222 protein-coding genes and 2 tRNA genes (1 of these 224 cut by a window edge) are annotated in these 224017 nt (G+C 68.7%); 105 read left to right on the plus strand and 119 right to left on the minus strand.

Annotated elements, in window-relative coordinates; all coding sequences use genetic code 11:
• The 6 genes from MKK50_RS09015 to frr form a co-directional block, all read right to left on the minus strand.
• Positions 1-755, minus strand: a 755-nt coding sequence (locus MKK50_RS09015; RefSeq protein WP_499021783.1) for a POTRA domain-containing protein, incomplete at its 3' end; no start/stop codon positions are given.
• A 360-nt stretch (positions 756-1115) separates the two neighbouring features.
• Positions 1116-2276 (minus strand): RIP metalloprotease RseP, encoded by a 1161-nt coding sequence (rseP, locus tag MKK50_RS09020; RefSeq protein WP_253372889.1) that lies wholly within the window; start codon positions 2274-2276, stop codon positions 1116-1118.
• A gap of 216 nt (positions 2277-2492) precedes the next feature.
• Positions 2493-3671 carry a 1-deoxy-D-xylulose-5-phosphate reductoisomerase gene (gene dxr / locus MKK50_RS09025; protein ID WP_499021784.1) on the minus strand — a complete coding sequence of 393 codons (1179 nt, stop codon included), beginning with the start codon at positions 3669-3671 and terminating at the stop codon, positions 2493-2495.
• Positions 3672-3685: 14 nt separating this feature from the next.
• Entirely contained in the window at positions 3686-4546 is an 861-nt protein-coding gene (locus MKK50_RS09030) for a phosphatidate cytidylyltransferase (RefSeq protein ID WP_499021786.1), read from the minus strand.
• Positions 4546-5325, minus strand: a complete 780-nt coding sequence (locus tag MKK50_RS09035; protein ID WP_499021788.1) for an isoprenyl transferase — start codon at positions 5323-5325, stop codon at positions 4546-4548. Before MKK50_RS09035 ends, MKK50_RS09030 begins: the two co-directional genes overlap by 1 nt.
• Positions 5326-5395: 70 nt before the next feature.
• Positions 5396-5959: a ribosome recycling factor gene (gene frr / locus MKK50_RS09040; RefSeq protein WP_253372881.1), complete on the minus strand. Its 564-nt coding sequence runs from the start codon at positions 5957-5959 to the stop codon at positions 5396-5398.
• A gap of 342 nt (positions 5960-6301) precedes the next feature.
• Here frr and MKK50_RS09045 point away from each other — a divergent pair, with 342 nt between their 5' ends.
• A complete protein-coding gene (locus MKK50_RS09045) occupies positions 6302-7441 on the plus strand; it encodes an HPP family protein (RefSeq protein ID WP_499021790.1) in 1140 nt (379 codons plus the stop codon).
• Between the two features lie 325 nt (positions 7442-7766).
• Here MKK50_RS09045 and MKK50_RS09050 read toward each other — a convergent pair whose 3' ends face one another.
• Positions 7767-9029, minus strand: a complete 1263-nt coding sequence (locus MKK50_RS09050; RefSeq protein WP_499021791.1) for an FAD-dependent monooxygenase — start codon at positions 9027-9029, stop codon at positions 7767-7769.
• A gap of 245 nt (positions 9030-9274) precedes the next feature.
• Here MKK50_RS09050 and MKK50_RS09055 point away from each other — a divergent pair, with 245 nt between their 5' ends.
• The 7 genes from MKK50_RS09055 (at position 9275) to MKK50_RS09085 (ending at position 21564) form a co-directional block, all read left to right on the plus strand.
• The gene (locus MKK50_RS09055) at positions 9275-10153 is read left to right on the plus strand and encodes an acyl-CoA thioesterase (protein ID WP_253372877.1); all 879 of its coding nucleotides are present in this window, start codon (positions 9275-9277) and stop codon (positions 10151-10153) included.
• Positions 10154-10415: 262 nt separating this feature from the next.
• The gene (locus tag MKK50_RS09060; protein ID WP_253372876.1) at positions 10416-10754 is read left to right on the plus strand and encodes a P-II family nitrogen regulator; all 339 of its coding nucleotides are present in this window, start codon (positions 10416-10418) and stop codon (positions 10752-10754) included.
• Positions 10755-10886: 132 nt separating this feature from the next.
• The gene (locus MKK50_RS09065; RefSeq protein ID WP_253372875.1) at positions 10887-12383 is read left to right on the plus strand and encodes an ammonium transporter; all 1497 of its coding nucleotides are present in this window, start codon (positions 10887-10889) and stop codon (positions 12381-12383) included.
• A 343-nt stretch (positions 12384-12726) separates the two neighbouring features.
• Complete coding sequence (locus MKK50_RS09070) at positions 12727-13989, plus strand: outer membrane beta-barrel protein (RefSeq protein WP_253372874.1); 1263 nt, start codon at positions 12727-12729, stop codon at positions 13987-13989.
• A gap of 304 nt (positions 13990-14293) precedes the next feature.
• Positions 14294-16909: a DNA translocase FtsK gene (locus MKK50_RS09075; protein WP_499021793.1), complete on the plus strand. Its 2616-nt coding sequence runs from the start codon at positions 14294-14296 to the stop codon at positions 16907-16909.
• A gap of 148 nt (positions 16910-17057) precedes the next feature.
• Positions 17058-19217 carry a TonB-dependent receptor gene (locus MKK50_RS09080; protein ID WP_499021795.1) on the plus strand — a complete coding sequence of 720 codons (2160 nt, stop codon included), beginning with the start codon at positions 17058-17060 and terminating at the stop codon, positions 19215-19217.
• A gap of 379 nt (positions 19218-19596) precedes the next feature.
• The gene (locus MKK50_RS09085; RefSeq protein ID WP_499021796.1) at positions 19597-21564 is read left to right on the plus strand and encodes a PAS domain-containing HWE histidine kinase family protein; all 1968 of its coding nucleotides are present in this window, start codon (positions 19597-19599) and stop codon (positions 21562-21564) included.
• Positions 21565-21676: 112 nt separating this feature from the next.
• On the opposite strand, the gene MKK50_RS09090 is transcribed toward MKK50_RS09085, so the two are convergent.
• The 4 genes from MKK50_RS09090 to MKK50_RS09105 all read right to left on the minus strand — a co-directional run bounded on the left by MKK50_RS09090 (position 21677) and on the right by MKK50_RS09105 (position 26257).
• On the minus strand, positions 21677-21979 hold the full coding sequence (locus tag MKK50_RS09090) for a hypothetical protein (RefSeq protein ID WP_499021798.1): 303 nt from the start codon (positions 21977-21979) through the stop codon (positions 21677-21679).
• A 17-nt stretch (positions 21980-21996) separates the two neighbouring features.
• Positions 21997-24315 (minus strand): FdhF/YdeP family oxidoreductase, encoded by a 2319-nt coding sequence (locus MKK50_RS09095; protein ID WP_499021799.1) that lies wholly within the window; start codon positions 24313-24315, stop codon positions 21997-21999.
• 518 nt (positions 24316-24833) lie between these two features.
• Entirely contained in the window at positions 24834-25910 is a 1077-nt protein-coding gene (locus MKK50_RS09100) for a quinone-dependent dihydroorotate dehydrogenase (protein ID WP_499021800.1), read from the minus strand.
• Entirely contained in the window at positions 25907-26257 is a 351-nt protein-coding gene (locus MKK50_RS09105) for a DUF952 domain-containing protein (RefSeq protein ID WP_499021801.1), read from the minus strand. Before MKK50_RS09105 ends, MKK50_RS09100 begins: the two co-directional genes overlap by 4 nt.
• A 213-nt stretch (positions 26258-26470) precedes the next feature.
• Between MKK50_RS09105 and MKK50_RS09110 the strand changes: the two genes are divergently transcribed.
• A complete protein-coding gene (locus MKK50_RS09110; protein WP_253372864.1) occupies positions 26471-27103 on the plus strand; it encodes a S24 family peptidase in 633 nt (210 codons plus the stop codon).
• A gap of 57 nt (positions 27104-27160) precedes the next feature.
• Here MKK50_RS09110 and MKK50_RS09115 read toward each other — a convergent pair whose 3' ends face one another.
• From MKK50_RS09115 to MKK50_RS09150, 8 genes are all read right to left on the minus strand, one after another.
• Positions 27161-27490 carry a DUF6949 family protein gene (locus MKK50_RS09115; RefSeq protein ID WP_012253606.1) on the minus strand — a complete coding sequence of 110 codons (330 nt, stop codon included), beginning with the start codon at positions 27488-27490 and terminating at the stop codon, positions 27161-27163.
• A gap of 277 nt (positions 27491-27767) precedes the next feature.
• Positions 27768-27983, minus strand: coding sequence for a DUF3126 family protein (locus tag MKK50_RS09120; RefSeq protein ID WP_056198925.1), 216 nt, complete (start codon positions 27981-27983; stop codon positions 27768-27770).
• Positions 27984-28118: 135 nt separating this feature from the next.
• On the minus strand, positions 28119-28979 hold the full coding sequence (cysE, locus tag MKK50_RS09125) for a serine O-acetyltransferase (protein ID WP_499021804.1): 861 nt from the start codon (positions 28977-28979) through the stop codon (positions 28119-28121).
• A gap of 281 nt (positions 28980-29260) precedes the next feature.
• Positions 29261-30160, minus strand: a complete 900-nt coding sequence (locus MKK50_RS09130) for a helix-turn-helix transcriptional regulator (RefSeq protein WP_253372860.1) — start codon at positions 30158-30160, stop codon at positions 29261-29263.
• A 625-nt stretch (positions 30161-30785) separates the two neighbouring features.
• Positions 30786-33059, minus strand: coding sequence for a sensor histidine kinase (locus tag MKK50_RS09135; protein ID WP_499021805.1), 2274 nt, complete (start codon positions 33057-33059; stop codon positions 30786-30788).
• Between the two features lie 121 nt (positions 33060-33180).
• A complete protein-coding gene (locus MKK50_RS09140; RefSeq protein ID WP_499021807.1) occupies positions 33181-33384 on the minus strand; it encodes a hypothetical protein in 204 nt (67 codons plus the stop codon).
• 11 nt (positions 33385-33395) lie between these two features.
• Positions 33396-33695, minus strand: a complete 300-nt coding sequence (locus MKK50_RS09145; protein WP_499021809.1) for a hypothetical protein — start codon at positions 33693-33695, stop codon at positions 33396-33398.
• Positions 33696-33852: 157 nt separating this feature from the next.
• On the minus strand, positions 33853-34587 hold the full coding sequence (locus tag MKK50_RS09150; protein WP_499021811.1) for a response regulator: 735 nt from the start codon (positions 34585-34587) through the stop codon (positions 33853-33855).
• A gap of 424 nt (positions 34588-35011) precedes the next feature.
• Between MKK50_RS09150 and MKK50_RS09155 the strand changes: the two genes are divergently transcribed.
• The gene (locus MKK50_RS09155) at positions 35012-36802 is read left to right on the plus strand and encodes an ATP-binding response regulator (protein WP_499021812.1); all 1791 of its coding nucleotides are present in this window, start codon (positions 35012-35014) and stop codon (positions 36800-36802) included.
• 192 nt (positions 36803-36994) lie between these two features.
• Here the strand turns inward: MKK50_RS09155 and MKK50_RS09160 are convergent, their stop codons facing one another.
• Positions 36995-37912 (minus strand): alpha/beta fold hydrolase, encoded by a 918-nt coding sequence (locus MKK50_RS09160; RefSeq protein WP_499021814.1) that lies wholly within the window; start codon positions 37910-37912, stop codon positions 36995-36997.
• 99 nt (positions 37913-38011) lie between these two features.
• Here MKK50_RS09160 and MKK50_RS09165 point away from each other — a divergent pair, with 99 nt between their 5' ends.
• Positions 38012-38935 carry a LysR family transcriptional regulator gene (locus tag MKK50_RS09165; RefSeq protein ID WP_499021816.1) on the plus strand — a complete coding sequence of 308 codons (924 nt, stop codon included), beginning with the start codon at positions 38012-38014 and terminating at the stop codon, positions 38933-38935.
• A gap of 176 nt (positions 38936-39111) precedes the next feature.
• Here MKK50_RS09165 and MKK50_RS09170 read toward each other — a convergent pair whose 3' ends face one another.
• The 6 genes from MKK50_RS09170 to MKK50_RS09195 all read right to left on the minus strand — a co-directional run bounded on the left by MKK50_RS09170 (position 39112) and on the right by MKK50_RS09195 (position 45665).
• Positions 39112-40119: a CobW family GTP-binding protein gene (locus MKK50_RS09170; RefSeq protein WP_499021817.1), complete on the minus strand. Its 1008-nt coding sequence runs from the start codon at positions 40117-40119 to the stop codon at positions 39112-39114.
• Positions 40116-40442, minus strand: coding sequence for a hypothetical protein (locus tag MKK50_RS09175; RefSeq protein WP_499021819.1), 327 nt, complete (start codon positions 40440-40442; stop codon positions 40116-40118). The genes MKK50_RS09170 and MKK50_RS09175 overlap by 4 nt, the downstream gene beginning before the upstream one ends.
• 20 nt (positions 40443-40462) lie before the next feature.
• Positions 40463-41344 carry a polysaccharide deacetylase family protein gene (locus MKK50_RS09180; RefSeq protein ID WP_499021820.1) on the minus strand — a complete coding sequence of 294 codons (882 nt, stop codon included), beginning with the start codon at positions 41342-41344 and terminating at the stop codon, positions 40463-40465.
• An 82-nt stretch (positions 41345-41426) separates the two neighbouring features.
• Positions 41427-42158, minus strand: coding sequence for a Crp/Fnr family transcriptional regulator (locus MKK50_RS09185; RefSeq protein ID WP_253372840.1), 732 nt, complete (start codon positions 42156-42158; stop codon positions 41427-41429).
• 71 nt (positions 42159-42229) lie between these two features.
• On the minus strand, positions 42230-43426 hold the full coding sequence (locus MKK50_RS09190) for a PepSY-associated TM helix domain-containing protein (protein WP_499021821.1): 1197 nt from the start codon (positions 43424-43426) through the stop codon (positions 42230-42232).
• 55 nt (positions 43427-43481) lie between these two features.
• On the minus strand, positions 43482-45665 hold the full coding sequence (locus MKK50_RS09195) for a TonB-dependent siderophore receptor (protein WP_499021823.1): 2184 nt from the start codon (positions 45663-45665) through the stop codon (positions 43482-43484).
• A 344-nt stretch (positions 45666-46009) separates the two neighbouring features.
• On the opposite strand from MKK50_RS09195, the gene MKK50_RS09200 reads away from it, so the two are divergent.
• The 3 genes from MKK50_RS09200 to MKK50_RS09210 all read left to right on the plus strand — a co-directional run bounded on the left by MKK50_RS09200 (position 46010) and on the right by MKK50_RS09210 (position 48022).
• The gene (locus MKK50_RS09200; RefSeq protein WP_499021824.1) at positions 46010-46522 is read left to right on the plus strand and encodes a hypothetical protein; all 513 of its coding nucleotides are present in this window, start codon (positions 46010-46012) and stop codon (positions 46520-46522) included.
• A 149-nt stretch (positions 46523-46671) separates the two neighbouring features.
• Positions 46672-47277, plus strand: coding sequence for a sulfite oxidase-like oxidoreductase (locus MKK50_RS09205; RefSeq protein WP_499021826.1), 606 nt, complete (start codon positions 46672-46674; stop codon positions 47275-47277).
• 13 nt (positions 47278-47290) lie between these two features.
• On the plus strand, positions 47291-48022 hold the full coding sequence (locus tag MKK50_RS09210) for a ferredoxin reductase (protein WP_253372829.1): 732 nt from the start codon (positions 47291-47293) through the stop codon (positions 48020-48022).
• A gap of 174 nt (positions 48023-48196) precedes the next feature.
• Here MKK50_RS09210 and MKK50_RS09215 read toward each other — a convergent pair whose 3' ends face one another.
• Both MKK50_RS09215 and MKK50_RS09220 read right to left on the minus strand, forming a co-directional pair.
• A complete protein-coding gene (locus tag MKK50_RS09215; protein ID WP_253372826.1) occupies positions 48197-48574 on the minus strand; it encodes a TIGR02300 family protein in 378 nt (125 codons plus the stop codon).
• A 180-nt stretch (positions 48575-48754) separates the two neighbouring features.
• Positions 48755-49021, minus strand: a complete 267-nt coding sequence (locus MKK50_RS09220; protein ID WP_499022090.1) for a hypothetical protein — start codon at positions 49019-49021, stop codon at positions 48755-48757.
• 381 nt (positions 49022-49402) lie between these two features.
• On the opposite strand from MKK50_RS09220, the gene aroA reads away from it, so the two are divergent.
• Together aroA and cmk are read left to right on the plus strand one after the other, a co-directional pair.
• Positions 49403-50764 (plus strand): 3-phosphoshikimate 1-carboxyvinyltransferase, encoded by a 1362-nt coding sequence (gene aroA / locus MKK50_RS09225; RefSeq protein ID WP_499021827.1) that lies wholly within the window; start codon positions 49403-49405, stop codon positions 50762-50764.
• Positions 50761-51429, plus strand: a complete 669-nt coding sequence (gene cmk / locus MKK50_RS09230) for a (d)CMP kinase (RefSeq protein ID WP_499021828.1) — start codon at positions 50761-50763, stop codon at positions 51427-51429. Before aroA ends, cmk begins: the two co-directional genes overlap by 4 nt.
• Positions 51430-51458: 29 nt before the next feature.
• On the opposite strand, the gene MKK50_RS09235 is transcribed toward cmk, so the two are convergent.
• Positions 51459-51794 (minus strand): ACR/YggU family protein, encoded by a 336-nt coding sequence (locus MKK50_RS09235; RefSeq protein WP_499021830.1) that lies wholly within the window; start codon positions 51792-51794, stop codon positions 51459-51461.
• A 470-nt stretch (positions 51795-52264) separates the two neighbouring features.
• Here MKK50_RS09235 and MKK50_RS09240 point away from each other — a divergent pair.
• Both MKK50_RS09240 and MKK50_RS09245 read left to right on the plus strand, forming a co-directional pair.
• A tRNA-Thr gene (locus MKK50_RS09240) sits at positions 52265-52340 on the plus strand.
• A gap of 252 nt (positions 52341-52592) precedes the next feature.
• A complete protein-coding gene (locus tag MKK50_RS09245; protein ID WP_499021831.1) occupies positions 52593-53894 on the plus strand; it encodes an alpha/beta hydrolase in 1302 nt (433 codons plus the stop codon).
• Positions 53895-54013: 119 nt separating this feature from the next.
• On the opposite strand, the gene MKK50_RS09250 is transcribed toward MKK50_RS09245, so the two are convergent.
• Positions 54014-54790: a creatininase family protein gene (locus MKK50_RS09250; RefSeq protein WP_499021833.1), complete on the minus strand. Its 777-nt coding sequence runs from the start codon at positions 54788-54790 to the stop codon at positions 54014-54016.
• A 148-nt stretch (positions 54791-54938) separates the two neighbouring features.
• Between MKK50_RS09250 and MKK50_RS09255 the strand changes: the two genes are divergently transcribed.
• On the plus strand, positions 54939-55880 hold the full coding sequence (locus MKK50_RS09255) for a diguanylate cyclase domain-containing protein (protein ID WP_499021835.1): 942 nt from the start codon (positions 54939-54941) through the stop codon (positions 55878-55880).
• Here MKK50_RS09255 and MKK50_RS09260 read toward each other — a convergent pair.
• Positions 55864-56280: a CsbD family protein gene (locus tag MKK50_RS09260; RefSeq protein WP_253372813.1), complete on the minus strand. Its 417-nt coding sequence runs from the start codon at positions 56278-56280 to the stop codon at positions 55864-55866. The genes MKK50_RS09255 and MKK50_RS09260 overlap by 17 nt on opposite strands.
• A 133-nt stretch (positions 56281-56413) precedes the next feature.
• Positions 56414-56617, minus strand: a complete 204-nt coding sequence (locus MKK50_RS09265; RefSeq protein ID WP_253372811.1) for a CsbD family protein — start codon at positions 56615-56617, stop codon at positions 56414-56416.
• A 304-nt stretch (positions 56618-56921) separates the two neighbouring features.
• Here MKK50_RS09265 and oxlT point away from each other — a divergent pair, with 304 nt between their 5' ends.
• From oxlT to MKK50_RS09285, 4 genes are all read left to right on the plus strand, one after another.
• The gene (oxlT, locus tag MKK50_RS09270; protein ID WP_253372810.1) at positions 56922-58232 is read left to right on the plus strand and encodes an oxalate/formate MFS antiporter; all 1311 of its coding nucleotides are present in this window, start codon (positions 56922-56924) and stop codon (positions 58230-58232) included.
• Between the two features lie 11 nt (positions 58233-58243).
• Positions 58244-59008, plus strand: a complete 765-nt coding sequence (locus tag MKK50_RS09275; RefSeq protein WP_499021836.1) for a fumarylacetoacetate hydrolase family protein — start codon at positions 58244-58246, stop codon at positions 59006-59008.
• A 104-nt stretch (positions 59009-59112) separates the two neighbouring features.
• Positions 59113-60120 carry a 2-dehydropantoate 2-reductase gene (locus tag MKK50_RS09280; protein ID WP_253372806.1) on the plus strand — a complete coding sequence of 336 codons (1008 nt, stop codon included), beginning with the start codon at positions 59113-59115 and terminating at the stop codon, positions 60118-60120.
• A gap of 2 nt (positions 60121-60122) precedes the next feature.
• Positions 60123-61703, plus strand: coding sequence for an acyl--CoA ligase (locus tag MKK50_RS09285; protein ID WP_253374082.1), 1581 nt, complete (start codon positions 60123-60125; stop codon positions 61701-61703).
• A gap of 127 nt (positions 61704-61830) precedes the next feature.
• Here the strand turns inward: MKK50_RS09285 and MKK50_RS09290 are convergent, their stop codons facing one another.
• The 4 genes from MKK50_RS09290 to MKK50_RS09305 all read right to left on the minus strand — a co-directional run bounded on the left by MKK50_RS09290 (position 61831) and on the right by MKK50_RS09305 (position 64287).
• Complete coding sequence (locus MKK50_RS09290; protein ID WP_003600059.1) at positions 61831-62112, minus strand: hypothetical protein; 282 nt, start codon at positions 62110-62112, stop codon at positions 61831-61833.
• The gene (locus MKK50_RS09295; protein WP_499021838.1) at positions 62113-62340 is read right to left on the minus strand and encodes a hypothetical protein; all 228 of its coding nucleotides are present in this window, start codon (positions 62338-62340) and stop codon (positions 62113-62115) included.
• Between the two features lie 142 nt (positions 62341-62482).
• Positions 62483-62848, minus strand: coding sequence for a hypothetical protein (locus tag MKK50_RS09300; protein ID WP_499021840.1), 366 nt, complete (start codon positions 62846-62848; stop codon positions 62483-62485).
• A 242-nt stretch (positions 62849-63090) separates the two neighbouring features.
• A complete protein-coding gene (locus MKK50_RS09305) occupies positions 63091-64287 on the minus strand; it encodes an MFS transporter (protein ID WP_499021842.1) in 1197 nt (398 codons plus the stop codon).
• A 134-nt stretch (positions 64288-64421) separates the two neighbouring features.
• Here MKK50_RS09305 and MKK50_RS09310 point away from each other — a divergent pair, with 134 nt between their 5' ends.
• The gene (locus MKK50_RS09310; protein ID WP_499021843.1) at positions 64422-65324 is read left to right on the plus strand and encodes a LysR substrate-binding domain-containing protein; all 903 of its coding nucleotides are present in this window, start codon (positions 64422-64424) and stop codon (positions 65322-65324) included.
• Here MKK50_RS09310 and MKK50_RS09315 read toward each other — a convergent pair.
• On the minus strand, positions 65308-65697 hold the full coding sequence (locus tag MKK50_RS09315; protein ID WP_499021844.1) for a tautomerase family protein: 390 nt from the start codon (positions 65695-65697) through the stop codon (positions 65308-65310). The two genes, MKK50_RS09310 and MKK50_RS09315, sit on opposite strands and share 17 nt — an antisense overlap.
• Before the next feature lie 258 nt (positions 65698-65955).
• Here MKK50_RS09315 and MKK50_RS09320 point away from each other — a divergent pair, with 258 nt between their 5' ends.
• Positions 65956-66846 carry an HpcH/HpaI aldolase/citrate lyase family protein gene (locus MKK50_RS09320; protein ID WP_499021845.1) on the plus strand — a complete coding sequence of 297 codons (891 nt, stop codon included), beginning with the start codon at positions 65956-65958 and terminating at the stop codon, positions 66844-66846.
• 68 nt (positions 66847-66914) lie between these two features.
• Here MKK50_RS09320 and MKK50_RS09325 read toward each other — a convergent pair whose 3' ends face one another.
• Positions 66915-67295, minus strand: coding sequence for a hypothetical protein (locus MKK50_RS09325; RefSeq protein WP_253372794.1), 381 nt, complete (start codon positions 67293-67295; stop codon positions 66915-66917).
• Positions 67296-67520: 225 nt separating this feature from the next.
• On the minus strand, positions 67521-68195 hold the full coding sequence (locus MKK50_RS09330) for an HAD family hydrolase (protein ID WP_499021847.1): 675 nt from the start codon (positions 68193-68195) through the stop codon (positions 67521-67523).
• Positions 68196-68324: 129 nt separating this feature from the next.
• On the opposite strand from MKK50_RS09330, the gene MKK50_RS09335 reads away from it, so the two are divergent.
• Together MKK50_RS09335 and MKK50_RS09340 are read left to right on the plus strand one after the other, a co-directional pair.
• Positions 68325-69737 (plus strand): Wadjet anti-phage system protein JetA family protein, encoded by a 1413-nt coding sequence (locus tag MKK50_RS09335; RefSeq protein WP_499021848.1) that lies wholly within the window; start codon positions 68325-68327, stop codon positions 69735-69737.
• A gap of 13 nt (positions 69738-69750) precedes the next feature.
• Positions 69751-70386 (plus strand): DUF4194 domain-containing protein, encoded by a 636-nt coding sequence (locus MKK50_RS09340; RefSeq protein ID WP_499021850.1) that lies wholly within the window; start codon positions 69751-69753, stop codon positions 70384-70386.
• Here MKK50_RS09340 and MKK50_RS09345 read toward each other — a convergent pair.
• Positions 70341-71303: a LysR family transcriptional regulator gene (locus MKK50_RS09345; RefSeq protein ID WP_499021851.1), complete on the minus strand. Its 963-nt coding sequence runs from the start codon at positions 71301-71303 to the stop codon at positions 70341-70343. The genes MKK50_RS09340 and MKK50_RS09345 overlap by 46 nt on opposite strands.
• Before the next feature lie 135 nt (positions 71304-71438).
• Between MKK50_RS09345 and MKK50_RS09350 the strand changes: the two genes are divergently transcribed.
• Together MKK50_RS09350 and MKK50_RS09355 are read left to right on the plus strand one after the other, a co-directional pair.
• A complete protein-coding gene (locus MKK50_RS09350; RefSeq protein WP_499021852.1) occupies positions 71439-72368 on the plus strand; it encodes a ring-cleaving dioxygenase in 930 nt (309 codons plus the stop codon).
• Between the two features lie 76 nt (positions 72369-72444).
• Positions 72445-73074 carry an alpha/beta hydrolase gene (locus MKK50_RS09355; protein WP_499021854.1) on the plus strand — a complete coding sequence of 210 codons (630 nt, stop codon included), beginning with the start codon at positions 72445-72447 and terminating at the stop codon, positions 73072-73074.
• Between the two features lie 63 nt (positions 73075-73137).
• On the opposite strand, the gene MKK50_RS09360 is transcribed toward MKK50_RS09355, so the two are convergent.
• Complete coding sequence (locus MKK50_RS09360; protein WP_499021856.1) at positions 73138-74103, minus strand: bifunctional helix-turn-helix transcriptional regulator/GNAT family N-acetyltransferase; 966 nt, start codon at positions 74101-74103, stop codon at positions 73138-73140.
• 367 nt (positions 74104-74470) lie between these two features.
• On the opposite strand from MKK50_RS09360, the gene MKK50_RS09365 reads away from it, so the two are divergent.
• The 18 genes from MKK50_RS09365 to MKK50_RS09450 all read left to right on the plus strand — a co-directional run bounded on the left by MKK50_RS09365 (position 74471) and on the right by MKK50_RS09450 (position 90833).
• Positions 74471-74698 carry a hypothetical protein gene (locus MKK50_RS09365; protein WP_499021858.1) on the plus strand — a complete coding sequence of 76 codons (228 nt, stop codon included), beginning with the start codon at positions 74471-74473 and terminating at the stop codon, positions 74696-74698.
• Positions 74699-75246: 548 nt separating this feature from the next.
• The gene (locus tag MKK50_RS09370) at positions 75247-78714 is read left to right on the plus strand and encodes an SbcC/MukB-like Walker B domain-containing protein (RefSeq protein ID WP_499021860.1); all 3468 of its coding nucleotides are present in this window, start codon (positions 75247-75249) and stop codon (positions 78712-78714) included.
• 388 nt (positions 78715-79102) lie between these two features.
• Positions 79103-79474: a 30S ribosomal protein S12 gene (gene rpsL, locus MKK50_RS09375; protein ID WP_004447775.1), complete on the plus strand. Its 372-nt coding sequence runs from the start codon at positions 79103-79105 to the stop codon at positions 79472-79474.
• A 106-nt stretch (positions 79475-79580) separates the two neighbouring features.
• Positions 79581-80051, plus strand: coding sequence for a 30S ribosomal protein S7 (gene rpsG / locus MKK50_RS09380; protein WP_004447768.1), 471 nt, complete (start codon positions 79581-79583; stop codon positions 80049-80051).
• Positions 80052-80125: 74 nt separating this feature from the next.
• Positions 80126-82201 carry an elongation factor G gene (gene fusA / locus MKK50_RS09385; RefSeq protein ID WP_253372773.1) on the plus strand — a complete coding sequence of 692 codons (2076 nt, stop codon included), beginning with the start codon at positions 80126-80128 and terminating at the stop codon, positions 82199-82201.
• A gap of 53 nt (positions 82202-82254) precedes the next feature.
• The gene (gene tuf / locus MKK50_RS09390; RefSeq protein ID WP_012253644.1) at positions 82255-83445 is read left to right on the plus strand and encodes an elongation factor Tu; all 1191 of its coding nucleotides are present in this window, start codon (positions 82255-82257) and stop codon (positions 83443-83445) included.
• Between the two features lie 79 nt (positions 83446-83524).
• Positions 83525-83833: a 30S ribosomal protein S10 gene (gene rpsJ / locus MKK50_RS09395; RefSeq protein WP_003597088.1), complete on the plus strand. Its 309-nt coding sequence runs from the start codon at positions 83525-83527 to the stop codon at positions 83831-83833.
• A 50-nt stretch (positions 83834-83883) separates the two neighbouring features.
• Positions 83884-84624: a 50S ribosomal protein L3 gene (gene rplC, locus MKK50_RS09400; protein WP_003597090.1), complete on the plus strand. Its 741-nt coding sequence runs from the start codon at positions 83884-83886 to the stop codon at positions 84622-84624.
• Positions 84624-85244, plus strand: coding sequence for a 50S ribosomal protein L4 (rplD, locus tag MKK50_RS09405; RefSeq protein WP_253372769.1), 621 nt, complete (start codon positions 84624-84626; stop codon positions 85242-85244). The genes rplC and rplD overlap by 1 nt, the downstream gene beginning before the upstream one ends.
• A complete protein-coding gene (locus tag MKK50_RS09410) occupies positions 85241-85537 on the plus strand; it encodes a 50S ribosomal protein L23 (RefSeq protein ID WP_003597094.1) in 297 nt (98 codons plus the stop codon). The genes rplD and MKK50_RS09410 overlap by 4 nt, the downstream gene beginning before the upstream one ends.
• A gap of 25 nt (positions 85538-85562) precedes the next feature.
• Positions 85563-86399, plus strand: a complete 837-nt coding sequence (gene rplB, locus MKK50_RS09415; RefSeq protein ID WP_012253645.1) for a 50S ribosomal protein L2 — start codon at positions 85563-85565, stop codon at positions 86397-86399.
• Positions 86400-86404: 5 nt separating this feature from the next.
• Positions 86405-86683 (plus strand): 30S ribosomal protein S19, encoded by a 279-nt coding sequence (gene rpsS / locus MKK50_RS09420; RefSeq protein WP_003597098.1) that lies wholly within the window; start codon positions 86405-86407, stop codon positions 86681-86683.
• A gap of 1 nt (position 86684) precedes the next feature.
• On the plus strand, positions 86685-87068 hold the full coding sequence (gene rplV / locus MKK50_RS09425; RefSeq protein ID WP_003597100.1) for a 50S ribosomal protein L22: 384 nt from the start codon (positions 86685-86687) through the stop codon (positions 87066-87068).
• An 11-nt stretch (positions 87069-87079) separates the two neighbouring features.
• Complete coding sequence (gene rpsC, locus MKK50_RS09430) at positions 87080-87826, plus strand: 30S ribosomal protein S3 (protein WP_003597102.1); 747 nt, start codon at positions 87080-87082, stop codon at positions 87824-87826.
• Positions 87827-87859: 33 nt separating this feature from the next.
• On the plus strand, positions 87860-88273 hold the full coding sequence (rplP, locus tag MKK50_RS09435; RefSeq protein ID WP_003597105.1) for a 50S ribosomal protein L16: 414 nt from the start codon (positions 87860-87862) through the stop codon (positions 88271-88273).
• A gap of 12 nt (positions 88274-88285) precedes the next feature.
• Positions 88286-88501: a 50S ribosomal protein L29 gene (gene rpmC / locus MKK50_RS09440; protein WP_003597107.1), complete on the plus strand. Its 216-nt coding sequence runs from the start codon at positions 88286-88288 to the stop codon at positions 88499-88501.
• Positions 88502-88512: 11 nt separating this feature from the next.
• Positions 88513-88779: a 30S ribosomal protein S17 gene (gene rpsQ / locus MKK50_RS09445; RefSeq protein WP_003597108.1), complete on the plus strand. Its 267-nt coding sequence runs from the start codon at positions 88513-88515 to the stop codon at positions 88777-88779.
• 662 nt (positions 88780-89441) lie between these two features.
• Positions 89442-90833 (plus strand): AAA family ATPase, encoded by a 1392-nt coding sequence (locus MKK50_RS09450; RefSeq protein WP_499021862.1) that lies wholly within the window; start codon positions 89442-89444, stop codon positions 90831-90833.
• Positions 90834-91052: 219 nt separating this feature from the next.
• On the opposite strand, the gene MKK50_RS09455 is transcribed toward MKK50_RS09450, so the two are convergent.
• The 21 genes from MKK50_RS09455 to MKK50_RS09555 all read right to left on the minus strand — a co-directional run bounded on the left by MKK50_RS09455 (position 91053) and on the right by MKK50_RS09555 (position 104408).
• The gene (locus tag MKK50_RS09455; protein WP_253372765.1) at positions 91053-91511 is read right to left on the minus strand and encodes an NUDIX hydrolase; all 459 of its coding nucleotides are present in this window, start codon (positions 91509-91511) and stop codon (positions 91053-91055) included.
• Positions 91512-91757: 246 nt separating this feature from the next.
• The gene (locus MKK50_RS09460) at positions 91758-92222 is read right to left on the minus strand and encodes a MarR family winged helix-turn-helix transcriptional regulator (protein WP_499021863.1); all 465 of its coding nucleotides are present in this window, start codon (positions 92220-92222) and stop codon (positions 91758-91760) included.
• 286 nt (positions 92223-92508) lie between these two features.
• Entirely contained in the window at positions 92509-92925 is a 417-nt protein-coding gene (gene rplQ, locus MKK50_RS09465; protein ID WP_147018254.1) for a 50S ribosomal protein L17, read from the minus strand.
• 199 nt (positions 92926-93124) lie between these two features.
• Positions 93125-94144, minus strand: a complete 1020-nt coding sequence (locus tag MKK50_RS09470; protein WP_003597114.1) for a DNA-directed RNA polymerase subunit alpha — start codon at positions 94142-94144, stop codon at positions 93125-93127.
• A gap of 98 nt (positions 94145-94242) precedes the next feature.
• Entirely contained in the window at positions 94243-95124 is an 882-nt protein-coding gene (locus MKK50_RS09475; protein WP_499021864.1) for an MBL fold metallo-hydrolase, read from the minus strand.
• A gap of 37 nt (positions 95125-95161) precedes the next feature.
• Positions 95162-95551 (minus strand): 30S ribosomal protein S11, encoded by a 390-nt coding sequence (gene rpsK / locus MKK50_RS09480; RefSeq protein ID WP_003597118.1) that lies wholly within the window; start codon positions 95549-95551, stop codon positions 95162-95164.
• A gap of 170 nt (positions 95552-95721) precedes the next feature.
• Positions 95722-96090: a 30S ribosomal protein S13 gene (gene rpsM / locus MKK50_RS09485; protein WP_003597120.1), complete on the minus strand. Its 369-nt coding sequence runs from the start codon at positions 96088-96090 to the stop codon at positions 95722-95724.
• Between the two features lie 303 nt (positions 96091-96393).
• On the minus strand, positions 96394-96996 hold the full coding sequence (locus MKK50_RS09490; RefSeq protein WP_499021866.1) for an adenylate kinase: 603 nt from the start codon (positions 96994-96996) through the stop codon (positions 96394-96396).
• 155 nt (positions 96997-97151) lie between these two features.
• Positions 97152-98495, minus strand: coding sequence for a preprotein translocase subunit SecY (gene secY, locus MKK50_RS09495; RefSeq protein ID WP_056198873.1), 1344 nt, complete (start codon positions 98493-98495; stop codon positions 97152-97154).
• A gap of 114 nt (positions 98496-98609) precedes the next feature.
• Positions 98610-99119, minus strand: a complete 510-nt coding sequence (gene rplO / locus MKK50_RS09500) for a 50S ribosomal protein L15 (protein WP_253372757.1) — start codon at positions 99117-99119, stop codon at positions 98610-98612.
• A 13-nt stretch (positions 99120-99132) separates the two neighbouring features.
• Positions 99133-99327, minus strand: a complete 195-nt coding sequence (gene rpmD / locus MKK50_RS09505) for a 50S ribosomal protein L30 (protein ID WP_012253651.1) — start codon at positions 99325-99327, stop codon at positions 99133-99135.
• 11 nt (positions 99328-99338) lie between these two features.
• On the minus strand, positions 99339-99917 hold the full coding sequence (gene rpsE, locus MKK50_RS09510) for a 30S ribosomal protein S5 (protein ID WP_012253652.1): 579 nt from the start codon (positions 99915-99917) through the stop codon (positions 99339-99341).
• Between the two features lie 90 nt (positions 99918-100007).
• Entirely contained in the window at positions 100008-100370 is a 363-nt protein-coding gene (rplR, locus tag MKK50_RS09515; RefSeq protein WP_253372755.1) for a 50S ribosomal protein L18, read from the minus strand.
• Positions 100371-100381: 11 nt separating this feature from the next.
• Positions 100382-100915: a 50S ribosomal protein L6 gene (gene rplF, locus MKK50_RS09520; RefSeq protein ID WP_253372753.1), complete on the minus strand. Its 534-nt coding sequence runs from the start codon at positions 100913-100915 to the stop codon at positions 100382-100384.
• 16 nt (positions 100916-100931) lie between these two features.
• The gene (gene rpsH / locus MKK50_RS09525) at positions 100932-101327 is read right to left on the minus strand and encodes a 30S ribosomal protein S8 (protein WP_003597138.1); all 396 of its coding nucleotides are present in this window, start codon (positions 101325-101327) and stop codon (positions 100932-100934) included.
• Positions 101328-101339: 12 nt separating this feature from the next.
• Positions 101340-101645, minus strand: coding sequence for a 30S ribosomal protein S14 (gene rpsN, locus MKK50_RS09530; protein ID WP_003597141.1), 306 nt, complete (start codon positions 101643-101645; stop codon positions 101340-101342).
• 42 nt (positions 101646-101687) lie between these two features.
• The gene (gene rplE / locus MKK50_RS09535) at positions 101688-102254 is read right to left on the minus strand and encodes a 50S ribosomal protein L5 (protein WP_003597142.1); all 567 of its coding nucleotides are present in this window, start codon (positions 102252-102254) and stop codon (positions 101688-101690) included.
• On the minus strand, positions 102247-102561 hold the full coding sequence (gene rplX / locus MKK50_RS09540) for a 50S ribosomal protein L24 (protein WP_253372751.1): 315 nt from the start codon (positions 102559-102561) through the stop codon (positions 102247-102249). The genes rplE and rplX overlap by 8 nt, the downstream gene beginning before the upstream one ends.
• Positions 102561-102929 carry a 50S ribosomal protein L14 gene (gene rplN, locus MKK50_RS09545; RefSeq protein ID WP_012253654.1) on the minus strand — a complete coding sequence of 123 codons (369 nt, stop codon included), beginning with the start codon at positions 102927-102929 and terminating at the stop codon, positions 102561-102563. The genes rplX and rplN overlap by 1 nt, the downstream gene beginning before the upstream one ends.
• A gap of 353 nt (positions 102930-103282) precedes the next feature.
• Positions 103283-103564 carry a hypothetical protein gene (locus tag MKK50_RS09550; protein ID WP_499021870.1) on the minus strand — a complete coding sequence of 94 codons (282 nt, stop codon included), beginning with the start codon at positions 103562-103564 and terminating at the stop codon, positions 103283-103285.
• Between the two features lie 304 nt (positions 103565-103868).
• Entirely contained in the window at positions 103869-104408 is a 540-nt protein-coding gene (locus MKK50_RS09555; RefSeq protein ID WP_499021872.1) for a thermonuclease family protein, read from the minus strand.
• Between the two features lie 648 nt (positions 104409-105056).
• Here MKK50_RS09555 and MKK50_RS09560 point away from each other — a divergent pair.
• The 3 genes from MKK50_RS09560 (at position 105057) to MKK50_RS09570 (ending at position 107938) form a co-directional block, all read left to right on the plus strand.
• Positions 105057-105434: a hypothetical protein gene (locus MKK50_RS09560; RefSeq protein ID WP_499021873.1), complete on the plus strand. Its 378-nt coding sequence runs from the start codon at positions 105057-105059 to the stop codon at positions 105432-105434.
• A gap of 95 nt (positions 105435-105529) precedes the next feature.
• Positions 105530-106777 carry a GGDEF domain-containing protein gene (locus MKK50_RS09565; RefSeq protein ID WP_499021874.1) on the plus strand — a complete coding sequence of 416 codons (1248 nt, stop codon included), beginning with the start codon at positions 105530-105532 and terminating at the stop codon, positions 106775-106777.
• 90 nt (positions 106778-106867) lie between these two features.
• Entirely contained in the window at positions 106868-107938 is a 1071-nt protein-coding gene (locus MKK50_RS09570) for a phosphatase PAP2 family protein (RefSeq protein ID WP_499021875.1), read from the plus strand.
• Positions 107939-108000: 62 nt separating this feature from the next.
• On the opposite strand, the gene MKK50_RS09575 is transcribed toward MKK50_RS09570, so the two are convergent.
• From MKK50_RS09575 to MKK50_RS09585, 3 genes are all read right to left on the minus strand, one after another.
• Positions 108001-108441, minus strand: coding sequence for a hypothetical protein (locus MKK50_RS09575; protein ID WP_499021876.1), 441 nt, complete (start codon positions 108439-108441; stop codon positions 108001-108003).
• Between the two features lie 364 nt (positions 108442-108805).
• On the minus strand, positions 108806-108934 hold the full coding sequence (locus MKK50_RS09580; protein WP_301288606.1) for a hypothetical protein: 129 nt from the start codon (positions 108932-108934) through the stop codon (positions 108806-108808).
• 47 nt (positions 108935-108981) lie between these two features.
• Positions 108982-109230, minus strand: a complete 249-nt coding sequence (locus MKK50_RS09585) for a hypothetical protein (protein ID WP_253372737.1) — start codon at positions 109228-109230, stop codon at positions 108982-108984.
• Between the two features lie 331 nt (positions 109231-109561).
• Between MKK50_RS09585 and MKK50_RS09590 the strand changes: the two genes are divergently transcribed.
• From MKK50_RS09590 to MKK50_RS09600, 3 genes are all read left to right on the plus strand, one after another.
• A complete protein-coding gene (locus MKK50_RS09590; RefSeq protein ID WP_499021879.1) occupies positions 109562-109795 on the plus strand; it encodes a hypothetical protein in 234 nt (77 codons plus the stop codon).
• Positions 109796-109994: 199 nt separating this feature from the next.
• Entirely contained in the window at positions 109995-110507 is a 513-nt protein-coding gene (locus tag MKK50_RS09595) for a DUF3060 domain-containing protein (protein ID WP_499021880.1), read from the plus strand.
• A gap of 126 nt (positions 110508-110633) precedes the next feature.
• The gene (locus MKK50_RS09600; protein ID WP_253372732.1) at positions 110634-110903 is read left to right on the plus strand and encodes a hypothetical protein; all 270 of its coding nucleotides are present in this window, start codon (positions 110634-110636) and stop codon (positions 110901-110903) included.
• A 116-nt stretch (positions 110904-111019) separates the two neighbouring features.
• On the opposite strand, the gene MKK50_RS09605 is transcribed toward MKK50_RS09600, so the two are convergent.
• The 3 genes from MKK50_RS09605 to MKK50_RS09615 all read right to left on the minus strand — a co-directional run bounded on the left by MKK50_RS09605 (position 111020) and on the right by MKK50_RS09615 (position 112611).
• Positions 111020-111106 (minus strand) — tRNA-Leu (locus tag MKK50_RS09605).
• Between the two features lie 34 nt (positions 111107-111140).
• Entirely contained in the window at positions 111141-112328 is a 1188-nt protein-coding gene (locus MKK50_RS09610; protein ID WP_499021882.1) for an FAD-dependent oxidoreductase, read from the minus strand.
• Positions 112329-112344: 16 nt separating this feature from the next.
• Positions 112345-112611 carry a zinc-finger domain-containing protein gene (locus tag MKK50_RS09615; RefSeq protein WP_253372728.1) on the minus strand — a complete coding sequence of 89 codons (267 nt, stop codon included), beginning with the start codon at positions 112609-112611 and terminating at the stop codon, positions 112345-112347.
• Between the two features lie 133 nt (positions 112612-112744).
• Between MKK50_RS09615 and MKK50_RS09620 the strand changes: the two genes are divergently transcribed.
• The 8 genes from MKK50_RS09620 (at position 112745) to MKK50_RS09655 (ending at position 121853) form a co-directional block, all read left to right on the plus strand.
• Positions 112745-113212 (plus strand): GNAT family N-acetyltransferase, encoded by a 468-nt coding sequence (locus MKK50_RS09620; RefSeq protein ID WP_499021884.1) that lies wholly within the window; start codon positions 112745-112747, stop codon positions 113210-113212.
• 178 nt (positions 113213-113390) lie between these two features.
• Positions 113391-114245, plus strand: coding sequence for a type I methionyl aminopeptidase (gene map, locus MKK50_RS09625; protein ID WP_499021885.1), 855 nt, complete (start codon positions 113391-113393; stop codon positions 114243-114245).
• A gap of 14 nt (positions 114246-114259) precedes the next feature.
• Positions 114260-115006, plus strand: coding sequence for a RadC family protein (gene radC, locus MKK50_RS09630; protein ID WP_499021886.1), 747 nt, complete (start codon positions 114260-114262; stop codon positions 115004-115006).
• A 283-nt stretch (positions 115007-115289) separates the two neighbouring features.
• Complete coding sequence (locus MKK50_RS09635) at positions 115290-116729, plus strand: circularly permuted type 2 ATP-grasp protein (protein ID WP_499021888.1); 1440 nt, start codon at positions 115290-115292, stop codon at positions 116727-116729.
• 107 nt (positions 116730-116836) lie between these two features.
• Positions 116837-117781, plus strand: coding sequence for an alpha-E domain-containing protein (locus MKK50_RS09640; protein ID WP_253372718.1), 945 nt, complete (start codon positions 116837-116839; stop codon positions 117779-117781).
• A 635-nt stretch (positions 117782-118416) separates the two neighbouring features.
• Positions 118417-119892, plus strand: coding sequence for an MFS transporter (locus tag MKK50_RS09645; protein WP_499021890.1), 1476 nt, complete (start codon positions 118417-118419; stop codon positions 119890-119892).
• A gap of 211 nt (positions 119893-120103) precedes the next feature.
• A complete protein-coding gene (locus MKK50_RS09650) occupies positions 120104-120982 on the plus strand; it encodes a transglutaminase family protein (protein WP_253372714.1) in 879 nt (292 codons plus the stop codon).
• A gap of 124 nt (positions 120983-121106) precedes the next feature.
• Complete coding sequence (locus MKK50_RS09655; RefSeq protein ID WP_253374081.1) at positions 121107-121853, plus strand: proteasome-type protease; 747 nt, start codon at positions 121107-121109, stop codon at positions 121851-121853.
• Positions 121854-121955: 102 nt separating this feature from the next.
• Here the strand turns inward: MKK50_RS09655 and MKK50_RS09660 are convergent, their stop codons facing one another.
• Complete coding sequence (locus MKK50_RS09660; protein ID WP_499021891.1) at positions 121956-122666, minus strand: NAD-dependent deacylase; 711 nt, start codon at positions 122664-122666, stop codon at positions 121956-121958.
• 8 nt (positions 122667-122674) lie between these two features.
• Entirely contained in the window at positions 122675-123991 is a 1317-nt protein-coding gene (locus MKK50_RS09665) for a hemolysin family protein (protein ID WP_253374080.1), read from the minus strand.
• A gap of 375 nt (positions 123992-124366) precedes the next feature.
• Here MKK50_RS09665 and MKK50_RS09670 point away from each other — a divergent pair, with 375 nt between their 5' ends.
• The gene (locus MKK50_RS09670) at positions 124367-127435 is read left to right on the plus strand and encodes a glycosyltransferase (protein WP_499021893.1); all 3069 of its coding nucleotides are present in this window, start codon (positions 124367-124369) and stop codon (positions 127433-127435) included.
• A 91-nt stretch (positions 127436-127526) separates the two neighbouring features.
• Positions 127527-127757, plus strand: a complete 231-nt coding sequence (locus MKK50_RS09675) for a hypothetical protein (protein WP_253372708.1) — start codon at positions 127527-127529, stop codon at positions 127755-127757.
• 122 nt (positions 127758-127879) lie between these two features.
• On the opposite strand, the gene MKK50_RS09680 is transcribed toward MKK50_RS09675, so the two are convergent.
• The 5 genes from MKK50_RS09680 to MKK50_RS09700 form a co-directional block, all read right to left on the minus strand.
• Positions 127880-128131 (minus strand): hypothetical protein, encoded by a 252-nt coding sequence (locus MKK50_RS09680; protein ID WP_253372706.1) that lies wholly within the window; start codon positions 128129-128131, stop codon positions 127880-127882.
• Between the two features lie 255 nt (positions 128132-128386).
• The gene (locus MKK50_RS09685) at positions 128387-129853 is read right to left on the minus strand and encodes a DegQ family serine endoprotease (protein ID WP_499021895.1); all 1467 of its coding nucleotides are present in this window, start codon (positions 129851-129853) and stop codon (positions 128387-128389) included.
• A 314-nt stretch (positions 129854-130167) separates the two neighbouring features.
• Positions 130168-130956 (minus strand): phasin family protein, encoded by a 789-nt coding sequence (locus MKK50_RS09690; RefSeq protein WP_499021897.1) that lies wholly within the window; start codon positions 130954-130956, stop codon positions 130168-130170.
• A gap of 164 nt (positions 130957-131120) precedes the next feature.
• The gene (locus tag MKK50_RS09695) at positions 131121-131477 is read right to left on the minus strand and encodes a phasin (RefSeq protein WP_253372700.1); all 357 of its coding nucleotides are present in this window, start codon (positions 131475-131477) and stop codon (positions 131121-131123) included.
• 229 nt (positions 131478-131706) lie between these two features.
• The gene (locus MKK50_RS09700; RefSeq protein ID WP_499021899.1) at positions 131707-133011 is read right to left on the minus strand and encodes a glycosyltransferase family 4 protein; all 1305 of its coding nucleotides are present in this window, start codon (positions 133009-133011) and stop codon (positions 131707-131709) included.
• A gap of 229 nt (positions 133012-133240) precedes the next feature.
• Between MKK50_RS09700 and MKK50_RS09705 the strand changes: the two genes are divergently transcribed.
• Complete coding sequence (locus tag MKK50_RS09705) at positions 133241-134515, plus strand: glycosyltransferase family 4 protein (RefSeq protein WP_499021901.1); 1275 nt, start codon at positions 133241-133243, stop codon at positions 134513-134515.
• Positions 134516-134611: 96 nt separating this feature from the next.
• Complete coding sequence (locus MKK50_RS09710; protein WP_253372694.1) at positions 134612-134788, plus strand: hypothetical protein; 177 nt, start codon at positions 134612-134614, stop codon at positions 134786-134788.
• A 34-nt stretch (positions 134789-134822) separates the two neighbouring features.
• Here the strand turns inward: MKK50_RS09710 and MKK50_RS09715 are convergent, their stop codons facing one another.
• From MKK50_RS09715 to MKK50_RS09725, 3 genes are all read right to left on the minus strand, one after another.
• Positions 134823-137156 carry a putative bifunctional diguanylate cyclase/phosphodiesterase gene (locus MKK50_RS09715; RefSeq protein ID WP_499021903.1) on the minus strand — a complete coding sequence of 778 codons (2334 nt, stop codon included), beginning with the start codon at positions 137154-137156 and terminating at the stop codon, positions 134823-134825.
• Between the two features lie 224 nt (positions 137157-137380).
• Positions 137381-139069, minus strand: coding sequence for an acyl-CoA dehydrogenase family protein (locus tag MKK50_RS09720; protein ID WP_499021904.1), 1689 nt, complete (start codon positions 139067-139069; stop codon positions 137381-137383).
• Positions 139070-139243: 174 nt separating this feature from the next.
• Positions 139244-140134 carry a DMT family transporter gene (locus MKK50_RS09725; protein ID WP_499021906.1) on the minus strand — a complete coding sequence of 297 codons (891 nt, stop codon included), beginning with the start codon at positions 140132-140134 and terminating at the stop codon, positions 139244-139246.
• 117 nt (positions 140135-140251) lie between these two features.
• Between MKK50_RS09725 and MKK50_RS09730 the strand changes: the two genes are divergently transcribed.
• Complete coding sequence (locus MKK50_RS09730) at positions 140252-141199, plus strand: YihY/virulence factor BrkB family protein (RefSeq protein WP_253372685.1); 948 nt, start codon at positions 140252-140254, stop codon at positions 141197-141199.
• Here the strand turns inward: MKK50_RS09730 and MKK50_RS09735 are convergent.
• The 4 genes from MKK50_RS09735 to MKK50_RS09750 form a co-directional block, all read right to left on the minus strand.
• On the minus strand, positions 141111-142151 hold the full coding sequence (locus MKK50_RS09735; protein WP_499021907.1) for an alginate O-acetyltransferase AlgX-related protein: 1041 nt from the start codon (positions 142149-142151) through the stop codon (positions 141111-141113). The genes MKK50_RS09730 and MKK50_RS09735 overlap by 89 nt on opposite strands.
• Before the next feature lie 81 nt (positions 142152-142232).
• Positions 142233-143639, minus strand: coding sequence for a sulfate adenylyltransferase subunit CysN (gene cysN, locus MKK50_RS09740; protein ID WP_253372682.1), 1407 nt, complete (start codon positions 143637-143639; stop codon positions 142233-142235).
• Positions 143639-144568: a sulfate adenylyltransferase subunit CysD gene (gene cysD, locus MKK50_RS09745; protein WP_253372680.1), complete on the minus strand. Its 930-nt coding sequence runs from the start codon at positions 144566-144568 to the stop codon at positions 143639-143641. The genes cysN and cysD overlap by 1 nt, the downstream gene beginning before the upstream one ends.
• Positions 144568-145377, minus strand: a complete 810-nt coding sequence (locus MKK50_RS09750) for a phosphoadenylyl-sulfate reductase (protein WP_499021909.1) — start codon at positions 145375-145377, stop codon at positions 144568-144570. The genes cysD and MKK50_RS09750 overlap by 1 nt, the downstream gene beginning before the upstream one ends.
• A 264-nt stretch (positions 145378-145641) precedes the next feature.
• On the opposite strand from MKK50_RS09750, the gene MKK50_RS09755 reads away from it, so the two are divergent.
• From MKK50_RS09755 to MKK50_RS09765, 3 genes are all read left to right on the plus strand, one after another.
• Positions 145642-146145, plus strand: a complete 504-nt coding sequence (locus tag MKK50_RS09755; protein WP_003603570.1) for an Lrp/AsnC family transcriptional regulator — start codon at positions 145642-145644, stop codon at positions 146143-146145.
• Positions 146146-146257: 112 nt separating this feature from the next.
• Positions 146258-148033: a diflavin oxidoreductase gene (locus MKK50_RS09760; protein ID WP_499021910.1), complete on the plus strand. Its 1776-nt coding sequence runs from the start codon at positions 146258-146260 to the stop codon at positions 148031-148033.
• Between the two features lie 210 nt (positions 148034-148243).
• Positions 148244-150082, plus strand: coding sequence for an NADPH-dependent assimilatory sulfite reductase hemoprotein subunit (locus MKK50_RS09765; protein WP_499022091.1), 1839 nt, complete (start codon positions 148244-148246; stop codon positions 150080-150082).
• 123 nt (positions 150083-150205) lie between these two features.
• On the opposite strand, the gene MKK50_RS09770 is transcribed toward MKK50_RS09765, so the two are convergent.
• The 6 genes from MKK50_RS09770 to curA all read right to left on the minus strand — a co-directional run bounded on the left by MKK50_RS09770 (position 150206) and on the right by curA (position 156954).
• Entirely contained in the window at positions 150206-152386 is a 2181-nt protein-coding gene (locus MKK50_RS09770; RefSeq protein WP_499021911.1) for a TonB-dependent siderophore receptor, read from the minus strand.
• A gap of 310 nt (positions 152387-152696) precedes the next feature.
• Complete coding sequence (gene panC, locus MKK50_RS09775) at positions 152697-153551, minus strand: pantoate--beta-alanine ligase (RefSeq protein WP_499021912.1); 855 nt, start codon at positions 153549-153551, stop codon at positions 152697-152699.
• 75 nt (positions 153552-153626) lie between these two features.
• Positions 153627-154010, minus strand: coding sequence for a hypothetical protein (locus tag MKK50_RS09780; RefSeq protein ID WP_499021914.1), 384 nt, complete (start codon positions 154008-154010; stop codon positions 153627-153629).
• A gap of 73 nt (positions 154011-154083) precedes the next feature.
• Positions 154084-154689, minus strand: a complete 606-nt coding sequence (locus MKK50_RS09785; protein WP_253372670.1) for a helix-turn-helix domain-containing protein — start codon at positions 154687-154689, stop codon at positions 154084-154086.
• A 478-nt stretch (positions 154690-155167) separates the two neighbouring features.
• Entirely contained in the window at positions 155168-155731 is a 564-nt protein-coding gene (gene ssb, locus MKK50_RS09790) for a single-stranded DNA-binding protein (protein ID WP_499021916.1), read from the minus strand.
• Between the two features lie 206 nt (positions 155732-155937).
• Positions 155938-156954, minus strand: a complete 1017-nt coding sequence (gene curA / locus MKK50_RS09795) for an NADPH-dependent curcumin/dihydrocurcumin reductase (RefSeq protein WP_499021917.1) — start codon at positions 156952-156954, stop codon at positions 155938-155940.
• A 108-nt stretch (positions 156955-157062) separates the two neighbouring features.
• Here curA and MKK50_RS09800 point away from each other — a divergent pair, with 108 nt between their 5' ends.
• Entirely contained in the window at positions 157063-157470 is a 408-nt protein-coding gene (locus MKK50_RS09800) for a DUF4174 domain-containing protein (RefSeq protein ID WP_499021918.1), read from the plus strand.
• A gap of 52 nt (positions 157471-157522) precedes the next feature.
• Here MKK50_RS09800 and MKK50_RS09805 read toward each other — a convergent pair whose 3' ends face one another.
• On the minus strand, positions 157523-158065 hold the full coding sequence (locus tag MKK50_RS09805) for a hypothetical protein (RefSeq protein ID WP_253372662.1): 543 nt from the start codon (positions 158063-158065) through the stop codon (positions 157523-157525).
• Positions 158066-158292: 227 nt separating this feature from the next.
• Between MKK50_RS09805 and MKK50_RS09810 the strand changes: the two genes are divergently transcribed.
• The gene (locus tag MKK50_RS09810; protein WP_499022093.1) at positions 158293-159063 is read left to right on the plus strand and encodes a phosphodiester glycosidase family protein; all 771 of its coding nucleotides are present in this window, start codon (positions 158293-158295) and stop codon (positions 159061-159063) included.
• Positions 159064-159243: 180 nt separating this feature from the next.
• Here MKK50_RS09810 and MKK50_RS09815 read toward each other — a convergent pair whose 3' ends face one another.
• Complete coding sequence (locus MKK50_RS09815) at positions 159244-160362, minus strand: NADH:flavin oxidoreductase/NADH oxidase (protein WP_499021920.1); 1119 nt, start codon at positions 160360-160362, stop codon at positions 159244-159246.
• 169 nt (positions 160363-160531) lie between these two features.
• On the opposite strand from MKK50_RS09815, the gene MKK50_RS09820 reads away from it, so the two are divergent.
• The 5 genes from MKK50_RS09820 to MKK50_RS09840 all read left to right on the plus strand — a co-directional run bounded on the left by MKK50_RS09820 (position 160532) and on the right by MKK50_RS09840 (position 164277).
• On the plus strand, positions 160532-161521 hold the full coding sequence (locus MKK50_RS09820; protein ID WP_499021921.1) for a glutathione S-transferase family protein: 990 nt from the start codon (positions 160532-160534) through the stop codon (positions 161519-161521).
• Positions 161522-161593: 72 nt separating this feature from the next.
• Entirely contained in the window at positions 161594-162118 is a 525-nt protein-coding gene (locus MKK50_RS09825; protein WP_499021923.1) for a hypothetical protein, read from the plus strand.
• A 233-nt stretch (positions 162119-162351) separates the two neighbouring features.
• Entirely contained in the window at positions 162352-163260 is a 909-nt protein-coding gene (locus MKK50_RS09830) for a tetratricopeptide repeat protein (RefSeq protein ID WP_499021925.1), read from the plus strand.
• A gap of 85 nt (positions 163261-163345) precedes the next feature.
• Positions 163346-164014 carry an LON peptidase substrate-binding domain-containing protein gene (locus MKK50_RS09835; protein ID WP_253372652.1) on the plus strand — a complete coding sequence of 223 codons (669 nt, stop codon included), beginning with the start codon at positions 163346-163348 and terminating at the stop codon, positions 164012-164014.
• Positions 164015-164070: 56 nt separating this feature from the next.
• Positions 164071-164277: a Trm112 family protein gene (locus MKK50_RS09840; RefSeq protein WP_253372650.1), complete on the plus strand. Its 207-nt coding sequence runs from the start codon at positions 164071-164073 to the stop codon at positions 164275-164277.
• Positions 164278-164375: 98 nt separating this feature from the next.
• Here MKK50_RS09840 and MKK50_RS09845 read toward each other — a convergent pair whose 3' ends face one another.
• The 6 genes from MKK50_RS09845 to MKK50_RS09870 form a co-directional block, all read right to left on the minus strand.
• Positions 164376-165338: a Tim44 domain-containing protein gene (locus tag MKK50_RS09845; protein WP_499021926.1), complete on the minus strand. Its 963-nt coding sequence runs from the start codon at positions 165336-165338 to the stop codon at positions 164376-164378.
• Between the two features lie 201 nt (positions 165339-165539).
• The gene (locus tag MKK50_RS09850; RefSeq protein WP_499021928.1) at positions 165540-166655 is read right to left on the minus strand and encodes an ATP-binding protein; all 1116 of its coding nucleotides are present in this window, start codon (positions 166653-166655) and stop codon (positions 165540-165542) included.
• 127 nt (positions 166656-166782) lie between these two features.
• Positions 166783-167487: a transglutaminase-like cysteine peptidase gene (locus MKK50_RS09855; protein WP_499021930.1), complete on the minus strand. Its 705-nt coding sequence runs from the start codon at positions 167485-167487 to the stop codon at positions 166783-166785.
• Positions 167488-167693: 206 nt separating this feature from the next.
• Positions 167694-168353 (minus strand): transglutaminase-like cysteine peptidase, encoded by a 660-nt coding sequence (locus tag MKK50_RS09860; RefSeq protein WP_499021931.1) that lies wholly within the window; start codon positions 168351-168353, stop codon positions 167694-167696.
• Positions 168354-168834: 481 nt separating this feature from the next.
• Positions 168835-169458 carry a PilZ domain-containing protein gene (locus MKK50_RS09865; RefSeq protein WP_253372641.1) on the minus strand — a complete coding sequence of 208 codons (624 nt, stop codon included), beginning with the start codon at positions 169456-169458 and terminating at the stop codon, positions 168835-168837.
• Positions 169459-169642: 184 nt separating this feature from the next.
• Positions 169643-170263 (minus strand): PAS domain-containing protein, encoded by a 621-nt coding sequence (locus MKK50_RS09870; protein ID WP_499021932.1) that lies wholly within the window; start codon positions 170261-170263, stop codon positions 169643-169645.
• A 241-nt stretch (positions 170264-170504) separates the two neighbouring features.
• On the opposite strand from MKK50_RS09870, the gene MKK50_RS09875 reads away from it, so the two are divergent.
• From MKK50_RS09875 to MKK50_RS09885, 3 genes are all read left to right on the plus strand, one after another.
• Positions 170505-171329, plus strand: a complete 825-nt coding sequence (locus MKK50_RS09875; RefSeq protein WP_499021933.1) for a rhomboid family intramembrane serine protease — start codon at positions 170505-170507, stop codon at positions 171327-171329.
• Positions 171330-171570: 241 nt separating this feature from the next.
• Positions 171571-172458, plus strand: coding sequence for a transporter (locus MKK50_RS09880; protein ID WP_253372634.1), 888 nt, complete (start codon positions 171571-171573; stop codon positions 172456-172458).
• A 330-nt stretch (positions 172459-172788) separates the two neighbouring features.
• Positions 172789-173220 carry a CBS domain-containing protein gene (locus MKK50_RS09885; protein WP_253372632.1) on the plus strand — a complete coding sequence of 144 codons (432 nt, stop codon included), beginning with the start codon at positions 172789-172791 and terminating at the stop codon, positions 173218-173220.
• Positions 173221-173260: 40 nt separating this feature from the next.
• Here the strand turns inward: MKK50_RS09885 and MKK50_RS09890 are convergent, their stop codons facing one another.
• Genes MKK50_RS09890 through folE form a run of 3 tightly spaced genes read right to left on the minus strand, consistent with a single transcriptional unit; the run spans position 173261 to position 175504 of the window.
• A complete protein-coding gene (locus MKK50_RS09890) occupies positions 173261-174316 on the minus strand; it encodes a patatin-like phospholipase family protein (protein ID WP_499021936.1) in 1056 nt (351 codons plus the stop codon).
• A complete protein-coding gene (gene hisI / locus MKK50_RS09895; protein ID WP_499021937.1) occupies positions 174313-174735 on the minus strand; it encodes a phosphoribosyl-AMP cyclohydrolase in 423 nt (140 codons plus the stop codon). Before hisI ends, MKK50_RS09890 begins: the two co-directional genes overlap by 4 nt.
• Positions 174736-174754: 19 nt before the next feature.
• Entirely contained in the window at positions 174755-175504 is a 750-nt protein-coding gene (gene folE, locus MKK50_RS09900) for a GTP cyclohydrolase I FolE (protein ID WP_499022094.1), read from the minus strand.
• Positions 175505-175787: 283 nt separating this feature from the next.
• On the opposite strand from folE, the gene MKK50_RS09905 reads away from it, so the two are divergent.
• The gene (locus MKK50_RS09905; protein ID WP_253372625.1) at positions 175788-176249 is read left to right on the plus strand and encodes an iron-sulfur cluster assembly scaffold protein; all 462 of its coding nucleotides are present in this window, start codon (positions 175788-175790) and stop codon (positions 176247-176249) included.
• Complete coding sequence (yidD, locus tag MKK50_RS09910; protein WP_499021939.1) at positions 176246-176566, plus strand: membrane protein insertion efficiency factor YidD; 321 nt, start codon at positions 176246-176248, stop codon at positions 176564-176566. The genes MKK50_RS09905 and yidD overlap by 4 nt, the downstream gene beginning before the upstream one ends.
• A gap of 148 nt (positions 176567-176714) precedes the next feature.
• Here the strand turns inward: yidD and MKK50_RS09915 are convergent, their stop codons facing one another.
• From MKK50_RS09915 to MKK50_RS09925, 3 genes are all read right to left on the minus strand, one after another.
• Positions 176715-177482 (minus strand): Bax inhibitor-1/YccA family protein, encoded by a 768-nt coding sequence (locus tag MKK50_RS09915; RefSeq protein ID WP_253372621.1) that lies wholly within the window; start codon positions 177480-177482, stop codon positions 176715-176717.
• Between the two features lie 217 nt (positions 177483-177699).
• Positions 177700-180282 carry an ABC transporter permease gene (locus tag MKK50_RS09920; RefSeq protein WP_499021941.1) on the minus strand — a complete coding sequence of 861 codons (2583 nt, stop codon included), beginning with the start codon at positions 180280-180282 and terminating at the stop codon, positions 177700-177702.
• A 111-nt stretch (positions 180283-180393) separates the two neighbouring features.
• The gene (locus MKK50_RS09925) at positions 180394-180612 is read right to left on the minus strand and encodes an ATP-binding protein (protein WP_499021943.1); all 219 of its coding nucleotides are present in this window, start codon (positions 180610-180612) and stop codon (positions 180394-180396) included.
• Between the two features lie 265 nt (positions 180613-180877).
• Between MKK50_RS09925 and MKK50_RS09930 the strand changes: the two genes are divergently transcribed.
• The 7 genes from MKK50_RS09930 (at position 180878) to MKK50_RS09960 (ending at position 186650) form a co-directional block, all read left to right on the plus strand.
• Positions 180878-181627, plus strand: coding sequence for a pyridoxine 5'-phosphate synthase (locus MKK50_RS09930; protein WP_499021945.1), 750 nt, complete (start codon positions 180878-180880; stop codon positions 181625-181627).
• Positions 181624-182034: a holo-ACP synthase gene (acpS, locus tag MKK50_RS09935; protein WP_253372613.1), complete on the plus strand. Its 411-nt coding sequence runs from the start codon at positions 181624-181626 to the stop codon at positions 182032-182034. The genes MKK50_RS09930 and acpS overlap by 4 nt, the downstream gene beginning before the upstream one ends.
• A 130-nt stretch (positions 182035-182164) precedes the next feature.
• Positions 182165-182971: a signal peptidase I gene (lepB, locus tag MKK50_RS09940; protein ID WP_253372611.1), complete on the plus strand. Its 807-nt coding sequence runs from the start codon at positions 182165-182167 to the stop codon at positions 182969-182971.
• A gap of 60 nt (positions 182972-183031) precedes the next feature.
• A complete protein-coding gene (gene rnc, locus MKK50_RS09945) occupies positions 183032-183802 on the plus strand; it encodes a ribonuclease III (RefSeq protein WP_499021947.1) in 771 nt (256 codons plus the stop codon).
• Between the two features lie 20 nt (positions 183803-183822).
• On the plus strand, positions 183823-184803 hold the full coding sequence (gene era, locus MKK50_RS09950) for a GTPase Era (RefSeq protein WP_499021948.1): 981 nt from the start codon (positions 183823-183825) through the stop codon (positions 184801-184803).
• 195 nt (positions 184804-184998) lie between these two features.
• A complete protein-coding gene (locus tag MKK50_RS09955) occupies positions 184999-185925 on the plus strand; it encodes a class I SAM-dependent methyltransferase (protein ID WP_499021949.1) in 927 nt (308 codons plus the stop codon).
• Positions 185922-186650, plus strand: a complete 729-nt coding sequence (locus MKK50_RS09960) for a pseudouridine synthase (RefSeq protein ID WP_253372605.1) — start codon at positions 185922-185924, stop codon at positions 186648-186650. The genes MKK50_RS09955 and MKK50_RS09960 overlap by 4 nt, the downstream gene beginning before the upstream one ends.
• A 4-nt stretch (positions 186651-186654) precedes the next feature.
• Here MKK50_RS09960 and MKK50_RS09965 read toward each other — a convergent pair whose 3' ends face one another.
• Entirely contained in the window at positions 186655-187278 is a 624-nt protein-coding gene (locus MKK50_RS09965) for a Pr6Pr family membrane protein (RefSeq protein ID WP_499021950.1), read from the minus strand.
• Positions 187279-187385: 107 nt separating this feature from the next.
• Between MKK50_RS09965 and MKK50_RS09970 the strand changes: the two genes are divergently transcribed.
• Both MKK50_RS09970 and MKK50_RS09975 read left to right on the plus strand, forming a co-directional pair.
• On the plus strand, positions 187386-188177 hold the full coding sequence (locus MKK50_RS09970; protein ID WP_499021952.1) for a hypothetical protein: 792 nt from the start codon (positions 187386-187388) through the stop codon (positions 188175-188177).
• A 206-nt stretch (positions 188178-188383) separates the two neighbouring features.
• Positions 188384-188692, plus strand: a complete 309-nt coding sequence (locus tag MKK50_RS09975; RefSeq protein WP_499021953.1) for a hypothetical protein — start codon at positions 188384-188386, stop codon at positions 188690-188692.
• Between the two features lie 7 nt (positions 188693-188699).
• Here MKK50_RS09975 and MKK50_RS09980 read toward each other — a convergent pair whose 3' ends face one another.
• The 8 genes from MKK50_RS09980 to rlmH all read right to left on the minus strand — a co-directional run bounded on the left by MKK50_RS09980 (position 188700) and on the right by rlmH (position 198759).
• The gene (locus MKK50_RS09980) at positions 188700-190628 is read right to left on the minus strand and encodes a potassium transporter Kup (RefSeq protein WP_499021954.1); all 1929 of its coding nucleotides are present in this window, start codon (positions 190626-190628) and stop codon (positions 188700-188702) included.
• Between the two features lie 96 nt (positions 190629-190724).
• Positions 190725-191381 carry a DUF2939 domain-containing protein gene (locus MKK50_RS09985; protein WP_499021955.1) on the minus strand — a complete coding sequence of 219 codons (657 nt, stop codon included), beginning with the start codon at positions 191379-191381 and terminating at the stop codon, positions 190725-190727.
• A 27-nt stretch (positions 191382-191408) separates the two neighbouring features.
• A complete protein-coding gene (locus MKK50_RS09990; protein WP_499021956.1) occupies positions 191409-191996 on the minus strand; it encodes an RNA pyrophosphohydrolase in 588 nt (195 codons plus the stop codon).
• Positions 191997-192140: 144 nt separating this feature from the next.
• Positions 192141-193829: a methyl-accepting chemotaxis protein gene (locus MKK50_RS09995; protein WP_499021957.1), complete on the minus strand. Its 1689-nt coding sequence runs from the start codon at positions 193827-193829 to the stop codon at positions 192141-192143.
• 365 nt (positions 193830-194194) lie between these two features.
• Entirely contained in the window at positions 194195-195403 is a 1209-nt protein-coding gene (locus tag MKK50_RS10000) for a divergent polysaccharide deacetylase family protein (RefSeq protein WP_499021958.1), read from the minus strand.
• A gap of 151 nt (positions 195404-195554) precedes the next feature.
• Entirely contained in the window at positions 195555-196877 is a 1323-nt protein-coding gene (locus MKK50_RS10005; protein ID WP_499021959.1) for a S41 family peptidase, read from the minus strand.
• Positions 196877-198265, minus strand: a complete 1389-nt coding sequence (locus tag MKK50_RS10010; RefSeq protein WP_499021961.1) for a murein hydrolase activator EnvC family protein — start codon at positions 198263-198265, stop codon at positions 196877-196879. The genes MKK50_RS10005 and MKK50_RS10010 overlap by 1 nt, the downstream gene beginning before the upstream one ends.
• Positions 198262-198759, minus strand: a complete 498-nt coding sequence (rlmH, locus tag MKK50_RS10015) for a 23S rRNA (pseudouridine(1915)-N(3))-methyltransferase RlmH (protein WP_253372585.1) — start codon at positions 198757-198759, stop codon at positions 198262-198264. Before rlmH ends, MKK50_RS10010 begins: the two co-directional genes overlap by 4 nt.
• Positions 198760-198997: 238 nt before the next feature.
• Here rlmH and MKK50_RS10020 point away from each other — a divergent pair, with 238 nt between their 5' ends.
• Together MKK50_RS10020 and MKK50_RS10025 are read left to right on the plus strand one after the other, a co-directional pair.
• Positions 198998-200308, plus strand: a complete 1311-nt coding sequence (locus tag MKK50_RS10020) for an MFS transporter (RefSeq protein ID WP_499021963.1) — start codon at positions 198998-199000, stop codon at positions 200306-200308.
• 281 nt (positions 200309-200589) lie between these two features.
• The gene (locus MKK50_RS10025) at positions 200590-202539 is read left to right on the plus strand and encodes a putative bifunctional diguanylate cyclase/phosphodiesterase (protein ID WP_499021965.1); all 1950 of its coding nucleotides are present in this window, start codon (positions 200590-200592) and stop codon (positions 202537-202539) included.
• A 48-nt stretch (positions 202540-202587) separates the two neighbouring features.
• Here MKK50_RS10025 and MKK50_RS10030 read toward each other — a convergent pair whose 3' ends face one another.
• Positions 202588-203214, minus strand: coding sequence for a 2-hydroxychromene-2-carboxylate isomerase (locus MKK50_RS10030; RefSeq protein ID WP_253372579.1), 627 nt, complete (start codon positions 203212-203214; stop codon positions 202588-202590).
• Positions 203215-203388: 174 nt separating this feature from the next.
• On the opposite strand from MKK50_RS10030, the gene MKK50_RS10035 reads away from it, so the two are divergent.
• The gene (locus tag MKK50_RS10035) at positions 203389-204630 is read left to right on the plus strand and encodes an argininosuccinate synthase (RefSeq protein ID WP_499021967.1); all 1242 of its coding nucleotides are present in this window, start codon (positions 203389-203391) and stop codon (positions 204628-204630) included.
• A 10-nt stretch (positions 204631-204640) separates the two neighbouring features.
• On the opposite strand, the gene MKK50_RS10040 is transcribed toward MKK50_RS10035, so the two are convergent.
• From MKK50_RS10040 to gph, 3 genes are all read right to left on the minus strand, one after another.
• Entirely contained in the window at positions 204641-205636 is a 996-nt protein-coding gene (locus MKK50_RS10040) for a DUF4424 family protein (protein WP_499021969.1), read from the minus strand.
• A 78-nt stretch (positions 205637-205714) separates the two neighbouring features.
• Positions 205715-206380 carry a hypothetical protein gene (locus MKK50_RS10045; RefSeq protein WP_499021970.1) on the minus strand — a complete coding sequence of 222 codons (666 nt, stop codon included), beginning with the start codon at positions 206378-206380 and terminating at the stop codon, positions 205715-205717.
• Positions 206381-206480: 100 nt separating this feature from the next.
• Positions 206481-207182, minus strand: coding sequence for a phosphoglycolate phosphatase (gene gph, locus MKK50_RS10050; protein ID WP_499021972.1), 702 nt, complete (start codon positions 207180-207182; stop codon positions 206481-206483).
• Between the two features lie 184 nt (positions 207183-207366).
• On the opposite strand from gph, the gene MKK50_RS10055 reads away from it, so the two are divergent.
• The 5 genes from MKK50_RS10055 to gorA all read left to right on the plus strand — a co-directional run bounded on the left by MKK50_RS10055 (position 207367) and on the right by gorA (position 212058).
• On the plus strand, positions 207367-207876 hold the full coding sequence (locus MKK50_RS10055) for a hypothetical protein (protein WP_499021973.1): 510 nt from the start codon (positions 207367-207369) through the stop codon (positions 207874-207876).
• 168 nt (positions 207877-208044) lie between these two features.
• Entirely contained in the window at positions 208045-208755 is a 711-nt protein-coding gene (gene rpiA, locus MKK50_RS10060) for a ribose-5-phosphate isomerase RpiA (RefSeq protein WP_499021975.1), read from the plus strand.
• Positions 208756-208796: 41 nt separating this feature from the next.
• Positions 208797-209393: a DUF2059 domain-containing protein gene (locus tag MKK50_RS10065; protein WP_499021977.1), complete on the plus strand. Its 597-nt coding sequence runs from the start codon at positions 208797-208799 to the stop codon at positions 209391-209393.
• A gap of 68 nt (positions 209394-209461) precedes the next feature.
• Positions 209462-210631, plus strand: a complete 1170-nt coding sequence (locus MKK50_RS10070) for an O-antigen ligase family protein (protein WP_499022096.1) — start codon at positions 209462-209464, stop codon at positions 210629-210631.
• 26 nt (positions 210632-210657) lie between these two features.
• Complete coding sequence (gene gorA, locus MKK50_RS10075) at positions 210658-212058, plus strand: glutathione-disulfide reductase (RefSeq protein ID WP_499022098.1); 1401 nt, start codon at positions 210658-210660, stop codon at positions 212056-212058.
• 53 nt (positions 212059-212111) lie between these two features.
• On the opposite strand, the gene MKK50_RS10080 is transcribed toward gorA, so the two are convergent.
• On the minus strand, positions 212112-213521 hold the full coding sequence (locus tag MKK50_RS10080) for a TAXI family TRAP transporter solute-binding subunit (RefSeq protein WP_499021978.1): 1410 nt from the start codon (positions 213519-213521) through the stop codon (positions 212112-212114).
• Positions 213522-213616: 95 nt separating this feature from the next.
• Between MKK50_RS10080 and MKK50_RS10085 the strand changes: the two genes are divergently transcribed.
• The 4 genes from MKK50_RS10085 (at position 213617) to MKK50_RS10100 (ending at position 217524) form a co-directional block, all read left to right on the plus strand.
• On the plus strand, positions 213617-214228 hold the full coding sequence (locus MKK50_RS10085) for a RecX family transcriptional regulator (RefSeq protein WP_499021979.1): 612 nt from the start codon (positions 213617-213619) through the stop codon (positions 214226-214228).
• An 86-nt stretch (positions 214229-214314) separates the two neighbouring features.
• Positions 214315-214746: an OsmC family protein gene (locus MKK50_RS10090; protein ID WP_499021980.1), complete on the plus strand. Its 432-nt coding sequence runs from the start codon at positions 214315-214317 to the stop codon at positions 214744-214746.
• A gap of 112 nt (positions 214747-214858) precedes the next feature.
• On the plus strand, positions 214859-216070 hold the full coding sequence (locus MKK50_RS10095; protein ID WP_499021982.1) for a putative DNA modification/repair radical SAM protein: 1212 nt from the start codon (positions 214859-214861) through the stop codon (positions 216068-216070).
• On the plus strand, positions 216070-217524 hold the full coding sequence (locus tag MKK50_RS10100) for a UdgX family uracil-DNA binding protein (RefSeq protein ID WP_499021985.1): 1455 nt from the start codon (positions 216070-216072) through the stop codon (positions 217522-217524). The genes MKK50_RS10095 and MKK50_RS10100 overlap by 1 nt, the downstream gene beginning before the upstream one ends.
• Positions 217525-217809: 285 nt before the next feature.
• Here the strand turns inward: MKK50_RS10100 and MKK50_RS10105 are convergent, their stop codons facing one another.
• Both MKK50_RS10105 and MKK50_RS10110 read right to left on the minus strand, forming a co-directional pair.
• Positions 217810-219447 carry a DUF2336 domain-containing protein gene (locus MKK50_RS10105; protein ID WP_499021987.1) on the minus strand — a complete coding sequence of 546 codons (1638 nt, stop codon included), beginning with the start codon at positions 219445-219447 and terminating at the stop codon, positions 217810-217812.
• A complete protein-coding gene (locus MKK50_RS10110) occupies positions 219444-220550 on the minus strand; it encodes a transglycosylase SLT domain-containing protein (protein WP_499021989.1) in 1107 nt (368 codons plus the stop codon). Before MKK50_RS10110 ends, MKK50_RS10105 begins: the two co-directional genes overlap by 4 nt.
• A gap of 177 nt (positions 220551-220727) precedes the next feature.
• On the opposite strand from MKK50_RS10110, the gene MKK50_RS10115 reads away from it, so the two are divergent.
• From MKK50_RS10115 to MKK50_RS10125, 3 genes are all read left to right on the plus strand, one after another.
• On the plus strand, positions 220728-221390 hold the full coding sequence (locus MKK50_RS10115; protein WP_499021991.1) for an aldolase: 663 nt from the start codon (positions 220728-220730) through the stop codon (positions 221388-221390).
• A gap of 38 nt (positions 221391-221428) precedes the next feature.
• Complete coding sequence (locus MKK50_RS10120) at positions 221429-222016, plus strand: glutathione S-transferase family protein (RefSeq protein WP_499021993.1); 588 nt, start codon at positions 221429-221431, stop codon at positions 222014-222016.
• 162 nt (positions 222017-222178) lie between these two features.
• Positions 222179-223171: a catalase family peroxidase gene (locus MKK50_RS10125; protein WP_499021995.1), complete on the plus strand. Its 993-nt coding sequence runs from the start codon at positions 222179-222181 to the stop codon at positions 223169-223171.
• A 452-nt stretch (positions 223172-223623) separates the two neighbouring features.
• Here the strand turns inward: MKK50_RS10125 and MKK50_RS10130 are convergent, their stop codons facing one another.
• Positions 223624-224017, minus strand: partial view of a flavin reductase family protein gene (locus tag MKK50_RS10130; RefSeq protein ID WP_253372548.1) — the 3' portion only. Its footprint extends 212 nt past the window's final position; 394 of the gene's 606 nt are visible here — the last part of the coding sequence; the start codon falls outside the window, past its right edge; it ends in the stop codon at positions 223624-223626.

A 224017-nucleotide genomic window follows, 5' to 3' on the forward strand; every position in this document is an offset into this window, starting at 1 on the left:
CCGGTCTCGACGTAGCGGGCGTCGGCGTTGACGACGCGGAAGTCGGCGTAGCCGTTCTTGAGGTAGTACCGGCGAACGATGTCGAGGTCGGCGGAGATGCGGTCGGGATCGTAGACGTCGGAGGTCTTGATGAACGAGAGAAAGTTCATCTCGGACGAAGACATCAGCCCCTTGAGGGTCTTTTCCGAGTAGGCGCTGTTGCCAATGAAGTGGATCTCGCGGATGCCGGTCTTGTCGCCCTCGTCGATGGCGAAGACGACGTCGGAGCGTCCGCTGGGCAGGTCGACGAGGCGGTAGCTGACCTTGGCGGTGCCGCGGCCCGAACGCTTGTAGACGTCGCGGATGCGCTCGACGTCGGCAGCGATCACCGCCGGGCTCAGGGCGCCGCGGTCCTTGGTCTCGACGACGCTCTCGAGCGTCGCCTTCTCGACCTTCTTGTTGCCCTCGAAGAAGACACGGCCGACGACGCTGTTCTCACGCACGCGCACCACGGTGGTGCCGCCGCGTCCGGAGACCTGCACGTCGGAGAAAAGGCCGGTGGCGAGCAGGTTGCGCCGCGCCTCCTCGGGAGACCCGGTGGCGGTGCCGGTGACGTAGGAGCGAATCGTGTCGGAATCGACCCGGCGGTTGCCTTCGACGACGACCTGCTGCGCCTGCGCGGCCGCGCCGCCGAGGATCACGGTGGCGGCGGTGGCGACCAGAACGATGGCACGCTCCGCCGACTTTCGCCGGCGCTTTCCCGTCATCGACATCATGTAATCGCCCGTCTCTTTTTGTCTCAGCACGGGTTCGCACCCGCAGGCAGCCGCCCTTAAGGCTCACCGCCCTCTGGTCCCGGCCACGCTTGTATCGGGATTCCCCCACGAAGCAAACGCGGCGGCCGTCCGACATACCGGGATTTTGAGGGGTCGTGGCCTTCGCGCCACTTAACGACGAAGCACCTTTTCACGGGATCTCAGATTAGCGTGAATAGGGCGTAAATATGATCGAGAACACAACTTTCCGGTTCGCGTTCTGATCGCAGTAAGGCGGCGTTCACCGCAAAAGCGAACGGCCCGGCGGGGCTCGCTGGGCCGTCGATACAGGGCGGAGAGGGGGCAGGGAAGGGGCGTCGATCAGGTGCCGCGCTGGCTCAGCGAGGCGCCGAGATTGAGGATGTCGTTCCAGGCGGCGAACAGCATCAGCATCAGCACGAAGGCCAGCCCGATGCGGAATCCGATCTCCTGCGCCCGCTCGCTCAGGGGGCGGCCGCGCACCGCCTCGAAGGCGTAGAACATCAGGTGCCCCCCATCGAGGAGCGGAATCGGGAACAGGTTGAGCAGCCCGATCGAGACCGACAGGAGCGCGACCAGACCGATCAGCCCGCCGACGCCGCCGACGCGCGCCACCTCGCCCGAGACGCGGGCAATGCCGATCGGGCCGGAGAGCTGGTCGGCGGATTCGCGGCCGGTGACGAGCTTGCCGATGTAGTCGAAGGTGCGCTCCACCACGAAGGCGGTCTCGTGCACGCCGAGCTTCAGGGATTCGAGCGGGCCGTAATGCACGAGCTTGGCCGCGCCGGCGTTGGGCCCGTTGATGCCGAGCCGGCCGAAGCGGTGGCGGCCGAAGGGCGTGCGCTCCTCGATCATGTCCGGCACGGCGGTCAGGGTCTGAACCTGGCCGGAGCGGTCCACGGTCACCGCCAGCGAGGAGCCGGCGGCGGCCGAGACGACGCGCTGCATGTCGTTGAAGGTGTTGACCGTCTGGCCGTCGATGGTGCGGATCACGTCGCCGGGCTGGAAGCCAGCACGCGCGGCGGCGCTGTTCGGCTGCACCGCCTCGACGCGGGCCGGCGTCTCGTAGCGCCCGCCGACATAGATCGCGCCCGCGAAGACGGCGATGGCCAGGATGAAGTTGGCGATGGGGCCGGCGGCGACGATGGCCGCGCGCTTAGCCACGGGCTGGGTCGGGAAGCTCACCGCCCGCTCGTGCGGGCTCATGCGGGCGACCGCCTCAGGGTCGGGCACGCTGGCGCCGTTGGCGTCGCCGACGAACTTCACGTAGCCGCCAAGCGGGATCGCCGAGAGCTTCCAGCGGGTGCCACGCCGATCGTTGAAGCCGATGATCTCCGGGCCGAAGCCGATGGAGAAGGCGGTGACGCCGACGCCGCACCAGCGCCCGACCAGGAAATGGCCCATTTCGTGCACGAAAACGACGATCGTCAGCACGATCAGGAACGGGATCACCGCGCCGAAGAAGCCGGCGGCGTTGCCGCCCATGCCGCTCAAGAATTCCATGGCCGTTATCCTTCAGGCCGCGACCCACGTATGGGATCCGTGCGCGTCATGCGCGAGTCCCAGTCTCAACCGTCCGCCCTGACAGGGCGAGCCCATGGCCGGCAAGTCGCGGATCGTCGCACGCCTCACGTTCGAGCGCGAGATCTAATCGCGCGCGCAACCCCTGGGGCCTCGCTCTCCATCCCCGACAACACTTCGTAAAGGTTAATTTCCGCCTCAGCCCGCAGCCCGGGCGGCGGGCACCGTCTCCAGGCTCCAGGCGCGCACCCGCGCGTCGATGGCCAGCGCCTCCTCCACGTCCTCCGGCGCCCGGCGGAACTCGGCGGCGAAGTGCTCGACTGCCCGCTCCACCAGTTCGGCGATGCCGTAGAACGGGATGGCCCCGCGGATGAAGGCGGCGACCGCGATCTCGTTGGCGGCGTTCATCACGGTGGGGGCCGCGCCGCCCTCGGCGAGCGCCGCGCGGGCGACGCGCAGGCAGGGGAAGCGCGCCTCGTCGGCCGGCTCGAAGGTGAGGCTGCCGGTGACGGCGAGATCGAGCGGACGGCCGCGGGCGATCTCCAGGCGGTCGCCGAGGCCGAGGCAGTGGGCGATCGGCACGCGCATGTCGGGCATGGCCAGCCCCGCCGTCACCGCCCCGTCGCGCCACGCGATCAGGCCGTGCACGATCGATTGCGGGTGGACGATCACGTCGAGCCGTTCGGCCTCGATGGCGAAGAGGTGGTGGGCCTCGATCAGCTCCAGCCCCTTGTTCATCAGGGAGGCGGAATCGATGTTGATCTTCATGCCCATCGACCAGGTCGGGTGGGCGGCGGCCTCGGCCGGGGTCGCGGCGGCGATGCGCTCGCGGGTCCAGGTGCGGAACGGGCCGCCCGAGGCGGTCAGCGTCATCCGGGCGATGTCGGACACGCGGCCGTCGCCCAGTGCCTGGGCCAGCGCGTTGTGCTCGGAATCCACCGGCAGGATGCGGGCGCCGTAGCGGCTCGCGTCGCGCATGAAGGCATCACCCGCGCAGACGAGGCTCTCCTTGTTGGCAAGCGCGATGGTGCGCCCGAGCCGGAGCGCGGCGTGGGTCGGCTTCAGGCCCGCCGCGCCGCTCACCGCCGCGACGACGATGTCGGCCTCGCGGGCGACCGCCTCCAGCACCGCATTCTCGCCGGCCCCGTTCGGGATGCCGGAGCCCGCGAGCGCCTCGGCCAAAGCCGGGCCGGCGCTCTCGTCGGCGAGTGCCGCGAAATCCGGCCGCATCTCCAGGGCGAGCTTGGCCAGCGACGCGGCATCCTTGCCGCCGACGAGGGCGCCGACGCGGAAGCGGCCCGCATGCTGGGACAGGAGGTCCGTGGTCGAGCGGCCGATCGAGCCGGTGGCGCCGAGGACGGTGACGGTGAGGCTCACGGGATCAGTTCCGTTCAGGCAGTCAGGAGCCGCAGGGCGGCAAGGCACAGGCCGGCGAGCCCGGCCACGGCGAAGAAGCCGTCGAGCCGGTCCATGACGCCGCCATGGCCGGGGATCGAGCGGCCGGAATCCTTGACGCCGTAGCGCCGCTTGAGGGCGGACTCAACGAGATCGCCTCCCTGCGACAGGATCGAGGCGAGGCCGCTCAGCGCTGCGACCAGGGAGAGCGAGACGGCAGGCAGCGCGTCCCAGCCCTGGCTGCGGGCGATGAGCACGGTGAGCGTTCCGCCGACGATTCCCGCGGCGAGGCCGCCGAGCGCGCCGGACCATGTCTTCTTCGGGCTCACCCGCGGCATCAGCTTCGGCCCGCCGATGAGGCGGCCGGTGAAGTAGGCGACGCTGTCGGTGGACCAGACCACCGCGAACATCCAGGCCGGACCGACGATGCCGATCGCGGGGTCGATCCGCAGCAACATCGGCACCAGGGCGACCACCGCACCGCCGAGCAGGCCCCAGATCGGCTTGCGCCGGCCCGGGCCGTGCCCGAGGGCGAAGAGACCGAGGCTGCCGGCGACCAGGAGGAGAGCGGGAACCCAGACAGGCGCGCCGAGCAGCACCGTGACGAGCACGGCAAACAGCGTCGCCCCGGTCACCCCAAGCAGCGGCAGCAACGGCTCGGAGCGCGTCATGGCGAGCCATTCGGCGGCGCCGACGACACCCGCGATCAGCCAGACGCCGGCAAAGGCCCAGCCGCCGACGAGGAGCGTGCCGAGCACGACTGCGCCGAGCACCAGCGCCGAGGCGACGCGCAGGCCGAATTCACGGTTGGCGAAGGGCGCGCGCCGGGCCGGGGAAACCGCTTCGTCGCCCGCCATCAGCCGGCTCCGGCGCTGAGGCCGCCGAAGCGGCGGTCGCGGCGGTGGTACTCGCTGACGGCGGCGAGGAACGCGGTGTGGTCGAAATCCGGCCAGAAGCCCGGCTCGATCACGTACTCGGCATAGGCCGTCTGCCATGTCAGAAAGTTCGAGAGGCGCTGCTCGCCCGAGGTGCGGATCACGAGGTCCGGGTCGGGAATGCCGGCGGTGTCGAGCGCCTCGGTGATGGTCGGCAGCTCGATCGCGTTGGGCTGCAGCCGGCCCTCGGCGACGGCCGCCGCGATGCGCCGTACGGCGCGCAGGATTTCCTGACGCCCGCCGTAATTGAAGGCGACGACCAGGGTCAGGCCGGTATTGGCGCAGGTGCGCGCCTCTGCTTCGTCGAGCAGGCTCTTGATGTCCGCCGAGAGGTCGGCACGGTCGCCGATGATCCGGATGCGGACGTTGTTGGCGTGCAGGTCGGCGAGATCACCGCGGACGAACAGCTTGAGCAGGCCCATCAGCTCGGAAATCTCCGAGGGCGGGCGGCGCCAATTCTCGGAGGAGAAGCTGTAGATCGTGAGATAGTCGATGCCGAGGGTGATCGCGGAGCGCACCGTTCGGCGGACCGCCTCGACGCCGCGGCGATGACCTTCGAAGCGGGGCAGCCCTCGGCTCGCCGCCCAGCGGCCGTTGCCGTCCATGATGATGGCGACGTGGCGTGGCGCCGGCTGTCCCGCGCTTCCGGGGGCGGCTCCGGCCGCCTCCCCGATCTGCCGCGCGCCTTCCGAGCGAACCAACGCAGCCTCCCCCTCTCGCCGCCGCGGTTCGGCGCGGCCCCACCCGTCTTCGTTCAATGCAGGCCGGGTGTCAGACCTGCATGATTTCCTTTTCCTTGCTCGCCAGCACGCCGTCGATCTCGTTGATCGCGTCGTCGGTGGCCTTCTGCACCTCGGTGGCCTGACGCTTCTCGTCGTCCTCGCTGATGGCGCCGTCCTTCTCCAGCTTCTTGAGGATGTCGAGCCCGTCGCGGCGGACGTGGCGCACGGCGACGCGGGCCTCCTCCGTGTACTTGTGGGCGACCTTGACCATTTCCTTGCGGCGCTGCTCGTTCATCTCGGGGATGCGCAGGCGGATGGTCTGGCCTTCCGTCATCGGGTTGAGGCCGAGATCGGATTCGCGGATCGCCTTCTCGACGTTGGTGACCATCGAGCGGTCCCAGACCGAGATCGAGAGAAGCCGCGGCTCCGGCACGCTGACAGTCGCGACCTGGGCCATCGGCATCGAAGAGCCGTAGGCCTCGACCTGGATCGGATCGAGCAGGCTCGGTGTCGCGCGGCCCGTGCGCAGCGATCCCAGATCCTTGCTCAGAGAACTGACGGCACCCTGCATGCGGCGCTTGATGTCGCCCAGGTCGAATTCCGGTGTAGCCATAGGTTCAAAGTCCCGATGCGTTCGGGTGGCAGATCGGCGCGCGGACGCGCCCGGCGCGCGGTGCCGCTACATGAACGAAAAATTGGGTGGCCGCAAATGCGGTTGAGAGCCCGTGTTGGCTTCAGGCGCTGCGGCCGTGGGACGGCGGCGCTGTATCCTTAGCGGTGCAAGGCCGGCCCGGCATGCCTTGCCGAAGGGCAGCATGCCTATGCATGTTGCAATTCCGGCGATGATCCATCAGCTTGTATGTGGTATGCCAGTGCGTGGGGAGGGTCGGTGGGGAATCTGCCCGGAGAGTTCGCGTTCACTGGCATCGATTGAGAGACTGAGGAACGCGCGAGGATGCCCAACCCCCGTGGCCCGGATCAACGCGCCGCACGATCGCACGGAGTCCGCTTGTTCAGGCCGATCCTGGCCGGGGCGACCCTGCGTGAGCGTCTGATCGCGTGCCTGGGTGCTCTTGCGGGCATCACGCTCACCGGCCTCGTTTGCGGCTGGTTCTTCGGAGAAGGCCCCCACATCCCGCTGATCGTCGCGCCGATGGGGGCGTCGGCGGTGCTGATCTTCGCCGTGCCCGCCAGTCCGCTCGCCCAGCCCTGGTCGGTCATTGGTGGCAACACCATTTCCGCCTTCATGGGTGTGCTCGCCGCGTACCTCATCCCGGATCCCGTCATTGCGATCGGCGTCGGCGTCTCCCTTGCGATCGCGGCGATGTCGCTGACCCGGTGTCTTCACCCGCCCGGCGGGGCCGCCGCCTTGACCGCGCTCATTGGCGGCCCGGCGGTCACGTCGGCGGGCTTCCTGTTCCCGCTTTTCCCGGTCGGGCTGAACTCGGTCATTCTGGTTGCGCTCGGCATCGGCTTTCACAAGCTGTCGCGCCGCAACTACCCGCACGTTGCGGTCGCCCCGCCGGTGAACACGCATGGGACGGGGGATTTGCCGGCCCCGCTCCGGGTCGGCTTCCGGCCTGAAGACGTCGATGCGGCCCTGGTCGCTCTGGACGAGACGCTGGACATCGACCGCGCCGATCTCGACCGCCTGCTCCGGCAGGTCGAACGCCATGCGCTCGTGCGCGCACGGGGGGATCTCACCTGCGGCGAGGTGATGTCACGCGACGTCGTCACCATCGGGCTCGATGGCAGCGCCGAGCGGGCACGTGAGCTTCTGATCGCCCACAACATCAGGACGCTTCCCGTCATCGACGGGGCAGGCCGGCTCGCCGGCACGATCGGCCTGCGCGAGCTGACGCTGCACGGCGAGGTGGGACTGGCGCAGGTGATGTCCGAGGCCAGAACCGCCGGGCCGGACGACCCGGTGATCGCGTTGGTGAGCGACCTGACGGACGGTCACGCCCACGCGGTCGTCGTTACCGCCGAAGACCGGCGCGTGCTGGGGATCATCACCCAGACCGATCTGCTTGCGACCCTGACGCGCCTGCTCTCCGCCAAGGCGTTCGCGCTGCCCGATCCGGTTTCGCCGTAGGCGGCGGACGCGGCCCGAGGCCACGCCTTTATCGAGCCGTCGAAACACGCGAGCCCGCGACCGCTCGGCCGCCGGAGCGTCGTCGTCGGACGCGCCCCGCCGAAGGTTGGCCCGGTTGTTGCCAGACCTCATCCTGCCCTGGCGCCGCCACGTCCGCAGGATTGAGCCGATGCAAGACGGTCCGCTTCTTCACATGCTGTACGCTGCCTTGATGGCCTCAAGCATGATGCTGACGTGGCAATTCTCCCGCCTGCGTAAGCCGTGACCGGCAAGGGGCCGCCCGCGCGCCGGGGCGAGCCGTTCGGTCGAGATCCTTAAGAGCGCCTCATAGGGCTTCACCCCGCAACAGGCGCGGGGTCCCGCTTCGCCCCGCCGATGCCTGGCCGATGAAGAAGCGCTTCAGGCCCGGCATCCGATCGACGAGGCCGAGGCCGAAGTCGCGGGTGAGCCGCAGCGCCATGCTGTCGTTCGAGAACAAGCGGTTGAGCCCGTCGGTCGCCGCCGCCATCGCTACGGAATCGAAGCGGCGCGCCTGCTCGTAATCGCGCAAAACCGCATCCGCGCCGGGATCGAGCCCGAGCCGCAGGGCGCCGGTCACCGCCTCGGCCAGGGCCGCCGCCCCGGCGAGGCCGAGATTGAGCCCCTGGCCCGCCAGCGGATGGATGACGTGGGCGGCGTCCCCCAGCAGCGCGAGGCGGGGCGCCCTAAAGCTGCGCGCGAGGCCGAGATGCAGTGGATGCGCGCTCGGGCCCTGCTCCAGGGCGATGGTGCCGAGTTCGGCCCCGAACCGGCGCTCGATCTCGGCCAGCGTCTCGGCGGCATCCCCGCCGAGCAGGGCCGGCACGTCGGCGCTGCGCTCGGTCCAAACGATGGAGGAGCGGTGGCCGAGCGCGCCGCCCGCCTTCAGCGGCAGGATCGCGAAGGGGCCGCTCGGCAGGAAATGCTCGAAGGCGCGGCCCTCATGGTCGCGGGCATGCTGAATCGTCGCGACGATACCCGATTGCGGGTAGGACCAGCCGACCCAGCCGATGCCGGCGGCCTCGCGCAGCGCCGAGCGCGACCCGTCGGCGGCGACCACGAGTGCGACCTCCTCGACGCTGCCATCGCTCAGAGTCACCCGGGTCGCCCGCGGACCCGGAACAGCGGCGGCGACGCCCAGGGCGACGAGGCGGACGCCCGTTTCCCGCGCGGCGTCGAGCAGAACGGCGACCATCGGCTCGGCCTCGACCATGTGGGCGAAGGGTTCGCCCGCGTCGCGCGCCTCCGTCCCGTCGCCGAAGGTGAGGAAGACCGGCCGCACCGGATCGCCGACCCGGCTGTCGCTGATGACCAGCCCCCGCATCGGCTCCGCCGCCGGTTCGATCCGCGCCCAGAGCCCGAGCTGCTCGAACATCCGCCGCGGCCCCGCCGCGACGGCATAGGCACGCCCGCGATGGCGCGCGGCGCCGGCCTCCAAGCCGGGATCGCACACGGCCACGTCGAGCGCCGGCCCGTGCGCCCGCTTCAGGGCGACTGCCAGGACGAGGCTGGCGATGCCCGCTCCGGCGACGAGCAGGCGGCGTCCGGTGCGGCGATCCGTGGTGCTCATCGGCGTTCCTCTTCCTCCGGTCCGGGGCCGGCGTCGCGTCTGATCCTTCCGTTCCATAGCCTGCCCGCATCCCGCACGCATCACGGGAGGGCCAACGGGACGCGGGCCTCCCCTCTGACACCTCCGGGCTCCGGTATCGCCGGGACCGGCACGTCGGGAATGGCATCGCCGGGACAAGCCGCTATGTGCGTCGGGCGTGCCCCGAACCGGGGGGATGCCGTCGTCGCAGAGCCGCAGAAGTCCTCATGTCCGATACCCTCAGGCCGGATCCCGTCGATACGCTCCTCGCGATTCTCGACCTGGAACGCCTCGAAACCGATCTGTTCCGCGGCACCAGCCCGCGCATCGGCTGGCCGCGGGTGTTCGGGGGGCAGGTCGTGGCGCAGGCGCTCGTCGCGGCCTCCCGCACGGTTGAGGCCTCACGCCCGCCGCACTCCCTGCACGCCTACTTCCTCCTCGGCGGCGATCCGGCGGTGCCGATCGTCTACGAGGTCGAGCGCATCCGCGACGGCGGCAGCTTCACCACGCGCCGGGTCAAGGCGATCCAGAAGGGGCGGGCGATCTTCGCCATGTCGGTCTCGTTCCACGTCACGGAGCCCGGCGTCGATCACGCCGCCGGTCGTCCCGACGTGCCGGGACCGGGCGACCTCGCGGATGCGCGAGCCCTCGTGCGGGATGGTGCCAGCATCGTGCCCGAGCCTATGCTGGCCTACTTCACGCAAGCCTGGCCGATCGAGCTGCGGCCGGTCGAGGCCGAGCGCTATCGCGACCGCACCCCGCGGCCCGCGCGCTACCATGTCTGGATGCGCGCGACGAAGCCTCTGCCGGACGATTGCGCGGTGCACCGGGCGGTGCTGGCCTATGCCTCGGACATGACGCTGCTCGATTCCACGCTGATCCCCCATGGCCGCACGGTGTTCGACCCCGACATCCAGTCGGCGAGCCTCGACCACGCCCTGTGGTTCCACCGCCCGTTCCGGGCCGATTCCTGGCTGCTCTATTCGCAGGAGAGCCCGAGCGCCTCGGGCGCTCTGGGCTTTGCCCGCGGCACGTTCCACGACGAGGAAGGGCGGCTCGTCGCCTCCGTTGCACAGGAAGGGCTGATCCGTCCCCGGCGCGCCTGAAACAGACCGGTTCGCGCGCATTCTGCCGTGCGAAGAAACGATATGCCTATTTAAAGTGCAGTTTTTGCAGGATCGCTGCGCGAAGGGGCGCCAAAGGTCGCTTACGATCTGAGCAGCAAGGCGAAAGCGGAAATGGTTCCGCTTGGCACGGTCCTTGAATGAGGGCGCCCGGCTGCGGGGTCATTCCGATCCCCGCGGAACCGCCGAGTCTCGGCCCGTGCGCGGCCGGCGGTGAGACGACAGGACAAAGGGGGCGCCGCCCATGAAAATCGTGATGGCGATCATCAAGCCGTTCAAGTTGGAGGAGGTCCGCGACGCTCTGACCGGCATAGGCGTGCACGGTCTGACCGTGACCGAGGTCAAGGGCTACGGCCGGCAGAAGGGCCACACCGAGATCTATCGCGGAGCCGAGTATGCCGTGAGCTTCCTGCCCAAGCTCAAGATCGAGGTTGCGGTCTCGGCCGACCTCGTGACGAGCGTGATCGACGCGATCGCGGGCGCTGCCCGCACCGGACAGATCGGCGACGGCAAGATCTTCGTGATGCCGCTGGAAAAGGCGGTTCGCATCCGGACCGGCGAGACCGACGCGGACGCGCTCTGACACCCTGTCCCGCATCGCAATCCTCTTCGATGCCCTGACAGCACTTCACCCGTTCCGGCGGAACGCGCCCGGCCGCGCCGCCCACCCCTTCTCCTCAACGCTCGACGCACTGCGATCAGGAGCTTCCTGTCCATGAAACTTCGTAACCTTCTCGCGCTCGGACTGGGAGGAGCCGCCCTCGGCCTCCTCTTCGTCGAGCCGTCGCTCGCGCAGGCGCCGACGGTCGAGCCCGCCGTCACTGCGGCCGCACCGGTGCCCAACAAGGGCGACACGGCGTGGATGCTGCTCTCGGCGATCCTCGTTCTGCTGATGACCGTGCCCGGCCTCGCCCTGTTCTACGGCGGCCTCGTGCGCACCAAGAACATGCTCTCGGTGCTGACCCAAGTCTTCGCGATCGCCTCGATCGTCTGCCTGCTGTGGGTGACCTACGGCTACAGCCTCGCCTTCACCAATGGCGGCGGCCTCAACGACTTCGTCGGCGGGTTCTCCAAGGCCTTCCTCAAGGGCGTCGACGCCAACTCGGTGGCGGCAACCTTCTCCAATGGCGTCGTGATCCCCGAATACGTCTACATCTGCTTCCAGATGACGTTCGCGATGATCACCCCCGGCCTCATCGTCGGCGCCTTCGCCGAGCGGATGAAGTTCTCGGCGCTGGTCGTGTTCACGATCCTCTGGGTCACGCTGATCTACTTCCCGATGGCCCACATGGTCTGGTACTGGGGCGGCCCGGACGTCTTCGCCGATGCGGCCCGCAAGCTCGCCGCCGCTGGTGGCGAGGCCAACGCTGCGGCCAAGGCCGAGTACGACGCGGTGCTGGGTGATGCCGGCATGCTCTTCAAGTGGGGCGCCCTCGACTTCGCCGGCGGCACCGTCGTGCACATCAACGCAGGCATCGCCGGCCTCGTCGGCTGCCTGATGCTTGGCAAGCGCATCGGCTACGGCCGTGACCTGCTGGCTCCGCACTCGCTGACCATGACCACGATCGGCGCCTCGCTGCTCTGGGTCGGCTGGTTCGGCTTCAACGCCGGTTCGAACCTCGAAGCCAACGGCGCCGCGGGTCTGGCGATGATCAACACCTTCGTCGCCACCGCTGCGGCCGCCGTCTCCTGGCTGTTCGTGGAATGGGCCGCCAAGGGTAAGCCGTCGCTCCTCGGCATGCTCTCGGGCGCCATTGCTGGCCTCGTCGCCGTCACGCCGGCCGCGGGCTTTGCCGGTCCGATGGGCTCGATCGTTCTGGGTCTCGCCGCAGGCGCAGTCTGCTTCGTGATGTGCTCCACCGTGAAGAACGCGCTGGGCTACGACGACTCCCTCGACGTGTTCGGCGTGCACTGCGTCGGCGGCATCCTCGGTGCCATCGCCACGGGTATCCTGGTCTCGCCCGATCTCGGCGGCGCCGGCATCCCCGACTACACCACCAAGCCCGGTGAGCTGACCGTCGGCGCCTATGACATGGTCGCCCAGGTCATCATCCAGGCGAAGGCGGTGGGCTTCACCATCCTGTGGTCGGGCATCGGCTCGGCGATCCTCTACAAGCTCGTCGATCTGACGATCGGCCTGCGCGTGACGCAGGAAGAAGAGCGCGAGGGGCTCGACATCGCCGACCACGGCGAGCGCGCCTACAACTACTGAGTGAGAGCCTGCCGTCTCGGCAGGCACCCTGAACCAGGGCCTCGGCGCGATGCGCCGGGGCCTTTTTCATGCGCAGCGCCGTCGATGCCGAGCCGTCTTCCGCTGTGATCGCTCTCGGCCGCGACGACCGGATTGGTCAATGAAACGTAAAGATCGCGTCCGACTCCGTGGCGATTGTGCAGTTTAAGGCGCCTTTAAATATGTTGCTTTCTGGCAACATCTTCCGCGCGTAGGTTGATCTCGGCCAAAATTGACTAAAAAATGGGCACTTGCGCAAAACTTCATTTTGCGGCGCGGCGGCGAGTTCGGCACCTTGGCCGTATCGAATGTGGGGCTGACCGCAATGACAATCAAAACAAAGCTTCTGGCCGCGAGCGCGGTGCTTTCCACCCTGAGCATCAACGCGCTCCCAGTTCTCGCCGCAGACATGCCTGCTGCCGCGTCGGCGCCCGTCATCGTCGAGGAGCATTGTAAGGCTGCGATCTCCACCCCGACCTTCGGCGGTCTCATCAAGGCCAACCCGAACCCGGCCTGCTTCGTCACGGGACTGGGCGACATCTATGTCGGCGGTGCGGTCACGGGCTTCGCCTATACCCAGACCAACGCCTTCGGCATCCTCTCCCCCAGCGCCGAGCAGGATCGCTTCGGCCGCGTCGATTTCTCGAACCTCCAGGGCTGGATCCAGAAGGCCGACGGCCCGCTGCAGTTCTATGTCCATGCCGGCCTGTACTCGATCCCGGCGCTCGGCCTGCCGCTCTACTCCGCGTTCGAGCAGACCGAATCGCTGTTCGGCCCGATCCCGGTGGCCTTCGGCAAGTGGCAGATCAACGACGAGTGGTCGATCCAGGCCGGCCGGATGTTCACCAACATCGGCTCCGAGCTGCTGTTCTCCTACCAGAACCTGAACATCTCCCGCGGCCTGCTGTTCAACCAGGAGAACTTCATCAACCACGGCGTTCAGGTGAACTACGCCAGCGGCCCGTTCGCGGCCGCGCTCGCGGTGACCGACGGCTTCTACTCGGGTGAGCTGAACTGGGTGACGGGCTTCGCCACCTACAAGCTCAACGACTCGAACACGATCGGCATCAACGGCGGCACGCATTTCAGCGACTTCGACGCCTCGACCCGCAGCCCGCGCTTCCAGTTCGCGACGATCAACTCGCTGCAGAACAGCAGCATCATCAGCGTGAACTACACCTACGCCAACGGGCCGTGGATCATCTCGCCGTACTTCCAGTACACCAACGTCGCGCGCAAGGAGGGGTACTTCTCCCCGATCGAGGGCGCCGAGACCTGGGGCGGCACGCTGCTGGCCGGCTACACCTTCACCGACAACTTCGCGCTCGCCGGCCGTCTCGAGTACATCGAGCAGTCGGGCACGCGGGGCGTGGTCACCGGCCGCGGCGGCACCAGCGTCCTCTACGGTCCGGGCAGCTCGGCCTTCTCGTTCACGATCACCCCGACCTTCACCTGGGACCGCTACTTCCTCCGCGGCGAGTTCGCGACCGTCCAGGCCTACGACGTGACCCCCGGCTTCGGCTTCGGCCGCGACGGCACCAAGCGGTCGCAGGAGCGCTACCTCATGGAGACCGGCTTCACCTTCTGATACGGTTTCCGCTTGATCCAAGCGGGGACCGGATCAGCCAGCCCGCGCGGCACTTGAGCGAAGCCCAAATCCGCCATCCCGAAGGGATGAACCGGATTTGGTATGAGAACCGGGCCGGTTCGCCGGCGGGAAACAGCCTCGCTTTGGAAGCCTCGGAGGAATCCGGGGCTTCCTGCATTTCAAGGCGCCACCCCGGTCCGGGCCTCGGCCGCCGACGGCCCACCGCTTTGCGGCGCAGACTTAGCCCCCCGTTAACCGCCCCGCATTAGCCTTACCGGATCGTTGACACCGGACCGGTCTGCGCATGCGTTCCCTTCGCCGTTCCGCGTCGCCCTACGACACCTTCGTCGACAGCCTGCGGCCGTTCCTGGCCAAGCGGCTGACGGAGTGCGGCGGCCTGATTCTCTTCACCGGCGCGGTCGCGTTGACCGTCGCCCTGGCGACGTGGTCGATCAATGACCCGAGCCTCAACCACGCCACCGACCAGCGGGCACACAACGTGCTCGGCCGTCCCGGTGCCGTCGTGGCCGACCTTGCCATGCAGCTTCTCGGGCTCGGCTCGATCGCGCTCGCACTGCCTCCCGCCCTGTGGGGCGTGCGGTTGATGCGCGAACGCGACCTGCCGCATGGCGGCTTGCGCATCGTTCTGTGGTTCGTCGGGGTGCTCTGCGCGAGTGCGGTCGCGAGCGCCCTGCCGCCGACGGATCGCTGGCCCTTGCCCACCGGCATGGGCGGCGTCGCGGGCGACGCGCTGCTGGCCGGCACGCGGATGCTGGTGGGGCCGCTGGCGCACTTCGCCGGCTTCCTGTTCGCGGCCTGCGCCATCCTCAGCCTCACCGCCGCGTGCCGCGTGACCAAGCCGGACTTCGAGGAGGACGAGGAGGTGCCCTACGGTGCATCGCGCCCGGCGCCCCGTTCCGGCCGGGCCTCGGCCCACGAGGAGCGCCACGACGCCGACGAGCCGAGCCTCGGCATCCTGTCGCTGGGCGCGCTCGCGCAAGCCGTCATGCGGGGCCGCGCCTCACTGCGCACCCGGCTCGAATCCTGGCAGGCCCCGCCCGACGAGGACGAGGGGCTCGCTTATGCCGGCGCCTCGCCCGCGCTGGCGGCGCGCCGCGCCTTCGCCGACCCGGAGGAGGCCCCCTGGGCGCCGCAGGCCCGCGAGCGTTCCGACGTCTCGGGCCGCCGCGAGCCGCAATTCGAACCGGAAGAGGACGATTCGGACGAAGCGCCCACCCGTGCCGCCGCGCAGCGCCCCGCGCCGATCGGCACCGGGGCGGATATGGCCGCCGACGAGCCGCCCACCCGCGTTGCGCGCCCGCTGCCGCAGGCCCCGGCGGCGCGTCCGCGCCCGGCCGAGCCCCGCCCGGAAGCCGGCGAGTACCGGCCGCCCGCCCTGGAGCTTCTCGCCCGTCCCCGCGAGGCGGCGCCCGGCTCCGAGGTTTCGGCGGAGGCGTTGGAGCAGAACGCCACCATGCTGGAGGCGACGCTGCAGGACTTCGGCGTGCGCGGCGACATTCTCGCCGTGCGCCCCGGCCCCGTCGTCACCCTCTACGAACTGGAGCCGGCGCCCGGCACCAAGTCGAGCCGCGTCATCGCGCTCGCCGACGACATCGCCCGCTCGATGTCGGCCGCATCCGCCCGCGTCGCCGTCGTCCCCGGCCGCAACGCCATCGGCATCGAACTGCCTAACGCCAAGCGCGAGACGGTGTTCTTGCGCGAACTTCTCGCCTCCGAGGATTTCGTCGAGACCAAACAGAAGCTGGCCCTGTGCCTGGGCAAGAACATCGGCGGCGAGCCGATCATCGCCGACCTCGCCCGGATGCCCCACCTGCTGGTGGCCGGCACCACGGGCTCGGGCAAGTCGGTGGCCATCAACACCATGATCCTGAGCTTACTCTACCGGCTGAAGCCGGAGGAGTGTCGCCTCATCATGGTCGATCCCAAGATGCTGGAACTGTCGGTCTATGACGGCATCCCGCACCTGCTCTCCCCCGTCGTCACCGATCCGAAGAAGGCGGTCATCGCCCTCAAATGGGCCGTGCGCGAGATGGAGGAGCGCTACAAGAAGATGTCGAAGGTCGGTGTGCGCAACATCGACGGCTTCAACGCGCGCCTCGAAGAGGCCCGCGCCCGCGGCGAGACCCTGACCCGTACCGTGCAGACCGGCTTCGACCGTTCCACCGGCGAGGCGGTCTACGAGGATGAGGTCATGGACCTCAACCCGCTGCCCTACATCGTGATCGTGGTCGACGAGATGGCCGACCTGATGATGGTGGCGGGCAAGGACATCGAGGGCGCGATCCAGCGGCTGGCGCAGATGGCGCGCGCGGCCGGCATCCACCTGATCATGGCGACGCAGCGCCCCTCGGTCGATGTCATCACCGGCACGATCAAGGCGAACTTCCCGACCCGGATCTCCTTCCAGGTGACTAGCAAGATCGACAGCCGCACGATCCTGGGCGAGATGGGCGCGGAGCAATTGCTGGGCCAGGGCGACATGCTGTTCATGGCCGGCGGCGGGCGCACGACCCGCGTGCACGGGCCGTTCTGCTCGGACTCGGAAGTCGAGACCGTGGTCGCCCACCTCAAGCGCCAGGGCCGTCCCTCCTACCTCGAGGCTGTCACCGCCGACGAGGGCGAGATCCCGGCCGGGGGCGCCGCGTCCGAGGACGGCCCCGTCTTCGATGCCGGCCAGTTCGGCGGCGGCGGGGAGGGCGGTGACCTCTACGAGCAGGCGGTGGCCGTGGTGCTGCGGGATAAGAAGGCCTCCACCTCCTACATCCAGCGCCGTCTCCAGATCGGCTACAACCGCGCCGCCTCGCTGATGGAGCGGATGGAGACCGAAGGCCTCGTCGGACCGGCCAACCACGCCGGAAAACGCGAGATTCTCGTCGAGCCCGAACCGCAGGCCTACTGACCCACCCACCGCTCGCATCGATCGATCTTGCAGCGCGTCGCCCTCGAACGAGGGCGACGCGCTTTCGCGTTTCAGGGCCTTCCTTCGGGCTCGACAACGGCTACGCTCGGATTTATAGCATCAGCTATAATTACGAGGCTGAAGTTTTATGTCGAGAAAGCGCTATGTAGCGGGTTCCTGGGTCGGCCCTTTCGCCGGGATCGGCATTGCCAGCCTCGTCGTGTCGCCGCTTCACGCGGAAGAAGTCTCCCTCGACGAGATCAGCGTCGTCTCGGACAAGCCGGCTCGGAAAGCGGGTCCGGATGGGGCTGGATCGGAGCCGAAGCTCGCCGACCCGGTCGGCGTCCTGCCGGTGGTGACCGACCGGTTCTCGACGGTCACCGTCGTCTCGGGGGCCGAACTTGCCCGCTCGCAGCCGACCTCACTGGGTGAGGCCCTGTTCGACAAGCCGGGCCTGTCCGCGACCAGCTTCGCGCCGGGCTCGGCCTCGCGGCCGATCATCCGCGGCCTCGACAATCACCGTGTCCGCATCCTCGAGAACGGCACCGGCGTGCAGGACATGTCCGATCTCGGCGAGGACCACGCCGTCCCGATCAACCCGCTGATCAACGACCGGATCGAGGTCATCCGAGGGCCCGCGGGGCTCCGCTACGGCTCGCAGGCGGTCGGGGGGGTGGTCTCGGTCGAGAACAACCGCATCCCGACGAGCATTCCAGCCGGCGGCGTCGCGGGACGGGTGACCACCGGCTACTCGGCCGTCGACAACGGCCGCAACGCCGCCGCCACGGTCGATGCCGGCAGCGGCAACGTCGCCGTCCATGCCGATGCCTTCCGGAGCGTGGCGGACGACTACAACACGCCGCTCGGCATCCAGCGCAATTCCTTCAACGAATCGCAGGGCGGAGCCTTCGGCACCTCCTACCTGTTCGATCGCGGCTTCGTCGGATTGTCCTTCAGCCACTTCGATTCCGTCTACGGCATCCCCGGCCTCAGCTCCGCCGCGCAGCGCACCCGCCTCGATCCGGTGCAGGACAAGCTCCAGGCCCGCGGCGAGTACCGGCCGCTGGACGGGCCGTTCGCGGCGATCCGGTTCTGGGCGGGCGGCTCGAACTACCGCCACAACGAGTTCGGCACCGACGCCAACGGTGTCGAGGGAATCGAGGCGGTGTTCAAGAACCGTGCGGCGGAGGGACGAATCGAGTTCGACCACGTGCCGGTCGAGACCGCGTTCGGCACCTTCAGCGGACAGCTCGGCGTCCAGGCCGACCGGCGCAAGCTCCGCATCTCGGGGGCGGAAGGGGGCCTGTTGCGCCCGACCGACACACGGTTGCAGGCCGCCTACCTGTTCGAGGAACTGGCGCTCGGCGGCGGTCTGCGGTTCCAGGCGGCGGGCCGCATCGAGGGCCACCGCGTCGCCGGCACGCAGGCGCTCTTCCCCTCGGACTTCCTGCCCGAAGGCCCCGGCGACGAGCCGGTGGAATCGCGCCGCATCCGCCGCTTTGCCCCGAAAAGCGCGAGCTTCGCTGCCCTCCAGGATCTGCCCCACGGGTTCGTGGGGAGCCTGACCGGCTCCTATGTCGAGCGCGCGCCGACCTCGCCCGAACTGTTCTCGCGCGGGCCGCACGAGGCTTCCGCGACCTTCGAGATCGGCGATCCGAACCTCAAGGTTGAACGCGCCCGCACCGTCGAGGTGGCGATCCGGCGGGCGGAGGGACCGTTCCGCTTTGATGCCACCGGCTACGTCACGCGCTATACCGGCTTCGTCTTCAAGCGCCTGACCGGCTTCACCTGCGGCGACACCTTCGACTCTTGCGGGATCGGCGGCGGGGATCTGCGGCAGGTCACCTATTCGCAGGCCGGTGCCACCTTCGCCGGTGCCGAGATCGCGAGCCAGATCGACATCGTGCCGGTCGGCGACGGGTTTGCCGGCATCAGTGCGCAGTACGACTTCGTGCGCGCGCAGTTCGACGACGGCAGCTTCGTGCCGCGCATTCCCCCCCACCGCGTCGGCGGCGGCGTCTTCCTGCGGGCCGACGGCTGGTTCGCCCAGCTCAGCCTGCTGCACGCCTTCGCCCAGACCCAGACCGGCACGCTGGAGACGCCGACACCGGGCTACAACGACCTCAAGGCGGAGATCGCCTATAGCCGTCCGCTCGATCCGGCGGTCCATGGTCTCAGCGAGGTGACGCTTGGCCTGCGCGGTACGAACCTGCTCGACGACGTGATCCGCAACGCCGCCTCTTTCCGCAAGGACGAGGTGGTGCTGCCGGGCCGCAACGTTCGGCTGTTCCTCACGGCGCGGTTCTGATGGCCGGGGCCCGCTCGGTTCGAACCCTCGGCGCGCGTGGCCCAATGCGCATCCCCACGCCCCATCGTGCCGGTTCTACCTGAAGGAAAGCCGGTGCAGCGGCTTTTACGATGAGCGGCAGTTTCTAAGCGTTCCGGAGCAAGGACATCGCGGGTGATGGCAATCAGCCGTCAGCCGTCAAGCATCGACTCTCCTCGATGCAGCGTAGACTGAGCGTATCTGTCGAGACAGGCCACGATTCCCGGAGGCGAGGTTCGTCCCCGATATGATCTATCTATTACCAAGTTAAGGGATGCCGTAACGAACGCGGCGCGAATGCGGCGTGTCCTGTTCTCAGCGTCTACGTAGTACGCTTCGGAAAGCTGTGCCAAGGTGCGGGATGGATGGGAGCGACACTCCACCTCCGCAGTCGATCCGCGGCGAGATGGCCGAGCGGATCCGGACGCATGACTGGGCCGCGACGGCGCTCGGTGCGGCGGACATTTGGCCGCCCAGCCTCAGGGCCACGATCAGCCTGATCCTCGGCTGCGGCTTCCCCATGATCGCGCTGTGGGGCCGGGATCTGATCCAGGTCTACAACGACGGCTTCCGGGACCTGATGGGATTGAAGCATCCGGCCGGGCTTGGTCAGCCGTCACGCGCGTGCTGGCCCGAGATCTGGCACATCAACGCGCCGATCTACGAGCGGGTCTGGAACGGCGAGACGGTCACCTTCGAGGACGCGCTCTACCCGCTGTCTCGGTCGGGACGCCTCGAAGACGCGTGGTTCACGCTGACCTACAGCCCGCTGCGGGACGACGCGGAGCGGGTCGTGGGCATCCTGGTCACCCTGCTCGAGAGCACGGCCCGCGTGCTGGCGGACCGGGCGTTGCGCGAGAGCGAGGCCGGCTTCCGGGCCGAGCTGGAACGCCAGGTGCAAGAGCGGACGGCGGAGCTTCAAGCAAGCCGCGACCTGTTCAAGGCGACCATGGACAGCTCCATGGACATGATCCAGGTCTTCAAGGCCGTGCGCGATTCGGCGGGCGAGATCGTCGATTTCCGCTGGCTCCTGAACAACCACACCTCCGAGAGTCGCTACGGCGAAGTGAGTGGGCAGAGCCTGCTGGAGCGTAACCCGGGCGTGGTGCAGGAGGGCATCTTCGACACCTTCAAGCGTGTCACGGAAACCGGCCAGCCCGCGACCGCGGAGCGCCGCTACGCCCACGAGCAGTTCGACGGCTGGTTCTTCCAGTGCGTGGTGCAGCTCGGCGATGGGGTGGCCATCACCACCAAGGAGATCTCGGCCTGGAAGGCAGCGCAGGAGGAGGTGCTCCGGCTTCGCGACGCGATCGCGCAAGCGGCCCTGCGCGAGAGCGAGGATCGCTTCCGCACCCTGGCGAGCCTCATCCCCGTCCTGTTGTGGCGGTCCGACGAGAGCGGGCAGCACAACTCCCTCAACGAGGCTTGGCTCGCCTATACCGGCCAGACACTACAGCAATCGCAGGTCGGCGGCTGGCTCGAAGCGGTCCACCCCGACGACCGCGACGCGGCGCGCGAGGCCTTCCGCTCAGGACGCGAGCAGCAGCGGCTGATCGAGGTGCAGCAGCGCATCCGCCATCACGACGGGCGGTACCGCTGGTTCCTCGTGCGGCAGGCGCCGATCCTCGACACAGAGGGGCAGGTCACGCAGTGGATCGGTGCCGCCATGGACATCCACGATCTGCACGATCTGCAGGAGCGCCAGACCGTTCTCGTCGCCGAGCTGCAGCACCGCACCCGCAACCTGCTCGGCGTCGTGCGCTCCATCGCCCACCAAACCATGGCGCAGACCGGCCCGACGGAGCGCTTCCGCGAGCAGTTCAACGACCGGCTCGCCGCCCTGTCGCGGGTCCAGGGGTTGCTGTCGCGCTCGGAGCAGGAGCCGATCACCCTGCGCAGCCTGATCCAGACCGAGTTGGACGCTCTCGGGGGCAGCGACGACGCCGACCGGATCCATGTCGCCGGCCCGCCGGTGCGCCTGCACAAGGCGTCGGTGCAGACCCTGGCGCTTGCCGTGCACGAACTGGCCACCAACGCGCGCAAGTACGGTGCCCTGACGACCGAGCACGGCCGCCTCTCGGTGACATGGCGCGCCGACCGGGACGAGCAGGGCGGAGGAAACCTGCTGATCGAGTGGATCGAAGAGGGCATCCGCCGGCCGCGCGAGGAGCAGCGCCCGACGCGGCGCGGCTATGGACGCGAGTTGATCGAGCAGGCGATGCCCTACGCGCTCAACGCCAAGACGCACTACGAACTCGGGGAGACGCGGCTGCGCTGCGCCATCGAACTGCCGCTGGACGAGCGATTCGGGCAGATGAGCACGGCCTGACGCTCTAGAGCATCATCCCGAAAGGTGGCTTCCGGCTTTCGGAAAAGGATGATGTAAAAACAAAGTGTTAGAGCGTCGTCCTGGATCCGATATCCAGGACGACGCTCTAACGTCAGGCGGCGAGCGCCGTCAGCACCGCGCTGCCTGCCGGGCTTGCCTCGTAGCGGGTGCGCTGGGTGCGGCCGTCACGGGCGGTCACGGTTAGAAGCGCTTCACCGGTCAGAACCTCCACCGCCCGCAGCACCAGGGCGTGCTCGACGCCGAAGATGCGGGCGAAAGTCCGGCTGTCGGCCGCCAGCCCGAGATGCAGGCCGGCGAGCAGGCCGGCCTCCAGAAGACTCAGTTCGGGACGCAGGGCCGCGATCGTGTCGGTCGCGGCGAGAAAGGTCTCGGCGTCGGCGGCGGGTTCGCTCACGCGGCCGTTCTCCCTGCTCACGCGGCTTTGCCCACGGCGTTCGCGGCACGGGCCCGCACTTGAACCAGCACCGACTTCGAGGTCGGGGTGTCCGAGAACTCGCCGAAGGCCGAGAGCGGCACCAGCACGTTGAGTTCCGGATAGTAGCCGGCGAGCGCGCCGCGCGGCATGTCGAAGGGCACGAGGCGGAAATCCTCCGCCACCCGCTCGACGCCGTCCTCGGCATGGACGCAGATGAGATCGACCCGCTCGCCCGCCCGCGCCTTCAACTCGGCGAGGTCGTCCGGGTTGGCGAACACGACGCGGCGCTCGCCGTAGACGCCGCGGTAGCGGTCATCGAGCCCGTAGATCGTGGTGTTGTACTGGTCGTGGCTGCGGAAGGTCTGCAGCACGAACGTGTCGCCCTGCGCGCGCGCGCGCTGGTGCTCGGTCGCCACCGGCAGCGGGCCGCTGGAGAAACCCGCCCGTCCGGTCGCGGTCTCGAACACCCGCTCGGCCGCGAGATTGCGCAGCATGAAGCCGCGGGGCCGGCGCACCCGGGTGTTGAAGCCGGAAAACCCCGGAATCGTCCGCTCGATGCGATCGCGGATGAGGTCGTAATCGTCGGCGAGCGCCGCCCAGTCGATCCGCTCCGAACCCACGGTGGCCGCGGCCATGCCGGCGATGATGCCGATCTCCGAGCGCAGGTGCGGGGAGGCCGGCTTGTTGATGCCGCCCGAGCCGTGGACCATGCTCATCGAATCCTCGACGGTCACGATCTGAACCTTGGCCCGGCTGTTGCGGTCGATCTCGGTGCGCCCGAGGCAGGGCAGCAGGTAGGAGACCCGGCCCGGCACGAGATGCGAGTGGTTGAGCTTCGTCGCGATGTGGACGGTGAGTTCGCAACCGGCGAGCGCCTTCTCCACCAGACGCGTGTCCGGCGTCGCGCGCACGAAGTTGCCGCCGAGCCCGATGAAGGCTTTGGCCGAGCCGTCGAGCATCGCGCCGATGGCGCCGAGCACGTTGTGGCCGTGCTTGCGCGGCACGGCGAGGCCGAACTCCCGGTCCAGGGCTTCGAGCAGGGCCAGCGGCGGCTTCTCGTTGATGCCGACGGTGCGGTCGCCCTGCACGTTGGAATGGCCGCGCACCGGGCACAGGCCCGCACCGGGCCGACCGATATGGCCGCGCAGGAACAGGAGGTTGGCGATCTCGCGGATCGTCGCGACCGAGTGGCGGTGCTGGGTCACGCCCATCGCCCAGGTCGCGATCACCTTGTCGGCGCCGAGATAGACGTCGGCCGCGGTCTCGATCTCCTCGCGGGTCAGGCCGGACTGGTCGAGGATCGCATCCCATTCCGTCGCCTCGACCGCAGCGCGGTAATCGGCGAAGGCGCCGGTATGGGCGGCGAGGAAGGCGTGGTCGAGGAGCGAAGCCTTGCCCGCCTCGATCGCCGCCGCATCACGGGCGAAGACGACCTTGGCGATGCCGCGGAAGGCGGCCATGTCGCCGCCGGGCTTCGGCTGGTAGTAGTGGCTGGCGATCGGGCGGCTGGCGCCGCGCAGCATCTCGACGCTGTTCTGCGGATCCGCGAAGCGCTCCAGCCCGCGCTCGCGCACGGGGTTGAGCACCACGACCCGCGCGCCGCGTTCGGCGGCCCGGCGTAGGTCGCCCAGCATGCGCGGATGGTTGGTGCCGGGGTTCTGGCCGACGACGAAGATCGCATCCGCCTTCTCGAAGTCTTCCAGCAGCACCGTGCCCTTGCCGATGCCGATGGCCTGGACGAGGGCGATGCCGCTCGCCTCGTGGCACATGTTCGAGCAATCGGGGAAGTTGTTGGTGCCGTAGGCGCGGGCGAAGAGTTGATAGAGGTAGGCCGCCTCGTTGGAGGCGCGGCCGGAGGTGTAGAACTCGACGCGGTCGGGATGGTCGAGGCCGCGCAGGGTCGCGCCGATCTCGGCGAACGCCTCCTCCCACTCCACGGCGCGGTAGGTGTCGCTCTGCGCATCGTAGCGCATCGGATGGGTAAGGCGGCCCTCGCTCTCCAGCGCGTAATCGGTCCAGCCGCGCAGCTCCGAGACCGGATGCTTGGCAAAGAAACGCGGCGTCGCGCGCTTGTCGGTGGCCTCCCAGGAGACCGCCTTCACGCCGTTCTCGCAGAACTCGAACGATGAACCGTGAGCCGGGTCACCCCAGGCGCAGCCGGGGCAGTCGAAGCCGTCGGGCTGGTTGGCGCTGAGCAGGGCGCGCGCGCCGGAGAGCGGCGCGCGACTCCCCAACAGGAACTTACCGCAGCTCTTCAGCGCACCCCACCCGCCCGCGGCGGAAGAACGCTTGGGTAAGCCTTGCGAACGATCCATCCGAGAGCCCGGTCTTCGCGATGTGGGAGATGTGTTCGACGATCCCCGCCCGCCACTTCGCCCCCTGGCGGGTGAGCGGTCTCAGATGTCGTGGCCGGGAAATAACATCTCGCAGGTGCGAGTTGATGGGCGGTCGATGATGGGGGAGGCATTCGTCGCACGCAGGGCAGTTTAATCCGATTCTAGAAGGTGCCTGTTTCTGGAATGGCTCGAAGCTAAATCAGCACGAGAGCCAAGGCTGACCAGCGGAACTTTGATGCATTGCATCAAAATGCTCATCGTATGAAATTGCGCTGCCAGCCGGTTCACCCAAACGGCCGGCTCCCTTGTAGATCAGATCCGATTTCGCGGTGCGGGCCGAATGGGAGGCGAGACCGGCAGCCGTCGCGAGGTCGGATCACGTCACGGACGCGTGCGGTGACAGTCGGAACTGGACCCGCTCCATCATGGCAAGGCGGGGCCAACTCAATCAAAGCGCCGAGCCCACCGAACACGCCGCGCGATTGCGTGGCGTTAAGTCAGGCGTCCCGCGCGAGGGCGGCCGCGTCCCGCCCGACGACCGGGGCGAGACTCGTCAGCCCCTCCGCCCGCAGGCGTTGGCTTAAGCCGCGCTTGATCGTGCCGACCAGCCCCGGCCCCTCGTAGACGAGGGCGGAGTAGAGCTGGACGAGGCGCGCACCCGCGCGGATCTTGGTCCAGGCGGCCTCTGCCGAATCGATGCCGCCGACGCCGATCAGCGGGATCCGGTCGCCGACGCGCAGGTAGGTCTCGGCCAGGAGCCGCGTCGACGGGCCGAACAGTGGCCGTCCGGACAGGCCGCCGGTCTCCTTCGCGACGGAGGATTCCGTGAGGGATGCCGGCCGCGCGATCGTGGTGTTCGAGACGACGAGGCCCTGGATGCCGCGCCGGAGCGCCGTCGCCGTCATGGCGTCGAGCCCTTCGAGGGCAATGTCGGGCGCGATCTTGAGCAGCACGGCGGCGCTCGATCCGCTGGCATCGCGGGCGGCGACGACGCGGGCGAGCAGGTCGTCGAGGAAGGCCTCGCCCTGAAGGTCGCGCAGGCCCGGCGTGTTGGGCGAGGAGACGTTGACGGTGATGAAGGCGACATGCGGCGCGAGCCGCCCGGTGCAGGCGACGTAGTCGGCGAGCCGGTCCGCCGATTCCTTGTTGGCCCCGATATTGACGCCGACGATCCCCTCGCGTCCGGCGCGGGCCTTGAGTCGGTCGGCCACCGCGTCGAGCCCCTCGCTGTTGAGGCCGAAGCGGTTGATCACCGCCCGGTCGCCGGGAAGCCGGAACACCCGCGGGCGCGGATTGCCGGGCTGCGGCTGCGGCACGACTCCGCCGACCTCGACGAAACCGAAGCCGAGGCCCAGCAGCGCGTCGGCCACCCGCGCGCCCTTGTCGAAGCCGGCGGCGAGGCCGACAGGGTTGGGAAAGCGTTGCCCGAACATCTCGACGGCAAGCGACGCGTCGTCGGCCGGCGGCCGACGCGGCGGCAGCAGCGAGAGGCCGCGAATCGTCAGGTCGTGCGCCGTCTCGGCGTCGAGCCCGTGCAGCAGCGGCCGGGCAAGGGGGAAGAGCGCGTCGATCATGCCTGCGGGATCTCCGCCGGGAATACGTGCCGCCCGTCCGCCCCCAGGGGCATGTCGGTCACGGAGCGCACGGCGCTCAAGGAAAGGTCGCCGTAGAGGTGCGGGAACAGCGCGCCACCCCGCGACGGCTCGAACCGCAGGGCCGGTCCGAGATCGTCGCTCTCGATCGCCACGAGGAGCAGATCGTCCTGACCGGAAAAGTGGCGGGCGGCGGTCTCGGCGACCTGTTCCGCGGTCGAGAAGTGGATGAAGCCGTCGGCGTGGTCGACGGGCGCGCCGGTGAAGCGGCCGAGCGCTTCGGCCTCCTGCCAGAGGCCGCGCGGACAGATCTTGTAGACGAGGGCCATCCGATCTCCAGGGGTCAATCGTCCGGAGCGATAGAACGCGCGCTTCCCCGCGGCAACCGATGCCGGATACGGGGTGCCACGTCTTCACCGCTTGCCGTTCAGATGCGACACTCGCCTCTCCGGATGCTCCGATTGCGTCCAGGGTCAGCGGGTTCTAGTTTCCTAACTTTAGGCCGTATGTCTCAACGGCACACGCGCCGGTTTGAGGCCGCCATGCTGTCGCACGAGCAGATCTGGACTGCGATCGACCGGTTGGCCGAGCGCCACGGCTTCTCCGCCTCGGGGCTCGCCCGGCGTGCCGGCCTCGATGCCACGAGTTTCAACCGCTCGAAGCGCGTCGGCCCCGACGGGCGCAAGCGCTGGCCCTCTACCGAATCGATCGCCAAGGTGCTCGCCGCCACCGGCGCCAGCCTCGACGACTTCCTGCGGCTGGTCGATTCCCATCAAGGGCCGGCCCGGACCATGGTGCCGCTGATCGGTCTGACCCAGGCTGGGTCCGGTCGCCTGTTCACGGACGAGGGCATTCCGACCGGCGGGCCTGGCTGGGAGGAGATCGAGTTTCCCGATCTCGGCGGTGACCGCGCTTTCGCGCTGGAGGTGCAGGGCGATTCGATGCTGCCGCTCTACCGCGACGGCGACGTGCTGATCGTCGCCCCGAATGCCAGCATCCGCAAGGGCGACCGGATCGTCGCGCGGCTCAGCAACGGCGAGGTGCTGGCCAAGGAACTGCGCCGCCGCACCGCCCGCACCATCGAACTCGCCTCGCTCAACCCCGACCACGAGGACCGCATGGTGCCGCTCGCCGAGGTCGCCTGGATGGCCCGCGTCATGTGGGTGCGGCAGTAGAGGCCGGCGAGAGCATCGTTCCGAAAGGTGGTTGCCGGCTTTCGGAAAAAGACGGTGCTACAGCCCGGCCAGCCGATGGGCCATGCCGAGGGCGATCTGGCCCGAGAGCAGGCTCCAGCCGCAGGCGATCATCGTCGCGATCATCACGAAGGGGATCGGCCGGCGCTCGATGCGCCGACCCCGCAGGGTGTTGCGCAGGATGATGAAGGGCGCGACCACTGCGATCATCGGCAGCGCGGCCAGGGCGGTGACGCCGCCGGCTTCCAGCAGGCGAAAGCTCGCCCGCCGGTTCGTGGCGTATTCGAAGGCGCTCGCGAGCAGCCCCGCCAGAGCGAGGCCGACGATGAGCGCCTGGATGGATTCGACGGAAGACGGGCTCACGGTCATGACGCGCTCGACGCTCCTTCTCAGGACATGACGCGCAGTCTGACCGATCGTTTACGTGTTGTTAAGAAAGACGTTTCGTTAACGCTAACGCCGCCCACAGGCTCGACGCCAAAGGTGGGCGTCGAGCCTGTGGGCGGCGCTGCCGGCCCAGACGAAGGCCGGCTTGCGACTTCATACCAAATCCTATTGATCCCTTCGGGATGGCGGATTTGGTCTTCGCTCAATCGCCGTGCGGGCTGAGCGATTCGCATCCCGCTTTCATCAAGCGGGATCCGTATCAGGCGTCTTCTTCGAGATCGATGTCGAGGATCGCCATCCGGAAGGTGAAGGAATCGTCGCCGTCTTCCTTGTCGTCCGCGAGGACACCGATCGACTCCTCGCCGATGAACACCTCGGCGGAATCGCCGGTCTTCATCGCCACGACGCGGATGCTGGCATTGGCGAACTTGCGGCGCAGGTAATCCTGCAGCTTGGCGACTTCGGTCTTGGTCACGCCGTCAACCTTCTTGCGAGGCGGTGCGTGCCGGGACGAGCGGTCCCGGCGGCAGCGCTGAGGGGCTTGTGATGGTGGCCGGCGGCTTGCCACGTCGGGGGAGGGCAGGCAACCCGCCGGGCGCGGAGAGCGGCTTCAGATCCCGCCGGCGATATCGATGAACTCGCTCATCGCCACGAGCTGGTCCATCGAGCGGGCGGGCTCGGCGCAGCCGGCCGCACCGACGACGCGTGCCGGCACGCCGACGACGGTGGTGTGGGCCGGCACCGACCGGAGCACGACCGAGCCGGCTGCGACCCGGGCACAGGCCCCGACCTCGATGTTGCCGAGGATCTTGGCGCCCGCGCCGATCATCACGCCGCGACGGATCTTGGGGTGGCGGTCGCCGCCATGCTTGCCCGTGCCGCCGAGCGTCACCGCATGCAGGATTGACACATCGTCCTCGATCACCGCGGTGGAGCCGATCACGACCCCGGTGGCGTGGTCGAAGAACACCCCGCGCCCAATCCGGGCGGCCGGGTGGATGTCGGTCTGGAACACCTCCGACGACCGGCTCTGGAGGTAGAGTGCGAGGTCGCGCCGGCCCTGGCCCCAGTACCAGTGGGCAAGCCGATGCGCCTGGATCGCGTGGAAACCCTTGAAGTAGAGTAGTGGCTCGAGCGCGCGCGTCGTCGCCGGGTCGCGGTCCATCACCGCGAGGATGTCGGCGCGCATGCTTTGGCCGATGCGGGCATCGTCCTGAAGCGCTTCGTGGAAGCCGTGGGCGACGAGTTCGGACGAGAGCGAGGCATGGCCGAGGCGTGTGGCGACGCGGTGCGCCACCGCCGCCTCCAAGGTCGGATGGTTGAGGATGGTCGCAACGAAGAACGAGGCGAGCTGCGGCTCGTCGCGCACCACCGTTTCCGCCTCGGTGCGCACGCGCGTCCAGAGCGGATCGACGATGCCGGCGATGCCTTCGCGCCCGGAGGCCGGACTGAGCGACGGACTGGCGGACATGCATTCCTCCTCGACAGCCTGGGCTGTCCATCCGGCTTGCGGTCACAACGCGCCCGTTTCCGGAAGCGTGTTCACGCCGCCCCGCCTGCCTTGCCGAGGCGGCCAGCGAGACAGGTTATGCCGCCGGGTGGGGCCTGAGGTTACGACGCGTATCGCGAAAACCGCCCGGGAGAGAAGCGTCTTCGCCCGCGCCGGGTCAAGCCCTACAGCTTGGGGCGATCCTGCGGCGCATCAAGAGGTCGTGTGTCACCCTGCGGCGGATGGTGCCGCGCAAGCCGCCGTCACGCGGCCGGACGCCGGCCGCCGGTGTCGTTGCCGCTGAAGCGGGACTCGATCACTTCGATCAGACGCTCGGACATGGTCTCGACCGGTACGTCGGAGGTGTCCACGACGGCGGAGGCGCGGGCGTAGAGCGGCTCGCGGCTGAGCAGCACCGCGCGCAGATCCTCCAGCACCGAGGCCGGATCGCCCTTACCTTCGACATGGCCCTGGTCGCGCACCCGCTGCAGGTGCTCCTCGGGGCGGGCCTGAAGCCAGATCGTGTAGAAGGAGGAGAGCAGCAGGTCGTAGGTCAGCGGCTCGGCGACGATGCTGCCGCCGGTGGCGAGCACCATCGGCCCCGGCTGCTCGGCGAGGCCGCGCAGGGCCTTCTGCTCCAGCCGGCGGTAGCCTTCCTGGCCGTAGATCGCGAAGATCTCGCGCACGGACAGACCGTTCTCGCGCTCGATTTCCGTGTTGAGCTCCACGAAACGCCAGCCGAGATGGGCCGCCGCCATCCGGCCCAGCGTCGATTTGCCGGCGCCGCGCAGACCCACCAGCGCCACGCGCCGCCGGACCGTGCGCGCTTCCGCGCCGGTCGAGCCTGCGAGCGCCGACTTGGCCAGGGCGATCTGGTCCGGGCTCGCCTGATCGAGCAGGTCGCGGATGACGCGCCAATCGGACGAGGCTTCCTGGGTCGCGACGAGATCGTCGAGCCGCATCCCCATCGCGTTGGCGACGCGCCGCAGCAGGATGATGGAGACGTTGCCCTGGCCGCTTTCGAGCTGGGCGATGTAGCGCTCGGACAGGCCGGAGGCCTGCGAGAGCAGCTTGCGTGACAGCCCGCGCACCGTCCGCGCGTGGCGAACGCGGCGGCCGAGTTCGTTCAGGAAACCGGCTTCTTGATCGGCCGCGTCGGTCATGGCCCCACTCACCTCATCGTCCTTTCCGACGCCCGCCTCGATCCGAATACAGGTCGAATAGCTCCGGCGGGGCCTCGCCCCCAGGATACCATCCGCTCGCCCGGAGAGCCGAGCGAGAAACGCCCGCTGCAACGCGCGGGCCAAAGCACGCGGAGACGGCGGGGAAGGCGCACATCTGGCGACTGGCAGGCTGCGGTGCAACCCGTCGCGCGAGCGTGGCATCCATGCGAACTCACCGGTGGATAATATATGATATCTCGCAACGCGAGAGATACGGCGCTGCAAAACACTACTCCGCCAACGTCACCCCCTCGAACGGGGTGCGCCCGAGCGGGTCCGTCCGGAAGCCGCGTACCGCGCGTCGGGCTGCCATGTGGATGACGGGGTGGGCGAGCGGCACCCAGGGAACGGCATCGCGGAAGCGGGTCTGCGCCTCCCACTGCCACCGCCCGGCAGCCGAGCAGCACGTTCATGACGTTGTCGGGGCCGCCGTTGTCGCGGGTCCAGCCGTAGAGCATCATCGTCCGTGCGCCGCCGTAGGGAGCCGCGCGGTAGGCGTTCCAGTCGCGGGTGGTCGGCCGTGCGCGGATGCCGATGCGGGCGAGGTCGGCGCGGACGAGGCGTCTCATCGTGCCTCCGCCCCGGTGGGCCGGCGCGCTGTGCCCGGCCGCTCGGCGCCGCCGGGCGCCCGTGGGAAGTCCAGGCGCACAAGGGTGCCCCGGCCCGGGTCGCTCTCGATGGCGATGCGGCCCTGGAGTTTGGCCGTGACGAGGTTGTGCACGATGTGCATGCCGAGCCCGGTGCTGCCGCGGGAGCGGGCGGTGGTGAAGAACGGGTCGAAGATGCGCCCGAGATGCTCCGGCGCGATGCCGCCACCGTCGTCGCTCACCTCCAACCGAACGAGCGCTCCGGGCGCCGAGACCCGCACCGTGATGGTTCCGGGCCGCTCGGCGCCGGCGAACCCGTGCACGACGGCGTTGGCGACGAGATTGGTGACGACCTGCGCGAGCACGCCGGGATAGGTGTCGACGACGATGCCGGGCGGGACCTCACGCCGAATCCGGTGGCCGCCCTTGCGCAGCATCGGCTGCAGGCTCGCGAGAAGTTCGCCGAGCCAGACATCGAGGTCGAAGCTGCGGCGCTCGTCGCTCGCCCGGTCCACCGCCACCTGCTTGAAGCCGTGGACGAGGTCGGCGGCGCGGGTCAGGTTCGCGCAGAGCAGTTGCGTTCCCTCGCCAACCCGATCGACGAAATGGGTTAGGCGCGAGCGCGAGAGCGTGCCCGCCGCGACCAGGCCCTGGAAGGCCCGCGTCTCGTCGCGCACCAGCGTCGCGGTGGTCAGCGCGATGCCGAGCGGCGTGTTGATCTCGTGGGCGACGCCGGCCACGAGTTGTCCCAGCGAGGCGAGTTTTTCCGCGCGGATCAAGTCGTCCTGGGCTTGGCGGAGATCGTGCAGGGCGGTGTCCGCCTGATCCTTGGCCCGCCGCAGCGCCCGTTCGCGCCGGCCGATCTCGGTCACGAAGAAGTTCGTGGCGCGGGCGATGTCGCCGAGTTCGTCCGTGCGCTGCGTGCCCGAGAGTCCCTCTGCCTTCGGGTCGGCGGCGAGCGCGATCATGTCGCCCTGAAGCTGGCGCAGCGGCACGAGGATCGAGCGGGCCACCGCCAGGGCGACCAGGGCACCGAGCAGCAGGCCGATGGCCGCACCGGCGAGGAGGAGCCGGCCGAGGAAGGTGCCGAATCGGTCGGCATCCTCGACCGCGTCGTCATTGAGGGCGCGGGCGGCCTCGCTCAAGGTCGCGGCGAGGCCGTCCATCTCGGCGATCATCGCGTTCTGGCGCTTGAGCCCGTCGATCGTTGTGGCGAGCCGCGCGCGCCATCCGTCGATGGCCTCGATCATGTCGGATTGGATCAGCGGCGAGATCGGCAGGGCGGCGGCGCTGGCCGAGAGCCGCTCGCCCTCGCCGAGCATGGCGGAGACGGCCTCCGCATCCCGGCGGGCCAGCGCCTCGGCGGTGCGCTGGCCGAGCTTGAGCGTGGCGATACCGATGTTCTGCGTCGCCTGCTCGGTCGCGTTGGCCTCGCTCGCGTAGGCGAGGAGCTGCGCCACGGCGTCGTCGAGCGTGCGCTGCTCGGAGGTCGCGATCTTGAGCCAGCGCTCGCCCCACTCGGTCAGCCGGTCGCCGGGGGGCGGATCCGAGGCGGTCAGCCTCTCGGCCTCCGTCGCTTCGGTCTCGCGCGAGGTGGCGCGCAGGGCCGCGGCGAGGTCTCGGACGGCATGGACGAGGCGGGTGCGCTCAGGGCGCGCGGCTTCCTCGCCGCGTTGCCGGGTCAGCCTGTCTTGCCACGCGGCGGCCAGCATGGCGTTGAGCCCTGCCACGACGTCGCGGGTCGCGCGCAGCCGGTTCACCTTCCCCGTCATCGTCCAGGCGAGATCGACGTTGGAGGCTTGTTGGCGCTGGCGTGCCTGCTCGGCAAGGTCGGTCAGGCGGTTCGCGCGCTGGCCCATCTCGGCGGTGAGGCCGTCATTCTCGCGGGCGACCGCCGAGAAATCCTGCATTCGTGCCACGTAGCGGTCGAGGGATCGGCGCGCCGCGCCGGCCCGCTCGGCCTGGCTCCGGGTGCGGGCCTGATTCTGAATCGCCTCCAGACCTTGGCCGGCCCTGCTAGTCAGGTCGAAGAACCGCGTCTCGATCGCCGCGCGCGCGTCGGCGCGGGCGGTGATGGAATCGTCACGGACCATCCGCGCCAGGGTGAGGTCGTGATAGACGCGGGCGGCGAGCAGGGCGCCGGCCCGGGCCCGCTCTCCTTCCGCGAGCAGGAACCAGCCCGCCGCCGCGATGGCTGCGGCGACGAGGATCGGGACACCGCCGACCAGGGCAATCTTCCGGCCGACCCGCATCCTCGCCCCGTGGCGGGCTCCCTCGGGAGCGTCCTTCGTCGGAGCGGGATCGTCGCCGGAAACGCGTCGCCCGACAAGGGGCTCGCGCCGGTCTCTATGGGGATGGCGGGCCGAGCCGCCCTCACGCACCCGCCGGGGCCGTGTGGCGCCGTTTGCGCACTGGAATCCCCCGGCCGCCGGAGGTGCCGAAGCGCCCTTCCTTGGTCGGCGTCGTCGGGACGGGCCGGCCGTCGCGCCCGCCTTGCTGGCGCCCGTGCAGGATCTCCCGCAGGGTGGCCAGCGTCTCCGCCGAGGCCTCCATGGCCTCCTTCGAGAAATGCGGCATGGCGGCCCTCCTCAACGCCCGGTGAGAGCGATGATGCGGACCTTGCGCCCGTCGGCGGCGCAGGCCGCCGGTTGGTAGGGCCAGGCGGCGGCACAGGGGGCGGCCGTCGATGGTTCGCCTTTGAGCGCCGTCGCCTCGGGTGTTGCCCCTTTGGGGGTTGCCGCCTTGGGCACCACGGCGGCGGGCGCCTCGATGGGTGCCGCGGACCGCGCCGGCTTCGGGCCGGCGGCGGCATCCGCCGCGGCCAAGCCGGCAACGAGGCCGGCGGACAAAACCGCGCTCGCGGCGATCATCGAGACCAATCCCTGCATGACATCCCCCCTCGCGGCCTTGCCGTCGTCGATGGCGATGGTTGTAGGCAGGGGGGCATGTCCGGCGTTTTGCGTCGCCGGTCACAGGATCACGGGATCAGAAGGTGATTGTTGCGTCCCGGAGCCGCCGACGAAACATTCGGCGGCGAATGCACCCTCAGTCGCCTTCGGGCCGGAAGATGTAGCCGAGGCCGCGCACGGTGCGGATGTAGCGCGGGTTGGCCGGGTCCGGCTCCACCTTCTTGCGGATGCGGTTGATTCGCACGTCGATCGCCCGGTCGAACGCGTCCGGATCGCGGGCGTCGGCGAGGTCGAGCAGCCGCTCGCGCGACAGGGCCCGCTTCGGATGGTCGGCAAAGGCCTTGAGCAGATCGAATTCCGAGCGGGTGAGCGGCTGCTCCACGCCCGCATCGTCGCGCAGGCGCAGGGCATCGAGTTCGAGCCACTTCGTTCCGAACCGGACGGTTCGCGCCGGTGCCGCGACTTCGGGGGCCGGTGCCGATGGAGATGCCGGCGCGCCCTGCGCCCGCCGCAGCACCGAGCGCACCCGGGCGACGAGTTCGCGTAACTCGCAGGGCTTGGGCAGGTAATCGTCCGCGCCGAGTTCGAGCCCCACCACCCGGTCGATCGGGCTGGCCGTCGCCGTCAGCATGATGATCGGGATCGGGCTGCGCGCCTTCAGGTCCCGGACGATGGAGAGGCCGTCCTCCTCGGGCATGTTGAGATCGAGCACGATCAGGTCCGGCGTGCGGATCCGAAGATGCGCCCGCAGCGCCCGTCCGCCCTCGCACAGGGTCACGTCGAAGCCGTGAAGGCGCAGGTAGTCCCCGACCATGGCGCGGGCATCCGCCTCATCGTCCACGACGGCGATGTGGGGGCCGGTCGCAGTCATGAGTCGGCGCCTGTGAAGTCCGGCGAAGAGAATTGGATCGACACCGCGATTGTTCCTCGAATCGAAAGGCACCCAAAGGCGTCCTCAGCCGGACTCAACAGCTTTCGCCCTCACCATGCCCGATCCGTCCGAGCTTGGCGACGCCACCGGGCGCGCGATCAACGGATCTTGTCGGACGATCCGTGCCGGATTTGGGCGGGATCATTGAAGCGGGCCGACACGGGGCGGCGGGATATGCGTTGAGACCACGCGCCTTTCGAAAAGATTTCGTCGCAGGATTTCGCTAAGCATCGCGGTGTGTGCTTTCGAACGGTGCAACTGCTCGCGCCGCTTCATCAAGGGCGGCGCGGGAGCACGCGTTACGCTGATTCGGTCGGCGGATGCGTGCGGGTGACTTAGAGGACCTCGGGAAGGCCTTCACGCGATGAACGACGCGACCGACGACGACTGGCTCGACCTCATCCCCGACGAAGCGGCGGAGGCGCCGGCCCGAGCCGGCACATGGACCATCGCGGTGGTCGATGACGACCCGGCCGTACACGAGGGCACCCGCTACGCGCTCGCCGGCTACAGCCTCGACGGGCGGGGCCTCGAGATCCTCTCCGCCCATTCGGGCCAGGAGGCGCGGGCGCTGCTCGCCGAGCGGCGCGACGTCGCCATCGTGCTGCTCGACGTGGTGATGGAGACCGACGATGCCGGGCTGAGGCTCGTCGACTACATTCGCCGGGAGCTGAAGGAGGAGACCGTCCGCATCATCCTGCGCACCGGCCAGCCGGGTCAGGCGCCGGAGCGGCGCGTCATCGTCGATTACGACATCAACGACTACAAGGCGAAGACCGAACTCACCGCCGACAAGCTGTTCACCAGCCTCACCGCGGCGCTCCGGGCCTACCAGCAGCTCCGGCGGCTCGACGAGACCCGGCGCGGCCTGGAGATCATCATCGACGCCGCGCCGATGCTGCTCGACCACAAGTCGATGCAGCGTCTGGCCGAAGGCGTGCTGACTCAGGTCGCCTCGCTCCTCAACGTCGATTGCGCCGGCATCCTCGTTCTGCGCGAGGATGAGAGTGCCGCCGACCGGCGGGAGGGTGGCTTCTGCGTGCTGGCGGGCTCGGGGCTCTATGGCGGCTATGTCGGGCGCGACCCCGGCTGGCCGCTCGATCCCGGCATCCAGCCGCTGGTCGAGCAGGCCTTCGCGGCACGCCGTCACAGCTTCGGCGACGGCCTCTCCACGCTCTACGTCCAGACCGCGAGCGGCAGCGAGATCGTCGCGCTGATCGACACCGACCGCCCGCTCTCCGACACCGACCGGGCGCTGATTACCCTGTTGGCGGGGCGCCTCTCGGTCGCCTTCGACAATGTGATTCTCTACGACCGGCTGCAGCGCGCCAACGTCACCCTGGAACAGCGGGTGGTCGAACGCACCGCCGAGCTGATCCGCGCCAACCGCCGCCTCGACATGCAGCGCTCGGATCTGCGCCGGGCCAACAGCCTCAAGACCGAGATTCTGGGCACCATCGCCCACGACCTGAAGAACCCGCTCTCGGTGATCCTCGGCCGCTCCGAGATGCTGACCGACCTGATCGGTCTCGACCAGGGGGATGCGTCCGGCGCGGAGAAGGCGCGGGCGGCGATGCAGACCCAGGTCGAGCACGTCCGTACCTCCGCGACCCGTCTGATCGACATGATCGACAGCCTCATGGCCGATGCCATGAACGACGCCCTCGACATCACCCTGCGGCGGGAGCCCGTCGATCTCCCTGGCCTCGCTCGCGAGGTCTGCGAGGCCAACCGGCCGCTCGCCGAATCGAAGGGCCAGAGCCTGGTGACGGATCTGCCCGCCCCGCTCTCTCTCTGCGGCGATGCCGAGCGGCTGCGCGAAGCGCTCGACAACCTCGTCTCGAACGCGATCAAGTACTCCTTTCCCGGCGGCGCGATTACGGTGAGCGTGCGGGAGGAGGGGGGAGACCTCATCTGCGCCGTGGCCGACCAGGGCCCCGGTCTGTCGCCGGAAGATGCTGGCCGCCTGTTCGGGCGCTTCCAGCGCCTCTCGGCCAAGCCCACCGGCGGCGAGGGCTCGACGGGGCTCGGCCTCTCCATCGTCAAGCGCATCGCCGAGTTGCACGGCGGCCGCGCCGAGGCCTTTTCCGAAGGGCCGGGGCAGGGGGCCGTGTTCGCGATGCGGTTCCCGAAGGAGGCGGTGGTAGGAGCTTGAGGGGCGAGACCCGTCGGGTTGATCTGGCGAGGAGCGGCTTTCGACTCTGCGCGGGCCCTCCCGATGTCCCTTCGCGGCGTTCTGATCCCAACCGGCCGAACTATTGGGTAGCGCATGATTGAACGCTGCTCAGCGGCATGCTCTCTCCCTCGACCTCGGGTCGCTCTCGCTCTGGAATCGTCCTGTCGAGGTTCAGGCGCTGAGGAACCGATCAAGGTGTTCGCAGAAGGCACTCTCCGCCTCCTCGGCAACGAAATGGCCGCAATCTTCGATGACGACGCCGACATGTCGATCGCAGCGCGGCGCCACGGCGTCGGCAAGCTTGCCGCCGATACTCTGGCGCCCGCCGATCGTCATCACCGGCATCATGAGCCGGCGGTCGCGCAACGACGCCATCAGGGCAGCATCGGCCCTCAACGCCCGATAGAAGTTGAACCCGGCGGTCATCGCGCCTGGCTTGGCGTAATGCGAGGCGAACTCCGAGATGGCCTCTTCGGTCACGGCGTCCTTGCGATGGGACCATGCCTTGATCTGCGCGGCGATATACTCGTGCTCACGGCCTTTCGTCAGAATCTCCGGTAGGTCGGGCGCCATATGGAACCCGTAGTGCCATAGGCCGCCGCGCCACGTGTCCATGTTCTCGGTGCCCGGTACCGAGCAGTCGACCAGCACCAGCTTCGCGATGGAGCCCGGCGACAGCAGAGCCTGCACAAGCGCAGCCTTGCCGCCCATGTCGTGGCCAACGAGATGCGCGCGTCCGTTCGCTTCTTGGACGATCAATTGCCGAACGTCCTCGGCGATGGTGCGCTTGTCGTATCCGGATTCTGTCTTCCCCGAGAGGCCCGTCCCTCTGAGATCCGGTGCGATCAGACGGTATCGGTCGGCGAGCCTGTGCATCACGCCCCGCCACGCGAACGAGGTTTGCGGCCAACCGTGCAGCAGCACGACGGGAGGACCGTTCCCCATGATGCGATAGTGGATGTCGCAGCCATTCAGACGAGCAACCCGAGACTCGATCGGCCCCAAACGTGCGCGTGCCTGCGGTGCGGCTGTGGCTGCGAGCGCAGCACCAGCAAGGTTTTTAAGGGCGTTGCGGCGTCCGATGTCCATGCGGGTTTTCCATGCTGTCGGCTTCCCCGTTTTGGCAGACGATCGCGCAGCCGCTATTCCTCGCATCGGAAACCGCCTCATGCCGAAAGGTTATGGCCCATGGATCTCGCGCGCTCGCTGCGTGCCTTCGTGCAGGTCTTGGAGCACGGCTCGATGACATCCGCAGCCCGGGGCCTCGGGCTCACTCAGCCGGCGATCAGCAAGTTGATACGCAACCTTGAGGCCCATGTGGGAGCGCCGCTGCTCGAACGCGGCCCGATAGGCGCCCGGCCGACGGACCAGGGCGCGCGCCTGCGCGAGCGTCTGGGCGACACGCTATCGATCATCGATGCGGCGATCGGCGCCGCGAAGGACGAGGCCGGCGCGATCACTGGATTGTTGAGGTTGCAGGCTCTGGCCTGTCTCGGCGAGCGACACCTCCACGATATCGCGCATAGGTTCAGGATGCTTCATCCTGGCGTGACGGTCGATCTGAGGCTTGAGAACATGCCGGCCGATCTTCGCGTCGGCAATATCGATCTTGCGTTCGGACATACCCGGGCAAAAGCTCAGGGTGTCGTGCAGTCGCGTATCGGCATTGTTCGCCGACATCTCGTGGCTGCGCCCTCTTACTTGGCCGCTCATGCGCCGATCGACACGCCAGCCGCGCTCGCGGCGCACGACCTCATCGTCACCGACGCATCGCTTTCGCAGAGCGGTACTCTGCCGCTCCGGCGAGACCGAGAGGATATCGCGATCACGATCAAGCCGGTGCTTCGCACCAACAGCGTCGGCGTGCTGCTGGAAGCGCTGCGCGCCGGTCGCGGCGTCGGGACGGCCCAGCGTCTTCTCATCGATCGCGATCTTGCCGACGGCCGGCTGGTTCGCGTGCTGCCGGATTGGGAGATCCATCCGTCCGACTTGTTCGTCAGCTATCGGTCTACCCGGAGTCTAAGACCGGCGGTCCGCGCCTTCATTGATTTTGCCGTGCCGGCGCTACGCCAGATCGATGGGATCGAGCGGAATCCGGATCAATCGACTTGAATACAGCAAGATCTAACTTTTCAGCATGAGGATCCGGACGGCTGTGATGTCCGATCCCAACTGCTGCGGAGGGATCGGATCTCGACCTGCAGTCGTTCTTTGGAACATCCATCCGCGTGCGTCTCAAGCTGAGAAAAGGTGCGCCACCGCTCCGCGCGGCCCGTCGCCGCGCCGCCTCAGCTGAGCCCGGCGAACACCTCGAACGAAGCGCGGATGCGGGCCTCCTCGATCCCGTCCACGATGAAGACGAGGCGGGAGGTGCGCGGACCGTCCGGCCAAGCCGCCATATGCGTCGGCGGATGGACGAGGTGCTGCACGCCATGGACGGCGACCGGCCGTTCTTCTCCGGCGAGGTCGAGGATACCCTTGACCCGCAGGATGCGGTGGCCGTGGCGGTTGAGCAGCATCGACAGCCAGATGCCAAAACCGGTCCAGTCGATCGGCCGGTCGAGCGTGACGGCAAACGAGCGGATCGTCGCGCCGTGCCGGTTGGGATCGTGCCGGTGATGCGCGTGGTCGGCATGGTCCTCGCCAGCCTCCGCGGGCATGCGAACCGGGGCGAGCCCCGCCGTCTCGACCATCAGCCAAGTCGCATCCCAACCCCCGTCATGGACGTCCACCACGGTCGCCGCCGGGTTCAGCGCGGCAAGGCGGAGGACGAGCGTGTCCCGCGCCTCCGGGCCCACGAGGTCGCCCTTCGTCACGACGATCCGGTCGGCGGCCGCGACCTGCTGGGTCATCTCCGGCCGGCGCGCGATCTGATCGTCGGCGTTCACGGCATCCACCGTCGCCACGATGCTGCCGGGGGCGAGGTGATGGGACAGCACGGGGTCGGCCCGCAGCGTCGAGAGGATCGGGAACGGGTCGGCGAGCCCGGTCGATTCGATCACGAGCCGGTCGAAGGCCGGCACGAGGCCACGCGCCCGCTTCGACAACAGGTCGCGCAGGGCCTCCGACAACTCGCCCCGGATGGTGCAGCAGACGCAGCCGGATTGCAGCAGCACCATCGTCTCATCGATGCGCTCGACGAGGTGGTGGTCGAGGCCGACTTCGCCGAACTCGTTGATGAGGACGGCGGCCCCCGCGAGGGCCGGATCGGACAGGAGCCGGCGCAGCAGCGTGGTCTTGCCCGAGCCGAGGAAGCCGGTCAGCAGGTTGACCGGCAGGAGGGCGGGCGCCGTCATGCCGTGCGGTGCATGTGGGCGAGCAGCCCCTCGTCGAGCGGGTCGAAGGCCCGCCCGGAGAGCCGCTCCGCCGTCGGCCAGAGATGGGCGAGGGTGTCGATCATCTCGACCTTCCCGGTCGCCGTGGCGAGCATGTAGGTGCGCCCCTGGAAGTCGGAGAGGGTCAGCCGGTAGGCGGACAAGATCCGGTTGGCGAGGCGGATCCGCCTCGTCCGTTCCAGTCGGCGCTCGCGGGCCGTGTCGTTGCGCGAGTAGGTGCCGGGGCGTGCGACCGCATCCGTCCAGTGGGTCTCGATGCCGAGCACGCCGCAGAGCGAGCACATGGCGGTTCCTCGGGCTCCGGTCAGACTTGGCGCGGGAAGCGCCGGGCGAAGTCGTCGGCCATCTCGTTCATGGTCACGAACCGCACGCCTTCATGGCCCTTCATGTAGTCGAACAGGCGCTCCAGCATCAGCAGCACCTGCGGCCGGCCCGCGACGTCCGGATGGATCGTCATCGGGAAGACGGCGTAGTCCATCTCGCGGTAGACCCAGTCGAACTGGTCGCGCCACATCTGCTCGATGTCGCGCGGGTTGACGAAGCCATGGCTGTTGGGTGCCTTCTTGATGAACATCATCGGCGGCAGGTCGTCGAGATACCAGTTGGCCGGGATCTCGATGAGGCCGGTCTCCTGTCCGCGCTTCAGCGGCACCATCCAGTCGGCCGGCTTTCCGGCGTAATCGATCTTCGTCCACTGGTCGCCGACGCGCACGTAGTAGGGCGTGAAGTCGTCGTGCATCAGCGAGTGGTCGTACTTGATGCCGCGTTCGAGCAGGAGTTCGTTGGTGACGTTGGAAAACTCCCACCACGGGGCGACGTAGCCCGTCGGGCGCCGGCCGGAGAGCCGTTCGACGAGGTCGATGCACTTGTCGAGAACCTCGGTCTCCTGCTCGCGCGTCATGGCGATCGGGTTCTCGTGGCTGTAGCCGTGGATGCCGATCTCGTGGCCGGCATCGGCGACCGCCCGCATCTGCTCGGGGAAGGTCTCGATCGAGTGGCCGGGGATGAACCAGGTCGTACGGATGTCGAGGCGCTTGAACAGCTTCACGAGGCGCGGTGCGCCCACCTCACCGGCGAAGAGGCCGCGCGAGATGTCGTCCGGCGAATCCTCGCCGCCGTAGGAGCCGAGCCAGCCCGCGACCGCATCGACGTCGATGCCGAAACCGCACAGAATGTCCTTTGCCATCGTCGCGTGTCCCCATGTCGTTCCGGGCGAGATAAGGCGCCGGGATCGAACGGCGATGGCCGGCGCGTCGCGTCGGACGTCCTCACTCGGGCGATGGGGCCGGGCTCTTCCGGAACGGACCGATCAAGCGCTCGTACGCGGCTTCGGCGGGACCGTAGCTGTTTCCGGCGAGGTCGCACAGCATCCCGCGGTCGCGGACGGTGACCAGAGCCCGCTTGGCCTGGATCGCGCCGTAGCCCTCGAGCGCCTGGATCGCCAGCGTCACGGTGGAGCGCTGCGTCGCCAGCATGATCGACAGGAAATCGTGCGTGAGCGAGAGATCGTTGCCGTCCAGACGGTCGTGCGTCATCAGGATCCAGCGGGCCAGACGCTCCTCGACGGAGTAGGCGCCGTTCGACATCGCCGTCTGGCTCAGGGTCATCATCACCGTGTGGGTGTAGCGCAGCAGCAGGTCGTGCAGGGCGTGACTGCTCCGGAGCGCTTCGCGGAACGCATCAGCCCCGATCCGCAGCCAGGGGCCACCGACCTGCACCAGAAGCTCGTGCGGTGCGCGATCCACGTTCAGCACGCTGCCCGTGCTGACCATGCCCTCGTAGCCGAAGCAGCCGACCTCGATCCGCCGCCCGTCACTGGTGACGGCCACGTTCGACGACAGCCCGGCTTCCGGGAAGTAGACGACATCGAGCGGATCCCCGACGGACCAGAGGATGTCGCCCTTGTGGACCTGGACACGCTCGAATTGCGGAAGAAGCGGCTCCAACTCTTCCGGCGGGAGCGCCTGAAGCAGCCGGTTTCGCGTTGAGGGTACGCCCATTTTCGGTCCCGGTCCTTCTCACGTCTTTGTGAGAACCGCCGGCTCGGAGCCTCAGTTCGATGGTCGCGCCATCATCCCCGCACAGGGGCCTCGGTCGGACGGGATGCGCGGCCCAAAACCCTCCGCCGCCCGGCCCGGCGGCGCAGCACGTAGAGCGTCAGCCCGGTCGCGAAGAAGCCGGGGAGCGCGAGCGCCGCGAGGCAGAACACCAGGGCGACGGGCGCGCCGAAGAAGCGCCCGCGATGCACCTCCAGCATGTTGTCGGCGATGCGCGGGCCGAGCGCGGAGTCCGTGGCGCGCTTGTCGGTGAGCCGGGCGCCGGTGCGGGCGTCGTAGGTGGCCTCGTTGCGAAGGTTCGAATCCGGGGCGTGCCAGCGGATGCGGATCGCCGCGGCCTCCGGCCCCGGCAGGGTCAGGGTCGCGAGGGCTGGCGTGTGCGTGGCTGAAAACTCCGCCCAGGCGGCGTCGATGGCCGATGTGCCATCCGGAATCTTTCCGTCCGGCGACTTGCCGTCCGGGAGCTTGCTGCCGGGCGGTCGGTCGGCAGATCGCGCCGGGGGTGTTTGGCCCGTCAGAAGCCATGTCGCGCCCGCACGGTACGATTCGTAGGACCACCACAGGCCCGACAGGGCGGCCACCGCGTAGACCGGCAGCAGCCACGTCCCGGCGACCGCGTGCAGCGACCACCAGCGGGCCCGGCCGGGCCGGGCGAGGTGCGGCCGGAGCCAGACCCGCCAGCCATGCCGTCCGGGCCAGCGCAGGTACAGCCCGCTGCCGAGGAAGACGAGCAGCGCGATGGCGCAGGCCCCGGTGATCGTGCGACCCCAGCCCTTGCCCTCACCGGGAAGCAGCAGCCAGCGGTGCAACTCCCGCACGGTGCCGAAGAACCCCTCAAGCCGCACGGGGCCGAGCACGGTCCCCTCAGTGGGGTCGGCGTAGACGGGCGAGGGCCGCCCGCCCGCCCGGTCGCGGGCAAAACGCGCCACGGCGCTCTGAACGGGATCGCCCGACAGGGTCAGTGCGGCGACCCGCTGCCCCTGCAACTGCGCCTCGATCCGTCCCGCCAGGGCCGAGGGGGTGAGCGGCGGCCGGTCCTGCGCCGCCGAGACCTGTATCCGGTCACGGTTGGCGAAGGCCGTGATCGCCTCCTCGTAGCTCATCAGCGCACCCGTCAGTCCCACCAGCGCGAGCACGAGCCCGGCGGTGAGGCCGAGTGCCCAGTGCAGGCGAAACAGAACGGTGCGGGCGGGAGAGAAAGCTGACGGCATGAGGCTCCGAGAAAGGCGGTTCGGTTCGGTGTCCTGTTCCCGGACGGCGCGTCCCTCAGTAGCGCGCCGTCAGGCTGGCGAGCACCGTCAGGGGCGCGCCCGGCTGGTTGTTGAATTGGTTGAACGGCTGCTCGATGTAGCGCCGGTCGGTCAGGTTGCGGCCGTTCACGGCGAAGCGCCAGGTCGGGTCGATCTCGTAGAACACGGTCGCATCGAGCCGGGCATAGGCGCCGACCTTGTAGGTGTTGGTGATGTCGCCGAAGCGCTCACCGACATAGGTGAGGCCGCCGCCGAAGCCCCAGCCGTGCAGGGGGCCGCCCTGGAACTGATAGGTCGACCAGACGCTGGCGCTGAAGACCGGTGCCGCGGGCAAGCGGTTGCCGATGGCGATGGTCGCATCCTTCGTGACCTCCGCATCGAGATAGCCGATGCCGCCGATGACCTTCCAGCCCGGCAGAATCTCGCCGACGATGTCGCCCTCGAACCCCTGCGAGCGCTGCTCGCCGGTGATGATCGAGAAGCCGGTATTGACCGGATCGGAGGCGGCGACGTTCGCGCGCAGGATGCGGAAGGCGGCCGCACTCACCGTGAGCCGGTCGGGGATCAGGTCGAAGCGGGCGCCGACCTCCACCTGCTCGCCGGTCTCCGGCGGCGGGCTCGCGACGTTGAGGACGTTGGCGGTCTGCGGCACGAAGGAGGTGGTGTAGCTGCCGTAGAGCGTGAGCGGCTCGATTGGCCGCCAGACGAGGCCGACCCGCGGCGAGACCCCGGTGAGGTTCTGTTCCGGCGGGATCGTCCGGGTGGTGGGCGTGCGCTGGAAATAGAGCTGGTCGGCCGTATCGAACCGCACGCCGAGCACGAGCTGCAGGCCGGGGAAGAACTCGATCTGGTCCTGCATGTAGAGGCCGAACAGGCTGAGCTTCTGCCGCAGGTCGCTCTGCAGGGCCAGCGTGCCGATCTGCGGCACCGAACCCCGGATCGGGTTGAGGAAGGAGACCGAGGTCGCGGTCCCTTGCGTCGTGAACGGATGGCGGAAGCCGTCCACGATCTCGAAGCCGGCCAGAGCGGTGTGGCGGAAGCCGAACGGATCGATGAAGCGTCCGACCGCCTCGGTCCGGCTGTCGAGGGAGTGATAGATCGATTCGCCCTCGGTGAGGCGCCGCGTCACCGTGGTGCCGGCAGCGTTCACACCCGTCGCACGGGTCGCCAGGAGATTGAACGATCCCCACTGGCCGTTGATCGCCTGCTGCAGGGTCAGGTTCTCGTTGACGTCGTGCTCGGCCAGCAGGGTGATCGCGTTCGACTCGCCGTAGTAGCGCGACCACGGCTCGCCGTAGAAGCGGCGGACGTTGTCGAGCGGCACCCGGCCGCGCAACGCGATCAGGCCCTCGTCGTACTGGCTGTGCTGACGGGTGAACTCGGCGTTGAGGTAGACGCGCGTCGAAGGATCGGGCGTCCAGACGAAGGCCGGCGCGAAGAAGTGCCGGGAGTTCTCCGGGCCGCCGAAATCGCGGAAGGTCGCCTCGTTCTGCGTGCCGAAGCTGAAGCGGGCAGCAAGCCCCTCCACGCTCGGGATCGCACCCGAGACCGAGCCCTGCACCCGGCGGAAGCCGAACGAGCCGCCCTGGACGGTCAGGTCGGCGGACGGCGCCAGGGTCGGCTGGCGCGTGACGATGTTGATCAGGCCGCCGGGGTCGCCCTGGCCGTAGAGCACGGAGGCCGGGCCCTTGAGCACCTCGATCCGCTCGACGTTGGCGAGGTCGCGCTGCGTCGGCTGAAAGGTGTTGGCCGGGTTCAGCACCAGCCCGTCGATGGCGTAGGTCTGGGTGCGGAAGCCGCGCAGGATGTAGGTGTCGGAGCGGCCCTGGATGGTGCCCCCCGGCTGGACGTTGCTGACATTGGTGAGCGCGTCGGTCAGGCGGACATTCTGCTGATCGACCAGAACCTCGCGCGGGACCACCTGAATCGATTGCGGCGTATCGCGAAGCGCCGTGTCCGTCCGCGTCGCGGTGGCCGAGCGCGTGGCGCGGTATCCGACGACGGGACCGCTCGCCCGCTCGCCGATGCCCGTGACCGAGAGTTCGGACAAAACGGCCTCGCCACCCTCCGGCGGGACGGTTTGCGCGTGGACGCTCAGCGGCCAGAACAGGGCGAGGCCGAGCAGGGCGCCCGACCCGGTGACGAGCGCGGCCGACCCCCGTGTGACGGGGTGGTTTCTTCCCTGCGCTGCGTTGCTCATGGCCGTTCCAATTCGAGAGCCGGCTCCACGGAACCAACACCGCGCGTTTACATATGCAGCTTTACGGGCCGCAAGTGTGTGCTTGTCTATTTTGCGGGATTTGTCTGGGAGGGAGCATGTCGTTGCGGCAGAACAACAATTTATTCCAGGTCTAAAGTAGAAACCGATTTGCGTCTGCCGCAGTGCAGGGAAGTCTTGGTTCGAACACGCGCCTCCACCGCCGGTGTCCGAGCCGTTCGTGGGCGGCATTGCCCTGGCGGCGCGCCGCTCGCGCCGCGTTCGCTTTCGTGTCTACAATCGTGTCTTGAATCCTTGTGCGATTGCCGCGGCCGGGGCGCACCGACATGCGACGCGTTCTCAAGTCCCTGCTCAAGTTCCTGCACACGATGGGGGCGGTCGGGCTGATGGGGGCGATGGCCTGCCTCGTCATCCTCCTGAGCCACACCCCGCCCCCCGCCTCGCTTGCCGGCTACGCCCTGATGCGCGGCGCGATGGGCTCGGTCGCGACATGGATCTTCCTGCCCTCGCTCGGCCTGACGCTGATCTCCGGGCTGCTGGCGGTCGCGCTGCATCCGGGCTTTCGCGAGGCGGGGTGGGCCTGGGTCAAGCTCGCCACCGGTATTCTGGTGTTCGAGGGCGGCTTCGTCGGCATCCAGGGGCCGATGCAGGAGGAAGCCCGGCGCAGCGCCGCCGCCCTCCGTGGCGAGATCGATCCCGCCACCCTCACGGGCGCGCTCGCGGCCGAGAGCAACACCCTTTGGGTGATCCTCGCCGTCGCGGTCATCAACGTCGTGCTCGGCATCTGGCGGCCGCGCATCCTGCGGCTTCCACGTCCCGACCTGTCACGGCCGGCCTGACGGCGTTTCGGCAAGGTGTTTTCGGGGAACATGGGTCGGCGCGGAACGCTTTCGGGCGAAGCTCCGTTGCCGCCTCTGGGGTTCGTATCGGATCGGGAGGGGCCGTGCGCCGGCACGGCACCCTGCAAACGGGACGGCGGAGGAGCGTGATGGCGACGCGAGGCTTTACCGGGCGGCCCCCCGCCGCGGCGATCCGCGAGCGGCTTCCGCCGGGTCAGTACCTCACCGACGATTTCCCCGTGCTCCAGCTTGGACCGACGCCGCGGGTTTCGACCGAGAGCTGGCGCTTCACCCTGCGCCAGGGCTCACGCCCGCTGTCGAGCTGGACGTGGGACGAGTTCGCGCAACTGCCCCGCACCCGCTGGAACGGCGACATCCACTGCGTGACCAAGTGGTCGAAGTTCGACACCGCCTGGGAGGGCGTGAGCTTCGACGACATTCTCGCGGCGGCCGGTCTCGAGGCGCCGACGGGCTTCCTTCTGGCGGAAAGCCACGACGACTACACCACCAACCTGCCGGTCGCAGATCTGACCGGCGGCAAGGCGATGGTGGCGACTCATTACGACGGCAAGCCGATCCCGCCCGACCACGGTGGCCCGGCCCGTCTCCTCGTGCCGCATCTCTACTTCTGGAAGAGCGCCAAATGGGTGAAGGGCCTGCGCTTCACCGAACGGGACGAGGCCGGGTTCTGGGAGCTGCGCGGCTACCACATGTACGGCGACCCCTGGCGTGAGCAGCGTTTCAGCGGCGATTGAAGGATTGCCCGACGTGAACGGCATTGCGCCCTCGCCCTCGCCGTCACCCTGGCGGGACGTGACGATCCGGGCGATCACGCCCGTGACGCCGCGGGTAAAGAGCTTTCGCTTCGGCCCCCTGGATCGCCCGCACCGGGCCGGCCAGCACGTCGATGTGCGCCTCACCGCGCCCGACGGCTACCGGGCGCAGCGCAGCTACTCCATCGCCTCGGCGCCGGATGATCCTGCGGGCATCGAACTGATGATCGAGGGGCTGGAGGCGGGCGAGGTCTCGGGCTTCTTCGACACCGTGGCCGAGGTCGGCGACGCGATCGAGCTGCGCGGTCCCCTCGGTGCGTTCTCGTGGAGCCCGGAGGAGGGTGGGCCGGTTCTGCTGATCGGCGGCGGCTCCGGCATCGTGCCGCTGCTGGCCATGGTGCGCGAGCGGACCCGGCACGCGCCCGAGGTGCCGATGCTGCTGATCTACTCGGTGCGCAATGTGGCCGAGGCCATCGCCCGGGCGGAACTCACCGCGCTCTCCCGCGACGAAACCGGCTTCGACCTGACCCTGCTCCCGACCCGTGAGGGAGCGACCGCGGGCCGGCGCATCGACCGTGTGATGATCGACACCGCGATCGAGTGCCTAGGCATGCCGCGCCACGCTTTCGTCTGCGGTGGCAACGGCTTCGTAGGCACGGTCGCCGATCTGCTGGTGGATGCGGGCGTGAAGCCGGACGTGGTCCGCACGGAGCGGTTCGGCGGCTGACGTCGTTCCAGTTCGGGTGTCCTGAGAGCGAAGGGCGCAGGAATCGCCCTTCGCAAGCATGGTCGCCCGCCGATCCGAGGCAACCATGCGAGGGATCCGGTCCGGACCAGAACCCTCGGTTCACGCGAACGCGCCCGTCTCGCCGAACCGGTCTCCCGGTCCGGCGGCGAGGGCTCAGCCTTCCTCGTCGCCGTCCGAATCGTTGTCGATCAGGTCGGAGACGTCGTCGTCGCCATCCTCTTCCTCGAGGAAGGTGTCGTCGTCCGTTCCCCCGGCGGCGTCGTCGCCACCCTCTTCGTCGTCCACGCTGATATCGGCATCGTCCTCGGTGGCCTCGGCCTCGTCGAGGGAGACGATCTCCGGGCCGCTCTTCTCGTCCTCGTCCTCGTCGTCATCCGTGGTGCGGCTGGCGACGGGCGGGGCGACGCGGGACGTCGCCACCTGATAGATCGTGCCGCATTTCGGGCAGGTCGCCGGATCACGGTCGAGATCGTAGAACTTGGCACCGCAATTCATGCACTGGCGTTTGACGCCGAGTTCCGGTCTAGCCACGGCTGCGCACCTCTGGGGACGGATAACGGAAAGGATCCGGGGGAGGGGCCCCGTTAGTCGCAGCCTCCGCCCATGTCAAACGCCGTGTGGCGTGCCATGCCGCGTTGTGCGCCGAGCATCGTGCCGAGCGGCGAAGCCGGCCGCGCGGCGAGAACGGTCGCGACGAAAGATGGGGTGGTGTCAGGCGCGACGCGCCCACTTGTTCTGCCGCCGCTCGACGGTGAGGCGCAGGAGCCGGCCGAAGGGCGTACCGCCCGCCCGTCCGTCGCGATCGAACTCATGAAGGACGGCTTCGAGGGCGACGATGCGTTCGCTGGGGCGGCGATAGGCGCTCTCCAGCTCGTTCAGGGCTTCGATGATGTAGGTACCAGCCGCCGAGTCGGCGACGGCCGAGGCATGATCAACCTTGCGGAGGCAGTGGCGCACGGGCATCATGAATGGCAGCATAAACATATGTAGGGCTTTGTCGAGCGTTCGATGCTGCATCAAGCCTGCCCTGCCCTGACTTTTCACAGGATCGGGTTAACGAAACTTGGTGAAGTCCCGTGCGGTGCCTGATCGGCCGTAACAGCATTGTCCGCGGCCGGAGGTTTGTGATGAGAAGCAGGAGCGCTTCGGCAGAATAGTACGCTATCGATGCCGCCGCCGAGCGCGCTGCGGCGTGGTTTCCTGCGGCAGCATCAGACCGTCGCCGGCCTTCCGGATGACGCGGGCCGGCCCGCATGGTAACGGGCGCCCGTCACGCCGGGCTCGTCCGGCGGGCGGCTCTCGGTGCCCTCTCGGTGCCGACACGCCTCAGCGCAGCGCTCGAGCAAGACGCAGATTCCCGTGTCGCACGATTCCGAACCGCAGCCCGTCACCGCGTATCCCGGAGGCCCGTTGAACGGGTCCCTGAAGCCGCCGGGCGACAAGTCGATCTCCCACCGGGCGATGATCCTGGGCCTGCTCGCCATCGGCGAGACGCGGGTCGAGGGGCTTCTGGAGGGGGACGACGTGCTGCGCACGGCCGCCGCCGCCAAGGCGCTTGGGGCGCAGATCACCCGCGAGGGCGAGGGGCGCTGGCGGGTCGTCGGCGTCGGCCTCGGCGGGATGCAGGATCCGGACGGCGTGCTCGATTTCGGCAATGCCGGCACCGGCTCGCGGCTGATGATGGGCGTCGTCGGTGGCCAGCCCGTGACCGCGACCTTCGATGGCGACGCGAGCCTCCGCAAGCGGCCGATGCGGCGCATCCTCGATCCGATCCTGAAGATGGGCGCCGAGATCGTGTCCGAGGCCGAGGGCGGGCGCGTGCCGCTGACCCTGAGGGGGCCGCGCGAGGCGATTCCGATCCGCTACGAACTGCCGGTGGCTTCGGCGCAGATCAAGTCGGCGGTATTGCTCGCCGGGCTCAACGCGCCGGGCACCACCACCGTCATCGAGAAAGCCGCCTCCCGCGACCATACCGAGCGGATGCTGCGCCTGTTCGGCGCGGAGGTGACCGTCACGCCGTCGGGCGAGGGCGGCCATGGCCGCACGGTGACGCTCACCGGCCAACCGACCCTGCGCGGTACCGACGTGGTCGTGCCGGCCGATCCGTCCTCGGCCGCCTTCCCGCTGGTGGCCGCACTGATCGTGCCGGGCTCCGAGGTGATTCTGCGCGGCGTGATGATGAACCCGCTGCGCACCGGCCTCATCACCACGCTGATCGAGATGGGCGCCGACATCGAGCGCCTCGACGAGCGCGAGGAGGGGGGTGAGACGGTGGCCGACCTGCGGGTGCGCGCGAGCCGCCTGAGGGGCGTCGATGTACCGGCCGAGCGGGCGCCGTCGATGATCGACGAGTATCCGATCCTGGCGGTCGCCGCGGCGTTCGCCGAAGGTACGACCCGGATGAACGGCCTGCACGAATTACGGGTCAAGGAATCCGACCGGCTCGCGGCGGTCGCCGCCGGGCTCGCCGCCAACGGCGTCACCCACGCGATTCAAGGCGACGACCTGATCGTGACCGGGCAAGGGCAGGCGCCCGCGGGCGGCGGCACGGTCGCGACCCATCTCGATCACCGCATCGCCATGGCCTTCCTCGTCCTGGGGCTCGCCGCCGGGAACCCCGTCACCGTGGACGACGGCGCGATGATTGCCACGAGCTTCCCGAGCTTCCGCCCGTCCATGCTGGCGCTCGGCGCCCGGATCGAGGACGGGGCCGCCGCATGATCCCGGATGATATCGCCGTGCACCGGGACAACACGCGCCTCGTCATCGCCATCGACGGCCCGGCCGCCTCGGGCAAGGGCACCCTCGCCAAGCGGCTGGCCCTGCATTACGGCCTGCCGCATCTCGATACCGGCCTGCTCTACCGCGCGGTCGCGCTGACCCTGCTCGACGCGGGGGGCGACCTCGACGACACGGGAGCGGCGGCGCGGGCCGCCTCCGCCCTGGCAGCCGAGCGGCTGTCCGACCCGCGCCTGCGGGAGCGGGCGATGGGCGAGGCGGCCTCGCGGGTCTCCTCGGTGCCGGAGGTCCGCGCCGCCCTGCTGTCCTGGCAGCGGCGCTTCGCCGAAGCGGCGGAGGGCGCGGTGCTCGACGGGCGCGACATCGGCACCGTCGTCTGTCCGGACGCGCGGGTGAAGCTGTTCATCACCGCCGCCCCCGAGGAGCGGGCGCGCCGCCGCCATCGCGAGCTGCTCGGCCGGGGCGAGGAGACCACGCTCGCCGCGATCCTCGCCGACATCCGCGCCCGCGACGCCCGCGATTCGAGCCGCGCCGCCGCCCCGCTGAAAGCCGCCGAGGATGCGCTGGTGCTCGACACGACCGAACTCGACGCCGAGGCCGCCTTCGCCGAGGCGGTCGCCATCGTCGAACGGCTCAACGCCGCCTGAGCGGGCCGTCCGCCTCGCTGCGCCGAGTATTATCCGCCGAGCCGAGCTTCCCCGTCGAGCCAAGTCTGCACCCGCGCCGCGAGCATCTGCGGATCGCCGGAAAGATGCAGGCGCTTGGTGCGAGAAGTCTCGCCGGAGACCAGCGTGACGTCCGCCTTCCGTAGCCCCAGGCTCTTGGCGACGAAGGCGGTGAGGGCCGCGTTGGCGGCGCCCTCGACCGGTGGAGCCGCCACCCGCAGGGACAGGACCGGCCGCCCGTCCGCTTGCTTCCGAACCCCGTCGAGCCCGGTTCGGCCGGCTCGCGGCGTCAGCCTCACCGCCAGGACAAGGCCGTTCGCCTCGAAGGTGAAGGGGCTCTGCGTCATGAAGGTCTCGCGAGGCGCGCTTCCCGACAGGGCGGACATGTTCCCGTGCCGACGCGTATCCGTCCGGCTGATAGGATTGTCATCGGGAAATCGGCGGATCATCGGTTCGGTTTGCGCTTGCCCGCCCCGGCGGCGAGGTCGCGGTAATCCTGAGGCCCACGCGGCGCGCGGCAGCGTCGAAGGTCAATCGGCCGGGATCCGAGGGCACCCGGAAGCAGCTTGAGATCAACCGTCCGCACGCCGCGCCTCCGACGGGGCTCCATTCCGTTTCGCCCGTGTCCGCACCTGAACCGGGCGTTCGATCGAGGCTCGTGCGGATGGCCCCACGCCCTCTTGACCCGAATGCTTGAACTCGTCCCCCAGACAAGCTCAGTTGTGCGCAATATACAGAGGAGAGATTGAACAAGTGGAATGGGCGGCTGTGGATGCGCTTGCGCCGTTCGGGGCAGGCTGATAGCGGGTTGTACGCTGCCGGTTTAGCTCAGTTGGTAGAGCAACCGCCTTGTAAGCGGTAGGTCGCGAGTTCGAGTCCCGCAACCGGCACCATTTCGCCCGCGATCTTGCAGACATGTCGGGCAGCGCGCGTGAGCACTGTCCTGATCGGCGGCTGGCCTGCCCGGGATGCAGCACGAGGCAAGCTCTTCACCTTCACGTGATGCTGAGACCGAGAGCGCAACATTCGCTCCCTCTGCGCAACTCTCAGATTCGTAACGGATGATGGTGCATTTGGAAAAGGTTTGAGGCTCTTTTCCGCAGGCGGCTCACGCGTTCAGCCAGAGCGTGAGGGCCGTTATCCGGATGGGGGCGTTCGGACATATGCGCAAATCTTTGAGTTTCACGCCGCCGGATCTGCAGGAGGCCCGGCCTGAGCCGGTGCGCCACCGCTACGTCTTCTACATTCCCGGTTACGATCCGGAGGCGCGGACCCGCTACCGGCTGCTCTTCGTGCGGGAATGGGCCCGCTACATCAAACGGTTCGGCGGCGGCCGGCGGGAGATCTCCCGCGCGCAATCGAGCGAGGACGGGCTGGTCCAGAGCTGGACCGTCGGTGCGCCCGAGCAGGGCGAAGGGGCCGAGACCCGCTACGACGTCCTCCTCTGGGACGACATCGTCGCTGCGGACTTCGCCCGTTCCCGCTTCGTCAGCGTGGCGCTCCTCGTGACCGGCACCCTGCACATGATCCTGGCCGGCTTGCTGTTTCGCTTCTACCGGCTGAGCTGGAAGTACGGCAACGTCATCCTCTACCCCTTCGTGATGGTGATCCTGCTCACCATCCTGTCCGTCGTCATCGGGGTGGCCGTGCATGCCCATCTCGGCGATTGGTTCGGCCACAGCCTGCACCTGCCGCTCTGGATCTCGCTGCCTCTGGGCGTGGTTGCGGGCATCGTCTGGATCAAGGCGATCGAAGCTCTCCTGAACCGCGTCTTCTTCTGGCAGCTTCTGAACGATTGGGTGTTCAACTGGCAGCACGGCCAGGGCTGGCGGCCCGATTACGAGCGCCGCCTCGATGCCTTCGCTGCGCATATCCTGTCCTCCCTCGCGGCACGAGCTGCGGCGGGGGAGGCGACCGACGAAGTGATGATCGTCGGCCATTCCTCCGGCGGGCTGACGGCGGTCGAGGTCGCGGCCCGCGTGCTCGCCCGTGACGGGACGATCGGCACCTCCGGCGCCAACCTGTCCCTCGCGACGCTCGGGTCCGGGCTGCCGCTCGTGGCGTTACAGCCGACGGCCACGCGCCTGCGGGCCGAGATCGCGGACCTCGTCACGGAGCGGCGCATCGTCTGGTGCGACTTCCACGCACCTCAGGACTGGATGAACTTTCCCGGCTTCAATCCTCTGGACCACCTCGGTCTCGACCTGCACGGGCAACCGGTCGCCAATCCCCTTGTGCGCTCGGCGCGGTTTCGCGACATCCTTTGTCCCGAGACCTACCGGCGGGTACGCTTCCGGCCCTTCCGGATGCACTTCCAGTTCCTTCTCGCGAACGAGCGGCCCGGCGCCTACGATTTCTTCGCGATGACCTTGGGTCCGCAGCGGCTGCGCGAGCAGGTGCTCGCCCCCGCTGCGTGCCCCGAACGTGAGCCCGCCGTTCCGCTCTGATCCGGCGATGCTGGAGGCTTGTGACGGGCCCCTATCGAGGTCGAGGCGCGTTTCCATCGTTGTCGTCGGCAGCCACGATCGTCATCGTGGCCCACACCGCCCCAAAAGGTGCGACGCCGCTACAGTGAGAACCGATCCACCTCCTCCAGCAGCCGCACGAAGGCGTCTGCGCCGTAAGCGAGGGCGGCCTCACCCGCTTCCGCCGTGCCGAGGCGGGCATCGCCGAGAGCCCCGGATGGGTGGAGGTCTTCCGTTTTCCAGGCAAAGGCTGCCGGACGGCCGGCGCGCAGCAGCGCGAAGTCGCGCTCCATCGCCACCGTGCGGGGCTCGAAATCCCGGATGTGTTCCCGCCTGACGAGATCGGGCCGCAGCGCCAGCATCAAGGCTGTCTCGATGCCGCCGGCATGGATGCCGTGGCGGATCTCACCGGCCGGAAACAGCCCCTCGGGCAGGCCGAGCCGGCTCCACGACGTCGTCACCGCGACCATACCGAGGCGGCCGCGCAGCTCGCCTGCCACGAGGTCGATGAGCGCGCTGTTGCCGCCGTGGGAGGAGACGATCACGAGCTTCGTGCAGCCCGCCCGGTGCAGGCTCGCGCCGATCTCGGTCCAGGCTGCAAGCGCGGTCGGCGCGGTCAGGGTCAGCGTGCCGGGGAAGGAATCGTGCTCATCCGATTTGCCGACGGCCTGGACCGGAAGGAGCAGCACGTCGAGCGCCTCCGGCACCTGCTGTGCAACCCGCGCGAGATAGCCTTCCGCGATCAGGGTGTCGGTGCCGAGCGGCAGGTGCGGCCCGTGCTGCTCCACTGCGGCAACCGGAAGGACCGCGATGGTTCGGCTCATGTCGCGGCTGCGGATCTCCGCCGTCGTCAGGTCGAGCCAGGATCGCGCCGGCATGCTGTCATCTCCGTTGTCGCGGGTCGAGCGACGCGCCAGCGCACTCGGACGCTCCCGGCTTCGATCAAGCGGAAACCGCATCAACCGCGCGTTAGTCAAGTTGGCTCAGGAGTTTCCGGATTACGTCCATTGCCATTGCCGAATCGCCATGAACACCTTTCCTCAGAACGGGCTTGGCGCGATGCCCTCCGACACGGATACGGCAAATGACGACTCGTCCGAGGCGATGCGCCGGGAATTGGCCCGCCTGCGGGAGATGCTGGAGCAGAACTCGGACTGGATCTGGGAGGTCGATGCGCAGGGGCGCTACACCTACGCCTCGCGCCAATGCGTCGCCCTGCTCGGCCGCGAGCCGGAGGAGGTGTTGGGTCTGACACCCTTCGACTTCATGCCGCCCGACGAGGCTGAGCGCGTCGGCCGGATCTTCGGCGCCATCGCCGCCGAGCGGCAGCCGTTCGCCCAGCTTCTCAACCGCAACCTGCGCAAGGACGGCAGCCTCGTCGTGCTGGAAACGAGCGGCGTGCCGCTGCTCGGTCCCGATGGCGCGTTGCGCGGTTATCGCGGCATCGACCGGGATGTGACCGAGCGGGAGGCGGCGAACGCGCGGCTCCGCCACCTCGCCAGACACGACGACCTCACGGGCCTACCGAACCGGATGTATCTGCGTGAGCATCTCGCAGGGCAGTTGGCCGCCGGACAACGTCCCGGCGTGCTCTGTCTCGATCTCGACGGCTTCAAGCCGGTCAACGATCGCCTCGGCCACGCTGCGGGCGATCGCGTCCTGACGGAGATCGGCCGCCGGCTCGCTGAACTGGCGGCTTCGGACGGGCTGTTCGCAGCACGGCCCGGCGGCGACGAATTCGTTCTGATCGTGCCGGACGGCGTGACCCTAACGCCGGAGACCGTTCGTGCGGTCATCGCCGTACCCATCGCCATCGATGCCGAGACGGTGCGGATCGGCGCCAGCCTCGGCCTCGCTTCGGCCATTGGACCCGATGACACGGTCGACGCCCTGCTCGCGCGGGCCGACCGTGTCCTCTACGAGGCCAAAGAAGCAACCAAGCGGACTGCCGTCAGCGACGGCGGCTGAGCAGCCAGCCGAGGCCGAAGGCTGCCGCGGCGACAAGCGCCAGGGTCGTGCCGCGATTCTCGTCGGCCTGTGCCGCAAGGGCGCGACCGCGCCGGTTCGCCTCGTCGCGAAGATGCCGCCCACGGGCATGGGCCTCGTCGTGCAGGTGGCGACCCCGTTGTGCCGCCTCGTCTCGCAGGTGCCGGCCGCGGGAGACCGCCTCGTCGGCGATACGGTAACCGTCCTCGTAGAGGTCCTCGGCCCGCTCGCGGGTTCGGCCATACGCCGCCTGCGCCACGCCCGCGACCTGTTCGTAGGCACCCTCGACCTGCGGACGGGCCCGGCCGGACACGGCGCCGAGCACGCTGCGGCCACGGCCCTTGATGTTGCGGAAGCCGCCCTCGATCTGGTCCCTGTTCATGATGAAGTCCTGCTGATCAAATTGGTTTTAGCCGACCCGCGCGACGGCGGGTTTCGAAACGAAGAAGCCGCACCCGGTCGGGTGCGGCTCCGGCCGTCGGGTCGTGGTGGGAAGGTCCTACCGTCCTCGAGGCTTAGAGCTTGCTCTTCACCGCGTCGGCGGCGTTCTTCACGCCCTCCTTGGCCTCGCCGACGGTGCGCTGGGTCTTGCCCTCGACTTCCTGCGCCTTGCCCTCGGCCTGCAGCTTGTCGTTGCCGGTCAGGTTGCCGACGCCCTGCTTGACGTTGCCGGCGACTTCGTTGGCGGCGCCCTTGATCTTGTCGGTCGTGCTGCTCATGGCGTCTCTCCGTTCATTGGTCTTGCGCCGCGTCGCGACGCTCTCGGCAAACTGAACGGGAGCCCCGAGCCCTTGGTTCCACTCCTATGATGTGGAGTGCATCGCCGCACACGCGCCGACGAAAGGCATTCATGGATGCCGCGGTCGCAGCGGCGTTCAAAAAATATCTGCGCGGCGGCCAAATATTTTCCTGTCAGCGCATGGGTCACGAGCGGTTACGTATGCGGTATCCAAAATTCCAATATGGCTAAGCCGGGCACCTGTTCCGGTCCGCCAAGAAGACGTGAGTTCGAGGGACCGCTCCATGGCCGTTCAAGCCGCCGATCCATTGCCCGGCGCTAGCGCTTATTCCGCCTCGCGCGCCGATTCGCCTCTGGGCGGGCGCTGGGGACAGCTCATCCTCGGCGTGCTGTGCATGTCGATGATCGCCAACCTGCAGTACGGCTGGACGCTTTTCGTCAATCCGATCAACGACAAGTATCACTGGGGCAAGCCGGCGATCCAGGTCGCCTTCACGATCTTCGTCCTCACCGAGACCTGGCTCGTGCCGATCGAGGGCTGGTTCGTCGACAAGTACGGTCCGAAGGTCGTCACGCTGTTCGGCGGCGCGCTTTGCGCCATCGGTTGGGCGATGAACTCGGTCGCCGACTCGCTGTGGTTCCTGTATCTGGCCGCCGCCGTCAGCGGCATCGGTGCGGGCGCGGTCTACGGCACCTGCGTCGGCAACGCCCTCAAGTGGTTCCCGGATCGCCGCGGGCTCGCCGCCGGCCTCACCGCCGCGGGCTTCGGTGCCGGCTCGGCGCTCACCGTCATCCCGATCGCCGCGATGATCCGCGACAGCGGCTACGAGCAGACCTTCCTCGCCTTCGGTCTCGGCCAGGGCATCGTCGTGATGATCGCCGCCCTGCTGCTCTCCTCGCCGAGCGCCGCCTACAAGGAGCGGATGCTCGCCGGCCGCACCTCCCCCAACGCGACGAGCCGCCGCCAGTACTCGTCGGCCGAGATGGTGCGCACCCCGGTTTTCTGGCTGATGTACGCGATGTTCGTGATGATGGCCGCCGGCGGCCTGATGGCGACGGCCTCGCTCGCGCCCATCGCCAAGGACTTCCAGGTCGATTCGATCCCCGTCTCCCTCATGGGCCTGACCCTGCCGGCGCTTACCTTCGCGCTCACCATCGACCGCGTGCTCAACGGCGTGACCCGGCCGGTCTTCGGCTGGATCTCCGACCGGATCGGGCGTGAGAACACCATGTTCGTCGCCTTCATGATCGAGGGCGCGGGCATCCTGGCGCTCGGCATGTTCGCCCACTCGCCGCTGGCCTTCGTGCTGCTCACCGGCCTCGTGTTCTTCGCTTGGGGCGAGATCTACTCGCTGTTCCCCTCGACCTGCGCCGACACCTACGGCGACAAGAACGCCACTGCCAATGCCGGCCTGCTCTACACCGCCAAGGGCACGGCCTCGCTGATGCTGCCGGCCTTCCTGGCGATCCAGACCGCCACCGGCTCCTGGCAGAACGTGTTTTATCTCGCCTCCGGCATGGCCTTCATCGCCGGCTTCCTCGCGCTCTTCGTCCTGAAGCCGATGCGCGCCCGCTTCGTGGCCCGCAACCAGTGACGGAGGCGAGCGTGATGCGCTGGATCGGCTTCGTCCACGCTGGCGAGCCCGGCTTCGGCCGGCTCGAGGCCGAGCGGATCGCGGTCTGCGAGGGCGACCTGTTCGGTGAGAACCGGCCGACGGGTGAGGTGCTGGCGCTCGCGGAGGTGAGGGTCGGCCTGCCCTGCCGCCCCTCGAAGATGATCGCCCTGTGGAACAACTTCGGGGCGCTCATGGAGAAGCAGGGCCTGTCGCGGCCTGAGGCGCCGCTGTTCCTGATCAAGCCCGCCAACACCTTCCGGCCCACCGGCGCAACCGTGGCGGTGCCGGAGGCGGCGGGCCGGGCGCTCTACGAGGGCGAACTCGGTATCGTGATCGGCAAGCGGGCCCGGGATCTCACCGAGGAAGAGGCCGCCGACCACGTCTTCGGCTTCACCTGCGTGAACGACGTCACTGCCTCGGCGATCCTCAAGGCGGATGCGAGCTTCACGCAATGGACCCGCGCCAAGGGCCTCGACGGCTTCGGCCCGTTCGGGCCCGTCATCGCCACCGGGCTCGATCCCTCGGCGCTGACCGTGCGGACCTTGGTGAACGGGCGCGAACGTCAGAACTTTCCGGTCGGCGACATGCTGATCCCAGTGCCCCGGCTCGTGGCCCAGCTCTCGCAGGGCATGACGCTGGAGCCGGGGGACGTGATCGCCTGCGGTACCTCGGTGGGGTCGGGGCCGATCCCCAAGGGCGCTACGGTCGAAGTGGTGATCGAGGGCATCGGAACGCTCTCGAACCGGTTCGATTAAAGTCACGCTCAAGCAAAAGTGGTCTCCGCGGCCGGACGGAACCGGCCTCGAACGGCGTTTCAGAACAAAGCCGGCGGAGCGGAAACGGCAGCACGGGTGAGAACATGAGCATCGCGATCGTCGGCGCCGGCGCCATCGGCGGATATCTCGGAGTCAGGCTGGCGGAGGCCGGCGAGGACGTGACCTTCATCGCCCGCTCCAACGCGGCGGCGATCCAGGCGGACGGCATGCGCCTGATCGAGGAGGATGGCACCGAGATCCACTCGAAAACCGTCAAGGCGACCCGCTCCATGCAGGAGGCGGGCGTGCACGAGGTCGTGCTGCTGACGGTGAAAGCGCATCAGGTCGGGCCGATCGCCGCCGACCTGCACCACCTGATCGGCCCCGACACCGTCGTGGTGACGATGCAGAACGGGATTCCGTGGTGGTACTTCATGGGCGGCCATGGCGGCGACCATGCCGGCACGCGGCTGGAAAGCGCCGATCCGGGCGGGCTGATCGCCGAAGGTCTCGACCCCAAGCACGTCATCGGCTCGGTGGTCTATCCGGCGACCGTGCTCACCGATCCCGGCACCGTGAAGGTGATCGAGGGCAACCGCTTCGGTCTGGGTGAACTCGACGGCTCAAAGTCGGAGCGGGTGCTCGCCCTCTCGCAGCGCCTCGCCAAGGCCGGCTTCCGCGCGCCCGTCACCAGCGACATCCGCGCCGAGATCTGGCTCAAGCTGTGGGGCAATCTCAGCTTCAACCCGATCTCCGCGCTCACCCACGCGACATTGGAAGATATCTGCCGCTTCCCCGACACCCGGGCGATCGCCGCCGAGATGATGCGCGAGGCGGAGGTCATCGCGAACAAGCTCGGCGTCACCTTCCGCCTCGGCATCGACAAGCGCATCGCCGGTGCCGAGAAGGTCGGGCCCCACAAGACCTCGATGCTTCAGGACGTCGAGGCCGGCCGGCCGATCGAGCTGGAAGCCCTCGTCGGCTCGGTGATCGAACTCGGCCGCCTCACCGGCACGCCGACCCCGCATATCGACACCGTCTTCGCCCTGATGCGGCTCCTGGCCCAGAGCCTGGAGCGTGCCAACGGCCGCCTCGCGATCCAGGGAGCATGACGATGCTTCTGCCCGAACCTTCCGCCCTTCACCCCACCGACTCCAAGGAGGCCAGCGTGGCCGCGACGACTCTTCACGAGCTGATCCAGGCCGGCGCCGATGCGGCCCCCGCCCTGTCGAGCCCCGGCGGCGTGCCGCTGACGTTCCAGGCCCTGCGGGCGCTGACCGAACGCACGGTCGCCGACCTCAACGCCCGCGGCATCGGCCGCGGCGACCGCGTCGCGATCGTGCTGCCGAACGGCCCGGAGATGGCCGCCGCCTTCATCGCGGTGGCCGCCGGCACCACCTCGGCCCCGCTCAACCCGAGCTACAAGGCCGACGAGTTCGAGTTCTACATGAGCGACCTCGGAGCCAAGCTCCTGCTGGTCGCCGAAGGCTCCGAGTCGCCGGCCGTCGCCATCGCCGAGAAGCTCGGCGTGTCGGTGGCCCGCCTGCGGCCGACCCCGGAAGAGGGCGCCGGCAGCTTCACGCTGCATTTCGCCGACGACGCCACGAGCGAACCCGCCCGCGGCGGCCGGGCGGAGGCGGATGAGATCGCGCTGGTGCTGCACACCTCCGGCACCACCTCGCGGCCGAAGATCGTGCCGCTGACGCAGGCCAATGTCTGCGCCTCGGCGCGCAACATCCGCACCGCGCTCGCCTTCGGGGCGCAGGATCGCGGCCTCAACATCATGCCTCTGTTCCACATCCACGGCCTGATCGCCGGCATCCTCGCCCCGCTCTCCGCGGGCGGCCAAGTCTCCTGCACGCCGGGCTTCAACGCGTTGAAGTTCTTCGGCTGGATGGATGAGGTGAACCCCACTTGGTACACCGGCGTGCCGACCATGCATCAGGCGATTCTGGGCCGGGCCGCGCGCAACAAGGAGATCATCGCGAAGAACCCGCTGCGCTTCATCCGCTCCTCGTCCTCGTCCCTGCCGCCGCAGGTGATGAAGGAGCTCGAGGACACCTTCGGCGCGCCCGTCATCGAAGCCTACGGCATGACCGAGGCCGCGCATCAGATGGCCTCGAACCCGCTGCCGCCCAAGCCCCACCATGCGGGCTCGGTCGGCCTCGCGGCGGGCCCGGAAATCGCGGTGGTCGATCTCGACGGCGAGCCTTTGCCCGCGGGCGAGACCGGCGAGATCGTCATCCGCGGCGACAACGTGATGAAGGGCTACGAGAACAACGAGCGGGCCAATGCCGAGGCCTTCACGCGGCAGGGCTGGTTCCGCACCGGCGACCAGGGCGTGCTGAGCCCCGAGGGCTACCTCTCGATCACCGGGCGCCTCAAAGAGATCATCAACCGCGGCGGCGAGAAGATCAGCCCGCGCGAGGTCGACGAGATCCTGATGGACCACCCGGCGGTGTCGCAATGCGTCACCTTCGCGGTGCCGCATGACAAGCTCGGCGAGGATGTCGCCGCTGCGATCGTCCTGCGCGAGGGCGTCGAGGCGGTGGAGAAGGACATCCGCAGCTTCGCCTCGGAGCGTCTGGCCCCCTTCAAGGTGCCGGCCAAGATCCTGATCCTCGACGAGATCCCCAAGGGCGCCACCGGCAAGCTCCAGCGCATCGGGTTGGCGCAGAAGCTCGGGCTGGTCTGAGGCCTTCGAGCGATTCGGGGACTGTGCCCGGATCGCTTCGCCGACTGAAACCTGGGGCAGGATCAAATGGAAAGGGCCGGCGGATGAACCGCCGGCCCTTTCCTCGTTCTCGCCGAGTGCGAAAAACTCAGTTCCGCGCGGCCATCATGTCGTGGGACAGGACGGTGAGCTTGCCGATCAGGCTCGCCACGTCGCCGTGCGCGCAGGACCACTGCGTGCCGATGGCGCTCCCGTCGTTCGAGACCGAGACCACGGCGACCGAGCGCAGCTTGCCCTCGCGGGCGAGCTTGAGCTGGTCCTGAAGCACCTCGATGATCGAGGCGACGTTCTCGTCGGCCACGGCCTCGGCGGCGGCGGCGGGGAAGGGGACTACGGCGGCGTCGTTGAGGGCGCGATCGAACTTGGACATTCAGGCAACTCGCCGATGCTTGAGGGAGGTGTGGCCGAGGGGGCCGGCCTGGAGACGATCCACGAGGGAGGCGAGGCGATCGGGCAGGGCACCGTCCTTATCGACGGACAGGCGCTTGCCGATGGCGGAGGCGACACCTTTGGTCACCCGGCTGACGACGGGCCGCTCGAGAGGCGGCACCATCTGCAGTCGGTCCGTTCGGTTCGGGTCGGCGCTCGGATCAGCCATCGCTTCCTCGCTCTCGGACGATTGCATGAGGTGATCCTGCGCGCCGCATCGCGTCATGAAAATGGCACCAGACCGGCCACGCTTGCGCATTTCCCTGGCTGTGACGTGAAAGCGACACCTGCCACGCCCGGCCCGGAGACGCTCAATGCGGATCCTGCCAGCCGGAACGGACCGGCGCAGCGGCGCCCGCGCCGCCAGTGGTCATCGCCCGCGGCGCCTCGGAGCGGGCGACCGCCGGCTCGGCCATCGCCGCGCGGCGGGGCGCACGGACCGAGCGGCGCAGGGCGGCGCGGCGCTTGCGAGTGGAGCGGGGACGGGCCGTGCTGTTCGAACCGATGAAGCCGCCGGCCACCGCGCCCACGACGGCACCGACCGGTCCGGCGACGAGGGCGCCGGCCACGGCCCCGGCTCCGACACTCATCGCCGTCCGGTTTTCGGCCTGCGCGGGTGCGGACAATCCTGCGAGCAGCACGAGGCCGGCACAGGCGCCGAGGCAGGTTCTTCGCATCCGGTCGTCCCTTCGAAAACCAATTCGAGAACGCCCTTGGCCTTTGATCTTGACGAAAGGTTGACCTGATTTCGTTTCGTGACTTGGCCGTATAGCCGAAGACAACTGCTGATACGGTTGCCGCTTGATCAGAGCGGCAACCGTATCAGCAAGCCTGAGCGGTGCTCGAGCTGGGCCTAAATCCGCTATCCCGAAGGGATCAACCGGATTCGGTATGAATTCACGTATGTTCTTGCTCAAGCCTAGCCGCTGGCTGCGAGCGGCCGGCGCAATCGAAGCACCAGCGGAACGATTACGAGCGCCGTGGCGGCGGCGGCCAGGAGGCCGACGGCCGGCCCGGCGGTGTCGCCGAGCGCCCCGTAGGCGATCGGCGCAAGGCCGCCCGATCCGATGACCGCGGTGTAGAACAGCGCGAATGCCCGGCCGACATCGCCACGCGGCGCGAGATCCGGCACCGTCCCGTAGAGCACCGAGGAGGTGCCGTTGAGAACGACGCCGATCAGCGGCAGCAGCACCAGAGCCGGCCCGAGCGGCAGGACGAGGAGCGCGGCGACCCCCAGAGCCGTGGCGGTCTCGGTCGCGACGACGCAGGCCACGACGCCGACGCGCGCGCCGAGCCAGCCGCACACGGCCTTGCCGAAGGCCCCTCCGGAAAAGACCAGGGCGAGGGCGAGCCCGGTCGTCGTGGCCGTGCCGCCCTTCGCTTCCAGAAGGAAGGGCAGGAACAGCAGGGTGCCCATCCGCGTGGCGGTATCGAAGGCGCCGACCGTCATCAGGAGGGCGAAGCCCCGGCCCTCGCCACCGCTCCGGCTGGTGCGCGGGGGGGCGGCGGCCAGCGATCCCCGCGGCAGGACGAGGACGAGTGCCAGCCCTGCCGCGAGGCCGACGCCCGCCATCAGCCCGGTGGCCGGACGCCACGCCATCACCCCGAGCAGCCCTGCGACGGCGACCGGGAACACCGCCTTCCCGAGATCGCCGGCGAAATTGTAGATCCCGAGCGGCCCGCGCGCGGCACTGCCATAGGCCTGCGCGACGAGGAGCGAGGCGCGGGGATGCTGGAGGCTCGCGCCGATCCCGGCGAGCACCAGCCCGGCGCAAAGCCCGAACAGGCTGCCGCTCAGCGCCATCACGCCGAAGCCCACCGCGGCGACGAGGGTCGAGACGGCGAGGCTGACGCGGATCGGCCATCGCGCCGCCAGCCGGTCGGCGGGTATCTGCAACCCGCCCATGGTCGCGTAGTAGAGGCTGCGCAGGACCGCGAGCCCGGCATAGCCGAGGCCGAACTCCAACTGCCAGACCGGCAGCAGCACGTAGAGCAGGTCGGTGTAGCCGTCATGCAGGGCGTGGGCGAGGCAGGCCCCGCCGAGGCTGCGCCGCTTGAGGTCGAGGCTCGCGGTGTCACCCTGGCGGAATTCATCGAATCGGACGGCTTGGCTCACACGAAAATCCCCGGCTGCAATTGCGCGGCGATCCTAGACTTGTGAGTTTTGCGCGATGAGAGGTGTCCTCCTCACAGGTTCCGTGCGGTTTCCTCACGGATCGAGAGGGCCAAGGGAATCGAGAGGGCAGGGACATGCGCCGGCTGCCGCCGCTGCACGCGTTGCAGGTGTTCGAAGTCGCGGCCAGGGCCGGCAGCTACGCGCAGGCCGGGCTCGAACTCGGGCTCACCCACGGCGCGGTGAGCCGGCAGGTCGCTGCCCTGGAGACGTGGCTCGGCCAGCGGCTGTTCGTGCGGGTCGGGCGGCGGATGGTGGCGACCCCGGCGGCACGCGTCTTCGCCGAGGAGATCAGCCTCTCCTTCGACCGGCTCACGGCGGCGGCGGAGGCGTGCGGACGGCCCCAGGCGCCGCGCGTCCTGCGGGTTAGCGCGCCCGTCACCTTCGCCATGCGCTGGCTGATCCCGCGCCTGGACGACTTCCACGCGGTTCGGCCCGGCACGGAGGTCAGGGTCACCACCACGACGACCTTGCAGGACGCACTGCGCGGCGGGTTCGACCTCGCGATCCGGCGCGGCCCCGAGCCCTGGCCGCAGCACCGCGCCGTGCCCTTCCTGACGGAGACCGACACGCTGGTGGCAAGCCCCGCCCTCTTGCGGGATAAACCGCTCGCGGCTTTAAGCGACCTCGACGGTCACATCCTCCTCGGCACCGAGACCCGGCCGGGTGATTGGAGCGATTGGCTCGCCGCCGCCGACGTGACGCTCCCCGGCGGCGTGCGCCGCCGGGTGTTCGACCACTTCTTCGTGACGCTTCAGGCCCTCGAGGACGGGGCCGGCCTTGGCATCGGACCGTTCCCGGTCCTCGATCGGATGGTGGCCGCGGGTCGGCTCGTTGCACCGTTCCCGGACATCCGGGTCGAGCGCGCCGCCTATTTCGCCCTGACGCCGTTCGATGCCGACAAGTCGCCCGCGCTCACCGCCTTCGTCGATTGGCTCGTGGCGGAGGGCGAGCGGCCGGGGCTTACAATTCCCCGGTGAGAAACTGCGCCCGGCCGTGCCCGAACGACCAATCCTCGTCGGTATTCTCCACGGTCGAGACCATTACGTCGGCGGGGGCGATGCCGCAGGCGGCCTGCAACTTCTCGGTCAGCAGCCGGTAGAACAGCTCCTTCTTCTTGCGCCCGCGCGGCCGGGTGATCATCTGCACCACCACCACGTTCTGCGTGCGGGGGATGTCGAGGCCGGTATCCTCTACGATCATCCGCGAGGGCTTGTGCTCGGTCACGATCTGGTAGCGGTCGCCCGGCGGCACCTGAAAGGCTTCGAGCATCGCCTCGTGCGCGGCGTCGAGAAGCGCCTTCAGTTCCGCGTCGCTGCGGCCCTCGATCAGGTCGAAACGCATCAAGGGCATGGGACTCTCCAGGATGAAGCCGCATTCTCAAAGGGGAACGAGGCCGAAACACGGGTCGGGCGCATCGGCCAGGATCCGAGATCCGGGCTGCGGCACCGCAAGGCGAGGTTGCGCCCTCTGGCGGTTGCCGGGCGCTCGCGGTTAAATAGCTTCGCTTCCGGCCGCTTCCAACCGATCGGGAATGTTCGTATTATGCATTCAAACGAGGGTGGGGAGCGGGCGCCGGGCCCCTCACCGACCCCTGGGAGGAGACGAGACATGTCCGATTTGCGGTTGCGCCGCAGCGTTCTCTACATGCCGGGATCGAACCAGCGGGCGCTCGATAAGGCCAAGACGCTGCCCGCCGACTCGCTGATCCTGGATCTCGAGGACGCCGTCTCCATGGAGGAGAAGGAACTGGCGCGCGATCAGGTCTGCGCCGCGGTGAAGGGTGGCGGTTACGGCCATCGCGAACTGGTGATCCGGGTGAACGCCCCGCAGACCCCTTGGGGGGACGGCGATCTGCGCGCGGCAATCCAGGCCAAGCCCGACGCGATCCTGATGCCGAAGGTGTCCTCACCCGCCGTGCTGGAGAGCGTGGCCGACGCGTTGGAAGCGCTCGACGCCCCCGATTCCATCGCAGTCTGGGCGATGATCGAGACGCCGGCGGCGATCCTCAACATCCACGAGATCGCCAAGGCGCGCCGCGACCGCCGCAACCGGCTCACCGGTTTCGTGCTCGGCACCAACGATCTGGCCAAGGACACCTGGGCGCAATTGGTGCGCGGGCGCGTGCCGATGCTGCCCTGGATGATGCTGACCCTCGCAGCCGCCCGGGCCGAGGGGCTGATCGTCCTCGACGGCGTGTGGAACGACATCGCCGATCCGGAGGGGTGCCGCGAGGAGTGCCGGCAGGCGCGCGACCTCGGCTTCGACGGCAAGACGCTGATCCACCCGAACCAGATCGAGCCCGCCAACACTTCGTTCGCCCCGACCGATGAGGAGGTGCGCCGCGCCCGCCTCGTGATCGAGGCCTTCAACCTGCCGGAGAACGCCAAGCGCGCGGCGATCAAGGTCGAGGGCCGCATGTACGAGCGCCAGCATATCGGCATGGCACGCCGCGCCGTGGTGTGGTCAGAGACCATCGCTGCCCGCGACGCCGCCGGCTGACCATGAAAAAGGCCGCGCTCCAAGAAGCGCGGCCTTGCCGTCATGAGAGGCTATGACGGCGCGGGATCCTACCAGCCGTAGCCGTAATCGTAGGCCGGGCCACCGTAGGAGTAACCGCCATAGGCGCGACGCGGGGCGTAGTAGCCGCCGTCGTAGTAGCCAACATTGCGGTAACCGTAGCCGTAGGCGGGACGGGCGTAGCCGTAACCATAACCGGCGACCGGTCGGGCATAGCCGTAATCGTAGCCGTACCCGCCGCCATAACCACCGTAGCCGTAGCTGTTCGAGGCGGCCGCACCCACGAGCGCGCCAGCCGCGAGGCCACCGATCACGCCGGCTGCGATCGCGCCGCCGCCACCACGGCCGCGCCAGCGGGCTTCGGCATCCGTCGAGGACAGGGCGCCCACGCCGAGGACAGCCACGGCGGACAGAATCGCAAGCTTCTTCATCAAGTCTCTCCGATCGAGTTGGATCGCCGATCCATTGGCACCCCAACGAACAGGCCTTGGATTCGGTTCACTCTCAATGTGCCGATGCTCACGTTGCATCCTGTCGCATGAACGAAGGTGCAAGGCGCCGTTCATCCAGTTGTCAGGATCGCGTTGCGTACTCCGAGAGCGGGTTAGGCGCGGCGGTTCGGCGATCTGAGCTTGGCCATACCGGCGCCGTTACGCTCAGCGACGGCCGCCGACTTCGTCGAGGTGTTCCAAGAGCATGGCCGGGTCGTCGTAGACCCGGACGGCCCCGGAGCGTTCTAGCTCCTCCGTGCCGTATCCGCCCGAAAGCAGGCCGACGCCGAGCCCGCGGCAGCGGCGGGCAGCCAGCATGTCCCAGATCGAATCGCCGACGATCACCGCGTGCTCGATCGGCGCATTCAGCCGCTCGGCGGCGGCGAGGAACAGGTCGGGATCGGGCTTGGCGTATTTCACGAGGTCGCGGGTCACCACCGGCACCTGAGCCGGATCGACGCCGAGCGCGACGAGGTTGTGGCCCGCCGTCTCCATCCGCCCGCTGGTGGCGATGGCCCAGGGGATGCGGTTCTCGGTGAGCGTGGCGAGCAGTTCCTTGGCGCCGGGCAGCGGAACGACGCCCTTCGAGAGCCGGCCATAGGCTTCCGCGTGCAGCCGCCGCAGCCGGTCGATCCGCTCCGGGTCGATGTCGAGCCCGGTTTCGCGCAGGAGCTGGTTGGTGAAGAGCCCGCCGCTCATCCCGATCTTGCGGTGGATGCGCCAGACCGAGAGCGGAATGCCCTCTGCGTCGAGTGCCTCCTTCCAGGCGAGCACGTGCTGGTAGACGCTGTCGACCAGCGTGCCGTCGAGATCGAACAGGAAGACGGTCTCAATACGCATGTTTCGCACTCCATCGGCTGGTGGTCATCAAGACAACGGGCGCTCATCCCGGTCGATGCATGCGGGGATAGAACGGCGCGAGCATTGACCGGCGGCGCCCGAGCGGGTTGTGGTCGCGCCCATCCCGTCATGCTGTTCACCCATCTCGCCGACGACCTCTTCCGCCCGCTCGCCTCGCCGAGCCGCGCCTTCAACGCGGCCCTGCTGCTGCACCTGCACGCCCGCGTGTTCGGCGATGCCGCCGAGCCCCTGCGCAAGAGCGAGCTTCTGGCCGCGATCGGCGACTTCTCCGCCGGGTGGAGCCAGGCCGAGATCGCCGACGACGAGGCGACGCCCGTCGATCCCATCGAGCGGCGCTCGGCGGTGTTCCGGCGGCTGATCGAGGCCGGCTGGCTGGTGGAACGGCGCGAGCGCTACGTGCCGGTGGTCGATTTCGATCCCGATGCGCGCCTGCTGATCGAGGAACTGGCCCGGATCGAGCGCGGCGAGACCCGCTCCTACGGCGGCGCGGTGCTCGAAGTCCTGAGCGCGCTGGAAAGCGCCATCGCCAGCCCCGCCGACCGCTCGGAGGCCCTGCGCAATGCGGCGAAAGCCTCGCGCACCTTCCTCGGCCACCTGCGGGGCCTCGCCGGGGCGATGCGCAAGCTCGAAGAGCGAATCCTGCGCGAGCCCGACCTCAGCGCCGCCTTCCGGCTCTACTTCGAGGAATTCGTCGAGCGCCACCTCGTCTCCGACTACCGGACGCTGCACACCCGCTTCAATCCGTTCCGCTTTCGCTCCGGCATCGTGCGGGAAGCCGGCCGCGCCTTGCGCGATCCGCTGACGCTGCGGGCGCTGGCCGACGGCAACCTGCGCGAGGGCCGCGCCGCCGACATCACCGCCGCCGAGCGGATGGTGCGCACCGACCTCGTCGAGATCCTCGCGATCTTCGAGGGGCTCGACCCGCATCTCGACGCGGTGGCCGAGGTGGTGACGCGGCTGGAGCGGCGCATCTCGGCCGCGCTCCGCTACCGCGACCCGCGCGATTCCGCCCGGATCGAGCGGGCGGCGGCGGCGTTACGCGCGGTCGGCGCGAGCCAGGACGACCTGACCGGCCTGCCCCTGCCGCAGGTCTCGTTGCTGCGTCCCCCCATCGGCCCGCCGCAACTCACCAATCCGCGCATGCCGCGCCGGCTCATCGAGTACGAGCCGCTGCCGGAGATCGACATCGATCCGGCGATCGAGGCCTTCATCGCCGCCAAGGACGAATTTCGCCGCCGCATCACGGTGACGCCGGAGCGCATCGTCGCCTATCTCGACGCGCGGCTCGCGGGGGGGAAGGCCCTGCGCGGCTCGGACATCGCGGTCGACGACGTCGATGCCTTCGTCGTCTTTCAGCGCCTGCGCGAGATCGACGTGCTGTTCGATGGCGTGCTGCGTGAGCGCTACCGCGTCGCCCGGATCGAGGGCCGCGTCTCCAACGGCTGGCTCGACTGCCCGGACTTCATGATCGAGCGCATACCGCCCCCCGCCGCCCGGCGTGGAGCCGGCAAAGCAGGCTGAACGGACAGAAGCGATGCTCGAATCCTTCCGCGCCATCCTCGACGGCGAGGAGATGCCGCCGCCCGGCAGTTCCGCGCCGAGCGAGGAGGAATTGATCCGCGCGCTCCAGGTCATGCTGAAGAGCCAGTGCATCTACGCTGCGACCACCGGCATCGGCCGCTCCTACGAACTCGCGCGGCACTACGCGCCGTTCTTCCGCGACTATTTCGCCTGCCTCGGCTACCGCTTCGAGGTCGCCCACCGCGACCAGATGGTGTTTTTGGCCCTGCCGCCCGACGGCGTGCGCCACGATGCGCAGGGCGAGCGCCTGCGCAAGGACGAGACCCTGGTGCTGCTGGCGCTCCGGCTCGCCTACGAGGAGGGCCTGCGCGACCACCGCGTCTCCACCGACGGCACGGTGGAATGCACCACGGACGACATCGCCGACGCGATCCGCTCGGCGGCCCGCACCGAGCCGCCGGACGAGGCCCGTCTGATCGAGATCCTGCGCCTGTTCGCCCGCAAGGGCGCCCTCCGGCTGGGCGAGCGTGACCGCGCCGAGCGGGTGACGCCGCTGATGGTGATGCCGGGCATCACCGTGCTCTCGCCGGATGCCTGGATGGATCAGGTCCGCGCCTGGGCCTCCGCCGGGGAGGGGAGGGGGGCCTGACTCTCCTCCTGCGCCCAGGGGGCGGTGGAGAAGGCCCGTTCCAGGAAGGCGATCAGCGCCGAGACCCGCGCCGGCCGCGGCAGGCCCGGCGGCATCACGAGGTTGAGGGCGATCGGCGGCGGCTGCCAATCCGGCATCACCCGCTCCAGGCGTCCCGATGTCAGATCCTCCCAGATCGTGAAATCCGGCTGTACCGCGAGGCCGAGCCCGGCCCGCAGCGCTGGCGCCAGCGCGTCGGCGTTGTTGGCCCGCAGCGGGCCTTCGGGCACGACCGTCACGGTTTCACCGGCGGCGTTGGTGAAGGGCCAACGGTCCGGCGTCGGCAGGTAGGCGTAGCCGAGGCAGGCGCGGGCCTTCAGATCCTCCGGATGCTGCGGTGGTCCGTAGCGTTCGAGATAGGCCGGCGTCGCCACGAGCGAGCGGCGCACGCCGCAGAGCCGCCGCACCCGGAGCGATGAATCGGGCAGAGCCGCGATGCGCAGGCCGAGATCGAACCCGCCGCCGACGAGATCGACCACCGCGTCGGACAGGTGCAGATCGACCGAGACCTCGCGGTATGTGGCCAGGAACTCCGGCAGCACCGGCGCGAGGTGGGCGATCCCGAAGGACATGGGGGCGGCGAGCCGCACCCGCCCCCGCGGCACGCCGTTGGCGTCGAGGGCGCGGGCCTCGGCCGCCTCGCCCGCCGCGAGCAGCCCCGCTGCGTCCTCCCGCGCCAAGCGGCCGGCTTCCGTCAGCGCCAGGCGGCGCGAGGTGCGGTGGAACAGCCGTGCGCCGAGCCGGCCCTCCAGCCGCGCCACCGCCTTCGAGACGGTCGCCTTCGACAGCCCGAGTTCGTCGGCCGCGCGGGCGAAGGAGAGGGCGTCGGCCACCACCGCGAACACGGCCCAGGCCTCGAAATCGGGGAGTTTCGCCATTGATCAAATCCGGAAACGATGCGTTTCAATCGTTTCCATTTTCAGGCGGGCAGGCAAGGGCCAGATTGGGCTCACACCGATCGCAGCCCGGACACCGATCCCCGCGGCGATCTTCTCAAATAGGAGACCCGCATCATGAGCGCGCACGGCATCCACCACGTCACGGCCTTCGCCAGCGACACGGCCCGCACCATCGACTTCTACACCCGAGTGCTCGGCCTGCGGCTGGTGAAGAAGACCGTCAACTTCGACGATCCGGGCACCTACCACCTCTATTTCGGCGACGAGGCGGGCACGCCCGGCACGATCCTCACCTTCTTCCCGATCGCCCAGGCGGCCCCAGGCCGGGTCGGCATCGGGCAGGTGTCGGAGACCGCTTTCCGCGTGCCGCGCGCTTCCATCGGTGAATGGACCCACCGCTTCGTTTCGCTGAACGTCGCGCATGAGGCGCCGGTGACGGTCTTCGGCGAGACGGTGCTGCGGTTCCGCGATCCCGACGGGATGCCGCTGGCGCTCGTCGGCGTCGAGGGGGCGGAGACCGAGCCGGCCTGGACGTCCGAGGGCATTGCGCCGGAGACCGCGATCCGCGGCTTCCACGGCGTCACCCTGCTCCTGCGCGGGGCGGAGTCGACCGCTGCGATCCTCACCGACGTGCTCGGCTTCGCGGAAACCGCCCGCGAGGGTAGCCAGATCCGGCTGACGAGCGGGGCGGGCCTCGGCGGGCTCGTAACGCTTCGAGCGGTCGGCGACTTCCTGCCCGGCCGGCAGGGGGCGGGCTCGGTCCACCACATTGCCTTCCGTGCCGCCGACGACGCGGCGCAGGCGGCGATGACGGAACGGCTGAGCGAGCGGCACGGCCTGTCCGTGACCGAGCAACGCGACCGGCAGTACTTCCGCTCGGTCTATTTCCGCGAGCCCGGCGGCATGCTGTTCGAGATCGCCACCGACGCGCCCGGCTTTGCCATCGACGAGCCGGCGGCGGAACTCGGGACCGCACTGAAGCTGCCGCCCTTCCTCGAGCCGCATCGCGGGCGGATCGAGGCGGTGCTGCCGAAGGTCGCCTGAACTGACCGCCCACCGTCGCGGCCGCCCGGATCCTGTCCGGGCGGTCGCACCCTCCCCAGACTGAACGGAGACAGCCATGACGAACGGCGTCACCTTCGACTTCGTCCACCGCTTCGAGCCCGGCACAGACGAGCGCGCGCCGCCGCTTCTGCTGCTGCACGGCACGGGCGGGGACGAGAACGACCTGCTATCCCTCGGCCGCACGCTCTCGCCCGGCTCCGCGCTGCTCTCGCCCCGCGGGCCGGTTCTGGAGAACGGGATGCCGCGCTTCTTCCGCCGTCTCGCGGAGGGCGTGTTCGACGAGGCGGACGTCCGCCGCCGGGCCGGCGACCTCGCCGCCTTCGTCGCCCAGGCGCGGGCGGCCTACGGGCTCGCCGCGCCGGTGGCGGTCGGTTTCTCGAACGGGGCCAACATCGCCGCAGCGACCCTGCTCCTGCACCCGGAGGTGTTGGCCGGGGCGATTCTGCTGCGGGCGATGGTGCCGCTCGCCGAGAGCCCGTCGGCCGACCTCGCCGGCCGCCCGGTGCTGCTGCTCTCGGGTGCTCTCGATCCGATCGTGCCCGCCGAGAATGCCGAACGGCTCGCCGCGCGTCTCCAGCAAGCCGGCGCGGCGGTGACGCACACGGTCAACCCGGCCGGTCACGGCCTATCGCAGGCCGATCTTGTCGCCTCCGGGGCGTGGCTCGCCAAGAATTTCGGCGGCTAAGCTTACCGCGGGGGTCGGGGACTTTGCCTGACACACTCGGTGTGACGGGGGGCATCGCCCCCGTCACGCGGCTTGCCCCGGTGCCTCCCCCGTCTCGCTCAGGGGCAGCATCCAGGTTTCCCCGTCAACCGGCATGCCGAAGCTGGTATGGGGCGCGGTCTCGACGCAGACGAAGCCGTGGCGGGCATAGAGGCGCCGGGCGCCTTCCAGAACCGTATGGGTCCACAGCGTGAGGCGGGCATAGCCCGTCTCGCGGGCAAAGCCGATGCACGTCTCGATCAGCGTATCGCCGATGCCGCGACGGCGGGCGAAAGGCTCGACATAGAGGAGGCGCAGCCGCGCGGTGCCGTCACCTTCGTCGGTGAGGAAGACGGACCCCGCCAGCACGCCGTCGATCTCCGCGATCCAGCACTGCTCGCGCCCCGGCTTGAAATTCCGCAGGAAGTTGGTGGTGGCCTCGCCCTCGATGATCTCCAGGCCGCGGCCCCAGCCGTGGCTCTGGGCGTAGAGCATCGATTGCCGGGCCGCGATCAGGCCCATATCGCCCGTGCGGAACGGGCGGATCGCGAAGACCGGAACGGATTCGGGTTGCAACAGCAGGCGCACGCGCGCCATCGCCTCTGCCAGATCCGCTCTTTGGATGGAATCGAGCCCGCCGACGAGGTCGCTCACAGCCGCGCGCTGCCGTCCGTCCACCTCTTCGAACGCCCTACGCCCGGCTTCGGTCAGTTGGATCGGCCGGGCGCGCGCATCTGCGCCGCGGGCACGGGTGATCCAGCCCCGCTGCTCGAAGCGGGCCAGGATCCGGCTGACATAGCCCGCATCCATGCCGAGCGTCGCCTGCACCGTTGAAGCGGTGAGCGGCGATTGGGCCGGGTCGTGCGTCGCGATTTCGAACAGCAGGCGTGCGTCCGGAAGCGTGACGGCGCAGCCGAGAAACTGCTCGTCAAGCACACCGACGAGCCCGGTGTAGAACCGGTTGAAGCGGCGGACCGTGTCGATGACGTCGTCGGCGCTGGCATCCTTCATGGCCTCAACGTCAGCGAGAAGGTTGACAGAGTCAACTAACTGGCAGGCAGCTTGAGGCGCGGCCCCGGCAAAATCGCGGGCGAACGGGCGGTGCCGGGGCACCACGCGTGTCATTGCGATGAAGGTCGAATACGCTGATGCGCGGCTCGATACGCAGCGGCGCCAAGGTGGCGCCTCCTGTTCGGACGTCCCTCCTTAGGGTGAGCGGTTCGTTAACGATGCCCTGGGAAAAACGGGAACCTGCAAAATCCACTTAGCTTTAAGCCAAGTGACCCTTTGCGCGCAGTCGTCCGCAGCGGTAACATAAGGAAAGATTTCCTCAAAAAGGCTCTCAGGTGCCGATCCGGCAGGATAGGGTCATGAACCAGTGCTAGCGATCCCGCTTCTCGTTATTGCCGGACTGTTGATCGGCTTGTTTTACCACTGGGGGATGCTTGCCGTTGCGAGCTTTTTTATCATCGTCGCGCGGGTCATCTATCACTTCCACAGCGGCCAGTTGGTGCTAGCCGATCTGTTGATGATTGCCGCCTCCCTCTGCGCGCTGCAGGGCGGTTATGTTTTGGGAGGCTATATCGCCTGCAGGAAAGATATCTGAGTCAGGATCAGATCCAGATGATGCGACCTGCTATCCACGATGCTGTGCCCCACAGCACAATCGAGGCGACAATAAACAGAACCCCGTAAATCAGGCGCGGACGGCGGGCGGGCATTTCAACGATCGGCGTTCGTGACAGTCGGGGAGCGCATTTCGCCGTATGGCACGAATCGTATTGGGTTTGTGTCAAAATAGGTGGTTCTCGCATGTGTCAAAGTACGCATGATGTGTGGAAAGGCAGTAATCGAACGAATTTCGTAAACCTGCCGTTGCAAGAAGTCTGTCGCAGTTGTTCCGTGCGTCGAGCCGCAGCCTGCACTCCTGTGGTTCTGGTCTCGGATCGACGCGGCTCCGTCAAATCACGGGTCGGTGATTGCTGTATCCATGCCATCGGTCACTTGGAAAAGTTGTAATTCTGGATAATAGCATCCTCAGATTGTGGTGATCGAGCGGCGACTGCGGCCTGCCGCGCTCCCGCCCTTGCGTGCGTGAGGCGGAGCGTCCATTGCGCTGTCTCTCGCTCAACCTCGGGATAAGCGGCCAAGCCGGTGTACCGCCTCACCGACATTGCGATCTCGAACTGGTACCTCATCCGGCGCGAGCAGATTCGGATTCGGGGCGCGGCGGCGCTCGTCGGTCCCACGGGCGCGGGCAAGTCCACGATCTTCGATGCGGTCGGCACGGTGCTGGCCGGCAATAATGCGAGTCGGCTCGCCCTCAACGCTTCCGCCTCAGGCCGCAGCGCCCGCACGGTGCGCGACTACTGCCTCGGCTGGATCAGCGACCCGGCCGAGGGCGGGCGCCCGACGCGGGAGGCCTGCGAGACCCTCATCAGCCTCGTGTTCGAAAATCCCGCGAGCGGGCGCATCGTCACGGTCGGGCTGGCGCTCGCCGCCCGCTCGGAGGAGCCGAAGGAGGAGACGCTTTCGCGTTTCATCGCCGTCGGTCACCGTTTCGAGATCGGCGACTACGTGCGCGAGACGAGCGAGGGCAGCTTCGTCGCACCCTGGGCGGAGATCGCCGCGGATCTCCGCCGCCGGGCCGACACGTTCGAGGAGTTCCGCACCTCCGGCGAGCGCTTCACCGCCGCTGTGCTGGCGACCCTGCGCGAGGGGGCGGCCGTGCCCGATCCGCGCCAGTTCCTGCGCACCTTCTCCAACGCGGTGGCCTTCAAGCCGATCTTCGACACCAGCGCCTTCGTGCGCAGCTTCGTGCTGGAGGCCGAGCCGCTCGATGTCGCCCGCATCCGCCAGTCGATCGAGACGTGGCGGCGTCTGCTTGAGACCATCGAGGAACTGGAGAAGCGCCTCGCCCACCTCTCGCGCATCTGCGCGCGCTACGAGGGCTGGGCCCGGGCGAGCCTCACCGCCGCGCTGGACGAGATGCGCGCGGCGAGCGCGGATCTCCGCCGCCGCATCCTCGACCACGCCGAGGCCCGCCGCCTGCTCGCCGAGACGTCGGAGCGCCTGCGCATCGCCCGCGAGAGCGTGGCGACGAGCCAGGGCTTCGTGCGCGAGATCGATGCCGAGATCGCCGCCCGCAAGGCACTGATCGTCGGCAGCGTCGCGGAGGCGCGGCTCGCGGCCTCCCATGCCGGTCTCGCCATGGTCGCCCGCGACCGGCGCGACCTCACCAACCGCCTCGCCGGGATCGTCGGCCTCGTGCAGGATGCCGGCCGCCTCAGCGCCATTGCCGGCCCCCTGCGCCGGATCGATCCGGGGGCGGCCCGCATCGTCGAGGCCTGCGCCCGCTCGGGGCTGCGCCGCGAGGCCCCCCCGGAGGACATTCTCCGGGTCGACGGGCCGCTGAAGGGGCTGCTCGACGGCCTCGCGCAGATGCCCGACGTGGCCGACGCCCTGGAAGAACAAGCGGAGGATCTCGCCCTCAAGGCCCGCGAGCGCGAGAACGAGGTGCGCGGCCTCGACGCGCAGGTCGGGGCCGGCCGGTCCTCGGCCGCGCGCCTGTCCTCCGACACGGAGGCCTTCCGCGATGAGTTGGGCCGGCTCGGCATCGAGGCGGCGCCGATTTGCGAACTTGCCGAAATCGTCGATCCGAAATGGGGCCCGGCGCTCGAAGGCTTGCTCGGCCGCGCCCGCGAGGCGCTCGTGGTCGAGCCCGACCGGCTCGACCGCGCCTTCGCCCTGCTCGAATCGCGGAAGAATCAATTCTTCCGCTGTCTCCTGGTGAAGACCACCGACACCGCGCGGCGTTCCGCGCGGCGCTTCGATGACGGGCCGATGGGCCTGATCGAGACCGACAGCGACCACGCCGAGGCTTTCCTCGCGGCACGGCTCGGCGGCTACGACCTCGCCCCGGACGATGCTGCGCTCCGCAACATGAGCCGTGCGGTGGCGCCGAGTGGGCGCTCGACCTCGGGCATGGCCTATTCGGTGGTGCGCCCTGTGCCGCTGATGATGACCCGCGGCCAGCGCGGGCCCACCGCCGAGACCCGCCGCCGCCTCGATGAGGCACGCGAGGAGGCGCGGACCCTGCGGGCCGAGGCGACCGTGATGCGCGAGGCCGCCCGCATCGCCGCACTGCTGCGGAGCCGACTGGCGGAAGCGCCGGTCGATATCGAGGCCCTGCGCGCCGAGGCCGACGCCATCGAGGGCCGCCGCCGCAGCCTTTCCACCGAGCAGGAGACCGTCGCCCGCGCCGATGCCGGCGTGATCGAGGCGGAGCTGAAGGAGCTTCAAAAGGAGCGCTCTGCCTATCTCACTGAACTCGTGCAGGTGCTGGAGCCCAAGCGCGACGCCGCGCTCGCGGAAGAAGCCGGGCTGAAGGCGCGTGTCGCGCAAGGGAAGGAGGCGGCGCGCGCCGCGTTCCTGGCCTACCGCACGGCGCTCCGGCGCTGGACCACCGGCGACACGGTGCGCATCCGCCTCACCGGTACCGTCCCCGCCGACGTGCCGGACACGGTGACCGGGATCGCCGCGGCGCGGGCCGACCGCGCTGCGCTCGACACCAGGGCGCTGGCCTCGCTCGCTTCGCAGGCCCGTGCCTCCGCTCGCGAGGCCGCCGACAGCGTGCGCAACCAGGGCCGCGCCGCCGAGCGCGATCTTGCCGAGTATTGCGCCGCGTGGCGCGTCGAGAACCCCCTCGGTTCGGGCGAGCAGCCGGCCTCGTTCGGCTATGCCTGGGCGACCCGCGAGCGCGACGAGGTGGCGGGGCACGAGTTGCGCCGCTACCGCGACCAGTCAATGCGGGCAGAGGCCGAGATGCGCCGCCTGATGACCGAGGATCTGCTGACGCGGCTGGCCGACAAGTTCGAGCGCATGCGCGCCCGGCTCGATGCCCTCAACGAGCGCCTCGCCTCGCAGACCTTCACCGGCCAGACCTACGCCTTCGAGGCGGAGGTGGACCGCCGCTACGCCGCCGTCCACGCGCTCGCCACCGAAGTCGCCCGCTCACCCGACGCGGCGCAGGCGGTGCTGCCGGGCCCGGAGGAGGGACCCGATAAGAGTCCGCTCGCGGCGGCACTAGCTGAGATCACGGCGCTGATCGAGGGCGAGGAGAACGCCGCGCGGCTGGCCGATTACCGCAACTACTTCGTCTACGAGATCGGCATGCGCGACCGGGCGGGCAACCGCACCACGCTGTCGAGCCGGGCGCTGCGCGGTTCGGGCGGCGAGGCGCAGGCGCCGTTCTACGTGGCGATCGCCGCCTCCATGGCCTCGGCCTACTATCCCGGCGACCGTCCCGGCGATGAGACGCCGGGCTTAGGCCTCTGCCTTCTGGACGAAGCCTTCTCGAAGCTCGACGTGCGCAACAGCCAGTCGCTGGTCGACCTCTTCCGCGCCTGGGGGCTGCAACTCCTCATCGCCGCGCCGGAGGACAAACGCACGACGCTGACCGAGGTGATGGACACCGTCGTCACCGTCTACAAGAGCCCGGATCTCGGCTCGGTCCGAATCGAAGCCGAACATCCGCTGGAAACCGCCAAGCGGGCGCTCGCCGAAATCAATCCGGATCGCCGCGGAATCGACGCTTTCCGTCTCTCGAACGCCGCGGAGTAAGGATGGGGCGGCCGGTCAGCGAACGGATCGCAGATCGGGCGCCCGTTCATCGAACTTTATCCTCTCCGGGCATTGACGACCCCGGCCACCCCGCGTAGAAGCGCGCCACTCCGGTGGATCGAGAGTCGCTTTCGGGTCGAGGCCAGGGGCTTCGGCGACCGTCGTCAGACCGATACCGGCATCACACCCTGACGTTTTCGTCAGATCAGCGGGTAAGAACGCGTCGTTCACGGCGTGATCCTCTGCCTCACCATCGTCAAAGGCCTTGATCGGCCTCTGGCGCTATTCGTTTTGCCGCGGGCTTGCTCGCGGACCGACCGCTCCGCAAGGGGCTTCGACAGGTTTCAGACGGTGGCCGCCCTGTGCGGCCGGATGAAGAGGGCACAGGATGCCGACGATCAACCAGCTGATCGCCCAGCCGCGCAAGGCGCAGAAGGCGCGCAACAAGGTGCCGGCGCTCAACGCCTGCCCGCAGAAGCGCGGCGTCTGCACGCGCGTCTACACCACGACCCCGAAGAAGCCGAACTCGGCACTTCGTAAGGTCGCCAAAGTGCGCCTGACCAACGGCTTCGAGGTGATCGGTTACATCCCCGGCGAGGGCCACAACCTTCAGGAGCACTCCGTGGTCATGATCCGCGGCGGCCGCGTGAAGGACCTTCCGGGTGTGCGCTACCACATCCTGCGCGGCGTGCTCGACACGCAGGGCGTCAAGAACCGCAAGCAGCGCCGTTCGAAGTACGGTGCAAAGCGTCCGAAGTAAGAATCTCCGGGCGGCCATTTTCACGGCCTCGCAAGGATGTCGCCGGCGTTCACGCTCAAGGCGGCCTGCGCGAGGTGCTTAAGTCGATTGATCTGAGAGTAAACAGATGTCCCGTCGTCACTCTGCCGAGAAGCGCGAGATCATCCCGGACGCCAAGTACGGCGATGTCGTTCTGACCAAGTTCATGAATTCCATCATGTACGAGGGCAAGAAGTCGACCGCCGAGCGGATCGTCTACGGCGCGTTCGACATCGTCGAGAACCGCGCCCGCGCCAATCCGATCGAGGTGTTCCGCGCCGCGCTCGACAACGTTGCCCCGGCGATCGAGGTCCGGTCCCGCCGCGTCGGCGGCGCGACCTACCAGGTCCCGGTCGAGGTCCGCACCGAGCGCCGTCAGGCTCTCGCGATCCGCTGGCTGATCCAGGCCGCCCGCGGCCGCAACGACCGGACCATGATCGAGCGTCTCTCCGCCGAGCTGCTCGACGCCGCCAACAACCGCGGCAACGCCGTCAAGAAGCGCGAAGACACCCACCGGATGGCCGAGGCCAACCGCGCCTTCTCGCACTACCGCTGGTAATTCGCCGGTCCTGAGACCTTCGAGCGCGGCCAAGGGGCCGCGCTTCGTGCCCGCTTTCTCCCGGAGAGACCCCGATGCCCCGCACGCATGCGATCGAGGACTACCGCAACTTCGGCATCATGGCCCACATCGATGCCGGCAAGACCACGACGACCGAGCGGATCCTCTACTACACCGGAAAGTCCCATAAGATCGGCGAAGTCCATGAGGGCGCCGCCACGATGGACTGGATGGAGCAGGAGCAGGAGCGTGGCATCACGATCACCTCGGCTGCGACCACCTGCTTCTGGCGCGAGAAGCGCCTGAACATCATCGATACCCCCGGCCACGTCGATTTCACCATCGAAGTGGAGCGCTCGCTCCGCGTGCTCGACGGCGCCGTATGCGTGCTCGACGGCAACCAGGGCGTCGAGCCCCAGACCGAGACCGTGTGGCGTCAGGCCGACAAGTACGACGTTCCGCGCGTCGTGTTCGTCAACAAGATGGACAAGATCGGCGCCGACTTCTTTAAGTGCGTTGCCGACATCATCGGCCGCGTCGCCGGCAAGCCGGTCTGCCTGCAGCTGCCGATCGGTGCCGAGTCGAGCTTCAAGGGCGTGATCGACCTCATCAAGATGAAGGCGATCGTTTGGTCGGGTGAGGCGCTCGGCGCCAACTTCTCCGAGGAAGAGATTCCCGCCGATCTCGCCGATCAGGCGGTCGAGTACCGCACCAAGATGATCGAGGCCTGCGTCGAGCTCGACGACGACGCGATGACCGCCTACCTCGACGGCGTCGAGCCGGACGAGGAGACCCTGCGCCGGCTCGTGCGCAAGGCGGTGCAGCTTCGCGCCTTCCACCCGGTGCTGTGCGGCTCGGCCTTCAAGAACAAGGGCGTGCAGCCGCTCCTCGACGCCGTCGTCGATTACCTCCCGTCTCCCGCCGACCGCGGTGAGATCAAGGGTCTCGACTTCAAGACCGAGGAAGAGGTGGTTCGCCACCCGTCCGACACCGACCCCTTCTCCATGCTCGCCTTCAAGATCATGGACGATCCCCACGTCGGGACGATCACCTTCTGCCGCGTCTATTCCGGCAAGGTCGAGTCGGGCGCCAACGTCATCAACTCGTCGCGCGACAAGAAAGAGCGCGTCGGCCGCATGCTCCTGATGCACGCCAACAACCGTGAGGACGTCAAAGAGGCTTTCGCCGGCGACATCGTCGCCCTGGCCGGCCTCAAGGACACCCGCACCGGCGATACGCTGTGCGATCCGAAGGACGCGGTGATCCTCGAGAAGATGGAGTTCCCCGAGCCCGTCATCGAGATCGCCGTTGAGCCGAAGTCGAAGGCCGATCAGGAGAAGCTCGGCATCGCGCTCTCCAAGCTCGCCGCTGAGGATCCGTCCTTCCGCGTCTCGACCGACCAGGAATCCGGCCAGACCATCCTTCGCGGGATGGGCGAGCTGCACCTCGACATCAAGGTCGATATCCTGCGCCGTACCTATAAGGTCGACGCGAATATCGGTCAGCCGCAGGTGGCGTACCGCGAGAAGCTGACCCGCCGTCAGGAGATCGACTACACCCACAAGAAGCAGACCGGCGGCACCGGTCAGTTCGCCCGGGTGAAGTTCGTGGTCGAGCCGAACGAGCCGGGTGCCGGCTTCGCCTTCGAGTCGAAGATCGTTGGCGGCGCGGTGCCGAAGGAGTACATCCCCGGCGTCGAGAAGGGCCTCAACTCGGTCCTCGGCGCGGGCGTGCTCGCCGGCTTCCCGGTGGTCGACGTCAAGGTCGAGCTGATCGACGGCGCCTACCACGACGTCGACTCCTCGGCGCTGGCCTTCGAAATCGCCTCCCGCGCCGCCTTCCGCGAGGCGCTGCAGAAGGGCGGATCGGTTCTGCTCGAGCCGGTGATGAAGGTCGAGGTTGTTTCGCCGGAAGAGTATACCGGCTCGGTCATTGGCGATCTCAACTCCCGCCGCGGCCAGATCCAGGGCCAGGACATGCGCGGCAACGCCAACGTCATCAACGCGATGGTGCCGCTGGCCAACATGTTCGGCTACGTGAACCAGTTGCGCTCCTTCTCCCAGGGCCGCGCCAACTTCACGATGCAGTTCGACCATTACGAAGAAGTGCCGCGCGGCGAGGCCGACAAGGTCATTGCCAAGTACGCCTGACGCGAACGCGTCAAACTTCCTCGATCAACGACACTGACGATTAGGAGGCCCTGATGGGTAAGGAAAAGTTCTCCCGTACCAAGCCGCACTGCAACATCGGCACGATCGGGCACGTGGATCACGGCAAGACGTCGCTGACGGCGGCGATCACGAAGGTTTTGGCGGAGTCGGGCGGGGCGACCTTCACGGCCTACGACCAGATCGACAAGGCACCGGAAGAGAAGGCGCGCGGCATCACGATCTCGACCGCCCACGTCGAGTACGAGACGACCAACCGCCACTACGCGCACGTCGACTGCCCCGGCCACGCCGACTACGTGAAGAACATGATCACCGGTGCCGCCCAAATGGACGGCGCGATCCTGGTCGTGTCCGCCGCCGACGGCCCGATGCCGCAGACCCGCGAGCACATCCTGCTGGCCCGCCAGGTCGGCGTGCCGGCGCTGGTGGTGTTCCTCAACAAGGTCGACATGGTCGATGACGAGGAGCTCCTGGAGCTGGTCGAGCTGGAGGTGCGCGAGCTCCTCTCGAAGTACGACTTCCCCGGCGACGACATCCCGATCACCAAGGGCTCGGCCCTGATGGCGCTCGAGGACAAGGAGCCGAAGATCGGCAAGGAAGCCGTCCTGGCGCTGATGGCGACGGTGGACGAGTACATCCCGCAGCCGGAGCGTCCGATCGACATGCCGTTCCTGATGCCGATCGAGGACGTGTTCTCGATCTCGGGCCGCGGCACGGTGGTGACGGGACGCGTCGAGCGCGGCATCGTCAAGGTCGGCGAGTCGGTGGAGATCGTCGGCATCCGTCCGACGACGACGACGACGGTGACCGGCGTCGAGATGTTCCGCAAGCTGCTCGACCAGGGCCAGGCGGGCGACAACGTCGGCGTGCTGCTGCGCGGCACGAAGCGCGAGGACGTGGAGCGCGGCCAGGTCGTGTGCAAGCCGGGTTCGGTGAAGCCGCACTCGAAGTTCAAGGCCGAGGCCTACATCCTGACGAAGGAGGAGGGCGGGCGCCACACGCCGTTCTTCACCAACTACCGCCCGCAGTTCTACTTCCGCACGACGGACGTGACCGGCGTGTGCACGCTGCCCGAGGGCACCGAGATGGTGATGCCGGGCGACAACGTGACCATGGACGTGGTGCTGATCGTGCCGGTGGCCATGGAAGAGAAGCTGCGCTTCGCCATCCGCGAGGGTGGCCGCACCGTCGGTGCCGGCGTCGTCGCCGCCATCAACGACTAACCGCAAGCATCATCGACAGGGGACGTAAGAGGGGCGGGCCCTCGCGCCCGCTCCTCAACGTTTCCGCCGAGGTCAGGTCATGAACGGTCAGAACATCCGCATTCGCCTTAAGGCGTTCGATCACCGCATCCTCGATGCGTCCACCAAGGAAATCGTCTCGACCGCGCGCCGCACCGGCGCGCAGATCCGAGGCCCGATCCCGCTGCCGACCCATATCGAGAAGTTCACGGTGAACCGTTCGCCGCACATCGATAAGAAGTCGCGCGAGCAGTTCGAGATGCGCACGCACAAGCGGGTGCTCGATATCGTCGACCCGACGCCTCAGACCGTGGACGCGCTGATGAAGCTCGACCTCGCCGCTGGCGTGGACGTGGAGATCAAGCTCTAAGTCCGCGTCGGATTTAGAGCTTACCGTTTCATCGCGCGAGGGAGAGACCTATGCGCTCAGGCGTCATCGCACGGAAGGTCGGCATGACCCGCGTCTTTACGGACGCTGGCGAGCATGTGCCCGTCACTGTGCTCCAGATTGATCAGTGCCAAGTCGTGGCACACCGCACGACCGAGAAGGATGGCTACGTCGCCCTCCAGGTCGGCGTCGGCAAGGCCAAGGTAAAGAACGTGTCGCAGGCCGAGCGTGGCCGCTTCGCGGTCGCCAAGGTCGAGCCCAAGAAGAAGCTCGCCGAGTTCCGCGTGTCCGAGGACGCGCTGATCCCGGTCGGTGCCGAGATCACCGCCGATCACTTCATCCCGGGCCAGTTCGTCGACGTGACGGGCACCAGCACGGGTAAGGGTTTTGCCGGCGGCATGAAGCGCTGGAACTTCGGCGGTCTGCGCGCCACCCACGGCGTGTCGATCTCCCACCGTTCGATCGGTTCGACCGGTGGCCGTCAGGATCCGGGCAAGACCTTCAAGAACAAGAAGATGCCGGGTCATCTGGGCGTCGAGCGCGTGACCACGCAGAACCTCAAGGTCGTCCGCACCGATCCGGAGCGCGGCCTGATCCTCGTCGAAGGCGCCGTCCCCGGTGTCGCCGGCGGCTGGATCCAGGTTCGCGACTCGGTCAAGCGCAAGCTGCCGGCCGATGTGCCGCTGCCGGGCAAGTTCCGTGAGAACGGTTCTGCCGGCGCGTCCCAGGTCGAGGCGGCCCCCGAGGCTCCGGCGTCCGAGGAGAACGCGTGATGAAACTCGATATCACCACGCTCGACGGCGGCTCCGCCGGCTCGGTCGAGCTCAACGAGGCGATCTTCGGCCTCGAGCCGCGCGCCGACATCCTGCAGCGGATGGTGCGCTACCAGCTCGCCAAGCGGCGCGCCGGTACCCACGCCGTCAAGAACCGCTCGGACGTCGATCGCACGACCAAGAAGCTGTACAAGCAGAAGGGCACCGGCAACGCCCGTCACGGCGCTGCCTCCGCTCCGCAGTTCCGCGGCGGCGGCCGGGCCTTCGGTCCGGTGGTGCGCGACCACAGCCACGACCTTCCCAAGAAAGTCCGGGCGCTGGCGCTCAAGCACGCCCTCTCGGCCAAGGCCAAGGCCTCGACCCTGATCGTCGTCGACGACATCAAGGTCGACAACCACAAGACCAAGGCCATGATCGAGCGCTTCGAGAAGCTCGGTCTGTCGAGCGCGCTGATCATTGGCGGCGCTGAAGTGGACGAGAACTTCGGCCGCGCCGCCCGCGCCATTCCGAAGATCGATGTGCTGCCCGTCCAGGGCATCAACGTCTACGACATCCTGCGCCGCGACACGCTCGTGCTGACGCGCGCCGCCGTCGATGCGCTGGAGGAGCGTTTCAAATGAGTGCCGATCCGCGCCACTACGACATCATCGTCTCCCCCGTGATCACGGAGAAGGCGACGAACCTCACTGAGCAGAACAAGGTCGTCTTCCGGGTTGCCCCGAAGGCCACCAAGCCGCAGATCAAGGAAGCGGTCGAGCGTCTGTTCGACGTCAAGGTCACGGGCGTGAACACGCTCACGACCAAGGGCAAGAAGAAGTTCTTCCGCGGGCAGCGCGGGCAGCGTTCGGACGTGAAGAAGGCGATCGTGACCCTCGCCGAGGGTGATACGATCGACGTCACGACCGGCCTCTGAGACTTGAAGCGTTAGGATCAAGCCGATGGCCTTGAAGACATTCAAACCGGTCACGCCGAGCCTGCGCCAGCTCGTGCTCGTCGATCGCCGTGAGCTCTACAAGGGCAAGCCGGTGAAGGCGCTGACCGAGGGCAAAAGCTCCTCGGGCGGCCGCAACAACCTGGGCCGCATCACCGTCCGTTTCCGCGGCGGTGGCCACAAGCGGGTCCTGCGCAACGTCGACTTCAAGCGTCGCGAGAACCTCAACGTTCCCGCGACGGTGGAGCGGATCGAGTACGATCCGAACCGGACGGCGTTCATCGCGCTCATCACCTTCCCCGATGGGAAGCAGAGCTACATCCTCGCCCCCCAGCGCCTGTCGCCGGGTGACAAGGTGATCGCCGGTGAGAGCGTCGACGTGAAGCCGGGCAATGCGGCGCCGATCGGCTCCATGCCGGTGGGCACCATCGTCCACAACGTCGAGCTGAAGATCGGCAAGGGCGGCGCGATCGCCCGCTCCGCCGGCAACTACGCTCAGATCGTCGGACGCGACCAGGGCTACGTGACGCTGCGCCTGAACTCAGGCGAGCAGCGCCTCGTGCACGGTCAGTGCTTCGCGACCGTGGGTGCGGTGTCGAACCCGGACCATATGAACATCTCGCTGGGCAAGGCCGGCCGTAACCGCTGGCTCGGCAAGCGCCCGCACGTTCGCGGCGTCGCCATGAACCCGGTGGATCACCCGCACGGCGGCGGCGAGGGTCGTACCTCGGGCGGCCGGAACCCGGTCACGCCCTGGGGCGTGCCCACCAAGGGGAAGAAGACTCGGTCCAACAAGCGGACCGACACCTTCATCCTGTCCAGCCGCCATAACCGCAAGAAGTAACAGCCATGGCACGTTCCCTCTGGAAAGGGCCGTTCGTCGACGGCTACCTCCTCAAGAAGGCCGACGCCGCCCGCGGCGGCAGCCGCAACGAGGTCGTCAAGATCTGGAGCCGTCGCTCCACGATCCTTCCGCAGTTCGTGGGCATCACCTTCGGTGTGCACAACGGACACAAGCATATCCCGGTCTACGTCACCGAGGAGATGGTCGGTCACAAGTTCGGCGAGTTCTCGCCGACCCGCACCTTCCCCGGTCACGCGGCCGACAAGAAGGCAAAGAGGCGCTGAGATGGGCAAGCCTGCCACCCCCCGCGCGCTCCCCGAGAACGAGGCGAAGGCCGTCGCGCGGATGCTCCGCGTGTCGCCCCAGAAGCTCAACCTCGTGGCGGCGCTGATCCGCGGCAAGAAGGTCGATACGGCCCTTGCCGATCTCGAATTCTCCCGCAAGCGCATCGCCCGCGATGTGAAGAAGTGCCTGGAGAGCGCGATCGCCAACGCCGAGAACAACCACGATCTCGACGTGGACGATCTCGTCGTCTCCCAGGCCTTCGTCGGCAAGGCGCTGGTGCTCAAGCGCTTCCACGCCCGTGCCCGCGGTCGCGGCGCGCGCATCCTGAAGCCCTTTGCGAACCTCACGATCGTGGTTCGCGAAGTGCGCGCTGAAGCGGCCTGAGGAGTTTACCGATGGGTCAGAAGATCAATCCGATCGGCCTGCGTCTCGGCATCAACCGGACCTGGGATTCCCGCTGGTTCGCCGAGAAGGGCGAGTATGCCAAGCTGATGCATGAGGACGTGGCCATCCGCGCCGCCCTCATGAAGCAGCTCAAGCAGGCCGCCGTCTCGAAGATCGTCATCGAGCGTCCGCACCGGAAGTGCCGCGTCACCATCCACTCGGGCCGTCCGGGCGTGGTGATCGGTAAGAAGGGCGCGGACATCGAGAAGCTGCGCAAACTCGTCGGCACGATGACCAAGGCCGACGTGACCATCAACATCGTCGAGGTGCGCAAGCCCGAGATCGACGCGACGCTTGTCGCCGAGTCGATCGCGCAGCAGCTCGAGCGCCGTGTCGCCTTCCGTCGTGCCATGAAGCGCGCCGTGCAGTCGGCCATGCGTCTGGGCGCCGAAGGCATCCGCATCAACTGCGCCGGCCGTCTCGGCGGCGCGGAGATCGCCCGCACCGAGTGGTACCGCGAGGGCCGCGTGCCCCTGCATACGCTTCGTGCGGACGTCGATTACGGCACCGCCACTGCCTTCACGACCTACGGGACGTGCGGCATCAAGGTGTGGGTGTTCAAGGGCGAGATCCTCGAGCACGACCCGATGGCGCAGGACAAGAAGGCCCAGGAAGAGGGTGGCCGTTCCGGCGGGCGCCGCGAGCGTGACGGTGACGACCGGGGTGGCCGCGGCCGCCGCGAGCCGTCGCACGCCTGACGCTCGATCAAGCAGAAATCTTGAGAGGCTGCCATGCTGCAACCCAAGAAGACCAAATTTCGTAAGCAGTTCAAGGGTCGCATCAGTGGCGCGGCCAAGGGCGGCTTCGAGCTGAACTTCGGCCAGTTCGGCCTCAAGTGCCTGGAGCCCGAGCGCATCACCGCGCGGCAGATCGAGGCGGCCCGCCGCGCGATCACCCGCGAGATGAAGCGTCAGGGCCGGGTGTGGATCCGGGTGTTCCCGGATCTGCCCGTCACCGCCAAGCCCACCGAGGTCCGCATGGGCTCCGGTAAGGGTGCCCCCGAATACTGGGCGGCCCGGGTCCATCCCGGCCGCATCATGTTCGAGGTGGATGGCGTTGCCGAGGACATCGCCCGCGAGGCCCTGCGCCTCGGAGCCGCGAAGCTGCCGGTGCGCACCCGCGTCATCCAGCGCATCGCTGATTGATAGGAAGAGATCATGAAGTCCGACCAGAGACTGTCTGATCTGCGCGCTCTGTCGGCGGATCAGCTTTCCGACGAGCTCATCAGCCTGAAGAAGGAGCAGTTCAATCTGCGCTTCCAGGGCGCGACGGGCCAACTTGAGAACGTCGCCCGGGTCCGTGAGGTCCGCCGCGACATCGCCCGTGTCCGCACGCTGCAGCGTCAGAAGACGCTGGACGCGGCCAAGGCCTGAGGAGATTCCACATGCCCAAGCGCGTCCTTCAAGGCGTCGTCGTCAGCGACAAGACCGATAAGACCATCGTCGTGAAGGTGGAGCGTCGCTTCACCCACCCGGTGATGAAGAAGACGGTTCGCCGTTCGAAGAACTACCATGCGCACGACGAGGCCAATGCGGCCAAGATCGGCCAGACGGTGTTCATCGAGGAGTCCCGTCCCTATTCCAAGACCAAGACTTGGAAGCTGGTCGAGGACCAGGCTGCGGCGGCCGAAGCGGCCGGCACGGCGGCTTAAAAGCCTCTTCCATAAGAGTGACGGTGCGGGCGTGGAGCGAGAGCTCCGCGCCCGTTTTCGTTCATCCGCTTGAAATAGGAAACCGGTTCTGAATGTCCGCGGTTGCTTCCCCGGCGACGATGGTCAGGGCCCGCGCTGGTCGGCTTCTCGTTCTTGGTGAGGCTGAAACCCTGATCCGAAGGCCATACCGCAACGGTAGCCGTATGCTTGTGGCTTGGGCGGAACCGTTCCGACGGGGCGCCGTGCTCTCAACGCCGGCACAGTTTTTCGCGGTGTGACCCGCCGAACGTCGCTGATCGTCTTGGGCCAGAGCTCGGCCGAGCGCGAAGCTGTGAGGCGCCATTCGCGCAGACGGCCGAGGTCTCGAGCACCCAAGGAGGTGCTTCACTGCGGGGAGGTGGCGCGAAGGCCTTGAAACATGTGACGGCCCTCATCCGAACGATAGAACAATACATTTCGGCGTATCGAAGTATCGCCCAAGATCTTGAAATAATGCACGAGTGCGCCATTTAAATCCGAACTTCAAGGGGTTCGGTGTGTTGATAATCTGCGTTAAAAATGATCGAATTTATAAGATAATTTCGTGTTGTTTATCGTCGTTCGATCGACAATCTCTCCGAGGGGTCCTGCGAGGATGCAGCGGCTTCTGAAGGAGCGCAGGAATGTCAGGCAACTTCGACCAAGCCTGGGAAGCCCTCGTCGCACATTTCGGCGCCGAGCAGATCAACGGCATTACGAGTTCACGCCGGCAGTTCGGCGACCATCTTTTGCCGGATGTCCAAATCGCGATCACGGCGCAACTTACCCCCCATAAGCCGAGGCTGTTCGGGGTCCACCAATTTCACGAGCACATCGCTCTCACGATTTCCGGCCTTCTCGTTCGGAGCGGCGAGTATCGGATCTCGATTACGCCGCTCCAGTATCAAGACGTGGATGTGGGGGAAGATGATCCGTTCGCGGCTCTGAATAACGGCCTTTGGCTTTTTCAGGTAAAAGGCCGCCCCATCGCGATCCTCCTCTCCAGTTACATCGATTACTCTGTGAGATCGAAATTTTCACAGGTCGAGATCGCCACGATGCCGGATCCGGCATCGCTACAATTCGCAGCCAGTTTCCTCGCGGAGATCCAGGCGGCGGGAGCACGGTCAACGCTTTACCGCGGCAAGGTTCTCTCGTTCGAAGCCGCCACCGACAGTTCCGGCATGCGCGCACCGATGCAGGTTCACAGATTGCCCCGCATCCCGCGTGAGGCGGTCATCCTTGACGCGGATGCGATGAAACGCCTCGACCGGCACGTCTTCGAGTTTGACCGGCACAGGGAGGATTTGAAACGGCTGGGCCAATCCACCCGTAAGGGCATCCTCCTCTACGGTCCGCCGGGTACCGGCAAGACCCACATCATCCGCTACATCGCTTCGAACCTGCCGACACGAACGGCGATCTTGATTACGGCCGAGCAGATCAAGATGCTCGGCCGCTACATGTTGCTCGCCCGGACGCTCCAGCCCAGCATTGTCGTGCTCGAGGATGTCGATTTGGTCGGCCGCTCCCGCGAGAGCATGAACAGCCCCAACACAGAGGTGCTCCTTAACCGTCTTCTCAACGAAATGGATGGCCTTCGCGACGACGCCGATGTGCTGTTCATTCTCACCACCAATCGGCCCGAGGAGATCGAGGAGGCTCTGGCCTCACGCCCGGGTCGCGTGGACGAGGCGATCGAGATCGGGAGCCCGGACGCGGCCTGCCGCACGCGGCTTGTCAGCCTCTACGGAAAGGCTCTCGATTTCGAGGATGGGGCGATCAATGCCATCGTCACCCGGTCGGAAGGAGCGAGCGCCGCTTTTATGAAGGAGATGGTCCGCCGCCTCGCGCAAGCCGCGATCACCGCCGGGTCGGGCAACCGAATTACGGTGGCGACCGCCGAATCCGTCCTCGGCGAGGCCGTTAGCAGCCGCAGCCGCATCGGTCGCCGAATCGTCGGCTTGGTGTCTGGCGCTTCGGAGCGTGCAGGAAAGCAGGCGCCACCCTTCGACAGCTGTGGTGATGATCTCTAGAAGCACCTTCGGCTGACGAGGGCCGGTACAGCTCCGACCGATGCCGGATGAAGCAACGACAGCTCGGCGCTCGCCTGTCGGCCGCTGACGTGAGTCGACGAACAGAAGACGGGAATGGTGCGGTCGGCATCGATGGCGCCGTTCCACCAACGTCTGGACGCGGCGTGAAAGGCTGTCGCTCGCATAGAACTCAAGCCATTCCCCTCCGCCGGCCTGCGCTCAGCCCTTCCGCTTCGGATCGCGGTTTCCGGCGGCGCGGATGAGACCGGCGAGGCCGGCCTCGATCACCATGTCGGCGGCCTCGGAGGGCGTGAACCAGCGGGCTTCACGCTGGCCGCGTTCGGGAAACTTCTTGAGCTGCTTGCGCACCTCCAGAGGAAACACCTTCACTTGGCAGAGAACCGCGTCACGGTTCTTGAGGCGCTTCTCGTAGAGATAGAAGCCGATCGGCCGCTTGCCGACGCGTCCGACGATACCGGCCTCCTCATAGGCCTCCTGCGCCGCCGCCTCGAAGGGCTTGCGCCCCTTCATCGGCCAGCCCTTCGGGATGATCCAGCGGCGGGTCTCGCGCGAGGTGACGAGCAGAATCTCCGTGCCACCTTCCGGTGTCCGGCGCATCGGCAGCACGCCGACCTGGGGCCGCGCTTCGCGGCTGCTCTCGATCGGGCCGGCCGTCATTCTGCTGAAACGCCCTGCGGCCCGCACGGTTCGCGCGCAGCGTCTGCCGCCAAGCCTGTTCCGAGCGGGAGCAGACAAGGGCAAACTTGCTTGAAGGATTGATGACGGGAAGGCACGTCGCTGCGATCGAAGCTGCCGTCGCATCCAGGTGATGAGCGACAGGGGGTCACTAGCGGAATCGTGGGGCGCGACTCAATCGAAATTTATCCGGCAAAAGGAAGTGAGACAGACCCGTGCGAGGGCGGATCAGCTCGCCGTCGAGAGGTTCTCGATGAGCGCATTCAAGTCGGCCCGCATCGCCTGAATTTCCGGCTCCGACATGTTGAGCTGGCACATCACGGACTGTCGCACGGCGATCGCCTCCGAGCGGAGGGCCCGGCCCTGATCGGTGAGGGCGATCTCGACCTCGCGCTCGTCGGACTGACGGCGGCTCCGGTTCAGCAGTCCACTCGTCTCCAGGCGCTTGAGCACCGGTGTCAGTGTGCCGGAATCGAGGCGCAGGCGACGTCCGATCTCGGAGACGGTGATGCCGTCGTTCTCCCAAAGCACGAGGAGCACGAGATATTGCGGGTAGGTCAGCCCCATCCGTTCCAGCATCGGCCGATAGGATTTCGTCATCCGGTGGGCCGCGGCGTAGAGCGCGTAGCAGAGCTGATTGTCCAGCAGCAGCGGATCCCTCAGTACCTCTGCGCTCTCATTGGGAGCATTCACGGTTCACATCCTGCCGTTCGACAACGCCTTCCAGCCTGCCGCACCGGGGAAGGGGCGCCAACCTGCCGGTGATCCTCGTCCCTGCCGCGCTGCCCGACGATAGCGGATGCAACCCGGCAAGGCACATGCACAATTGTCCCAGTTCCGTCCTCCCGGCGCTTTCTCCACCGCCGGTTCGGACACCCGTTCTTATCTCTCTTGGTCGAACACGCAAAAAGGCGGCCGTAGGGCCGCCTTTCGCACCGATCATTGTGTCACACGTTCCCCCGCAGAGCGGGAGCCGAACTCAGGCGGCGTCGGCAGTCTCGACCGAAGTCGGGCCGGAATCCTTGCCGCGAGCGTCGACGTCACGATCCACGAACTCGATGACAGCCATCGGCGCGTTGTCGCCGTAGCGGAAGCCGGCTTTCATGATGCGGCAGTAGCCGCCCGGACGCGACTGGTAGCGCGGGCCGAGCACCGAGAAGAGCTTCTTGACCATGTCCGCGTCGCGGATCTGGGCCATGGCAAGGCGGCGGGCGTGGATGCTGTCGGTGCGGCCGAGCGAGATCAGCTTCTCGATAACCGGACGCAGATCCTTGGCCTTCGGCAGAGTGGTGACGATCTGCTCGTGCTTGATCAGCGCGGCGGACATGTTGGCGAACATCGCCTTACGATGCTCGGTGGTGCGATTGAAGCGGCGACCGCGATAGCCGTGACGCATGGTGGCTGGTCCTTCTCAGTCACGGCCGCCGTGCCACGGTACGGCCGAGTGCCCTAGGGCTGTTTTCAGAAAATCCGCGTAACCCTGCGGCGGGATTCTTTCGGGAGTGTCCGCCCCGGCTTTGCTGGGGCGGGAGGTCGAGGCGGCCCAACAAGCGGCGCCGTGAAGCGCCGCCCAGTTCGGCCCGAGCGGCCTCGCCTCAGTAGTGCTCTTCGAAGCGCTTGGCGAGATCCTCGATGTTCTCCGGCGGCCAACCGGGAACGTCCATGCCGAGGTGCAGGCCCATGCCGGCCAGCACTTCCTTGATCTCGTTGAGGGACTTGCGGCCGAAGTTCGGGGTGCGCAGCATCTCGCCCTCCGACTTCTGGATCAGGTCGCCGATGTAGACAATGTTGTCGTTCTTCAGGCAGTTCGCCGAACGGACCGACAGCTCGAGCTCGTCGACCTTCTTGAGCAGCGCCGGGTTGAAGGGGAGCTGCGGCGCGAGCGGCGCGGCCTCTTCCTTCCGGGGCTCCTCGAAGTTCACGAAGACCTGGAGCTGGTCCTGGATGATGCGGGCGGCGTAGGCCAGCGCATCCTCCGGCGACACGGCACCGTTGGTCTCGAGCGTCATCGTCAGCTTGTCCTTGTCGAGATCCTGCCCCTCGCGGGTGGTCTCGACGCGGTAGCTGACCTTGGTCACCGGCGAGTAGAGCGCATCGACCGGGATCAGGCCGATCGGCGCATCCTCGGGGCGATTGCGCTCGGCCGGGACGTAGCCCTTGCCGGTAGCGACCGTGAACTCCATGCGGATCTCGGCCCCGTCGTCCAGGGTGCAGATCACGAGGTCGGGGTTCAGAATCTGGATATCGCCGACGGCGCCGATATCACCCGCGGTGACGAGGCCGGGGCCCGTCTTGCGCAGGGTCATGCGCTTGGGCTGATCCGTCTGCGAGCGGATGGCGATGGTCTTGATGTTGAGGACGATGTCGGTCACGTCCTCACGCACGCCGGGGATCGACGAGAACTCATGCAGCACGCCGTCGATCTGGACGGAGGTGACCGCAGCGCCCTGAAGCGAGGAGAGCAGCACGCGGCGCAGGCTGTTGCCGAGCGTCGTGCCGAAGCCACGCTCGAGCGGCTCGGCCACGACGGTGGCGACCCGCTTGGGATCGTCGCCGGCCGTCACCTGCAGCTTGTTCGGCTTGATGAGCTCTTGCCAGTTCTTCTGAATGACCACGGTCCTACCTCTTGCCAAACCCGCGCCGCCGGCGTCCCGGAAAGCGCTACGGCCGGCCCTGGATTGCTCTGGGAGCATCCGGACCGGTCCCAAAAAATTCAGGGCTTCTCGCCCGCCACCCAAAGGGCGGGAACGAAGCTGTAGCCCGCGCCATCGCGGGCAACGTATCCCAGCGCCGGAAACTCGAGATGCGAGCCGGCGATGAGGGTTCTCTCCGTCGCCACCTCGTCGAGCACACGCTTGCGGGTCGCCCGGGCCTGATCCCCGTCCACATCGAAGGCGACGCCCGCCTCCGGCTGCTTGAACTGGATCGCCGGCATATGCACCACGTCGGTCCACATCAGCAGGGACTTGTCCCCTGATACGATCCGCATGCCGCAATGGCCGGGCGTATGACCGGGCAGGGGAACGGCGGTGATGCCGGACACCAGCTCGCCGCCCTCGTGCTTGCGCAGCCGGGCACCGTAGGGTGCCACCGCCTTGCGGGCGTTCTCGAAATACGGCTTCGCCTCGTCCGGCGCCCGCGACAGTGCCGCATCGGGAAGCCAGTGCGCGGCTTCCGCTGCATGGACGACGAGTTCCGCGTTCGGGTAGGCCGCGCTGCCATCCTCCTTCACCAGCCCGCCCGCATGGTCAGGATGGAGATGGGTCAGAAGCACGGTCTCGATCTCCTCCGGCGCGACGCCGGCGAGCGCGAGGGCGGCGGGCACCCGGCCCATGGTCTCGGGGCCGAAATGGCCATACCCGGAATCGATCAGCACCGGCTTGCGGCCGGCACCGGTGACGAGGAACGCGTTCAGCGTGACGATCGGAGCCTCGGGGCGGAAGCCGGCGCGCTGGAGCGCGCCAGCCTCGTCCTGCGGAATGCCCGTGACAAGATCGAGGGAGCCTTGAAACCAGCCGTCGTTGAGCGCGGTGACCGTGAGGTCGCCGAGGTTCCAACGCAGCGCGCCGGGTAGAGGCTTCGATCCGTCCGCCATGGGCTTCTCCGCTCGGGGATGCTCTGGTGTCGTGCGATCAGACGCGGCGGCGCTTGCGCGGCCGGCAGCCGTTGTGGGGGATCGAGGTGACGTCGCGGATCGAGGTCACGGTGAAGCCCGCGGCCTGAAGCGCGCGCAAAGCCGACTCACGGCCCGAACCGGGGCCGGAGACTTCGACCTCGAGGGTGCGCATGCCATGCTCGGAGGCCTTGCGGGCCGCGTCCTCGGCCGCGACCTGGGCGGCGTACGGGGTCGACTTGCGCGAGCCCTTGAAACCCATCGCGCCGGCCGACGACCACGAAATCGTGTTGCCCTGCGCGTCGGTGATGGTGATCATCGTGTTGTTGAACGAGGCGGCGACGTGCGCCACGCCCGAGACGATGTTCTTACGTTCGCGCCGGCGGACGCGGGTCGGTTCCTTAGCCATCTTTTCGCTTTCGTCCTTCAATCACGCCCGTACTTCCAGGCGCTCGGGATTCTTTTGGGATTTGGCGGCGCGGCCTTGGACGACCGGTCCGCCACGCCGGCCCCCGAAACGGGACACCCGGCGCGACGCGAAGGAGACCGAGCGAAGCACGGCCTCCGAATGCCAAAAAATTACTTCTTCTTGCCGGCGATCGGCTTCGCCTTGCCCTTGCGGGTGCGGGCGTTGGTGTGGGTGCGCTGGCCGCGAACCGGGAGCTGCTTGCGGTGACGCAGGCCGCGGTAGCAGCCGAGATCCATCAGGCGCTTGATGTTCATCGAGACTTCGCGGCGCAGGTCGCCCTCGACGATGTAGTCGCGGTCGATGGCTTCGCGGATCTGAAGCACCTCGGCGTCGGTGAGCTGGTTCACGCGACGCTCAGCCGGGATGCCGACCTTCTCGGTGATCTCCTCGGCCTTCTTCGGGCCGATGCCGTGGATGTACTGGAGCGCGATGACGACGCGCTTGGCGGTCGGGATGTTGACGCCGGCGATACGAGCCAAGATGTTCTCTCCATGTGGCGGACCCGGTCGGCCACGCCTCGGCGGATGAAAGCGCGCGTCCGGTGGAGGCCGGCCCCTGCGCGCCGCCCAGAACGACAAATCGGCCCGAAAGCGCGCTCCATGAGGCGCCCCGAACCACATCCCGCTTGGACGAAGGGGGTCCGCCTAGCGCGCGCCGGGCGGCTTGTCAACGCTTTGAAAACCGGATTGCGCTCCACGCCTCGCCGTACCCTCGGCGACGCATGAAAAAGCCCGCCCCGTCGAAACGGAGGCGGGCTGCAAACTCTGCGCCGCGGCGGCGTCTCAGGAAGAGGCCGTCTCGCGGAATCCATCGAGAAGGCTGGTCACATCCCCGGTCACCGTATCGATCGGCTTCATGCCGTCGATCTTCCGCAGCAGCCCGGTGCCGGCATAGTAATCGGAGAGGGGCGCGGTCTGCTTCCGGTAAGCGTCGAGCCGGGTCTTGAAGACCTCCGGCGTGTCGTCCTTGCGCACCGGCTGGCCGCGGGCGGCGGTCTCCTCGGCGCGCTTGGCGATGCGGCCAACGAGAGCGGTCTCATCGACGACGAACTCCACCACCGCGTCGAGAGCGATACCCTTCTCCGCCAGCATGGCGTCCAGGGCCTTGGCCTGCTCGACCGTGCGGGGAAAGCCGTCAAGGATGAAGCCGTTCTTCGCGTCGGCTTCTTCGATGCGGTCGGCGACGATGCCGACCACGATCGCATCGGACACGAGGCCGCCGCTTTCCATGATCGCCTTCGCTTCCAGTCCCACCGGCGTCTCAGCGGCGACGGCGGCGCGCAGCATGTCGCCTGTCGAAAGCTGCGGAACGCGGTAGCGCTCCACGATACGCTCGGACTGCGTACCCTTCCCCGCACCCGGCGGTCCGAGCAGAATGATCCGCATAGCGTCTCCCCGTCCTCAAGGCCCGGCGCCGGGCTCGTTCTTCATGGGCGGCGCGCCCACCTTCCTGAGGCCGCGCCGTCGTCATATCGCTGTGATGCGCAATTCCGGACTGCGCGTCCACCAAACCTTTGTCGAAGAGGGCCTCTCGGGGCGCCTCAGCGGCGGCGCGTCGTGGAGGCGCCGCGCAGCTTCGCCTTCTTCACGAGACCCTCGTACTGATGCGCCATCAGGTGCCCGTGGATCTGCGCCACCGTGTCCATAGTCACCGAGACCACGATCAGCAGCGAGGTTCCGCCGAAGCCGAGCGCCGCCGAGGTGTAGGAGGCCACGATTTCCGGCACGAGGCAGACGAAGGTGAGGTAGGCCGCACCGATCACCGTGATGCGCGTCAGCACCTTGTCGATGAAGGCCGCGGTCCGCTCGCCCGGACGGATGCCAGGGATGAAGCCGCCCTGTTTCTTCAGGTTGTCGGCCGTCTCCTGCGGATTGAAGACGATCGCCGTGTAGAAGAACGTGAAGAAGATGATCAGGCCGGCATAGGCGACCATGTAGAGAGGCCGGCCATGGCCGAGATAGGCCGTCAGCGTGCCGAGGATGCCGGTCGAGCCCTGGTTGGCCGAGAAGCTCGCCACCGTCGTCGGCAGCAGCAGCAGCGACGAGGCGAAGATCGGGGGGATCACGCCCGAGGTGTTGAGCTTGAGCGGCAGGAACGAGGACTGGCCCTCGTACATGCGATTGCCGACCTGGCGCTTGGGGTAGTTGATCAGGAGCCGGCGCTGGGCGCGCTCCATGAACACGATGAAGTAGATCAGCGCGACTGCCGCCAAGCCCGCGCCGAGCAGGATGGCGGGCGAGAGCGCGCCGGTGCGGGTAAGTTCGAGCGCGCCGAAGATCGAGGCCGGAAGGTGGGCGACGATGCCGGCGAAGATGATGAGCGAGGATCCATTGCCGATGCCGCGCGAGGTGATCTGCTCGCCGATCCACATCAGGAACAGCGTGCCGCCGGTCAGCGTCACGACGGTGGAGAGGATGAAGAACGGGCCGGGCGTAATGACCGCATTCGAGCCCTGAAGGCCGAAGGCGATGCCCCAGGACTGGACCAGCGCCAGCACCACCGTGAGGTAGCGGGTGTACTGGTTGATGACCTTGCGGCCCGATTCGCCCTCCTTCTTCAGCGCCTCCAGGGTCGGCACGACCGAGGTGAGGAGCTGAACGATGATCGAGGCCGAGATGTAGGGCATGATGTTGAGCGCGAAGACCGCCATGCGCTCGACGGCACCGCCGGAGAACATGTTGAACATGCCGAGCACGCCGCCGGCTTGGTTCTGGAAGTTCCGCGCAAATTGCTCGGGATCGATGCCCGGGATCGGGATGTAGGTGCCGAGCCGGAAGACGATGAGCGCGCCCAGGGTGAACCAGATGCGCTTCTTAAGCTCGTCGGCCTTGGCGATGGCGCCGAAATTCAGGTTCGCGGCAAGCTGTTCGGCGGCTGAGGCCATGTCTCGTATCCCAGGAATTGCCGTCGGGACGCGTCTCGAACGGTCCCTGAAAGCGAAAGCGGCGGCCGCGTGCGAGCACGGGCCGCCGCTTCGGCGTTCGACTTAATCGTGGCGTCAGGCCGACGCAACAGCGCCTTCCGCCGCGCCGCGATGGGCGACGCCGGCAGCGAAGGTCGTGGTCACCGAACCGCCGGCCTTCTCGACGGCCTCGATGGCCGACTTGGAGGCGCGGGTGACCTCGAAGCTGAGCTTGGCGGTCAGCTCGCCGACACCGAGCAGCTTCACGCCGTCGCGGGCGCGGGCGATGATGCCGGCCTTGACCAGCGCATCGACCGTGACGGCAGCGTTCGCGTCGAGCTTGCCGGCATCCACCGCCTGCTGCACCCGGCCGAGGTTCACCTCGTTCAGGTCATGGGCGTGGATGTTGTTGAAGCCGCGCTTGGGCAGGCGACGATGCAACGGCATCTGGCCGCCCTCGAAGCCCTTGATGGACACGCCGGTCCGGGCCTTCTGACCCTTCACGCCGCGGCCGGCGGTCTTGCCCTTGCCGGAGCCGATGCCCCGGCCGACGCGCATCCGGTTCTTGGTCGCGCCTTCGTTGTCGCGGATCTCGTTGAGCTTCATGGGTAAGCCCTCCTCACGCCGCGGCGTCGTCGAGGACGCGCACGAGGTGCGCGACCTTGCGGATCATTCCGCGCACCGAGGGAGTGTCCTCCAGCTCGGAAACGCGGTGCAGCTTGTTCAGCTTGAGGCCGACCAGCGTCGCACGCTGGGAGGCTTCGCGGCGGATCGGCGAGCCGATCTGCTCGATGCGGACAGTCTTGGTTGCCATGCTGCCCTCCCTTACGCGACGGCCGCTTCGGAGGTGTCGGCCGGGTCGGCGTCACGGCGACGGGCCTGGAGGGCCGACACCTTGAGACCGCGACGGGCCGCGACCGAGCGCGGGCTGTCCTCGTTCTTGAGCGCGTCGAAGGTGGCGCGCACGAGGTTGTAGGGGTTGGACGAGCCGAGCGACTTGGCGACGACGTCCTGCATGCCGAGCGTCTCGAACACGGCGCGCATCGGGCCGCCGGCGATGATCCCCGTGCCCTGCGGAGCAGCGCGGAGGATCACCTTGCCGGCGCCGTGGCGGCCGTTGACGTCGTGGTGGAGGGTACGGCCCTCGCGCAGCGACACCCGGATCAGACCGCGCTTGGCGGCCTCGGTTGCCTTGCGGATCGCCTCCGGCACCTCACGGGCCTTGCCGTGGCCGAAGCCGACGCGGCCCTTCTGGTCGCCGACGACGACGAGCGCCGCGAAGCCGAAGCGACGGCCACCCTTCACCACCTTAGCGACGCGGTTGATGTGGACGAGCTTGTCCACGAACTCGCTGTCGCGCTCCTCGCGGTCGTCGCGGCGACGACCCTCGCGTTCACGTGCCATATCTGATTCCTATGATCTCACTGACGCGGATCGCAAAGACCCGCTCGCTCGATGGGTCCCCTCCCCACGAGGGGGAGGGAACGCGGCGTCTTAGAAGTCCAGGCCACCCTCACGGGCGGCGTCGGCGAGAGCCTTAACGCGACCGTGGAAGATGTAGCCCGAGCGGTCGAAGACGACCTTGGTGACGCCCGCAGCCTTGGCCCGCTCGGCGACGAGCTTGCCGACCGCCTCGGCCGCCGCCTTGTCGGCACCGGTCTTGAGGCTGGCCTTGAGATCCTTCTCCAGGCTCGACGCGGAAGCGAGCGTGCGGCCCGCGGCGTCGTCGATGACCTGGACGTAGATCTGCTTGGACGAGCGGAACACCGACAACCGCGGACGGCCGTTGGCGGCAGCTTTGAGGGCCCGACGGACCCGCGCCTTGCGACGCAGGAGGGCTTCGTTCTTGTTCGACATGATCGCCCCCCTTACTTCTTCTTGCCTTCCTTGCGGAAGATGAACTCGCCAGCGTACTTCACGCCCTTGCCCTTATAGGGCTCGGGACCGCGATACTCGCGAATCTCTGCCGCCACCTGACCGACGCGCTGCCGGTCGATGCCCGACACCACGATCTCCGTGGGCTTGGGCGTCACGATCGTGATGCCGGCCGGGATCTCGTATTCGATGTCGTGGCTGTAGCCGAGCGAGAGCTTGAGCGCCTTGCCGGCCATCGCGGCGCGGTAACCGACGCCCGTGATCTCCAGCTTCTTCTCGAAGCCCTTGGAGACGCCCTCGACGAGGTTCGCCACCTGGGCGCGCGAGGTGCCCCACAGGGAGCGGGCCTGCTTCGACTGGTCCTTGGGCTGCACCGAGACGGCGCCGTCCTTGAACTCGACGACCACCTGGGACGGGACGACGAACTGGAGTTCGCCCTTCGAGCCCTTCATCTTCACCGTCTGACCCGTGACCGTGGCGGTGACGCCAGACGGGACGGGGACGGGCTTCTTGCCTACGCGAGACATGTCGCTGTCCTCCGGATCAGAACACCTTGCAGAGCACTTCACCGCCGACGTTACGCTCGCGCGCAACGTGATCGGCCATGACGCCCTGCGGGGTCGAGATGATGGTGACGCCGAGGCCGTCGGCGACGCGCGGCAACTCGCCAACCGACGAGTAGACACGGCGGCCGGGCTTCGACACCCGCTTGATCTCCCGGATGACCGGGCGACCGTCGTAGTACTTGAGTTCGATCTGGAACTCGGTGCGGCCGTTGCCGAGGTCCTGCACCGCGTAGTCGCGGATGTAGCCCTCGGACTTCAGCACGTCGAGAACCGAGGCGCGCAGGCGCGAGCCGGGGGTCTGGACGACGTTGCGGCGACGGCTCTGGCCGTTGCGGATGCGGGTGAGCATATCACCCACGGGATCGTTCACCATGGATGCCTCCCCTTACCAGCTGGACTTCACGAGGCCGGGGATGAGGCCCCGGTTGCCGAGCTCGCGCAGAGCCACGCGTGAGATGCCGAGCTTGCGGTAGTAGGCCCGCGGACGGCCGGTCATCTCGCAGCGGTTGCGGATGCGGGTGGCCGACGAGTTGCGCGGCAGTTCCGCGAGCTTCAGGCGCGCCTCGAAGCGCTCCTCCATCTCGCGGGACTCGTCGTTGGCGATGGCGAGGAGGGCTTTGCGCTTCTCGGCGAAGCGCTTCACCAGATCCTTGCGGTGGTTGTTCTTCTCGACTGAGCTTTTCTTAGCCATGTCTTTCTCCAGTGTCCGCGTCTAAGCGACGAAAGCCGTCGCTTACTGCCGGAACGGGAACTTGAAATGGGCGAGGAGAGCCTTGGCCTCTTCGTCCGTGGTGGCGCTCGTCTGGACGACGATGTCCATGCCCCAGGTCTGCTCCGCCTTGTCGTAGGAGATTTCCGGGAACACGAGGTGCTCCTTGAGGCCCATGGCGTAGTTGCCACGGCCGTCGAAGGAACGCGGGTTCAGGCCGCGGAAGTCGCGGACGCGCGGCAGCGCGATCGTGACGAGACGATCCATGAACTCGTACATGCGGGCCTTGCGAAGGGTCACCTTGCAGCCGATCGGCATGCCTTCGCGGACCTTGAAGGTCGCGATCGCCTTGCGGGCGCGGGTGATGACCGGCTTCTGGCCGGCGATGAGCGCGAGGTCGCCCGCCGCAACGGTGGCCTTCTTCGAGTCCGCAGTGGACTCGCCGACGCCCATGTTGATGACGATCTTCTCGATCTGCGGGACCTGCATCGGGTTCGCGTACCCGAACTGCTCGATCAGCTTCTGCCGCACAACCTCGTCGTAATGCTTACGCAGACGCGGGATGTAGGCGTTCTTGTCGGCCTCAGCCATCGATCTGATCCCCCGTGGTCTTGGCGAAGCGGACCTTGCGGCCGTCTTCGAGGATGCGGAAACCCACGCGGGTCGGCTTGCCGTTCACGTCCTGGAACGCGAGGTTGGAGAGCTGGATCGCAGCCTCCTTGGAGATGATGCCGCCCTCTTCGTTCTGGGTCTGCTTCTGGTGCTTCTTGACCAGATTGATCCCGCGCACGAAGGCCTTGCCGTCCTTCGGCATGACCTGGGTGACCTCGCCGGAGCGACCCGCGTCGCGACCGGTGAGAACGACGACCGTGTCGCCCTTCTTGATCTTGGCGGCCATCACAGCACCTCAGGAGCGAGCGAGATGATCTTCATGTGGTTGCGCGCGCGCAGCTCGCGCGGCACCGGTCCGAAGATACGGGTGCCGACCGGCTCCTTCTGATTGTTGATCAGAACGGCGGCGTTCTTGTCGAAGCGGATCACCGAACCATCGGCGCGCTTCACGTCCTTGGCGGTGCGCACGACGACCGCCTTCATGACGTCGCCCTTCTTCACGCGGCCGCGCGGGATCGCCTCCTTGACGGAGACGACGATGATGTCGCCGACGCCGGCATACTTGCGCTTCGACCCGCCGAGTACCTTGATGCACATCACGCGGCGCGCACCCGAATTGTCGGCGACGTCCAGATTCGTCTGCATCTGGATCACGGGAGTGACCTTTCCTTGTTTCAGGCGGGTTTCCGCACACGGACGGTATTGCCCGGCGGACGACGCCTGATGGGGATTTGAAGTCCCCGGCTCATGTAAGAGACCGCGCTATCGGCGTTGGAACGCCGGCGCGGTCACCGCGTACGAAGGGATGCGAGCACCCCAAGGACTGTCGCGAAGGCGTGCCCGATACTACGGACGCGTGCGCTGTGCAAGCCTAAGCCGGGTGAATTCGCGCCGGCCGACCGCTGGAGGGAGGGGCGCACGAAGGATTTTACGGCTGAGCGCCGGTGTCGTCGAAATGCGGCCGGAGCGTCGTCCTTCGCCGTCCCTCAGGGATCGAGCCGGGCCGGTCAGCAGCCCTTGCAGATCGAGCCCATGGTCTTGTTCATCTTGGCGTCCCAAGCCTTGTCGCGCGCCTGCGCGGCGCGCTGGGCCTTGAGCATCTGTTCCTGGGAGACGGGCGAGATGTCGCCCTGTGTCAGCGCCGGCGGCGGCGGCTTGGTCTGTCCGGTCGCGGTGACGGTACGGCCGGTCGGAGTGAGCCGATGGTTACCCGCGTCCTGAGCGAGGACGGGAGCGGAGAGCAAGAGGCCGGAAAGCAGGAAGGCGGAGACGGCGATCGGGCAACGCATGGCTTCTCATCACTCCCTGGCGCAGGCCGCCGGAACGTGCGGACGCGAGGCCGCAGCTTTGCGCGGAGGACGAGGCCGAAGGGGGTTCCTCGGGGGTATCACCGAGGCCACGCCCCCGCCGCACCGTCCGCGCGCCCGGAGACACCTAGGTGGCACCGGACCGAGCCGGTCGCAAGCGGCGCGGCGACCGGACGGCCACCGCTTCCGTGCGGATGCACACCGTTGTCGGCCCATGCCTGCAACCGGACCGGTCCAGGCGCCGCGCCGAAGCCGTCCCGCTTCGGGGGCGAATCGGGGGCTCTTTTCAGTGCATCTCGGGCTGTGCGTCGGCTACGGTGTTGGCCTTAGAGTAGTTCGTCCGCGGCCGTCCGGTCGGATCCTCGAAGGAGCCCGCCCACAGACCGAGACGCTTGCCCCAGGCAACCGTCTCGGCGCCGACATAGGCGGCCCGCTGGTTGCGCTCGGCCATGGCGAGGCCCTTCTCCGCCATCCAGGCGCTCAGGTCTTCCTTGTCCCGGTGGCAGATGGAGAGCGCGCGGCCGTAACTGTCCGTTTCGCGGATCTGGCAGGTGACGGTGGCATCCTTCAGGTGGGCGGCCAGCGCGTTGGCCGAGTGGGCGCCGCAGGCATAGCCGTGGCCCTTGGCGTTGAGGCAGGACTGTTTGAGGCCAGGTGCCGCCACGCCGTAGAGGCCGACGACACGTCCGCTGACGACCAGCGTATCGCCGTTCAGGATCCGCGGCCGACCGCTCACGCTTTCGCTGGCATGGCCCGCGCCGATGTCTCCGGCGCCGAATGCGGCGAGGACGATGACGCTAAGAGCGAGAAATCCCGTTCGTCTCATCGATACACCATGGGTTTTCGACGCTCTGCTCGCGGAGGAATCCCCTGAGGAGGCGTCGGCGATTGCTTTGCCGAAGACGCTCACGTGTCTGTCGCTCACGTGATGGACGAAATGCCCGATCCCTCCCGCCCCGAAGGGCTTCGACAGGGAAGCGAGCGTCTGTCGGACGACCTAAAGCATGGCTTATGCCCTTTTCGTGGCCGGTAGCATGCCGCGGCGACATGCCGGTGCCGCGCCCGTCGCCGCAGGGCCCGTTTCAGGTTCCTTAACCAAGAACGGCCGTTCCGACGCACTCGCCAACGCGCATGCCGGCTGCCCCCTGTCGGAACGGCACGCCGGCCCTATCCTTGCCGCGCCGGTAGGCTGGCCTCCCGGTCGCTTGCGCCCACCGGGCGGCGATGCCCCCAAACCGTTCGGCGGGCGCAAGCGTAGAGGCAAGCGTAGAGGCAAGCGTAGAGGGTGGTCCCATCCTGCGCCGGCTTGCTGTCCGCCAAGCATCGGATGCCGGCACACGGAGAGGGGGCGCGATCCAGACGGTGCGTCGGGGCGTCACCCGTATCCTCGCCTTCGAACGGGATCGTCGCGGCAGACGTTTGCCCGAGCAGGGGTGAGGCGTCGTGCCGACCTCGGGGCGAGGAGGGTCGGACGATGGCGGTGAGCTTGGCGGATCTCGTGCGCGGGGCCGCCGGTGAGGCCCGGCGGCTCGCGGCCGCCTTTCCGGCGCGTGGACGGAAGGACGACTTCCCCTGGGCGGTCATCGCATCCTTCGATGCCGACGTGCGGGGCCATGTCGAGCGCGACCGGCGGATCGAGGATGAGCGCGACCGTGTGCTGATCGCCTCCGTCACCCTGGCCGAGACCTCCGGCGATGCCGAGGCGGAGGAGTGGGACCGGGCGCGCCGCCAACTCGTCAGGGCGGTCGATTACCTGGAGGAGACGGTCCTCCGCTTCGGCATCGTCAACCGGGAAGCGGCCAAGCGCGGCTACGGAGCGGCGGGGGACCCAGTGTCATCGCCGCTCGGATGAAGCCGGCCGTCTCCTCCCCGGCCGGCATTAAGCATTGAGAAACTGCGTTCCGGTACGCTAACACTTGCGCAGCAGAGGCTTGACTTGGCGCATCGATGCTACAGCCGATCGAAGCCGGCCTGAGCCGCCCCTGGTACCGGCTCAAGTTTCCGGACGCGCTCGAAGCGCAGTACCGTGCCGAGACCGACCGGCAGTGCGGACGCTACGTGCAGTCCTGGCTCGCTGTCTTCACTCTGTTCAACGTCCTTTCCCTTGTCATGGACCGCGAAGTCTTCGGTCCTGAGGGGTTCGTCGTGCCCCTGGCCATGACGCTCGGCGTCTTCTGCCCGGTGGCGCTGGCGGCGATCGTCTCCCTGCGGGGACGGCCGACGATGGTGCGGATCTCCGCGGCCGTCCTCGCCACGGCGCTCGTCGATATCGTCGTCGTCCTCAACAGCGCCCGTCTCGCGCCCGCACCGCATGCTGACGTCTACATCATCATCGCCACCATCGTTCCGCTGGTGGTGGGGCTGATCGCGCCGATGCCGTTCCGGCACTGCCTGTGGTTCTGCGGTGCCTCGTTCGCCCTCTATGGCGGCCTCGTTCTGGCGTTCGGACTGTGTAACGCGGAGCGCAACGGCCTTCCCCTGCTGGTTTCCGGGCTGATCCTGGTGCCGCTGAAGCTCTGCTACTCGCGGGAATGGGAGGCCCGGAAAACCTTCCTCATCGGCTTGCGGGTAAAGCTTCAGGGCGAGGCGCTCGCCCGCGCCAATGCGCGCCTCACCACGCTCTCGGAAACCGACTCACTCACGGCCCTGTCCAACCGTCGCCACTTCTCGGAGCGCCTGGAGGCGGCATGGGCCCTCGCCGGCGAGCGGGATGCGTGGCTCGGCGTCATCCTCATCGACCTCGATCATTTCAAGCTCCTGAACGACACCGCCGGGCACGCGGAGGGAGACCTTTGCCTTGTGGCGGTGGCGGGGGCGCTACAGGCCTCCATCGCGGCCCGTGGCGGTCTGGCCGCACGCTACGGCGGGGAGGAGTTCGTGGCCCTGTTGCCGGACGCCGAACCGTCCGCGGCGCGGTCGGCCGGTGAGGCGATCCGTGCGGCCGTCACGGATCTCGCCATCCGCCATCCCGGCCTGCCTGCGGGGACGCCGGTCACCGTGAGCGTCGGCACCACCGCCGCGCGGGGGCGGACACGCGATTTCGGCATTCAGGCCTGCGACCTGTTGAAGGCTGCCGATTTCGCGCTTTATGCGGCCAAGAACGAGGGCCGCAACCGGGTCGAGAGTTTCATGCCCGCCGCGAACGCGAACCGGCAGGCCGGCGCCGAGGTTCGCGCCGTCATCCCCTCCGCCTGAACTCGCTGGCCAGCCGAACAAAACGCGCGCTGCCGCGTCTTCCCGTCCGGGGCCGGCCGAATGTTGCCGGGTGAGAGGAACGACCGACGGATGCTGCTCGACGAGGAACGATGGGCCGGCTCACGCAAGGCTGACGCGCGGGCCGACACACCGTGCGACGCATCGGACGGCCCGCGTCTCCGACGGCTGAGTGCGGGACTCGCGGCGCCCGGCCCCTGGTTCTGGTCCCTCGTCGGCGTCCTGACTCTCCTCGACGCCCTCTGGCTTGCGATCGTCGGGATCGGCGTCGCTTGGACAGGCCTGTTCGCGGTGCTTGGTTCGGTGACCGTCCTGCTCGGGCTTGCCCTCCTGTTCAGTGCCGTCAAGCCGGAGCCCAAGCTGCGGGCCATGGCCCTGTCGAGCGCCTATCTGGCCGCCTTCACCACGGCGGCAGCTGTGCTGCATTATCTGGGAGCCACCCTGGCGCTGCCGTTCGCCGATCCCGCCCTCGCGCGGGTCGAGGCGGCCATGGGCTTCGATTGGCGTGGCTGGGTCGGCGGTCTTGCCGCGCATCCGCACCTGTCCTGGTGGTTGGCGCTGGCCTACCATTCCAGCGGACCTCAGGTTGGGCTCGTCGTCATCGCCTTGAGTGCGGTGTCACGGGTCGCGCGGCTCTGGGCCTATGCCCGCCTGTTCAGCCTCGCGCTGCTCGCCTCCATCGCGGTCTCGGCCTTGTTTCCCGCGATCGGTCCCTACGCCTATTACGAGCCGCACGCCTATCCGCAGGGGCATCTCGAAACGGTCGGCGCCCTCTGGCATCTCGACGCGCTGTATGCCCTGCGCGACGGAACGCTGCCGACGATCGCGCTCTCGGAGATCCGCGGCCTCGTCACCTTCCCCTCGTTCCACGCCTGCCTCGCGGTCCTCACCGCCTGGGCGCTCGCCCCGGTGCCGGTGATCGGGCTGCTCGCGCTTCTCCTCAACGCCGCGATCATCGTCGCCACGCTCGGCGCGGGCGGACATTACGGGCCGGACGTGCTGGCCGGGACGCTGATGGGAGTTGTCCTGGTGGCCGCTCACCGGTTCCGGCGGCCGTTCTCGCTTGCAGGCGCGGGGTCCTCGCGCAAAGCGTCGCCGGGCAGAGGAGTTGGGCCGGTCCCGCGTCCGCGGATGACGGGTTGACGCTTCGGCCGGGATCGGGCGGGCGAACCGACTTTCAGCGAAGCTGCGGGAGCGTGGGCGCCTCACCCCGCATCGGCGAACAGGTCGAGCTGGGTCGAGGCCGCGGCGCGGCGGCGGGGGCGGCGTGCGACGAAGCGTGGGAGCGCGGTGCCGGGCTTGCCGTAGAGGGCCACGCCGACGATGCGGCTGCGGTCCCCACTCAGCACGATCGACGCGGTGTGCGGACCGGAGCGGGCGACTTCCTCGACGAGCGGTTCCGAGGCCGGAAGTTCGGCCAGCGCGCTCAGCAGATCCGACAGGCCGGCGGCCTCAATGCCCATGACGCGGAAGTCGAAACCCCGACCGGCCCAGGTGTTGCGCGCCGCAGCGGCGCGGGTGGCCGAGAACGGGTTATCGATGATCTCAGTCGCTGGGTCGCGCAGGAACCCCACGATGCGCTCACGCTCCGGCACGCGATGCGCGCTGGCAAGCAACGCGGAAAGTTCGGGCTTGGTGATCGACACCGGCCAAGGCTTGCACGGCTTGACCGGCCGCGTCGAGCCCGGACGGGCCGAGCGCTGTGGAGAGCGCATTCCGACGAAGTGGGAACCGGTTCGCCGAAAGAATGCGCTTCAAAACAAGAATCGAGAGACGCCGGCCTGATGCAATCAGGTCGAATACGGCTCTAAACCTTCGTCCCGAAAGGTGGCCGCCGGATTTTGGAAAAAGACGATGCACTAACAAGGGGATAGACCATCGTCCTGGATCCGATATCCAGGACGATGGTCTCGCGACGACAACGTGTTGGATCGCCGAGGATCAGTATCGAGCAGCCTACCCACACGCCTTCGTCCTTTAGGGACGCACCATGGCGTGTGGATCGAAAGATCAGCGGCCGGCGGATTTCACAGCCGCGGAGACGAGGTTTTTGGTGGAGGGTGCAGCCGCGATCACCTTGGTGGCCGACTTCTTCGGCTTCTTCGTTTCGCGATTGCCGCGTTTCTTCTCGGTGGCCATGTCGATGGCTCCTTCGGGTTCACGTGCGGTAGAAAGGCGTGCCTCGGCTAGTGAGAAGCCTTTACCGAGACCGCCATCGGAAGATTTCCCGGCCAGTAGCGAGCGATGAAGCGCGTCCTGTCCCAAAGTTCGATGGGATGATCGTTGAGGAGCGCCAAGGCATGCGCCTTCGCTTCAGGGTCGGTCCTAGCGCGAATAAAGCGTCCGGGCCCTTCGGCACCGGTGCTTCCGACATCATAGAGACGATAGGACGACGACGCGCCGCCGTGTTCGCTCATTTGAATAAGATTGGTCATGATCTCCGCCTGTGTGATCCAGGCGGGGACACATATGTCCTCAGCCATCGGAGCCTGAGGATTGCTCTTCCGATGGTGAGATCATCCTGCGCTTTTGAGGCACATAAAGATAGTCCTGTGTGAGCCGCCGAAAAAATTTGCCGAAGTCCTGAGTTTTACGGCGAAATAGCTTCGAATTCCGGCCTCTGGCCGTGTCTTGCGGGTGTTCGATCCAGCCCTCTGAGGTCCGGTGCCGATCCGCCATCGCGACAACCGGAACGCATCGTCCCGCCTCCTGTTCTCTCGCCGAGAGGGCGCGCTCACCGCCGCGCCGATGGGAGGGCCGCCGCCGATGCCGGACAAGCTCAAGAGAACCCTGCTCGGCGCCGTCATCGCCGTGGCGCTCGCCGCGGCCGTCTCCTACGGGCTCATCAGCCAACAGACCGCCGACAAGCTCCAGACCGAGGCCAACCAAACCCTCAACGAGGGACAGCCGGGAAGCCCGCCACAACAGCAGCCGGTGCCGTCTCCCGAGGCCCAGAATTCCGGCAATCCGCAGCCGAACCCCGCTCCTGCCGCCCGTTGAAGCGGATCACTGGGCCCGCGCGGCCCTTCAGGATGCGGCCCATCGTGCCGGGGCGGATCCCGTGAAAGCTCAATCCACCTCGCCGCCGGAATGAAGGACATGCAGCCTGACAGCCCGGACGCATCCTCAACGCGACCGTTTGACGTGGCTTGACTGGTTTGCTCTCTACGGCATCCCGAACAATGCCTAGGATGGTTCGATGCCGCGTCTTCTACCCCTGATCCTCGCTGCGGCGATGGTTCCCTTGGGCATCGCACAAGCCGATGAACTGACCATCGAAGGCGTCGGGATCAGTCGCGATGTAGACTGTCACGGGAAGGACGTAGGGGTCTATGGCGCGGAGAATGAGATCGCGTTGACCGGACGATGCGGGCTCATCTCCGTGCACGGGTCGAAGCACAAGGTGAGTTTCGAAGAGGGACGGGCGCTCTTCGTCTCCGGCATGGACAACACGGTGCAGGGCGGCCGGGCCCAGGATGTGACAGTCAGTGTGACGCAGAACATCGTCACGGCGACGCTGGGCGGCGGCAGCGCCCCCGGTAAACTGGATACGTCGGGTGCCAACAATCGCGTCTCGCTCGTCCTCGCCGGACCCACGCAGCTACAGGTGAACGGCGCGGACCATGTCGTGGAGTGGACGCGCAGCGAGGGCGCCCCGAACCCCGAAGTGACGGCATCCGGAGCCAAGAACGTCATCAAGCGGAAGCCGTAGGGCGCCTCGTTGCGGAGGCCGTAGGGGGACGGTCGATCCCGGTGTTCGGCACCAATCGCCGCTCTCGGCCGTTAGCCCTGTGAAGCGCGGCTTACCGCCGGCGCACCGATTCCAGGAGCCAACTCCATGAAGCGGCTATTGCTCGCCTCTGCCCTCGTTCTGTCCCCGCTCGCTCTGTCGGCGACAGCCCAGGCTCAAGGGACCATTCGCGGCGCCGAACGCGGCGTCGAAGACGGCAACCGTGCCGCCGGCCCGGTCGGCGGTGTCGTGGGTGGTGCTGTCGGGGCCGCGACCGGCACCGTCGGCGGTGTGCTCGGGGTCGATCCCGATCCACGCCGCGAGGAGCGTATCGAGCGGCGCGAAGAGCGGACCGTCCGTGAGCGTCCGGCCCGATAATCGAGGTTGAGCGTGTCGGGGGCGATGCCGCTCCCGGCACTTCTCGGATGCCTTCAGGGCGCCGAGACCGCCTGTGTGTCAGTCTCCTTCTGACACGATTTGCAATTTCAAATTCTTGGTGCGGACGGCGGGACTCGAACCCGCACAGCCTTGCGGCCGCAAGATTTTAAGTCTCGTGCGTCTACCGGTTTCGCCACGTCCGCATCGGTGCAGCGGTAGCGGTCCGGTGAGGCCAGATCAAGCGGGTGGGTGCCAGCCGTAGACCCAGGCGTAACGCGCGCTCATGCCCTCGGGGCCGGTGCGGCGCATCACCGTGTCCCGGGCAAAGCCGATCAGCCGGCCGGCATGGTAGAAGCGCCCGTTGCGGCGGGCGGCCCGCTGCACCGCGCGAACGCGGGATTGGCGCGCCGAAGCGTACGCCGCCAACGCTTCGGGCACGCTCGCTGGGCCGGACAGGCTCGCCGCCAGAACCGCGGCATCCTCGATGGCGAGCGCCGCGCCCTGGGCCAGGAACGGCAGCACCGGATGGGCGGCATCGCCCAGAAGCGCGATCCGGCCCCGTGCCATCGGCCGCACCGCCGGCCGGTCCACCAGCGACCACACCACCCAGCTATCGGGCAGGGTCAGCAACTCCGTCAACGGCGGCGCCGCATCGGGAAAATGGTCGCGCAGGACGGCCGGGTCGCCGATCCGGCCCCAATCCTCGTCACCCTCGCGCTCGGGGACGATCGCCACCACGTTGAGCCGCTTGCCGCCGTTGATCGGATAATGGACGACATGGCGCCGGTGCCCGAGCCAGAGCCCCGTCTCGGCGCCCTGAAGTGCCTCCGGCGCGGCTTCACGCGGGATCACCGCCCGCCACGCCGCTTGGCGGTGGAGCCGCAGCGGGCGTGTGTCGAAATGCTGCCGCAGGCTGGAGCGCACCCCGTCGGCGCCGATGACGAGGTCGGCGTTCAGGGTCTCGGTGCGGTCGCCGTCGATGCTGCGCACCGTCAGGCTGACGCCGTCCCCGGTCTCGCTCAGGCCCGAGATCTCGCGCCCGACGCAGAGGCGGATGCCGGGGCGCCCGCGCACCGCATCGAGCAGGATCGTCTGCAGGTCGGCGCGATGCAGGACGTAGTAGGGTGCGCCGTGACGCTCGCGGATACTCGCGCCGAGGCGGATGCCGCCGACGACGCGGCCAGTCGTCAGCGCGCGCACGGTGACGCCCGGCGGCTCGTCACTCGCCCGGCGCAGGGCCGCGCCGAGCCCGAGGCCGATCAGCACCGCGCTGGCGTTCGGCGAGAGCTGGAGGCCGGCGCCGACCTCGGAGAATCCGGTGCGGCGCTCGATCAGCGTGACGGTATGGCCGGCGTTGGCGAGGGAAAGCGCGGCGGTGAGCCCGCCGATCCCGGCGCCGACGATGACGATGGAGAGCGCCGCCACGGACGGCCCGGTCCGGTCAGGCCGCCTTGGACGTCTTTTCCGGCGTCTCGTCGTGCCACACGCACCCGGCCGGCTCCGCCGTTCCCGGCTTCAGCTTCGGGTCGTAGCGGAACAGGGTCGAGCAGTACTGGCAGATGATCTCGGTCTCGCTGCCCATGTCGAGGAAGACGTGCGGATGATCGAAGGGCGGCAGCGCCCCGATGCACATGAATTCCTTCGAGCCCACCGCGATCACGGTCACGCCGGCCTGATTGTGGAAGTGGGGAACCGCCTTGTCAGCCATTGCACGTCCCTGAAACGGAGGCCGTGGTCTAGCGCGTTCGGGGCCGCACGCCTAGGGTCCCGCTTCGACCTGCCGACGGTCTGAACGACCCGCGCCTGCGAGGCGGCGGCCATTCGCGGGAGGCGCGGGCCCGATGCGGTATTCTCTTGTTCGCGTTGCCGAAGCGTCCGATCGGCAGGTCTACCATGCCATTCGCCGCTCCTCGTTGTGGGAGGAAAGGGGACGGGTTGGTTATGACGATGCCCGGCCTGAGGAGCTTTTTCCGAATCACCACGCTCTGCTCTTGATGCGGGATGAGGCGGGCATCGGCACCACGCGCCTCGACGACCTCGGGAACGGGACAGGGATCGTCAGGCTCGTGGCCATCACGGCCCCCCTTCGCAGGAACGGGCATGGCCGCGTGCTCGACGCGATGGTGGCGGATTACGCGAGAGCGCTTGGCCTCGGCAGGCTGCTCGTCAGCGCGGCGTCGGATACCGAAGGGTTCTATTCGTCGACGGGATGGATACGACTGACGAGGGATGCGCCGGTCCTCCTCGGACAAGCCGAGGGCTTTGTACCGATGACGAAACGCATCGTTCGACAAGGTACGCTAATTTGATGTGCCTCCCAATTGGCCGCCCCGCTAGCTCGGTCCGGAACGAACCAAGGTGCGGTCGGGCCAATCAAACAGCGCCAAAGGCATTCATGCTCGGGCGCGCTCGGGTTGGCGCCGGCCCTGGGGCGGCGTAAGACGAGGGCATCCGCCTCGAACGTCCCTCGCTAAGCGCCCGATCCCCATGAGCCGTGAAGAGCAAGCCGTCGCCGAAGGCGGGCGCCGCGCCCCGGAGCCGCCGATCCACGGGCCGGAGGGGTTCGAGGGGATGCGCCGCGCCGGTCGCCTGACCGCGGAGGCGCTCGATCTCCTGGTTGAGGCCGCCCAGCCCGGCGTGACCACGGAGCATCTCGACCGGCTCGCCTTCGAGTTCGGCATGGATCACGGCGCCTATCCGGCCTCGCTGTTCTACCGCGGCTACCGCAAGTCGATCTGCACCTCGATCAACCACGTTGTCTGCCACGGCATCCCCAACGACAAGCCCCTGCGCGAGGGCGACATCGTCAACCTCGATTGCTGCCTGATCCTCGACGGCTGGCACGGGGATTCGAGCCGCATGGCCTATATCGGCGAGGTGCCGCGCAAGGCGCAGCGCCTGTGCGAGATCACCTACGAGGCGCTGATGCGCGGCATCCGCGCGGTGAAGCCGGGCGGCTCCACCAATGACATCGGCCGCGCAATCCAGACCTACGCCGAGGCCGAGCGCTGCGCGGTGGTGCGCGATTTCTGCGGTCACGGTCTGGGCCGCGTCTACCACGACGCGCCGACCATCCTGCACTACGTCGAGGCGAGCTACGACGTGCCGCTCAAGGCCGGCCAATTCTTCACCATCGAGCCGATGATCAATCTCGGGCGTCCGGCGGTGAAGGTGCTCTCCGACGGCTGGACCGCCGTGACCCGCGACCGCTCCCTCTCGGCGCAGTTCGAGCATACGGTGGCGGTGACGGAAGACGGCTACGAGATCTTCACCCTCTCGCCCAAGGGCCTCGACCAGCCCAAGCCGCACGGTCTCGATTCGCACGGCGCGCAGGCCGACTGACGGCCCGCCGGGAGATGGCCCGCCGGACGGCCGAACCGCCTGCTCTACCGGGCTTTGCCGAGGCGACCGCTCCCGCGCCCGCCGAGGAGGCGCCGCACTATCACGGCCACCGCGAGCGCCTGCGCGCCCGCTTCGCGCAAGTCGGTGCCGAGGCGTTGGCCGATTACGAACTGCTCGAACTCACCTTGTTCCGCTCGATTCCGCGGCGGGACGTGAAGCCGCTCGCCAAGGCTCTGATCCACCGGTTCGGCTCGTTCGCCGAGGTCGTCAGCGCCGAGCCTGCCCGGCTCTTGGAGGTGGAGGGTGTCAGCGCCGGCGTCGCCGCCGACCTGAAACTCATCGAGGCCGCCGGCCGGCGGCTGGCCCGTGGCGCCATCGCCGCCCGCCCGCTGCTCTCTTCGTGGAGCGCCCTCATCGAGTATCTTCGCTCCACCATGGCCTTTTCAGGCCGCGAAGAGTTCCGGGTGCTGTTCCTCGACCGGCGCAACCACCTCCTCGCCGACGAGGTGCAGGGCCGCGGCACCGTCGATCATACGCCGGTCTACCCCCGCGAGGTGGCGCGCCGGGCGCTCGAACTCGCCTCCACCGCGATCATCCTCGCCCACAACCATCCGTCCGGCGATCCGACGCCCTCGAAGGCCGACATCCGCATGACGCGGGAGATCGTCTCGGCACTCGGTCCCCTCGGCATCGTGGTGCATGACCACGTCATCCTCGGCCGTGACGGTCATGCCAGCCTCAAAGCGCTCAAGCTGATCTGAGGCGTCCGAGGGCTCGGGTGTGCCCGTAGAAATTTCCCTGACGGGTTGCACAAACCTTCAGCGGAGCGTCGCTTCCAGGGATAGGCTTGCGCGGGTCGTCCGCTACATCGACCGGAGGGTCGCCCCGTGTCGCTCGCATCGACGAGGGCGCAAGGCGATCTTCTGCCCGCGGCGCCTTGTGCCGCGGCAGCCGGGGAAGAGACAGTTTCAGGGCTGGCAGGCGACCCGCCGCGTGGCCTGCCTCTTGCTCCGGCAGGACGAGACATCAGGGGGAATCGCGCGGATGGCGCACACGGCGTTCGATGAGATGAACGGGGGCGGGGCGGGCCAGCTGGAGCCGGCGGCCGTGCGCGAGGCCTATGACATCCTCAAGGCCTGGCTCGACAAGACGCCGCCGGAGCATTTCAACACCCGCCGCAGCCAAGCCGAGATGCTGTTCCGACGCATCGGCATCACCTTCGCGGTCTACGGCGCCAACGAATCGACCGAGCGGCTGATCCCGTTCGACATCATCCCGAGGGTGCTGACGAAGCCCGAATGGGATTTCCTGGAGCGGGGCCTCAAGCAGCGGGTGACGGCGCTGAACGCCTTCATCAACGACATCTACGGCGCCGAGGAATGCATCAAGGCCGGGATCATCCCGCCCGACCTCGTCTACCGCAACCCGCATTACCGCATGGAGATGCGCGCCTTCGACGTGCCGCACGACCTCTACGTCCACATCGCCGGCATCGACATCGTGCGGACCGGTGAGAACGACTTCTTCGTGCTGGAAGACAACGCCCGCACCCCGTCCGGCGTCTCCTACATGCTGGAGAACCGCGAGGTGATGATGCGGCTCTTCCCCGAGCTGTTCTCGCGTCACCGCGTCGCCCCGGTCGAGAACTATCCCGACGCCCTGCTCGCGACCCTGCGCAGCCTGGCTCCGGCTTCCGCGACGCGCGATCCGACGGTCGTGCTGCTGACACCTGGCCGCTACAACTCGGCCTTCTACGAGCACTCGTTCCTCGCCGACAAACTCGGCGTCGAGCTGGTGGAGGCGGGCGACCTCTTCACCAAGGACGAGGTCGTCTACATGCGCACGACCGAGGGGCCACGGCGCGTCGACGTGATCTACCGCCGCCTCGACGACGATTTCCTCGATCCGCTGGTGTTCCGGCCGGATTCGGTGCTCGGCGTGCCGGGGCTGATGAACGCGTACGAGCGGGGCAATGTCACGCTGTCGAACGCGGTCGGCACCGGCATCTCGGACGACAAGGCCGTCTACAGCTACATGCCGGAAATCGTGAGATTCTTCACCGGCGAAGACCCGATCCTGCACAACGTGCCGACCCATCGCTGCCGGGAGAAGGACGCCTTCTCCTACGTCATGGACAACTTGAAGGACCTCGTGGTGAAGGAGGTCAACGGCTCGGGCGGCTACGGCATGCTGGTGGGCCCGCACGCGACGCGGCGCGAGATCGACGAGTTCGCCAAGAAGCTTCGCCACGCGCCCGACAACTTCATCGCCCAGCCAACGCTCTCGCTCTCCACTTGCCCGACCTTCGTCGCCTCCGGCGTCGCCCCGCGCCACGTCGATCTGCGCCCCTTCGTGCTGGCCGGCGCCGACGAGATCCGCATCGTGCCCGGTGGCCTGACGCGGGTTGCGCTGAAAGAGGGCTCGCTCGTGGTCAATTCGAGCCAGGGTGGCGGCACCAAGGATACCTGGGTGCTCGATGCCTGAGCGCTTCGCCCGATTCTTAAACAATCTTCAGGCGGGCCGGGCAGCGTCGGTGATGAAACACCGCGCATCTGCCGTCCCGGTCGCCAACGCGCCCGCGAGCTGACGCCATGCTGTCCCGGACTGCCGACAACCTCTACTGGCTCTCGCGCTACGCCGAGCGAGCGGATTTTCTGGCCCGCATCCTCGACGCGGCCCTGCGGCTCGCCGCCCTGCCGTCGAGCTACGGCGGGCGCACCTCGAACGAGTGGGCCTCGGCCCTGTCCTCGGCGGGCGATCCCGAGCTGTTCAAGACCCTCTACGATTCGGTCAACGAGCACACGGTCTGCAACTTCCTCGCCTTCTCGCCCCACAACCCGTCCTCGATCCGCTCCTGCATCGCCACGGCGCGGGAGAACGCCCGCTCGATCCGCACGGCGCTCACCACCGAGATGTGGGACACGATCAACGGCGCCTATCTCGAACTGCGTTCCTACGAGGGGCGCGACCTCTCGCGCGACGAGTTCACGCAATTCCTCGACTGGGTGAAGCGGGTCTCGCTGACCTTCGACGGCTCGGCCTACCGGACGATGCTGCGCAACGACGCCTACTGGTTCACCCGTACCGGCACGGCGATCGAGCGGGCGGACAACACCGCGCGTATCCTCGACGTGAAGTACCAGATCCTGCTGCCGGCCTCGGAGCGCGTCGGCGGCTCGCTCGACTACTTCCAGTGGACGACGATCCTGCGCGAGGTCTCGGCCTTCAACGCCTATCACTGGGTCTACCGCGAGAGCATCAAGCCGGTGCTCGTCGCCGACCTGCTGATCCTCAACCCCGAGATGCCGCGTTCGCTCGCGAGCTGCTACCGGATGCTGGTGGAGCACCTCGATCTGATCGCCGACGCCTACGGTCGCCGCGGCGAGAGCCAGCGTCTGGCGAGCAACCTGCGGGCCAAGCTCCGCAGCGCCGACATCGAGCGCATCTTCGCCTCCGGCCTGCACGAGTTCATCCAGGGCTTCATCGTCGAGAACAACAGTCTCGGCGCGGCCATCAGCGATCAATATCTGGTGTGAGGGAGACCGGCTGATACGGCGTCCGCTTCGATCAAGCGGGCGCCGTATCGGCAAACGCGCGGTGCCTGCGCGAAGTCCAAGTCCGCCATCCCGAAGGCATCGAACGGATTTGGGAAAGCACTCGAAAACTGGCCTGAGGCCATCGCGTGGCGCCTCGGCATAAGAAACGCCAAGCCTCGCAAAATCATCCCGGCGAACGGGGTTCGAGGCTGCCGCCGATGCACGGGCGATTCGGCTATCCGCGCCCCGTCATCGCGCGATGATGCGTGATACCCGCTTCCATGCATGCAGGGCTGAACATGTCGGCCGACATTGCTGCGCTGCACATCGGGTTTGTCGAGTAAAACACCCCTCGACGCATCGAATTGGAAAAAATGTGTCGGTTCATCGCAAGTCCGGCACCGATACTCCATCAAAGTTGTCGCGGGTCGTAGCCTGAGCGGGCGCTCGGCACGGCCCCGAAGAATGAAAATAATCGATCGCGCATTTTGGGGAGATGATCGCCAGCCGTCCGCCGGCTGAAACCGATCCCGTTCGACCGCTGCGGCGCGTGGTGAGCGGGCGGCGCATACGCGCAGCAAACCTTCTGTCCCCATCTCGTCCTGCTCGGCCGGCCCTTTGGAGATCCGCTAACGATGCTGTCGATGCATGTTGATGCCGAGACGGATTGGAAGGCCTCGGACTGTACCGTCACCGAGCCTTCGACGATCCGGCGTGCGATCTCCGCGGCTTCGATCGGGAATGTCGCCGAATGGTATGATTTCGGCGTCTATGCGTTCTTCGAGCCGACGATTCAGAAGGTGTTCTTCTCGAATCTCTCGCACACGATGGGGGAGATCGCGACCTTCGGACTGTTTGCCGTCGCCTTCCTGATCCGGCCGCTCGGCGGCATGTTCTTCGGCCCTCTGGCCGACCGGATCGGCCGCAACAAGGTTCTCGCGGCCACGATGATCCTGATGGCCGTCGGCACCTTCGCGATCGGCTGCATCCCCAGCCAGGACAGCATCGGCATTGCCGCACCCCTTCTCCTGCTGGTCGCCCGCCTGGTCCAGGGCTTCTCCACCGGTGGTGAGTATGGCAGCGCCATGACCTTCATCGCCGAGTACGCCCCCGACCGGCGGCGCGGCTATCTCGGCAGTTGGCTGGAGTTCGGCACCTTCACCGGATACCTGCTCGGCGCGATCGTCGTGACCGTGGCGGGTCTCGCCCTGACCGAGCAGCAATTGCTCGACTGGGGCTGGCGTCTACCCTTCTTCCTGGCCCTGCCCCTCGGCCTCGTCGGCGTCTACCTGCGTTCGCAACTTGCCGAGACGCCCGCCTTCGCCGCGCTCGAGCAGGAGACGGAGGATCGCGAGAAGCGCCTGCGCGCGGGACAGACCGCGAAGGATATCCTGGCCCTCTGGCCCTACGTCCTCGTCTGCATGGGGTTGGCGCTCGCCTGGAACGTGCCGAACTACATGCTGACCTCCTACATGCCGACCTACGTCACGCAGACCTTGCCGATGATGCAGCAGGCCGGCGGCATCTCGCCCACCGAGTCTCAGGTTCTGCAGATCGCGGTGATGGTGCTCGCGCTCCTGTCGATCCCGTTCATCGGCCGCCTGTCCGACCGGTTCGGACGGAAACCCTTCGCTCTGGCCGGGGCGGTCGGCCTCGTCGTCCTGGCCCTGCCGATGATCCTGCTGATCCGGTCTCAGAGCGAGGCCGCGGTCTTCCTCGGCCTGCTGATCATGGGGATGCTGCTGATCTGCTTCAGCGCCACGATGCCCTCGACCCTGCCGGCCCTCTTCCCCACGAACCTGCGGGCGAGCGGGCTCTCGATCTCCTTCAACGTGTCCGTCTCGCTGTTCGCCGGAACGACGTCGGTCGTCGTCGGATCGCTCGTCGCGTATACCGGTGACCTCAACTGGCCCGCCTACTATCTGATGATCGCGGGCGTGATCGGCGTGGTCTCGATCTTGCTGATCCGCGAACCCAACGGCACCAGCATGTGGGGCTCGCCACCGGCGGCCGCCAGCGAGCAGGAGGCGCACGACCTCGTCCAGAGCCTCAACGCCGCTTCGACGGGTGGTCCGGCGCCGGTCGCTGCGGCGCATCGCCAGATGATGTGAGCGCAGGGCAGGGAGCCGCCGTTTTCGGACCGGTTCGTTCCGAAGCGTGGTGAAAGGGGGAAGACGCCCTCGAATCCGCGCGCCTGGGGAGGAGTGCACCGAACGAGCGGCCTGGAAATTCCGCTCTGCCAACGCTTTGAGCAGGGCCGCCGATTTCCAAACTGGGTTGCGTGTCCTAGCTTGCCGGGACTCATCCCGGCAGGATCAAGGCATGCGCATCCGGATCGTCCACGATACGGTCTATACCTACCAGCAGCCCGCGCGGGGCCTGATTCAGATCCTGCGGCTCACGCCCCGCGACCATGACGGTCAGCACGTGCGCGAGTGGCGGATCGAGCCCTCCGTCAACGGACGGCTCACCGCCCGCGAGGACGGGTTCGGCAATCTCGTCCACTGGTTCACCGCCGACGATCCCACCGACACGCTCACCGTGCGGGTGACCGGCGAGATCGAGACCTTCGAGACCAGCGGTGTCGTGCGCGGCGCGGTCGAGCGCCTGCCTGACCTGTTCTACCTGCGCGACACCCCGCTCACCGAGGCAAGCCCGGAACTCAAGGCCTTCGCGGAGAAGGTTGCGGGCAGGGGGGAGCGTGATGCGCTGCCGCTGCTGCACCGCTTGCTCGCCGCTGTTCACGACACCGTGACCTTCGAGCCGGGCCCGACCAGCGCCAGCACCACCGCCGCCCAATCCTTCGAGGGGGGGAAGGGCGTGTGCCAGGATCTCACCCACATCTTCCTCGCCGCCGCCCGGCACCTGGAGATCCCGTCGCGCTATGTCTCCGGCTATTTCCGCCGCGACGACGGCGCCGACGACCAAGAGGCGGGGCATGCCTGGGCGGAATCATTGGTGCCGGGTCTCGGCTGGATCGGGTTCGACCCGGCCAACGGCATCTCGGCGACCGAGGCGCATGTGCGCGTCGCCGTCGGCCTCGACTATCTCGGCGCCGCGCCGATCCGCGGCAGCCGCGTTGGCGGGGGCACCGAAACCCTCGACGTGGCCTTGCGAGTCGAGCAGGTGCAATCCCAATCGCAGTCTCAGGGCCGTGGTCAGCAGAGCCAGAGTCAAAGCCAGAGCTTGGGCCAAGGCTGAGCCGGGCTGGGCCTTGGAGCCCGGCTTTTAACAAAAGGTGTCTTGCCGGGTCGGCTCGGAGCATGCGATGCGGGCCGCCCGAACCTGCCCGGCGCACGGGCCCCTGCCTGAGGCGGCGACCGCCATGACCTACTGCGTCGGAGTGCTCGTCGAGGACGGGCTGGTGATGATCGCCGACACCCGCACCAATGCGGGGCTCGACAACATCTCGACCTTCCGCAAGCTGCACATGTTCAACACGCCCAATGAGCGCGTGATGATGCTGGCCTCCGCCGGCAATCTCTCCATGACGCAGTCGGTGCTCAGCATGCTTCGCGAGGGCGTGGACGACATCGAGGGCGAGACGCCGCCGAAGCTCGAAGACGCGGCTACGATGTTCAAGGCGGCTCAGCTCGTCGGCCGGGCGATTCGCCGGGTGCGCGAGATCGAGTCGGCCGGGTTCGAGGCGGCCAACTTGCGCATGGAGGTCTCGTTCCTCTTCGGTGGCCAGATCGGCACCGAGCCGATGCGGCTGTTCATGATCTACTCGGCCGGCAACTTCATCGAGTGCAGCCGCGAGGCGCCCTTCCTTCAGATCGGCGAGCATAAGTACGGCAAGCCGATCCTCGACCGGGCCGTGACCTTCGAGACCGACCTCTACGACGCGCTGAAGGTGGGCCTCGTCTCGATGGATTCGACCATGCGCTCGAATCTCGGCGTCGGCCTGCCGATCGATATCGCCGTGCAGCGCCGCGGCGCCCTCGACCTCGAAGTGAGCCACCGCATCGAGGCCGGCGAGAGCTACTTCCACGATCTGCGCGAGCGCTGGTCGGCGGCGCTCCGCGCGGCTCACCGCGCAATTCCGCGCCCACCCTACGGGCCGCAGCGGTAGCCGCTGCCATCACTCCCGAGCGAAGCAGTCCAGGGGGCGTCCTGTCCGGAAGGGGCGCACATCGGATCGCTCCCGCCCCGTCTCGCGATGACGGCGGTGGAATCACGCCGATCGACTCAGCACCTCCGCGACAAAGGCCGGCACCGTCTCGCTCGCGCGCCCGAGCCGGGTCGCCTCGAACAGGCCGGCATTGTCGGCGGCCTCGAGCGTGAGGGCGAGCGTCGGGATGCCGAAGGCGCGGGCCTGCGCCACATAGCCCGCCGCCGGGTAGACCGCGCCGGAGGTGCCGATCGCCACGAACAGGTCGGCCTCGGCGAGCGCCTCGTCGATCGCTTCGAGGTGGTGGGGCATCTCGCCGAACCACACCACGTCGGGCCGCATGTCTCCACTATGACCACAATGCGGGCAGGGGGTCTCGACGGTGAGATCCTCGTGCCAGACGGTGCCCGCTGCGCAGGCGGTGCAGCGGGCCTTCAGCAACTCACCGTGCATGTGCACCACGTGGCGCGAGCCGGCCCGCTCGTGCAGATCGTCGATGTTCTGCGTGCACAGGAACAGCCGGCCGCCGCGCTCTGCCAAGCCCGCTTCCAGCCGGGCCAGCGCCATGTGGGCAGGGTTCGATGCGGCGGCGCGGGCGTCGCGGCGGCGATGGTTGTAGAAGTCGTGGACCAGCACCGGATCGGCGGCGAAGCCTTCGGGCGTCGCAAGGCGCATCGGATCGAACCGGGCCCACGCGCCGTCCGTGTCGCGGAACGTGCCGAGGCCGCTTTCGGCGGAGATCCCGGCACCCGTCAGAACGAAGATGTTGGACATCGCGCGGCTCAAGCGTCCGGCAGGCGGGTGGCGAGCACCTTGTCGATGCGCCGCCCGTCCATGTCGACGACCTCGATCCGCCAGCCCTGGGTCTCGATCGCATCGCCCTCCGTCGGGATGCGTCCGAGCTGGACGATGAAGAAGCCCGCGAGCGTGGAAAAGTCGTCCGAGCGCGGGCGCTCCGGAAAGCCGAGGCGATCGAACGCGTCGGTCGCCGATATCATGCCGTCGATGAGCAGCGAGCCGTCCTCGCGCTCGACCACCATCCGCTCCTCGCCGGGCTCGGGGATCTCGCCGGCCATCGCCTCCAGCAGGTCGGTCTGGGTGACGATGCCCTCCAGGCTGCCGTACTCGTCGACGACGATCGCCATGCGCACCGGCTTGGTCTGGAACATCTCCAGCACCTTGAGGATCGCCAACCCCTCGTGGACGACGATGGGCTCGCGGGTCGCCCCCTTCACATCGAGCGGCTTGCCGTCGAGGAACTGGTCGAGCAGATCCTGCTTGCGCAGCACGCCGACGACGTCGTCGATCTGCGCCCGGCTCACGACGAGCTGCTCGTGGCGGCAGGTGCGCACCGCCTCGATGATCTCCTCCTGGGAATCGTCGAGATCGACCCAATCCACCTCGTTGCGCGGCGTCATGATCTCGCGGATGCGCCGCTCACCGATGGCGAGGATGCGCGCCACCGCATCCTCCTGCGCCTCGTGCAGCAGGCCCGCCTCATGGCTCGCGGTGACGAGCAGGCTGAGTTCCTTCGGCGAGGGGAGGTTTCCCTCGCCCTCGCCCGGCCTCAGGCCGAGGAGCCGCAGCACCCCGTTGCCGAGGCTGTTGAGGAGGTGGATCGCCGGGCCGAACACCAACAGGAACAGGGTCAGCGGCCGCACGATCACGAGCGCCGTGCGCTCGCTGCGCTGGAGCGCGAGGCTTTTCGGCGCCAGCTCGCCCAGCACGATGTGCAAGGTGGTGATGACGGCAAAGGCCAAAGCCACGGCCAGCGTGTGCGCGGTGGGGCCGGCGGCGGTCTCCGGCAGCCAGTAGAGCAGCGGTTCGATCAGGTGAGCCAAGGCCGGCTCGCCGACCCAGCCGAGAGCCAGCGAGGAGAGGGTGATGCCGAGCTGCGTCGCGGCGAGATGCGCGTCGAGCCGGTCGGTGGCGCGCTGAAGCGCCCTGGCATTGAGCCGACCCTCGTTGACCAGTTCGGCGACCCGGCTGCGCCGCACCGCGACGAGGGAGAATTCCGCCGCGACGAAGAAGCCGTTGGCGAAGACGAGCGCGACGACCGCAATGAGGCCGAGCGCCGAAGACCAGAGACCGTCCGAAATCGTGCCCTCCCGGGGCCAAGCCGCACTGCTGACCGCCCCTGAGGCGGCACCGATGCTTGAGTGTCTCTCACAAAACTCCCGTTGCGCCGTCGCGCCCGGAAAGCAACCGTACGGTGATCGGGAGTGTTGTGAGGCACTCTTAGAGCCGAACCCCGCCATGGGGGAAGAGGTTCGGGCGCATTCTCGCGTGGGCGACCGCGCCTGCGTCACCGGATCGGCGCGCAACGTCATTTTCGTGGAAGCCGGCCGCCACCATCCGGGACGATGCTGTATGGGGATGGCGTCGCCCCGGCCGCGCCACACTTCGTTTCCATGCATTTCGAAGGGCCGATCCCGGTGCGGGGCCCGGTATTGGCGTTGTCGAGGAATGTGGCCGTGATCAAGCTGCCGAAGCTGTTTCGGCCCAAGCGCCGCGATGCCGCGATGGCCGCCCCCTTCTTCGATCCCGCCTTCTACCGCTCGGCCTATCCCGACGTGGCCGCGGGCGGCGGCGATCCGCTTCGGCACTACCTCGACCATGGCTGGCTGGAAGGCCGCGACCCGTCCGCGGTGTTCTCGACGCTGTTCTACGCCGACCGCCACCTCGCCGACCGGGCGCCGATCAACCCGCTTCTCCATTATGCCGGGCTCTCGCCGGCCGAGCGGCTGCGGGTCGCGACGCAGCCGGGTCCGGATTTCTCCGCGCTCCAGGCCAGCCTGGTCGAGCCCTACTTCGATGCGCCGTACTATGCCCGCCTCGCCGGTCTCGAAGGAGGCGAGGATCCGCTCGCCCACTACCTGACCAAGGGCTGGCGACGCGGACTCGACCCGAACGACGCTTTCTCGGGTGATGCCTACCTGCAGCGCCACGCGCATATGCGGCGCCTCGGCGTCAGCCCACTCTATCATTTTGCCGCGACGCGGCGGCTCCAGGCCTCGGAGGCCGCCGCCCCACCTGCGCGGCGCACCAAGCCGCAAGCGGCGTCGCTTCCCGTCGACCCCGCGGAGGCCACCGACGCGCAGATCTACGAGACGGTGGCGGCGGCCTTCGATCGGGAGCACTACCTCGACACCAATCCCGACATCCGCCGCTCCGGCGTCGATCCGGTCCGCCATTTCCTCGATTTCGGTGCCCGCGAGGACCGCGACCCGAGCCCCGACTTCTCGGTGCGGTTCTACCGCAAGCATTACCGGCGGGAGATCGGGGCGGGGGTGAACCCGTTCTTCCACTACCTTGCGGTAGGCCGGGCGCGCGGCTTCCGGCCGACGCCGTTCGGCCTCGGCACATGGCCGGCGCAGGTCGCGCCGAGCCCGGCCGAGTGGGAGCAGGCACAGCCCGCCGCCGACCTTGCTTCGGCGCGGGCCGTGCTGATCATGCCCGTCTACAAGGGCTACGACGACACCCTGCGGGCGATCCACGCGGTGCTGAGCGCGCCGCAGGCTACGCCCTTCGCCCTCCTCGTCATCGACGATTGCAGCCCCGATCCGCGGCTCAGCGCGGCGCTCGCCGACCTCGGCGGCCGGGGCCTGTTCGCCCACCTCGTCAACGACGCGAATCTCGGCTTCGTGCGAACCTGCAACCGCGGCCTGGAACGGGCCGCGGGCAAGGACGTCGTGCTCCTCAATGCCGACGTCGTCGTCTACGGCGACTGGCTCGACCGCCTGCTCTGGCACCTCGACGCCGATCCCCGCGTCGCGACGGTCACGCCGTTCTCCAACAACGCCACGATCTGCAGCTACCCGCGGCCGAACGTCGATAATCAAGCCCGGCTCGAAATCACGCCCGCCGAGATCGACGCCTTCACCCGCGCCTGCAACGCCCGCACGAGTTCGCCGGTGCCGACCGGCGTCGGTTTCTGCATGGCGATGCGACGGGAGGCGATCGCGGCGGTAGGCCTTCTCGACGCCGAGACCTTCGGGCGCGGCTACGGCGAGGAGAACGATTTCTGCATGCGCGCCCTCAAGGCGGGCTTCATCAACCTCCTGGCCCACGACATCTTCGTGTTCCACTCCGGCAGCGTCTCCTTCGGCGCGCTGCTCGCGACCAAGGGCGCGGACATCTTCCGCGCGATCCTGACCAAGCACCCCGACTACCAGCGCCGGGTCCACAACCACATCGAGGTGGATCCCGCTCGCTTTGCCCGGCGCCGCCTCGACCTCTACCGCTTCGCCCGGCGCACCGCCGCGAGTGCCGGGCGCGGTATCGCCTTGATCGTGACCCACGATTTCGGCGGTGGCGTCGAGACCCATATCGAGGCGCTGAGCCTCCGGCTCGCCGAGGCCGGACTCGCCGTCGTCTATCTGCGCACCGACGAGCCCGGTGGGTTCAGGCTCGGCCTGCCCGGAGCGGGCGGAATCGATTTTCCCGTCTCGATCCTCGATCCGCTTTCCCTCGACCGGGATGCGGATCTCCTCGCCGAACTCATCGGCTGGCTCGGCCCGGCGATGGTGCATGTCCACTCGCTGGCGGGGCTCGATGCGCCCTCGACCCGCGCGGCGATGCGGCTGATCGAGGCGGCGGGCAGCGGCTACGACGTGACGCTGCACGACTACGCCTCGGTCTGCCACCGCAACAACCTCGTGCGGCCCGACGGCGTCTATTGCGGGCTGGCGGAGCCCGCCGCCTGCCGCGACTGCATCCGCCTCGACCGCGACGCCGACGGGATCGTCCTACCCGATCCCGCCGAGCGGCGGCGGGACTGGGCCGGGTTCCTCGACCGCGCCCGGGCGGTGTTCGCCCCCTCGGCCGATCTCGCGGATCGCATCGGCAGCACGCTGCACCTCGACCGCATCGCTTTGCGCCCGCACGAGGAGACGCTGGCCGGCGTGGAACTCAAGGCGCGCCAGCGCCGGGAGGGGCCGCTGCGGGTCGCGGTGATCGGATCGATCGGCGCGCACAAGGGCTACGACGTGGTCCACAATCTCGCCCTCGACGCCCGGCTGCGGCAATTGCCGATCGTGTTCACGATCGTCGGGCACTCCGCCGAGCCGCGCGCCATGGAGGCGGCGGGTGTGCGCGAGACCGGCCTCTACGGCAGCGACGCGGCGGCGCTCGCCGAGATCGCCCGGCTCGATCCGGATCTCGTCCTGCTCCCCTCGATCTGGCCGGAGACCTACTGCTACACGCTCTCGCTCGCGCTGGCAGCGGGGGTGCCGCCGGTGACCTTCGACCTCGGCGCCCAGGCCGAGCGCCTGCGCGAGAGCGGGGCGGGCCATCGCCTCGATCCGGCCCTGGCCGACGACCCGCAGCGGCTGAACGCGGCCCTGCTCGCGCTTCCCATCGACGCGCTCTGGGCCGCCCGCGCGCCGTTCCGGCCGACCGTCTACCCGCGGATTCTGGAAGATTACTACGGGCTCGACCCAGCCGCCCTCTCGACCGTCTCGCCCGAGGCGGGGAGGGAAGGGGCCGCTCCCGTCGATCACCGGGATGCGCTGCACTCCGCGCGATCCCCCCACATGTCATAGACGAGGCTGCGACTCAGCGGCTACAACGGTCAAGCTAGGCGAGTCTCGCGCGGTCTCGCCTCGGCGTTCGTTGCAAGCCAAGGGGAAGCCCATGACCACGCAGAACCTCAATGTGACCGCCCGCGAACGCGACACGCTTCTGGCGGCGTTGCGCTACTATCAATTCTACCGGATGCAGGGACATCCGTTCGATCCTCGCAAGGACGACCTGATCGACACCATCGCCGCCGGCAGCGGCGAGGCCCTCGACGTGACCGAGATCGACGATCTCTGCGCGGGCTTGAACGGCAACCGCCACGCCCTGGCCGGCGTGGCCGCCTGAAGCGCCTCCGCAACGCCCGCCGAGGCCCGGTAGAGTCACTCAGGTCAACAGGGCGTTGAGGAGAACGGCCGCTCCGAGGCCGAGCAGGAACGCCGCCGCGAGCAGCGATGTGTCCGCGGTGGTCACCGGGAGGCTGCACCCGCCGAGATGCCGACCAGAAGCGGCCGGCGGGTCACCACGAACTGGCCCGGAACCGGCGCACCGTCGTCGATCCGGGCACTCACCGGAACCGCGCCACCCGCCTGCGGCAGGCGCTGGGTGAAGGCTTTTGCCGAGCCGGCCGGGCTCGGCACCGCTTCGACGAGGGACGGCGCGAGAAGCGCATAGGCGGCCATCACCGTTCCGGCCGCCGCGATCTTGATCAGGTCCCGCATGATGTCCGCCCCTCCAGACCGGAGCCTTCGGCTCTCGCGTGGGGCGGTTCTACCGCCCCCTGGTTGCCGGCGGATTGCCTCGTACGGTTACCGGATTGCGTCGCGCAGGATCGACGAAACATCGGAAAACGAACGGGCGGCCCGCCAGCCCGAGCGCCACCTTAGGGCCGCCACACCCCTACGGATGAGTGCCAGCGCACCCGGCATCGCGCCGGCCGAGGTCCGGGAGAGGTCGTCGGGAGGAGGCCGGGGGGCCTACCCGCCGAACACCGAGGTCAGAACCTCGCCGCCCCGGTTGATCGCGACCTCCCACAGGCCGAGATTGCGCTGCGTCACCCGCTCCAGATCCTTGGTCGAGGTGATCGGCATGCCGTTGATCGCCACGATCACGTCACCCTTGCGGAACCCCGCCCGGCCGGCGAGCGAGCCGTCCTCTACGGTGGTCACCGCCACGCCCTCGTCCGGCAGGTCCGCCTGAAGCTCCTCGCCCACCGCGGGCGAGGTGTTGACGAAGGTTGCGCCCGCGAACGGCGTGCGGGAGCGGACTTTGAGGCTATCGCGGGGCCGCGTCTCCGGCGCCGGTCCGAGCTTGACGGCAATCGTCTGCCGCTTGGTGCCGCGCAGGATGCCGAAATCGGCCGTGCCGGAAATGCCCTTGAGGGCGTAGCGGTAGCCGAAGGCTTCCGGATCTTCGACGGTCTGTCCGTCGATCGTGAGGATCACGTCGCCGCGCTTGAGGCCGGCTTCCTCGGCCGGACTCTTGGCCTGCATGCTCGCCACCAGCACACCGGTCGGCCGGTCGAGCCCGACGCTCTCGGCGATGTCCGGGGTCACGCCCTGCACCCGTGCCCCGAGCCAGGGCCGGCGCACGAGGCTGCCGCCGCTCTTGGCGGTCTCCACCACGGCGCGGACCATGCTCGCGGGGATGGCGAAGCCGATACCGTGGCTGCCGCCGGACTGCGAATAGATCGCGGTGTTGATGCCGACGAGATGCCCCTTCAGGTCCACCAGCGCGCCGCCCGAATTGCCCGGATTGATCGCCGCGTCGGTCTGGATGAAGAACTGGTAGTCCGACGATCCGACCTGGGTGCGGGCGAGCGCCGAGACGATGCCCTGCGTTACGGTCTGTCCGACACCGAAGGGGTTGCCGATCGCCATCACGAAGTCGCCGACCTCCAAGTGGTCGGAATCACCGATCGGCATCGAGGCGATGTCGGCCGGACCCTTGATCCTGAGCACGGCGAGGTCGGTGCGGGGGTCGCGCAGCACGATCTGCGCCTCGAACTCGCGCTTGTCGGCGAGCGCCACCTTCACCTCGTTCATGTTCTCGATGACGTGGTTGTTGGTGATGACGAGGCCCGAGCCGTCGACGATCACGCCCGAGCCCAGGGAGCGCTGTGCCCGCTCGCCGGGCATGCCGCTGGGGCCGCGGCCCGGACGGTCCTCGCCGAAGAAGCGGCGCATGAACTCCTCCATGGCGTTGGAGCGGGCGGAGCGCTTCTCGACATGGGAGGCATAGACGTTGACCACGGAGGGCGCGGCCCGCTTCACCACGGGTGCGAAGGAGAGCTGGATCTCGCCCTTCGACAGAGGCACCGCCTTGTCCGGGGAGGCCTTCTCCGCGGCGGGCTTTCCGGGGGTGTTCGCCATCTGCGCGCTCGCGGGCGCGGCGGCGAGAAGCACGGATAAGAGGCAGGCCGGCAGGAGCGGCGAGGAGGGCATGCGAGGTCTCCGGAGGTCGCTGGAGCGGTGGCGGGCTATGTAGCCCCTGCGACCGCAGCGCGCGAGGGGCTGGTGCAGCGTCCGCGTCATGCATCGTCGGCCGGCATGCGATGTCGGCCGCGCGCGTCTTGCTGTCAGGCACGCCCCAAGCGTCGGCGCCCGCCCCAGGCAAGTCTTGTCCTTGGTCGGCTTCGGCTCTGCTCGGGTTTCGCTGTGGGGTGAGTTTCACCTCCGGACGACCGTGTGGACCGACGAAAAAGGGCAGCCGCCCGATGGCGACTGCCCCGATCTCGTGTCCCGGCCGGTGCTGGCTTTCAGTGCCGGCGGGCGTTGTCGTTCAGGCGGTTGGCGCTGCGGACGATGTCGCTGAAGCAGCTCAGCGAGGCGTCGGCGGCACGCTGCATCTCCGTCACCTGGAGGCGGATCGCCTCCGCCGGGGACTTGGCCCGGGCGAGGGCCTGGAAATGGGCGATGACCGCCTCGCCCTCTCCACGCGCGAAGGCGAACAGCTTCGCGTTGATCTCGGTGAGCGGCGCGAGCGTCGGCGCGAAAGCGAAGTTCGCGCCGATGCGGACGCTTTGCGGCTTCGACCGGACATCCTCGGACGTCCTGGCTTCGGGCTTGGCGTCGGGATTGGCCTCGGCCAGCGTCGGGAGCAGCGCGGTCCGGGCGTGCGTCTCGGTCACCGTCTCGACGGTTTCGGCCACTTCGAACGCGACGACTTCCGGTTCGGCCGTCACGGCAGGCACTTGATCCGACGCGGCGGTGACCGTCTCCTCGGGTGCCTCGACCGCCTGCGCGACCGGCTGGTCATCCGCGGCGGACTGCGCCTCGACCCGGGCGGACTCGCCGGGCGGTTCGACGGCCTCGGCTGCACCGCTCTCTGCGGAATGCTCGGTGGTGGCCTCCACGGCTTGAGCCTCAACGGGCTGAGCCTCGGCGGTCTCGGTCGCGGTCTCGTCCGTCTTAGGCTCCAGGCTCGCGTCGGCCGGCGTCTCGGCCAACAGGGCGTCGGCGACCTCGGACGGCGTTGCGGTGACGGTCGGCGGCTGGGTAGTGGCGGGCGCTCCGGGTGGGCGTCCCCTGCGGCGGCTCGACGACATGGGCCTTCTCCTCGTTCGAAACCCTCTGCCTCAGCGTGGGTCCGAGCCGAGCCCGGAGCGCTGCGACGGAGCATAGCGTCGGAGCACGGGCGTGCCGAGCCCGCTCGTCGCGGATTCGGCCTCCCATGCTCCCCAGGCGGGCCGGGGCCCGCAGCCGGACCGGATTAGCGGCCAGCGGCGCTCTGAGCGAGGGCACCGTATTCCTTGGCCTGGGCCTGGAACGCGGCGAACTGGGTCTTCAGGAACTCGGACTGGATCTCGAAGGCCTCGCGCGGGTCCTTCGCGCGCACGACGCGCTGCACGTAGTCGAAGGTGCTGTCGGCGTTGGTCTTGGCGTGGTCGAGGCTCTTGAGCACCGCCGCGTTCAGCGTCGACTGGACGGTCGAGGCCGAGTTCCGGAGCTGCTCGGAGGTCTTCACCGCACCGTTCAGCAACGTACCGAAGGCGTTGCGAGCTTGATCGACGCTCTTGTCGGCGAAGTCGCGGAACTCTGCGGGGATCTCGAAGCTCTGGGTGCTCATCTGTCTCTCCTGTCAGACGGACCGGGAGAATTCGGTATCGGGGAGCGTGTAGAGCATCCCCGCAGCTAACCGGCCCGCACCTCATATGTTGCGGTGCAGCATGAAAGTCAAGGACAGTTTCGAGCGCTCGGACAGCAATGTCCAGCAGGGCGTCGCATTGAGCTAAGCTTCTGTTAAGAAATGTGATTCCGTCGCACCGCTGCTCGGCGGGGCGACGGACCACTATGCACTATAATGGTGGAAAGTGCCCTTTGCCAAGGGTGTTGCCTATGGAATGGACACCGACAGGCTCGGCCGCAGCCTCACTCATATCGCACTGCCGCATCCTGACTTCGTCCTCGATCCGCCGATACAATGCCAGCAGGGAAAGAGCGTGGGCGGCGAGCGTCAGCGGCGCTTGCCAGTACCGGTCATAGGCCGCCCGGCCGAGACGGGCGGTCAGCGCGTCGCCCTTGAGCGCCTCGAAGGCGCCGGCCAGCGCCGCCACCTCCGGCTCGACGACGAACCCGGTCTCACCGTCCGCAACCTTCTCCGCGGCGCCGGAGCGAAGCGACGCCACGACGGGGATGCCTTGAGCCAGCGCCTCGTAGACGGTGAGCGGCCCGGTCTCGACCCAGCGCGAGGGCGCGCAGAGCGCACGCGCTCGGCGGCGCAGGATCGCCTCAACGGCCTCCGGGCTTCTCCAGCCAAGCACCTCGGCGCCCTCCGCCCGCAGACGCGCTTCGAGCGGACCGGCCCCGATGAAGAGCGCGGGCAGTCCGGCCCGTCGCGCGGCCTCGGCGACGAGATCCGCGCCCTTCTCCGGAGTCAGGCGTCCGACATAGACGATCGCATCGCCCGAAGCCGGCATGGCCGGCGCCCGCTTCTCCACCCGCACCGGGTTGTCGATGCGGTGATGGCGCAGGCGCAGGGCCCCGGACCGTCCCGCCACCCGCGCACGGCTGCCGTCGCAGACATGGACGACGTCGAGGTCGGCTCCTCGCGCCGCGACCCGCAGCGCGGCAGCGCGGCCGACCCGCACCAGCTTGTGCAGCCGGCTCTTCGGATCGCAGGCGGCCGCAAGGCAGGCGCCGGACAGCGGGACGAGCGCGCAGGGCTCGGCCCGATCGAAACGGTAATCGACACCGTTGGGACAGGTGAGGGCGTAGTCGTGCAGCGTCAGCACCAGGGGAACGCCGCGGCCGAGCAGCACCGGCAGCACGGCGGGCGAGAGCGCGCGGGTCCACTGATGCAGGTGAAGACAGTCGGGCGCCGCCGGCAGGCTGTCGAGCGCGCTCGCGAGCCGCGCGGCGGCCTCGCTGTTCCAGATCCCCGACGTTGCGCCACGCCATGCCGGCAGCGACCACACGTCCGGCAGGCCGAGGTCGATGCGGTGCAGGCGCGGATGGTCGAGCAGCGGATCGACGGGGCCGGTGATGGCCTGAATGTAGGTCACCGCCGCGCCAGCCTCGGCCAGGGCGCGGGCAGATTCCACCGCGACCTTCTCGGCGCCCCCGCTGGCGGCGGCGAATTCAGCGAGAATCACGACATGCATGGAGGCATCCCGGACAGAGGCGGGCGCGTCATCCCGACAGGTGACCCAATTCTCGGACAAGAACGACGCTCCGGAGAAGACGTCGCGACGGCGCGGCGAACGTCCGCTCTCAAGGTTTACGGGAGATCAACTGCCGGCTGGTAAACGTTGGCGAACTGTTCGCAGAGCGTCGAAGGTGAGCCGGTTACCGGCTGCCGGGACGATCTGCGGGAAAGAACCGGGAATCGCCGTGCACGTCGTCCTCGTTCTCGACCATGCCCACATCAATGGCGGCCAAGCCAAGGTCGCTCTCGACTCCGCCGTAGGCCTGCGCCTGCGCGGCCACCGGGTCACGGTGTTCGCTGCCGTCGGCCCGGTCGATCCCCGGCTCGCCGAGAGCGGAGTGCGGGTGGTCTGCCTCGGGCAGGACGACATCGCCTCCACTACGAACAAGCTCGCCTTTGCCGCCCAGGCGATCTGGAACGCCCGCGCCACTGCCCGCCTCGCCGCGGAACTGAGGCTGTGCGATCCCCGGGACACGCTGGTGCATGTCCACGCCTTCGCCAAGGCGCTCTCGCCCTCGATCGGCACGGCGATCCGGCGGTCGGGGCTGCCGTGTCTCTACACGATGCACGAGTTCTTCCTCGTCTGCCCCAATGGCGGCTTCTACGAGTATCCGGCCGACCGGATCTGCCACCGCACCCCGATGTCGGCGGCCTGCCTCACCACGAATTGCGACGCGCGCTCCTACCCGCGCAAGCTCCTGCGGGTGGTGCGCCATCTCGGCCTGGAGCACGTCGCCGGCCTGCCCAACCTGTTCCGCCACGTGGTCACGATCAGCGCGCTCCAAGAGCGGGTGATCGCGCCGCTTCTGCCCCCGCGCACGGTGTTCCACCGGATCGACAACCCGATCTCGGTCGAGCGGCAACCGCCCGGGCACGAGGGACGCGGTGATGTCCTGTTCGTCGGTCGCATCTCGACGGAGAAGGGCGCGCCGGTCTTCGCCGAGGCCGCACGGCGGGCCGGCATCCGCCCGGTCTTCGTCGGCGACGGGCCGAACGCGGCGGAGCTGAAGGCGCGCTATCCCGAGGCGGTGATGCTGGGCTGGAAGACCGGGCCCGAGGTGCAGGCCCTGATGCGGCGGGCCCGGGCGCTCGTCTTCCCGAGCATCTGGTACGAGGGCCAGCCGCTCACCGTCTACGAGGCGCTCGCCTGCGGCTGCCCGGTCATCGTCTCCGATGCCTGCGCCGGGCGCGAGGCGGTGGAGGACGGCGAGAACGGGTTCTGGTTCCGCTCCGGCGATGCCGGCGCGCTCGCCGCCCACCTGACCCGGCTGTCGGACGACGCGCTGGCCGCCCGCATGGCCGAGCGCGCCTACGAGCGCTACTGGTCGGCGCCGCTCAGCGTCGACGCGCATCTCGACCGGCTGGAGCAGGTCTACGGCCTGGTGATGCGCGAGGTCCGCCCCGCTCTGCACCCGATGGAACGGCCGGGCCTGCGCGGTGCGGCCCCTGCGGGACCGTGACGGTTCGCAGAACGGCACGAAACAGGAAGGCCGCGCTCGCGTTGGTCCGCATCGGAGCCGCATTGCGGCGTATGACGACAGACCCCGAGGTACCCCGTGTCCGACAAGACCCAACCGACCGACGAGACCAAGCCCAAGGGCTTCCAGCAGGACGGCCAGGGCGACAAGTCCATCCCCGAGAACTCGAAGGAGGAGAAGGACGAGCGCCTCGACGAGGCGCTGGAGGAGACCTTCCCGTCGAGCGATCCGGTGTCCGTGAAGATCACGAAGTAAGGGGCCGGGCGGGCGATCCGCCCGCCCTTCCGCCTCAGGCGGCGAGGTCCGGCTCCCGTCGGATCAGTCCGACGGCCTGCGCGGCAGGGCTCGGCCGACCGAATAGGTAGCCCTGTACTTCCCCGCAGCCATCGGCCCGCAGATGGGCGAACTGGGCTTCGGTCTCGACGCCCTCGGCCACGGTGACGATGCCGAGGCTCGCGCCGAGGCCGATCACCGCCCGCACGATCGCGGTCGAGTGCGGATTTTCGCCGAGCCGGCTCACGAAGGAGCGGTCGATCTTGATCTTGTCGAAGGGAAATTTCTGCAGGTAGCTCAGCGAGCAGTAGCCCGTTCCGAAATCGTCCATGGCGATCCGTACGCCGAGATCCCGCAGGGCATGCAGCGTCGCCACGTTGGCTTCGCTCGCGGCCAGCAGCACCGACTCCGTGACCTCCAGTTCGAGGCGGTGCGGTGCGAGCCCGGAGAGGGCGAGCGCTTCACGCACCGTCGCGACGAGGCCCGGATCGCGGAATTGCACCGGCGAGAGGTTCACCGCGACCCGAGCCGGATCGGCCCAAAGGCTCGCCTCGGCGCAGGCTTGCCGCAGGACCCAGGCGCCGATCGGGACGATCAGGCCGGTGTCCTCTGCGAGCGGCACGAATTCGGATGGCGGGATCGCGCCCTCGACGGGGTGGTGCCAGCGCAGCAGCGCCTCGAACCCGACGATCTCCCGCGAGCGGACGCCGACGACCGGCTGATAGGCGAGCGTGAGATCGCCCCGGGCGAAGGCCTCGTGCAGGTCGGCCTCCCGTCGGCGCCGGGACCGGTCCCAGCTGTCCATCGCCGCCTCGAAACAATGGGCAACGCTGCCGCCATCCGCCTTTGCCCGGTAGAGGGCGAGGTCGGCGTGGCGCAGCAGGGTATCGGAATCCGTCCCGTGCTCGGGCAGGCACACGATGCCGACGCTCACGCCGACCTGGCACTCCCGGTCGCCGAGCCTGACCGGGCGTGACAACGCCTCGATGATCCGGCCGGCGACGGTGGACACGGTCGCGGCGTCGAGGTTGCGCAGCAACACCGCGAACTCGTCGCCGCCAAGGCGTGCGACCAGATCCTCCCCGCGCAGGCAGGCCGTGATCCGGTCCGCCACCGTCCGGAGCAGGGCGTCGCCCGCCGGGTGGCCGAGGCTGTCGTTGACGAGCTTGAACTTGTCGAGGTCGAGGCAGAGCAGGGCGGCGCCCGCGCCGGTGCGAGCCTGCTCGGCGATCGCCTCCGCGAGGCGGGTCGTGAACAGCGCCCGGTTCGGCAGGCCCGTCAGCGCATCGTGGTGGGCCATGTGGGTGATGCGCGCCTCGGCGCGGCGCTGCTCGGTGACGTCGATGGCCGCGCCGAGCACGGCCGGGCGGCCCTCGAAGGCGAGGCTGCGCTCGAACAGCGTCACCTCGATCAGCGAGCCGTCGGCCCGGCGATGACGGTGCAGGCGGCCGTCACGGGCGAAACCGCACGATCCGGCTTCCGACAGGTCCGGCAGGCTCCGGGCCAGGAAGGCCTCGCGGCTGTAGCCGTAATGCGCGATGGCCGCCTCGTTCACGGCGACGAAGCGGGACGAGTCCCCATCGACCAGCCACATCGGTAGCGGATTACTCTCGAACAGGAAGCGGAACGAGGCCTCGCGCGCCTTGATGTCCCCGACATCGGTCATGGCGACAGCGACGAGATCGCCGATGGCCTGCGCCTCCACCTTCAGATGCAGCGTCGTCCCCTCGGCGCGCGGCACGGCCAGTTCGAACGTCGCCCGGTCGGCGCATTCCAGAACGCCCGACAGCCGTTGCGTGACACCGAGCCGGACCGGGACGAGATCGCCCAGGCGCTGCCATTGCAGGTTTGCGACCGGCCGCCCGAGTATCTCCGCGGCGCCCTGATTGAGGGCGACGATCTTGAAGTCCGCGACCGCACCATCCGCATCGCGGACCGCGCCGAGCGCCATCAGGCCCTGGCCGGTCGCGCCGAACATCGCCTTCATCAGTTCGGTGCGCACGCCCTCGCTGTCGACGTGGACGAGGAGGAGGGGTGTTCCGCTGCCGTTGGCGAGCGGGACGCCGACGAGATTCCAGGTGGTGACGACGCTGTCGGTGATGCGGTCGCAGCGGGCCCCGGCCGGCTCGCCGGTGCGCAGGGCGGCGACCCCGATCTCCTCGATCGGCCGGCGGATCTCGTCGGGCATCTGCACGAGCCGCCGGTCGCGGATCTCGTCCTCGAACCAGTCGCGAAATCCGGGACCACCCCAGAGGATGCGCTCGGCCCGGCCTTCGCGGGTAGCGACCAGGGCGCAGCGGTCGGCCAAGCGGCCGAGCCGGCCCAGGACGACGGCTTCGTAACCCGGCATCGCCCCGGGCCGGGGCCGGCAGCTGCGCCAGTGCTGGACCAGCGCGACGGCGTGCGCGTCTGATGTCGGGATGGGCAAGCGAAGGCCGTGCTCCGAGAGGATCGAAGCACGGCTAGGCCCTCATTCGTTGAGGGGAAGTATATGAGCCGGCTATTCAGGCCGGATCGAGGGCATGATCCGTCCTCGGCCAGTACAGGGCCGGCCGGGGACCGGTTGTGTCTTGACTACTGTTCCAGCAGGCGCCGGGCGATGACCTGGGCCTGGATCTCGGCGGCACCCTCGAAGATCGAGAGGATGCGCGCGTCGCAGAGCACGCGGCTGATCTTGTATTCCAGCGCGAAGCCGTTGCCGCCGTGGATCTGCAGGGCGTTGTCCGCCGCGGCCCAGGCGACGCGGGCGCCGAGCAGCTTGGCCATGCCGGCCTCGAGGTCGCAGCGCTTGCCCTCGTCCTTCTCGCGGGCGGAGAAGTAGGTGAGCTGGCGGGCGATGTTGATCTCGACGGCCATCATCGCGAGCTTGTCGGCCACCCGCGGGAACTCGACCAGCGCCTTGCCGAACTGCACCCGCTCCTCGGCGTAGCGCAGGCCGATGTCGAGGGCCGATTGCGCCACGCCGATGGCGCGGGCGGCGGTCTGGATGCGGGCCGATTCGAAGGTTTGCATCAGCTGAGCGAAGCCCTTGCCCTCGATCTCGCCGAGCAGGTTACCGGCGGGCACCGCAAAGTCTTCGAAGGAGAGTTCGTACTCCTTCATGCCGCGGTAGCCGAGCACCTCGATCTCCCCGCCCGACAGGCCCTGGACCGGGAAGGGCTCCTCGTCCGTGCCGCGGGGCTTCTCGGCGATGAGCATCGAGAGGCCGCGGTGGCCCTTCTCCTCGGGCTTCGTGCGCACGAGCACGGTCATGATATCGGCGCGCACGGGGTGGGTGATCCAGGTCTTGTTGCCCGAGATCTTCCACTGGTCGCCGTCCTTGACGGCCTTGGTGCGGAGCGAGGCGAGGTCGGAGCCGGTGTTCGGCTCGGTGAAGACGGCGGTGGGCAGGATGTCGCCCGAGGCGATGCCCGGCAGGAAGCGCTGCTTCTGCTCCTCGGTGCCGCCGCACAGGATCAGCTCGGCGGCGATCTCCGAGCGGGTGCCCAGCGAGCCGACGCCGATATAGGCGCGGGACAATTCCTCCGAGACCACGCACATCGCGGCCTTGGGCATGCCCATGCCGCCGTATTCCTCGGGGATGGTGAGGCCGAACACGCCGAGTTCGGCCATCTTCTCGATGATCGACATCGGGATGTAGGCGTTCTCGAGGTGCCACTCGTGGGCCTGCTCCACCACCTCGGCCTTGCCGAAGCGGCGCATCTCGGAGCGGATCGCCTCCATGTCCTCGTCGAGGCCCGAGGCACCGATGGTGGCTGCACCCGCGCTGGTGGCCTCCCGGATCCTGGCGACCAGCGCGGCGCGGTTGGCGGGCGTGTTGCCCTCCGCCACCATGGCGTCGATGGCCGGCGTGCGCAGGCCCGCGAGTTCGGCGGCGGTGAAGCCGAGCGCGGTCGGGCGGACCATCTCGCCCTGGCTCATGGGGATGCCGCCGAACATCTGGTCGAGATATTCGCCGACGCCGATCTTCACGAGCAGCGCCTCGGTCTCGCCGAAGCTGCCCTCGCCCTGGAGGCGTTCGGCGTAGTCAGCGAGTTCGCGCACCGCCTCGCCGTAGGTAGCGAGCCAGGACAGGCCGTGGGCGGCGTGCTGCTCGCGCTCCAGCGCGCCCGCATCGAGCTTGCCCTCGGGGCCCGTCACCCGCGCCTTCACGCGGGCGGTCGCCTCGGCGACGAGAGCCTTGGCGCCCACGGCGGCGTCCTTGGCCAGGGCGACGAAATCGGTCGGGTCGTTGGCGGGCTGGACGGCGGGGGAAGCTGCCATGGGGGCCTCTCTATCGATGAAGGCGCTCCGAGCCGAAGCGGAGACGGGTTCGGCGTGACCGAGCGCGGTTCTCGGGAAAACGGTCAGATGCTTCCTTTATAGGTCGGATCGCCGGCACAATAGTGGTTTCTCATCGCCGCATCCCCCGTCTTTAGGCTGAATTCATCATACGGTTCACCGTGTTGCGCGCGTCTGAGGTCCGCTGGCCAAGCCGACGCCGGCGGCGGCCACCACCATGCCGGCGATCTGCACCGGGGTCAGCGCCTCGCCGAACATCACGTAGGCGATGGCCGCCGAAACCGGCGGCACGAGGAAGAGCAGCGAGGCGACGCCGGCCACCGCGCCGCGCCGGATCAGCGCCAGCAGCAGCAGGATGCCGCCGACCGAGTTGACGAGGACCGACCACGCCATGCCGAGGCCGAGCGGCAGGCTGAGGGTGAGATGCGTCTCGCCGGCGATCAGTGCGAGCGGGACCGCGAAGGCGGTGCCGCCGATGAATTGCAGGCAGGCGTTGGTGACGAGGTCGGCCCCGGCACCCTTGCGCTTCTGCCACAGCGTGCCGGCGGTCATGGCCAGCATCGCCGCAAGGCACACCGTGAGCGCGTCCGGCGGGATGCCGGCGGCGTCGACCGCTCCGAGCTTCGGCGCGAGCACCAACCCTGCGCCGAGGAAGCCGAGCCCGATGCCGGCCCAGCGCCGCGGCGCGACCCGCTCACCGAGCAGAGGCTGCGAGGCGGCTGCGGTGAGGAGCGGCTGGAGGCTCCCGACCAGCGCCGCGATACCGGCGGGCAGGCCGCGATGCACCGACCAGAACACCCCGGCGACGTAGATGCCCTGCATCAGCACGCCCGCGACCATCCCGTCGCGCCAGCCGGCGGCGCTTCGCGGCCAGCGGGCGCGCAGGACGAAGGCGATCCCGGCCAGGACGAGCGCGACCAGGGCCAACCGCAGGGCGACGAAGGCCAGCGGCTCGGCATAGGGCGCCACGTAGCGCGCGGCGACGAAGCCGCTCGCCCAGATCAACACGAAGGCGGCCGGGATCAGGCTGGAGGATACGCTCGACATGGCGCCGGGCAGGCACCACGCAACCGACCTCAAGGCAACCGGGAAAACCTGAGGGCGGCCATGCTCCCCCCGCACCGGAGCGAACCCGAGATTGACGCGCGGCATCCGATAGCCCGTATGGAGCAGCCCGCCTCGACTCAGCCGAAGAAGCCGTCTCCCCCCTTGAGCCGATTCAAGAAGATCCTCGACGTGACGGGCATCGCCGCGCAGCGCTTCGTCGCCCATGACGGCTGGGCGATCGCCAGCCACATCGCGCTGTCGATGCTGACCTCGCTGTTCCCGTTCCTGATCCTGCTCGCGGCACTCGCCGGCCTGATCGGCACCAAGTCGCTGGCGGACGAGGCCGGCACGCTGATCTTCGACGCGGTGCCGCGGGAGGTCGCCAAACCCATCGTCGGCGAGGTGCACCGCCTGCTCACCGAGCAGCGCGGCGGGGTGCTGACGATCGGGGCCGTGCTTGCGCTCTACTTCTCGTCGTCGGGCGTGGAATCCCTGCGGGTCGGGCTCAACCGCGCCTACGGCATCCGGGAGATGCGGCCGTGGTGGCTCACCCGGCTCGAATCGATCGGCTACGTCGTCTGCGGCGCCTTCTCGATGCTGGCCTTCGCGCTGCTCGTGGTGCTCGGGCCGCTGATCTGGCGCCAGCTCGTCTTCGTCGCGCCGGGCCTGGAGCCGCTGGCGCTCACCGTCGCCATCGGCCGCATCGGCGTCACCGCCTTCCTGATCGCGCTGGTGCTGGTGATCGCCCACAAGTTCGTCGCGGCCGGGCGGCGGCCGGTGCTGTCGGTGCTGCCGGGCATCGCCGTGACGCTGGGCCTGTGGTTCCTCGCCGGCCTCGGCTTCGGCTTCTACCTCGACCGCTTCTCGAACGCCTACGCCTCGACCTACGGGGGCCTCGCCACGGCGATGATCTTCCTCGTGTTCCTCTACTGGCTCGCGGCGATGTTCCTGTTCGGCGGCGAGGTGAACGGCACCGTCATCGCGGCACGGCGCCAGCGGCTTCAGGCGCGGATGCGGGCGCGTCAGGCGGAGGCATCGCGGGTGAGCGCGAATCCGCTGCCGTGATCGATCCCATGAGTTTGCGCTCGCGGGCCAGTTCCGCGAGCCGCTCGATCCGGATGCCGGACGGCGGCAGGTCGATCACGAAACGCTCGGCCATCTCGCCCAGGACGAAATCGGGGCGGACGGCTTCGAGATAGTGCCAGTCGATCCCCGTCGACCACAGGAAATGCACCTCGCGGAACGTGTCGGCGAAGAGCGCGGTGAGCGTCGCGACCGGACTGTGGGCGGTGTGCTGCGCGTAGGAATCGCCGAAGATGACGAGGCGGCGCGGATCGGCCCCGGGATCGTCGTTGCGGAACACCGCGTGCGCGCCGAGATGGGCGTCGCCGCCGCGGCCTAACGCTTCCATCTCCAGCAGGAGATCGTTGGCGTGGATGCGCCGCGCCGCGCTCGCGATCGCGCTGCTCTCCGCAAGCTCTGACCTGTGGGGCGTGAATTTGAGGCCGAGATCGCCCGCGAAGGGGAGGGTGGTGCGTTCGCGCCGGGCCTCGATGTCGTCGCGCGGGGGCACGCCCATCCGCGCCAGGATCGTGCGGTAGGCCAGCGTACAGCCTTGATGCGTCCAGTGGGTATCGGTGCGCAGATAGAGCGGCGGGCCGTCAACCGCCGCGCGGAAGGCGCCCGCGAGATCGACCCAGGCGCGGGCGCCCGGCGAGGCGGTGAGCCAGCGGGCGAGCCGGAGCGCCGGGGCGCGGGCCGGATCGAAGGCGAGACCTTCGGCCCGCTCGGGATAGACGGTGAGCTTTTCCGGGGCGAGAGCGTGAACGTAGGTCGCGCCGAGCCGGGCGCAGCGCCGCACGCGGTTCTCGATGATCCGCCGCCAGCGCCACAGCGTCCCCCGCGCGACGCCCGGCCGGCCATATTGCGCCAGCACCCGGTTGTTACCGCGGATCAGGAACAGCCAGCCGTCCCGGCCCTCGTACACGTCGGCGGCCGGGTCGGGGGCGGAGATCATGCCCCGGTTCTAGCGGCTGGCCGGACTGCCGGCCAGAAAAACCCTCCCCCCGCGAAGGGGAGAGGGGGCTTCAGTTCGGATCTATCCGCCAAACAGCCGCTTGATGCCGGCGAGCAAGCCGCCGCTGCTGGCGGGCTCTTGCGCCGTCGTCGCGGATGGGGCCGGGGCGGCGGCCTGCGCCGAGGCCACGACCGTCTGGACGAGGCCGAGGGCGGCCGTGTCGGTGGTCTCACGGTCGATCAGGATCAGGCTACCGGTATCGCGGTTCTCGACATAGGGATCGACGGCGATCTGACGGTCGAGGGTCAGGGTCACGTCGCCGATGTCGTTGACCGCGAGTTTCTCGGCAGGTCCCGCCTGTCCGGTCTCTGGGTCGATCCGGCGGTGCACCGCCTTCACCACGGCGTTGACGGTCTGCGTGCCGACCTTGGCCCACAGGCTGGCGCCGGGGACGAGATCGGATTCGGCCGCCCAGAACAGGCGCACGTCGAGGCTGTCGGTCAGCGTCAGCGGCGCGTCCGAGGTCGCGATCACCGCGCCGCGGGAGGCATCGACTTCGTCGGCCAGCACGAGCGTCACCGACTGGCCCTCGCTCGCCCGCTCCAGATCGCCGTCGGCGGTGAAGATGCGAGCGATCGTCGAGGTCTTGCCGGAGGGCGCGACAGTGACGGCGTCACCCGGCGCGACGGAGCCCGAGGCGATCAGGCCCGAGAAGCCGCGGAAATCCGAGTTCGGGCGGTTCACCCACTGCACCGGCATGCGGAAGGCGGCGGCGCGCTCCTCCGACTTCACCGGCACCTCTTCGAGGTAGCGCAGCAACGGAACGCCCGCGTACCATGTCGCGGCGGTGCCCGGCAGCACGACGTTGTCGCCGTTCTTGGCCGAGAGTGGGATCGCCCGCACCTCGGTGAAGTTCAGCGGCGCGGCGAATGCCTGGAAGCCGGAGACGATCGCGTCGAACTTGTCCTGCGACCAGCCGACGAGATCCATCTTGTTGATGGCGAGCGCCACCCGGTGAATGCCGAGCAAGGAGACGAGGAGCGCGTGGCGCCGGGTCTGGCGGGTCAGCCCGTGGCGCGCGTCCACCAGGATCACGGCGACGTCGGCGGTCGAGGCGCCGGTCGCCATGTTGCGGGTGTACTGCTCGTGGCCGGGGGTGTCGGCGACGATGAACGAGCGCCGGTCGGTCGAGAAGAAGCGGTAGGCGACGTCGATGGTGATGCCCTGCTCGCGCTCGGCCTGGAGGCCGTCGACCAGCAGCGCGAGATCGACCTCGCCCCCTTGCGTGCCGTGCTTGCGCGAATCGCGTTGGAGCGCCGTCACCTGATCGTCGAAGATCTGCTTGGTGTCGTGCAGGAGCCGCCCGATCAAGGTGGACTTGCCGTCATCGACCGAGCCGCAGGTAATGAAGCGCAGCACCTCCTTGCTCTGGTGCTGGCGCAGGAAGGTGTCGTAGCCGAACGTTTCCGGAGACTGATGGATGGTCATCAGAAGTAGCCCTCCTGCTTCTTGCGCTCCATGGCGCCGGCGCCATCCTTGTCGATGACCCGGCCCTGGCGTTCCGAGGTGCGGGCGGCCAACGTCTCGCCGATGATCTCCGGCAGGGTCGCGGCTGGGCTCTCGACAGCCCCGGTCAGCGGGTAGCAGCCGAGCGTGCGGAACCGGACCTGCCGCTGTTGCGGAGTCTCGCCCGGCTCGAGCGGAAAGCGGTCGTCATCGATCATGATGAGCTGGCCGTCGCGCTCCACCACCGGCCGCTCGGCGGCGAAGTAGAGCGGGACGATCGGAATGTTTTCCTGCTCGATGTAGAGCCAGATATCGAGCTCGGTCCAGTTCGAGAGCGGGAACACACGGAAGGACTCGCCGCGTCGCTTCTTGAAATTGTAGAGGTGCCACGGCTCGGCGCGCTGGCGCTTCGGGTCCCAGCGGTGCTGGGCGTTGCGCAAGGACACGATGCGCTCCTTGGCGCGGCTCGCCTCCTCGTCCCGGCGGGCGCCGCCGAAGGCCACGTCGTACTTGTACTTGTCGAGCGCCTGCCGCAGGGCCTGCGTCTTCATCACGTCGGTATGCACTTCCGAACCGTGGCTGACCGGGCCGATGCCCTTGGCGAGCCCGTCCTGATTGGTGTGCACGATGAGTTCGAGACCGAGTTCCTCGGCGCGCCGATCGCGGAAGGCGATCATCTCGCGGAACTTCCAAGTCGTGTCGATGTGCAGCAGCGGGAACGGCAGGCGTCCCGGCGCGAAGGCTTTCAGCGCCAGATGCAACAGGACGGACGAGTCCTTGCCGATCGAGTAGAGCATCACCGGATTCTCGGCCTCGGCGACCGCCTCCCGGAAGATGTGGATGCTCTCGGCCTCCAGACGCTGCAGATGCGTCAGGCGGGTGCGCGCGGGCGCGGCAACGGCGGCGCTCATCAGACCAGTTCCCTTCTGTGTTCGCGTGAGGTCGCGGCGCTGGCCGGCTCTTCGAAGGCGGCAGCCTCCTGTCCGGGCGCTACGTCGCCTTCCGGCCCATGCAGGTGCAGGCCGCACTCTTTCTTAGATTCCTGCTCCCACCACCAGCGGCCGGCGCGCTCGTCCTCGCCGATCTTGATGGCGCGGGTGCAGGGCGCGCAGCCGATCGAGGGGAAGCCGCGATCGTGCAGCGTGTTGTAGGGAATGAAGTTGTCGCGCACGAACCGATCGACGTCGGCGCGCGACCAGTCGGCGAGCGGGTTGACCTTGATCAGCCCGCGGCCCTCGTCGGCCTCGGCCAGCGGCGTGTCCGCGCGGTTGGCGGATTGCCCGGCGCGCAGGCCGGTGAACCACGCCGCCGCGCCGTCCAGCGCCCGCCCGAGCGGCTCGACCTTGCGGAACCCGCAGCAGGCCTGCCGCGCGGCGACCGAATGCCGGAAGCCGTTGATGCCCTCGCGCGCAACGAAATCCTCCTCCGCGATCCGCTCCGGCGCGTAGGCGCGGATGCGGATGCCGTAGGCGGCCTCCGTCTCGGTCCAGACGTCGTAGGTCTCGGGGTAGAGCCGGCCGGTATCGAGGGTGACGATCTCGGTGCGGCCCTTGTTCAAGGCGAGCGCGTGCGTGAGCGCCTGATCCTCGATGCCGAGGCTGGTGGTGAAGACGAGACGGCCCGGGATGCGGTCCTCGACGAGGCGGATGCGCCCCCGGAGGTCCAACCCCGCCATCTGGCTGGCGAGGTCCTCGGCCGCTCGGACGAGAGCAGCGGTCATGTGCGTAAAATCGGATTGCCTGCTTGTCGGAGTTCTGAAATGTTCGCTATAACGAACGCTGTCAAGGCGTCGGGACCCTTGTGGTGCTGTCGCGCACGCAATTCCCCGCTGCGCCGCGAGCGAGCCTGCAACGGTCACCGCGGCGGATCGTTGCCCAGTTAGAAAATAATCTTCTCAACGAGGCGCCCGATCGGGCCTGTCGCTCAAGTGTCGGGCGACGCCTTCGAGAGACCATCCTCGCCACCCAATCCGGAGAGGCCGCCCTTGGACTCGATCGACCTGAAGATCCTCGCGCTGCTGCAGAAGGACGCCACGCTCTCCATCGCCGCCATCGGCGAGCAGGTCGGGCTGTCGCAGACCCCGTGCTGGAAGCGCATCCAGCGCCTCGAAGCCGACGGCGTGATCGACCGGCGCGTGGCCGTGCTCGACCCTGTGAAGCTCGGGCTCGGCCTCACCGTCTTCGTCTCCATCGAGACCGCCGACCATTCCAAGGACTGGCTGGAGCAATTCGCCGACCGCATCGCGGCGATGCCGGAGGTGCTCGAATTCTACCGCATGGCCGGCGACGTCGATTACATGCTCCGCGTCGTCGTGGCCGATATGGCGGCCTACGACACGTTCTATAAGAACCTGATCGCCACGCTTCCTCTCAAGAACGTGACTTCGCGCTTCGCCATGGAGAAGGTGAAGTCGACGACCGCCCTGCCGTTGCCGGCGCCGCCCCCGCGGGGACGCGCCGAGCCCCGGCTGGCGGTGGTCGGAGAATAAAATTCCTTATTGCGGCGCAGCAACGAACAATCTCTTCTCTCTGCGGGGCGTTCTTTAAAACGGACGTTTCGACGTTGACAGCGGCGCTCCGGCGGACGACATGGCACCCACAATGTCCAGGCAAGCACTTCTCCCCCGCACGGCTCCTTTCGGAGATCAGGAGCGGGCCCATCTCGACGCGGCGCTCGGCGCGGCGACGCCGATCCAGCGTGCGTGGCTGACGGGCTTCCTCGCCGGCCTCGATGCGGCCGCCGGCCAGCCCGCGACCGCAGCCGCCGCCCCGGCCGCGCCCCCGAAGGCGGCCGAGCCGCTGACGATCCTGTTCGCCTCCGAATCGGGCAATTCCGAAAAGCTCGCGAGCGACGTGAGCAAGCTGGCGCGCAAGCAGGGCTTCAAGCCGAAGATCGTGGATTTCGCCGATCTCGATCTGGCCACCCTGCCCAAGGCCGGTAAGCTCATCGCCATCGCCGCAACCTGGGGCGAGGGCGAGCCGCCGGCCCGCGCGGTGCGAGCCTATGGCGAGTTGATGGGCGACGCGGCCCCCCGCCTGGAAGGCGTGCAGTTCGGCGTGCTGGCGCTCGGCGACACCAGCTACGCGGAGTTCTGTGCGATCGGGAAGGCGCTCGACACGCGCTTCGAGGCGCTCGGCGCCAAGCGCGCCTACGACCGCGCGGATCTCGACCTCGACTTCGAGAAGCCGGCCGCCGAGTGGATCAAGGGGACGCTGAAGGCACTCGCGCCGGCCGAGAGCGCGGCCGACAACGTCGTGGCGGTCGATTTCCGCGCCGGAGCCGAGGACGAGGATGGCGAGGTCAGCCGCGAGCCGGCGGTGGTCGAGGTGATCGACCATGTGAACCTCAACTCCTCGCGCTCCGATAAGGAGACGATCCACCTCGCCCTCGAATTCGAGGATGGGGCGCCTGCCTACGAGCCCGGCGATTCGCTGGAGATCTTCCCGGAGAACGACCCGCAGCTCGTGGACGAGATCCTGCGCGCGACGGGCCTCTCGGCTGACGACGGCCTGCGCCGGGCGCTGCTGGCCGAGCGTGACATCACCACGCTCTCGCCGACCACGGTTGAGCGCTTCGCCAAGGCCACGGGCCATGCCGACGCGCAGAAATTCGTCGAGAGCGGCGAGGTGAAGGCCTGGATCGAGGGGCGGCACCTGATCGACCTGATCGAGCGCTTCCCCGCCGAACTGACGGCCGAGCATCTCAACACCGTGACCCGGCCGCTGCCGCCGCGGGCCTATTCCATCGCCTCCTCGCGTCGGGAAGTCGGCGACGAGGTGCATCTCACCATCGCCGCCGTGCGCTACGAGACCCACGGTCGCGCCCGCTCCGGCGTCGCCTCGGTGCATGTGGCCGACCGCATCAAGAACGGCGCCAAACTGCGGGTTCGGGTGAAGCCCAACAAGCATTTCCGCCTGCCCTCCGACCCGTCGACCGACATCATCATGGTCGGCCCCGGCACCGGCGTCGCCCCGTTCCGCGCCTTCGTGCAGGAGCGCCGCGCCACGGAAGCCCCCGGCCGTTCCTGGCTGTTCTTCGGCGACCGCCACTTCACCCACGACTTCCTGTACCAGCTCGAATGGCAGGACGCGCTGGAAGACGGCTCGCTGGCCAAGATCGACGTGGCCTTCTCCCGCGATCAGCCGGAGAAGATCTACGTGCAGGATCGGATCGACGCACATGCCGCCGAGGTGGTGGAATGGCTCGACGGCGGCGCCCATTTCTACGTCTGTGGTGACGCCAAGAACATGGCCAAGGACGTGCGCGCCGCCGTGGTGCGCGCCTTCGAGAGCGTGAAGGGCCTCAGCAGCGCCGATGCTGAGGCGCATGTGGCTTCGCTGGAGCGCGCCCGGCGCTACCAGCAGGACGTTTACTGAGACACGACGTTGACTGAGGAAGGACGGCGTTCCTTCCCGATCTGGACTTCATCCTGAGACGCTCGCGCCAGCGCGCTTCGCGGGAAGGCTCCAGGGATCGCCGCGAGAACGGGAGCCCTCCTTCGAGGTCTCCGCTTCGCTCCGTCACCTCAGGACGAGGTGGCGAGCGGGGATGAGCGGCCGAACTCGATCATTGCAGAGATCACCGCCATGGACGACCACAAGCCGATCGAAACGCCTGACGGCCCCGCCGTGGACACGCCCGGCATCGGCGCGCGCCGCTACGAGACGCCGCCGACCGAGCTTCCGATCACGGAGGCCGAGGCCGCACGCGCTGCCGGGCTCGCCCATAACGAGCACCTGAAGATCGCCAGCGGCTATCTCCGCGGCGGACTCGCCGACGGGCTGCTCAAGCACGCCACCGGCGCGATCTCCGAGGATGACGGCCAGCTCGTCAAGTTCCACGGCATGTACATGCAGGACGACCGGGACATCCGGGCGGAGCGCACCAAGAAAAAGCTCGAAAAAGCCTTCAGCTTCATGATCCGCCTGCGCATCGCGGGTGGCGTCATCACGCCGAAGCAGTGGCTGATCCTCGACAATATCGCCACGACCTATGCCGGCAGCGCCTTGCGGGCGACGACCCGGCAGACGTTCCAGTATCACGGCGTCATCAAGTCGAACCTCAAGCGCACCATGGCGGCGATCGACTCGGCGCTGCTCGACACCATCGCCGCCTGCGGCGACGTCAACCGCAACGTCATGGCCGCGACCAACCCGGCCCAGGCCGGTGCCCACAAGGTCGCGCTCCAGCTCGCTAAGGACATCTCCGACACCCTGCTGCCGAAGACCGGCGCGTGGCGCGAGATCTGGCTCGACGGCGAGCGCGTGGTCGGCGGTGAGGACGCTGCGGAGGTCGAGCCGGTCTACGGCAAGACCTACCTGCCGCGGAAGTTCAAGACCGTGGTCGCGGTGCCGCCCTCCAACGAGGTCGACATCTTCGCCCACGACCTCGGCTTCATCGCCATCCTCGACAAGAAGAACCAGGTCACGGGCTGGAACGTCACCGTCGGCGGCGGCATGGGCATGACCCACGGCGAGACCGACACGTTTCCGCGCACCGCCGACGTGCTGGGCTTCGTGAAGCCCGAGGACGCCTTGAAGGCGGCGGAAGCCGTGATGACGGTCCAGCGTGACTGGGGCAACCGCAAGAACCGCAAGAACGCCCGCCTCAAGTACACGATCGAGCGCTTCGGCCTCGACGCGTTCCGCGAAGAGGTCGGAAAGCGCATCGGCAAGCCGCTCGGCGAGCCGAAGCCCTTCACCTTCGACGGCAACGGCGACCGCTACGGCTGGGTCGAGGGCGACAACGGGCGCCACCACCTCACGCTCTACGTGCCGTCGGGCCGGATCAAGGACATCGACGGCGGGCCGCAATTCCTCTCGGGCCTGCGCCGCATCGCCGAGGTGCACGAGGGCGATTTCCGCCTCACCGGCAACCAGAACGTCATCATCGCCAACGTGCCGGCCGGCAAGCGCGCGGAGATCGACGCGCTCGTCGACGAGTACGGCCTGACCCGCGGAGCGGGAGCGCTGCGCCGCAACTCCATGGCCTGCGTCGCCTTGCCGACCTGCGGTCTGGCGCTGGCCGAGAGCGAGCGCTACCTGCCCGACCTCTTGTCGGAGCTGGAGGAAAGCCTCGCCCGGCACGGGTTGCAGGACGAGCCCATCACCATCCGCTCGACCGGCTGCCCCAATGGCTGCGCCCGGCCCTTCATCTCGGAGATCGGCCTCGTCGGCCGCGGACCCGAGCGCTACCACCTCTATCTCGGCGCCGCCTTCGACGGCTCCCGGCTGAGCAAGCTCTACCGCGAGGACGTCACAGCCTCCGAGATCAAGGGCACCCTGGATCCGCTGTTCGCCGCCTATGCCAAGGATCGGCAGCCCGGCGAGCACTTTGGGGATTTCGTGATCCGCGCCGGCTTCGTCGCGAAGACCAGCAACGGTCCGGACTTCCACGAGCGAACGGGGCCGCTGCGGGCCGCCTGAGCGGCTACGCCCGCCTCTCGTCTCCGCGATGCCGGTTTTTGATAAGCCGGCAGCCACGGTTCGGGACGATGTTCTACGATCGGGGACGGTCCGGTGCTCCCGTGCCGTCCCCGAGGCGCAGCCTCACCACGAGACCCGGGCCGTCATCAGCGCCTGGAAGGGTTCGCCGACCGCCACCAGCACGTTGCTGGCCCCCGAGGACGGGTAATAGGTCTCGTCGAGGAAGTTCTTGAGATTGAGCTGGAGCGCGGCCGGGAAGCCGTTCACGTGGGTCCGGTAGCTCAGGAAGGCATCGCACACGACGTAGTCGGGCAGGGTGAAGGTGTTGGCCGCATCGCCCGGCCGCTCGCCGACGTAGCGCGAGCCCAGCCCCACTTCGAGGAAGCCGTCGCCGAGTTGCAGCGAGCCTACGGTCATGGCCGGGGCAACGAGCCCGACCTGATGCGTGACGAACAGCGTTGCGGTCGTCCGCGGCGTGTTGAGCAACTGGTTTCCGGCCAGCAACGGATCCTCGGTGACGATGGCATCGGTGAACCCGTAGCTCCCGATCACCGACCAATCCGGCAGGATCTGCCCCGCCACGTCGAGTTCGAAGCCGCGCGAGCGCGCCTTTCCGGCGGTCGCCGCCGTGCGGATGCCGTTCACGACCTGCGTGACGAGCACGTTGGTCTTTTCGGTGTCGAAGACTGCGCCGGTCACGAGCAGGCCGGCCCCCAGCTCCGCCTTGACGCCGACCTCCCAGGCGTCGCCCTCTTCGGGCAGCAGCGCTCCGGTGCGGTCGAGGTCGGTCACGTTCGGACGGAAGGACTGGGTGTAGCTGCCATAGACCGAGAGGTGAGGGGCGATCCGGTAGACGAGACCCGCCCGCGGCAGCGGCTTGATCCCGTCGATATCCGTCGAGACGATCGCCGGGACTCCCGCAAAGGCGAGCTGATCGTAGAACTGCGCGCTCGCCCCGGCCACGAAGATGAGCTGGTCGGTCAGATGGATCGAGTCCTGAAGGTAGAGGCTGGTGTTGATGAGCCGGTCGCGGTTGTTGCTCGCCGGCAGCGACAGGCGGTTCGAGGCGACGATCCGGCCGTAGACCGGATCGAAGACATTGAAGTCGCCCTGGTTGGCGCCGCGGTAGCTCTCCCGGCGATAATAATCGACGCGCTCGTGCATCGCCCCGACCAGCAGGTCGTGGTGCAGGCCCAGCGCCTCGAACCGGCCGACGAGGTCTACCCGGGCGACCTGGGAGTTGAAGTCGGCGCCGCGGGTCGCGTCGGCCCGGCGGGTGAGGAAACCGGTGACCGCGTTGTAGGAGACCGGACGGATCTGGTTGTCGTCGTAGGTGAGGTTGCTGGCGGTGAAGCCGACCTGCATCTTCCAGGCGTCGTTGAAACGGTGCTCGACATCGAGGCTGCCGAGATGGCTCATCGCTTCAACCCGGCTCAGGGCCTCGTCGAAGCGCCGCTCCCGTGGGACCCGCAGGGGACGGCCGGTGCGGGGATCGAAGGTCGTGCCCCGGTCGAACGGGATGTTGTAGTGGGCGAACTCGTAGCCGACCGTGACGGTGGTATCGTCGCCCCGCCATGTCAGCGAGGGCGCCGCGACCTGTCGCTGGATCGTGCCGAAGTTGCGCCAGTAATCGTAGTCCTGCACGTCGCCCACGATCCGGTAGGCGAGGTTGGTCCCCTCGATGGGGCCGGTCAGATCCGGCTGGATGATCGCGCCGCCGAAGCTCGTCGCCGTGACGTCGAGGCTGTTCTGCCGGGTGAAGAGCGGCCGCTTCGACACCAGGTTGATCAGGCCGCCGGGCTCCGAGATGCCGTAGAGCAGCGAGGCCGGCCCCTTGAGCACTTCGACCCGCTCGATGCTGTGGCTGAAGTTCTGCTGGAGGACCGTGCGGCGCCCGTCGCGCAGGATCGAGCTGTCGCGGGTGGTGCCGAAGCCGCGGCGGACCACACCCTCCTGCGTGCCGCCGAGGCTGTTGGTCTGGGCAATGCCGCTGACGTTGCGAAGGGCCTCGTCCAGGCTCAGAACCCGCTGGTCCCGCAGGACGGCCTGGGAGACGACGGCGATGTTGGCCGGCGTGTCGAGCAGCGGCGTCTCGGTGCCGGTCCCGAAGCTGCTGCGCCGCGGCTGGTAGCCGATCGCGGCGGTGCCGTCGCCGGTCACGGTGAGTTCGTCGAGTGTGACGCCGGCTCCCTGCTCCTGAGCCTGGGCGGTGCGGGCTGCGGCCAGGAAACTCGTGGTCGACAGCAGCAACAACAGCGTGGCTGCCGTGCAGCGATGCTGCACGATCACGCAGGAAATCCGCATCGGCCCGGTCTCTTCCTTGGTTGAGTCCGGACTGTCATTTGATGGTTTGGCGTTTAAATCAAATAATATCTTTTATAACTTTTCCAAGTCGATGATTTAACGCTGTAGTTCATGAAGTATTTTTCAAAAATGCATTGAATTGCATGGATGTAAGGGTAGTCAAGTTCCGCGATTGCCGAATGTCAGCGTTTCATGGTGTAAATCGTCCCGGATAGGCGCTGCGCCAGAGTCGGACAGGCGCTCGCCGAAACCCGGATCCGCCATTCCGAAGCAATCAAGCGGATTGGGTGTCGTCCACAGCCAGCACGCGTCAGGCCGGCACTGCCACGTTGTCGATGAGCCGCGTCTTGCCGAGATAGGCCGCCACCAGTACCCGCGCCTCGCGCTCGGCTCGCGCGACCGGCTGGAGCGTCTGCGCATCGCGCACTTCGAGATACTGCACCGGACCGAACCCCGCCGCCTCCAGCGCCGCGATGCCCTCGGTGACGAGCGGAGCCGCCTCGGCGCCGCGGGCCAGACGCTCGGCGATGTCGGCGAGCACCGCGTGCAGGCGTGGCGCGATATGCCGCTCACGCGGGTCGAGGTAGCGGTTGCGCGAGGAGAGCGCGAGGCCGTCCGCCTCGCGCAAGGTCGGAACGCCCTCGATAGTGACCGCCATGTCGAGGTCGCGGGTGACCGAGCGGATCACCTGCAATTGCTGGAAATCCTTCTCGCCGAACAGGGCGATGTCGGGCCGCACCTGATGGATGAGCTTGGTCACGACGGTGGCGACGCCGGAGAAGTGGCCGGGCCGGAAAGTGCCGCACAAGCCCTCCGCCGCGGGGCCGGGCTCGATGCGCGTCGAGAAACCGGCCGGGTACATGATCTCGACGGAGGGGAGCCAAGCGGCGTCTGCGCCGGCCTGAGAGAGCAGCGCGAGGTCGGCCTCGGTGTCGCGCGGGTAGCGCGAAAAATCCTCGTTCGGGCCGAACTGGGTCGGGTTCACGAAGATGCTGACGATGGCCCGCCGGCCGATCGCCTTGGCATGCGCGACGAGGGCGAGGTGGCCCGTATGAAGCGCGCCCATGGTCGGCACCAGCACGATGCGGTCGCCGCCCGACCGCCATGCATCGACCTGCGCACGCAGAGCCTCAAGGGTGTCGAAGCGAACGGTTGTGTCGGACATGGGACGGCTCGGTGCAGGGAAACGCGCCGCACAGGTAAGCGCCGCCGCCGCCGGATTCCAGCGGGGGGACTCCTTTCACGGGCAATAGCGCAGGGGCCGGTCGAACGGGTCGTCGTAGCCGGGTCCGGGACGGAAGCCGTAATAGCTCGGTTTGCCCAACCCGTATTCCGAGCCGACATAACTCGGATCGTACGGCGCGTTGGTCGGCACCGGGACGATGCGGGGGGCGCAGCCGACGAGACGACGGGGCAGGGGGCGGGGCGGCCGGTCGCCCTCCGCATCTCCGTCGCCCCGAGGGAAGAAGCGCGGGGCCGAGGGCGCCCCAGCGGGCGTGCCGGGCTCGAACACCGGCAGGTCGGCCGCGAATGCGTGGCTGCCGAGGAGGGCGGCGAAGGGACCGGAGAAGAGACCGCAAAGGGCGAGGAGAGCGCCGAGCACCCGCTGCCGACCGGCCGTCATCGCCATCACTCTCCCGCTCCGTTGCACGATGCCTTGCAGCTTATGGTGAACGGATCGTTATCGCGCGGCGCACTCACGCACGCGGATAGACGATGACGGAGAGATAGGTCATCGGCGTCTCGATGAGCTTGGCCGGGCCGTGCAGGCCGTTCGAATCGAACATCAGCGCATCGCCGGGCGCCAAGTGATAGTCCTGGCCCGAGTGGTGATAGATCACCTCGCCGGTCAGCATGTAGATGAATTCCGTCCCGACATGGCGGAAACTCGTATAGGCCTCGGCCTCGTCCTGCAGGGTGATGAGATAGGGCTCCACCACCACGTCGCCGCGGATGCCGGCGCCGAGGAGCTCGTAAAGATGCCCGACCTTGGTGCCGCGCCGTTCGATCGGCACGCCCTGGCCGCGCTTCACGTAGCTGCAGTCACGGGTCTCCTCGAAGGCGGCGAAGAGGGCGGTGATCGGCACGTTGAGGGCCGAGGCGATCGCGTTGATCGAAGCGAGCGAGGGCGAGATCGCCCCGTTCTCGATCTTGGAGATCATGCCCGGAGAGATGCCGGCCGCGCTGCCGAGGTCGGCCACCGACAGGTCGCGCTCCCGTCGCAGCAGGCGGACTTGGTGGCCGAGCGCCTTTTCCAGGGGACGCTCCTCCGCGACGGGCGCGTTCGACGCAGTGTTCAGCATGGATCCCTGGCTGCTCCTTTCGCCGTTGCGGCGCGAAATGATTATGGCGCAAGATTTCGACACCGCCACCGGGAGCGGCCGCTGCGGGACGTCATGTGGCCCGCTGCAACTGTCATTTCGCCGATGCTGAACATCGGCACGTGGCTGCGATGAAGCCTCTGTTCCGACCCGCGTTCGCCCGTGATGCCGACATTCCGGGCAGGCTCGGTGCGACGTGAACGCGTTTCGCGTTCGTGCAGGCTGTCACGGCGATCCGTGCCCGCATTCACGATTCGTCAAAACATCCTGCCACCGGCAGACACTTCACCATCCGATACGAAAAAAGGGCCGGCGCTGTTCGCGCCGACCCTTCCCAAGGCCGTTTCTCGATTGAAATCCTAGAGCATGGTCCTGGATGTCGGATCCGGGACCATGCTCTAGGCTTTTGTTTTTGCATCGTTTTTTCCGAAAGCCGGCAACCACCGTTCGGGACGATGCTCTAGAACGGAATGTCGTCGTCGAGGTCGTAGTTCGGCTTGCCGCCGCCGCCGCCGCCCGAGGAGGGCCGGCGGTCGCCGCCGCCGGAGCGGCTCGAGCCGTAATCGTCCCGCCCGCCGCGGTCGCCGCCGCGATCACCACCCCGGTCGCCGCCGCGGCTGATCTGGCCGCCGCCCTCGTCCTCGCCCGCGAAGTCGCCGCCGCCGCCACCGCCCCGGCCGTCGAGAATCGTCATCTCGCCGCGGAAGCGCTGCAGCACCACCTCGGTGGTGTACTTCTCCGCGCCCGATTGGTCGGTCCACTTGCGGGTCTGGAGCTGGCCCTCGATGTAGACCTTCGAGCCCTTGCGCAGATACTGCTCCGCGACCTTGGCGAGGTTGTCGTTGTAGATCACGACCGAGTGCCACTCGGTCTTTTCCTTGCGCTCGCCCGACGCCTTGTCCTTCCAGGACTCCGACGTCGCGATGCGCAGGTTCACCACGGGATCGCCCGAGGACAGACGCCGGGTCTCGGGATCGCGCCCGAGATTGCCGACCAGAATCACCTTGTTGACGCTGCCCGCCATCTCATCTCTCCATCCGGTCCGATCTCACAGGGCATTGTACGTCACGCCCGCGATGGCCGCGACTCTTGAGGGTGCCGCCCCGTCCGGGCAAGCCATTCGCGACCGTTGTGCCCGCTAACCACCGCGTGTCGTAGCCGCCGCGAATGTTCTATCTCTGTTCTCGTTGCTCGACAAGCCGCATCACGTTCGTCGATGCGCGGTCCCGATTAGGCGACCTTCACGACGAGCTTGCCGAAATTGGCGCCCCGCAGCATTCCGGAGAAAGCGGCCGGTGCGTTCTCCAGGCCCTCGACCACGTCCTCGCGCGCCTGGACCCGTCCGGCGCGCAGCCAGCCGCCGACGTCGCGCACGAAATCGTCGTGCATCGCGGCAAAATCCCAGACAATGAAGCCGCGCAGCGTCAGCCGCTTGGTGAGGATGGCACGCATCAGCACCGGCGAGCGGTCGGGCCCGGCGGGGAGTTCGCTCAAGTTGTAGCTCGCGACGAGGCCGCAGACCGGCACCCGCGCGAAGTCGTTGAGGAGCGGCAGCACCGCGTCGAACACCGCCCCGCCGACATTCTCGAAATACACGTCGATCCCGTCGGGGCAGGCGCGGGCGAGCGCATCGGGGAAATCGGCGGCGCGGTGGTCGACCGCTGCGTCGAAGCCGAGCGTCTCGGTCAGGTAGGCGCATTTCTCCGCGCCCCCTGCGATGCCGACGGCCCGCGCGCCCTTGATGCGGGCGATCTGGCCGACGAGGGAACCGACCGGCCCCGCGGCGGCGGCCACCACCACGGTTTCCTTCGGCTGTGGCCGGCCGATCTCCAGAAGCCCGGTATACGCGGTCATGCCGGGCATGCCGAGGATGCCGAGGAACTGGCTCGGCGGCCCGTCGGCGGGGTCGATGCGCTGCAGATTCTGGCCGTCCGAGACGGCGAATTCCTGCCAGCCGGCATTGGCCAGTACGAGATCGCCCTCGGCGAAGGCCGGATTCTCCGAGGCGACCACCTCGCTCACCGTCTGACCGACCATGGTCTCGCCGATCTCGACGGGCTTGGCATAGGATTTCGCCGCGCTCATCCGCCCGCGCATGTAGGGGTCGAGGGAGAGCCAGCGGGTCCGCAGCAGCACCTCGCCTGGTTGCGGTGTCGGCGTGCGCCCCTCTTCTAGGCGGAAATGTTCGGGCTTCGGCTCGCCGTGCGGGCGCGCAGCCAGCACGATCCGACGGTTGACGACTGCCATGGAGCCCTCCGGGGTTCGTTCGGGGTGGAACCGGGCAGATGGGTCGCGCGCTGGTTCCGGCAATGCATGGTCTTGCGATGCTTGGCGGCACAACAGCGGAGGTTCGCGATGGCGTGGAAGACGGCAGCCGTGACGGCGGCGATGCTGGCGGTGTGCGGCGCCGCCGGAGCGGCGGGGGCTGATCCGCTGTCGGGCTATCGCGGGACATCGCGGGTGCTGGTGCTGGCCGCGCCGGATGCCGACGACGCGCGGCTGAAGGCGCAGCGGCAGGCGCTGGCATCGGCGCGGACGGGCGCGTCCGAGCGTGATCTCGTCACGATCGAGGCGGTGGGGAAGGGGGCGGAGGCCTCCGCCCTACGTCGGCATCTCGGTCTTTCGGACGATGCTTTCCGGGCGGTGCTCGTCGGCAAGGACGGCGGCGCCAAGCTCACCTCGGCGGAGCCGATTCCGCCGCAGCGCCTGTTTTCCACCATCGACGCCATGCCGATGCGGCAAGACGAGGCGAAGCGGCGCTGACCCGCGCAAGAAAAAGGGGCCGCGAGCGGCCCCTTCATCAACTTCGGTTCGATCAGTAGCAGCGTTCGACGAGAACGCGGCGGTAGCCGTAGGGCGTCCAGGTCAGGCGCGGGACGGTGTAGCAGCCGCCACCGCCGCCGAAATACGGATCGTAGCCGACGTTCGAGTAGCCGTAGGGACCACCCCAGCCGCCATAGCCACCGCCCCAGCCACCATAACCGCCGTAGAGGCCGCCCGCGGCGAGGCCGAGACCCAGTCCGAGACCGACGCCGCCGAGACCGATGCCGCGCCGGTAACCCCAGCCGCCGCCCCGCCAACCGCCATATCCGCCGCGCCAGCCGCCAAAGCCGGCCCCGCGATAGAAACCGCCCCGGCCGGCAAATCCGCCGCCGAAACGCGGGCCGCCGAAGCCGCCGCCCCGGAACCCACCGAACCCGCCGCCGAAGCGCGGACCGCCAAATCCACCACCACGGAAACCACCGCCACCGAACCCGCCGCCACGGAAGCCACCGAAGCCCGGACGGGCATCGGCGGTGGCCGGGATCATCATCAGCGCGCTCGCCATCAGCGCCGATGCCAGAACAACCCGTTTCATCAGATCGTCTCCACCCGAGAGAGAAATTGCTCCCCTGCTGGTTTTGAACGTGTGACGGGAAAAAACGGTCCCTGCGACCTCTGGTCCCAAACATCTTGTGATCACGCGATGCACCAAACGGCGCGTCGTGCAGGCCGCTTGAATGCTGCCATGCTTTCGCGCGAGGAGGGCGGATACGGCCGTGCCTGCCCCGCAGGGACCGCCCCTTCAGGAACCGCCCGCCCGTGATGCGCCGCTGCCTCGCCGTTCCCGCTGCTGCCCTGGTCGCCGGCTTCGTTGTCGGGCCGCTCGCCCCCGCGCCCGTCCAGGCGCAGGCGGCGCCCGTCGCCAAGGGGCCGTGCCAAGCGGTCGAGTTCGAGGGGCAGCCCTACACGGTCTGCACCGTCGATCTGCGGCGCGAACGCGTTCGGCTGTTCTGGCTCGGAACGGACGGCTTGCCCTACGGCTCGCTGTCGAGCCTTGCCGACCGGCAGGGCCCGCGCCTCAGCTTCGCGATGAATGCCGGCATGTACGACAAGGGGCAGGCTCCGGTCGGGCTCTATGTCGAGGACGGGCGCGAGCTGAAGGGCGCCTCTACCGCCAACGGTCCGGGCAACTTCCACCTCAAGCCGAACGGGGTCTTCTACGTGAAGGGCGACCGGGCCGGCGTGCTCGATACCGGACGCTACCTGCGCGCCAAGCCGGCACCGGATTTTGCCACGCAATCGGGTCCGATGCTGGTGATCGACGGCAAGATCCACCCCAAGATCTCGGCGGACGGCCCGAGCCAGAAGATCCGCAACGGCGTCGGCGTGCGCGATGGCGGGCACGTCGCGGTGTTCGCGATCTCGGAGCGCCCGGTGACCTTCGGCGCCTTCGCCCGCCTGTTCAAAGACAGCTTCGGTTGCCGCAACGCCCTGTTCCTCGACGGCAGCGTATCGAGCCTCTACGCGCCCGGCCTCGGCCGCTCCGACCTGAGCCGGCCGCTCGGGCCGCTGGTGGGGGCGGTGGGAAAGTAGACGGGCAGTCGGAGCACCACGCCTTCCCAATCACGCCCTCATCCTGAGGTGACCGCGCCAGCGGGCCTCGAAGGATCCTCCAGGGATCTCGCGGGATCCGGAGGATCCTTCGAGGCTGAGCTTGCGCTGCGCACCTCAGGATGAGGTTCGAGGGTGGGAGTCAGTTGCGGGCGGGAGGCGCTATCGCTGCCCGAAGGCCGTGCTCTTGAACAGATCCTTGAACTGGTGCGGCTGGCTGCGCCAGTACTGCTTCGGTGCCCGTACCTGCGCGCCGAGTTCGGCCGCAGCGTGCCAGGGCCAGCGGGGATCGTAGAGCATGGCGCGGGCGAGCGAGACCGCATCGGCCTTGCCCTCCGCCAGGATGCCTTCCGCTTGGCGCGGCTCGGTGATGAGGCCGACGGCGATGGTGGTGAGCCCGGTCTCCGCCTTGATCCGCTCGGCGAAGGGCACCTGATAGCCCGGCCCCACGGGGATCTTCTGCGCCGTCGAGAGGCCGCCGGTGGAGACGTGGATGGCGGCCGCACCCCGGCGCTTGAGGGCGCGGGCGAGTTCCACCGTCTCGTCGAGGGTCCAGCCCGCCTCGACCCAGTCGGTCGCCGAGACGCGCATCCAGACCGGCTTGCCCGCGGGCACGACTTCGCGCACCGCCTCGAAGCATTCGAGGGGAAACCGCATCCGGTTCTCCAGGCTGCCGCCGTACTGGTCGTCCCGGCGGTTGGAGAGCGGCGAGAGGAACTGGTGCAGCAGGTAGCCGTGGGCGCCGTGCAGCTCGACGGCGTCGATGCCGAGGCGCAGGGCGCGCTTGGCCGTCGCGACGAAACCGTCGCGCACCCGCTTCAACCCGTCCGCGTCGAGGGCGTGCGGCGGCACCTCGCCCTCCGCGTGGGGCACCGCCGAGGGCGCCTCGGTCCGCCAGCCGTCGGGGGCGTCCGGGGCGATCTGGGCGCCGCCCTCCCAGGGCGCGCGGCTCGACGCCTTGCGGCCGGCATGGTTGATCTGGATCGCCACCGGGATGGGAGCGTAGCCGCGCACCGCGTCGAGCACGCGGGCGAGCGCCCGCTCGGTGGCGTCGTCGTAGAGGCCGAGATCACCCGGCGAGATTCGCGCCTCGGGCGAGACCGCCGTCGCCTCCAGGGTGAGGAGCCCGGCACCCGACTGCGCGAGCTGGCCGAGATGTATCAGGTGCCAATCGGTCGCCGCGCCGGCCAGCGCCGAGTACTGGCACATCGGCGCGATGATGATGCGGTTCTCAAGCTCCAAGTCGTCCAGGCGCAGGGGCTCGAACAGGCGGGCGGACATCGGCAGGCTCCGGTCGCGGTGGCGGCGATTGGCAGCCTATCTGGGATAAGCTGCCCACGGCCGCCAGCCCGGAACCGCGCAAGGGGCACCCGAGATCCTCGCCGCGGGCTTCCCCCGGCGGCGAACTCCTCCATCTCATTCGGTGCGAAAAACGGAAGGACCGTTCGGGATGGGATTGCTGGTCGAGGGGACGTGGCACGACAAGGGCTACGACACCGCCAAGTCCGGCGGGCGCTTCGAGCGCTCGGCCGCCGCCTTCCGCAACTGGGTGACGCCCGACGGCACCCCCGGTCCTTCGGGGGAGGGCGGGTTCGTCGGCGAGACGGAGCGCTACCATCTCATCGTCGCGCTCGCCTGCCCCTGGGCCCACCGCACGCTGATCGTCCGCCGACTGAAGGGGCTGGAGGCCATCACCGTCTCCGTGGTCTCGCCGTACATGCGCGAGGAGGGCTGGGTCTTCCAGGCCGAGGAGGAGGGCGGGGTGCCGGGCTCGACCGCCGATCCGCTGTTCGGGGCCAAGCGGCTCTACGAGATCTACGTGCGGGCGAAATCCGATTATTCCGGCCGCGTCACCGTGCCGGTGCTGTGGGACAAAGAGCGCGAGACCATCGTCTCGAACGAATCGGCCGAGATCATCCGCATGCTGAACGGCGCCTTCGGCGCAGGCGGGCCGGACCTCTACCCGGAGGCTCTTCGGGCGGAGATCGATGCGATCAACGAGCGCGTCTACGACCGGGTCAACAACGGCGTCTACAAGGCGGGCTTCGCCACCAAGCAGGACGCCTACGAGGACGCCTTCACCGCCCTGTTCGCGGAACTCGATGCGCTCGAAGGCCGGCTCGGCCGGCAGCGCTACCTCTGCGGATCGGTGCTCACCGAGGCCGATATCCGCCTGTTCACCACGCTGGTGCGGTTCGATGCGGTCTATGTCGGGCACTTCAAGTGCAACCGGCGCCGGATCGCCGATTACCCCAACCTCTCGAACTATCTGCGCGACCTCTACGCCCTGCCGGGCGTGGCGGAGACGGTGAACCTCGATCAGATCAAGCGCCACTATTACGGCAGCCATCCCGGTATCAACCCGACCGGGATCGTGCCGCTCGGCCCCGAACTCGATTTCACTGCGCCCAACGATCGCGCCCTGCGCTTCGGCGGTTGAACCGGGACGCCCCGCAGGAAATATCCCCGGCGACAACCGGCAGCGAATGCCGACCAGGAGGAACACCACGCCATGACGATCCGCTCGCGCGCCCCGCTTCTCGCCCTACTGGGTCTGGTCGCCGCCGGCCCGGCCTCGGCTCAGCAGGCCGAGGTGAAGATGACCGGCCAGTGCGAGCGGCTGGTGATCGGCGGCCTCGACATCACCCAGAACTGCAAGGAACAGCTCGTCAACACGGTCGCGCGCGGGCGCACCACCTTCGATTTCGCCGCCTGGGACGGCCAGTCCCTCAGCTTCAGCGGTGCGGGCACCCAGCACGAGCAGACCGAGGAGACCGAGCAGCTCCAGCCGATCAGCCTCGTCGTGCCGGGCATGAGAAACAGCGAGGGCATCGCCCGCAGCCCGGCCCCCGCGGTCGGCGCCTGCAAGTTCTCGAAGCCGGAGCCCAGCAAGACCCGGATCGCCTGCGAGGCGACCTCGCAGGGCAAGACCTATGCGGGTGTGTTCGTCACCGAGACCAAGGCCGGCGCCGAACCAGGCAAGGAGGGGACGAAGGATCTCCCGAAGGACGGTTCGGCCAATCCGCCGAAGCCTTGAGCCCGGTATGGCCTGATGCTCGTGCCGGCCGTGCGCTGACCGGCTACGAGACGTCGGCTTCGTGATGTCACGCGCTCGTTCGCCGAACCGGCCCTAGTCCGGCGCAAGAGCGCTTTGGTGATTGCGAAAACGTCTGGTCAGCCGCGCCGCCAAGCCCCATGTAACGCGAAGATGCGCCGCACGAACCCGCGCTGCCCGCATCCACGTGCGTTTTGTGAATCTCCGAGGGCTCCATGCTCGAAGCCAACGCCGCCGCCGGCGCCCCCGTCGACGGCCTCATCAAAGACACCACCACGGCGGGGTTCCGGCAGGATGTCATCGCCGAGTCGATGAACCAGCCGGTGATCGTCGATTTCTGGGCGCCCTGGTGCGGCCCGTGCAAGCAGCTCACACCGGTCCTCGAGAAGGTGGTGCGGGCGTCGGGCGGGCGGGTGAAGCTCGCCAAGCTCAACATCGACGAGCATCCCGGCGTCTGGCAGCAGATCGGCCAGCAGCTCGGCCTGCAATCGATCCCCGCCGTGATCGCGATCGACCGCGGCCGTCCGGTGGATGCCTTCATGGGCGCCGTGCCGGAATCCGAGGTGCGCGCTTTCGTCGATCGGCTCGCCGGCCCCTCCGAGATCGATCAGGTGCTGGAGGAGGCCGCCGCGGTCGCCTCCGCCGGCGATCTCGCTGCCGCCTCCGAACTCTACGCTGCGGTCCTGCGCGAGGAGCCGGAGAACCTGAAGGCCATCGCCGGCCTCGCCAAGACCCAGCTCGAACTCGGTGAGGCCGAGAACGCCAAGCAGGTTCTCGCCATGGTGCCCGCGGACAAGTCCGACGACCCGCTGCTGGCGGGCGTACGCGCCGCCCTCGAACTCGCCGACCAGGCCGGAAGCCTGGGCGACCTCGCCGCGCTGCAGAAGCGCATCGAGGCCGACGGAAGCGACTTCCAGGCCCGGTTCGATCTCGCGCTCGGCCTCAACGCGGCGGGCAAGCGCGAGGAGGCGGTCGATCAGCTCGTGGCCATCGCCCGCGCCGACCGGAGCTGGAACGAGGATGCGGCGCGCAAGCAACTGCTCCAGTTCTTCGAGGCCTGGGGCCTGATGGACCCGGCCGCGATCCGGGGACGCCGCCAGCTCTCGACGCTGCTGTTCTCGTGAGCCACACTCTCCGCGAGAACGCCGGGGCGACCGAAGCGGCCGGATGCGGCGCCCCCCGTCCGCTCCCACAGCAGGAAAGCCGCGCATGAGCCCGCAGCCGAGCTGCAAGTCGCCGGCGGATTGCCCCGCCGTCATCCCGATTTTCCCGCTGCCGGGGGCGCTGCTCCTGCCGCGGGGACAGATGCCGCTCAACATCTTCGAGCCGCGCTATCTCGCCATGGTGGACGACGCGCTGCGCTCCGACCGGATCATCGGCATGATCCAGCCGGACGCGGACGGGGCCGGCTCGCCGCTCAGCCCCCGGCTCTACCGGGTCGGCTGCGCCGGGCGGATCAGCCAGTTCGCCGAGACCGGCGACGGCCGCTATCTGGTCTCGCTCACCGGCGTCAGCCGCTTCCGGGTCGAGAGCGAATTGTCCGTCACCACCGCCTATCGCCGCTGCCAAGTCTCCTACGACGCCTTCGCCCAGGATTTCGAGGCGCGGGCGGGCGAGGAGGCGGTCGATCGCGAGAGCGTGCTCCAGACCCTGCGCAACTTCGTCGATGCCAACGAGCTTCAGGTCGATTGGGCCGGAATCGACGAGGCGTCGAACGAGGCTCTGGTCAACGCGCTCTGCATGATGAGTCCGTTCGGCGTCCGCGAGAAGCAGGCGATGCTCGAAGCGTCCGACCTGAAGACGCGGGCCGAGGTCCTTGTCGCCGTCACCGAAATGGAGCTGGTGCGCGCCAGCGGCTCCGAGCCGACGCTGCAGTAATTCAAGGGCTTCCGATCGCTGGCGGTCGGGGAGCCCGCCCACAGGACGCAAACATCATGGCCGATACGCCTGCCCCCACCGTCGAAGCGACCCGGGTCGATCCCCGGCTGCTCGAACTCCTGGTTTGTCCGCTGACCAAGGAGGCGCTGGAATACGACGCCGCTCGCGAGGAGCTGATTAGCCGCTCCGCCAAGCTTGCCTACCCGATCCGCGACGGAATCCCGATCATGCTGCCGGAAGAGGCCCGTTCCCTGACGGATTGATCGGTCGGCGACGCGCCTTTGATGCAGTCAGAGAGCGAACATGAAAAAGGGCGCCCGGCTTTCGCCGGGCGCCCTTTTCGTTGGACGATTAAGGACGGTTAGCGTCCCTGCTGGATCGCCGAGAGCAGCCACGGGCCGCCGGGCTCGCGCACGAAGGTCCAGAACTCCTTGGCCTCCTGCGGGCCGTTCTCGACATGGCGGTTGGAGGCCCGCTCGAACACCTCGTCACGCAGCGAGAAGCGCATGGCGACGGTGGCGAACTCCATCGGGCCCTCACGCCACGCCTCGGACAGGTCGCCCTGGAGAAGTTTCACGTCCGAGATCCGGTTGACCACGCCGCGGGCGGCGTTGGCGCGCAGGTCTTCCTCGAAGTAGTTCACCATTTCCGGGGTCGCGACACGGCGCAGGGCGGCCACGTCCTCGCGGCCATAGGCGCCCTGGATCTCCTGAAGCGAGCGCTCGAAGGCCTGGAAGTCGTCCGGCTGGACCTGAACCGGCTGGACGGGCTGCGGACGGGCATTGCCGCCCAGACCGCCACCCATCGGATTCACGCCGGGATTCATGCCACCCTGCGGCGGCAGGCCGGAGCGGGCATGGGGCGCGTTGCCGGCCATGGCGGGCTGGCCCTCCTGACGACGGCGGAAAAAGCGCACCGCCAGCATCACGAGGAAGGCGATCAGACCGATCTGGAAGATCAGGCCGATGAACGAGCCGATGCCGCCGAGGCCGCCGGAGAAGCCGGCACCCAGCAGGGCACCGAGAAGTCCGGCGCCGAGCATGCCGCCGAGAAAGCCGCCGCCGAAGCGCCGGCCCTGGCTCTGGCCTGCCATGCCGTGATTGTTGAAGCCGGGGCTCGGGCTCGTCTGCGAGCGCTGGATCGGTCCCATCGCGCCCGGCGAGGTCGCGGTGGAGGGCGGCGCGCTGAAGGTCTTCGAGCCACGCGAGCCCATGCCGCCACCGCCGCCCGGCCGCGCATCGACGGCGGGCGCCGCAAGGGCGAGCGAAGCCGCAAGCGCAAGGAGGGTCACGACGCGCCGACGGCGCGCGGGGGAGGATGCCATGGGTCAAAACCTCGTGGTGAGCGTGAAAGGGAACAATCGCCCTTTCAAGATGGTGGCGTCCGAGCGGGATTTTTAGTCCCGATCCAGGGGTGAGTTTCGAACGGTTAAGAGTGTCTCACGAACCGCCACGCTGCGGCCCGTACCCATGTTGGGGTGTGGTGCGGCGGACGGCGTCAAGCCGCGCCCTTGCGGGGGCGGGCGTCACCGGGCAGCCGGGAAAACCAGCCGTACGGTCGCGCCCTCGCCGGGCCGGCTCTCGATGGAGATCGTGCCGTTCTGGCGCTTCATCAGCCCGTGCACGATGGCGAGCCCCGCGCCGCGTCCGGATTCACGGGTGGTGGCGAAGGGCGCGAGCGCCCGCGACAGCATCTCCGGCGATAGGCCGTGCCCGGTATCCGAGACCGTGAGGCCGACGGCCCCGGCCTCCGGCCGCTGGAGCGAGCGGTCGCCCGGCTCGATGGCGAACAGCGCGACGCGGATGCGGCCCTGACCGGCCATCGCCTCGCAGGCATTCGCGAGGATGTGGCCCAGTGCCAGTTCGAGCTGGATCGGGTTGCACAGGGCCGGCGGTAGATCCTCCGGGATCGACAGGTCGAGCCGGATCCCGGCCGGCAGGGTCGGGCGTAGCCGGTCGAGACCGAACCGCACCGCCGTGGCGAGATCGACCGGGCGCAGGTCGGGCGCGATCCGCCGGGAATGGGCAAGGAGCTGGCGGGTGAGCACGGCGGCCCGCTCGGACGCCTCGGTGGAGCGGGTGATGGCTCTCTGAATGAAGGGTTCGGGCCGGTCGCCGAGGCGCCGCTTGAGCCCGTCGATGTAGCCGATCAGGATCTGCAGGAAGTTGTTGAACTCGTGTGCGACGCTGTTGGTGAGGAGGCCGAGCGCTTCCCGCTGCCGCGACAGGGCCAGCGCATCCTCGGCATCCCGCCGCCGCGTCACGTCCACGATCTGGCCGAGGACGCGGGGGACGCCCTCGCCGGGTAGGGCCGTGAGGTGGATCTCACCCCAGAACGAGGCGCCGCCGCTGCGGCCGAACAGCAGCTCGGCGCTGCCGGCCTCGCCGCGGGTCAGCGCCGCGCGCAAGGGCGTCCAGCCGGCATGATCGCTTTGGCGGCAGGCGAGCGCTTCGATCCCGCTGCCGACCAAGGCGGTCTCGTCGAAGCCGGTCAGCGCCAGCAGGGCGGGGTTGACGCCCGTGATCGTCGGCCCGGCCTCCAATACTTCCAGAATGAGCGCGGGCAACGGGAGCAGGGCGAGGAACCCCGTCCCGGCTCCCCCTTCCGGGGTGAGTGATGCAGCGGCGCCGGACAACATCATGGGGCGCCGCCGATAGGGGAGAGGGCGTTTGTGAAAGGCGACGAGGCTCGGCGGGCGAGGGGACGTCTCATGGATGGTCCGGAGCGCGGCAGCAGCATGGCCGTCAACGCTCGAAAGTCGATCCGGATCAGCGGTTGGCGGTGGTGACGGGCGAAGTGCCGTTCTCGAGGCCGACCCAGGCCTTGCCGTCCTGTCCCTCGCGCTTGATGAAGCTGTAGCCGGTGCGCTGCCAGGGCAGCACCGCGTTGGTCTTGTTGTCGAGGATGAGGTCGCCCCGGTCGGTGCGCACCATCAACACCGCGTGGCCCTCACCGATCTCGTCGATCACCACCGTCATGCGCAGGGCCCGGCGCGGCAGGCGCCGCTCCACCAGCATCCGGCGCTTAAGGAGCTGGATGTCCTCGCAATCGCCGAAGCCGTCATCGGGAAAATCCCAGCGATCGACGACACCCCAATGGGCCATATCGGTGATCGGCTTGATGCGGGCGTTGACCCGGCGGTTCACCGTCGTGAGCGTGTGCCAGAGCGCGGGCGTCAGGGCGACGAGTGCCGGCTCCGAGGTATCGACGGCGCATTCGGACGGGTATCGGGCGCAGAAATCGTTCCAGGCCGCCACGGGCCGGGCCGGCGCGCCGGCATCGGCGGCGGTGCCCGCTTCGGGCAGGCCGGCGACGGTGCGGGCTTGGCTCGGCTGGACCGGTGCCGCGGCGCCGCCGAGCAGCAGGGTGGCGCCGACGAGGGACAGATGGGCCGCCCGGCGGAGGCGCTGCCTCACGTTCCCGCGGGGGAACGCCGATCCGTCGCCGACGCTCCGAAGCACCGCGTACCGCATGGCCGACCGTCCTGCCGCCCCTGTTTCCCGGCAAAGCTTGCACGGGCCGGCGCCCGGCTCAATACGAAAGTGACGGAAGGGTGAAGGCGGATGGCCGCTTATCCGTGCCATGGCGAGACAACCCCGATCAGGCTGGCAATCCGGTCACACTTGCCCGCCCGATCGGCTTCAGCCGTGCGGGAGCGAGCAGCGAACCGGCCCGCGGATCACCGGTTCGCCGTGGTGACGGGCGAGCTGGCCCCACCGAGCGAAACCCATGCCAGGGTGTCCTGCCCCTCGCGTTTGATGAAGACGTAGCCGGTCTCGTGCCAGGGCATCACGGCATTGGTCTTGTTGTCGAGGATGTAGTCGCCGCGGTCGGTGACGAGGGTGAGCACGGCATGGCCCTCGCCCTTCTCGTCGATCACGACCGTCATCCGCATCGCCCGGCGCGGCAGGCCGGCCTCGGCGAGCATCCGGCGCTTGAGGAGCTGGAAGTCCTCGCAATCGCCCGCACCGTCCTCGGCGAGGTCCCAGCGGTCGGGGCGGCCCCAATGCTCCTGATCGGTGATGGGCTCGATCGTCCGGTTCACGCGCCGGTTGACCGAGACGATGCTCGACCAGACGGCCGGGGTCAGGGTGATCCGGGTGGGCTCGGCCCGGTCGAAGGCGCATTCAGCCGGATAGGACTGGCAGAACTCGGTCCAGGCCAGGATCGGCTTGGCCGCGGCACCGGGGGTGAGGCCGGCGCTCGCTGCGGGCAGGGCCGCCATCTGCGAGGCCGTCTGCGCCTCGGCGCTGCCGATGAAGCCGACGCAGAGGGTCAGCAGCGCCAGCATCCCCATCTGGAGACCCGACTTGAGATGACCCGTCCCGGTGGTGCGCATCGTGGCGTTTCCTTCGAACGAGGCCAGGATGTCGCCGCACCTCCTCCGCCGCGCTGAAGCCGATCCGCGCAATTTTATCGATTCGCCCCGGCGACGATCCGCTTCTGCGTGAGGGCGAATTGCGGCTCACGGATCTGCGGCAAATGCGGGGGATCGCGTTAGGGACCGGGAAACCCTGAGGCGCCGCCGGTCGGCCCCATGGGATCGCGGGCGCACCGGCCGCCGTATTCCATAGTTGCGCGACGAGGGGCTGGTTATTTCGCCGGCTCCACCGCTTTGCTGCGGACGGGGCGGCGTGTCCGGGGAAGATCCGGGAGATGGCGGCTTGAAAAGGCGGGAGCGGGCGGGCGATCGGCCACTAGCCCTCTGGGCCGGCGATCTTCAGGCCTCGGACCACGCGCGGCGGAGCGCTCCGTTCAGGAGCCAGCCTGTGCGATGAGGTGTCGATCCGGCAAGGGCTCCGATGCGGCGCCCCTTCACGTCAGAGCGTGATGCCCTCGTGGAAGCGGTCGGGTGAGATCGGCAGCATGAACTGCGCGCCGATTCCACCTTCGAAGTAGCGCACCACCCGACCGGGCGTGGAGCCGACCAGGAGGTGCGTGCCGATCGGCGGCGACGAGGCGGTCGCGAGCGCCACGCCCGACATCGAGATGTCGATGATCCGGGCGGCGATGAACCGGCCGCTTTCCAGGCGCAGCGTGACGCCGGGCTGGTTCGGCACGAGGCGCTCGTTGGTCCGGCCCTCCGGCAGGCCGAGGCTCTCGCGGTTGGCGAGCCACATGAGCTGGGACGCGATCTTGTCGCGCTTGCGCGGCGTCGCGTTGATCCGCATGGCGAAGCCCCGCGGCGGGTGGCGGACGATGACCCCTTCGAGCCGGCCGATCTGTTCGAGATACAGCACCACGCGCTCGTTGAGCGCGCCGATCACGGCGCAGGTCAGGCGGACGCCGCCGGGGGACATGTCCACCGTCTGGCACGGATATTCCCGCCGGTCCGCCAGCATGTAGCGACCGAGCAGAGTCGCGCGCACCCGCTGGTGCCGGCGCTGCTCGGCGGCGTAATCGGACAGGGTGGGGGCCATCCCGGATCGGGAAAGCTCAGTCATGTCAGCTCGGCGGTCTCGATGTCCCTGCCGAATCACTAGCCGCGTTGCGGTTACAAAAGACTTGCAGGCATATCGAACATGAATCGCAAGCCGTCACGAAAGTGAGATCCGGCGGTGAAAGCGGTCCGTATCAAGCACCGCCCATCTCCTTCGTCCGCTGGGGATGGCGCCCCGACGCAGGCGGTCAGGCGTTGCCGCGCCCGCCTTCGTGGACCAGCAGGTGGCCGAACCGGACGGGGCGGGCATCGTTGGCGGGCTCGGGCAGGGCGTCGACGAAGGTTTGCATCGCCGCGGGCTCCGGCGCGGCCGTCTCGAGCACCCGCAGGGACACGGCTTCGAGCCGCAGGATCGGGCGGCTGCCGAGCCAGGTCGGGATGCAATGGGGGCTGAGGGAGCCGAGAATGCGCGCCTGGGTCTTGCCGCGGTGGCGCAGGGGCAGGAGCAGGAGTTCGAGATCGAGGATCTCGTCCCGCGCGGTGACGCCGGTGATCCCCGCCACCACGCCCACCGTATCGCCGGTGACGGTCTCGACGAGTTGCCAGGGATCGGAGAAGGCCGGCTGCCGATCGCCCCACAGATCGACGAAGGAAGTGCCCCGCAATTCGCGGCCGAACAGGGCGCACAGGCGGGTGCCGGCCAGGCGCACCGCACTCGACCGCCGCGCCGGATCGGTTTCCAGAATGAAGCTGTCGGCGAGCAGGTTGCGGATCTCGCCGGGCTCGATCTCACCGCGCTCGGGCGCGGACCGTTCTCCGCGCAGCCGGTCCCAGTAGGTGTGAAGCTGACGGCTGGTCGGATGCTTCATGATGTTCCGCATCGGTACGGCCCGGTTCGAAACGGGCTCGGTTCTCGGTCGGCACGGGACAGAACGCGTCTCCGTGCGCCGTTCGTGGTCCCTCTCCGCACACCCTATGCCGTCCCGTCCCGGCACGCTCGCGCAACTCATCCTTAACCTTAACAGGCCATTTACGAATTCGGCGGCAATTGACCGACCCTGTGCTCGATTGGACCTTGCGGCGTCCCGCCTGCCCCCGACATGGTGCCGAATGGATGCTTCTCCCGACCTGCCGCACCAGGGCCGCGTACCCGTCTTCAACCTGCCGAGGGTCGTCACGGTCTCGATCGCGGTTCTGGCCGTGATCCACATCGTCCGCAGCGTCCTGCCGGATGAACTCGACCTGTCGGTGCTCCTCAACCTCGCCTTCATTCCTGCCCGCTGGACCGCCGCGTTCGATCCCGCATCCGCGGCCGAGATCGTCCGGGCGGCAGGGGAGGGGGCGGCCCGGCCCGACATCGCCACGGCGCGGCAGGAATTCGCCCGCTATCTCGTCGCCGAGCCGTCGGCGATGCCCTGGACCGGCGCGACCTACGCCCTGCTGCACGGCTCGTGGGTGCACCTGATCTTCAACGCGGTGTGGCTCGCCGTCTTCGGCACCCCGATTGCGCGTCGCTACGGGGTCCTGCGCTACGGCCTGCTGGCGCTCGCAGGCGTCGTGGTCGGCGCGCTCGTCCACCTCTTCGTCGATCCCTACAGCCTGATGCCGCTGGTCGGCGCCTCGGCCGGCATCTCGGCCCTCATGGCGGCGGCGGCCCGCTTCGTGTTCCAGCCTCCGCCGCCCTTCGTGGCCGGGGCGCCCTGGCAATTGCCGCCGCGGCCGAGGCTGCAGACGATCCCCGAATTGCTGCGCAACCGCCCGGCGGTGCTGTTCCTCGGGGTCTGGTTCGTCACCAACCTGCTGTTCGGAGTCCTGGCCTTGCCACTCGGGGGCAGCGAGGGGCCGATTGCCTGGGACGCGCATCTCGGCGGCTTCGCCGCCGGCTTCTTTCTTCTGCCGCTGATGGAGCGCGGCGGCAGGTCACAACGGGGTTAATCATCCGTTACGAAAGCGCTCCCGGGGCCTTCATTCCGAGATGATAGCCTGGATATAGACGAATTTTTTCAGACACTTCCAAGGTTTGCCAAAACGGCCTGTGACTTTGGCGCCACATCGATTTCTTTTGAAATGGAGGTGGCAATAAAACGGCCGCCTCGTCCGTCGATTATCTGAACGAAAGCGGATTAAAACCAAACCAGCAAATGATCGCTTTGTTCCTGATGGAGAGTGGACCCCGGTGAAACAACGAGCAGCCGTCATCGCCCGCCTCGGGCTCGCCCTATCCGCCGCTGCGTGGGGCCTCGGTGGCACAGCCGCCCAAGCCGCCTCCGCCGCGCAGCCCGGCCAGACCGTCGGTGTGCCGTTCGGTGCGCCGTTCCCGAAGGGCTTCTACGCCGTGAACCTGTCGAGCTTCGGCGTGCGCGAGACTTCGCCGCTCGATTCCGAGAGCAACGTCAACCTGCCGACCCTGCTGTGGGCGACGCCCTTCTCCGTTCTCGGCGGGCAGGTGCAGTTCGTCTTCGTCGCGCCCATCGCCGCCTCCAGCGTGCGCGGCGCGCCCTACAACAGCGGCTGGGGTCAGCCCCTGCTCGCGGGCCAGCTCGCCTGGGATCTCGGTGGCGGCGTCGGCGTCAGCTACCTTCTCGGCGGCTACCTCCCCTGGGACACCCGCTTCCTCACCCAGTCCCCTTCGCTGAGCCACCGCTTCGCGCTCACCTACGCCGCCAACGACTGGGCCATCACAGGCAACCTGCTCTACGGCCACATCCTCGAGCCGCGCTCGCCCAATGGCGTGCTCTATCCCGATTACCTCAACCTCGACGTCACCCTGACCAAGAAGTTCGGCAAGTGGCAGGTCGGCCCCGTGGCCTTCGGCTCGGTCGATCTCACGACCAACGTCGTCGGCTACCGGCAGCAGGGCCAGATCGCGGTGGGCGGCCTCGTCGGCTACAATTTCGGCTTCATGAACGTGCAGGGCTACGTCACCCGCGATGTGGCCGAGCGCAATTACGGCGGCAAGGAAACCCGCGGCTGGCTGCGCATCATCGTCCCGTTCCTGCAGAACAAGGGTGAGGCCGAGCCGAACCGCACCCTGATCACCCGCCGTCAGGCCGAGGGGCGCTGAGAGAGGTCTCACGCGCCGACCGCGTCACGATACGAAGCCGGCCCCGATGGCGCTCCGCCGTCCGGGTCGGCTTTTTCATTGCACGCTATCCGTGATCGAGGTGCCGGTGCCGTGCAAGGCCGCGCATCACGCAAGAACGCATCGGGCCCTCACGGCGGCAGTGAACTTTTCTTCCGATTTTTCTCTTTCATGAACAATAGCGCCTCGTCCGGCGCTTGCCAGCGCGGCCGAGGCGCCACACACTTGCCACGGAAAGAGCCGGGGCCAACCCGGTCGTATCCGCTCCCGCACCGCGGGCTGACGGTGCGGTCACCCTTGGGAGGAGACTTCATGACCGTTGCGCGTATCCTGGCAGAGAAAGGCGGCTCGGTGGTCACGGTGCCGCCGCATCGCACCATCGACGAGGCGATCCACCTGCTGGCCGAGAAGCAGATCGGTGCCCTCGTGGTCGGCGATGCCGAGGGCCGCGTGATCGGCATCCTGTCCGAGCGCGACGTGATGCGGGCGCTGGCTAGCGAAGGCGCCTCGGCCCTCGACCGCCCGATCTCGCATCACATGACCGCGAAGGTCGTCACCTGCACCCGGCGCGCCAGCATCGAGGACGTGATGGAGACGATGACGGAAGGCCGCTTCCGCCACCTGCCGGTGGTGGAGGAGGGGCGTCTGGTCGGTGTCGTCTCGATCGGTGACGTGGTGAAGCGGCGTATCGCGACCGTCGAAGCCGAGCATCGTGCAATGCGCGACTACATCACGATGGCCTGACCTCGGGCTGGAATTCGAGCTCGTATCACTCGCGGCGGCCTTAACCGCGCGCCGCCGCGCCCTCGATCATGCGCCGGATCTCGGGCAGGGCCGTCCGCACCGCCTGACGGCCGAGGGCGATTCCGTCGGCCGCCCGGTGGAACTCGAACTGTCCGAACTCGGCAAGAAGCGGCCGGATCGCCACGTCCGGCGGTTCGCTCGCGAGCCGTGCCCGTGAGATCCGATCTTGTGTGATGTTGAACGCGTCGAGCATGACCCGCGCGACGCCGGGGCTCGGCGGGACGGCGGATGGTGCTGGCGCCGGTCTGCGGCGGCCCATGAGGCGGCGGCTCGCGCCGCTCAGTAGCCCCCAGCGGCCCCGGCGGCGCATGGTGGCCTCCAGCGTCTGCTCGATCGCACGCTCGACCGGCTCGTCGGGAGGGTCGAACACGGGATCGTCCCGCTCGGGACGGATCACCGTCGCGGGTGCGCGCGTCTCGCCCGCGAGATTCACGCAGATGACGAGGTCGGCGCCGAGCTCGCGGGCCAAGCGGACGGGCACCGGATTCACCAGCGTCCCGTCCATCAGCAGGCGCCCTTCGAGCGCGACCGGCGGGAAGATGCCGGGGATGGCGTAGGAAGCCCGCACCGCCTCGACCAGGGGCCCCCGGGACAACCACACCTCGTGGCCGGTGCCGAGTTCGGTCGCCACGCTGGCGAAGGCAAGACGCAGATCCTCAATGCGGAAACCGTCGAGTTCGCGAGCGAGACGGCGGCGCAGGCGCTCGCCCGCGATCAGGCCGGATCCGGTGATGCGCGGGTCGAGCAGGCCGACCACCCGGCGGCGGGTGAGCGAGAGTGCGAACGCCTTGAGGGCGCCGATGCGGCCCGCGGCGTAGGCCCCGCCGACCACGGCACCGATGGAGCAGCCCGCAACCACCTCCGGGAAGATCCCGGCTTCCTCCAACCCCTCGATCACGCCGATATGCGACCAGCCGCGGGCGGAGCCGCCGCCGAGCGCCAGACCGATGCGGGGGGAGCGGAAGCGCGGCGCCACCGGTTCCACGGCCCCTTCCGGAAAATGGGGCACAGTGGAACGGGACGCCTCGAACATCATCGATCCGGGTCGGCAGGGACGAGGGTAGGGGTGCCGGTGGCAGGATCGCGCTCGACCGCGCGGTAGAAGCAGGAGCGGCGGCCGGTATGGCAGCAGCCGCCGTCGCCGGCGACGTCCACCCGGATCAGAATCGCATCCTGATCGCAATCGACCCGCATCTCCACGACCCGCTGGATCTGCCCGGAGGTCGCGCCCTTGTGCCAGAGTTCGCCGCGCGAGCGCGACCAGTACCACGCCTCGCCGGTCTCCAGGGTGCGGGCGAGGGCCTCGGCGTTCATGTGTGCGAGCATCAGCACGCGCCCGTCCCCCGCATCGACGGCGATGCAGGCCACGAGGCCGTCGGGGCCGAAGCGCGGCGTGAGCCCCGCGCCTTCCTCGATCTCGGCGCGGGTGCCGGGGGAAGCGAATCGGTCGGTCATGATCGCAGGCTGATACGTCTCAGCCCTTCGGGTTCCGGACGAAAGTCAGGAAGCGGACCTGCTCGGACGGATCGTTCTTGTAGATGCCACGGAACTGCGTGGTGATAGTGGAGACGCCGGCCTTCTGCACGCCGCGCATCGCCATGCAGAGATGCTCGGCCTCGATCATCACCGCGCAGCCGCGCGGCTGAAGGATGCTCTCGATCGTGTCCGCGATCTGCGCCGTCATGGTCTCCTGCGTCTGCAGGCGACGGGCGAAGGCATCGACCACGCGGGCGAGCTTGGAGAGGCCGACCACGCCCTTGGTGGGGTAGTAGGCGATGTGGGCGAGCCCCATGAACGGCACCATGTGGTGCTCGCAGTGGGAATAGAACGGGATGTCGCGCACCAGCACGGCGTCGGAGTAGCCCTCGACCTCCTCGAAAACCCGCTCCAAGAGTGCATCCGCGTCGGCGCGGTAGCCGCCGAAGATCTGCTCATAGGCCTTCACCACCCGGGCGGGGGTGTCAATCAGCCCCTCGCGGGTCGGGTCGTCGCCGGCCCAACGCAGGAGCGTGCGCACGGCGGCCTCCGCCTCCTGCCGGCTCGGGCGGCCGAGCGCCACCTCGTTCGGCACCCGCTGGGCCGATTCGGGCAGGGGCGCGATGTCGGGGGCGATGTCGGGACGGCCCGGATCGTTGGCGCCGCGCATTCCTTGTAGGCCGACCGAACTCATGCGTCGCTCGTCGTCGCTCATGCCGTAGGACAGGGATTTGAGAGCGGCATCCATGGCATCTCCGGCCTTCGCCACACGCGCCTTCAAGGTGGTGCTGTCGGGCTTGGCGTACATCGTCGATCCGTCCCGGCGTCTTAAAAGCTCAAGTGCCGACGCCCTCGAACGATCCGAATCCTGGGCCAGGGCGTGACCGGGGTCGACGGTACCATTCTCGCGGAATGGCGGTGTCGCGCCTATATCGTCGCAATCGCGCCGTCGCGCAATGCATGGCATGCGTATCTGGCGCAACGAATCCTGCGACCTCACTCGAACAGGCGCCGCGAAAGGCGTGTCAGCGATGATCGACGACATCTACAACCGCCGCATCCTGGAACTGGCCGCCGACATTCCCCGCCTCGGCCGGCTGGCGGCACCGGACGCCACCGCCACGGCCCATTCCAAGCTGTGCGGCTCGACCGTCACCGTCGATCTGAGCCTGGAGGCGGACGGCGTCACGGTCGCCGACTTCGCCCATGACGTGAAGGCCTGCGCCCTCGGGCAGGCCTCCTCCTCGCTGATGGCCCGCCATGTCGTCGGCGCGACGGCCGAGGAGCTGCGTGCGGTTCGCGCCCGGATGCGGGCGATGCTGAAGGAGAACGGTCCCGCGCCGGAGGGCGAATGGGCGGATCTTTCCGTGCTGGAACCGGTGCGCGACTTCCGAGCCCGTCACGCCTCCACACTCCTGACCTTCGACGCCGTGGTGGACGCCCTCGACCAGATCGCCGCCCGCAAAGGCTCCGGCGCGCCCGAAGCCGCATGATCCGCCGGGCGGCGCATGGGGCGATCCGCGCCTACCAGCTCACGCTTTCCGGGCTTATCGGGCGCCATTGTCGGCACTGGCCGTCCTGCTCGGCCTATACCGACGAGGCGATCCAACGGCATGGCCTCTGGGCCGGCGGCTGGATCGGCTTTGCCCGAATCTGCCGCTGCGGTCCGTTCGGCACGCACGGCATCGACCTCGTCCCCGAACATCTGCCGGAGCGGGCCGCATGGCACCGGCCCTGGTCCTACGGCCGCTGGCGCGGTGTCGAGGCGCCGCCGCCCTTGGTGTGCGAGGCGGTGGAAGAGGGCCGCTAACGGCCTTCGTTTTCCGAGATTCGTCCGCCACCGCGCCGCCGGCCGGCACTTCGTGCGGCCAGCGGGACCGGCGTTCAGGCGATAGCGAACACGAAAAAGCCCCGACCTTTCGGCCGGGGCTCTCTCGTTTCAGAATCTGCGTCGTCGTTTAGCGGCGGTCGCCGAGCAGCGAGAGCAGGAACTGGAACATGTTGATGAAGTCCAGATACAGCGTCAGGGCGCCGTTGATGGACATCTTGGCCGCGCCCTCGGCATCGAAGCCGCTGTAGAGGTACATCTCCTTGAGCTTCTGCGTGTCGTAAGCGGTCAGGCCGGCGAAGATGAGGACGCCGAGCACCGAGATCGCGAACTGAAGCGCGGAAGAGGCCAGGAAGAGGTTCACCAGCGAGGCGATGATGATGCCTATCAGGCCCATGATCAGGAACGAGCCCATGCCCGACAGGCTACGCTTCGTGGTGTAGCCGTAGAGGCTCAGACCCGCGAAGGTCGCCGCCGTGATGAAGAACACTCGCACCACGCTGCCACCCGTGAACACGAGCAACAGGGTGGACATCGAGGCGCCCATTACCGCCGCGAACGCCCAGAACATCATGCGTGCGGACGAGGCCGACATGCGGTCCATCCGGAACGAGAACACGAAGATGAAGGCGAGCGGCGCCAGCATCAGCACCCACTTGAAGGGGCTGTTGTAGAGGAACTGCCCGAACGGAGTCAGGGCGACACGGCCGGCGCCGGTCTGCGCGACGGCGGCCATGTTGAGGGCGAGCGCCACGAGACCGGAGATCCCGAGGCCGACGACCATGTTGTTGTAGACGCCCAGCATGAAGCTGCGCAGGCCCTGGTCGACTTCGACCTGAGAGCCGGCGTACCCCTGCGGCTGGGCGCCGGCGCGGAACGGGCTGTTGTCGAATGCCATGAAAGTTTCCCTTGAAACCTCTCGGCGCGGAGTTGTGACGGGGTCCACGCGCGACCCCTGGCGCATCGAACGCGCCTTAGGCTCGAATATGTTCGCTTGAAGAACCATAAACAAGTGGGCCCTCAGCGTGCGGCCGCGTTTTCAACCTCCCGGAATAACGAAGATTTTTGCCGATCGATCGGGATGAAAAATCCCGTTCAATCGTAGCGACCTATTTTCAGAACTGGCGCAGATAGGGAGCCGGCCGCTGGCCGAGGATGCGCCACGTCCCCGCCAGCCCCACCACGACGGCGAAGACGACGGCGAAACCGGCGACCGCCAGCGCTCCGGCCGGGTCGGGCGCGAAGTCGAGGCGCATCACCCGGGAGACGATCACCCAGCCCGCAACCGATCCGGCCAGGATGCCGAACAACGCGGTGATGAGCCCGAGGGCGCCGTATTCCAGGGCGTAGGCCGAGAGCAGGCGCATCCGCGTGGCGCCGAGAACCTTCAGCACCACCGCGTCGTAGAGCCGGGCGCGGTGGCCGGCGGCGAGCGCGCCGGCCAGAACCAGAAGGCTCGCGATCACCGCGACGACGCTGGCGCCGCGGATCGCCAGGACCAGCTTGTGCACGAGGTCGTTGACGGCATCGAGCGCGTCCTTCACCCGCACGCTCGTCACCGAGGGGAAGGCCTTCGCCGCATCACGCACCACCTCGGCTTCCAGCTTCGGGTCAGGCCCGTTGGGGAGCGTCAGGGTCGCGAGATCGGCATGCGGCGCGCCGCGGAAGGTGCCGGGGGAGAACACCATCACGAAGTTGATGCCGAGCGAGCGCCACTCGATCTTGCGCAGGTTGGCGACCCGCGCAGTGATCGGGCGGCCGAGGACGTTGACGGTCACCGTGCCGCCGACCTTGAGCCCGAGGGCGCGCGCCAGTTCGAGATCGAAGGAGACGAGCGGCTGGCGCGCCTCGTCCGCGCTCCACCACGCCCCCTCGACGATCGACGAGCCGTCCGGCGGGGTCTCGGCGTAGGTGATGCCCCGGTCGCCGTCGAGCACCCAAGCGGCGTCTTCCGGCGGCTTGATCTGGCCGGCCGGCACGCCGTTCAGTGCCGTGATCCGTCCGCGCATCATCGGCACCCGCTCGATCTTGGCGTCGGGCGCGCGGGCGCCGAGGAAGGCGGAGAACGCCTCCGCCTCACGCGAGGGCACGTCGAGGAAGAACAGGCTCGGGGCCCGGCCCGGAAGTGAGCTTTCGAGCGCGCGGGTGATGTTGCTGTCGATGGCGCTGAGCGTCACCAGCAGCGTCGTGCCGAGGCCGAGCGAGAGCACGACCGCCGGGGTCAGGGCACCGGGACGGTGCAGGTTGGCCAAAGCCATGCGCGGCACCATGCCCTTCGGCCGCGGCAGGCGGGCGGCCCCGGCCATCAGTCCCGCCGCGACGAGGCGTAAGGCCCCAAAGGCAAGCGCGGCGGCCGCCATGAAGATCAGCGCCACCTTGCGGTCGAAAGCGGTGACGAGGGCAAGGCCCGCGAGCGCAAGCAGGGCGGCGGCGAGCACCGCGAGGTAGCGCCAGCGCGGGCGGCGCGCGGACGGATCGACGGCATCGCGAAACAGCCCGGCGACGGAGACGTCGTGGGCGCGGCCGAGCGGCAGGATCGCGAAGGCGAGCGCCGTCAGCAGCCCGTAGGCCGCCGCCAGAGCGAGGCGGGCCGGGGCGATCTCGGGGTTGAGCGGCAGCGGAAGCTGGTCGCGCAGCGCAAGGTCGAGAAGGAACGGCAGGGCCGCGCCGACGGCGAGGCCGAGCACGGTGCTGACCGCGGCAATCAGCATCACCTGGATCAGGTAGAGCGCGACCACCTGCGAGCCCGGCGCGCCGACGCTCTTGAGGGTGGCGATGGAGGCCTGCTTGCCATCGACGAAGGCGCGCGCGGCATTCGCCACGCCGACCCCGCCGACGATCAGCGCGGTGAGCCCGACGAGCGTCAGGAACTGCGTGAAGCGCTCGATGCCCTTGGCGAAGCGCGGATCGGCGTTGTCGCGCGCGCGCATCTCGAAACCGGCCTCGGGCAGGGCCTTCTGCACCGCCGCGTTGACAGCCGTCAGGCGCGCGTCGTCGGCGCCGGGCATTTGCAGGCGGTAGGTGAAGCGGTTGAGGCTGCCGGGTTGGATCAAGCCGGTGGCGCGCAGCGCGGCGAGCGAGACGAGCAGGCGCGGCCCGAATCCGATGCCGGAGCCGATCCGGTCGGGTTCCGAGGCGAGGGCGGCGCGGATTTCGATGGGAAAGCCGCCGAGCGTCACCCGGTCGCCGGGCTTGAGCCCGAGCCGGGTCAGCAAGGCCGGGTCGGCCGCCGCGCCGAAAACGCCATCCCGTTCCGCGATGAGATCCTGCACCGGCGCCTGCGGGTCCGTCTCGACCGTGCCGACTGCCGGATAGCTCGGATCGACCGCCTTCAACTCGACCAGGGCCGCGCCGCCATCGCCCGCCACCGCCATGGCGCGCAGGCTCGCGACCTCCGAGACCGGCGCCTGCCCCTCCAGCACGGTCCGCTCGGCCGGCGTCGCCTCGCGGTTGATCAGGCTGTAGGTGATGTCGCCGCCGAGAATCCGCCGGCCCTCGCGCCCGAGCCCGCCGGAGAGCGAGGCGGCGATCGAGGTGACGCCGCTGATCGCGGCCACGCCGAGCGCGATGCAGGCGATGAACACCCGGAAGCCCGAGAGCCCGCCGCGCAGCTCGCGCAGGGCCAGCCGGAGGGTGAGCGGCAGACGGGAGGCGGGGACCGGCTTCGAAGAATCCGGCTGGGACAGCGTGCCGTGCATGCGGGCTCGAGCGTTTCGTCGCCGGTCGGGCCGGCGGGGCCAATCTGGGCATTGAAGCGGCGCACGCAACTGTTCGCACCGCCGCACGGATCCATGCGGATCAGGACAGTATCACGGCACCGTCACGGGAAGGTCGATCGTCACCCGTGTTCCGACACCTTCCTCACACTCGATGGCGATCTGCCCGCGCAGGGTCGAGAGGACGAGATTGTAGACGATGTGCAGACCGAGCCCGGTGCTGCCCTTGTCGCGTCCGGTGGTGAAGAACGGGTCGAAGATCCGCTGCAGGTTCTCCCGCGGGATGCCGTGGCCGTCGTCCCGCACGACCATCCGGATCCGCGTGTCGCCGCGCCGGCTGACGTCGAGGACAGGCGTGTTGGACCTCGTGGCCCTTGCGCCGCAGGATCGGATCGAGCGTGCTCATCTCCGCGAAAGGCCGGGCGTCCGGCTGGGTGAGCAGCAGGGTCGCCGGCAGCAGGATCAGGACGGCGACGGCGAGCCGCAGCGCGGTGCCGCCACCCGGGACCCTTCCAAGCACCGGCGGCAGCCGCTACACCGGCAGCCCTTCGATCCGCCGAGTATCGGAAAGCCAGCCGTGTCGTCCCTGCGCCTGGGCGTGAACATCGATCACGTCGCCACCGTCCGCAACGCCCGCGGCGGGCTCGCGCCCGATCCGGTGCGCGCCGCCCACGAGGCCGTGGCGGCGGGGGCCGACGGCATCACCGCGCATCTGCGCGAGGATCGCCGCCATATCCGCGACGCCGACATCGCGGCGCTCAGGAAGCTGCCGGTGCCGCTCAACCTCGAAATGGCGGCGACCGACGAAATGGTCGGCATCGCGCTCGCCACCCGGCCGCATGCCGCCTGCCTCGTGCCGGAGAAGCGCGAGGAGCGCACCACCGAGGGCGGCCTCGACATCATCGCCGGCCGCGCGCATCTGGCCCCGCGCATCGCCACGCTGTCGGAGGCCGGCATCCGCGTCTCTCTGTTCGTCGAACCCGACGAGGCGGTGATGGAGGCGGCCCACGCCCTGCACGCGCCCGTGGTCGAGCTGCATACCGGCTCCTATTGCGAGGCGGTGATCGAGGGCGATCAAACGAGAATCGCGCACGAACTCGGCCGCATCGTGCGGGCCAGCGCGCACGGCGCCGGGCTCGGCCTGGAGATCCATGCCGGTCACGGCCTCACCGTGGAGAGCGTCGGCCCCGTCGCGGCCCTGCCGCAGATCCGCGAGCTGAACATCGGCCACGCCCTGATCGCCGAGGCGATCTTCGTCGGCCTGCGGCAGGCGGTTCACGACATGCGCGCGGCGATGGACCGGGCGCGGCGGCAGGCCGAGCCGTGATCCTCGGCATCGGCACCGATCTCTGCGACATCCGCCGCATCGAGTCCTCGCTCGAACGCTTCGGCGAACGCTTCACCCATCGCGTCTTCACCGACGGCGAGCGGGCGAAATGCGACCGGCGGGCCGCCCGCGGCCCGTCCTACGCGCGGCGCTTCGCCGCCAAGGAGGCTTGCGCCAAGGCGCTCGGCACCGGCATGAGCCAGGGCGTGTTCTGGCGCGACATGGAGGTGGTCAACCTGCCCAGCGGCCAGCCGACGCTCAATTTGAGCGGCGGTGCGCGGGAACACCTCGCCCGCATGGTGCCGGAGGGTTACGAGGCGCGCCTGCACCTGACGCTGACCGATGAGCCGCCTCTCGCACAAGCCTTCGTGATCATCGAGGCGGTGCCGATTACCGCGACATCATAGGTTTGTATCCGCACATCCCCTGCGTTGCGGGGCGGCGCAGCATAGTCTAGACCCGCCGCCCAGCAGGACAGCCACCGCCACGTGGGACGCGGCTGCCGATCTTACGGCGGGGCCGGAGGCTGTTTCACTCATGAGCATGGGACGCGCGCGCTTGGATCGCGAGGGCAAGACGGAGATCCGGCCGGCCGAGCCCGGAACCTGGGCGAGCATCCGGGAAACCGTGAAGGTCGGCGTGCAGGCGCTGCTCATCGCGCTCGTGGTGCGCACGCTGCTGTTCCAGCCGTTCAACATCCCCTCGGGCTCGCTGATCCCGACGCTGCTGATCGGCGACTATCTGTTCGTCTCGAAATACACCTACGGCTACTCGAAATACTCCCTGCCGCTCTCCGAGTACCTGCCATTCCAGGCGAATGGGCGGGTCTGGGGCGCCGAGCCGAAGCGCGGCGACATCGCCGTGTTCAAGTTGCCGAAGGACAATTCGACCGACTACATCAAGCGCGTGATCGGCCTGCCCGGCGACAAGATTCAAGTGATCGAGGGCGTGCTCAACATCAACGGCAAGCCGGTCAAGCGCGAGCGCATCGCCGATTACGAGACGCTCGATGCCTTCGACCAGACGGTGAAGGTCGCGCAGTACAACGAGACGCTGCCGGGCGGCGTGACGCACCGGGTGATCGAGCGCGATGGCGACCGCGGCTTCTGGGACAACACCGAGGTCTACACGGTGCCGGCCGGTCACTTCTTCATGATGGGCGACAACCGCGACAACTCCACGGATTCGCGCGACCTCGCCAGCGTCGGCTACGTGCCGTTCGAGAACTTCGTCGGCCGCGCCGAGATGATCTTCTTTTCCATCGACGAGCGCACCCCCGCCTGGCAGATCTGGCGCTGGCCGTCGGACGTGCGCTGGGGCCGCATCTTCTCGACGATTCACTGACCTCCTGACGAACGTGACAGCGACGGGACGATCCGCCCCTCTCCCTTGGAGAAGAGGGCGATGAGCGAGGACGGCGAAGGCGCCGCTCGCTCCAGCCGCGCCCGGCGCGCGCCTCGTCCCCGGCCGAGCCTCGCCGTCCTGGAGGCGCGCATCGGCCACGTTTTCGCCGACCCCACGCTGCTGCCGCTGGCGCTCACCCATGTGAGCAAGGCTGGTCCCTCCGGCCGGGTCGGCAGCTATCAGCGCCTCGAATTCTTGGGCGACCGGGTGCTCGGGCTCGCGGTCGCCGAGACGCTGTACAAGGCCCTGCCGGGCGCGGAGGAGGGCGAGCTGTCGCGGCGTCTGGCCGGCCTCGTGCGGCGCGAGACCTGTGCCGTGGTGGCCGAGGCCTGGGAGGTCGGGCCGCATCTCAATCTCGGCCCCGGCGAGATCCAGACCGGCGGGCGGCGCAACCAGACCATTCTGGCCGATGTCTGCGAGGCGATTCTCGGCGCGGTGTTTCTCGACGCCGGCTATGAGGCGACGCGCGCAATCGTGCAGCGCGCCTTCCGCCCCGGCGAGGAAACCGCGGCCCCGCGCGGGCGCGATGCGAAATCGGCCTTGCAGGAATGGGCGATGGCGCGCAGCCTCGCGATCCCGGTCTACGAGGTGGTGGAGCGCTCCGGGCCCGACCACGCCCCGGTCTTCCGGATCGCGGCGCGGGTCGAAGGCATCGAACCCGGTTATGGCGAGGGCGCCTCGAAGCGCGTCGCGGAGCAGGAGGCGGCCCGTGCCGTGCTCGCACGCGAGGGCATCGGTGGGACGCAAGGACAGGATGGATCAGGTGGTTAGGTCGCGGATGGTCGAATCGGATGTCTGAGCACGAGCCGGAACACGAGGCTGACGAAGACGGCGCCCCGCAGGAACAGCGGCCGGACGTGCGGCAAGCGACGCAGGAAGGGACGCGTGCAGGCTTCGTCGCGCTGATCGGCGTGCCGAATGCCGGCAAATCGACCCTGCTCAACGCCCTCGTCGGCGCCAAGGTCTCGATCGTCTCGCGAAAGGTCCAGACGACGCGGGCGCTGGTACGCGGCATCGTCATGGAGGGCGAGGCGCAGATCGTGCTGGTGGACACGCCCGGCATCTTCGCCCCGAAGCGCCGCCTCGACCGGGCCATGGTGCACTCCGCCTGGAGCGGCGCGGCGGATGCCGATGCGATCTGCCTGCTGATCGATGCCCGGAAAGGTGCGGACGAGGAGGTCGAGACCATCCTGCGCCGCCTGCCCGAGGTGAAGCGGCCCAAGATCCTGATCCTCAACAAGATCGACCTGATCGCCCGCGAGCGTCTGCTCGAACTGGTGGCAAAGCTCAACGCGATGGTGCCGTTCGAGGACACCTTCCTGATCTCGGCGCTCAAGGGCGACGGTGTCGCCGACCTGCGCAAGGCGCTGGCCGCGCGGATGCCGCCGAGCCCATGGCTCTACCCCGAGGACCAGATCTCCGACGCGCCGCTACGCATGCTGGCCGCCGAGATCACCCGGGAAAAGATCTACGACCGCTTGCACGAGGAATTGCCCTACCGCTCCACCGTCGAGACCGACCAGTGGCAGGTGCGGCCCGACGGATCGGTGCGCATCGAGCAGACGATCTTCGTCGAGCGCGAGAGCCAGCGCTCGATCGTGCTGGGCAAGAACGGCCAGACCATCAAGGCGATCGGGCAGGCGGCCCGCATCGAGATCACCGAGGTGGCCGAGGCCAAGGTGCACCTGTTCCTGCACGTGAAGGTCCGCGAGAACTGGGCCGACGATCCCGCGCGCTATCGCGAGATGGGCCTCGAATTCCCGACGGGCTGACCTCTATTCCCTCATCCATCCCATCCTCGCCCTCATCCTGAGGTGCCCGCCCGAGCGGGCTTTGACGGATCCTCCAGGGATCGCGCGGGATCTGGACGATCCTTCGAGGCCGCTGCTCCGCGTCGGCACCTCAGGATGAGGGCGAGGGCTGGAAGGATCATGATCCCGATGGCCGCAGCCTGAATGCCAACCCCCATGCCCCAAACCGACTCCGACATCCGAGCCATCCTCTACGGCCTCCCTCCCGCAGACCTCGCGGAGGTGCCCGATGGGGCCGCCCAGGTCTCGCCGCTGATCCCCGGATCGGCGCGGCTGGAGGATGTCGCCGAGGCGAGCCTCGATTCAGCCCTATTGCTGGCCCCGCCCGGCACGGCGGAGCGGCGCTACGCCCTGGCGCTCGCGATCCGCGCCGTGCGGCCCGGCGGGCGACTGGTGGCGATGGCGCCCAAGGACAAGGGCGGCACCCGGCTCGCCAAGGAGCTGCGTGGCTTCGGCTGCGCCGTCACCGACGAACCGCGACGCCACCACCGCATCTGCACGGCGACGCGTCCCGAGGTGCCCGCCGGCCTCGAGGCCGCATTGGCGGGCGGCGCGCCGCGTCACATCGACAACCTCGCGCTCTGCACCCAGCCCGGAATCTTCTCCTGGGACCGGCTCGATCCCGGCAGCGCCCTGCTGCTGCGGCATCTGCCCGCGCTCTCGGGGCGCGGCGCCGATTTCGGCTGCGGCCTCGGCATCCTGGCCCGTGCGGTGCTGAAATCGGCGAAGGTCGCGTCGCTCGCCCTGATCGACATCGACCGCCGCGCCATCGAGATGGCCCGCCGCAACGTCGGCGAGCCCGGCGCCACCCTGCACTGGGCGGATCTGCGCAGCGCCGAGCTGGCCCTATCGGGCCTCGACTTCGTCGTCACCAACCCGCCCTTCCACGATGGCGGCGCCGAGGATCAGGCGCTCGGCCAGGTCTTCATCAACCGCGCGGCGGCGGTACTGCGGCCGAGTGGAACGCTCTATCTCGTCGCCAACACCCACCTGCCCTACGAGGCGCCCCTGCGCGCCGCCTTCCGCACCGTCACGACGCTGGCGACGGAGGGGGGCTACAAGCTGTTCGAGGCGCGTAAATGAAGGCGCTCCGCCTCGACCGGCTGCTGGCCAATCTCGGTTACGGCTCGCGCCGGGAGGTCGAGGGGCTGGCCCGCGCCGGCCTCGTCCGCCTCGACGGGCAGGCCCTGCGGGACGCCTCGCAGCGCATCCCGCTCGCGCCCGATCTCTCCGCCCGGATGCGGGTGCAGGGCGAGGCGCTCGATCCGCTGCCGGGCCTCTGCCTGATGCTGCACAAGCCGCTCGGCGTCACCTGCTCGCACAAGGAGGTCGGGCCGCTGGTCTACAGCCTGCTGCCCGAGCGCTGGCGGCGGCGCGATCCGGCGCTCTCCACCGTCGGGCGCCTCGACAAGGAGACCTCGGGCCTCCTGCTGATGACCGATGACGGCGCGCTGCTGCACCGGATCATCGCGCCGAAGGCCAAGGTGTCCAAGCGCTATCGGGTGACCCTGGCCCGCCCGCTCCAGGGCGACGAGACCGCGATCCTCGCCTCGGGCGAGATGATGCTGGAGGACGAGGACAAGCCGCTCCTGCCGGTGGAGATGGAGACCGACGGCCCGACCCATTGCACCGTGACCCTGCACGAGGGCCGCTACCATCAGGTCCGGCGCATGTTCGCCGCGCTCGGCAACCACGTCGATGCACTCCACCGCGACCGCGTCGGCGGCCTGGCGCTCCCCGCGGACTTGCCGGCGGGCGAGTTCCGGATCCTGGGGCCTGGCGAGATCGCCACTTTGTTCGAGGGGTAGCGCTCTATCCCGCCAAGGCCTTGCGCCGCGCGAGGCGCCGGTCGAGGAGCACCAGCGTCCATCCGACCGCGAGGAAGGCCGCCGCGATCGCCCCGGCATAGGCCGCCACCGGCCCCCAGCCGATCTTGCCCACATCGAGGAACGGGTACGGATAGCGCGCGTCGTAGGCGCCGCGGGCGAGCGTGTAGCCGAGGTAGATCAGCGGGTAGCTGGCAAACAGCGCGAGATCGCGCAGCGCAAGGCGCCCCTTCGGCACGAAGGCGAGCCAGAACAGCGGCACCATCACCGGCAGCGCTTGGTGGAGCAGGACATCGCCGACGAGGTCGCCGCCGCGCAGGGTCCTGACACCGTAGAGCAGCAACCGCTGCACGAGGCCGACGAGCAGGGTCGCGAGCACGGTTGTGGCGACGAGCCGGGGCTGGGCCAGGGCCGGCACCCGCAGGGCGATCCCGCCGAACACCGCGAAGACGAGGAGCCCGGTGAGGTTCGTGAAGTAGGCGGCCATGATCCAGGCCGCGAGCGGCACCGAGCCGGTCCGGCCGAAAACGGCGGAGAAGCCGAACCCGACGCCGACGGCGGCGCAAAGTGCGATCAGGGCCGCAGAGAGGCGGGCGGAGCGGGAATTCATGGCCGGATCACGTCTGGGCGGAAGTGGCAGCAGCTTCTGGCTCCTGTTCGCGACCAAGACGTGACGCGGCTTGACACGCGAGGCCCCGTGCCGGACGCCACCGGCCCGTGCTGCTCGATCTCCTGCATCTCCTCACCACGCCCGCGCCGCGGGCCCAGCGCCGGCTCGGCTACCTGCGCGACAGCATCTGGCTGATGTCGCGGGCGCGCCGCTGCCGCCGGGCCTGGGCGCCGCATCTGGAGGCGAGCCGGGCGGTGATGCGCGCGGCCATCGCCGCCACCGAGCGGCGCGACACCGCGGTGGTGCTGGGCTCCGGGCTCCTGCTCGACGTGCCGTTGGCGGATCTCGCCAGAACCTTCCGGCGGGTGGTGCTGATCGATGCCGTGCATCTCCGGCCCGCCCGGCGCGCGATCCGCGCCTTCCCCCATGTCGAGACGCTGACGGCGGATCTCAGTGGCGCGATGGCGCTGATGACCGGTGCGGCGCGCGATCTCGATCCCCGCCTGCCGCCGGTCTGCGCCGAACCCGGCACCGGCCTCGTCATCTCCGCCAACCTCCTCTCGCAACTGCCGATCCGCCCGGTCGAGCGGCTCGAGGCCTCGCGCCATCCCCTCGGGGCCTGGACCTCGGCGGACGGCGACGCCTTCGGCCGCCGGATCGTCGAGGGCCATCTCGATGCGCTGGCGGGCCTGACGGCGCGTGTCTGTCTCGTCACCGACATCGACGAGACCGAGGAGGACCGGCAGGGGCAGGTCCACGCGCGGCACGACCTTCTCTACGGCGTGCGGCTCGGACGCCCTGAGCAGGCCTGGACCTGGGAGCTCGCTCCGTTCGGAGAGACCGCGCGCGGCCGGCGCCTGATCCATCGCGTCGCAGGGTTTTCGCATTGGACGCCGTGAGATGAGCCCTCGTCGCCATCGCTGCGGGCATCCGTCAAACTCTCAGAGCAAAATAAGAAGAACGATCCAGGTGTTCGGCTGTCTGGCAGTCCCGAAGGGTTTATCTGGCGAGATCGGCCGGTACATCCAACTCGATTGTCGGATCGGGCGGAATGTTCGGAAAATCTGATCGGGAAAAACAGAAAAGACATTCGGGAGGTTTCAGCATGACGTGCCGCTACTCCATCCTCCTTCTCGCCGCGATCCTCGCGCCCGGCGCCGCCAGCGCCCTGTCGATGACCGACACGCTGGAGGCGTGGCGGCAGAGCTCGACCATGGATCGCCTCCAACTCGCGACCCGCTTCGGCAAGTCGTTCGTGTCGGTCAACGAGAGCTTCACGGCGGGCTACTTCGTCAAATGCATCGACGAGGTAGCGGGCTATTCCAATGCGCAGAAGGCCAAGATCGAGGACGCGGTCCGCGAATGCGTCGCCTCGCAGCTCCGGATGACGGGCAAGGGACAGGCGGACGAGTAGCCGCCTCTCAAATCTCGATCTCCGTGCCGATCTCGATCACCTGCCGCGCCGGCACGCAGAAATGGGCGCCGGTGCGCTCGGCGTTGTTCTGCATCACCGCGAAGACCGCCTCGCGCCAGTCCGACATGCCGCGCTGGTCGGAGACCGGGATGATCGTCTCGTGGCCGACGAAGACGGTGAGATCCTCGGTGAATTCCTTCGGTAGGAGGCCGGCGCCGACGGCACAATCCAGCCCCTCGGGTATCGAGGCCGATTGCATGAAGCCGTAATGCAGCACGACGCGGCGGATGTCGGGGGTGATCTCGGTGACGCGGGCGCGCTCCTCGCGCGGCACCGTCGGCGTCTCCTCGAACAGGGCGGTCACGATCAGCACGCGGGCGTGCAGTGCGCCCAGGCGCTCGACGAAGCGCAGCATCGGCAGCGGGATACCTTCGGTCGCCGAGGACAGGAAGGCAGCCGAGCCCGGCAGGGTCGTCGGCGGCTCGTGGCGGAGGCTCTCGAGGAAGTGCGCCTCCGGCGGGCGCAGGCCCGTGCGCGCCTGTTCCAGGCAGGTGTTGCCCTTGAGCCATGTCAGCATCAGGAAGGCGATCGCACCCGCCAGCAGCAGCGGAAACCAGCCACCCTCGAACAGCTTCACGCTGTTGGCCGAGAGGAAGATCAGGTCGATCACGAGGAAGAAGCCGTTGACCGCGAGCACGATGGGCCAGCCGAAACCCCATTTGCGGGCGACGAGGCCGGCGAGCAGGGTCGTGATCGCCATCAGCAGCGAGACGGCGATGCCGTAGGCCCCGGCCAGCGCGTCGGAGGAACGGAAGATCAGAACGGCCGCGAGCGTCGCGGCGGCCAGCAGCCAGTTCACCAGCGGCACATAGATCTGCCCGCTCTCGTCGGGCGCGGTGTGGACGATGCGCAGCGGCGGCAGGAAGCCGAGCTGGATCGATTGCCGGGTCAGCGAGAACACCCCCGAGATCACGGCCTGTGAGGCGATGACGGCGGCCAGCGTCGCCAGCCCGATCAGCGGGTAATGCAGGACGCCCGGCGTCAGGCGGTAGAACGGGTTCTCGGCCGCGGACGGATCGACCAACAGGATCGCGCCCTGCCCGAAATAGTGGATCACCAGCGCCGGCAGCACGAGAACGAACCACGCGACGCGGATCGCCCGCGCGCCGAAATGGCCGAGATCGGCATACATCGCCTCGCCGCCGGTGACGGCGAGGAAGGCCGCGCCCAGCATCGTGAAGCCGACATGCAGGCCGGCATGCGCCGTGAACTCGACCGCGCGCAGCGGATTGACCGCCGCCAGGATCTGCGGCGCCTGCACGATGCCGCCGATGCCGAGGGCGGCCAGCACGAGGAACCAGACCAGCATCACCGGCCCGAAAATCCGGCCGATGAAGGCCGCCCCCTGGCGCTGCACGAGGAACAGGCCGACGAGGATGACCAGCGTGATCGGCACGATGAAGCGGTCGAGGGCGGGCGCATCGACCCGCAGGCCCTCCACCGCCGAGAGCACCGAGATCGCCGGGGTGATCGCGCCGTCGCCGTAGAGCAGGGCGGCACCGACGAGGCCGACCACGAGCAGCAGTGCCTGCCGCGAGCCGGGTTGCGCATGGCGGGCGCCGAGCAGCGCCAGCATGGCGACGATGCCGCCCTCGCCACGGTTGTCGGCGCGCAGGATCAGCACCGCGTATTTCAGCGAGACGACGAGGATCAGCGCCCACAGGATCAGCGAGACGGCGCCGGTCACCGCGACCGGGCTCGGATTTCCGCCCGGACTTGCGGCGCGCACCGCCTCCTTGAGGGCGTAGAGCGGGCTCGTGCCGATATCGCCGTAGACGACGCCGAGGGTGGCGATCAGCAGGCCGGCGCCAAGGCGGCGGCCCGGCCCGGATACCGATCCGTCCGCTCCGGAGAGGGGGGCAGCGGGCTCGCTCAAGACTGCGCTCCGAAAGGCGGGGCCGTTGGTGGCGATTCACCTATGGGGGCGGCGGATTAAAAGCCAGGGTCTTTCGTAATTGTGTGCCGGGGTCGATCACGGCTCGCGAGACGGGGAGGCATCCGGCCCGGTCTTGTCGGGGTTGGGGCGGCCGTCGCGCAGCCGGGCGGCGGCGGCCGCCGCCTTCTCGGCGATGCGGCGGCGCAGGTCGTCGGACAGCTCGATATCGACGAGGCGCCAACCCCAATCGCGCAGGCGCAGGCGGATGCGGAACTGCTCGTGGCGGGGCCGGTCCGGCGGCACGGCGACCAGCACGGAGCGGAAGCCACGCATGTCGGCGGCGAGATAGTAGCCCAGCAGCCGCTTGAGATCGGGGATGCGCAGGCCGTCGCGCCGCTCGTGCCGGCCGGCCGGGGCGGCGAGGTCGGCGCCCTGCGGCCAGCCGTCGTCGAGGAGGTCGATCACGGCCTTCGGCGTCAGCGCCGATTCCATGATCGGGAGCGCGACCGCCGCCGCCGCGTCGGCGATGCGCTGCCGCTCGCGCGGATCGAGGGCGTTGCTGTCGGCCTTCACGGCGGCGCTGATCTGGCGCGCGAGCGACAGGCGCAGCGTGCGGAAGTTGACCCGCTGCTCCACGGCGGCCGCGTCGCCCGCCTGCACCGCGGCAGCGAAGCCGTAGAGCGACCAGAACGGCGTCAGCGTGTAGGCGAACCAAGCCGCCACCGCGAGAAGGGGAATGAGCCACCACCGCATCGGATCAGCCGCGGACGCGCGGATGGATCATGCCGGGTTGTCCCCGGCCCCATTGTCCCCGGCGCCATGCCAGCCCGTCAGCCCGGAAAAAGCCGCGACGACGCCCTCGTAGACGGGGCGCTTGAAGGGAACGATGAGATCCGGCAGCACTTCGAGCCGCTCCCAGCGCCACGCCTCGAATTCGGGCTTGTGATGGCCGTCGCCGGGGGCCTCCACGTCGATCACCGACGCGTCGCCGGTGAGGCCGAAGGCGAACCATTTCTGGCGCTGGCCGCGGTAGCGGCCCTTCCAGGCCTGCTTCATCACCGCGGGCGGCAGATCGTAGGCGAGCCAGTCGCGGGTCTCGCCGAGCAGCGTGACGGCGTCGGCCGGCACGTTGGTCTCTTCGTGGAGTTCGCGGAGCGCCGCGGCGAGGGGCTCTTCCCCCTCGTCGATCCCGCCCTGCGGCATCTGCCACGCGAGATCGCCATCGACATGTTCGGGGCCCGCCTCGCGCTTGCGCCGCCCGATGAAGACGCGGCCGTCGCGGTGGAACAGGGTTACCCCCACGCAGGGGCGGTAGGGCAGCGCGCTGCCCTCGGGCAGGCGCAGGAGGTCGTCGTCGGGGCGGGTCATGGCGGGCTCGTGCTGGCGGCGCGACCATAGGAGGCCGAACCGGTGCGGGCAACGCCGACCTAACCCCTATCTGAGGCCGTAAAACGAGCGTGGGCGCGGCCTCGGCCGAGCCCACGTCTTTCCCTGCCGTTCCCGAGGTAGAACTCAGGCGGCGCGCACGTTGGCGAGGAAGCGGCCGACTTCCGCCGAGAGATGCTGGGACTGGTGCGACAGCTCGGAGGAGGCGGCGAGCACTTCGGCGGCGGTCGCCCCTGCCTCCTCGGCGGCCTGCGCCACGCCCGCGATGTTGCTCGTCACCTCGCCCGCACCCATGGCCGCCTGGGCGACGTTGCGCACGATCTCCTGTGTCGCCGCGCCCTGCTGCTCCACCGCTGCCGCGATCGAGGCCGCCACCGAACTGATCTCCTCGATGCGCCCGGTGATGCTGCCGATAGCCGAGACTGCGTGGCCCGTGGTCTCCTGAATGCGGCCGATCTGGCCGGAGATCTCCTCCGTCGCCCGTGCGGTCTGGTTGGCGAGCTCCTTCACTTCCGCCGCGACCACCGCGAAGCCGCGGCCGGCCTCACCCGCGCGCGCCGCCTCGATGGTGGCGTTGAGGGCGAGCAGGTTGGTCTGCCCCGCGATCGTGGTGATCATGGTGACGACGTCGCCGATCTTGGAGACAGCCGCGCTGAGAGCCCGGACATGGGCCGCCGTTTGCGCGGCCTCTCCCACCGCCGCCTGGGCGAGCGTCGAGGAGCCGCTGACCTGCCGACCGATCTCCTGCACCGAGGCGCCCAGCTCCTCGGCCGCCGCCGCCACGGTGTTGACGTTGGTCGCGGCTTCTTCCGCCGCCGCCGCCACGCTGATCGATTGGCCGGCGGTACGGGTCGCGGCGCCGGTCATGCCATGCGCCGAGGCCTGCAATTGGGCTGCGGCGGACGAGACGAGGCTGACGACGCCGCCGACCGCGCCCTCGAACCGCTCCGCCATCTCGCGCATCGCCGCCTTGCGCTGCGCTTCCGCCCCGGCGCGGGCCGCGGCGCTCTCCTCCTCAAGGTTGCGCATGCGGATCAACCCCGCCTTGAAGATCTGCACCGCGTCGGCGATCGTCCCGATCTCGGTCCGCCGACCCTGATGCGGGATCGTCACCGTAAGGTCGCCCGCAGCCAGCGCCTGCATCGGCTCGACCACGGAGGCGATACCGCGGGTCACGCCGCGGGTGATCAGCACCGCGAGCAGGATCGCGAGGACGAGCCCGAAGACGAGGACGGCAAGGCCGATCGTTCGCACCTGCTGGAACACGGTCTCGCCCTTCGCCATTGCGCGGGCGGCGCCTTCGTTGTTGAAGGCGATCAGCTTCTCCAGGGCGTTCGACATCGCCCGGCGCGGGGCGAGGCCTTTCGCCTCGTAGTAGGAGAAGGCGTCCGCCTTCCGGCCCTGACGCGAGAGATCCATCACGGTCCGCCGCTCGGCCTCGAAGGTGGCGGTTTCCCGCGCATAGGTGTCGTAGAGCGCCCGCTCCGCGGCATCGGTGATTAGGGTCTCGTAGGCCGCGCGCTTATCGGTGATGAGCTTGCCGAAGCGCTCGAAATCCTTGTCCATGGACGCGATCAGTTGCGGGTCGGTCGCTTGCGTGTGCCGCAGCATCACGCCGTTCATCCGCGCCGCCGCCGTGTCGATCTCGCCGAGCAGGCGCACGCTGGGAAGCCAGTTGCGCTCGATGTCGAGTGCTTGGTCGCGCATCGTCTGCGTTCCGACGAGGCCCAGAACCCCTAAGCTGACGAGAAGGATCGTCAGCACCGTGAATGAAGCGATGAGCTTGCTGCGAATGGGGAGAGTTTGGAGCGACACGGAGGACTCCGACAGGAACGGCTCGCGCGATTCTGCTGAGCGAGCGGCGGGATCCTGGCCCGAAAACACTTACCGGATCGCGAATTGTTCAAATGATTTCTCGCAGCGTGACGGGATTAAATGGATGTATGCTTCGCAGTGAGCCGAAGACTGATATGGGATGATCTTCATGCGATCTGCGCGTGTCCCATGCGCCAGAAATGCAGGGCAAGCGTGTCACGGTGTGCCGTCCGGAGATTTGCCGGGCTCAGACGGCATCACGCCGACGAACTCGCTCGATCGGGCCGGGTCCTGACCAATCCGGCCGGATGACCGATTTTGGATGGCCGCCATCCCACCATCGGCAACCGCCGTTCGGGCGATGTTTAGGGCGCGGCGCTCGTCAGCTTGGAGACGCTGCCCGGGCGGCGCAGGATCGCGCTCACCGGCACGAGCCGGATGCCGCGTGCCTCCAGATCGCGCGACCACCGCGACAGGCGCTCGATCGTCAAGGGCGAGGCACTGGACGAGGCCAGCACGAGGCCCTTCTGCCGAGCCAGCGTCTCCAGGCGTGCGAGTTCCGCGTCGATGGCGTCGGGCCTCGCGACGGCGTCGATCACGATCTCGGCCCGCGCGGTCGGCAGCTTGGTCTTCGCCGCGGCGGTCGCGACCTGCGAGCCGGGCGCCGCACCGTCATCGACGAAGCCGAGCCCGCGGGCGGATAGGTCCTTCAGCACCGGTTCGAGGGCGGCGGGCTCGCTCATCAGCTTGGCGCCCATGAAGTTCACGGCCGCGACGAAGCCGGGGAACCGGCTCATCGCCCAGGCCGCCCGGTCGAGGTTCTCGCCGGGGCGGGCCGAGGCCAGGAGCGTCTGCGGCCCCGGATCGCTGTCGGGATAGTCGAACGGCTCCATCGGTAGTTGGAGCAGGATCTCGTGGCCGGCCTCGCGGGCGCGGGTCGCAGTCTTTTCGAGATCGTTGCCGTAGGGCGAGAGCGCGAGGCTGACCGCCGCCGGAAGCCGGGCGATGGCGCCGAGGGTGGCGTTCTCGCCGATGCCGAGACCGGAGACGAGGATCGCGATGCGCGGCCCGGTGCCGGGCTCGTCCGGGCGGGCATAGACGTCGAGCGGGCGCAGCCGTCCTTCGCCGAGGCGGGGCAGGGGGCCGTGGCGCCCGCGCTCGGTCAGGCGCGCATCGGGGGCCGGCGCGAGCTTCACCTGGGCCGCGTTCGGGACGCGGATGATCACCGGTGCATCGGGGGCCGTCGAACCGTCGGGGCGGAACACGCTGACGCCGGAGGCTTGTTCGACCTCGCTGGCGGATTGTGCCGGTCCCTTCGAGGCGGGCGGTGCGGCGTCTGCGATGCGGGGGGCCGAGGCAGGGGCCTCGCGGATCTCGATGAGCGCTTGGCCCCGAGGCTCGCCGCCGCGGGGATCGCCTGTGAGCGCGATGCCACCGGCGATCAGCGCCAGAATCACGGCGCCGCCGCCCGCCGCCGCCGCGCCTGCGGACGGGCGCAGGGCAAAGCGCGGACGGGCCGCCTTGTCCGCGACACCGAGAGGCTTCGTCAGGATGTCGTCGGCCGCGTCGCTCACCCGCCGTCCTGCCTGTTGGCGCATGCTCTGAGAACCGGGCGCAGCCTCCAACGAGAAACGGCCCGCAATCCCGGTCTGAACCGGTATTGCGGGCCGTCATGGTTAATCTTTCCCTAACACCGCGGCGGATGCCCGCTGCGGGCCGGCACAATCAGTTCTGCGTAGCCGGCTTCGTCACGTTGGCTGCACCCTTCTGGATGCCGTGCAGGAAATCGACCGCAGAGATGAGCTGCTTGTCCTTGGCCGGATCCGGCGGGATGTAGGCCGAGGAACCACCGCGCTCCTCGGTATCCTTCTGCTTCAGGTGGCCCTTCAGGCCGGCCTCGCCCTTGGTCTCGTCCTTGCCCTTCAGGTCGTCGGGCACCTCCTGCAGCACCTCCTGATCCGGCTCGATGCCCTTCGCCTGGATCGAGCGGCCGGACGGCGTGTAGTAGCGCGCGGTGGTCAGGCGCAGGGCGCCCTGGCCGCCGAGCGGGATGATCGACTGCACCGAGCCCTTGCCGAAGGAGCGCGTGCCCATGATGGTCGCGCGCTTGTGATCCTGCAGGGCGCCGGCCACGATCTCGGAGGCAGAGGCCGCGCCGCCGTTCACCAGCACCACGATGGGCTTGCCCTTGGCCAGATCCCCGGCCTTGGCGGAGAAGCGCTGCGTCTCGTCTGGGTTGCGGCCGCGGGTCGAGACGATCTCGCCGCGGTCGAGGAAGGCGTCGGACACCATCACCGCCTGATCGAGCAGGCCGCCGGGGTTGTTGCGCAGATCGAGCACGTAGCCCTTGAGCTTGTCGCCGCCGATCTCGCTTTGGAGCTTGTCGATCGCGGTCTTCAGGCCGTCATAGGTCTGCTCGTTGAACTGAGTCAGGCGGACATAGCCGACATCGCCGCTCTCGACCTTCGAGCGCACGGGGCGGATCTTGATGACGTCGCGCGTCAGCGAGACGTCGAGCGGCTCCTTGGCCTCCTTGCGGGAGATCTTCAGCTTCACCGTGGAGTTCACGGGGCCGCGCATCTTGTCGACGGCTTGGTTCAGGGTGAGACCCTGGACCTGATCCTCATCGATCTGGGTGATGATGTCGTTGGCGAGCAGGCCGGCCTTGGAGGCGGGCGTGTCGTCGATCGGCGAGACGACCTTGATCAGGCCGTCCTCCATGGTGACCTCGATGCCGAGGCCGCCGAACTCGCCCTTCGTCGTCGTCTGCATGTCGCGGAAGGATTTCGCGTCCATGTAGCTCGAATGCGGATCGAGCGAGGTCAGCATGCCGTTGACGGCCGACTCGATCAGCTTCGACTCCTCGGGCTTCTCGACGTAGTCGGTCCGCACCTTCTCGAACACGTCGCCGAACAGGCTCAGCTGCCGGTAGGTCTCCGCCGAGGCCGCGATGGCGCTCGTGCCGGACAGGAGCTGGGTCTGGGTCGACAGGGCCGAGGCGCCGACGCCGAGGACCGCGCCGAGTAACACGAGGGACACTTTGCGCATTATCCGCGAACCTTCTCGCTGGAACTTCTGGCCCACCACGGCTCCGGATCGATGGAGCCGCCGTCTTTCCTGAATTCGACGTACAGGACGGGATCAATCCGATCATCGTCCTTCTGTGACGCAGCCTGCGTCACGTTCGCCGGCGTGCTTGCCGGGGTGCCGCTGCCCTCGCCCATCACGGCTACCGGTTCGCCCGCCAGTACGAACTGGCCGACCTCGACGTTGATCTGATCCATCCCCGCGAGCAACAGATAGTAGCCGTCGCCCGCATTGATGATCAAGAGACGCCCGTAGGAGCGAAAGGGTCCGGCAAACGAGACCCACCCGTCCGCGGGCGAGGAGACCACCGCCTTCGGCCGTGCCCGCAGCGAGATGCCGCGGGTGGTGCCGCCCTGGCCGTCGGGCTGGTTGAAGCCGCGCAGCAGGGGGCCGCTCACCGGCCTGGGCAGATCGCCGCGGGCTTCCGTGAACTTCACCTTGGGGGCGAGCCGCGCCGGATCGCGCGCGCCGGCCGCCGCGAACTTGTCCTGGATCGCCCGCTGCTCGCGTTCGGCGGCGGCGCGGACGGCGTCGGCGGCGCGGCGGGCGCTCGACAGCTCGCCCTCCATCCGGTCCACGAGTTCCTTGAGCGATTTGGCCTGAGTGCCGAGCTCGGTACTCTTCTGGCGCTCGGCGGTGAGGCTGGTCTCGACCTCCGCCTGACGGCTGCGGCGGGCCGCGATCAGCGCGTCGAGGCGCTGGCGCTCGGCGGCCCACCCCGCGAGATCTTTCTTCAGCGCCTCGCGGTCGGCGGCGATGAGGCCGCGCACCCGCACCAGTTCGGTGAGGTCGCCGGCCAGGGTGTCGGCCTCGCCGCGCAGCTCCGGCACCACCGCGCCGAGCATCATCGAGGTGCGGATCGCCGCCAGCACGTCCTCGGGGCGCACCAGCACGGCCGGCGGCGGGCGGCGGCCCATGCGCTGGAGCGCGGCCAGGATCTCGGCGATGACCGCGCGGCGCGCCTCCAGCGATTTGCGGATCGCCGCGTCGCTGTCGGTCAGCGCGCGCAGGCGCTCCTCCAGCCGGTTCATCCGGTCCTCGGTCGCCTGGGCTTGCCGCCCGGCATCGAGCAGCGCGGCGCTGAGCTTGGTCCGGTCGGAGCCGATCGCGGCGATCTCGGACTCGAGTGCTGCCCGGTTGCCGCTGCTGGCCGCCAGCGCGTCCTCGATCTGCTTGAGGCTCTGGGCGCGGCGGTCCCGCTCCTCCTGCGTGCGCCGCATCGCCTCCGGATCAGGCACCGTCTGCGCGCGCACGGGCAGGGCAAGGCCGCCTGCAAGGCAGGCAAGAGCCGTCAGCGTGGCCGTCAGGATCGTTGCCGACCGGGAATGCGCCGTCACCTTGGATCTCATGCCTCGGGATCGCCCCGGTGATAGGGGTGTCCGGCCAGGATGGTCAGCGCCCGGTAGACCTGCTCGAGGGCGAGCACGCGCACCAGGCCGTGCGGCAGTGTCGCCGCCCCGAAGGCGAGAATATGGTCGGCACGCCCGCGCACATTCTCGTGAAGGCCATCCGCCCCGCCGACGACGAGGACGAGGCTGCCCCGCCCCGCATCGCGCCATGACCCGATCTTGTCGGCGATGCGCTCGCTCGGCCAGTCGGAGCGGCCGCGCTCGTCGCAGGCGATCACTGCCGCGTCGCCCGGCACCAGGGCGAGGATCGCCGCCGCCTCCTCGGCGATGCGGTCGGCCGAACGGCGCGCGCGCGATTCGGGGATTTCGGCGAGGTCGCAGGCGGTGACGCCGAGGCCCTTCCCGAGCGCGACGGCGCGCTCGCGGTAGCGGGCGGCGAGATCCCGCTCCGGCCCGTTCTTCAGGCGTCCGATGGCGACGACGAGCAGGCGCAAGGGGCGTGAGCGATCCCGGAAGCGAGGTGACGGGGCGCGATAGCACGATCATGCCGGGGGCGGGGAGCCGATCGCGCCGGAAAATGTCGCCGGCAATGCAGTCTGCGAGACGGGAGCACGGCCGAGACGGGGTGGCGGCGCGGCGGCGGCGACCTACCTGCCGCCCTCACGAACGCCTTTGGCCCGGAGCCGGCCTTCCGCCGCGCCCACCCGTCCGGGATCTCACGACAGGATCACGATGCACTCGCCCGCCAGCGCCGCCCCGACGCGCCTCGACCGCAAGGCCGTGGGAGCGGTCGTGCTCGGCAATGCCCTCGAATTCTACGACTTCACGATCTACGCCTTCTTCGCCAAGTCGATCGGCGCGACCTTCTTCCCCTCGGACAGCCCGACCGACAGCCTGCTCGCCTCGCTCGCCCTGTTCGGGATCGGCTACGTGATGCGCCCCGTGGGCGGCGTGCTGATCGGCGCCTTCGCCGACCGGGCCGGGCGCAAGCCCGCCATGCTCATCACCATCGCGCTGATGGCCGTCGGCATGCTGATGCTGGCGGCCTGCCCCGGCACGGCGGTCCTCGGCGTCTGGGCTCAGGTGATCGTGATCGCCGGGCGGCTGATCCAGGGCCTGGCGCTCGGCGGCGAGGTCGGCCCCTCCACCGCCTTCCTGATCGAGGCAGCCCCGGCGCGGCACCGCGGCTTCGTCGCGAGTTGGCAGATCGCGAGCCAGGGCTGCGCCGCCCTGTTCGCCGGCCTGTTCGCCACCGTGCTGACCCTGGTGCTCGGCGATGCGGCCATGGCCGATTGGGGCTGGCGGCTGATGTTCGGCCTCGGCCTCCTCGTCGTGCCGGTCGGCCTCGTGATCCGCAGCCATCTGCCGGAGACGGCGGGCGAGGGTCACGATCCCGCCGCCGCGGGTTCGACGGGGGCCGTGCTCGGCCGCCTGCTGCGCCAGCACGGACGGATGCTCGGCCTGACCTTCCTCGTCATCGCCGCCTCGACCGTCTCGAACGCCATCGGCACCAACATGCCGGTCTATGCCGGGGCGACGCTCGGTCTCTCGGAGATGGCGGCCAACGCCGTGCCGATCGCCCTGGGGCTGGCCTCGGTGATCTTTCCGCTCCTCGGCGGTTGGCTTGCCGACCGGTTCGGGCGCAAGCCGGTGCTGATCTGGCCGCGGGCCCTGATCCTCGTGCTCGCCGTGCCGGTCTTCCTGTGGATGCTGCGAGAGCCGAGCGCGCTCAGCGTCTACGCCGTCACCTTCCTGCTCTCGGCCCTGTCCTCGATCAACGCGGCGGCGATCATCGTCGCCATTCCCGAAGCCCTGCCGCGGGCGGTGCGCAGCGCCGGGCTGTCCATCGTCTACGCGCTCTCGGTCTCGATCTTCGGCGGCAGCACGAACTACGTCGTGAACTGGCTGATTGCCGCGACCGGCGACCGGATGGTGCCGGCCTACTACCTCGCCGCCTTCAGCCTCGTCGGCACACTCGCCGCCCTGCTGCTGCCGGAGACGCGGGGGCGGGATATCCATGTTGACACAGCGACGCAGAGGTGAATCCCGGCAGCGCGTCATCGCCGAGGTGTAGGCCGTGGCGAGCCGGAGAGAGCCCGATCGGGCCCGGGCATCCAAGGCGATCGGTGAGAGCGGGCGGATCCGGCCTGCACGTCGGGCGGAAAGCGTTGCGTTCGCGGTGAGAGCGCTCTCTCGCCAATGTCCGCGGGTACGGAGACCGAGTATTTCGGTGCAATGAATCCTTAGGAGAAATAAGACTTAGTGTGTCTCTGTCAGAGGACGCACGACGACGTGTTCGTGGCCCGGTGCCCGGTAAGATGAGAATGAGATTCTTTCGCGGCCGCCGAGAACTTCTGAGCGGTATCGTGCCAATTTATACGGACCCGGAAGCTTGCATCCGCCAGCTCAGGGAGTTGCAGAAGCAGATCCCGTCGCTCTATGCGCTGCTCTCCGTCAACGCCTGCGCCCTCGCCTTCACCCATTACCCTTTTGCGCCGGCTTGGCTGACCGTCGGGCTCCCCGGCGCAATGATCGGCTTGTGTGCAGTACGGGCCGTGCATTGGTGGCGTCTTCGGCCGCAGGCGATGTCCGGGGCTGCCGCCGTCAAACGGATGCGCGGCACCAGCTTCCTCACCGTCCTGTTCTCGGTCCTCTTCGTCGCTTGGGCGATGACGCTCAACGCCTATGGCGGCCCGTTCGAGCAGGGCCACGTCGCGATCTTCGTCGCGATCACCGTCATCGCCTGCATCTTCTGCCTGACGCATCTGCCGGCCGCGGCGCTGATGGTGACCGTCATCGTCATGGGCAGCTTCCTGATTCACTGCTTCACGAGCGGCAACAGCGTCTTCATCGCGATCGCGCTCAACACCGCCTTCGTCACGGTGGTGATGGTGCGTATCCTCACCAACAACTTCCTGGCCTTCCTGCAACTGGTCGAGTCCAAGGCCGAAGCGCAGCGACTCGGCGCGGAGAACCAGCGGCTGGCGCATACCGACAGCCTCACCGGGTTGCCCAATCGGCGCTATTTCTTCCAGCGTCTCGACGCTTTGATCACCGCCTCGGCGACCGAAAACGCCGCCTTCGCCCTCGCGATCTTCGACCTCGACCGCTTCAAGCCGATCAACGACACGTTCGGCCACACCGCCGGAGACCGGGTGCTGGAGGAAACCGGCCGCCGTCTCGGCGCCTTCGCCGTGGACGGCGTGACGGTCGCGCGCCTCGGCGGCGACGAGTTCGGCGTGCTGATCCACGCGGTCGACTGCACGGCCGCCGCGGTCGAGCTTTGCAACCGCATCTGTTCGGCGCTGCACACACCGATCTCACTCGGCGAGACGCAAGTCGTGCCGGGATGCTCGGGCGGCCTGGCGCTGTATCCCAGCGCCGGACGCGCCGCGGACGCGCTGTTCGACCGGGCCGATTATGCGCTCTACCATTCCAAGGAGCGGAAACGCGGGACCACGACCCTGTTCTCGCAGGAGCACGAGGACGCGATCCGGGCCGAGCGCGCGGTCGAGACCGCCCTCCAGAGCGCGGATCTCGCCACCGAGATCGAGATGCACTACCAGCCGATCCTCGACACGCTGACGGATCGCATCACGACGGTGGAAGCGCTGGCCCGCTGGACGAGCCCCAAGCTCGGCCGCGTGCCGCCCGACCGCTTCATCGCCGTGGCGGAGCGCTGCGGGATGATTCACTCGGTGACCCTGCTTCTCCTGCGCAAGGCGCTCGCCGACGCAGGCAGGCTCCCGCCCGAGATCGGCCTGTCGTTCAACCTCTCCTCGCACGACCTCGCTTCTTCGGAGACGGTCATCGCGATCCTCGCCGCGGTCCGGCAGAGCGGGATCGATCCCCGGCGGATCACGCTGGAACTGACGGAGACCGCGCTGATGCGCGACTTCGAAGGAGCGCAGAAGGCGATCACGCTCCTGCGCGCGCTCGGTATCAAGATCGCGCTGGACGATTTCGGGACGGGGTATTCGAGCCTGAACTACGTCCACCGCCTGCCGCTGGACCGGATCAAGATCGACCGCGGCTTCATGGCCAATGTCGAATCCGATCTCGGGCGCAGCGTCGTGATCACCATCCTCGATCTGTGCCAGAACCTCGGGCTGGACGGCATCGCCGAGGGGATCGAGACCACGGCGCAATTGAGCGCGGTGCGCCGCCACGGCTGTCGCTACGTTCAGGGCTATCTGATCGGCATGCCGAAGCCGATGTCGGAGTTGCTCGGCGGCCTTCGCGGCGTGGCGGAGGCGCACCCGGTTTCCGCCTGAAGCGGCCGGGGCGCCTCGCGCTGCCCGTGTTCCTTCGTCTCTGCCCGCTTACTGCAGGCCATCGGGCCGGTCGCCCGCAGCCCAGGCGAGCGCCTGTTCCAGGCGGTCGTTGCCCCAGAACAGTTCGCCGTCCTCGGTGAGAAAGCTCGGCGCGCCGTAGATGCCGCGGGAGCGGGCCTCCTCGCCGGCCACCTTCAGGCGGCCCTTGTTGGCCTCCGAGGCTGCCGCCTTGAGGATCTGGGTGCCGTCGAGCCCGAGCGCATCGAGGATGCGCCCCACTGCTGCCGGCTCGGCGATGGAGCCGCCCTTGGCAAAACTCGTCTCGAATACCGCCTTCGAGAACGGCACCAGCCAGTCCTGGTCGGCGCCGTAGGTCGCCACGCGCACCGCGCTCAGCGAATTCTGCGGGAAGGGATTGGGGCGCGTGACCGGCGGGAGCCCGAGCCGGGCGGCCTCGCGGTCCAGGTCGCGCCACATGTTGCGCCCCTTGGCCGGGTAGAGGTTGAAAGGCGAGTTGGTCCAGCCCTGCGACGCGAAGATCGGCCCGAGCAGGAACGGTCGCCAGCGCAGCTCGACATCGGCGGTCTTGGCCAGCGCCTCGATGCGCATGGCCGAGAGGTAGGAGTAGGTCGAGGCGAACTCGTACCAGAATTCCAGGGTCGCTCGCCGCGGCATTCGTCGATTCTCCGGATCGGCTCGTCCGTCCTGCCGGTGACCCTACCACGTCTGCGGCGGCACTCCGGGGCAGGCTGGATCGGAAACGAGGCAACGGGCATGCCGCCCCGCCGGTTGCGCGCCGCGCGCCTCCGCTGTTAATCCGCCTGCACCCTGTTGCCCGAGCCCAACACCATGTCCGACGCCAGCCCCAACAAATCCGTCAAGAAGGTCGTTCTCGCCTATTCCGGCGGGCTCGACACCTCGATCATCCTCAAGTGGCTTCAGACCACCTATGGCTGTGAGGTCGTGACCTTCACCGCCGATCTCGGCCAGGGCGAAGAGCTGGAGCCGGCGCGCCGCAAGGCCGAGCTGCTCGGCATCAAGCCGGAAAACATCTTCATCGAAGACCTGCGCGAGGAATTCGTCCGCGACTACGTGTTCCCAATGTTCCGGGCCAACGCGGTCTACGAGGGGATCTACCTGCTGGGCACTTCGATCGCCCGGCCGCTGATCGCCAAGAAGCAGATCGAGATCGCCGAACGCGTCGGGGCCGACGCCGTGTGTCACGGCGCCACCGGCAAGGGCAACGACCAGGTCCGGTTCGAACTCGGCTACTATGCGCTGAAGCCCGACGTGACGGTGATCGCCCCCTGGCGCGAGTGGGACCTGCGCTCGCGCGAGCAGCTCATCGCGTTTGCCGAGCAGCACCAGATCCCGATCGCCAAGGACAAGCGCGGCGAGAGCCCGTTCTCGGTCGATGCCAACCTCCTGCACGCCTCCTCCGAGGGCAAGGTTCTGGAGGATCCGGCGGTCGAGGTGCCGGATTACGTCTATTCGCGCACCCTCTCGCCGGAAGAGGCGCCCGATACGCCCACCATCGTCACCATCGGCTTCGAGCGGGGCGACGCCGTCTCCATCGACGGTGAGGCGCTCTCGCCCGCCACGCTGCTGGCCAAGCTGAACGAGCTCGGCCACGCCAACGGCATCGGCCGGCTCGATCTGGTCGAGAACCGCTTCGTCGGCATGAAGAGCCGCGGCATGTACGAGACGCCCGGCGGCACGATCCTGCTGCCGGCCCACCGCGCCATCGAGTCGATCACGCTGGATCGGGGCGCCGCCCACCTCAAGGACCAGCTGATGCCGCAATACGCAGAGCTGATCTACAACGGCTTCTGGTTCTCGCCCGAGCGCGAGATGCTCCAGGCGCTGATCGACAAGAGCCAGGAGAAGGTGACCGGCGAGGTACGGCTCAAGCTCTACAAGGGCGGCGTCCACGTCATCGGCCGGACGAGCCCGCACTCGCTCTACGATCAGGACCTCGTCACCTTCGAGGAGGGCGCCGTCGCCTACGACCACCGGGACGCGGCCGGCTTCATCAAGCTCAACGCCCTGCGCCTGCGTACCCTGGCGCAGCGCAAGAAGCGCGAGGGCTGAGCCCCGCGCTTCAGCGATCCCCCAGGAAGGCGGGATCGTTCGAGACCAAGAGCACGCGCAGGTCGGAATCCGGGACGTAGTCGCGGGCTTCCCAGACGAAGGTGGTCGGACCCGTCTTGCGCACGCCCTGGCGGCAGAAGCTGACGAGGGCCTCCGCGCGGCCCTTGTCCACCGTCAGGGTGAAGCGGCCGATTCGCCCGGCCCAGTTGCGGGCCGTGGTGACGATGTAGGGCACCTCGAAGGCGCGGGTGTAGCCCTCGGGCTTCGCCGCGGCGAGGCGTCGGATTCCGGAGAGGCCGGCATCGTCGAGGCAGTAGCGCGCGCGGAAATCGCGCGCCGCGGCGTCCTTGGGCGAGAGGAACCAGTTGCCGGCGATCGGCGCATAGCTATGGGCGATGCGCAGCTCGGCGTCCGCCGGAAACACCTGTTCCCAGTGGAACTTGGCCTCGCTGCGCCACTGCGCGCCGGCGTCCGGCGTCGCATCGGACAGCAGGTCGGCCTTGTGCAAGGCCTGGAGGTCGGCCGGCGAGAGCCGCTTGAGCGCCGTTTCCAATTCCTCGCGCCGCAGCGGGTTGAGCGGAAGCCCCTGCTGTTTGAGGCGTTCCGTGATCTCCTGCGTACCGTGGAAGGCGCGCTCCTCCAGGGCCGGCTCGATCGTTCGGCCGTCGGCCTTGACCGTGAAGCCGACGAAGTTGGCGCTTCCCTGAACCGGCAGCGAGAGGGCGCTGAACGAGAGTTCGGCCCCATCGATGGGCGGGAGCGGGAAGGCGAGGCGCAGGGTGCGCGGCGCCTTCGAGCGGTTGCGGAAGACGTAATCGACGTCGATGCGGTCGATGCCGATGCGAAGATCCTCGCTCGCCAGTTCGATCTCGGCATCGCGCACCAGAACGAGGCCGCCCGCGTCGAGGGTGGCGGCGCTGTCGTTCGCCCGGACGGGTAAGGTCACGGATGCCAGCGCCAGGATGAGGGCGCCCGGCACCGTTCCCGTGATCCATCCTCGCTTCATCCGGCCGCTCCCTCTTGCAAACGCTGCACCGCTGATAGGCGGGCGGCACAGCGATTCGCAAAGGGGGGAAGGATGCGCTCAGGCCGGCTCCCAGCCGATCGTGCCCTCGGGCTGCCGGAACGGGCCCGGCCCGAGATCGCCGTAGCGCAGGAAGATCTGCATCGCCGGCTGCATTTCGCGGTGCAGGCGCTCCAGGCGGGCCTCCTGTTCGTCGGTCAGGATGGCGCGGCCTTCCGCGTCCTTATCGGGCGGTTCGCCGAGATGGACCGCCATCTCCACCGTGTACCACGTCATGTGGCCGTAGGGCCGCTTCGGATCGACGCTCGGCACGTCGTACTCCTCGTCCCATTCGAGGCTGAACGCCCGCAGCAGCCGAAGGTGCTCGTCGGTGACTTCGAAGGTGATGTGCTCGGGCGTCTCGCCGGTGGCCTCGTCGCGGAACACGTCGAAGACATCCCCCGTCGCGAGCTTGGCGAGCGGGTTGTGATACTGGTAGCGGCCGGGCTTCAGCGTCGCGTTCTGCAGAAACACGGCGAGCGCGTCGCCCATCGCCCGGTGCTCCTCGTCCGCGCCCTCGTCGTCGCCGGTGACGTTGAAGATGTCGCCGTCGCGGTCGGTGCTGCCGTAGGGCGCGTCCGGATGGATCATCGGCGCGCCGGTCTCCGCTCCGTTCCAGGCCACGACCATCCGCCGGATCAGCGCGATGCGCTCCAGCGTCAGGTCGAAGGTGTCCGTCTCGCTCATGTCGCCGGTCTGCCTCTCGCGCCCCACGGGGCGGTGGAGGGCCCCGTCGCAACGCTCAGTGGCCCAGCGCCCGCGCGGGTGCAAGCCGTGCGATGTCTTGTTAGGCGGCCGGTTTCACGGTCTCGCGGGCGAGGAGGGCATCGACCGCCTCGGGCAGGGCGTCGAAATGCTGGATGACCCAGTCGGGCGCGAGTTCGCGCATCGGCACGGGGGTATAGCCGAAGGTCACGCCGACGACCGGGATGCCGGCCGCCTTGGCCGCGGCGACGTCAGCCTTGGAATCACCCACCATCACGGCGCGGTGGAGATCGCCCCCGGCGCGCTCGATGGTCGCGGTGATGTGGCGCGGATCCGGCTTCGAGAAGGCGAAGGTCTCCTTGCCGACGATCGTGTGGAAGCGATGGCCGATGCCCAGCGCATCGAGCAACGCCACGGCGTGCGACTCGACCTTGTTGGTACAGATCGCGAGGCGAAAGCCCGCCGCCTCCAGCCGGTCCAGCGCCTCGACCACGCCGGGGAAGAGATAGGAATTGTCGGTGAGATGCTCGCCGTAATAGGCGAGGAAGTCCTGGAACAACGTCTCGAGCCGCTCCGGTGTCAGGCTCGCGCCCGCGACCGTGAAGCCGCGCTGGATCAGGGCACGCGCGCCTGCACCTAGCAGGTCGCGGGCCTGTTCGAGGGGGAGTGGCGCGTGGCCGTCCCGGGCGAGGATGACATTGAGGGTGCCGATCAGGTCGCCCGCGGTCTCGGCGAGGGTCCCGTCGAGATCGAACACGACGATCGGGGAGCTGTGCGCGTTCATCGGCGTCCCGGTGCGTTCCGTTGTCAAGCTGGCTAGCGGTCGTCTCTCCTACGATCAACCCTGGCGGTTGATGCCCGGTTAGCGCGGACACTCAGTGTTGCCTCTCTGCCCAAGCTCCGCCACGGAGCGGGTGCTTGATCGCGCCGCCGATGATTCGCCGTTTTCGCTCTTCCGCAACAAGACGATGTCCCGCCCCATGCGTGTCCCTTCGCGTCTTTCTCTCCCCCGGTCGTCCGCCGGCTTGCTCGCCGTGGCTCTGGCCTGCCTGCCGGTGGCGGCCGAGGCGGCCGGGCCTTATGAGTTCGTGGCCGCGCCCGCGGTCGATCTGAACCGGATCTACCGGATCGACCGCGCCAACGGCGAGGTCACCTCCTGCCAGTACGGCCTGCGCGACGACAGCGTCGGCGTCACCCTGTGCTTTGCCGCCGGCGAGGGCGCCGGCCCGCAGAGTCCGGGCGAGTACGGCCTGGTCGCCTCGCGCCACGCCCGCGAGTCGGGAATCTACCGGGTCAACTACCGCACCGGAGAGACCAGCGCCTGCTACGTCCAGATCCGTCAGGAGCTGGTCGTCTGCACCGAGCAGGCCGGTCCGCCGCCCGCCGGCACCGCGAGCGGGGCGGGCGCCGCCGCGACCGGACCGGCCCCCGGTCGCGCCGGCCCGAGCGCCACGCCGCCGCAGGGAACACGGCCCTGACCGCAGACGAAGCGCCGGACGCGCTTTGGGAAGCATCCGTGCTTCTTTGCGTCCGCCTTTTGCGGTCGCTGGGAGGCGTGCTAGGGCCTGCCTCCCATTCCACCCCAGATTCGACGGTTCGATGCAGCCCCCGATGCAGCCGATGAATTCGCTTCCCGAGGTCGTTTCGTGAGCGCGCCGGATCTGAAGCGGGCGGCGGCCGAGCGCGCGATCCCCCTGGTCGAGGACGGGATGCGCCTCGGCATCGGCACGGGCAGCACGGCCGCGGCCTTCATCACGCTTCTGGGCGAGCGCGTGCGTGCCGGCCTCAAACTGACCGGCGTGCCGACCTCGGAGGCGACCCGCCTCGCCTGCGAGCGCGAGGGTATCCCGCTCGCTACCCTCGAAGACCTGCCCGAACTCGATCTCACCATCGACGGGGCCGACGAGATCGATGGAAGCTTGCGCCTCATCAAGGGGGGCGGTGCCGCCCTGTTGCGCGAGAAGATCGTCGCGGTCGCGAGCCGCCGCATGGTGGTGATCGCCGACGCCGGGAAGCACGTCGAGACCTTGGGCGCCTTTCCGCTGCCGGTAGAGGTGAACTTGTTCGGCATCGGCGCCACCACCCGCGCCGTCGAGGCGGCGGTGGCGGGAGCCGGCTGCACGGGCGAGATCGTGCGCCGCCACGACGCGTCCGGCGCGCCGCTACTGACCGACGGCGGCCACGCCATCCTCGATCTGCGGCTCGGCCGCATTCCCGATCCGGAGGCCCTGTCCGCCCGGCTCTGGGCGGTGCCGGGCGTGGTCGAGCACGGCCTGTTCCTCGGCGTCGCCGACGCGGCCATCCTCGCTGCGGCCGAGGGGGATGCGGCCGTGGTCAGCGTTCTCGGCCGCCTCTGACGCCTGATCGCCGCCCTTCCTTTTTTCGGAGCTTCTCCCGCATGGTTCTCCGTCTTGCCGCCCTGGGCGGCCCCTGCCTCGCGGCCCTTCTGTCGCAGGCCGCTCTCGTGCCGGCGGCGCACGCGCAGCAGCCGGCCGCCAAGCCCCCGGCCGCCTCTCCCAAGCCGACGGCGAAGCCCGGAACGGCCCCGCCGCCGGCCCCCGCGCCGGAGCCGGATCTCAGCGCCGCCCACCTCGCACTCGCCCGCGAGGTGATGCTGAGTTCCGGCATCGCCCGCTCCTTCGACTCGATCATCCCGACCATGGCCGAGCAGATCCGCAAGAACGCGGTCACGCGGCCCGACCTCGCCAAGGATCTGGACGAGGTGCTGAAAGGTCTCGATTCCGAGATGGAACTGCAGAAGCAGCGGCTCATCACCATCGCCGCGCGCATCTACGCCAAGCGCCTGAACGAGGCCGAGCTGAAGGACATCGTCGCCTTCTTCCGCTCGCCCGCGGGCAAGCGCTACGTCGAGACCCAGCCGCAGATCCTCGATGACATGGTCGGCGCCATGCAGGATTGGACCCAGGAAGTCTCGGAATACATCATGGTCCGCACCCGCGCCGAGATGGGCAAGCGCGGCCACCAGCTCCAGTGACCCTCGGCACCGCCGCGGCCCCGCGGTTCTACGCGGCCGGTGCCGTCGCCCTGGCGCTGGTGGCGCCGATGATGGCGCTCGCCAACCGGTCGAGCCCGCTCGTCGTCGGTATCGCGGCGCTGCTGTTCCTCGCCGGCGCCGTTGCCGAGCGCGGCGGGCGCGCCGCCGCCGATTTGATCGCACCCCTGCGCGCCCCACTCGGCCTTGCCGCGCTGGCCTTCCTCGGCTGGTGCCTCGTCTCGCTGGCCTGGAGCCCGTTTCCCGCGCTCTGGGGCCGGGTGCTGTCCGAATTCCTGCCGACGCTCGCTGCCGCGGCGATCCTGGCCCGGCTCGCGCCGGCCCGGCTTCCGGCCTGGGCGCTGCCCCTCGGCGCCGGCCTGCTCGCTGCCGCCTGCCTTTTTATCGCGGGAAGCCTCGCCCTCGGGCTGGCGCCGCAGGCGTGGCTCGGGCAGCGCGTGGCCCTGTTCATGTTCAATCGCCCGCTGCTGACGGTGCTTCTGCTGGCCGGGCCGCTCGCTGCCTTCCTCGCCCTGCGCGGCCACCGCCTCGCCGCCGGGGTCCTGCTCGCGTTGGCGGGCCTCGCCATCCTGCGCTCGATCAGCGGCGCGGCCATCCTCGGACTGCTCGCGGGCGCTGCGATGTTTGGGGTCGGGCGCCTGTTCCCGAGACCCATGGCCCTGGCGCTTGCGGCGCTGGTCCTCGGGCTCTCCTTCGCCCTGGCCCCGGTCGAGGGCGACATCCTCCACCGGCTGATGCCGGAGGCGGCGCATGAGCGGCTGACCCAGTCTTCGTCGCGGGCGCGGGTCGCCATCGCCCAGAGCTTCGGCGCCGCGGTGGCCCAGGCCCCGTGGATCGGCTCCGGCTACGGCATGGGCCTGCGCTTCGCCGACGTGCCGGCGGCGGCGGCGCTCGAACCGGAGATGCGGGCGATGCTGGCCGTCGGCCACCCGCATAACAGCTTCCTTCAGATCTGGGCCGAACTCGGCCTTGTCGGCGCGGCGCTCGCGGCGCTGGTCGCCTTCCTTTCTCTCCGCGCGGCGGCGACGCTGCCGCCTCTGCTGTTCGCCACGGCGCTCGGGTTGCTGGGCGCGGCGGTGGCGGTGATGTTCGTCGAGCACGGCGCGTGGCAGGGATGGTGGACGGCGGGCCTCGCGGCCGCCATCACATGGCTGCGGGCGGCGGCTTGCGCCAAATCCCCATACGAGCCCGCACGCGAGAGCGAAGCCGCGCGCGCATGAGCGAGACCGAGATGAGCGAGTCCAAGATGGGCGAGACCGAGATGGGCGAGTCTTGCGACGTCGACCTGTTCGTGATCGGCGGCGGTTCGGGCGGGGTGCGGGCGGCCCGCATCGCCGCCGGCCACGGCGCGCGGGTGATGCTGGCCGAGGAGTACCGCGTCGGCGGCACCTGCGTGATCCGCGGCTGCGTGCCGAAGAAGCTGATGGTCTATGCCGGCCGCTTCACCGACGACTTCGAGGACGCCGCCGGCTTCGGCTGGCACATCGAGCCACCGCGCTTCGACTGGGCCGCGCTGAAGCGCTCCCGCGATGCCGAGGTGGCACGGCTGGAAGGCATCTACGGCCGCAACCTCGCCGGTGCCGGCGTCGAGGTCGTGGCCGACCGCGCGGTGATCGAGGACCCGCACACGGTGCGTCTCGTCAATTCCGGCCGGCGCGTGCGCGCGAAGTTCATCCTGATCGCGACCGGCGCCACGCCCGTGCGCGAGCCGCTGATTCCCGGCGCGGAACTCGCGATCGATTCGAACGGCGTGTTCGAGCTGGAGACCCAGCCGAAGCGTATCCTCGTGGTCGGCGGCGGCTACATCGCCGTGGAATTCGCGGGCGTCTTCGCCAGCCTCGGATCGAAGACCACGCTGCTCCACCGCGGAAAAAGCCTGCTGCGCGGCTTCGACCCCGAGATCGCCGACGCGCTCGGCGAGGCCTATGCCAAGCGGATGGACCTGCGCCTGGATCAGACCGTCGAGCGCCTGGAGCGCGACGGCTCGGCGATCCGCGCCACCCTGAACGGGGGCGAGAGCCTCACCGTCGATTGCGTGCTGGTGGCCACCGGCCGGCGCCCCAACGTCGCCGGGCTCGGGCTGGAGCGGGTCGGGATCGACCTCGACGAACGCGGCGCGATCCCGGTCGAGGCGGATTCGCGCACGAAGGTGCCCTCGATCTACGCCGTCGGCGACGTGAACGGCCGCGCCGCACTCACCCCCGTGGCGATCCGCGAGGGCCACGCCTTCGCCGACACGGTGTTCGGGCAAAAACCCTGGTGCGTCGATCACCGCCTGATCGCCACCGCCGTGTTCTCGACGCCGGAGATCGGCGTGATCGGCCACAACGAGGACGTCGCCCGGCGCTGCTACGGCGACATCGACGTCTACAAAGCAAGCTTCCGCCCGATGAAGGCGACGCTCTCGGGCCGCGACGAGCGGGTGATCATGAAGGTTCTGGTGGACCGCGCCAGCGACCGGGTGGTCGGCGTCCACGTCCTCGGGACGGATGCCGGCGAGATCATCCAGGCCATCGGCATTGCGGTCACCATGGGCGCGACCAAGGCCGATTTCGACCGCACCATCGCCGTGCACCCGACGCTCGGCGAGGAACTGGTGACGATGCGGACGCCCCATGTGGTGAAGCACCCGGTGGGGGTGGGATAGCGCATCGGAGTTTTCCGAGGACCGGCGACACCCTTTCGAGATGAGGCTCGCGCCTACTCCGCCGCCGGCAGGCTCAGCGATAGCAGCCGCGCCGTGCGCGAGCGGCTGCCGGTGTTCGGGTCGGCGCCGGGCTCGAACGCACGGCGGCCGTCATCGAGGGCGCCGTTCACCGCGTCGATGGCCAGGATCAGTGCGGAGATCATCCGCGAATCGATGCTGCGCTCGCGGGCTTGGCGCACCACGTCGGCGATCAGCGCGTCGGTCTCGCGGGTGAGCGCGTCGAGGGCGGCCGACGATTGCGCTTCGCGGGCCTCGGCCAGGATGTCGAGCAGGCGGTCGAGGACGATGTCGATACGCTCGCGCCGTTTGCGGGCGAGGCGCTGGCCGAGCCATGCGACGCCCGAGCCCAGCGTGCCGCCGAAGAAGGCGAACAGGTAGATCCAATCCTCGTAGCGATCGAGGAAGGTCTGCTGCTCGCGCTCGAAATAGTCCACCGCGCCGGGATGGTTGGGAAGCTGGGCGCTCGTGGCCGTGACGGTGGTGTCGTAGTCCGGCGGCTTCATCTGGTGGGCGATCGGGGCGGAGGCCGCGAGGCGCGAGCGCCACTCGAACAGGTGCTGCACCACGGAGGCGACGGCGACGCGGCTCACCGCGCCGCGGGCCATCAGCCGGTAGGAGACGCCCACCGTCTCGACATCCTCCTCCGGGCGCTTGGGCCGTCCGCCGAAGGTGCCTGCCGAGAGGGTGACGGCCTGGAGCGTCGGCATGCGCTGCACGATCGCCTTGCCGTCGGGCACGCTGACGAGGGTGACCTTGCGCTCCGGCGCGGCCGCCTCGACCGCCCGCAGCATCGCCTGCGCCGGCTTGGCGGTGGGCGAGGCGATGATCGCCACCGCATCGACCCGCTTGGCTTCCAGCGCCCCGGTGATCTCGGAGGCTTTCAGCGGCACGAGGCCGATGCGACCGGCCGCGAGGGCGTCGCTGCCAAGCGCCTCGGCCTCCGGGGCCGCCTTGAAGTCGTAGAAGTCGAGCAGGCTCGTCAGCACCGGCAGGTCGGCCTCGTGGCGCGTGACGACTCCGAGGCGCCGGGTCGAGAGATCCGAAAAACTCCCGATTCCGCTGGTTTCCGGGGCGGCGACGATCAGCGCCTCGTCGTGGAGGATGGCCAGCGTCAGGCCATTATCCGGTAGCTTCACATCGGGCCGCACCACGGCGAGGTCGGCGCGGCCCTGCTCCAGGGCGGCGGCACTGTCGCGCACGTCGTCAAAGGGCGCGACCTTCAGGCGCACGTCCTCGTGATTGCGGGTCAGCGCCCGCGCATAGGTCTCGATCAGCCCCGCTTCGACGCCATCGCGCGGGCCGACCGCCACCGTGAGCAGTGTGGGACGTGATAGGCTGACGACGAGGCCGGCTACCGCCGCGAAGCCGAGGGCCAGCAGCACGTAGAGCCATTCGCGCCTCATGAGCGTGGCCACCATGCGGCGGCGGAGCCCTCGAAATCGCGTGCGATCCATCCGAGATTCATGAATCGAAAACCTGTCCGGATCGTGAAGAACGAATGATTGCCCGAACCGTTTCAAGCCGAAGTGAAGGCAGACCCGAAGCAAGGCCCGAGCCGCCGGTCACGCCTGCGTGGCTGGAACGGGTGACGACGCATTACCTCGACCGCTACGGCGCCTCGTCCGAGATGCTGCGCCGGGTGCTCGCCCGCCGTGTCGAGCGCCGCTGCCGCTCCCGCGACGAGGATGCGAGCGCTCATGCCGGGTTGATCGAGGAGACAGTCGCCCGTGCGCAGCGCGCCGGGCTCGTGGACGATGCGCGCTTTGCCGCCGCCCGCCTGCGGGGCCTGAGGCGGCGCGGCACGTCGACCCGGCAGGCGCAGGCGCGGCTTGCCGCCAAGGGGATCGACCGGGAGACGATCGCGGCGACCCTCGCCGAAGAGGACGAGGCGGCCGGGACGCAAGGTGGCGAGGCCGATACCGAGGAAAAGGCAGCCCTCGCTTATGCCCGCCGCCGCCGCCTCGGCCCCTATCGCCGGCCGGAAACCCGCGAGGCCCACCGCGAGCGCGACCTCGCCGCCATGGCGCGGGCCGGATTCTCCTACGCGCTCGCCAAGGCCGTGCTCGCCGGCGAGGCAGATGAAGACGCGACATCCATCAACCAAGAGTGAGGTATGCCCCTCGACAGGCTCGCTCACCGCTCCACGTCGGAGGCCACGCGGATCGCTTCCGCTTCAAGACGACGAGGACGACGGACATGACCGACCGCCATGCGAGCGCCCACTGGGAAGGCGACGGCAAGACCGGCAAGGGCAAAATCACGACGCAATCCGGCGTGCTCTCGGACAACCCCTACGGTTTCAACACCCGCTTCGAAAACGAGCCCGGCACCAACCCGGAAGAGCTGATCGCTGCCGCACATGCGAGCTGCTTCACCATGGCGCTGGCCTTCCAGCTCCAGTCGGCCGGCCTCAAGGCGACCTCGCTCGACACCAAGGCGGTCGTCACGCTCGTGCAGGACGGCGACGGCTTCAAGGTCACGAAGTCGGCCCTCACCCTCAAGGCGGTGATCCCCGGCATCGACGAGGCGAAGTTCGCCGAACTCGCCGGCAACGCCGAGAAGGGCTGCCCGATCTCGAAGCTGCTCAACGCCGAGATCACCCTCGACAAGACGCTCGCCCAGGGCTGACGCGTCCCGGCCCTTCCGTCGCGCCGCGTTTGCGCGGCGGGAGGGCACTTTTCCGGTGCGCAGGCCAATGCGCCACATTGATCCGCGAGCCCTTGCGTTCATCTTCCGTTCGATGGACGACAAGCTCGCGCGCAAGCTGCGCATCCTCGCGGATGCCGCCAAATACGACGCCTCCTGTTCCTCGTCGGGCGCCCCGAAGCGCAAGGCCGGCGCGGGGGAACTCGGCTCGACCACCGGGGCGGGCATCTGCCACGCCTACACGCCGGACGGGCGTTGCGTTTCGCTGCTGAAGATCCTGCTGACGAATTATTGCCTGTTCGACTGCGTCTACTGCGTGAACCGGCGCTCCTCGAACGTTGCCCGCGCGCGATTCTCGGTCGAGGAGGTCGTGACGCTGACGATCGAGTTCTACAAGCGCAACTACATCGAGGGATTGTTCCTCTCGTCGGGCATCATCCGCTCGCCCGACTATACGATGGAGATGCTGACCCGCGTCGCCAAGAAGCTCCGGCGCGAGCACGGATTTCGCGGCTACATCCATCTGAAGTCGATCCCCGAGGCGAGCCCCTGGCTGATCGAGGAGGCGGGGCTCTACGCCGACCGGCTCTCGATCAACCTCGAACTGCCGACGGAAGAGAGCCTTAACCGACTCGCGCCGGAGAAGGACGGCGCGGCGATCGAGAGTGCGATGGGCCAGATCGGCGAGCGTATCATCGAGGCCAAGGAGGAGCGCCGCCGCTTCTCGCCGGCCGGGCAATCGACGCAAGTGATCGTCGGGGCCGACGCCACCACCGACGAGGCGATGATCCGCAAATCCGCTTTGCTCTACGGCACCTACGGGCTCAAGCGCGTCTACTACTCGGCCTTCAGCCCGATCCCCGACGCCTCCGCCGCCCTGCCGCCGCAGGCCCCGCCCCTGCGGCGCGAGCACCGGCTGTACCAGGCCGATTGGCTGATCCGGTACTACGAGTTCTCCGCCGACGACGTGGCCGGAGCGTCCGAGGACGGGATGCTCGCCCTCGACATCGATCCCAAGCTCGCCTGGGCGCTGAAGAACCGCCACCGCTTCCCCGTCGATGTGAACCGCGCCGACCGGGAGATGCTGCTGCGGGTGCCGGGGCTCGGGGCGCGGGCGGTCGATGCCATCATCAAGGCCCGCCGCCACGCGCGCCTGCGTCTCGACGACGTCGCCCGGCTGAGTTCGGGGCTGAAGCGGGCGCGGCCGTTCCTGATCGCGGAGGATTTCCGGCCGACGACGCTGACCGACCGGCTCGATCTGCGGGCGAAGCTCGCCGAGCCTGCCGAGCAGTTGAGCCTGTTCTGATGGGCAAGCCGTCGCGTGACCTTCCCCTCACGGAGCGGGCAGGGGATTTCGGCGGCATTCACGTCGTCAGCCTCGCCCCCGGTGCGGATCTTTCAGGCTTTCGCGCGGCGGCTCGCCGCTTGATCGCGGCCGAGATACCGCCTGAAAACACCGTCTGGCAGAGTGAAGCCCCGAGCCTGTTCGGCGCCGAGACCGCCCCCGTGGACGGCCTGCCGCTGCGGCTCCCCCGCGCGGTGACCGAACTGATCCCGATGGTGGTGCCCCATCGCGACCCCGAGCGTTACGGCTTGCTCTACGCCTTGCTCTGGCGCGTCCTGCACGGTGAGCGGGCACTGATGGAGGTCCTGAGCGATCCGCTCGTCCACCGGCTGCACCGGATGCGAAAGGCGATCGGGCGCGACCTGCACAAGATGCACGCCTTCCTGCGCTTCCGGCGGATGCCGGGGGAGGGGCCCGAGCGCTTCGTCGCGTGGTTCGAGCCCGACCATCACATCCTGGAAGCCGCCGCACCCTTCTTCGTCGATCGCTTCCGCGCGCTGACATGGTCGATCCTGACGCCGGAGGGCTCGGCCCACTGGGACGGTTCGCTCCGCTTCGGCCCGCCCGGCCGCCGCGAGGACGTGCCGGAGGGCGACGGCTTCGAGGCCGGCTGGCGCGACTATTACGAGAGCACGTTCAATCCGGCCCGGCTCAACCTCGATGCCATGCGCGCCGAGATGCCCCGCAAGTACTGGCGGAACATGCCGGAGACGGCGGCGATTCCCGCCCTCGTCCGGGCCGCGAGCGCCCGCGCGCAGGCGATGATCGAGAAGGCGCCGACGATGCCGGTCAAGCGTGACCCCGTCCGCGCCGTGGCGAAGATGGCCCAGGACGAACCGGACTCGCTGGAAGCCCTCAACGCGATCATCTCTCGCTCCGAACCGCTTGTGCCCGGCGCCACCCAGGCCGTGCTCGGCGAAGGACCGGTCGGCGCCCGGATCGCCTTCGTCGGCGAGCAGCCGGGCGATCAGGAGGACCGCCAGGGCCGGCCCTTCGTCGGCCCGGCGGGGCAGCTTCTCTCCCGCGCGCTCGAAGAGGCGGGGATCGACCGGCGCGAGGCCTACCTCACGAATGCGGTCAAGCACTTCAAGTTCACTCTGCGCGGCAAACGCCGCATCCACGAGAAGCCGACGGCGGGCGAGGTGAGTCATTACCGCTGGTGGCTCGAGAGGGAACTCGACTTCGTCGCCCCCAAACTCGTCGTGGCGCTGGGGGCCACCGCGGTGCTGTCGCTGACGGGCAAGCCAATCCCGGTCACCCGCGCCCGCGGCCCCGCCGATTTCGGGCGGCCGTTCGCGGGCTTCATCACGGTCCACCCGTCCTACCTGCTACGCCTACCCGACGAGGCGGCGAAGGCGGCGGCCTATCGAGCTTTCGTCGACGACCTGCGGCGGGCACACGCCCTGGCAGCATGAAACGAAATCCTGGCTCCATCGCCACGGTGCTGCCGGCCCCGGAAGAGGCCAACCCGCGGGGGCAACGCGATGAATGCGTTCATGGCGCTGGCCGGTGCCACCGCGCTCGACGTGGCCTGCGCCCGCAACTTGTCACGGGCGCCGCTGCGCCCCTCGCGCCGGGTCCGCAGCGATGATGGTCGCCGAAGCGGTTTCCTCGAGTCGCTCGACATCGTCGGGCCGCAGGCGATGCGGGCCTGGACGCCGGCCGAGGCGGGGGCAAGCCGTCTCCGCACCAGTGCCGTTTTACGCCGCGAGGCGCTCCCGGTCCGCGCGGTAGCTGAGGATCAGGTGCTCCGGGATCATGCCCGCGGCCACCGCGACGGCGATCGCGCGCGGGCGTGCGATGCGCTTCGGCTCGACCGAGATCTTCGGGATGGTTTCGGGCACGATGTCCGCAACGACCTCGAGCAGCGGCTCCGGCGAGAGCGCCACGATCGGTGCTGATGCCGCGGCACGGTCGGCCATGAACTGCGCGATGATCGCGTCGGCGAGGCCGGCAAGCACGATCTCGGCCGAATCCGGCACGATCGCCGCGTCCGGCCCGGCCGAGACCACGGCCGCGCCGATCCGGTCTTCCGGCCGCGGTGCCAGCGGCCACGCGGTGGAGGCGTCGGGCATGTTCGGCTCCGGCGCGGCGGAGGCCGGGGACAGGACGAGGATCTCGGACGGCGCCGTCGCGACGACGACGTCCACCGGCACCGGTGCAGTGAGCAGGATGGCGGCTCCGCCCGTTTCCTTCGCCTGCGCCTCCGCCTGTTCGTGCGCGAGAATGCGGGCCTCGTCACGGGCGGCCTCGGCCTCGAAGCGGGCGAGCAGCGCCATCAGGCCGCGGGCCTCTGCGAAGGGCAGGGTCTCGCAGGCGGTCAGCGCCGCCTCGATCATCGAACGGGCGAGGCGCGGCCCGTCGATGCCGTTGCGGCCGTCGTTGGAATCGCGCCACACGGTCAGCGCCGCGCGCACCGCCGGCAGCAGCAGGTCGGGCAATCCGGCGCGGCGGTGCAGGGCGGAAAAGCCCGCCCCGTGCGGCTCGCGCATCAGCCCGGCGACGCGGGCGCGGCTCAGTCCGCTCAACTCGGCCAGCGCCATCTCCGCGAAGGGCAGGCGCAGGGAGAGAACCGCCCGCAGCATCAGCCCGGCGGTGAGCTGTTCCTGCACCCGCAGATGCGCGACGAGCCGGGCGAGGCCCGCTTCCCCGGCCTCGTCGCTCAGCGCGAGGGCGGCGGCGTCGCGGGCCTCGCGGGCGGTGCGGGCGCCGCGCTCGGAGCTGATCCAGCCGGCATCCTGGCCGAAGCGCGAGAGCTGCTCGGCGATCAGGGTGACGATGGCGTGGCGCACCTCGATGGCGAGATCGGTGCGTGCGAGCAGGGCTTGGCGCAGGGCCGCGTCGTCGCCGTGCCGCTCGACCATCCGCAGCAGCGCGGCGGTGCCGATCGCGGCGAAGGGGTTGTTTGCCAGGGCGATGAGCGAGGGAGCGTCGCCCACCTCCGCCAGCGCCGCGGCCACCGGCTTCGACAGGTCGAGCCGCCCGGCCACGGCGGTGCGGGTTTCCTCGCAGCCCATGGCGACGCAATCGACGAGGTCGGCATCCATCAGCACGGGCGAGCGCGCCAGCACGAGGCAGGCGATGTCCGGCTGGTCGGAGGCCAATGCCACGATCAGAGGGCGCGGTGCCTGATCCGAGTCGGCGCAGGCTTGCGCCAGCGCCCGGCGCACCGCCGCGGCGGGGTCGTCGAGCAGGGCGAGCAGGGCGGTCTTGGCCTCCCAGGCCGCCTCCGGCCCCAGCGTGCCCTGGAGGTAGCTGCGCGTCAGCGCGCCCGCGGCCTCGGCGCGCCGCTCGGGGGATGCGTTCTGGGTGAGGGTGAGGAACTGGCGGAGGATCATGAGCCGCTCCTGAGCCGGAAGGCGGAGGGATCGAACAGCGAGTTTTTCGCTTGCGTGGCGGTCGGCCGGTCCGTCGTCGGGCCGGCCATGAGGGTGGTGGTCGCGGCAGCCATTGCCGTCAGTCCGGCGGGCCGGCGCGGCGGAAGCGGCACGACGATGGGCTCCGAGGCGGCCGCAGTTTCCGCCACGGCCGTGCCAATGCTCGTGGCGGCGCTCGGAGTGGTCGTGCTCTCGGTCTCGTTCCAGGCGTCGGAGCGCGGAAAGTAAGTCGGGCCGGTGCGGTCCGCGCTGCTGGCGGCGGCGCGGTTCTGCCAGAGCTTGGCCACCCCTTCCGAGACCGCGCCCTGGCGCCGGTCGGTCTGGAACAGCGAGCGCAGGCCGCCTTCCAGCGAGGCGTAGGCGGTCGGCGGGTTTGCTTCGGCCGCGGCGGTCGCGACCGGGGTCGCCACGCCGGACGTCGTTTGGCTCAACAGGCCGTAGAGTTCGGAGGCGCTGCGCGGGCGCCCGGCGCGGTCGTAGAACAGGCTGCGGTTGGCGGCGGCCGCCTCCGGCATGTCGAGGGCGGCGGGCCGCGACGGGTTCGCCTGCGCCGACGCGATCAGGGCGCTCGCGCCCTTCGCCCCGAGGACATGGGCGGCATAGAGGTCGCCCGCATTCGGTTCGCGCCCGAGCGCCGTGCTCAGCGCCTCGCCGTTGCGCTGCGTCAGCGCGCCCGCCATCGCCGCCGAGACTTTGGGATCGCGGCGCAGATCGAGGATCGCCTGCCGCGCCGCCGGATCCGCCACGGTGTAGCGGCCATCCGTGCCGGCCGTGATGGCGTCGGCGTAGGAGGAGAGGCCGAGCTTGGGCCCGGCATTCTTCATGACGCCGAGCCAGGTCTGCTCGATGAACTGGAACAGGCCGGTCGCCGTGGAGGTGCTCGCCTTGGCCGAGGGGTTGAGGCTCGATTCGCGCTGGGCCGTGGCGAGCAGGTAGTCGAAGCCGACGCCGCTCGTTTGCGCGCCCTCGCGGATCGCATCGACGACCTCGCCGCTCGCCGCGGCGGCCCGCGCCGGGGCGGCGGTCTCGCGGGTGGCGGTGGGAGCATTGGTGAACAGGAACATGACGTGTCCCGCCGGGACCGTCACTCGGCCCCGCGAGCCCTGACATTCCTGCACCTATGGTAAAGGAAGCTTGAATATGGTGGCTTCCGACGCGTCGCTTTGCGAGAAAGCGTAGGTTTTCCGCCGGCTTGAGCGGAGAGGCGCCGGCCGAATCCGCCCCGTTCCCTTGAAGGCCGCATGACCCCCGCCTCTCCTCGTCTTGAGCCTGACGCGCCGCGCCGCGCCGTCACCATCGTGGATGCGGCGTCGGCCGATGCGGCTCTGGCGGCGGGCGCCGACGCCCTGGTGTTCGAGGCTGCGCTTCCGCCCCGGCTCGTGGCGGCTCTGCGGGCGCGCCGGCCGGGTCTGACGCTCTACGCCGCTCTCGACGGCCCCGACGCGTCCGGCCTCGATGCGCTCATGGCGCAAGGGCCGGACGGCGTGCTGCTGCGCGATGCGCGCTCCGGCCGGGATGTCGCCGCCCTCGGGGGCCGGCTCGCCGTCTGCGAAGCGCTGGCCGGCCTGCCCGAAGGGGCAACGGTGATCCTCGCCGCGATCGCCCATCCCCTCGGCGTGCTCGACGCCCGCAGCTTTGCCGGAGCGAGCCCGCGGCTCGCCGGCCTCGGCCTCGACGGGACGGCGCTTGCGGCGGGTCTGCGAGAGGCGGCCGCGCTCGCCCAGGCCCGCAGCCTCATTCGCCTTGCCGCGGCGGCGGCGGGTGTCACCGCCTTCGAGATGCTGACAACGGGCGAGGATGACTCACCCGAACGGCTTGCGGTGGCGTGGCAGGACGGTTTCGAATGGGTCGTGCTGCGTGCTCCGGCACGCGTCGCGGCCCGGACGCGCGGCGGGGCCGGGTGAGGCACCCCTCGGTTGCAAGCGGGACAGAAGAGGTTCTCATGCTCACTGTCTACGGCGACGCCAAGTCGGGCAATTGCCTGAAGGTGGCCTGGGTCGCGGCGCATCTCGGGATCGACCTGGACTGGCGCGAGGTCGATATCCTGAAGGGTGAGACGCGCACGCCCGATTTCCTTGCCCTCAACCCGGACGGACGCGTGCCGACCCTCGTGCTGGAGGACGGGCGCAGCCTCGCCGAGTCGAACGCGATCATCGGCTATCTCGCCCGCGATTCCGCTCTGATCCCGGCGGATGCCTTCGCGCAGGCGAAGATGCAGCAATGGCTGTTCTGGGAGCAGTACAGCCACGAGCCCACCATCGCCGTGCGCCGCTTCCAGCTTCTCTATCTCGGCCGGGACGAGGCGGAGCTGGAACCGAAGCTATTCGAGCGGGGTCACGCCGCGCTCGCCCTGATGGAGGGCGCCCTGGCGGATCGGCCGTTCCTCGTCGGCTCCGCCTTGAGCCTCGCCGACGTGGCGCTCGTGGCCTATACCCGCCTCGCCCATGAGGGCGGTTTCGATCTCACGCCCTATCCGGCCGTGCGGGGCTGGATCGCTCGCGTCGAGGCTGGGCTCGGGATCGTGGGTTAGAGCTTTCGTCCTGAAAGCGGGCCATCGGCATCGAGGCTCCGGCGGCTTGCCGACCCGCCACGCGCTTTCGTCGCCAAATCACCGAAGCTTGCTTCGGATTAAAATCGTTCCATTTCGCAGGAGCGGCGCTTGTCCCATGTCGCGCGCGCCTGAGAGGAATGAATGTTGGTCTCAACATACGGACGTGCCCTGGCTGCGGGCGTCGCGCTGGCGCTTATCGGCGGCCTTCCGGCCCGAGCGCAGGACAGCTCGACGGCCGAGCAGACGATCGACGTCATGAACACCCTGTTCGGCAAGCATGCCGGCAAGCGCGCCAACCACGCCAAGGGCGTAGTCGCCGAGGGCAGCTTTACCCCCTCCGCCGAGGCGGCGAAGGTCAGCAAGGCGTCCCTGTTCGCCGGGCCGGCCGTGCCGGTGACGATCCGCTTCTCGGACGCGACCGGCGTGCCGACGATCGCGGATGGCGCCGCCAACGCCAATCCGCACGGCATGTCGCTCAAGTTCAAGCTCAGCGACGGCGCGGACATGGACGTCGTCGTGAACTCGCTCGCCTATTTCCCGGTCGCCACCGGCGAGGAATTCCGCGACCTCCTGAAGGCGGTGTCCGAGAGCGGGCCGGACGCGAAGAAGCCGACCGCACTGGAACGCTTCGTCGCCACGCACCCCGCCGCCGCCACAGCGGGTTCCACGGCCAAGACCCCGTCGAGCTTCGCCCGGCAGACCTATAACGGCGTCAACGCCTTCGTCTTCGTGGACAAGGACGGCAAGCGGCAGCCGTTCCGCTTCCGCTTCGTGCCGGCCCAGGGCGAAGAGATTCTGCCTGCCGAGGCGGCGGCCAAGCAGGGGCCGAACTACCTCATGGACGAGATCGGCCCGCGCCTCGCCCGGGAGCCGGCGAAGTTTCGGGTGCTGGCTCAGCTCGCCGAGGCGGGTGATCCCACCAACGACGCCACGAAGCCGTGGCCGGAGAGCCGCAAGACCCTCGACCTCGGCACGCTGACGGTCACGAAGGGCGTGGCAGACAGCGCGGAGGCCGAGAAGGCACTCCTGTTCATGCCGAACGCACTCACCGACGGCATCGAGGTGTCGGACGATCCGCTGATCGACGCCCGCGTCCAGGCCTATGCGGTGTCGTTCGGACGACGCGCGCAGTAGGGGATCGGGGCCACCGGGATCGCTCCACCTAACGGGCGGTCCCGGTGGCGGGAGCCGAGGATCCGGCGGGACGGGGCGCATCCGGGGTACCGGTGCGGGCACCGTCCTTCGTGGCGCCCGAGCCGGTCAGGCCCCCTGCGCCCACGCTGCCCGTGGAGGGGCCGGCCGCATTCCGGTCCTGGGCCGGGGGTGGGGACGCAGCCCGTTTGTCTTCGGCCGCCGCAGCACTGCTGACGAGACCGGCGAAAAGCGAAGCGCCGAGGAGAATTCCGCGTCCAGACAATCCCATCATGCGTTCGCTCCCGAATGCGGCCAGTCGTCGGTGCCGTCCGCGTGACCAACCGCAGGCGCTTGGCCATGTTCCGAAGCGCGCGGGAGTCACATCGCAGTCCGCTTGCCGCACTCAGCGGATCGGACAGCGGTCACGCGGGGTGGGATCTCACCCCGCGCGCTCAAGCGCCCTTCGGCCGGTGCAACTCGAACCGGTTCTCGGACTCGGTGGTGAAATAGTCGAAATAGCCGCCGCGCAGGATCGGGCGCATGGCGCCGGTATCGACCCGGCCGTCCCGCACGAAGCGGTCGTCGACGTAGATCGAGACCACCTGCCCGATCACCATGAAATTCGCCGGCTCTCCGCCGCCGAGCGGCACCAGCGGCACGGTCTGAAGCCACTTGCACTCGATCGCCGCGGGCGATTCCGCGACGCGGGGCGGGCGCACGCGGCGCGAGGGTGCGGGGGTCAACCCGGCAAAGCCGAACTCGCTTTCGCCCCGTGCCAGCGGCGCCGAGGTGGCGTTGACCGCCTCGCGCAGGTCGAAGGTGGCGAGGCTGCACACGAACTCGCCG

Source organism: Methylobacterium sp. J-043, from assembly GCF_022829505.1.
GTDB lineage: Bacteria > Pseudomonadota > Alphaproteobacteria > Rhizobiales > Beijerinckiaceae > Methylobacterium > Methylobacterium extorquens_A.

Coding starts and splice junctions, on each gene's coding strand:
- MKK50_RS09730 (WP_253372685.1), top strand. CDS start 140,252: ATGGAGCAGCCCGCCTCGACTCAGCCGAAGAAGCCGTCTCCCCCCTTG.
- rpsK (WP_003597118.1), bottom strand. CDS start 95,551: ATGGCTAAGGAACCGACCCGCGTCCGCCGGCGCGAACGTAAGAACATC.
- MKK50_RS09325 (WP_253372794.1), bottom strand. CDS start 67,295: ATGAAGAAGCTTGCGATTCTGTCCGCCGTGGCTGTCCTCGGCGTGGGC.
- yidD (WP_499021939.1), top strand. CDS start 176,246: ATGATCCGCCGGGCGGCGCATGGGGCGATCCGCGCCTACCAGCTCACG.
- MKK50_RS09260 (WP_253372813.1), bottom strand. CDS start 56,280: ATGAACAGGGACCAGATCGAGGGCGGCTTCCGCAACATCAAGGGCCGT.
- gorA (WP_499022098.1), top strand. CDS start 210,658: ATGGGCGAGACCGAGATGGGCGAGTCTTGCGACGTCGACCTGTTCGTG.
- MKK50_RS09085 (WP_499021796.1), top strand. CDS start 19,597: ATGGATGGGAGCGACACTCCACCTCCGCAGTCGATCCGCGGCGAGATG.
- lepB (WP_253372611.1), top strand. CDS start 182,165: ATGAGCATGGGACGCGCGCGCTTGGATCGCGAGGGCAAGACGGAGATC.
- MKK50_RS09695 (WP_253372700.1), bottom strand. CDS start 131,477: ATGAGCACCCAGAGCTTCGAGATCCCCGCAGAGTTCCGCGACTTCGCC.
- MKK50_RS09780 (WP_499021914.1), bottom strand. CDS start 154,010: ATGACGGCCGGTCGGCAGCGGGTGCTCGGCGCTCTCCTCGCCCTTTGC.
- MKK50_RS10045 (WP_499021970.1), bottom strand. CDS start 206,380: ATGAGCGAGACGGACACCTTCGACCTGACGCTGGAGCGCATCGCGCTG.
- MKK50_RS09130 (WP_253372860.1), bottom strand. CDS start 30,160: ATGACCGACGCGGCCGATCAAGAAGCCGGTTTCCTGAACGAACTCGGC.
- MKK50_RS09185 (WP_253372840.1), bottom strand. CDS start 42,158: ATGGGCGTACCCTCAACGCGAAACCGGCTGCTTCAGGCGCTCCCGCCG.
- MKK50_RS09635 (WP_499021888.1), top strand. CDS start 115,290: ATGGCGCACACGGCGTTCGATGAGATGAACGGGGGCGGGGCGGGCCAG.
- cmk (WP_499021828.1), top strand. CDS start 50,761: ATGATCCCGGATGATATCGCCGTGCACCGGGACAACACGCGCCTCGTC.
- MKK50_RS10120 (WP_499021993.1), top strand. CDS start 221,429: ATGCTCACTGTCTACGGCGACGCCAAGTCGGGCAATTGCCTGAAGGTG.
- ssb (WP_499021916.1), bottom strand. CDS start 155,731: ATGGCGGGCAGCGTCAACAAGGTGATTCTGGTCGGCAATCTCGGGCGC.
- hisI (WP_499021937.1), bottom strand. CDS start 174,735: ATGACCGACCGATTCGCTTCCCCCGGCACCCGCGCCGAGATCGAGGAA.
- MKK50_RS09300 (WP_499021840.1), bottom strand. CDS start 62,848: ATGCGAAGAACCTGCCTCGGCGCCTGTGCCGGCCTCGTGCTGCTCGCA.
- MKK50_RS10010 (WP_499021961.1), bottom strand. CDS start 198,265: ATGAGATCCAAGGTGACGGCGCATTCCCGGTCGGCAACGATCCTGACG.
- MKK50_RS09170 (WP_499021817.1), bottom strand. CDS start 40,119: ATGACGGCGCCCGCCCTCCTGCCGGTCAACCTGCTGACCGGCTTCCTC.
- MKK50_RS09165 (WP_499021816.1), top strand. CDS start 38,012: ATGGATCTCGCGCGCTCGCTGCGTGCCTTCGTGCAGGTCTTGGAGCAC.
- MKK50_RS09190 (WP_499021821.1), bottom strand. CDS start 43,426: ATGCCGTCAGCTTTCTCTCCCGCCCGCACCGTTCTGTTTCGCCTGCAC.
- MKK50_RS09050 (WP_499021791.1), bottom strand. CDS start 9,029: ATGAGCACCACGGATCGCCGCACCGGACGCCGCCTGCTCGTCGCCGGA.
- rpsG (WP_004447768.1), top strand. CDS start 79,581: ATGTCCCGTCGTCACTCTGCCGAGAAGCGCGAGATCATCCCGGACGCC.
- MKK50_RS09205 (WP_499021826.1), top strand. CDS start 46,672: ATGGCGACGCGAGGCTTTACCGGGCGGCCCCCCGCCGCGGCGATCCGC.
- MKK50_RS09220 (WP_499022090.1), bottom strand. CDS start 49,021: ATGCTGCCATTCATGATGCCCGTGCGCCACTGCCTCCGCAAGGTTGAT.
- MKK50_RS09975 (WP_499021953.1), top strand. CDS start 188,384: ATGACGTGCCGCTACTCCATCCTCCTTCTCGCCGCGATCCTCGCGCCC.
- frr (WP_253372881.1), bottom strand. CDS start 5,959: ATGGCTACACCGGAATTCGACCTGGGCGACATCAAGCGCCGCATGCAG.
- MKK50_RS09280 (WP_253372806.1), top strand. CDS start 59,113: ATGAGCATCGCGATCGTCGGCGCCGGCGCCATCGGCGGATATCTCGGA.
- MKK50_RS09765 (WP_499022091.1), top strand. CDS start 148,244: ATGGACGACCACAAGCCGATCGAAACGCCTGACGGCCCCGCCGTGGAC.
- rplF (WP_253372753.1), bottom strand. CDS start 100,915: ATGTCTCGCGTAGGCAAGAAGCCCGTCCCCGTCCCGTCTGGCGTCACC.
- MKK50_RS09680 (WP_253372706.1), bottom strand. CDS start 128,131: ATGCGGGACCTGATCAAGATCGCGGCGGCCGGAACGGTGATGGCCGCC.
- MKK50_RS09055 (WP_253372877.1), top strand. CDS start 9,275: ATGTCCGATACCCTCAGGCCGGATCCCGTCGATACGCTCCTCGCGATT.
- oxlT (WP_253372810.1), top strand. CDS start 56,922: ATGGCCGTTCAAGCCGCCGATCCATTGCCCGGCGCTAGCGCTTATTCC.
- MKK50_RS09115 (WP_012253606.1), bottom strand. CDS start 27,490: ATGACCGTGAGCCCGTCTTCCGTCGAATCCATCCAGGCGCTCATCGTC.
- MKK50_RS09590 (WP_499021879.1), top strand. CDS start 109,562: ATGCCGGACAAGCTCAAGAGAACCCTGCTCGGCGCCGTCATCGCCGTG.
- rpmD (WP_012253651.1), bottom strand. CDS start 99,327: ATGGCAACCAAGACTGTCCGCATCGAGCAGATCGGCTCGCCGATCCGC.
- MKK50_RS09560 (WP_499021873.1), top strand. CDS start 105,057: ATGGCGGTGAGCTTGGCGGATCTCGTGCGCGGGGCCGCCGGTGAGGCC.
- MKK50_RS09555 (WP_499021872.1), bottom strand. CDS start 104,408: ATGAGACGAACGGGATTTCTCGCTCTTAGCGTCATCGTCCTCGCCGCA.
- MKK50_RS09860 (WP_499021931.1), bottom strand. CDS start 168,353: ATGCGCACCACCGGGACGGGTCATCTCAAGTCGGGTCTCCAGATGGGG.
- MKK50_RS09235 (WP_499021830.1), bottom strand. CDS start 51,794: ATGACGCAGAGCCCCTTCACCTTCGAGGCGAACGGCCTTGTCCTGGCG.
- rplX (WP_253372751.1), bottom strand. CDS start 102,561: ATGGCCGCCAAGATCAAGAAGGGCGACACGGTCGTCGTTCTCACCGGT.
- MKK50_RS09925 (WP_499021943.1), bottom strand. CDS start 180,612: ATGGTCGTGCGGGACGACGGCCACGGCATCCCGCGGGAGAACCTGCAG.
- MKK50_RS09750 (WP_499021909.1), bottom strand. CDS start 145,377: ATGACCGCTGCTCTCGTCCGAGCGGCCGAGGACCTCGCCAGCCAGATG.
- MKK50_RS09475 (WP_499021864.1), bottom strand. CDS start 95,124: ATGGCGGACGGATCGAAGCCTCTACCCGGCGCGCTGCGTTGGAACCTC.
- rpsH (WP_003597138.1), bottom strand. CDS start 101,327: ATGGTGAACGATCCCGTGGGTGATATGCTCACCCGCATCCGCAACGGC.
- MKK50_RS10090 (WP_499021980.1), top strand. CDS start 214,315: ATGACCGACCGCCATGCGAGCGCCCACTGGGAAGGCGACGGCAAGACC.
- MKK50_RS09250 (WP_499021833.1), bottom strand. CDS start 54,790: ATGCCGGCGCGATCCTGGCTCGACCTGACGACGGCGGAGATCCGCAGC.
- MKK50_RS09690 (WP_499021897.1), bottom strand. CDS start 130,956: ATGTCGTCGAGCCGCCGCAGGGGACGCCCACCCGGAGCGCCCGCCACT.
- MKK50_RS09410 (WP_003597094.1), top strand. CDS start 85,241: ATGAGTGCCGATCCGCGCCACTACGACATCATCGTCTCCCCCGTGATC.
- MKK50_RS09920 (WP_499021941.1), bottom strand. CDS start 180,282: ATGCACGGCACGCTGTCCCAGCCGGATTCTTCGAAGCCGGTCCCCGCC.
- MKK50_RS09360 (WP_499021856.1), bottom strand. CDS start 74,103: ATGAAGGATGCCAGCGCCGACGACGTCATCGACACGGTCCGCCGCTTC.
- MKK50_RS09155 (WP_499021812.1), top strand. CDS start 35,012: ATGAACGACGCGACCGACGACGACTGGCTCGACCTCATCCCCGACGAA.
- MKK50_RS09095 (WP_499021799.1), bottom strand. CDS start 24,315: ATGGATCGTTCGCAAGGCTTACCCAAGCGTTCTTCCGCCGCGGGCGGG.
- MKK50_RS09180 (WP_499021820.1), bottom strand. CDS start 41,344: ATGGCAAAGGACATTCTGTGCGGTTTCGGCATCGACGTCGATGCGGTC.
- MKK50_RS10025 (WP_499021965.1), top strand. CDS start 200,590: ATGAGATTCTTTCGCGGCCGCCGAGAACTTCTGAGCGGTATCGTGCCA.
- MKK50_RS09660 (WP_499021891.1), bottom strand. CDS start 122,666: ATGTCCAACATCTTCGTTCTGACGGGTGCCGGGATCTCCGCCGAAAGC.
- rplC (WP_003597090.1), top strand. CDS start 83,884: ATGCGCTCAGGCGTCATCGCACGGAAGGTCGGCATGACCCGCGTCTTT.
- MKK50_RS09720 (WP_499021904.1), bottom strand. CDS start 139,069: ATGGCAGCTTCCCCCGCCGTCCAGCCCGCCAACGACCCGACCGATTTC.
- MKK50_RS09735 (WP_499021907.1), bottom strand. CDS start 142,151: ATGATCTCCGCCCCCGACCCGGCCGCCGACGTGTACGAGGGCCGGGAC.
- MKK50_RS09060 (WP_253372876.1), top strand. CDS start 10,416: ATGAAAATCGTGATGGCGATCATCAAGCCGTTCAAGTTGGAGGAGGTC.
- MKK50_RS09785 (WP_253372670.1), bottom strand. CDS start 154,689: ATGCTGAACACTGCGTCGAACGCGCCCGTCGCGGAGGAGCGTCCCCTG.
- MKK50_RS09175 (WP_499021819.1), bottom strand. CDS start 40,442: ATGTGCTCGCTCTGCGGCGTGCTCGGCATCGAGACCCACTGGACGGAT.
- gph (WP_499021972.1), bottom strand. CDS start 207,182: ATGAACGCGCACAGCTCCCCGATCGTCGTGTTCGATCTCGACGGGACC.
- MKK50_RS10105 (WP_499021987.1), bottom strand. CDS start 219,447: ATGATCCTCCGCCAGTTCCTCACCCTCACCCAGAACGCATCCCCCGAG.
- MKK50_RS09110 (WP_253372864.1), top strand. CDS start 26,471: ATGCTGTCGCACGAGCAGATCTGGACTGCGATCGACCGGTTGGCCGAG.
- MKK50_RS10095 (WP_499021982.1), top strand. CDS start 214,859: ATGGACGACAAGCTCGCGCGCAAGCTGCGCATCCTCGCGGATGCCGCC.
- rpsQ (WP_003597108.1), top strand. CDS start 88,513: ATGCCCAAGCGCGTCCTTCAAGGCGTCGTCGTCAGCGACAAGACCGAT.
- folE (WP_499022094.1), bottom strand. CDS start 175,504: ATGGATGCCGCTCTCAAATCCCTGTCCTACGGCATGAGCGACGACGAG.
- MKK50_RS09570 (WP_499021875.1), top strand. CDS start 106,868: ATGCTGCTCGACGAGGAACGATGGGCCGGCTCACGCAAGGCTGACGCG.
- MKK50_RS09255 (WP_499021835.1), top strand. CDS start 54,939: ATGAACACCTTTCCTCAGAACGGGCTTGGCGCGATGCCCTCCGACACG.
- MKK50_RS10040 (WP_499021969.1), bottom strand. CDS start 205,636: ATGAAGCGAGGATGGATCACGGGAACGGTGCCGGGCGCCCTCATCCTG.
- MKK50_RS09810 (WP_499022093.1), top strand. CDS start 158,293: ATGCGCCGCTGCCTCGCCGTTCCCGCTGCTGCCCTGGTCGCCGGCTTC.
- cysN (WP_253372682.1), bottom strand. CDS start 143,639: ATGACCATCCATCAGTCTCCGGAAACGTTCGGCTACGACACCTTCCTG.
- MKK50_RS09195 (WP_499021823.1), bottom strand. CDS start 45,665: ATGAGCAACGCAGCGCAGGGAAGAAACCACCCCGTCACACGGGGGTCG.
- MKK50_RS09285 (WP_253374082.1), top strand. CDS start 60,123: ATGCTTCTGCCCGAACCTTCCGCCCTTCACCCCACCGACTCCAAGGAG.
- rplO (WP_253372757.1), bottom strand. CDS start 99,119: ATGAAGCTCAACGAGATCCGCGACAACGAAGGCGCGACCAAGAACCGG.
- MKK50_RS09595 (WP_499021880.1), top strand. CDS start 109,995: ATGCCGCGTCTTCTACCCCTGATCCTCGCTGCGGCGATGGTTCCCTTG.
- MKK50_RS09825 (WP_499021923.1), top strand. CDS start 161,594: ATGACGATCCGCTCGCGCGCCCCGCTTCTCGCCCTACTGGGTCTGGTC.
- curA (WP_499021917.1), bottom strand. CDS start 156,954: ATGGCAGTCGTCAACCGTCGGATCGTGCTGGCTGCGCGCCCGCACGGC.
- MKK50_RS09700 (WP_499021899.1), bottom strand. CDS start 133,011: ATGCATGTCGTGATTCTCGCTGAATTCGCCGCCGCCAGCGGGGGCGCC.
- MKK50_RS09160 (WP_499021814.1), bottom strand. CDS start 37,912: ATGGACATCGGACGCCGCAACGCCCTTAAAAACCTTGCTGGTGCTGCG.
- MKK50_RS09985 (WP_499021955.1), bottom strand. CDS start 191,381: ATGCGGTGGTGGCTCATTCCCCTTCTCGCGGTGGCGGCTTGGTTCGCC.
- MKK50_RS09550 (WP_499021870.1), bottom strand. CDS start 103,564: ATGCGTTGCCCGATCGCCGTCTCCGCCTTCCTGCTTTCCGGCCTCTTG.
- MKK50_RS10035 (WP_499021967.1), top strand. CDS start 203,389: ATGTCCGACGCCAGCCCCAACAAATCCGTCAAGAAGGTCGTTCTCGCC.
- MKK50_RS09350 (WP_499021852.1), top strand. CDS start 71,439: ATGAGCGCGCACGGCATCCACCACGTCACGGCCTTCGCCAGCGACACG.
- MKK50_RS09645 (WP_499021890.1), top strand. CDS start 118,417: ATGCTGTCGATGCATGTTGATGCCGAGACGGATTGGAAGGCCTCGGAC.
- MKK50_RS09580 (WP_301288606.1), bottom strand. CDS start 108,934: ATGGCCACCGAGAAGAAACGCGGCAATCGCGAAACGAAGAAGCCGAAG.
- MKK50_RS09965 (WP_499021950.1), bottom strand. CDS start 187,278: ATGAATTCCCGCTCCGCCCGCCTCTCTGCGGCCCTGATCGCACTTTGC.
- rplE (WP_003597142.1), bottom strand. CDS start 102,254: ATGGCTGAGGCCGACAAGAACGCCTACATCCCGCGTCTGCGTAAGCAT.
- rplP (WP_003597105.1), top strand. CDS start 87,860: ATGCTGCAACCCAAGAAGACCAAATTTCGTAAGCAGTTCAAGGGTCGC.
- secY (WP_056198873.1), bottom strand. CDS start 98,495: ATGGCCTCAGCCGCCGAACAGCTTGCCGCGAACCTGAATTTCGGCGCC.
- rplB (WP_012253645.1), top strand. CDS start 85,563: ATGGCCTTGAAGACATTCAAACCGGTCACGCCGAGCCTGCGCCAGCTC.
- MKK50_RS10115 (WP_499021991.1), top strand. CDS start 220,728: ATGACCCCCGCCTCTCCTCGTCTTGAGCCTGACGCGCCGCGCCGCGCC.
- rpsE (WP_012253652.1), bottom strand. CDS start 99,917: ATGGCACGTGAACGCGAGGGTCGTCGCCGCGACGACCGCGAGGAGCGC.
- MKK50_RS10055 (WP_499021973.1), top strand. CDS start 207,367: ATGTCCCGCCCCATGCGTGTCCCTTCGCGTCTTTCTCTCCCCCGGTCG.
- MKK50_RS09150 (WP_499021811.1), bottom strand. CDS start 34,587: ATGACTGCGACCGGCCCCCACATCGCCGTCGTGGACGATGAGGCGGAT.
- radC (WP_499021886.1), top strand. CDS start 114,260: ATGGCCCGCCGGACGGCCGAACCGCCTGCTCTACCGGGCTTTGCCGAG.
- MKK50_RS09725 (WP_499021906.1), bottom strand. CDS start 140,134: ATGTCGAGCGTATCCTCCAGCCTGATCCCGGCCGCCTTCGTGTTGATC.
- MKK50_RS09865 (WP_253372641.1), bottom strand. CDS start 169,458: ATGACTGAGCTTTCCCGATCCGGGATGGCCCCCACCCTGTCCGATTAC.
- panC (WP_499021912.1), bottom strand. CDS start 153,551: ATGTCCGACACAACCGTTCGCTTCGACACCCTTGAGGCTCTGCGTGCG.
- rpsN (WP_003597141.1), bottom strand. CDS start 101,645: ATGGCTAAGAAAAGCTCAGTCGAGAAGAACAACCACCGCAAGGATCTG.
- rnc (WP_499021947.1), top strand. CDS start 183,032: ATGAGCGAGGACGGCGAAGGCGCCGCTCGCTCCAGCCGCGCCCGGCGC.
- MKK50_RS09955 (WP_499021949.1), top strand. CDS start 184,999: ATGCCCCAAACCGACTCCGACATCCGAGCCATCCTCTACGGCCTCCCT.
- MKK50_RS10020 (WP_499021963.1), top strand. CDS start 198,998: ATGCACTCGCCCGCCAGCGCCGCCCCGACGCGCCTCGACCGCAAGGCC.
- MKK50_RS09245 (WP_499021831.1), top strand. CDS start 52,593: ATGGGGGCGTTCGGACATATGCGCAAATCTTTGAGTTTCACGCCGCCG.
- MKK50_RS09265 (WP_253372811.1), bottom strand. CDS start 56,617: ATGAGCAGCACGACCGACAAGATCAAGGGCGCCGCCAACGAAGTCGCC.
- MKK50_RS09490 (WP_499021866.1), bottom strand. CDS start 96,996: ATGCGGATCATTCTGCTCGGACCGCCGGGTGCGGGGAAGGGTACGCAG.
- MKK50_RS09805 (WP_253372662.1), bottom strand. CDS start 158,065: ATGAAACGGGTTGTTCTGGCATCGGCGCTGATGGCGAGCGCGCTGATG.
- MKK50_RS10005 (WP_499021959.1), bottom strand. CDS start 196,877: ATGCGCAAAGTGTCCCTCGTGTTACTCGGCGCGGTCCTCGGCGTCGGC.
- MKK50_RS09140 (WP_499021807.1), bottom strand. CDS start 33,384: ATGCCGCATTTCTCGAAGGAGGCCATGGAGGCCTCGGCGGAGACGCTG.
- MKK50_RS09830 (WP_499021925.1), top strand. CDS start 162,352: ATGCTCGAAGCCAACGCCGCCGCCGGCGCCCCCGTCGACGGCCTCATC.
- MKK50_RS09850 (WP_499021928.1), bottom strand. CDS start 166,655: ATGATGTTGTCCGGCGCCGCTGCATCACTCACCCCGGAAGGGGGAGCC.
- MKK50_RS09840 (WP_253372650.1), top strand. CDS start 164,071: ATGGCCGATACGCCTGCCCCCACCGTCGAAGCGACCCGGGTCGATCCC.
- rseP (WP_253372889.1), bottom strand. CDS start 2,276: ATGGAATTCTTGAGCGGCATGGGCGGCAACGCCGCCGGCTTCTTCGGC.
- MKK50_RS09760 (WP_499021910.1), top strand. CDS start 146,258: ATGTCCAGGCAAGCACTTCTCCCCCGCACGGCTCCTTTCGGAGATCAG.
- MKK50_RS09450 (WP_499021862.1), top strand. CDS start 89,442: ATGTCAGGCAACTTCGACCAAGCCTGGGAAGCCCTCGTCGCACATTTC.
- MKK50_RS09145 (WP_499021809.1), bottom strand. CDS start 33,695: ATGCAGGGATTGGTCTCGATGATCGCCGCGAGCGCGGTTTTGTCCGCC.
- MKK50_RS10085 (WP_499021979.1), top strand. CDS start 213,617: ATGATTGCCCGAACCGTTTCAAGCCGAAGTGAAGGCAGACCCGAAGCA.
- MKK50_RS09585 (WP_253372737.1), bottom strand. CDS start 109,230: ATGACCAATCTTATTCAAATGAGCGAACACGGCGGCGCGTCGTCGTCC.
- MKK50_RS09685 (WP_499021895.1), bottom strand. CDS start 129,853: ATGCCCTCCTCGCCGCTCCTGCCGGCCTGCCTCTTATCCGTGCTTCTC.
- MKK50_RS09290 (WP_003600059.1), bottom strand. CDS start 62,112: ATGTCCAAGTTCGATCGCGCCCTCAACGACGCCGCCGTAGTCCCCTTC.
- MKK50_RS09820 (WP_499021921.1), top strand. CDS start 160,532: ATGGGATTGCTGGTCGAGGGGACGTGGCACGACAAGGGCTACGACACC.
- MKK50_RS09620 (WP_499021884.1), top strand. CDS start 112,745: ATGCGGTATTCTCTTGTTCGCGTTGCCGAAGCGTCCGATCGGCAGGTC.
- rpsL (WP_004447775.1), top strand. CDS start 79,103: ATGCCGACGATCAACCAGCTGATCGCCCAGCCGCGCAAGGCGCAGAAG.
- MKK50_RS09320 (WP_499021845.1), top strand. CDS start 65,956: ATGTCCGATTTGCGGTTGCGCCGCAGCGTTCTCTACATGCCGGGATCG.
- MKK50_RS09890 (WP_499021936.1), bottom strand. CDS start 174,316: ATGATGTTCGAGGCGTCCCGTTCCACTGTGCCCCATTTTCCGGAAGGG.
- rplV (WP_003597100.1), top strand. CDS start 86,685: ATGGGCAAGCCTGCCACCCCCCGCGCGCTCCCCGAGAACGAGGCGAAG.
- MKK50_RS09875 (WP_499021933.1), top strand. CDS start 170,505: ATGGATGCTTCTCCCGACCTGCCGCACCAGGGCCGCGTACCCGTCTTC.
- MKK50_RS09770 (WP_499021911.1), bottom strand. CDS start 152,386: ATGCGGATTTCCTGCGTGATCGTGCAGCATCGCTGCACGGCAGCCACG.
- MKK50_RS09870 (WP_499021932.1), bottom strand. CDS start 170,263: ATGAAGCATCCGACCAGCCGTCAGCTTCACACCTACTGGGACCGGCTG.
- MKK50_RS09915 (WP_253372621.1), bottom strand. CDS start 177,482: ATGGCATTCGACAACAGCCCGTTCCGCGCCGGCGCCCAGCCGCAGGGG.
- MKK50_RS09065 (WP_253372875.1), top strand. CDS start 10,887: ATGAAACTTCGTAACCTTCTCGCGCTCGGACTGGGAGGAGCCGCCCTC.
- era (WP_499021948.1), top strand. CDS start 183,823: ATGTCTGAGCACGAGCCGGAACACGAGGCTGACGAAGACGGCGCCCCG.
- MKK50_RS09310 (WP_499021843.1), top strand. CDS start 64,422: ATGCGCCGGCTGCCGCCGCTGCACGCGTTGCAGGTGTTCGAAGTCGCG.
- rpsC (WP_003597102.1), top strand. CDS start 87,080: ATGGGTCAGAAGATCAATCCGATCGGCCTGCGTCTCGGCATCAACCGG.
- MKK50_RS09200 (WP_499021824.1), top strand. CDS start 46,010: ATGCGACGCGTTCTCAAGTCCCTGCTCAAGTTCCTGCACACGATGGGG.
- rpsJ (WP_003597088.1), top strand. CDS start 83,525: ATGAACGGTCAGAACATCCGCATTCGCCTTAAGGCGTTCGATCACCGC.
- MKK50_RS09455 (WP_253372765.1), bottom strand. CDS start 91,511: ATGACGGCCGGCCCGATCGAGAGCAGCCGCGAAGCGCGGCCCCAGGTC.
- MKK50_RS10080 (WP_499021978.1), bottom strand. CDS start 213,521: ATGAGGCGCGAATGGCTCTACGTGCTGCTGGCCCTCGGCTTCGCGGCG.
- rpmC (WP_003597107.1), top strand. CDS start 88,286: ATGAAGTCCGACCAGAGACTGTCTGATCTGCGCGCTCTGTCGGCGGAT.
- map (WP_499021885.1), top strand. CDS start 113,391: ATGAGCCGTGAAGAGCAAGCCGTCGCCGAAGGCGGGCGCCGCGCCCCG.
- MKK50_RS09565 (WP_499021874.1), top strand. CDS start 105,530: ATGCTACAGCCGATCGAAGCCGGCCTGAGCCGCCCCTGGTACCGGCTC.
- MKK50_RS09855 (WP_499021930.1), bottom strand. CDS start 167,487: ATGCGGTACGCGGTGCTTCGGAGCGTCGGCGACGGATCGGCGTTCCCC.
- MKK50_RS09905 (WP_253372625.1), top strand. CDS start 175,788: ATGATCGACGACATCTACAACCGCCGCATCCTGGAACTGGCCGCCGAC.
- MKK50_RS10030 (WP_253372579.1), bottom strand. CDS start 203,214: ATGCCGCGGCGAGCGACCCTGGAATTCTGGTACGAGTTCGCCTCGACC.
- MKK50_RS09075 (WP_499021793.1), top strand. CDS start 14,294: ATGCGTTCCCTTCGCCGTTCCGCGTCGCCCTACGACACCTTCGTCGAC.
- rplD (WP_253372769.1), top strand. CDS start 84,624: ATGAAACTCGATATCACCACGCTCGACGGCGGCTCCGCCGGCTCGGTC.
- MKK50_RS09600 (WP_253372732.1), top strand. CDS start 110,634: ATGAAGCGGCTATTGCTCGCCTCTGCCCTCGTTCTGTCCCCGCTCGCT.
- MKK50_RS09335 (WP_499021848.1), top strand. CDS start 68,325: ATGCTGTTCACCCATCTCGCCGACGACCTCTTCCGCCCGCTCGCCTCG.
- MKK50_RS09100 (WP_499021800.1), bottom strand. CDS start 25,910: ATGATCGACGCGCTCTTCCCCCTTGCCCGGCCGCTGCTGCACGGGCTC.
- MKK50_RS09835 (WP_253372652.1), top strand. CDS start 163,346: ATGAGCCCGCAGCCGAGCTGCAAGTCGCCGGCGGATTGCCCCGCCGTC.
- rplQ (WP_147018254.1), bottom strand. CDS start 92,925: ATGCGTCACGGCTATCGCGGTCGCCGCTTCAATCGCACCACCGAGCAT.
- MKK50_RS09045 (WP_499021790.1), top strand. CDS start 6,302: ATGCCCAACCCCCGTGGCCCGGATCAACGCGCCGCACGATCGCACGGA.
- MKK50_RS10125 (WP_499021995.1), top strand. CDS start 222,179: ATGTTGGTCTCAACATACGGACGTGCCCTGGCTGCGGGCGTCGCGCTG.
- MKK50_RS09615 (WP_253372728.1), bottom strand. CDS start 112,611: ATGGCTGACAAGGCGGTTCCCCACTTCCACAATCAGGCCGGCGTGACC.
- MKK50_RS09105 (WP_499021801.1), bottom strand. CDS start 26,257: ATGGCCCTCGTCTACAAGATCTGTCCGCGCGGCCTCTGGCAGGAGGCC.
- tuf (WP_012253644.1), top strand. CDS start 82,255: ATGGGTAAGGAAAAGTTCTCCCGTACCAAGCCGCACTGCAACATCGGC.
- MKK50_RS09990 (WP_499021956.1), bottom strand. CDS start 191,996: ATGACCCGCCCCGACGACGACCTCCTGCGCCTGCCCGAGGGCAGCGCG.
- rplR (WP_253372755.1), bottom strand. CDS start 100,370: ATGTCGAACAAGAACGAAGCCCTCCTGCGTCGCAAGGCGCGGGTCCGT.
- MKK50_RS09960 (WP_253372605.1), top strand. CDS start 185,922: ATGAAGGCGCTCCGCCTCGACCGGCTGCTGGCCAATCTCGGTTACGGC.
- MKK50_RS09355 (WP_499021854.1), top strand. CDS start 72,445: ATGACGAACGGCGTCACCTTCGACTTCGTCCACCGCTTCGAGCCCGGC.
- rpsS (WP_003597098.1), top strand. CDS start 86,405: ATGGCACGTTCCCTCTGGAAAGGGCCGTTCGTCGACGGCTACCTCCTC.
- MKK50_RS09675 (WP_253372708.1), top strand. CDS start 127,527: ATGACCACGCAGAACCTCAATGTGACCGCCCGCGAACGCGACACGCTT.
- MKK50_RS10065 (WP_499021977.1), top strand. CDS start 208,797: ATGGTTCTCCGTCTTGCCGCCCTGGGCGGCCCCTGCCTCGCGGCCCTT.
- MKK50_RS09340 (WP_499021850.1), top strand. CDS start 69,751: ATGCTCGAATCCTTCCGCGCCATCCTCGACGGCGAGGAGATGCCGCCG.
- MKK50_RS09345 (WP_499021851.1), bottom strand. CDS start 71,303: ATGGCGAAACTCCCCGATTTCGAGGCCTGGGCCGTGTTCGCGGTGGTG.
- MKK50_RS09650 (WP_253372714.1), top strand. CDS start 120,104: ATGCGCATCCGGATCGTCCACGATACGGTCTATACCTACCAGCAGCCC.
- cysE (WP_499021804.1), bottom strand. CDS start 28,979: ATGTCCGCCAGTCCGTCGCTCAGTCCGGCCTCCGGGCGCGAAGGCATC.
- cysD (WP_253372680.1), bottom strand. CDS start 144,568: ATGAGCGCCGCCGTTGCCGCGCCCGCGCGCACCCGCCTGACGCATCTG.
- MKK50_RS09640 (WP_253372718.1), top strand. CDS start 116,837: ATGCTGTCCCGGACTGCCGACAACCTCTACTGGCTCTCGCGCTACGCC.
- MKK50_RS09885 (WP_253372632.1), top strand. CDS start 172,789: ATGACCGTTGCGCGTATCCTGGCAGAGAAAGGCGGCTCGGTGGTCACG.
- MKK50_RS10100 (WP_499021985.1), top strand. CDS start 216,070: ATGGGCAAGCCGTCGCGTGACCTTCCCCTCACGGAGCGGGCAGGGGAT.
- MKK50_RS10070 (WP_499022096.1), top strand. CDS start 209,462: ATGATGGCGCTCGCCAACCGGTCGAGCCCGCTCGTCGTCGGTATCGCG.
- MKK50_RS09080 (WP_499021795.1), top strand. CDS start 17,058: ATGTCGAGAAAGCGCTATGTAGCGGGTTCCTGGGTCGGCCCTTTCGCC.
- MKK50_RS09030 (WP_499021786.1), bottom strand. CDS start 4,546: ATGGCGGGCGACGAAGCGGTTTCCCCGGCCCGGCGCGCGCCCTTCGCC.
- MKK50_RS09070 (WP_253372874.1), top strand. CDS start 12,727: ATGACAATCAAAACAAAGCTTCTGGCCGCGAGCGCGGTGCTTTCCACC.
- MKK50_RS09715 (WP_499021903.1), bottom strand. CDS start 137,156: ATGCCGGGTTACGAAGCCGTCGTCCTGGGCCGGCTCGGCCGCTTGGCC.
- MKK50_RS09800 (WP_499021918.1), top strand. CDS start 157,063: ATGGCGTGGAAGACGGCAGCCGTGACGGCGGCGATGCTGGCGGTGTGC.
- MKK50_RS09315 (WP_499021844.1), bottom strand. CDS start 65,697: ATGCCCTTGATGCGTTTCGACCTGATCGAGGGCCGCAGCGACGCGGAA.
- MKK50_RS09295 (WP_499021838.1), bottom strand. CDS start 62,340: ATGGCTGATCCGAGCGCCGACCCGAACCGAACGGACCGACTGCAGATG.
- MKK50_RS09815 (WP_499021920.1), bottom strand. CDS start 160,362: ATGTCCGCCCGCCTGTTCGAGCCCCTGCGCCTGGACGACTTGGAGCTT.
- MKK50_RS09845 (WP_499021926.1), bottom strand. CDS start 165,338: ATGGCATCCTCCCCCGCGCGCCGTCGGCGCGTCGTGACCCTCCTTGCG.
- fusA (WP_253372773.1), top strand. CDS start 80,126: ATGCCCCGCACGCATGCGATCGAGGACTACCGCAACTTCGGCATCATG.
- MKK50_RS09135 (WP_499021805.1), bottom strand. CDS start 33,059: ATGCGGGTCGGCCGGAAGATTGCCCTGGTCGGCGGTGTCCCGATCCTC.
- MKK50_RS09330 (WP_499021847.1), bottom strand. CDS start 68,195: ATGCGTATTGAGACCGTCTTCCTGTTCGATCTCGACGGCACGCTGGTC.
- MKK50_RS09655 (WP_253374081.1), top strand. CDS start 121,107: ATGACCTACTGCGTCGGAGTGCTCGTCGAGGACGGGCTGGTGATGATC.
- MKK50_RS10110 (WP_499021989.1), bottom strand. CDS start 220,550: ATGTTCCTGTTCACCAATGCTCCCACCGCCACCCGCGAGACCGCCGCC.